This is a genomic window from Brevundimonas poindexterae (assembly GCF_020524625.1).
Taxonomy (GTDB): Bacteria; Pseudomonadota; Alphaproteobacteria; order Caulobacterales; family Caulobacteraceae; genus Brevundimonas; species Brevundimonas poindexterae_A.
Map to the genome: position 1 here is coordinate 386,031 of NZ_JAIVLL010000001.1, position 225,515 is coordinate 611,545.

At 67.4% G+C, this 225,515-nt stretch carries 215 protein-coding genes and 5 tRNA genes (2 of these 220 cut by a window edge); 75 read left to right on the plus strand and 145 right to left on the minus strand.

Features of this window, described 5'->3' with window-relative positions; all coding sequences use genetic code 11:
• From LC068_RS02065 to LC068_RS02075, 3 genes are all read left to right on the plus strand, one after another.
• Positions 1-709, plus strand: the final stretch of a protein-coding gene (locus tag LC068_RS02065) for a DEAD/DEAH box helicase (protein WP_226634121.1). 791 nt of this gene lie to the left of the window's left edge; only the last 709 of its 1,500 coding nucleotides appear in the window; its start codon lies beyond the left edge, outside the window; it ends in the stop codon at positions 707-709.
• Between the two features lie 93 nt (positions 710-802).
• On the plus strand, positions 803-1,855 hold the full coding sequence (locus tag LC068_RS02070) for a GGDEF domain-containing protein (RefSeq protein WP_226634122.1): 1,053 nt from the start codon (positions 803-805) through the stop codon (positions 1,853-1,855).
• Positions 1,839-2,669 carry a lysophospholipid acyltransferase family protein gene (locus LC068_RS02075; RefSeq protein ID WP_226634123.1) on the plus strand — a complete coding sequence of 277 codons (831 nt, stop codon included), beginning with the start codon at positions 1,839-1,841 and terminating at the stop codon, positions 2,667-2,669. Before LC068_RS02070 ends, LC068_RS02075 begins: the two co-directional genes overlap by 17 nt.
• Here LC068_RS02075 and LC068_RS02080 read toward each other — a convergent pair.
• From LC068_RS02080 to LC068_RS02120, 9 genes are all read right to left on the minus strand, one after another.
• A complete protein-coding gene (locus LC068_RS02080; RefSeq protein ID WP_226634124.1) occupies positions 2,657-3,049 on the minus strand; it encodes a HesB/IscA family protein in 393 nt (130 codons plus the stop codon). The two genes, LC068_RS02075 and LC068_RS02080, sit on opposite strands and share 13 nt — an antisense overlap.
• A 3-nt stretch (positions 3,050-3,052) precedes the next feature.
• Positions 3,053-3,439, minus strand: coding sequence for an SUF system Fe-S cluster assembly protein (locus LC068_RS02085; RefSeq protein WP_209117440.1), 387 nt, complete (start codon positions 3,437-3,439; stop codon positions 3,053-3,055).
• 2 nt (positions 3,440-3,441) lie between these two features.
• The gene (locus LC068_RS02090; RefSeq protein WP_404825182.1) at positions 3,442-4,809 is read right to left on the minus strand and encodes an aminotransferase class V-fold PLP-dependent enzyme; all 1,368 of its coding nucleotides are present in this window, start codon (positions 4,807-4,809) and stop codon (positions 3,442-3,444) included.
• Positions 4,788-5,804, minus strand: a complete 1,017-nt coding sequence (sufD, locus tag LC068_RS02095; protein WP_226634125.1) for a Fe-S cluster assembly protein SufD — start codon at positions 5,802-5,804, stop codon at positions 4,788-4,790. The genes LC068_RS02090 and sufD overlap by 22 nt, the downstream gene beginning before the upstream one ends.
• Positions 5,805-5,974: 170 nt before the next feature.
• Positions 5,975-6,724, minus strand: a complete 750-nt coding sequence (gene sufC, locus LC068_RS02100; RefSeq protein WP_226634127.1) for a Fe-S cluster assembly ATPase SufC — start codon at positions 6,722-6,724, stop codon at positions 5,975-5,977.
• A 1-nt stretch (position 6,725) separates the two neighbouring features.
• Positions 6,726-7,211 (minus strand): hypothetical protein, encoded by a 486-nt coding sequence (locus tag LC068_RS02105; RefSeq protein WP_226634129.1) that lies wholly within the window; start codon positions 7,209-7,211, stop codon positions 6,726-6,728.
• The gene (gene sufB, locus LC068_RS02110) at positions 7,208-8,674 is read right to left on the minus strand and encodes a Fe-S cluster assembly protein SufB (protein WP_209117432.1); all 1,467 of its coding nucleotides are present in this window, start codon (positions 8,672-8,674) and stop codon (positions 7,208-7,210) included. Before sufB ends, LC068_RS02105 begins: the two co-directional genes overlap by 4 nt.
• Entirely contained in the window at positions 8,674-9,798 is a 1,125-nt protein-coding gene (locus LC068_RS02115; protein WP_226634131.1) for a cysteine desulfurase family protein, read from the minus strand. Before LC068_RS02115 ends, sufB begins: the two co-directional genes overlap by 1 nt.
• Complete coding sequence (locus tag LC068_RS02120; protein ID WP_209117429.1) at positions 9,795-10,283, minus strand: Rrf2 family transcriptional regulator; 489 nt, start codon at positions 10,281-10,283, stop codon at positions 9,795-9,797. The genes LC068_RS02115 and LC068_RS02120 overlap by 4 nt, the downstream gene beginning before the upstream one ends.
• Positions 10,284-10,467: 184 nt before the next feature.
• Between LC068_RS02120 and LC068_RS02125 the strand changes: the two genes are divergently transcribed.
• Positions 10,468-11,118, plus strand: coding sequence for an alpha/beta hydrolase (locus tag LC068_RS02125; RefSeq protein WP_226634133.1), 651 nt, complete (start codon positions 10,468-10,470; stop codon positions 11,116-11,118).
• On the plus strand, positions 11,115-11,663 hold the full coding sequence (locus tag LC068_RS02130; protein ID WP_226634136.1) for a PH domain-containing protein: 549 nt from the start codon (positions 11,115-11,117) through the stop codon (positions 11,661-11,663). The genes LC068_RS02125 and LC068_RS02130 overlap by 4 nt, the downstream gene beginning before the upstream one ends.
• A gap of 25 nt (positions 11,664-11,688) precedes the next feature.
• Here the strand turns inward: LC068_RS02130 and LC068_RS02135 are convergent, their stop codons facing one another.
• A complete protein-coding gene (locus tag LC068_RS02135) occupies positions 11,689-12,243 on the minus strand; it encodes a DUF2239 family protein (RefSeq protein WP_226634139.1) in 555 nt (184 codons plus the stop codon).
• A 59-nt stretch (positions 12,244-12,302) separates the two neighbouring features.
• Here LC068_RS02135 and LC068_RS02140 point away from each other — a divergent pair, with 59 nt between their 5' ends.
• A complete protein-coding gene (locus LC068_RS02140; RefSeq protein WP_226634141.1) occupies positions 12,303-12,650 on the plus strand; it encodes a GIY-YIG nuclease family protein in 348 nt (115 codons plus the stop codon).
• A gap of 9 nt (positions 12,651-12,659) precedes the next feature.
• Here LC068_RS02140 and LC068_RS02145 read toward each other — a convergent pair whose 3' ends face one another.
• Complete coding sequence (locus tag LC068_RS02145; RefSeq protein ID WP_226634143.1) at positions 12,660-13,082, minus strand: GFA family protein; 423 nt, start codon at positions 13,080-13,082, stop codon at positions 12,660-12,662.
• Between the two features lie 68 nt (positions 13,083-13,150).
• On the opposite strand from LC068_RS02145, the gene LC068_RS02150 reads away from it, so the two are divergent.
• Positions 13,151-13,516, plus strand: a complete 366-nt coding sequence (locus tag LC068_RS02150) for a winged helix-turn-helix transcriptional regulator (protein ID WP_226634145.1) — start codon at positions 13,151-13,153, stop codon at positions 13,514-13,516.
• Here LC068_RS02150 and LC068_RS02155 read toward each other — a convergent pair.
• The gene (locus LC068_RS02155; RefSeq protein ID WP_226634148.1) at positions 13,510-14,712 is read right to left on the minus strand and encodes an exo-beta-N-acetylmuramidase NamZ family protein; all 1,203 of its coding nucleotides are present in this window, start codon (positions 14,710-14,712) and stop codon (positions 13,510-13,512) included. The two genes, LC068_RS02150 and LC068_RS02155, sit on opposite strands and share 7 nt — an antisense overlap.
• Complete coding sequence (locus LC068_RS02160; protein ID WP_226634150.1) at positions 14,709-15,215, minus strand: DOMON-like domain-containing protein; 507 nt, start codon at positions 15,213-15,215, stop codon at positions 14,709-14,711. The genes LC068_RS02155 and LC068_RS02160 overlap by 4 nt, the downstream gene beginning before the upstream one ends.
• Before the next feature lie 75 nt (positions 15,216-15,290).
• On the opposite strand from LC068_RS02160, the gene tyrS reads away from it, so the two are divergent.
• From tyrS to LC068_RS02180, 4 genes are all read left to right on the plus strand, one after another.
• A complete protein-coding gene (tyrS, locus tag LC068_RS02165) occupies positions 15,291-16,544 on the plus strand; it encodes a tyrosine--tRNA ligase (protein ID WP_226634151.1) in 1,254 nt (417 codons plus the stop codon).
• A 10-nt stretch (positions 16,545-16,554) separates the two neighbouring features.
• Positions 16,555-17,019, plus strand: a complete 465-nt coding sequence (locus LC068_RS02170) for a peroxiredoxin (RefSeq protein ID WP_226634153.1) — start codon at positions 16,555-16,557, stop codon at positions 17,017-17,019.
• Positions 17,020-17,231: 212 nt separating this feature from the next.
• Positions 17,232-18,377, plus strand: a complete 1,146-nt coding sequence (locus tag LC068_RS02175; protein WP_226634155.1) for a M23 family metallopeptidase — start codon at positions 17,232-17,234, stop codon at positions 18,375-18,377.
• A complete protein-coding gene (locus LC068_RS02180) occupies positions 18,367-18,939 on the plus strand; it encodes a bactofilin family protein (RefSeq protein WP_226634157.1) in 573 nt (190 codons plus the stop codon). Before LC068_RS02175 ends, LC068_RS02180 begins: the two co-directional genes overlap by 11 nt.
• Positions 18,940-18,993: 54 nt before the next feature.
• Here the strand turns inward: LC068_RS02180 and prfB are convergent.
• The 3 genes from prfB to LC068_RS02195 all read right to left on the minus strand — a co-directional run bounded on the left by prfB (position 18,994) and on the right by LC068_RS02195 (position 23,886).
• Positions 18,994-20,116 (minus strand): peptide chain release factor 2 gene (prfB, locus tag LC068_RS02185; protein ID WP_226634159.1). Its coding sequence is split into 2 segments (ribosomal slippage): positions 18,994-20,046 and positions 20,048-20,116, totalling 1,122 coding nucleotides; the frame shifts between segments, so codons are not numbered across the junction.
• Positions 20,117-20,191: 75 nt separating this feature from the next.
• Positions 20,192-22,576 (minus strand): penicillin-binding protein 1A, encoded by a 2,385-nt coding sequence (locus tag LC068_RS02190; RefSeq protein ID WP_226635436.1) that lies wholly within the window; start codon positions 22,574-22,576, stop codon positions 20,192-20,194.
• A 119-nt stretch (positions 22,577-22,695) separates the two neighbouring features.
• Positions 22,696-23,886 carry an N-acetylmuramoyl-L-alanine amidase gene (locus LC068_RS02195; protein WP_226634162.1) on the minus strand — a complete coding sequence of 397 codons (1,191 nt, stop codon included), beginning with the start codon at positions 23,884-23,886 and terminating at the stop codon, positions 22,696-22,698.
• Between the two features lie 522 nt (positions 23,887-24,408).
• On the opposite strand from LC068_RS02195, the gene LC068_RS02200 reads away from it, so the two are divergent.
• From LC068_RS02200 to LC068_RS02210, 3 genes are all read left to right on the plus strand, one after another.
• Complete coding sequence (locus tag LC068_RS02200; protein ID WP_226634165.1) at positions 24,409-27,021, plus strand: Rne/Rng family ribonuclease; 2,613 nt, start codon at positions 24,409-24,411, stop codon at positions 27,019-27,021.
• A 138-nt stretch (positions 27,022-27,159) separates the two neighbouring features.
• Complete coding sequence (locus LC068_RS02205; protein WP_226634167.1) at positions 27,160-28,575, plus strand: M48 family metalloprotease; 1,416 nt, start codon at positions 27,160-27,162, stop codon at positions 28,573-28,575.
• 7 nt (positions 28,576-28,582) lie between these two features.
• On the plus strand, positions 28,583-29,374 hold the full coding sequence (locus LC068_RS02210) for a DsbA family protein (protein ID WP_226634169.1): 792 nt from the start codon (positions 28,583-28,585) through the stop codon (positions 29,372-29,374).
• A gap of 9 nt (positions 29,375-29,383) precedes the next feature.
• Here the strand turns inward: LC068_RS02210 and LC068_RS02215 are convergent, their stop codons facing one another.
• Complete coding sequence (locus tag LC068_RS02215) at positions 29,384-30,169, minus strand: thiazole synthase (RefSeq protein ID WP_226634171.1); 786 nt, start codon at positions 30,167-30,169, stop codon at positions 29,384-29,386.
• A 50-nt stretch (positions 30,170-30,219) separates the two neighbouring features.
• Entirely contained in the window at positions 30,220-31,647 is a 1,428-nt protein-coding gene (locus tag LC068_RS02220) for a LytR/AlgR family response regulator transcription factor (protein ID WP_226634173.1), read from the minus strand.
• Positions 31,648-31,760: 113 nt separating this feature from the next.
• On the opposite strand from LC068_RS02220, the gene LC068_RS02225 reads away from it, so the two are divergent.
• Positions 31,761-33,206 (plus strand): alpha/beta hydrolase, encoded by a 1,446-nt coding sequence (locus LC068_RS02225; RefSeq protein ID WP_226634176.1) that lies wholly within the window; start codon positions 31,761-31,763, stop codon positions 33,204-33,206.
• On the opposite strand, the gene thiS is transcribed toward LC068_RS02225, so the two are convergent.
• Positions 33,207-33,404: a sulfur carrier protein ThiS gene (thiS, locus tag LC068_RS02230; RefSeq protein WP_226634178.1), complete on the minus strand. Its 198-nt coding sequence runs from the start codon at positions 33,402-33,404 to the stop codon at positions 33,207-33,209.
• An 89-nt stretch (positions 33,405-33,493) separates the two neighbouring features.
• Here thiS and aroQ point away from each other — a divergent pair, with 89 nt between their 5' ends.
• Genes aroQ through aat form a run of 4 tightly spaced genes read left to right on the plus strand, consistent with a single transcriptional unit; the run spans position 33,494 to position 36,536 of the window.
• The gene (gene aroQ / locus LC068_RS02235) at positions 33,494-33,955 is read left to right on the plus strand and encodes a type II 3-dehydroquinate dehydratase (RefSeq protein WP_226634180.1); all 462 of its coding nucleotides are present in this window, start codon (positions 33,494-33,496) and stop codon (positions 33,953-33,955) included.
• Positions 33,956-33,986: 31 nt separating this feature from the next.
• On the plus strand, positions 33,987-34,487 hold the full coding sequence (accB, locus tag LC068_RS02240) for an acetyl-CoA carboxylase biotin carboxyl carrier protein (RefSeq protein ID WP_209117393.1): 501 nt from the start codon (positions 33,987-33,989) through the stop codon (positions 34,485-34,487).
• A gap of 4 nt (positions 34,488-34,491) precedes the next feature.
• Positions 34,492-35,847: an acetyl-CoA carboxylase biotin carboxylase subunit gene (gene accC / locus LC068_RS02245; RefSeq protein WP_226634182.1), complete on the plus strand. Its 1,356-nt coding sequence runs from the start codon at positions 34,492-34,494 to the stop codon at positions 35,845-35,847.
• A gap of 20 nt (positions 35,848-35,867) precedes the next feature.
• Positions 35,868-36,536, plus strand: a complete 669-nt coding sequence (aat, locus tag LC068_RS02250) for a leucyl/phenylalanyl-tRNA--protein transferase (RefSeq protein ID WP_404825193.1) — start codon at positions 35,868-35,870, stop codon at positions 36,534-36,536.
• Here aat and LC068_RS02255 read toward each other — a convergent pair.
• Together LC068_RS02255 and LC068_RS02260 are read right to left on the minus strand one after the other, a co-directional pair.
• A complete protein-coding gene (locus LC068_RS02255) occupies positions 36,503-37,222 on the minus strand; it encodes a DUF2155 domain-containing protein (RefSeq protein WP_226634184.1) in 720 nt (239 codons plus the stop codon). The genes aat and LC068_RS02255 overlap by 34 nt on opposite strands.
• Positions 37,219-37,629, minus strand: a complete 411-nt coding sequence (locus LC068_RS02260; protein ID WP_264182095.1) for an NADH:ubiquinone oxidoreductase subunit NDUFA12 — start codon at positions 37,627-37,629, stop codon at positions 37,219-37,221. Before LC068_RS02260 ends, LC068_RS02255 begins: the two co-directional genes overlap by 4 nt.
• 152 nt (positions 37,630-37,781) lie before the next feature.
• On the opposite strand from LC068_RS02260, the gene LC068_RS02265 reads away from it, so the two are divergent.
• Together LC068_RS02265 and LC068_RS02270 are read left to right on the plus strand one after the other, a co-directional pair.
• A complete protein-coding gene (locus tag LC068_RS02265) occupies positions 37,782-38,294 on the plus strand; it encodes a pentapeptide repeat-containing protein (protein ID WP_226634186.1) in 513 nt (170 codons plus the stop codon).
• 62 nt (positions 38,295-38,356) lie between these two features.
• Positions 38,357-39,331 (plus strand): pentapeptide repeat-containing protein, encoded by a 975-nt coding sequence (locus LC068_RS02270; RefSeq protein ID WP_226634188.1) that lies wholly within the window; start codon positions 38,357-38,359, stop codon positions 39,329-39,331.
• Positions 39,332-39,340: 9 nt separating this feature from the next.
• Here the strand turns inward: LC068_RS02270 and aspS are convergent, their stop codons facing one another.
• Positions 39,341-41,182, minus strand: a complete 1,842-nt coding sequence (gene aspS, locus LC068_RS02275; RefSeq protein WP_226634190.1) for an aspartate--tRNA ligase — start codon at positions 41,180-41,182, stop codon at positions 39,341-39,343.
• A gap of 152 nt (positions 41,183-41,334) precedes the next feature.
• On the opposite strand from aspS, the gene LC068_RS02280 reads away from it, so the two are divergent.
• From LC068_RS02280 to LC068_RS02310, 7 genes are all read left to right on the plus strand, one after another.
• Positions 41,335-41,727 (plus strand): hypothetical protein, encoded by a 393-nt coding sequence (locus tag LC068_RS02280; RefSeq protein WP_226634191.1) that lies wholly within the window; start codon positions 41,335-41,337, stop codon positions 41,725-41,727.
• A 69-nt stretch (positions 41,728-41,796) separates the two neighbouring features.
• Positions 41,797-43,848: a TonB-dependent receptor family protein gene (locus LC068_RS02285; protein ID WP_226634193.1), complete on the plus strand. Its 2,052-nt coding sequence runs from the start codon at positions 41,797-41,799 to the stop codon at positions 43,846-43,848.
• On the plus strand, positions 43,848-45,179 hold the full coding sequence (locus tag LC068_RS02290) for a PepSY-associated TM helix domain-containing protein (protein ID WP_226634195.1): 1,332 nt from the start codon (positions 43,848-43,850) through the stop codon (positions 45,177-45,179). The genes LC068_RS02285 and LC068_RS02290 overlap by 1 nt, the downstream gene beginning before the upstream one ends.
• 93 nt (positions 45,180-45,272) lie before the next feature.
• Positions 45,273-45,953, plus strand: a complete 681-nt coding sequence (locus LC068_RS02295; protein ID WP_226634197.1) for a P-loop NTPase family protein — start codon at positions 45,273-45,275, stop codon at positions 45,951-45,953.
• A gap of 44 nt (positions 45,954-45,997) precedes the next feature.
• Positions 45,998-48,232, plus strand: coding sequence for an RNA degradosome polyphosphate kinase (locus LC068_RS02300; RefSeq protein ID WP_226634198.1), 2,235 nt, complete (start codon positions 45,998-46,000; stop codon positions 48,230-48,232).
• Entirely contained in the window at positions 48,213-49,724 is a 1,512-nt protein-coding gene (locus tag LC068_RS02305) for a Ppx/GppA phosphatase family protein (protein WP_226634200.1), read from the plus strand. Before LC068_RS02300 ends, LC068_RS02305 begins: the two co-directional genes overlap by 20 nt.
• Positions 49,725-49,761: 37 nt before the next feature.
• Positions 49,762-50,121, plus strand: coding sequence for a VOC family protein (locus LC068_RS02310; protein ID WP_226634202.1), 360 nt, complete (start codon positions 49,762-49,764; stop codon positions 50,119-50,121).
• Here LC068_RS02310 and rnd read toward each other — a convergent pair.
• Complete coding sequence (rnd, locus tag LC068_RS02315) at positions 50,118-51,269, minus strand: ribonuclease D (protein WP_226634203.1); 1,152 nt, start codon at positions 51,267-51,269, stop codon at positions 50,118-50,120. The genes LC068_RS02310 and rnd overlap by 4 nt on opposite strands.
• A gap of 80 nt (positions 51,270-51,349) precedes the next feature.
• Here rnd and purM point away from each other — a divergent pair, with 80 nt between their 5' ends.
• Genes purM through purN form a run of 3 tightly spaced genes read left to right on the plus strand, consistent with a single transcriptional unit; the run spans position 51,350 to position 54,406 of the window.
• Positions 51,350-52,390 (plus strand): phosphoribosylformylglycinamidine cyclo-ligase, encoded by a 1,041-nt coding sequence (purM, locus tag LC068_RS02320; RefSeq protein WP_226634204.1) that lies wholly within the window; start codon positions 51,350-51,352, stop codon positions 52,388-52,390.
• Positions 52,391-52,448: 58 nt separating this feature from the next.
• Positions 52,449-53,834, plus strand: coding sequence for a M28 family peptidase (locus LC068_RS02325; protein ID WP_226634205.1), 1,386 nt, complete (start codon positions 52,449-52,451; stop codon positions 53,832-53,834).
• The gene (gene purN / locus LC068_RS02330; RefSeq protein WP_226634206.1) at positions 53,831-54,406 is read left to right on the plus strand and encodes a phosphoribosylglycinamide formyltransferase; all 576 of its coding nucleotides are present in this window, start codon (positions 53,831-53,833) and stop codon (positions 54,404-54,406) included. The genes LC068_RS02325 and purN overlap by 4 nt, the downstream gene beginning before the upstream one ends.
• A gap of 445 nt (positions 54,407-54,851) precedes the next feature.
• Here purN and ndk read toward each other — a convergent pair whose 3' ends face one another.
• A complete protein-coding gene (ndk, locus tag LC068_RS02335; protein ID WP_226634207.1) occupies positions 54,852-55,271 on the minus strand; it encodes a nucleoside-diphosphate kinase in 420 nt (139 codons plus the stop codon).
• A 137-nt stretch (positions 55,272-55,408) separates the two neighbouring features.
• Between ndk and LC068_RS02340 the strand changes: the two genes are divergently transcribed.
• Positions 55,409-57,319, plus strand: a complete 1,911-nt coding sequence (locus tag LC068_RS02340; RefSeq protein ID WP_226634209.1) for an ABC-F family ATP-binding cassette domain-containing protein — start codon at positions 55,409-55,411, stop codon at positions 57,317-57,319.
• A gap of 48 nt (positions 57,320-57,367) precedes the next feature.
• Positions 57,368-57,452, plus strand: a tRNA-Leu gene (locus LC068_RS02345).
• Positions 57,453-57,464: 12 nt separating this feature from the next.
• Here the strand turns inward: LC068_RS02345 and LC068_RS02350 are convergent.
• The 4 genes from LC068_RS02350 to tpiA all read right to left on the minus strand — a co-directional run bounded on the left by LC068_RS02350 (position 57,465) and on the right by tpiA (position 61,694).
• Positions 57,465-58,676: a hypothetical protein gene (locus LC068_RS02350; RefSeq protein WP_226634211.1), complete on the minus strand. Its 1,212-nt coding sequence runs from the start codon at positions 58,674-58,676 to the stop codon at positions 57,465-57,467.
• Positions 58,676-60,328, minus strand: a complete 1,653-nt coding sequence (locus LC068_RS02355) for a CTP synthase (protein WP_226634213.1) — start codon at positions 60,326-60,328, stop codon at positions 58,676-58,678. Before LC068_RS02355 ends, LC068_RS02350 begins: the two co-directional genes overlap by 1 nt.
• 100 nt (positions 60,329-60,428) lie before the next feature.
• Positions 60,429-60,839, minus strand: a complete 411-nt coding sequence (gene secG / locus LC068_RS02360; RefSeq protein WP_226634215.1) for a preprotein translocase subunit SecG — start codon at positions 60,837-60,839, stop codon at positions 60,429-60,431.
• Positions 60,840-60,938: 99 nt separating this feature from the next.
• Positions 60,939-61,694 (minus strand): triose-phosphate isomerase, encoded by a 756-nt coding sequence (tpiA, locus tag LC068_RS02365; protein ID WP_264182168.1) that lies wholly within the window; start codon positions 61,692-61,694, stop codon positions 60,939-60,941.
• A 113-nt stretch (positions 61,695-61,807) separates the two neighbouring features.
• Here tpiA and LC068_RS02370 point away from each other — a divergent pair, with 113 nt between their 5' ends.
• Positions 61,808-63,697, plus strand: coding sequence for a peptidylprolyl isomerase (locus LC068_RS02370; protein ID WP_226634218.1), 1,890 nt, complete (start codon positions 61,808-61,810; stop codon positions 63,695-63,697).
• The gene (trpE, locus tag LC068_RS02375; protein ID WP_226634220.1) at positions 63,694-65,205 is read left to right on the plus strand and encodes an anthranilate synthase component I; all 1,512 of its coding nucleotides are present in this window, start codon (positions 63,694-63,696) and stop codon (positions 65,203-65,205) included. The genes LC068_RS02370 and trpE overlap by 4 nt, the downstream gene beginning before the upstream one ends.
• On the opposite strand, the gene LC068_RS02380 is transcribed toward trpE, so the two are convergent.
• Positions 65,191-65,391 (minus strand): hypothetical protein, encoded by a 201-nt coding sequence (locus LC068_RS02380; protein ID WP_226634222.1) that lies wholly within the window; start codon positions 65,389-65,391, stop codon positions 65,191-65,193. The two genes, trpE and LC068_RS02380, sit on opposite strands and share 15 nt — an antisense overlap.
• 101 nt (positions 65,392-65,492) lie before the next feature.
• Here LC068_RS02380 and LC068_RS02385 point away from each other — a divergent pair, with 101 nt between their 5' ends.
• From LC068_RS02385 to lexA, 4 genes are all read left to right on the plus strand, one after another.
• Positions 65,493-66,083 carry an anthranilate synthase component II gene (locus tag LC068_RS02385; protein WP_226634224.1) on the plus strand — a complete coding sequence of 197 codons (591 nt, stop codon included), beginning with the start codon at positions 65,493-65,495 and terminating at the stop codon, positions 66,081-66,083.
• A 1-nt stretch (position 66,084) separates the two neighbouring features.
• Complete coding sequence (gene trpD, locus LC068_RS02390) at positions 66,085-67,116, plus strand: anthranilate phosphoribosyltransferase (RefSeq protein WP_226634227.1); 1,032 nt, start codon at positions 66,085-66,087, stop codon at positions 67,114-67,116.
• The gene (gene trpC / locus LC068_RS02395) at positions 67,113-67,901 is read left to right on the plus strand and encodes an indole-3-glycerol phosphate synthase TrpC (RefSeq protein WP_226634229.1); all 789 of its coding nucleotides are present in this window, start codon (positions 67,113-67,115) and stop codon (positions 67,899-67,901) included. The genes trpD and trpC overlap by 4 nt, the downstream gene beginning before the upstream one ends.
• 112 nt (positions 67,902-68,013) lie before the next feature.
• Positions 68,014-68,706: a transcriptional repressor LexA gene (lexA, locus tag LC068_RS02400; protein WP_209120582.1), complete on the plus strand. Its 693-nt coding sequence runs from the start codon at positions 68,014-68,016 to the stop codon at positions 68,704-68,706.
• Here lexA and LC068_RS02405 read toward each other — a convergent pair.
• Complete coding sequence (locus LC068_RS02405) at positions 68,697-70,865, minus strand: ComEC/Rec2 family competence protein (RefSeq protein WP_226634231.1); 2,169 nt, start codon at positions 70,863-70,865, stop codon at positions 68,697-68,699. The genes lexA and LC068_RS02405 overlap by 10 nt on opposite strands.
• A gap of 11 nt (positions 70,866-70,876) precedes the next feature.
• Between LC068_RS02405 and gltX (LC068_RS02410) the strand changes: the two genes are divergently transcribed.
• The 3 genes from gltX (LC068_RS02410) to LC068_RS02420 all read left to right on the plus strand — a co-directional run bounded on the left by gltX (LC068_RS02410) (position 70,877) and on the right by LC068_RS02420 (position 76,228).
• Complete coding sequence (gene gltX, locus LC068_RS02410; protein WP_226634233.1) at positions 70,877-72,271, plus strand: glutamate--tRNA ligase; 1,395 nt, start codon at positions 70,877-70,879, stop codon at positions 72,269-72,271.
• Between the two features lie 86 nt (positions 72,272-72,357).
• Complete coding sequence (gene gltA, locus LC068_RS02415) at positions 72,358-73,659, plus strand: citrate synthase (RefSeq protein ID WP_226634235.1); 1,302 nt, start codon at positions 72,358-72,360, stop codon at positions 73,657-73,659.
• Between the two features lie 160 nt (positions 73,660-73,819).
• The gene (locus tag LC068_RS02420; RefSeq protein ID WP_226634237.1) at positions 73,820-76,228 is read left to right on the plus strand and encodes a DUF305 domain-containing protein; all 2,409 of its coding nucleotides are present in this window, start codon (positions 73,820-73,822) and stop codon (positions 76,226-76,228) included.
• Here LC068_RS02420 and LC068_RS02425 read toward each other — a convergent pair.
• A complete protein-coding gene (locus LC068_RS02425; protein WP_209120578.1) occupies positions 76,218-76,496 on the minus strand; it encodes a hypothetical protein in 279 nt (92 codons plus the stop codon). The genes LC068_RS02420 and LC068_RS02425 overlap by 11 nt on opposite strands.
• A 115-nt stretch (positions 76,497-76,611) precedes the next feature.
• Between LC068_RS02425 and LC068_RS02430 the strand changes: the two genes are divergently transcribed.
• Positions 76,612-77,703: a winged helix-turn-helix domain-containing protein gene (locus LC068_RS02430; protein ID WP_226634239.1), complete on the plus strand. Its 1,092-nt coding sequence runs from the start codon at positions 76,612-76,614 to the stop codon at positions 77,701-77,703.
• On the opposite strand, the gene LC068_RS02435 is transcribed toward LC068_RS02430, so the two are convergent.
• From LC068_RS02435 to dnaE, 18 genes are all read right to left on the minus strand, one after another.
• A complete protein-coding gene (locus LC068_RS02435) occupies positions 77,700-78,326 on the minus strand; it encodes a hypothetical protein (protein WP_226634241.1) in 627 nt (208 codons plus the stop codon). The genes LC068_RS02430 and LC068_RS02435 overlap by 4 nt on opposite strands.
• 197 nt (positions 78,327-78,523) lie before the next feature.
• The gene (gene lpxB / locus LC068_RS02440) at positions 78,524-79,690 is read right to left on the minus strand and encodes a lipid-A-disaccharide synthase (RefSeq protein ID WP_226634243.1); all 1,167 of its coding nucleotides are present in this window, start codon (positions 79,688-79,690) and stop codon (positions 78,524-78,526) included.
• Positions 79,687-80,526, minus strand: coding sequence for a UDP-2,3-diacylglucosamine diphosphatase (gene lpxI, locus LC068_RS02445; protein WP_226634245.1), 840 nt, complete (start codon positions 80,524-80,526; stop codon positions 79,687-79,689). Before lpxI ends, lpxB begins: the two co-directional genes overlap by 4 nt.
• Position 80,527: 1 nt before the next feature.
• A complete protein-coding gene (gene lpxA / locus LC068_RS02450; protein ID WP_226634248.1) occupies positions 80,528-81,316 on the minus strand; it encodes an acyl-ACP--UDP-N-acetylglucosamine O-acyltransferase in 789 nt (262 codons plus the stop codon).
• Entirely contained in the window at positions 81,316-81,777 is a 462-nt protein-coding gene (gene fabZ / locus LC068_RS02455) for a 3-hydroxyacyl-ACP dehydratase FabZ (RefSeq protein WP_226634250.1), read from the minus strand. Before fabZ ends, lpxA begins: the two co-directional genes overlap by 1 nt.
• 12 nt (positions 81,778-81,789) lie before the next feature.
• Entirely contained in the window at positions 81,790-82,791 is a 1,002-nt protein-coding gene (gene lpxD, locus LC068_RS02460; protein WP_226634253.1) for a UDP-3-O-(3-hydroxymyristoyl)glucosamine N-acyltransferase, read from the minus strand.
• Between the two features lie 16 nt (positions 82,792-82,807).
• Entirely contained in the window at positions 82,808-83,395 is a 588-nt protein-coding gene (locus tag LC068_RS02465) for an OmpH family outer membrane protein (RefSeq protein WP_226634255.1), read from the minus strand.
• Positions 83,396-83,432: 37 nt separating this feature from the next.
• Complete coding sequence (gene bamA / locus LC068_RS02470) at positions 83,433-85,841, minus strand: outer membrane protein assembly factor BamA (RefSeq protein ID WP_226634257.1); 2,409 nt, start codon at positions 85,839-85,841, stop codon at positions 83,433-83,435.
• Between the two features lie 32 nt (positions 85,842-85,873).
• Positions 85,874-87,088 (minus strand): RIP metalloprotease RseP, encoded by a 1,215-nt coding sequence (gene rseP / locus LC068_RS02475; RefSeq protein WP_226634259.1) that lies wholly within the window; start codon positions 87,086-87,088, stop codon positions 85,874-85,876.
• A 38-nt stretch (positions 87,089-87,126) separates the two neighbouring features.
• Positions 87,127-88,323 (minus strand): 1-deoxy-D-xylulose-5-phosphate reductoisomerase, encoded by a 1,197-nt coding sequence (gene dxr, locus LC068_RS02480; RefSeq protein ID WP_226634261.1) that lies wholly within the window; start codon positions 88,321-88,323, stop codon positions 87,127-87,129.
• Positions 88,320-89,138 (minus strand): phosphatidate cytidylyltransferase, encoded by an 819-nt coding sequence (locus tag LC068_RS02485; RefSeq protein WP_226634263.1) that lies wholly within the window; start codon positions 89,136-89,138, stop codon positions 88,320-88,322. The genes dxr and LC068_RS02485 overlap by 4 nt, the downstream gene beginning before the upstream one ends.
• Entirely contained in the window at positions 89,138-89,833 is a 696-nt protein-coding gene (uppS, locus tag LC068_RS02490) for a polyprenyl diphosphate synthase (RefSeq protein ID WP_404825194.1), read from the minus strand. Before uppS ends, LC068_RS02485 begins: the two co-directional genes overlap by 1 nt.
• Before the next feature lie 83 nt (positions 89,834-89,916).
• Positions 89,917-90,474, minus strand: coding sequence for a ribosome recycling factor (gene frr / locus LC068_RS02495; RefSeq protein WP_209120154.1), 558 nt, complete (start codon positions 90,472-90,474; stop codon positions 89,917-89,919).
• A gap of 26 nt (positions 90,475-90,500) precedes the next feature.
• The gene (pyrH, locus tag LC068_RS02500) at positions 90,501-91,247 is read right to left on the minus strand and encodes a UMP kinase (RefSeq protein WP_226634265.1); all 747 of its coding nucleotides are present in this window, start codon (positions 91,245-91,247) and stop codon (positions 90,501-90,503) included.
• A gap of 132 nt (positions 91,248-91,379) precedes the next feature.
• Positions 91,380-92,318 carry a translation elongation factor Ts gene (gene tsf, locus LC068_RS02505; RefSeq protein WP_226634266.1) on the minus strand — a complete coding sequence of 313 codons (939 nt, stop codon included), beginning with the start codon at positions 92,316-92,318 and terminating at the stop codon, positions 91,380-91,382.
• Between the two features lie 92 nt (positions 92,319-92,410).
• Positions 92,411-93,259, minus strand: coding sequence for a 30S ribosomal protein S2 (rpsB, locus tag LC068_RS02510; RefSeq protein ID WP_226634267.1), 849 nt, complete (start codon positions 93,257-93,259; stop codon positions 92,411-92,413).
• Positions 93,260-93,438: 179 nt separating this feature from the next.
• Complete coding sequence (locus LC068_RS02515; protein ID WP_226634268.1) at positions 93,439-93,801, minus strand: GFA family protein; 363 nt, start codon at positions 93,799-93,801, stop codon at positions 93,439-93,441.
• Positions 93,801-97,262 (minus strand): DNA polymerase III subunit alpha, encoded by a 3,462-nt coding sequence (gene dnaE / locus LC068_RS02520; RefSeq protein WP_226634269.1) that lies wholly within the window; start codon positions 97,260-97,262, stop codon positions 93,801-93,803. Before dnaE ends, LC068_RS02515 begins: the two co-directional genes overlap by 1 nt.
• A 307-nt stretch (positions 97,263-97,569) precedes the next feature.
• On the opposite strand from dnaE, the gene msrA reads away from it, so the two are divergent.
• Positions 97,570-98,178, plus strand: coding sequence for a peptide-methionine (S)-S-oxide reductase MsrA (gene msrA, locus LC068_RS02525; protein ID WP_226634270.1), 609 nt, complete (start codon positions 97,570-97,572; stop codon positions 98,176-98,178).
• A gap of 4 nt (positions 98,179-98,182) precedes the next feature.
• On the opposite strand, the gene LC068_RS02530 is transcribed toward msrA, so the two are convergent.
• Complete coding sequence (locus tag LC068_RS02530) at positions 98,183-99,040, minus strand: SDR family oxidoreductase (protein ID WP_226634272.1); 858 nt, start codon at positions 99,038-99,040, stop codon at positions 98,183-98,185.
• A 73-nt stretch (positions 99,041-99,113) separates the two neighbouring features.
• Here LC068_RS02530 and LC068_RS02535 point away from each other — a divergent pair, with 73 nt between their 5' ends.
• Positions 99,114-99,944 (plus strand): enoyl-CoA hydratase-related protein, encoded by an 831-nt coding sequence (locus LC068_RS02535; RefSeq protein WP_226634274.1) that lies wholly within the window; start codon positions 99,114-99,116, stop codon positions 99,942-99,944.
• Positions 99,945-99,953: 9 nt separating this feature from the next.
• On the opposite strand, the gene LC068_RS02540 is transcribed toward LC068_RS02535, so the two are convergent.
• From LC068_RS02540 to LC068_RS02680, 29 genes are all read right to left on the minus strand, one after another.
• Positions 99,954-100,664 carry an ABC transporter ATP-binding protein gene (locus LC068_RS02540; protein ID WP_209120163.1) on the minus strand — a complete coding sequence of 237 codons (711 nt, stop codon included), beginning with the start codon at positions 100,662-100,664 and terminating at the stop codon, positions 99,954-99,956.
• Positions 100,657-101,955, minus strand: coding sequence for a lipoprotein-releasing ABC transporter permease subunit (locus tag LC068_RS02545; protein WP_226634276.1), 1,299 nt, complete (start codon positions 101,953-101,955; stop codon positions 100,657-100,659). The genes LC068_RS02540 and LC068_RS02545 overlap by 8 nt, the downstream gene beginning before the upstream one ends.
• Complete coding sequence (proS, locus tag LC068_RS02550) at positions 101,952-103,268, minus strand: proline--tRNA ligase (protein ID WP_226634278.1); 1,317 nt, start codon at positions 103,266-103,268, stop codon at positions 101,952-101,954. Before proS ends, LC068_RS02545 begins: the two co-directional genes overlap by 4 nt.
• A gap of 85 nt (positions 103,269-103,353) precedes the next feature.
• Positions 103,354-103,611 (minus strand): DUF1467 family protein, encoded by a 258-nt coding sequence (locus LC068_RS02555; protein ID WP_226634280.1) that lies wholly within the window; start codon positions 103,609-103,611, stop codon positions 103,354-103,356.
• Positions 103,611-104,036, minus strand: coding sequence for a methylmalonyl-CoA epimerase (gene mce / locus LC068_RS02560; protein ID WP_226634282.1), 426 nt, complete (start codon positions 104,034-104,036; stop codon positions 103,611-103,613). The genes LC068_RS02555 and mce overlap by 1 nt, the downstream gene beginning before the upstream one ends.
• Positions 104,036-105,709, minus strand: a complete 1,674-nt coding sequence (locus LC068_RS02565; protein WP_226634284.1) for a ribonuclease J — start codon at positions 105,707-105,709, stop codon at positions 104,036-104,038. Before LC068_RS02565 ends, mce begins: the two co-directional genes overlap by 1 nt.
• Positions 105,706-106,485 (minus strand): type III pantothenate kinase, encoded by a 780-nt coding sequence (locus tag LC068_RS02570; protein WP_226635441.1) that lies wholly within the window; start codon positions 106,483-106,485, stop codon positions 105,706-105,708. Before LC068_RS02570 ends, LC068_RS02565 begins: the two co-directional genes overlap by 4 nt.
• The gene (locus LC068_RS02575) at positions 106,482-107,231 is read right to left on the minus strand and encodes a biotin--[acetyl-CoA-carboxylase] ligase (protein ID WP_226634286.1); all 750 of its coding nucleotides are present in this window, start codon (positions 107,229-107,231) and stop codon (positions 106,482-106,484) included. The genes LC068_RS02570 and LC068_RS02575 overlap by 4 nt, the downstream gene beginning before the upstream one ends.
• Positions 107,232-107,235: 4 nt before the next feature.
• Positions 107,236-108,690: an NADH-quinone oxidoreductase subunit NuoN gene (gene nuoN, locus LC068_RS02580; RefSeq protein ID WP_226634288.1), complete on the minus strand. Its 1,455-nt coding sequence runs from the start codon at positions 108,688-108,690 to the stop codon at positions 107,236-107,238.
• 8 nt (positions 108,691-108,698) lie between these two features.
• Complete coding sequence (locus LC068_RS02585; protein ID WP_226635442.1) at positions 108,699-110,183, minus strand: NADH-quinone oxidoreductase subunit M; 1,485 nt, start codon at positions 110,181-110,183, stop codon at positions 108,699-108,701.
• Positions 110,184-110,199: 16 nt separating this feature from the next.
• Positions 110,200-112,281, minus strand: coding sequence for an NADH-quinone oxidoreductase subunit L (gene nuoL / locus LC068_RS02590; protein ID WP_226634290.1), 2,082 nt, complete (start codon positions 112,279-112,281; stop codon positions 110,200-110,202).
• A 5-nt stretch (positions 112,282-112,286) separates the two neighbouring features.
• On the minus strand, positions 112,287-112,595 hold the full coding sequence (gene nuoK, locus LC068_RS02595; RefSeq protein WP_123286749.1) for an NADH-quinone oxidoreductase subunit NuoK: 309 nt from the start codon (positions 112,593-112,595) through the stop codon (positions 112,287-112,289).
• Positions 112,595-113,221, minus strand: a complete 627-nt coding sequence (locus tag LC068_RS02600; RefSeq protein ID WP_226634293.1) for an NADH-quinone oxidoreductase subunit J — start codon at positions 113,219-113,221, stop codon at positions 112,595-112,597. The genes nuoK and LC068_RS02600 overlap by 1 nt, the downstream gene beginning before the upstream one ends.
• Before the next feature lie 142 nt (positions 113,222-113,363).
• Positions 113,364-113,855 (minus strand): NADH-quinone oxidoreductase subunit NuoI, encoded by a 492-nt coding sequence (gene nuoI, locus LC068_RS02605; RefSeq protein WP_226634294.1) that lies wholly within the window; start codon positions 113,853-113,855, stop codon positions 113,364-113,366.
• A 26-nt stretch (positions 113,856-113,881) separates the two neighbouring features.
• The gene (locus tag LC068_RS02610; RefSeq protein WP_226634295.1) at positions 113,882-114,103 is read right to left on the minus strand and encodes a hypothetical protein; all 222 of its coding nucleotides are present in this window, start codon (positions 114,101-114,103) and stop codon (positions 113,882-113,884) included.
• Positions 114,103-115,179, minus strand: coding sequence for an NADH-quinone oxidoreductase subunit NuoH (nuoH, locus tag LC068_RS02615; RefSeq protein WP_226634296.1), 1,077 nt, complete (start codon positions 115,177-115,179; stop codon positions 114,103-114,105). The genes LC068_RS02610 and nuoH overlap by 1 nt, the downstream gene beginning before the upstream one ends.
• A gap of 3 nt (positions 115,180-115,182) precedes the next feature.
• Positions 115,183-117,228 carry an NADH-quinone oxidoreductase subunit NuoG gene (gene nuoG / locus LC068_RS02620; RefSeq protein ID WP_226634297.1) on the minus strand — a complete coding sequence of 682 codons (2,046 nt, stop codon included), beginning with the start codon at positions 117,226-117,228 and terminating at the stop codon, positions 115,183-115,185.
• Positions 117,228-118,085 (minus strand): hypothetical protein, encoded by an 858-nt coding sequence (locus tag LC068_RS02625; RefSeq protein WP_226634298.1) that lies wholly within the window; start codon positions 118,083-118,085, stop codon positions 117,228-117,230. Before LC068_RS02625 ends, nuoG begins: the two co-directional genes overlap by 1 nt.
• Positions 118,086-118,088: 3 nt before the next feature.
• Positions 118,089-119,402, minus strand: a complete 1,314-nt coding sequence (gene nuoF, locus LC068_RS02630) for an NADH-quinone oxidoreductase subunit NuoF (RefSeq protein WP_226634300.1) — start codon at positions 119,400-119,402, stop codon at positions 118,089-118,091.
• Positions 119,402-119,689 (minus strand): hypothetical protein, encoded by a 288-nt coding sequence (locus LC068_RS02635; RefSeq protein WP_226634302.1) that lies wholly within the window; start codon positions 119,687-119,689, stop codon positions 119,402-119,404. The genes nuoF and LC068_RS02635 overlap by 1 nt, the downstream gene beginning before the upstream one ends.
• Positions 119,686-120,354 carry an NADH-quinone oxidoreductase subunit NuoE gene (gene nuoE, locus LC068_RS02640; protein WP_226634304.1) on the minus strand — a complete coding sequence of 223 codons (669 nt, stop codon included), beginning with the start codon at positions 120,352-120,354 and terminating at the stop codon, positions 119,686-119,688. Before nuoE ends, LC068_RS02635 begins: the two co-directional genes overlap by 4 nt.
• Positions 120,354-120,542, minus strand: coding sequence for a hypothetical protein (locus tag LC068_RS02645; protein WP_209120180.1), 189 nt, complete (start codon positions 120,540-120,542; stop codon positions 120,354-120,356). Before LC068_RS02645 ends, nuoE begins: the two co-directional genes overlap by 1 nt.
• Positions 120,539-120,940 (minus strand): hypothetical protein, encoded by a 402-nt coding sequence (locus LC068_RS02650; RefSeq protein WP_226634306.1) that lies wholly within the window; start codon positions 120,938-120,940, stop codon positions 120,539-120,541. The genes LC068_RS02645 and LC068_RS02650 overlap by 4 nt, the downstream gene beginning before the upstream one ends.
• Positions 120,940-122,160, minus strand: a complete 1,221-nt coding sequence (locus tag LC068_RS02655; protein ID WP_226635443.1) for an NADH-quinone oxidoreductase subunit D — start codon at positions 122,158-122,160, stop codon at positions 120,940-120,942. The genes LC068_RS02650 and LC068_RS02655 overlap by 1 nt, the downstream gene beginning before the upstream one ends.
• 52 nt (positions 122,161-122,212) lie before the next feature.
• Positions 122,213-122,626, minus strand: coding sequence for a hypothetical protein (locus LC068_RS02660; RefSeq protein WP_226634308.1), 414 nt, complete (start codon positions 122,624-122,626; stop codon positions 122,213-122,215).
• Entirely contained in the window at positions 122,623-122,994 is a 372-nt protein-coding gene (locus tag LC068_RS02665; RefSeq protein WP_226634310.1) for a hypothetical protein, read from the minus strand. The genes LC068_RS02660 and LC068_RS02665 overlap by 4 nt, the downstream gene beginning before the upstream one ends.
• Before the next feature lie 3 nt (positions 122,995-122,997).
• Positions 122,998-123,621, minus strand: a complete 624-nt coding sequence (locus tag LC068_RS02670) for an NADH-quinone oxidoreductase subunit C (protein ID WP_226634312.1) — start codon at positions 123,619-123,621, stop codon at positions 122,998-123,000.
• The gene (locus tag LC068_RS02675) at positions 123,618-124,226 is read right to left on the minus strand and encodes a NuoB/complex I 20 kDa subunit family protein (RefSeq protein WP_226634314.1); all 609 of its coding nucleotides are present in this window, start codon (positions 124,224-124,226) and stop codon (positions 123,618-123,620) included. Before LC068_RS02675 ends, LC068_RS02670 begins: the two co-directional genes overlap by 4 nt.
• Positions 124,196-124,573: an NADH-quinone oxidoreductase subunit A gene (locus LC068_RS02680; RefSeq protein ID WP_226634316.1), complete on the minus strand. Its 378-nt coding sequence runs from the start codon at positions 124,571-124,573 to the stop codon at positions 124,196-124,198. Before LC068_RS02680 ends, LC068_RS02675 begins: the two co-directional genes overlap by 31 nt.
• A gap of 255 nt (positions 124,574-124,828) precedes the next feature.
• Between LC068_RS02680 and LC068_RS02685 the strand changes: the two genes are divergently transcribed.
• Positions 124,829-124,905, plus strand: a tRNA-Asp gene (locus LC068_RS02685).
• A 40-nt stretch (positions 124,906-124,945) separates the two neighbouring features.
• Here LC068_RS02685 and LC068_RS02690 read toward each other — a convergent pair.
• The 5 genes from LC068_RS02690 to LC068_RS02710 form a co-directional block, all read right to left on the minus strand.
• Positions 124,946-125,932 carry an SDR family oxidoreductase gene (locus LC068_RS02690; protein ID WP_226634318.1) on the minus strand — a complete coding sequence of 329 codons (987 nt, stop codon included), beginning with the start codon at positions 125,930-125,932 and terminating at the stop codon, positions 124,946-124,948.
• A 67-nt stretch (positions 125,933-125,999) separates the two neighbouring features.
• Positions 126,000-126,521, minus strand: coding sequence for a SixA phosphatase family protein (locus LC068_RS02695; RefSeq protein ID WP_226634320.1), 522 nt, complete (start codon positions 126,519-126,521; stop codon positions 126,000-126,002).
• A complete protein-coding gene (locus tag LC068_RS02700; protein WP_226634322.1) occupies positions 126,518-127,837 on the minus strand; it encodes a glycosyltransferase in 1,320 nt (439 codons plus the stop codon). Before LC068_RS02700 ends, LC068_RS02695 begins: the two co-directional genes overlap by 4 nt.
• 30 nt (positions 127,838-127,867) lie before the next feature.
• Positions 127,868-128,050, minus strand: coding sequence for a hypothetical protein (locus LC068_RS02705; RefSeq protein ID WP_226634324.1), 183 nt, complete (start codon positions 128,048-128,050; stop codon positions 127,868-127,870).
• An 8-nt stretch (positions 128,051-128,058) separates the two neighbouring features.
• Entirely contained in the window at positions 128,059-128,964 is a 906-nt protein-coding gene (locus LC068_RS02710; protein WP_226634325.1) for an SPFH domain-containing protein, read from the minus strand.
• Between the two features lie 200 nt (positions 128,965-129,164).
• Here LC068_RS02710 and LC068_RS02715 point away from each other — a divergent pair, with 200 nt between their 5' ends.
• Entirely contained in the window at positions 129,165-132,341 is a 3,177-nt protein-coding gene (locus tag LC068_RS02715; RefSeq protein WP_226634327.1) for an autotransporter outer membrane beta-barrel domain-containing protein, read from the plus strand.
• 60 nt (positions 132,342-132,401) lie between these two features.
• Here LC068_RS02715 and LC068_RS02720 read toward each other — a convergent pair.
• From LC068_RS02720 to lon, 3 genes are all read right to left on the minus strand, one after another.
• Positions 132,402-132,478, minus strand: a tRNA-Val gene (locus LC068_RS02720).
• A gap of 26 nt (positions 132,479-132,504) precedes the next feature.
• Positions 132,505-132,780, minus strand: coding sequence for an HU family DNA-binding protein (locus LC068_RS02725; RefSeq protein WP_209120191.1), 276 nt, complete (start codon positions 132,778-132,780; stop codon positions 132,505-132,507).
• A gap of 6 nt (positions 132,781-132,786) precedes the next feature.
• Positions 132,787-135,186, minus strand: a complete 2,400-nt coding sequence (gene lon / locus LC068_RS02730) for an endopeptidase La (RefSeq protein WP_226634330.1) — start codon at positions 135,184-135,186, stop codon at positions 132,787-132,789.
• Between the two features lie 314 nt (positions 135,187-135,500).
• On the opposite strand from lon, the gene LC068_RS02735 reads away from it, so the two are divergent.
• A complete protein-coding gene (locus LC068_RS02735; protein WP_226634332.1) occupies positions 135,501-136,802 on the plus strand; it encodes a chloride channel protein in 1,302 nt (433 codons plus the stop codon).
• Here LC068_RS02735 and LC068_RS02740 read toward each other — a convergent pair.
• Entirely contained in the window at positions 136,792-138,327 is a 1,536-nt protein-coding gene (locus LC068_RS02740) for a cryptochrome/photolyase family protein (protein ID WP_226634334.1), read from the minus strand. The two genes, LC068_RS02735 and LC068_RS02740, sit on opposite strands and share 11 nt — an antisense overlap.
• A gap of 7 nt (positions 138,328-138,334) precedes the next feature.
• Complete coding sequence (clpX, locus tag LC068_RS02745) at positions 138,335-139,600, minus strand: ATP-dependent Clp protease ATP-binding subunit ClpX (RefSeq protein WP_226634336.1); 1,266 nt, start codon at positions 139,598-139,600, stop codon at positions 138,335-138,337.
• 238 nt (positions 139,601-139,838) lie between these two features.
• Between clpX and LC068_RS02750 the strand changes: the two genes are divergently transcribed.
• A complete protein-coding gene (locus tag LC068_RS02750) occupies positions 139,839-140,459 on the plus strand; it encodes an HAD-IB family hydrolase (RefSeq protein ID WP_226635444.1) in 621 nt (206 codons plus the stop codon).
• A gap of 3 nt (positions 140,460-140,462) precedes the next feature.
• Here LC068_RS02750 and LC068_RS02755 read toward each other — a convergent pair whose 3' ends face one another.
• From LC068_RS02755 to tig, 5 genes are all read right to left on the minus strand, one after another.
• Positions 140,463-141,404 (minus strand): hypothetical protein, encoded by a 942-nt coding sequence (locus LC068_RS02755; RefSeq protein WP_226634338.1) that lies wholly within the window; start codon positions 141,402-141,404, stop codon positions 140,463-140,465.
• Positions 141,405-141,459: 55 nt separating this feature from the next.
• Complete coding sequence (locus LC068_RS02760) at positions 141,460-142,101, minus strand: ATP-dependent Clp protease proteolytic subunit (protein WP_226634340.1); 642 nt, start codon at positions 142,099-142,101, stop codon at positions 141,460-141,462.
• A 94-nt stretch (positions 142,102-142,195) separates the two neighbouring features.
• Entirely contained in the window at positions 142,196-143,143 is a 948-nt protein-coding gene (locus LC068_RS02765; RefSeq protein ID WP_226634343.1) for a hypothetical protein, read from the minus strand.
• An 887-nt stretch (positions 143,144-144,030) separates the two neighbouring features.
• Positions 144,031-144,987: a hypothetical protein gene (locus tag LC068_RS02770; RefSeq protein WP_226634345.1), complete on the minus strand. Its 957-nt coding sequence runs from the start codon at positions 144,985-144,987 to the stop codon at positions 144,031-144,033.
• Positions 144,988-145,117: 130 nt separating this feature from the next.
• On the minus strand, positions 145,118-146,461 hold the full coding sequence (tig, locus tag LC068_RS02775; protein WP_226634348.1) for a trigger factor: 1,344 nt from the start codon (positions 146,459-146,461) through the stop codon (positions 145,118-145,120).
• A gap of 189 nt (positions 146,462-146,650) precedes the next feature.
• On the opposite strand from tig, the gene LC068_RS02780 reads away from it, so the two are divergent.
• Together LC068_RS02780 and LC068_RS02785 are read left to right on the plus strand one after the other, a co-directional pair.
• Positions 146,651-147,364: an MBL fold metallo-hydrolase gene (locus LC068_RS02780; RefSeq protein ID WP_226634351.1), complete on the plus strand. Its 714-nt coding sequence runs from the start codon at positions 146,651-146,653 to the stop codon at positions 147,362-147,364.
• Between the two features lie 67 nt (positions 147,365-147,431).
• The gene (locus LC068_RS02785; protein WP_226634354.1) at positions 147,432-147,665 is read left to right on the plus strand and encodes a con-10 family general stress protein; all 234 of its coding nucleotides are present in this window, start codon (positions 147,432-147,434) and stop codon (positions 147,663-147,665) included.
• A 15-nt stretch (positions 147,666-147,680) separates the two neighbouring features.
• Here the strand turns inward: LC068_RS02785 and egtB are convergent, their stop codons facing one another.
• The 3 genes from egtB to LC068_RS02800 all read right to left on the minus strand — a co-directional run bounded on the left by egtB (position 147,681) and on the right by LC068_RS02800 (position 151,604).
• Complete coding sequence (egtB, locus tag LC068_RS02790) at positions 147,681-149,843, minus strand: ergothioneine biosynthesis protein EgtB (protein ID WP_226634357.1); 2,163 nt, start codon at positions 149,841-149,843, stop codon at positions 147,681-147,683.
• Between the two features lie 103 nt (positions 149,844-149,946).
• Positions 149,947-151,158: an acyl-CoA dehydrogenase family protein gene (locus LC068_RS02795; RefSeq protein WP_226634359.1), complete on the minus strand. Its 1,212-nt coding sequence runs from the start codon at positions 151,156-151,158 to the stop codon at positions 149,947-149,949.
• A 140-nt stretch (positions 151,159-151,298) separates the two neighbouring features.
• Positions 151,299-151,604, minus strand: a complete 306-nt coding sequence (locus LC068_RS02800) for an SCP2 sterol-binding domain-containing protein (RefSeq protein ID WP_226634361.1) — start codon at positions 151,602-151,604, stop codon at positions 151,299-151,301.
• Between the two features lie 179 nt (positions 151,605-151,783).
• On the opposite strand from LC068_RS02800, the gene LC068_RS02805 reads away from it, so the two are divergent.
• Positions 151,784-153,730, plus strand: a complete 1,947-nt coding sequence (locus tag LC068_RS02805; RefSeq protein WP_226634363.1) for a M61 family metallopeptidase — start codon at positions 151,784-151,786, stop codon at positions 153,728-153,730.
• A 22-nt stretch (positions 153,731-153,752) separates the two neighbouring features.
• Here the strand turns inward: LC068_RS02805 and LC068_RS02810 are convergent, their stop codons facing one another.
• From LC068_RS02810 to LC068_RS02860, 11 genes are all read right to left on the minus strand, one after another.
• Positions 153,753-154,151: a hypothetical protein gene (locus tag LC068_RS02810; protein ID WP_226634365.1), complete on the minus strand. Its 399-nt coding sequence runs from the start codon at positions 154,149-154,151 to the stop codon at positions 153,753-153,755.
• A gap of 146 nt (positions 154,152-154,297) precedes the next feature.
• Complete coding sequence (gene rplL / locus LC068_RS02815) at positions 154,298-154,687, minus strand: 50S ribosomal protein L7/L12 (RefSeq protein WP_209120231.1); 390 nt, start codon at positions 154,685-154,687, stop codon at positions 154,298-154,300.
• 63 nt (positions 154,688-154,750) lie between these two features.
• Positions 154,751-155,266, minus strand: coding sequence for a 50S ribosomal protein L10 (rplJ, locus tag LC068_RS02820; protein WP_209120233.1), 516 nt, complete (start codon positions 155,264-155,266; stop codon positions 154,751-154,753).
• A 312-nt stretch (positions 155,267-155,578) separates the two neighbouring features.
• Positions 155,579-156,076, minus strand: coding sequence for a DUF2059 domain-containing protein (locus LC068_RS02825; RefSeq protein ID WP_226634367.1), 498 nt, complete (start codon positions 156,074-156,076; stop codon positions 155,579-155,581).
• Positions 156,077-156,212: 136 nt separating this feature from the next.
• On the minus strand, positions 156,213-156,902 hold the full coding sequence (gene rplA, locus LC068_RS02830; RefSeq protein ID WP_226634369.1) for a 50S ribosomal protein L1: 690 nt from the start codon (positions 156,900-156,902) through the stop codon (positions 156,213-156,215).
• Between the two features lie 3 nt (positions 156,903-156,905).
• Complete coding sequence (gene rplK / locus LC068_RS02835) at positions 156,906-157,337, minus strand: 50S ribosomal protein L11 (RefSeq protein ID WP_226634371.1); 432 nt, start codon at positions 157,335-157,337, stop codon at positions 156,906-156,908.
• A 231-nt stretch (positions 157,338-157,568) separates the two neighbouring features.
• Positions 157,569-158,147: a transcription termination/antitermination protein NusG gene (gene nusG / locus LC068_RS02840; protein ID WP_209120239.1), complete on the minus strand. Its 579-nt coding sequence runs from the start codon at positions 158,145-158,147 to the stop codon at positions 157,569-157,571.
• A 10-nt stretch (positions 158,148-158,157) separates the two neighbouring features.
• The gene (gene secE, locus LC068_RS02845) at positions 158,158-158,445 is read right to left on the minus strand and encodes a preprotein translocase subunit SecE (protein WP_226634373.1); all 288 of its coding nucleotides are present in this window, start codon (positions 158,443-158,445) and stop codon (positions 158,158-158,160) included.
• A 73-nt stretch (positions 158,446-158,518) separates the two neighbouring features.
• Positions 158,519-158,594 (minus strand) — tRNA-Trp (locus tag LC068_RS02850).
• A gap of 144 nt (positions 158,595-158,738) precedes the next feature.
• Positions 158,739-160,064, minus strand: a complete 1,326-nt coding sequence (locus LC068_RS02855; RefSeq protein WP_226634375.1) for a hemolysin family protein — start codon at positions 160,062-160,064, stop codon at positions 158,739-158,741.
• A gap of 48 nt (positions 160,065-160,112) precedes the next feature.
• Positions 160,113-160,253, minus strand: coding sequence for a hypothetical protein (locus LC068_RS02860; RefSeq protein WP_209120244.1), 141 nt, complete (start codon positions 160,251-160,253; stop codon positions 160,113-160,115).
• 163 nt (positions 160,254-160,416) lie between these two features.
• On the opposite strand from LC068_RS02860, the gene LC068_RS02865 reads away from it, so the two are divergent.
• Entirely contained in the window at positions 160,417-160,953 is a 537-nt protein-coding gene (locus LC068_RS02865) for a YdcF family protein (RefSeq protein ID WP_226634377.1), read from the plus strand.
• 69 nt (positions 160,954-161,022) lie between these two features.
• Here the strand turns inward: LC068_RS02865 and tuf are convergent, their stop codons facing one another.
• The 4 genes from tuf to rpsL form a co-directional block, all read right to left on the minus strand.
• Positions 161,023-162,213: an elongation factor Tu gene (tuf, locus tag LC068_RS02870; RefSeq protein ID WP_226634379.1), complete on the minus strand. Its 1,191-nt coding sequence runs from the start codon at positions 162,211-162,213 to the stop codon at positions 161,023-161,025.
• A gap of 89 nt (positions 162,214-162,302) precedes the next feature.
• Positions 162,303-164,381, minus strand: a complete 2,079-nt coding sequence (gene fusA / locus LC068_RS02875) for an elongation factor G (RefSeq protein WP_226634381.1) — start codon at positions 164,379-164,381, stop codon at positions 162,303-162,305.
• 147 nt (positions 164,382-164,528) lie between these two features.
• Positions 164,529-165,002, minus strand: a complete 474-nt coding sequence (rpsG, locus tag LC068_RS02880) for a 30S ribosomal protein S7 (RefSeq protein WP_123286926.1) — start codon at positions 165,000-165,002, stop codon at positions 164,529-164,531.
• A gap of 66 nt (positions 165,003-165,068) precedes the next feature.
• The gene (gene rpsL, locus LC068_RS02885) at positions 165,069-165,440 is read right to left on the minus strand and encodes a 30S ribosomal protein S12 (RefSeq protein ID WP_209120136.1); all 372 of its coding nucleotides are present in this window, start codon (positions 165,438-165,440) and stop codon (positions 165,069-165,071) included.
• A gap of 364 nt (positions 165,441-165,804) precedes the next feature.
• Here rpsL and LC068_RS02890 point away from each other — a divergent pair, with 364 nt between their 5' ends.
• From LC068_RS02890 to LC068_RS02910, 5 genes are all read left to right on the plus strand, one after another.
• A complete protein-coding gene (locus LC068_RS02890; protein ID WP_226634383.1) occupies positions 165,805-166,101 on the plus strand; it encodes a hypothetical protein in 297 nt (98 codons plus the stop codon).
• A 119-nt stretch (positions 166,102-166,220) separates the two neighbouring features.
• Positions 166,221-167,789 carry an efflux RND transporter periplasmic adaptor subunit gene (locus LC068_RS02895; RefSeq protein WP_226634386.1) on the plus strand — a complete coding sequence of 523 codons (1,569 nt, stop codon included), beginning with the start codon at positions 166,221-166,223 and terminating at the stop codon, positions 167,787-167,789.
• Between the two features lie 4 nt (positions 167,790-167,793).
• Positions 167,794-168,474: an ABC transporter ATP-binding protein gene (locus tag LC068_RS02900; protein WP_226634388.1), complete on the plus strand. Its 681-nt coding sequence runs from the start codon at positions 167,794-167,796 to the stop codon at positions 168,472-168,474.
• Positions 168,464-169,741 (plus strand): ABC transporter permease, encoded by a 1,278-nt coding sequence (locus LC068_RS02905; RefSeq protein ID WP_226634390.1) that lies wholly within the window; start codon positions 168,464-168,466, stop codon positions 169,739-169,741. Before LC068_RS02900 ends, LC068_RS02905 begins: the two co-directional genes overlap by 11 nt.
• Before the next feature lie 69 nt (positions 169,742-169,810).
• The gene (locus LC068_RS02910; RefSeq protein ID WP_226634393.1) at positions 169,811-170,596 is read left to right on the plus strand and encodes a hypothetical protein; all 786 of its coding nucleotides are present in this window, start codon (positions 169,811-169,813) and stop codon (positions 170,594-170,596) included.
• 54 nt (positions 170,597-170,650) lie between these two features.
• Here the strand turns inward: LC068_RS02910 and rpoC are convergent, their stop codons facing one another.
• The 6 genes from rpoC to LC068_RS02940 all read right to left on the minus strand — a co-directional run bounded on the left by rpoC (position 170,651) and on the right by LC068_RS02940 (position 182,006).
• Entirely contained in the window at positions 170,651-174,847 is a 4,197-nt protein-coding gene (gene rpoC, locus LC068_RS02915) for a DNA-directed RNA polymerase subunit beta' (protein ID WP_226634395.1), read from the minus strand.
• Between the two features lie 105 nt (positions 174,848-174,952).
• Entirely contained in the window at positions 174,953-179,068 is a 4,116-nt protein-coding gene (gene rpoB, locus LC068_RS02920) for a DNA-directed RNA polymerase subunit beta (RefSeq protein ID WP_226634398.1), read from the minus strand.
• A gap of 299 nt (positions 179,069-179,367) precedes the next feature.
• Positions 179,368-179,646, minus strand: coding sequence for an I78 family peptidase inhibitor (locus LC068_RS02925; RefSeq protein ID WP_226634401.1), 279 nt, complete (start codon positions 179,644-179,646; stop codon positions 179,368-179,370).
• A gap of 62 nt (positions 179,647-179,708) precedes the next feature.
• Entirely contained in the window at positions 179,709-179,966 is a 258-nt protein-coding gene (locus LC068_RS02930) for a hypothetical protein (RefSeq protein WP_226634404.1), read from the minus strand.
• A gap of 80 nt (positions 179,967-180,046) precedes the next feature.
• Complete coding sequence (locus tag LC068_RS02935; protein ID WP_226634406.1) at positions 180,047-180,508, minus strand: DNA polymerase III subunit chi; 462 nt, start codon at positions 180,506-180,508, stop codon at positions 180,047-180,049.
• A gap of 22 nt (positions 180,509-180,530) precedes the next feature.
• Positions 180,531-182,006, minus strand: a complete 1,476-nt coding sequence (locus tag LC068_RS02940) for a leucyl aminopeptidase (RefSeq protein WP_226634409.1) — start codon at positions 182,004-182,006, stop codon at positions 180,531-180,533.
• 140 nt (positions 182,007-182,146) lie between these two features.
• Between LC068_RS02940 and LC068_RS02945 the strand changes: the two genes are divergently transcribed.
• The 6 genes from LC068_RS02945 to rsmA all read left to right on the plus strand — a co-directional run bounded on the left by LC068_RS02945 (position 182,147) and on the right by rsmA (position 190,168).
• A complete protein-coding gene (locus tag LC068_RS02945; RefSeq protein WP_226634411.1) occupies positions 182,147-183,286 on the plus strand; it encodes an LptF/LptG family permease in 1,140 nt (379 codons plus the stop codon).
• Positions 183,283-184,404, plus strand: coding sequence for an LPS export ABC transporter permease LptG (lptG, locus tag LC068_RS02950; RefSeq protein ID WP_226634413.1), 1,122 nt, complete (start codon positions 183,283-183,285; stop codon positions 184,402-184,404). The genes LC068_RS02945 and lptG overlap by 4 nt, the downstream gene beginning before the upstream one ends.
• Positions 184,405-184,426: 22 nt before the next feature.
• Positions 184,427-186,910, plus strand: a complete 2,484-nt coding sequence (locus LC068_RS02955) for an LPS-assembly protein LptD (protein WP_226634416.1) — start codon at positions 184,427-184,429, stop codon at positions 186,908-186,910.
• Between the two features lie 137 nt (positions 186,911-187,047).
• Complete coding sequence (locus tag LC068_RS02960) at positions 187,048-188,367, plus strand: peptidylprolyl isomerase (protein WP_226634419.1); 1,320 nt, start codon at positions 187,048-187,050, stop codon at positions 188,365-188,367.
• On the plus strand, positions 188,367-189,362 hold the full coding sequence (gene pdxA / locus LC068_RS02965; protein WP_226634422.1) for a 4-hydroxythreonine-4-phosphate dehydrogenase PdxA: 996 nt from the start codon (positions 188,367-188,369) through the stop codon (positions 189,360-189,362). Before LC068_RS02960 ends, pdxA begins: the two co-directional genes overlap by 1 nt.
• Positions 189,359-190,168: a 16S rRNA (adenine(1518)-N(6)/adenine(1519)-N(6))-dimethyltransferase RsmA gene (gene rsmA, locus LC068_RS02970; RefSeq protein WP_226634425.1), complete on the plus strand. Its 810-nt coding sequence runs from the start codon at positions 189,359-189,361 to the stop codon at positions 190,166-190,168. The genes pdxA and rsmA overlap by 4 nt, the downstream gene beginning before the upstream one ends.
• 3 nt (positions 190,169-190,171) lie before the next feature.
• On the opposite strand, the gene LC068_RS02975 is transcribed toward rsmA, so the two are convergent.
• The 12 genes from LC068_RS02975 to folK all read right to left on the minus strand — a co-directional run bounded on the left by LC068_RS02975 (position 190,172) and on the right by folK (position 200,711).
• A complete protein-coding gene (locus LC068_RS02975; RefSeq protein WP_226634427.1) occupies positions 190,172-191,389 on the minus strand; it encodes a serine hydrolase domain-containing protein in 1,218 nt (405 codons plus the stop codon).
• Positions 191,390-191,394: 5 nt separating this feature from the next.
• Entirely contained in the window at positions 191,395-192,363 is a 969-nt protein-coding gene (gene era / locus LC068_RS02980) for a GTPase Era (RefSeq protein WP_226634429.1), read from the minus strand.
• Complete coding sequence (gene rnc / locus LC068_RS02985; protein WP_226634431.1) at positions 192,360-193,076, minus strand: ribonuclease III; 717 nt, start codon at positions 193,074-193,076, stop codon at positions 192,360-192,362. Before rnc ends, era begins: the two co-directional genes overlap by 4 nt.
• 3 nt (positions 193,077-193,079) lie before the next feature.
• A complete protein-coding gene (lepB, locus tag LC068_RS02990) occupies positions 193,080-193,958 on the minus strand; it encodes a signal peptidase I (protein ID WP_226635445.1) in 879 nt (292 codons plus the stop codon).
• 433 nt (positions 193,959-194,391) lie between these two features.
• Complete coding sequence (acpS, locus tag LC068_RS02995; RefSeq protein WP_226634433.1) at positions 194,392-194,793, minus strand: holo-ACP synthase; 402 nt, start codon at positions 194,791-194,793, stop codon at positions 194,392-194,394.
• A complete protein-coding gene (locus LC068_RS03000; protein WP_226634435.1) occupies positions 194,790-195,530 on the minus strand; it encodes a pyridoxine 5'-phosphate synthase in 741 nt (246 codons plus the stop codon). The genes acpS and LC068_RS03000 overlap by 4 nt, the downstream gene beginning before the upstream one ends.
• 3 nt (positions 195,531-195,533) lie before the next feature.
• Positions 195,534-196,121: an orotate phosphoribosyltransferase gene (gene pyrE, locus LC068_RS03005; RefSeq protein ID WP_226634437.1), complete on the minus strand. Its 588-nt coding sequence runs from the start codon at positions 196,119-196,121 to the stop codon at positions 195,534-195,536.
• Positions 196,122-196,172: 51 nt separating this feature from the next.
• Entirely contained in the window at positions 196,173-196,931 is a 759-nt protein-coding gene (locus LC068_RS03010) for an LOG family protein (RefSeq protein WP_226634440.1), read from the minus strand.
• Positions 196,931-199,135: a RelA/SpoT family protein gene (locus LC068_RS03015; protein ID WP_226634442.1), complete on the minus strand. Its 2,205-nt coding sequence runs from the start codon at positions 199,133-199,135 to the stop codon at positions 196,931-196,933. Before LC068_RS03015 ends, LC068_RS03010 begins: the two co-directional genes overlap by 1 nt.
• A gap of 80 nt (positions 199,136-199,215) precedes the next feature.
• Positions 199,216-199,575: a DNA-directed RNA polymerase subunit omega gene (rpoZ, locus tag LC068_RS03020; protein WP_209120111.1), complete on the minus strand. Its 360-nt coding sequence runs from the start codon at positions 199,573-199,575 to the stop codon at positions 199,216-199,218.
• 115 nt (positions 199,576-199,690) lie between these two features.
• Complete coding sequence (locus LC068_RS03025; RefSeq protein WP_226634444.1) at positions 199,691-200,104, minus strand: hypothetical protein; 414 nt, start codon at positions 200,102-200,104, stop codon at positions 199,691-199,693.
• Positions 200,105-200,213: 109 nt separating this feature from the next.
• Positions 200,214-200,711 (minus strand): 2-amino-4-hydroxy-6-hydroxymethyldihydropteridine diphosphokinase, encoded by a 498-nt coding sequence (gene folK, locus LC068_RS03030; RefSeq protein ID WP_226634446.1) that lies wholly within the window; start codon positions 200,709-200,711, stop codon positions 200,214-200,216.
• 51 nt (positions 200,712-200,762) lie between these two features.
• Between folK and LC068_RS03035 the strand changes: the two genes are divergently transcribed.
• The 3 genes from LC068_RS03035 to LC068_RS03045 all read left to right on the plus strand — a co-directional run bounded on the left by LC068_RS03035 (position 200,763) and on the right by LC068_RS03045 (position 202,270).
• The gene (locus tag LC068_RS03035; RefSeq protein ID WP_226634448.1) at positions 200,763-201,311 is read left to right on the plus strand and encodes a LabA-like NYN domain-containing protein; all 549 of its coding nucleotides are present in this window, start codon (positions 200,763-200,765) and stop codon (positions 201,309-201,311) included.
• Positions 201,308-201,958, plus strand: coding sequence for a uracil-DNA glycosylase (locus LC068_RS03040; protein WP_226634450.1), 651 nt, complete (start codon positions 201,308-201,310; stop codon positions 201,956-201,958). The genes LC068_RS03035 and LC068_RS03040 overlap by 4 nt, the downstream gene beginning before the upstream one ends.
• Before the next feature lie 123 nt (positions 201,959-202,081).
• On the plus strand, positions 202,082-202,270 hold the full coding sequence (locus LC068_RS03045) for a hypothetical protein (protein WP_226634452.1): 189 nt from the start codon (positions 202,082-202,084) through the stop codon (positions 202,268-202,270).
• 15 nt (positions 202,271-202,285) lie between these two features.
• Here LC068_RS03045 and smpB read toward each other — a convergent pair whose 3' ends face one another.
• Together smpB and dapA are read right to left on the minus strand one after the other, a co-directional pair.
• A complete protein-coding gene (smpB, locus tag LC068_RS03050; RefSeq protein WP_226634454.1) occupies positions 202,286-202,789 on the minus strand; it encodes an SsrA-binding protein SmpB in 504 nt (167 codons plus the stop codon).
• Positions 202,789-203,673 (minus strand): 4-hydroxy-tetrahydrodipicolinate synthase, encoded by an 885-nt coding sequence (gene dapA, locus LC068_RS03055; RefSeq protein WP_226634456.1) that lies wholly within the window; start codon positions 203,671-203,673, stop codon positions 202,789-202,791. Before dapA ends, smpB begins: the two co-directional genes overlap by 1 nt.
• A 105-nt stretch (positions 203,674-203,778) precedes the next feature.
• Here dapA and LC068_RS03060 point away from each other — a divergent pair, with 105 nt between their 5' ends.
• The gene (locus LC068_RS03060) at positions 203,779-205,854 is read left to right on the plus strand and encodes a lytic transglycosylase domain-containing protein (protein WP_226634458.1); all 2,076 of its coding nucleotides are present in this window, start codon (positions 203,779-203,781) and stop codon (positions 205,852-205,854) included.
• Here LC068_RS03060 and LC068_RS03065 read toward each other — a convergent pair.
• The 4 genes from LC068_RS03065 to LC068_RS03080 are packed head-to-tail and all read right to left on the minus strand — an operon-like array spanning position 205,833 to position 209,045.
• Positions 205,833-206,609 (minus strand): ABC transporter ATP-binding protein, encoded by a 777-nt coding sequence (locus tag LC068_RS03065; protein ID WP_226634460.1) that lies wholly within the window; start codon positions 206,607-206,609, stop codon positions 205,833-205,835. The genes LC068_RS03060 and LC068_RS03065 overlap by 22 nt on opposite strands.
• A gap of 2 nt (positions 206,610-206,611) precedes the next feature.
• A complete protein-coding gene (locus LC068_RS03070) occupies positions 206,612-207,598 on the minus strand; it encodes a FecCD family ABC transporter permease (protein ID WP_226634461.1) in 987 nt (328 codons plus the stop codon).
• A complete protein-coding gene (locus tag LC068_RS03075) occupies positions 207,595-208,419 on the minus strand; it encodes an ABC transporter substrate-binding protein (protein WP_226634463.1) in 825 nt (274 codons plus the stop codon). Before LC068_RS03075 ends, LC068_RS03070 begins: the two co-directional genes overlap by 4 nt.
• Positions 208,416-209,045, minus strand: coding sequence for a TetR/AcrR family transcriptional regulator (locus LC068_RS03080; protein ID WP_226634465.1), 630 nt, complete (start codon positions 209,043-209,045; stop codon positions 208,416-208,418). Before LC068_RS03080 ends, LC068_RS03075 begins: the two co-directional genes overlap by 4 nt.
• A 119-nt stretch (positions 209,046-209,164) precedes the next feature.
• Between LC068_RS03080 and LC068_RS03085 the strand changes: the two genes are divergently transcribed.
• A complete protein-coding gene (locus LC068_RS03085; RefSeq protein ID WP_226634467.1) occupies positions 209,165-210,697 on the plus strand; it encodes a glycosyltransferase family 2 protein in 1,533 nt (510 codons plus the stop codon).
• Here LC068_RS03085 and LC068_RS03090 read toward each other — a convergent pair.
• Entirely contained in the window at positions 210,631-211,095 is a 465-nt protein-coding gene (locus LC068_RS03090) for a GFA family protein (RefSeq protein ID WP_449727687.1), read from the minus strand. The genes LC068_RS03085 and LC068_RS03090 overlap by 67 nt on opposite strands.
• 115 nt (positions 211,096-211,210) lie before the next feature.
• Here LC068_RS03090 and LC068_RS03095 point away from each other — a divergent pair, with 115 nt between their 5' ends.
• Positions 211,211-212,107: a class I SAM-dependent methyltransferase gene (locus tag LC068_RS03095; RefSeq protein ID WP_226634471.1), complete on the plus strand. Its 897-nt coding sequence runs from the start codon at positions 211,211-211,213 to the stop codon at positions 212,105-212,107.
• Positions 212,104-212,901 carry a TrmH family RNA methyltransferase gene (locus LC068_RS03100; RefSeq protein ID WP_226634474.1) on the plus strand — a complete coding sequence of 266 codons (798 nt, stop codon included), beginning with the start codon at positions 212,104-212,106 and terminating at the stop codon, positions 212,899-212,901. Before LC068_RS03095 ends, LC068_RS03100 begins: the two co-directional genes overlap by 4 nt.
• Here the strand turns inward: LC068_RS03100 and hrpB are convergent.
• Together hrpB and LC068_RS03110 are read right to left on the minus strand one after the other, a co-directional pair.
• Positions 212,898-215,354, minus strand: a complete 2,457-nt coding sequence (gene hrpB, locus LC068_RS03105; protein WP_226634475.1) for an ATP-dependent helicase HrpB — start codon at positions 215,352-215,354, stop codon at positions 212,898-212,900. The two genes, LC068_RS03100 and hrpB, sit on opposite strands and share 4 nt — an antisense overlap.
• A gap of 16 nt (positions 215,355-215,370) precedes the next feature.
• Complete coding sequence (locus tag LC068_RS03110) at positions 215,371-216,801, minus strand: sodium-dependent transporter (protein WP_226634476.1); 1,431 nt, start codon at positions 216,799-216,801, stop codon at positions 215,371-215,373.
• 218 nt (positions 216,802-217,019) lie between these two features.
• Between LC068_RS03110 and LC068_RS03115 the strand changes: the two genes are divergently transcribed.
• Entirely contained in the window at positions 217,020-218,681 is a 1,662-nt protein-coding gene (locus tag LC068_RS03115; RefSeq protein ID WP_226634477.1) for an amino acid permease, read from the plus strand.
• Positions 218,682-218,756: 75 nt separating this feature from the next.
• Here LC068_RS03115 and LC068_RS03120 read toward each other — a convergent pair whose 3' ends face one another.
• The 3 genes from LC068_RS03120 to LC068_RS03125 all read right to left on the minus strand — a co-directional run bounded on the left by LC068_RS03120 (position 218,757) and on the right by LC068_RS03125 (position 221,485).
• A complete protein-coding gene (locus tag LC068_RS03120; protein ID WP_226634478.1) occupies positions 218,757-220,391 on the minus strand; it encodes an alpha-D-glucose phosphate-specific phosphoglucomutase in 1,635 nt (544 codons plus the stop codon).
• 77 nt (positions 220,392-220,468) lie between these two features.
• On the minus strand, positions 220,469-220,591 hold the full coding sequence (locus tag LC068_RS13780; RefSeq protein ID WP_264182097.1) for a hypothetical protein: 123 nt from the start codon (positions 220,589-220,591) through the stop codon (positions 220,469-220,471).
• 72 nt (positions 220,592-220,663) lie between these two features.
• Positions 220,664-221,485 (minus strand): TrmH family RNA methyltransferase, encoded by an 822-nt coding sequence (locus LC068_RS03125; protein ID WP_226634479.1) that lies wholly within the window; start codon positions 221,483-221,485, stop codon positions 220,664-220,666.
• Positions 221,486-221,551: 66 nt separating this feature from the next.
• Between LC068_RS03125 and LC068_RS03130 the strand changes: the two genes are divergently transcribed.
• A tRNA-Asn gene (locus LC068_RS03130) sits at positions 221,552-221,626 on the plus strand.
• Between the two features lie 133 nt (positions 221,627-221,759).
• Here LC068_RS03130 and LC068_RS03135 read toward each other — a convergent pair.
• Positions 221,760-222,569, minus strand: coding sequence for a hypothetical protein (locus LC068_RS03135; protein WP_226634481.1), 810 nt, complete (start codon positions 222,567-222,569; stop codon positions 221,760-221,762).
• Positions 222,570-222,648: 79 nt separating this feature from the next.
• Between LC068_RS03135 and LC068_RS03140 the strand changes: the two genes are divergently transcribed.
• Positions 222,649-223,254 (plus strand): LOG family protein, encoded by a 606-nt coding sequence (locus tag LC068_RS03140; protein WP_226634483.1) that lies wholly within the window; start codon positions 222,649-222,651, stop codon positions 223,252-223,254.
• Between the two features lie 115 nt (positions 223,255-223,369).
• Positions 223,370-223,669, plus strand: a complete 300-nt coding sequence (locus tag LC068_RS03145) for a CC_3452 family protein (protein ID WP_226634484.1) — start codon at positions 223,370-223,372, stop codon at positions 223,667-223,669.
• A gap of 24 nt (positions 223,670-223,693) precedes the next feature.
• On the opposite strand, the gene gltX (LC068_RS03150) is transcribed toward LC068_RS03145, so the two are convergent.
• Both gltX (LC068_RS03150) and LC068_RS03155 read right to left on the minus strand, forming a co-directional pair.
• Positions 223,694-225,043, minus strand: a complete 1,350-nt coding sequence (gene gltX / locus LC068_RS03150; RefSeq protein ID WP_226634485.1) for a glutamate--tRNA ligase — start codon at positions 225,041-225,043, stop codon at positions 223,694-223,696.
• A gap of 92 nt (positions 225,044-225,135) precedes the next feature.
• On the minus strand, positions 225,136-225,515 hold the 3' portion of the coding sequence (locus tag LC068_RS03155) for a hypothetical protein (RefSeq protein WP_226634486.1). 64 nt of this gene lie beyond the right edge of the window; the window shows 380 of its 444 coding nt (coding positions 65-444); its start codon lies off the right edge, out of view; the stop codon is at positions 225,136-225,138.

Sequence of the window (225,515 nt, forward strand, 5' to 3'; positions counted from 1 at the left end):
GTCGCTGAAGCGGCACGGCTTTGATGCCGCGCCCATCCATGGTGATCTGGACCAGAGCCTGCGCATGAAGACGCTGGCGGACTTCCGCTCGGGCGATCTGAAGGTGCTGGTGGCGTCGGATGTGGCGGCCCGGGGCCTGGACATTCCCGACGTAAGCCATGTGTTCAACTATGACGTGGCGCATGCCGCCGACGACTATGTGCACCGGATCGGGCGCACCGGCCGGGCCGGCAAGACCGGCCAGACCTTCATGATCGTGACGCCGTCGGACGACAAGGCGCTCGACAAGGTCCTGAAGCTGATCAAGATGACGCCGGAAGAGCTGACCCTCGACCTGTCGGGCGGCGGCAAGCCCGCGCCCGCGAAGGCCGACAAGGCGCCGAAGGCCGAGGCCGCGTCGGATGAGGCTCCGGCCGACAAGCCGCGCCGCTCGCGCTCGCGCCGCAAGCCGGCCGGTGAACCGACGCAGGACACGGCCCCCGAGGCGAAGGCTCCGGCGGCGGAGGTCGCGCCCCCTGCTCCCGCGCCCGAGGCCCCAAAGAAGGACGCCGAACCGCGCACGCGCGGCCGCTCGGGCCGGGGCAAGAAGGCGGACAAGGCCGAGGCGGCACCGAAGGCGGACACGGCCGACAAGGCCCCCGTCAAGGCGGCGGACAGCACGGCCTTTGGCAATGAGGGTGTACCCGCCTTCCTCAGACGTCCGATCTGACGACCGGCCGGCGTTTAACCCGCTGTTACGCTTCACGGCCTAATGTCGGGAAAGCGACCCAGAACGGGGCGCCGGTTTCGGGGGAAATGACGTATGACCAAGGTCGACACCACGGTGCGAGGGCCCGAAGCCTATGGGCTGGCCCGGCGCGTGCTCGACGACATGGAAGCGGCCGGTGTGTGGCCGACCCCCGTCAATTTCGAACTGTGGCTGCACTATCTGGGCGATCCCGAGGGCGCCCTGGGCCGTGAAATCCGGCGCATCCTGGCGGCGCAGGAGCCGTTCTCGGAGTCGACCTCCGAGATGCTGGCCTCTGAATATCTGCCGCGCGGGCGCCTGAACGAGGAAATCCGCGACGCCGGGCGCATGCTGGACAAGGAACTGTCCACCGTCGCGACCACCATCGCCAATGCCCATAAGTCCCAGGTCGAATACGGCGTGACCCTGGCCGATGCCAGTGGGCGCATGGACGGGGTGGAAAGCCCCGAGACGCTCAAGACCCTGATCAGCACCCTGGCCGACGCGACCCACAAGGCCCAGAGCCAGAACAGCGCGCTGGAGCAGCAGCTGGAACACTCGACCCGCGAGGTCGCCAAGCTGCGCGAACACCTGGAACAGGTGCGCCGCGACGCCATGACCGACGCCCTGACCAATCTGGCCAACCGCAAGGCGTTCGACGAACACCTTGAGGGCTCGGTCGACGCGGCCCATGCAACGGGCAAGGCCCTGACGCTCGCCGTCATCGACATCGACCACTTCAAGCGGTTCAACGATACCTGGGGCCACCAGACCGGCGATCAGGTGCTGCGCTATGTGGCCAGTGTGCTGGGCCGCTCGGCCCGCTCGCCCCGCCTCGCAGCCCGCTATGGCGGCGAGGAGTTCGCCATGATCTTCCCCGAGGAAAGCACGGCCGCCGTCGATCAGGCGCTGAAGTCGGTGCTCAAGGAAATAGCCTCGCGCGCGCTGCGTCGCCGGTCGACCAATGACGAGCTGGGCGCCGTCACCATTTCGGCGGGCTATGCCCGACTTCGTCCCGAAGAGACCCCGTCCTCGCTGCTGGAGCGGGCCGATGCCGCGCTCTATGCCTCCAAGCGCGCCGGACGGAACCGGGTGACCGACGCGGACCAGCTTGAACAGGCCGCCTGACACCGTGGACAACGGGCGACTGGCGCCGTTCAGCCGGCCCCGCAGCCTGGCCTTTGCCGCGGCCTACTGGACGCTGTCGGTCCTCTACTGTCTGGCGGCGGTGTTCGCGGCCCTGCTGCCGGGACGCGGCGCGACCGGCTGGATCATCCGCCGCTATGTGCACCGCATGGTGCAGGCCATGCGCCTGCTGGCCGGCATCCGCGTCACCGTGAGGGGGCGCGAGCACCTGCCCGAGGGGGCCTTCATCGTCGCGGCCAAGCACCAGAGCTGGGGCGACGGCTATTCGGTCTACAACCAGTTCCCCGACCTGGCCTTTGTGACGGGCGACCACCTGGAGAAGTTTCCGCTGCTGAGCACGGTGCTGCGCAAGCTGGGCGCCATCGTCGTGAACAACTGCGGGGGACATGAGGCCCGCGCGGCCCTGAAGCGCCGGGCCGAGGACGCCCGCGCCGAGGGGCGCCGCATCCTGATCTATCCCGAGGGCAATCTGGCGAAGGTCGGCGAGAAGTTCCGCTATCGCAGCGGTGTCTGGCACATGTACCGCGACTTCGACATGCCGGTCGTGCCGGTGGCGACCAATCTGGGCCTGTTCTGGCCGCAGGAGCAGTTCCTGAAACGGCCCGGCACGGCGGTGCTGGAGTTCCTGAACCCCCTCCCGATCGGCCTGCCCAAGGACGAGTTCATGGAGCGGCTGGAAGCGGCGGTCGAGGCCCGCACAGCCGAACTGGTGGCCGAGGCAACCGGCCTGCCGGTCACCCCGGCGGTCCAGGTGCCGACGCCGGACGAGGTCCGAAAGGCCGCTCAGTCGGCCTGAGACACCGGCGTCAGGGTCACGCTCTCGCCGCAGCCGCAGGCGTCGGTCTGGTTCGGGTTGTTGAAGACGAATTTCGACGCCAGATCGGTGACCTGGAAGTCGATCTCGCTGCCGATCAGGAACAGGACGGCCTTGGGATCGATCAGGATGCGGGCGCCCTTGTCCTCGACCACCTCGTCCAGCGGTTCGATCCGCTCGGCGTAGTCGACGGTGTATTCCTGTCCCGCGCAGCCGCCGTTCTTGATGCCGACGCGCAGGCCGACGCAGGGGCCGGCGGCGCCTTCGGTCAGGTCGCGGACGCGCGCAGCGGCGGCCTCGGTCAGGCGGACGGCCTGGGGACGGGGACGGCGGGCGGGTCGGGTGGCGGTCAGGTCGGTCATGGATCAGAACATGTTGAGGGCCAGTTTGGCCTCATCGCTCATCTTGGAGGGGTCCCAGGGCGGGTCGAACACCAGATTGGCCTTTGCCGAGCGCACGCCGTCGACGGTCATGACGGCATCCTCGACCCATCCGGGCATTTCGCCGGCGACGGGACAGCCAGGCGCGGTCAGGGTCATTTCGACCAGCACGTCGCGGTCGTCCGAAACGTCGACCTTGTAGATCAGGCCCAGCTCATAGATGTCGACCGGGATTTCGGGGTCGAACACGGTCTTGAGCGCCGCGACCAGATCATCGGTCAGGCGGTCGAGCTCGGCCTGGCCGAGGGCGCTCTTTTGCGGCGCGTCCCAGCTTTCGGCGAAATCCGGACTTTGGGTGATGCGATCGTCCATGCCTAAACGAAGAATTCCCTGGCCTTGATGAGGGCGTCGGCAAAGGCGTCGGCGTCCTCGATCGTATTATATAGGGCGAAACTGGCCCGCGTGCTCGACGTCAGGCCAAAACGGGCGGCCAGCGGCTCGGCGCAGTGCAGGCCGGCGCGCACGGCGACGCCATAGCGGTCCAGCACCTGGGCGATGTCGTGGGCGTGGGCGCCGTCGACGGTGAAGGTGAAGATGGCCCCCTTGCCGGGCGCCGTGCCGATCTCGGTCAGCCAGTTCAGTCCCGAGAGGCGCTCGCGCACGCGCTCGAGAAGCGCGGCCTCGTGAGCCTGAACGGCGGCGGGATCAAAGGTCGAATACCAGTCGAGCGCCGCGCCCAGACCGATGGCCTCGAGGATCGGCGGCGTGCCGGCCTCGAAGCGCTGGGGCGGCTTGGCATAGGTGACGCGGTCCTGGCTGACGGACTCGATCATCTCGCCGCCCCCCTGATAGGGCGGCAGGGACTCCAGCGCTTCAGCCGTGCCGTAGAGGGCGCCGATGCCGGTCGGGCCGAACAGCTTGTGGCCGGTCAGCACGTACCAGTCGCAGCCCAGCGCCTGAACGTCAGGCGAGGCGTGCACCGCGCCCTGGCACCCGTCGATCAGCACGCGGGCGCCCGCCGCGTGGGCCAGGCGGCTGATCTCGGCCACCGGATTGAGGGTGCCCAGCACATTGGACATGTGGGTGACGGCGACGACTTTGGTCTTTGGTCCCAGCAGGTCGGCACAGGCCTGCATGTCGAGGCTGCCGTCGTCCTTGACCGGGATCCACTTCAGCACCGCGCCCCTGCGCTCGCGCAGCATGTGCCAGGGCACGATGTTGGAGTGGTGCTCCATCTGGCTGACGAGGATCTCGTCGCCGGGCTGGATGGATTGGCCGATACCGGCGGCGACCAGATTGATCGCCTCGGTCCCGCCCCGCGTCCAGACGATCTGGTCCGCCGAGGGCGCGTTCAGATAGCGGGCGACGGTCTCGCGTGCGGCCTCGAAGGCCTCGGTCGTTTCATTGGCGAGGGTGTGCAGGCCCCGGTGGACGTTGGCGTAGCTGCCCTCCATCGCCGCCGTCAGGGCGTCGATGACGGCGCGCGGCTTTTGTGCCGAGGCGGCCGAGTCCAGATAGACCAGCGGCTTGCCGTTCACCTGCCGCGACAGGATGGGGAATTGGGCGCGGGCAGCGTCGGCGTCGAAGAACAGTATTCCTCCCCCCCCGGGGGAGGGGGACCGCGAAGCGGTGGTGGGGGCAAAGCCGGAGGATGGTGACTGGGGCAGGCCCCCTCCACCACCCTGCGGGTGGTCCCCCTCCCCCGATGGGGGAGGAGCCATCACGACCTTTCCGTCAGCCATGCGCGGACCTCCTCTCGTGCCCCTTCGTGGTCGATGCGGTCGACGACCTCCATCAGGAAGGCCTCGGTCAGAAGCGCCCTCGCCTCCTCGGCCGAAAGGCCCCGCTGCTGCATGTAGAACAGGGCGGTTTCGTCCAGCGCGCCGACCGTGTTGCCATGGGCGCACTGCACATCGTCGGCGTAGATGATCAGCTCGGGCTTGGCGTCGACCTCGCCGCGGTCCGACAGGATCAGGGCGTGGTGGCCCATGCGGGCATCGGTGCCGTCGGCGCCGCGCTCGACCACGATCCGGCCCTGGAAGACGCCGCGTGCCGTGTCGGTCACGACGCCCTTGGCCAGTTGCGAGGTCAGGCCGTCGGGGCCCGCGTGGGTGACGACGCTGGTCAGGTCCACATGGCGGCTGTCGGTCAGCCGATAGAGGCCGTCGAGGCGCACATCGGCGCCATGACCCGCGTGATGGACTTGGGTTTCCAGCCGCTGGAGCCGGCCGCCGGTCGCGATCAGGGTCTGGTGATAGACGGCCCCCTCGCCCACCGTGACCTCAGCCTGGGTGATCGAAAGGCTGTCGGCCGGTTCGTCGGTCAGGACGATGCGATGGACGGCGGCCCCCGACGGAACGTCGATGCTGAGGCGGTTGTGTGCGGCATAGGCCACGCCGTGCCCCTCATGGCTTTCGAGCAGCAGCAGGGTCGAGCCCGGGCGCGCCGAGATGCGGGCCGTGGCCGTGTGGCCGGTGCGGCTGGCGTCGGACACGAAGCGCAGGCGCAGGGTGTGGTCCCCGAAGGCGACATAGGCGTCGGCGCCCACGGCCCGGCCGTTGACGAACACCAGGCCGTCGCCGCCCAGATCGTAGAAGGGCCCGCCCCCCTCGACCCGGCCCGGCGGAGACGGCGGTGGCGCATCGCGCATATAGCGACGCACGTCGCTGTACTTCCACGCCTCGGTCCGCCGCGAGGGGAAGGTCGCCGGGTCGTTGAGATCAAAGGCGGCGGTCACTGGATCCTCCCCCGTTCACGGGGGTGGAGGCTGGCGCGTGTACGCGCGAACGACGGGAACCTCCGCAGGAGGGTGGAGGGGGCGGAACCGGGCGCGGCGTGTGGGGTCGCCCCCCCCACCACTCCGTGGTCCCCCTCCCCCGCGGCGCTTCGCTTGCTGGGGAGGATCATTCAGGCGGCCTCGCCCACATAGCGGTCATAGCCCTCGGCCTCGAGCTGGTGCGCCAGCTCAGGACCGCCCGAGGCGACGATCTTGCCGGCGGCCAGCACATGGACCTTGTCCGGTTTGATGTAGTCGAGCAGGCGCTGATAGTGGGTGATGACCAGCATGGAGCGCTCGGGGCCGCGCAGGGCGTTCACGCCCTCGGCGACGATACGCAGGGCGTCGATGTCGAGGCCGGAATCCGTCTCGTCGAGGATCAGCAGCGACGGCTCCAGCAGGGCCATCTGCAGGATCTCCATCCGCTTCTTCTCCCCGCCCGAGAAGCCGACGTTGAGCGGCCGCTTCAGCATGTCGAAGTCCATCTTGAGGGCCTTCGACGCCGCCTTGACCGCCTTCAGGAATTCGGGGGCCGAGACTTCTTCCTCGCCGCGGGCGCGCTTCTGGGCATTCAGGGCCGTGCGCACAAAGGTCAGGGCCGGGACGCCGGGGATTTCGATCGGATACTGGAACGACAGGAAGACACCCTTGGCCGCACGCTCGGCCGGGTCGAGGTCCAGCAGGTCCTCGCCGCGCCAGGTCACGGCGCCTTCGGTGCCTTCATATCCGGGACGGCCCGACAGGGCGTAGCCCAGCGTCGACTTGCCCGCGCCGTTCGGCCCCATGATGGCGTGCACCTCGCCCGCCGGGACGTCGAGCGTCAGGCCCTTGAGGATCGGGGTGTCACCGACGGCGACGTGGAGGTTGGAGATGGAGAGCATGTCAGTCAATCGGAAGGAGCGTCGTGTTGATGCGGAACACCGCAGCGCGATTTGAAGGGGTGGTGAAGGTGGCAGTGTGGCGATCTTCGTCGAACTCCAGAACGGCGCCCTCCTGCATCAACGCGATCAGGCGGCGGTAGCGCTCGACGTCCTCGACCAGACAGTCTTGATCGAGACCTGAACCGCGGGGAGAGCTTTCGAGCCCCTTTGAAGGGGTAGACCCACTCCAGAAACGGCCGTCGACAGCATCGAGAAACCCGTGGTCCTCACAGCCTCCGGTCAGGAAATAATGGTTGGGCACCGTCCGATCATCTCCGCCCGCTCTCAGGCTGATGTCGATGTTGGTCGCCTCCACAAGCTGACCATCCAGACTCACGAGATGACCGTCGAAAATCTCGACCAGGTCGGCATCTGCGCTCCCCGAGGACGGGGCACCTGTGCAGCCAGAGACCAGCAATGCCGTCATGAAGATGAAGGTACGGATCACCCCACGCTCCCTTCAAGACTAATCGCGACCAGCTTCTGGGCCTCGACGGCGAATTCCATCGGCAGTTTCTGCATGACGTCGCGGACGAAGCCGTTGACCAGCAGAGCCACGGCCTCTTCCTCGGACAGGCCGCGCTGCTGGGCGTAGAACAGCTGGTCGTCGCTGAGGCGGGTGGTGGTGGCCTCGTGCTCCAGCTGGGCCGAGCCGTTCTTGGCCTCGATGTAGGGGATGGTGTGGCTGCCGCAGTCCTTGCCGATCAGCAGGCTGTCGCACTGGGTGAAGTTGCGCACGCCGGTCGCCTTGGGGTGGACCGAGACCAGACCGCGATAGGTCGAGTCCGATTTACCCGCCGAGACGGCCTTGGCGATGATCCGGCTTTTCGAATTCTTGCCGAGGTGGATCATCTTGGTGCCGGTGTCGGCCTGCTGGTGACCATTGGTGATGGCGATCGAATAGAATTCGCCCGAGCTGTCCTCGCCCTTCAGAATGCAGGAGGGGTATTTCCAGGTGACGGCCGAGCCGGTCTCGACCTGGGTCCAGCTGACCTTGGAGCGGTCACCGCGGCAGTCGGCGCGCTTGGTGACGAAGTTGTAGATGCCGCCCTTGCCCTCGGCGTCGCCGGGGTACCAGTTCTGGACGGTCGAATATTTCACCTCGGCGTCTTCCAGCGCGACGATCTCGACCACGGCGGCGTGCAGCTGGTTCTCGTCGCGCATGGGGGCGGTGCAGCCCTCGAGGTAGCTGACGTAGCTGCCCTTGTCGGCGATGATCAGGGTGCGTTCGAACTGGCCGGTCTGGCTGGCATTGATGCGGAAATAGGTCGACAGTTCCATCGGGCAGCGCACGCCCGGCGGGATGTAGACGAAGCTGCCGTCCGAGAAGACCGCGCTGTTCAGGGCCGCGAAATAGTTGTCCGAGACCGGCACGACCGATCCGAGATACTGGCGCACCAGCTCGGGGTGTTCGCGCAGGGCCTCGGAGATCGGCATGAAGATCACGCCGGCCTTTTCCAGCTCCTTCTTGAAGGTGGTGACCACCGAAACGCTGTCGAACACGGCGTCGACCGCGACCTTGGGCGCGCCCTGGACGCCAGCCAGGACTTCCTGTTCCTTCAGCGGGATGCCCAGCTTTTCGTAGACGGCCAGCAGCTCGGGATCGACCTCGTCGAGGGACTTTGGCCCCTCCTTCTTCTTCGGCGCGGCGTAGTAGTACAGGTCCTGATAGTCGACCGGCTCGTAGCGGACCGAGGCCCAGGTCGGCTCTTCCATCGCCAGCCAGCGCTCATAGGCGGCCAGACGCCATTCCAGCATCCACTCCGGCTCGCCCTTCTTCTCCGAGATGAAGCGGACGATGTCGGCGTTCAGACCCTTGGGGGCGAAGTCCTGCTCGATGTCCGAGGTGAAGCCGTATTTGTAGCGCTCCAGCTCGGCGACGGCGTCGACGGTTTCCTTAACGGCGACCATCAGGCGATCTCCTCGACGGGCTGGCGGGCGCGCACGCGGGCGCGAGCCTCGCACCAGGCGTCGGCAAAGGCCTGCCAGTCGGCCTCGGTCGTGCCCCAGCCCCCCGAGACGCGGATGGCGAAGGTGGCCAGCGGCTCCAGCCCCATGGCGACCATGGTCTTGGATGGTTTGGTCTTGCCCGACGAGCAGGCGCTGCCGGCCGAGACCATCACCCCCTTGAGGTCGAGGCTGATCAACTGTTGCGGGCTGTCCCAGCCCCCGGTGGCGACGAACAGGGTGTTGGGCAGACGCGGCGCGCCCTCGCCCACCACGACCGCGCCCTCGGCCTTGAGGCGTTCGGCGGCGGCGTCGCGCCAGGCCGAATGGTCCTGCGCCAGGTCACGGGCCGCGCATTCGGCGGCGATGCCAAAGGCGGCGATACCGGGCACGTTTTCGGTGCCGGCGCGGAAGCCGCGCTCCTGACCCGCGCCGTGCAGGATACGCACCGCGCTGCGGCCCTCGCCCATCACCAGGGCGCCGACGCCCTGCAGGCCGCCCAGCTTGTGCCCAGACAGGGTCAGGGAGTCCGCGCCCAGTTCGCGCATGTCGACCGCGATCTTGCCGGCCGACTGGATCGCATCGACGTGCAGCCAGCCGCCCGCCCCGGTGACCAGGGCGCGGGCTTCGGCGATCGGCTGGATGACGCCGCTCTCGTTATTGGCATGGTGAATGGCGACCATGGCCCGGCCCGGACGCTTCAGCGCCCCGGCCAGCCAGGCCAGGTCGACCTGACCGTTGGCATCCACCGGCAGGGTCTCGACCGGCACGGATGACATGGCGGCGGCTTCGGCCACGCAGGGGTGTTCGGTGGCCGAAACGATCAGCCGCTCGCAGCCCGCCGCAATGGCGCTGGCCACGGCCTGGGCGTTCGATTCGGTGCCGCCGGAGGAGAAGATGACGGCCGTCGGATCGGCCCCGACCAGATCGGCGACGCGCGTGCGGGCGGTCTCGATGTGGGCGCGGGCGCGGCGGCCCTTTGCGTGCACGGCATTGGGGTTGCCGCCCTCGGCCATGATCTGCGTGACCAGGGCCTGGACTTCCGGACGGATCAGGGCGGAGGCGTTGTAATCGAAATAGACGGTCATGCGGCGGCTCCCACGCTGGCCGGGGCCCCGGCACACGGCGAGCGACGGCGCGCGCCCGTGCGGTTCAGAACGACGTCCTCGAGCGACACGCCGGCCAGATAGGCATGGATCTCGGCGCCCAGATCTTCCCAGAGGTTATGGGTGATGCAGCGTTCGCCCGAGGCCATACAGCCGCGCGGCGAGGCATGGGCGACGCAACGGGTGGCACGGATCGGCTCGTCGACGGCCAGAACGATGTCGGCCACCACGGTCTCGGACGGCGCGCGCGCGAGGCGATAGCCCCCGCCCGGCCCGCGCACGCTTTTCACCAGGCCGCAGCGCCGCAGCCGGGCGAACAATTGCTCGAGGTAGCTGAGCGAAATTTCCTGGCGCTGGGCGATCTCGGACAGGGAGACCGAGCGAGCCGATCCGTCCTGGGCACGGCCGTTCCGCGCCAGATCGGCCATCGCCATCACCGCATAGCGTCCCTTCGTCGACAGTCGCATCCCGCACCTTCCTCATTTGCGCGCACAGACGGGCAATTTTCCCGCGCACAGGCGATCAGGTGTGTTAGAACCCGCGCCTTCGCCGCCGCGCCCTCGGGGTACCGGCACTTAGAAAGTCCTACTACAGCAGTCAAGTATTGCCTGACCCTGCTGTGACCTTTTGAACCGGATGGTTTGAAGACACATGCCTGAAGTGATTTTGCCGGGTGCGTCCGGTCGTCTCGAAGCCCGCTATTCCCCCGGCAAACGCCCCGATGCGCCGATCGCCCTGATCCTGCACCCGCACCCCAAGGCGGCCGGCCATATGAACAATCCGGTCGTGCTGACGCTGTTCCAGCTGTTCCAGCAGCGCGGCTTTGCCACCCTGCGCTACAACAGCCGCGGCGTGGGCAAGTCGCAGGGCGAGTTCGACAGCGGCATCGGCGAGCTGGGCGATGCGGCGACCGCGCTGGACTGGCTGCAGGCCGAGAACCCCGCCGCCACCCAGACCTGGGTCGCGGGCTATCAGTTCGGCGCCTACATCGGCATGCAGCTGCTGATGCGCCGGCCCGAGACCGACGGCTTCATCTCGGTGTCGCCGCCGTCGAACATCTACGACTTCTCCTTCCTCGCCCCCTGCCCGGCCTCGGGCCTGTTCCTGCACGGCACGGCCGACACCATCGTGCCGCCGGTCGAGGTCGAACGCGTGGTCAACAAGCTGCGCACCCAGAAGGGCATCGTCATCGACTATGAGCTGGAGGACGGCGCCAGCCACTTCTGGCAGGACCATATCGATGCCGTCGACCGCCGCGTCGGCGCCTATCTGGACAAGCGCCTGGAAGAAAAGCCGGCGTGAGCCGGGAGGCCGATCAGTTTCGCGCCCATCTGGGGCCCGGAGAATCGATCCTCTGGGCCGGAAAGCCCGCGCAAGGCGTCCTGTTCACCAGCCGGGACTTCCTGCTGATCCCATTCAGCATCTTCTGGCTGGGATTTGTCTGCTTCTGGCTGTTCGGCGTCATATCGGCCGGTGCCCCGCTGGAATTCATGCTGTTCGGCCTGCTTTTTCTGTTCATCGGGCTCGGCTTCATGGTCGGGCGGTTCGCCCTGGATGCGTTCGTCCGGGCCAATACGACCTATGCGGTGACGACCGAGCGGGTGATGATCAATCGCGAGGGGCCTTTCGGGGATTTCACCGCCATAGCCCTGGCCCGCGTGCCGACCGTCAAGCTCAAGCCACGCGGGGGCGGTCGGGGTACGATCGTCCTCGGACAGGCGACCAGCCCCTGGGTTCAAATGTCGATCTGGACGCCATCTCTGGATCCCACGCCCCAGCTCATCGCGATCGCAGACGCCCAGAGGGTCTATGCGCTGATCCAGAAGCAGGGCGCCCGCGTCGAATAGGCCCGGGACCGGCGTCCCGCCGCGTCTAATCCTCCTCCAGCCAGGTCTCGATCTCCCGCACAATGTCCTGCGGCCAGGACGCCGCATGCTGCGCCAGCGCCTTGCGGTCGCCGGCGAACAGGGCGCGTGAGGCTTCCTCGAACCCGGCGCGGTCGCCAGCCATGGCTGACATGAAGCGGTACGCGGCCTCGCGGCCCAGGCGGACCCGCTGCGTCTGGCCGTCCGCCTTGCTGGCGGTCTCGACCATGCGGCGAAGCGCCGCCGACGCCCCGCCCGGCTGGGTCGCCAGCCAGTCCCAGTGCCGGGGGAGAAGGGTCACCTCGCGCGCCACCACCCCCAGCTTCGGGCGGCCCCGGCGTGGCTTTTCCGCGGGCGCGTAGCGCGCGACCACATCGGCAAGGTCCCCGCGCAGGTCCAGATCGACCACCGCCCCCCGGGCGTCGAAGACAAGGATGGTCCGCTCCGCATCCTGTTGCCGGGCATGCCAGACGGCCCCGGCGACCTCGGCCAGGGTGCCCTGGCCGATCCGCTCATCGCCCGCGAAGGCCGTGTAGCGCGATGGCGCATTTTCGTCAGTCATGCCGGTTCCTATATTTACCCGGGTATATTTATGCGTCATATTACCCGGATAATATGGAGATGACCATGGACCCCCACGCCAGAAAAGAGGCCCTCAGCCAGTATCGCGAACGCCCGCCCGCCTGGGGCGTGTTCGCCGTCGTGTGCGAGGCCAGCGGACAGGTGTGGGTCGGCAAGGGCGCCAACGTCGATCGGCAGCAGAACGGCCTGTGGTTCGCGCTCAGAATGGGGTCCAGCCCCTTCCGCTCGCTTCAGGCCGCGTGGCGCGAGCACGGCGAGGCGGCCTTCCGCTATGAGGAACTGGAGCGCCTGCGCCCCGACTATCCCGAGATCGGCATCAAGGATGAGCTGGTGCGCCGCGCCGCCCTGTGGACCGCACGGCTACAGGCCGACGTGCTGAAGGCCTGATCGACAGGGCTAGACCGGCATTTCGGGTGGCATGACGTCGAACCTGGGCACGCTGTCATCGGTTCGATCCCAAAGCGGGGCTCGGCTGGCGTAGACCGTCATTCCGGGCGTCACTGCGTCCGGGTCGTCCAGGGCGCCGGCGCGAATGAACACCATGCCGGGCATACGCTCATTCGTCGAACAGATCGGGGATCCGCAGGTCTCGCAGAAGACGCGGGTGACAATCGCCCCGCTGTCGGCGGGCTTGTCGAAGCGCCGCACCGGGCCGGTCAGCGTAAAGCCGGCCTCGGCCACCACGACGTGGGTGCAGCGACCTGCCCCGCTGGCCTTGCGACAGTCGATACAGTGGCAATGGCCCGCCATCTGTGCGCCGCCGTCGCTCGAGAAGCGCACCTGCCCACAGAGACAGCTGCCCGTCAGCGTAGTCGTCATGCTCCCCCCCTCCGATATGCTCCGGCATGTTAACTTGCATTTTGCAAGTTGCAAGCCATGTGAAGGGCATGGCCTCCTATTCCAAGCGCTCCGGTTGTCCGATTGCCTCCAGCCTCGACCTTGTCGGGGATCGCTGGTCGCTGGTCATCCTGCGCGACCTGCTGAACGGGAAGAGCCGCTATGCCGAGTTCCTTACCTCCCCGGAAGGCATATCGACCAACATCCTCGCGGATCGGCTGGCCGCCATGGAGGCGGACGGACTGGTGACGCGTCAGCCCTATCAGTTGAAGCCGAAGCGGTTTTCCTACCACCTGACACCCAGGGGGGCGGCCTTCCTGCCCGTGCTTCAGGCCCTGTGCGTCTGGGGCAATGCCCACCTGCCCGGAACGTGGACGCCCCCGGCCGCCTTCATGGCCCGGACGGTGGATCAATAAATCAGGAACGGCCTGCGAGTCTCTGCCCAAGCGGCCTCGTCCGGGGTGGCGAGGGCGTCGAGGTCGGCGGGGACCGCGCCCGCCTCGTCGACCCATTCCCGGAGGGACGGCCCGCCGTTGATCACGTCGATGGGCAGTTTGCCGAAGGCGTATTCGTAGGGGAAGTCGCGCCACAGGTCGTAGTCCGGATACAGGGCGCGGACGGCCTTGAAGCCCAGGGCCTGCACCCGCCAGGGGCGGAAGGCGGCGTGGTCATAGTGCGGACCCTCCACGTGAATCTGCACCCCGTGGCACAGCTGGCCGACGTGTTTGTGGAAGGTCGGCTGGAACCACATTTCGCGGAGGGCACACCCCGTCAGCCAGTCGGGCGCCAGACACTGCATTTCGGCGATCACGGCGCGGGCGTCGATGTCGGGCGCACCGAAGAGTTCCAGCGGGCGGGTGGTGCCGCGGCCTTCGGACAGGGTGGCGCCCTCCAGCATGACGGTTCCGGCATAGGCGCGAGCCATGCCGAGCGTCGGGGCATTGGGGCTGGGGTTGATCCAGGCCCGCTCCAACAGCGGCCAGCCATGGCCGGGCGCGGCGTCGATGTCGTAGCCCTGCATCTCGATGACGCGATAGTCGACGTCGAGCCTGAAGTGATCGATGAACCAGCGGCCCAGCTCGCCCATGGTCAGGCCGTGGCGCATGGGCATGGGGCCGGCACCGACGAAGCTCTCCCAGCCCGGCTGCAGCAGGGTGCCCTCGACCGGCCGGCCGGCGGGGTTGGGGCGGTCCAGAACCCAGACCGTCTTGCCGTGCGTCTGTGCGGCCTCCAGCACGTAAAGCAGTGTCGTCACATAGGTGTAGATGCGGCAACCGAGGTCCTGAAGGTCGATCAGGATGACGTCGAAGGTGTCCATCCATTCGTCCTTCGGACGGCGGACCTCGCCATACAGGCTGAAGACGGGAAAGCCGTGGACCGGATCGCGATAGTCCGGGCTCTCCATCATATTGTCCTGGAGGTCGCCCTTCATGCCGTGCTGGGGTCCGAAGGCGGCGGTGATGTCGATGTCCGGGCAGGCGACCAGGGCGTCGATGGCGTGCGTCAGGTCCTCGGTCACCGAGGCCGGATGGGCCAGCAGGGCCACGCGGCGGCCCTTCAGGGGGCTGCGCAGCGCCGGTTCGGACAGCAGGCGGTCGAGACCGGTCTTCATGTGAGCTCCAGCACGAACGAGTCGGGATGATGAAAGTCGGGCTTATCCGACGGATGCGCCAGCGCCCAGTAGCCGAGGCTGCCGTCGGTCGCCTCGATCACGGCGGAGACGGCGATCGGGCCGGTGGCATTTGGGGGCAGGTCGATGACGGCCTCGAGAGCGACATACTCCTTCCCGCCATCCAGACCATGAACGTCAATGACCTGGTCCGCCGGACTCATGCCTTCGCGATAGCCGCTGAAGGCATATGTCGCCCAGGCATCCGAGGGCGACAGATTGTATTCGACGTAGCCATCGCCGGTTCTGACGAAGACCTCGAAACAGGTGTGCTGCCAAAGACCGTCTGTGCGGATCGCCGGAGCTTTGCGCGGCCACTCGACGGCATCCGTGTCGCCCTCAACAATGAAGCGCAGCCAGAGCTGGTCGGCCCGGCGCTCCCGATCAACCGAAACCGTTAGCGTGTCGCGCGGCGACGCGGGGTGAGGCGTCAGGTCGACCTGCATTCGAAATCGGCTCCTTAAGCTGGCGCAAGGTCCGTGCTACACGCCCCTTCCCCTCCCCGCCAAGCCTCAAGACCCATGACCGAGCCAGCCTTCAAGTCCGACTTCCTCAAGACGCTGCGGGATCGCGGCTACATCCACCAGATCACCCATCCGGACGAGCTGGATGCGGCGGCGGCCGGCGGGGTGGTGTCGGGCTATATCGGCTTTGATGCGACGGCCCCCAGCCTGCACGTCGGCAGCCTGATCCAGATCATGATGCTGCGCCGCCTGCAGCAGGCCGGGCACCGGCCCGTGGTGGTCATGGGCGGCGGCACGACCAAGGTCGGCGACCCGACCGGCAAGGATGCCTCGCGCCCGCAACTGACCGACGAGACGATCCAGTCGAACATCGCCTCGATCCGCACGGTGTTCGAGAAATTCCTGGCCTTCGGCGACGGGCCGACCGATGCGGTGATGGTCGACAATGATGAGTGGCTGTCGACCTATGGCTACATCCAGTTCCTGAGGGACTACGGCACCCATTTCACGGTCAACCGGATGCTGGCCTTTGACTCGGTCAAACTGCGGCTGGAGCGCGAGCAGCCGATGACCTTCCTCGAGTTCAACTACATGCTGATGCAGTCGGTGGACTTCCTCGAGCTGAACCGGCGGCTGGGCGTGACCCTGCAGATGGGCGGCTCGGACCAGTGGGGGAACATCACCTCGGGCGTCGATCTGGTGCGGCGCGTGGACCAGAAGTCGGCGTTCGGCCTGACCACGCCGCTGCTCACCACGGCCTCGGGCGGCAAGATGGGCAAGACCGCCCAGGGCGCCGTCTGGCTGAACGCCGAACAGCTGAGCCCGTATGACTACTGGCAGTTCTGGCGGAATGTGGACGATGCCGATGTCGGCAAATTCCTGCGCCTGTTTACCGACCTGTCGCTGGACGAGATCGCCCGGCTGGAAGCGCTGGACGGCGCGGCCATCAATGACGCCAAGAAGGCCCTGGCCGATGCGGCAACCACCATGCTGCACGGCGAAGAGGCGGCCGCGACCGCCCGCCAGGCCGCCGAGAGCGCGTTTGAGAAGGGACAGCTGTCGGCCGACCTGCCGACGGTCGAACTGCCACGCGACGAGGTGATCGGGGCCATGATCGCCGCCGTCGCGACGCGGGCGGGCCTGACCGCCTCGAACGGCGAGGCGCGGCGTCTGGCCCAGGGCGGCGGACTGCGTCTGAACGATGTGGCGGTGAGCGACGGCGCCCAGCTGGTGGCCGACGGGGACGTGACCGATGGCGTCATAAAGCTGGCGGCCGGCAAGAAGAAGATCGTTCTGGTGAAACCCGTCTGAGGAGACCGAGATGTCCGAGCTTGAAGGCAAACCCGTTTTGGCGTTCGACATGCCGACCGCCGACGGCGACCGGGTCAGCGACGGGGCGCTGAAGGGGAGACCCTATGTGCTCTACTTCTATCCCAAGGCGGACACGCCCGGCTGCACGACCGAGGGCAAGGACTTCTCGGCCCTGATGGACGAATTTGCCGCCGCGGGCGCGCGGGTGATCGGGGTGTCGAAGGACACGGTCCGCAAGCTGTCGAACTTCAAGGCCAAACACGATCTGACCGTCACCCTGGCCTCGGACGAGGACGAGAGCGTCTGCGAGGCTTTCGGCACCTGGGTCGAGAAGTCGATGTACGGCCGGACCTATATGGGCATTGAGCGGGCCACCTTCCTTGTGGATGCCGGAGGGGTGATCCGCCGTCACTGGCCCAAGGTGAAGGTCAAGGGGCACGCCGAGGCGGTTCTGGAGGCCGTGCGCGAACTCTAGATTCGTGGACCGTCCGCGCTCCGATCAACTGTACGGCATCTGACACAAGATTTTGTCTGTCCAGATTCGCGGATACCCTTGAGAGGCGAAAACCGGTTTCGGCGACCGTCGTTATTCGCCGAATACGATTCCGAAGAGGGTTAATGCTTCACTAACAGGGTTGAAGCCCCCTGCCCCCTGCCGCATAAAGCGTGCGTTCGGGGGTGTAGAGTATGCACGACGAGGAAGAAACGACCCGGACAGGCTGGCTGCAACGGTGGTTTCCTGTCCGTTACATCTATCTTCGCACCGGCGATGAGGTTCAGGCCTATGCCCTGACCGCCAGACGCCAGATCATGATGGGCGCGCTGGCGCTCGGACTGGTCGGATGGGGTCTGGTCGCCAGTTGCGGCTTTATCATCGACATGATCGGCGTCAGTGGCGCCGAACGCGCCGTGGCCCAGGCCCGCGCGGCCTCCGAGCGGGTCAATGCGGACCTGCAGGCCCGTCTGGACACCGCCGTGGTGCGGATGGAGGCCAGCACCGGCTCGCTGGACGAACTGGCCCAGATGGTCGAGCGGCGCCACGCCGCCCTGACGCAGGTCATGGGCACCTTCCGCGGCGTCGACGGGGCCGAGCTGGCGCTGCAGCCGGTCGTGATGACCGACTCCGACAGCCGCACGCCGATGGAGCGCATGGCCGCCGTGCGCATGGATCAGGAGCGGCTGATCGCCCGCGCCGAGCAATTTGCCGAGACGCGCGCCGAGCGCCTGCGTCTGGCATTCCGTCTGGCCGGCCTGAACCCCGCGGCCTACGTCGGACAGGGCACGTCGCTGGGCGGGCCGCTGATCCAGGCCGATGACCCCAGCGCGCTGGCCGCCATCCTGAATGTGGACGAGCCCTTCGCCACCCGCATCCTCAACGCCTCACGCAATCTGGGGGATATGCGCGGCCTGACGGATGCCGCCGACGGCCTGCCGTTCTCGCGTCCGACCCAGGCGCGCACGACCTCGGGCTTCGGCGTGCGGTTCGATCCCTTCAACGGTCGCCCGGCCCTGCATCAGGGCCAGGACTTTGCCGCCCCGCTCAACACGCCCATCCATGCGACCGCGCCGGGCGTCGTCTCTTTTGTCGGGGTGCGTTCAGGGTATGGCAACACCGTTGAGATAGACCACGGGGGCGGTTTCAAGACGCGCTACGCCCATCTCAACTCGACCTCTGTCCGGGTCGGGCAGCGGGTTGCGTTGGGTCAGAGAATTGGCGCCATGGGTTCGACCGGCCGGTCGACCGGTGTGCACCTCCATTATGAGGTCTGGATGAATGGCCGCGCCCAGAATCCAGCCCGCTTCATGAAAGCCGGAGATTATCTTGTTCAATAAGTCCAAATCGCCCGCCAAGCCCTCGTCGGTGCCGTCGATCCCGCCGCTGCCCGACATGCCGCAGGCCCCGCAGTCGACCCAGTCGGCCCAGCCCCGTCCGGCCGCACCGGCCCCGCAGGCCCAGCCCGCGCGCAATCTGTCGACCCTGTCGGCGGACCTGAAGTTCGACGGCAATGTCTCGGGCTCGGGCGACCTGCAGGTCGACGGCCAGATCAAGGGCGATGTGAAGGTTGGCCGCCTGATCGTCGGTGAGACCGGCGCCATCGAGGGCGGCGTCAGCGCCGACTATGTCGAGGTGCGCGGCCGGATCGTCGGTGCCGTCTCGGGCAAGCAGGTGAAGCTGATCTCGACCGCCTATGTCGATGGCGACATCACCGCCGAACAGCTGTCGATCGACATCGGTGCCTATTTCCAGGGCCGCTGCATCCAGGGCAGCCGTGGCGCCGCTCCGGCTCAGGCCGCCGCGCCGCGCCCCTCGGCCCAGCCCGCCGTCGCGCCCCAGGCGCCGCAGCCGGTCCCGCCGGCCGATGCGCCGCAACGGATCGACATGTCGTCCAACTAGCAGCGACGAATTTGATGGATACCAAAACGGGGCCTCGCGGCCCCGTTTTTCGTATCAGCTGTCGGCGCCCTCGCGGGTCTCGCCGACCCGCGCCGCCAGCGCGGCGCCCATGAAGGCGTCCAGATCGCCGTTCAGGACCCCGTCGGTGTCCGAGGTTTCGACATTGGTCCGCAGGTCCTTGACCATCTGATAGGGCTGCAGAACGTAGGAGCGTATCTGGTGCCCCCAGCCGATGTCGGTCTTGGCGTCGGCCAGGGCCTGGGCCGCAGCCTCGCGCTTCTGCAGCTCCAGCTCGTAGAGCCGCGCGCGCAGCATCTTCCACGCCTGTTCGCGGTTCTGGTGCTGCGACCGACCGGCCTGACAGGCGACGACGGTATTGGTCGGCACGTGGGTCAGACGCACGGCCGAGTCCGTCTTGTTGATGTGCTGACCGCCGGCGCCCGAGGCCCGGTAGGTATCGGTGCGCACATCCGAGGGATTGATGTCGATCTCGATGGTGTCATCGACCACCGGCGACACCCCGATCGAGGCGAAGCTGGTGTGGCGCTTGGCCGCCGCATCATACGGACTGATCCGCACCAGCCGGTGCACGCCGGATTCGGACTTGAGCCAGCCATAGGCATTGGGGCCCGAGATCTGCACGGTCGCCGACTTGATGCCGGCCTGTTCGCCCGAGGTCTCTTCCTGCAGCTCCACCTCATAGCCGTGGGCCTTGGCCCAGCGCGTATACATGCGCAGCAGCATGCCCGCCCAGTCGTTCGACTCGGTGCCGCCGGCGCCGGAGTTCACTTCCAGATAGGCGTCATTGCCGTCGGCCTCGCCGGACAGCAGGGCCTCCAGCTCGGCGCGGGCGGCGCGTTCCTTGATGGCCTTCAGCTGGTCGACAGCCTCCTGCCAGGTGGCCTCGTCGCCTTCCTCGTCGGCCATTTCCGAGAGCATCACGCCCTCTTCCAGGCCCGATTCCATCTCGCGAACCGTGTTGACGCGCGCCTCGAGCTGGGACCGCTCGCGGCTGACGGCCTGGGCCTGATCGGGGTCATCCCAGAGCGTCGGGTCCTCGACCCGGGCGTTCAGCTCATCCAGTTTCCGTAGGGCGACATCCCAGTCAAAGACGCCTCCTGAGCAGAGCCACGCTCTGCTCGATGTCGGCCTTCAAGGCCTCGACATCCGCTCTCATCGCCTACTCCTGCGATCTGATGAAAAGGCGCACCCGACCGGGGCCGGGTGCGCGCCATGGCAGCTACCTAGAGCGTCAGTAGAGTCCGCTCAAGTCCTCGGCCGGCTCCTTGCGGGGTGGCGGCGGGGTGGTCGGGGGGGCGGGCGTCGAGTCCTCACGGGCCTTTTCCTCCTGCTCACGCCGGATGATGTCGTTGTAGTTCTGCGGCCCCGTCGGGGTTTCCGGCTCGCGGGTGGGCTCCTCGCGGCGACGCTCGGTGCCCGGGCGGAAGGCTTCCTCGATGCCGTTCACGGTGCGGAAGACGGCATTCTTCGGCTTCAGGAACGGACGGGCCGGATATTCCTTCAGCGCTGCCTGCATGAAGGCGTTGAACACGGGCACGGCGGTCGCCGCCCCCGCCTCGCCACTGCCTAGCGAACGGTTGTCGTCAAAGCCAATGAAGACGCCGACCACGATGTCGGTGGTGAAGCCCACGAACCAGGCCGAGCGGTATTCATTGGTCGTGCCGGTCTTGCCGCCGACCCAGCGGCCGAGGCCGCGGGCGCTGGCGGCCGTACCGCGCTGGACCACGCCTTCCAGCATGGAGCTGACCTGATAGGCGGTTATGGGGTCGATCACCTGCTCGCCGCGCGGCTCCAGCCGGGGCGACTCCTGACCGCTGAACCCACGGGTGCACTCGCGGCAGGTGCGGTCATCGGCATTGAAGATGGTCTCGCCGTTCCGGTCCTGGATCAGCTCGATCAGATAGGGCTCGACGCGGCGCCCGCCGTTGACGAAGGCGGCGTAGGCGGCGGTCAGGTCATAGGGGGTGGTCTCGCCGGCCCCCAGCGACACCGACAGGTTCGGCTGCAGGTCGTCGGCCACGCCCATGCGCGACGCCAGGTCGATGATCTTCGGCATGCCGACCCGATCAGCCAGACGCACGGTCATGACGTTTCGCGACAGCTCCAGTCCACGACGCAGGGTCTGAGGGCCATAGTACTGCCGGCTGTAGTTTTCGGGGCTCCAGCGGGTGCCGTTCGGGCCGCCCGCGAAGCTGATCGGCGCGTCGTCGATGACCGAGGCCGGGGTGAAGTCACCCTCGAGGGCTGCGGCATAGACGATGGGCTTGAAGGCCGAGCCGGGCTGGCGCCGGGCCTGGGTGGCACGGTTGAAGCTGGACAGGGCGTAGGAATAGCCGCCGACCATGGCCAGCACACGGCCGGTCTGGGGATCCATGGCAACCAGGGCGCCGTTCACCGCGGGGATCTGCTTCAGGGCGTATTGATCGCCGCGAGGCTCGACGAAGATCAGGTCGCCGCGCTGAAGCTGCTTGCGCGCATTGGCCCAGGCCGCATCGCCGGGCACCAGGGTGCCCGCGCTGCCGTCGCCCGCCAGACGCACGCGGACGGTGTTGCCCGAGGCGCTCTCGACGGCGGCCGCCTGCCAGGCGCGACGCTCGGGGGGAGCGGTCTTCTTGAGGGCCTGTTCTTCCCAGCCTTCCGAAAAGTCAGTCGTGCCCCAGGGCCCGCGCCAGCCGTGGCGGCGGTCGTAGGTCTCAAGACCGGTCATAAGCGCGTCGCGCGCGGCGGTCTGAAGCGTCGGGTCCAGCGTGGTCCGCAGATAATAGCCGCCGGCATTGATGGCCTGGGCGCCATACTCGGCGATGGCCTGACGGCGGGCTTCCTCTACGAAATAGTCGGCGTCGCGATACTGGGCCCGGCGCGGGGCATCCTGGGTGACCAGTGGACGGGCGCGGGCGGCGGCCAGTTCCTGGGGTGTCAGGGCGCGGTTGTCGGCCATTTCACCCAGAACCCAGTCCCGGCGGGCCTTGGCGGCCTCGGGATAGCGTTTGGGGTGATAGTTGGTCGGCCCCTTGGGCAGGGCCGCGAGGAAGGCGGCCTCGTCGGCCGTCAGCTGGTCCAGCGACTTGCCGAAATAGTTATAGGCCGCCGAGGCGATGCCGTACGACCGGTAGCCCAGATAGATCTCGTTCAGGTACAGCTCGATGATCTGTTCCTTGCTGAGGGTCGCTTCCAGCCGGCTGGACAGGATGGCTTCCTTCAGCTTGCGGTTCACGCTGGTCTCATTGGTCAGCAGGATGTTCTTGGCGACCTGCTGGGTGATGGTCGATCCGCCCTCAAGGCGCCGTCCCGTCACGACATTGAAGACGTTCTTGAACATGGCCCGGCCGAGGCCGGACACGTCGACACCGCCGTGGGTGAAGAAATTGCGGTCCTCGGCGGCGAGGAAGGCCTCGATGACCACCTGCGGAATCTGCTCGAAGGAGACATAGATCCGGCGTTCCTCGGAGAATTCGCCGATCAGGGTGCCGTCGCCCGCATAGACGCGCGTGGCCGTGGCCGGACGATAGTCGGCCAGCTCGGTCGCATCGGGCAGGTCATGGAACAGCCACGCCGCATAGACGGTGACCACCAGACCAGCCAGGGCGATCGCGCCCAGAAGGCCGATCCCCGCCATCACGAACCAACGTTCGGCTATCTTCACCGCTTACTCCGACAGGACCCGTCCGGAGGGTTTAGCCCGCGTCGCTCCCCGGCGAAAGGTCTTGCGCGCACGGGACGGACCGGGCCGCAGTCTCAGCGATTGCCGCCGGCTTGGGGCGTGCCCGCATACTGGGCCGGCGAGGCCAGGGTGGTGAAATACTGGTCGATGCCCTGCACCACACCGCGCATCAGCTCCCGGCGGCGGCGTTCGTCCATCAGGACGCGCTCATCCTCGGGATTGGTGACAAAGCCCATTTCCAGCAGGACGGCGGGCACATCGGGGGCCAGCAGGACGGCCAGACCGGCATCGCGGTGGCTGCGCCGCAGCAGGGGGTGGCCGGTGCGCTCGATCTCGGACAGCAGGTTGCGGGCGAACTGGGCCGAGCGGTTCTGGGTCGAGCGCTGGGTCATGTCCAGCAGGATGCGGTCGACCGACGGGTCCTGACCCGGCAGGTGCAGCTCGCGGTGCCAGTCGTCGCGGCCGGTAAACTCGCGTACGGCCCGCCCCGCGCCCTGTTCGGACAAGGTGTAGACGCTGGCGCCCCGGGTCGCGGGGTCTCCCCCGGCATCGGCATGCAGCGAGATGAACAGGTCGGCGCCGGCCTGACGGGCGATCTCGACGCGACGCGGCAGGCCCACATAGACGTCGGTCTGGCGGGTCATGATGACGCGATAGCGGCCGGTGCGTTCCAGCTCGGCCTTGAGCGCCAGTCCGGCGGCCAGGGTGATGGCGCTTTCCCGCGACTGGTGCCCGAGGGCGCCGGGGTCGTGGCCGCCATGGCCGGGATCGATGACGATCAGCGGGCGGCGGTCGCCCGAGCGCGAGGGCGGAGGCGGCGTGGCCACCCGGGCGCGGCGCGAGTCGGCCGTGCGGGGTTGCGGTGCGCCGGTGGCCTTCAGGTCGATGACATAGCGATAGTGGTCAACGCCGTCGCCGGGCGACAGCAGGAAGCGGCGCTCGATCTCGACGCCCGAGGCCAGAACCAGCTCGATTCGCGAGCGGCTGCCGCTCTGGGCAACCTGATAGGCGCGGACGAGCCCCGTCCCCTGCCCCGTCTGGCCGCGGCCGGCGCGCACGCCGTCGAGATCCACGACCACACGGCCATCGCCGCCGTCATCGACCACCGTGCCGCGCGTGGAGGCTTCCAGATCCACGACCACGCGGGTGCGCTGGGCATCGCCGCCGAAGCGGACGCGCAGGATCTCGCCGTCCGCGCCGAGGGCAAAGCCCCGCCCGGCCGTCAGGATCAGCATGCAGATCACGACAAAGGCCAGGGCCGTCATGGCCCATTCCCTGGCTCGCCACCCGGCAAGATCGAATTTCAGACGCGCACGCATTCTGTCGTAACCAAAAGCCCGTATTTCCGGTCTTGGTCAGGGATGACACAGGCCTCTGTGGATTCCGTTAAGACCATTCGCCTTTCAATTCCGTCAGAGGCCCCCTATTGTTCAGCTGCTGTGGTCGCGGACCGCCCCGAGCGGGACCTTTGACCGGCAGCCCCGATCCCACCCCTTCTGACGCCCGCACGGCCTGACCGACGGACGACAGGGCGGAACCGGACCGCGGATGGCGGATGCCGACGAATGGCAGACTGACCGACGCGGACCGCGTTCCAGGAACACGCACGACCATGGGCCTTTCGACCCGCTCGAATCCGGAGACCGAACCTGTCCGCTCAGCAGACGGCATGACCGTTTGCGCGAGGTTCCTCCTGGCCCACCCCCCTCATTTCAATCGGCGAGCCGCTCGACCGGTCGGGACACGTCCCGACGGGCGGGGACCGGCGCGCCCAGGAAAGACCCTTCATGTCCAAGACAATGCTTATCGACGCGGCCCATGCCGAGGAGACCCGCGTCGCCATCGTGGAATCTCGCCAGGTTGAGGAATTCGACTTTGAATCCCGGGCGCGGCGCCAGCTTCGCGGCAACATCTATCTGGCCAAGGTCACACGGGTAGAGCCCAGCCTCCAGGCGGCCTTCGTCGAATACGGCGGCAACCGCCACGGCTTCCTGGCCTTCAACGAAATCCACCCCGACTATTACCAGATCCCGGTCGCCGACCGGGAGGCCATCATGGCCGAACTGTCGAACTCCTCGTCCGAGGATGAGGCCGACGACGGCGAACTGCGCGAGGTCGACGAGGAACACGACAGCGACGGCGCCCTCGCAGACGAGGAGCGCCTGAAACGGCGCCTGATGCGGCGCTACAAGATCCAGGACGTCATCCGCCGCCGCCAGATTCTGTTGGTCCAGGTCGTCAAGGACGAGCGCGGGGCCAAGGGTGCGGCCCTGACCACCTGGCTGTCGCTGGCCGGCCGCTACTGCGTGCTGATGCCCAATACCGGCAAGGGTGGCGGCATTTCGCGCAAGATCACCAATGCCGCCGACCGCAAGCGCCTGAAGGCCGCCGCCTCGGCGCTGGACGTGCCGCACGGCATGGGCCTGATCATCCGGACCGCCGGCGCCAAGCGCACCAAGGCCGAGATCAAGCGCGACTACGAATATCTGCTGCGCCTGTGGGAGACGATCCGGGAGACGACCCTCAGCTCGAACGCCCCGTCGCTGATCTATGAGGAAGAGAACCTGGTCCGCCGTGCCGTGCGCGACATGTTCGACAAGGATTTCGACGGCATCCAGGTCGAGGGCTATGAGGGCTGGAAGCAGGCGCGCGACTTCATGCGCGTGCTGATGCCCGCCCAGGCGAAGAAGGTTCACCTGTACCGGGGCTCCAAGCCGCTGTTCGCCGCGAACGGCATTGAGGACCTGCTGACCCAGATCCACCAGCCGGTGGTGCCGCTGAAGTCCGGCGGCTATCTGGTCATCAACCAGACCGAGGCCCTGGTCGCCATCGACGTGAACTCGGGTCGCGCGACCAAGGAACGCAACGTCGAGCAGACCGCCTACAAGACCAATCTGGAGGCCGCGGCCGAGGCCGCCCGCCAGCTGCGCCTGCGCGACCTGGCCGGCCTGATCGTCATCGACTTCATCGACATGGACGAGTCGAAGAACAACCGGTCCGTCGAAAAGGTCATGAAGGACGCGCTGGCCAAGGACCGCGCCCGCATCCAGATGGGCCGGATCTCGGACTTCGGCCTGATGGAAATCAGCCGCCAGCGCCGCCGCCTGGGCGTGATCGAGGGCGCGACCGAGGTCTGTCCGCACTGTCAGGGCGCCGGTCGGGTCCGCTCGCCGGAGTCCGCTGCGCTGATGATGCTGCGCGCCGTCGACATCGAGGCCGGCAAGAATGGCGCCGGCACCGTCGGCCTGAAGGTGCCGCTGGCCGTGGCCCTCTACATCCTGAACCACAAGCGCGACTATCTGGACGCGCTGGCCCGCACGCGCGGCGTGGTGGTCATGGTCTCGGTCGACGAGAGCCTAGCCCAGGGTGATTACAAGGTAGAGCGCCTGACCTCCGATCCGGACTTTGTCGCGCCCGAGGCCGACGCCCTGCCGGTCGACGACGCACAGATGGATGACTTCGCCGACGACGATTTCGACGACGAGGACGAAGACGAGGAGCTCGACGCCACCGAGGCCGGTGACGAGGACGAGAGCGAACACGAGGACGAGGACGGGGACCGCTCGGGCGGCCGTCGCGGCCGTGGCCGGGGCCGTCAGCGCGGACCGGCCGTCGAGGCTGCGACCGAGGACGACAGCGAGGATGGAGGGCGTCGCCGCCGTCGGGGCCGTCGGGGTGGTCGCCGGGTCCGCGAGGACAGCGAGCGCGACGGCTTTGCCTGGGTGCGCGGTCGCACGCCGGACCTGTCCGATCCGTTCGTCTGGTTCGATCCGCTCAACCCGCACGGGGATGGCGACGACAGCGAGCCGAAGGCCGAGCGGACCGAGCGTCCGGCCGTCCAGGCCTCGAACGACGATGCCGAGGGTGAGCGCGAGGGCGGTCGTCGCCGTCGCCGCCGTCGCGGCCGCGGTCGGGACCGGAACGGGTCCGACGGGGCCAGCCCGCGTGCCGAGGCCCGCGCCTCGAACGAGGGCATGATCGACGAGGATCCGGTCGACACTGCGATCGCCGCTCCTTCGGAAGAAGGCGCGCCCTCGGTGCCGGTGACGCCCGACGCCCCCGCCGCCGAGGAAGCCGCGCCCAAGCGTCGCCGCGTGCGCCGCAAGGCCGCGCCGGTCGAGGCCACGGAAACGCCCGACACCGTCGATGCCGAGGTCGACGCGACGACGGAAACGGCTGTCTCGCCCGACATCGCGCCTGAGTCGGTCGAGGCCGGACCGGCCGGGGTCGAGCCGGTCGCCGTGGAGGCTGAGCCCGCACCGCAGACCGCCGAAGACGTCGAGGTCACGCCGGCCGCACCGCCGCGCAAGACGGTCGATGTCGAGGAAATCCTGGCCAATGATCCGAACCAGATCACGTCCCCGCCTCCCAAGCCCAAGCGTGGCTGGTGGCGCCTTTGACCTGACGCGCCTGCGCGGCGATGATCGCGCAACCGGTCCTGTCGGGCGACTTGGTCATTGTTTGGCCTTGTCGCCCGGCGACCAATAGCCATCCGGGAACCAGGCGGTCGCGCGGCCGTCGTCGGACAGGAGCACGTCTTGAGCTGGCTTAAGCGAACCGTTTCCCGCGTCGGCGGCGTGGCCGTCGCGATTGCCGCCCTGCTGGCCCTGCCCGCGCAGGCCGATGCCCAGAGCATCATCCGGGATACGGAGATTGAGGGCATCATCCACGACTGGTCCGCGCCCGTGTTCACGGCCATGGGGCTGAACCCGGACGAGATCACCATCCTGCTGGTCAACGACCCCTCGCTGAACGCCTTTGCGACGCGCGGGCGGATTATGGGGCTGAACACCGGCCTGATCCTCGAGACCGACAATCCCAACCAGTTGCTGGGCGTCATCGCCCACGAGGGCGGCCACATCCGCAACCGCCACACCCTGCGCGACGGCGTGCAGCAGGCGGGCATGCAGCCGTTCCTGATGACCATGGCGCTGGGTGCGCTGGCCGCCGTGGCCGGAGCCCCCGACGCCGCCGCCATGCTGGTCGCGTCCAGCCAGTATTTCGGCACCCTCGGCGCCCTGCGCTATATGCAGAGCCAGGAAGGCGAGGCCGACATCACCGCCGCCCGCGCGCTGGAAGCCGCCGGGATTTCGGGCCGCGGTCTGGTCGAGTTCTTCGAGAACTTCCGCTCGCAGGAAGTCTTCTCCGAGGCCCGGCGCTATCCCTATTTCCGCAGCCACCCCCTGTCGTCGCAGCGCATCGAGAACCTGCGCCGTCCGGTCGAGGCCTCCCCCTATTACGGCGAGGTCGACAGCCCCGAGCGGATGGCCGAGCACGCCCTGGTCATCGCCAAGATCCACGCCTTCATGGATCACCCCAACTATACGTTGCGCGAATATCCCGAGAGCGACACCTCCCTGCCCGCCCGCTATGCCCGCGCCATCGCCTGGTTCCGCGACGGCCAGACGGACCGCGCGCTCAATGCGGTGGACGCCCTGATCGCCGAACAGCCCGAAAACCCCTTCTTCTGGGAGCTGAAGGGCCAGATCTTCTTCGAGGAAGGGCGCCCGGCCGAGGCCGTCGAGGCCCACCAGCGCTCGGTCGATCTGATGCCGGATGCGCCGCTGCTGCGGATCAATCTGGGCCACGCCCTGATCGAGTCGCGCGACGATACCCTGCTGGACCGCGCGGTGGCCGAGCTGAAACAGGCCACGGTGCTGGAGCACGACAACCCCATGGCCTGGCGTCTGCTGGCCCAGGCCTATTCGCAGATGGGCCGCGAGGGTGAGGCCCGGCTGGCCTCGGCAGAGTACTACTATGTTCAGGGCCAGACGGATCAGGCGACCCAGTTCGCCCTGCGCGCCCGCGACATGCTGGAGCCCGGCTCGATGGAATGGCGCCGGGCCATGGACATCATCCTCGCGTCTGGCGCGACCATGGACGACATCCGGGTGCTGGACGAATCGAACGCCAACCGGCCACAGGGGGTGATCCCGCCCTCCGGCCAACCCTAGAGACCGCATGACCGACACGCCCCCCGAGACCGGCTCCGAGACCAACCCGGCACCGCAGGACACTTCCTCGCGCTGGCTCGCCCGCTACGGGACCCCGCTGGCGCTTGGCATCGCCGTGGTCGCGCTGGGCCTGTCGGCCTGGGCCAGTTTCGGCGGCGGGTTTGAAAGCCGGGTGCGGACCTATCTGGTCGCGAACCCGCAGATCCTCGACGAAATGATCCACGCCCGCGACCAGCGTGCAGCGGCCGAGCGGATCGACCGCATCAATGCGGCCGTCGCCTCCATGCCCCAGATGCTGGAGCCCGGCCCCGGCGAGCCGGTGTTCGGGCCGGCCGACGCCGCCGTCACCGTCGTGGAATATTTCGATTACCGCTGCCCCTACTGCAAGGCGGCGGCGCCCGGCTATCTGGAGCTGATGCGCGCCAATCCCGATGTGCGCTTCATCTTCCGCGAATGGCCGATCCTTGATTCGGGCAGCACCACCGTGTCGCAGCACGCGGCGCGCGCGGCCCTGCTGGCCCACAGCCAGGGCAAATATCTGGCGGTGCACCAGGCCCTCATGGCCGAGAGCGCCCTGTCGCATGAGGCGATCGACCGGATCCTGGCCGCGAACGGCGTGGACACCGGCCCGAACGGTCAGGCCCTGATGGCCACCGGCATCAGCCGCACCCTGGCCGATGTGCAGGCGGGCGCGGGCGCCGCCGGCATGGACGGCACGCCGACCTTCTTCATCAATGGCAAGGCCAGCCCCAGCAATGACCCGGCGGCCATCGCCCAGGCTATTGCCGCCGCGCGCTAGATCAGGCCCCTAGATCAGGCCACTGAGCGGCGACGAGGCGCTGGCGTAGCGGCGCTTGGGCATGCGTCCGGCCAGATAGGCCTCGCGTCCGGCGATCACCGCATGCTTCATGGCGCGCGCCATGCGGATCGGGTCCTTCGCCTCGGCAATGGCGGTGTTCATCAGCACGGCGTCGCAGCCCAGTTCCATGGCGATGGTGGCGTCCGAGGCCGTGCCCACACCGGCGTCGACCAGCACCGGCACCCTGGCCTGTTCGACGATCAGCCGGACATTGACCCGGTTCTGGATGCCCAGACCCGAGCCGATCGGGGCGGCCGCCGGCATGATGGCAGCGGCCCCGGCCTCTTCCAGATGGCGGGCCATGACCACGTCGTCGGTGCAATAGACCATGACGTCAAAGCCGTCCTTGACCAGCATCTCCAGCGCCCGGAGCGTCTCGGGCATGTCGGGATAGAGGTGCGGGGTCTCGGACAGAACCTCCAGCTTGACCAGGTTCCAGCCGCCCGCCTCGCGCGCCAGCCTGAGCGTCCGCACCGCATCCTCGCTGGTGAAACAGCCGGCGGTGTTCGGCAGATAGGTGAAGCGGTCGGGTTTGACGTGATCGACCAGCATGGGCTGGCTGGGATCCGACAGATTCACCCGGCGCAAGGCCACAGTGACGATCTCGGCGCCCGCCGCCTCGGCCGCTGCGGCGTTCTGGGCATAGTCGGCATATTTGCCGGTGCCGACGATCAGCCGCGAGGTGAAGGTCCGACCGGCGACGGTCCAAGTGTCATCTGTGTGTGTATCGCTCATGCGCGACACCTAGGGCGCGGCGGGCGCGAGTGAAAGAGCGTCCGGCGATTTCATGCACTCGGGGCTTCAGGGCCACCGTCCAGGGCCGCCCGCACGGTAGCCAGGCGGCCCCGGCTGACCGGAAGCGGATCGCCGTGCGACAGGTGCACACGGTATCGCCCCTCCTCCCGCTCCAGTCGGGTCAGATGGACCAGATTGACCAGGGCCGACCGATGCACGCGCACGAAGGCAGGAGACAGGTCGCGCTCAAGGGCATCCAGTCGGGCCGCATGAAGCAGGGTTTGCCCGTCCACCAGCCGCAGCTCGACATAGTCGTCGGCGCCGAGAATGGCGACGATGTCGGCCAGCGGGACCAGAACGACACCGCGCGATGAGGCCACGGTCAGGCGATCAGGCCGACCGGCCGCCCGCGCAAGCGCCGTCTCCCGGCGCTCCGCCTCCCACCCCAGACGCACCACCTCGACCATCAGCAGGGGAAGGACCAGACAGGCCGCCAGCACGAAATAGGACAGGTTGACGAACACGTCGGGCCAGATCGTCAGCACGCCGAGGATCAGGACCAGCCACGCCAGCATCGCCCGGGCGCCCGGTTGGCGGCGGTACACGCCCCGGGCGGTGATCGCCGCCGCCAGCGCAAGGCCGAGACCAAGGGCGGCGGCCGTCTTGGCGTCAAAGCCCGGCACGACCAGCGACGTCGCTACCAGCAGGGCGGCGCCTGCGGACGTCCTGCGACCGGCCATCGGCCAGAAGCGCGCCGTCACCCACGACACCAGCAGGATGCCGAACAGGGCCGCCAGGCTCCAGATCGCGACAAGCCGCCAGATGTGGAGCGGATAGGGATAGGTGCCGATCAGGTTCACGCTTTCCAGCACCGCATGCAGGCCGGCGGCGCCCGCCATGCCGGCGAGGGCCAGGCTGGACCCTGTGCGCCGGATCGCGTGGATGACGCCGAAGCCGAAAGCCGCTGCCAGCAATGCCCCGGCGGCCAGCAGCATGGCCGGCATCAGCACCCTTGGCATGGCATAGGGATAAGGCGCAACGAGCACCGCCCCCATCGGATAGTCCAGTCGCAGGCCGCCGTGAAAGGACGACAGGTGCACGACCAGCGTGTTCCCCTCCGGCTGCCACAGGCGATCGCTGATGGGAAAGGCGGCCTGATAGGCGCCCGGCTGTTCGGCGGCCCGGGTGGTGCCCGGTCGGCCATTCCGGCCCAGCCGCTGCCCGTTCAACCAGGCCTCTGAGGATGCGACCCCGACCAGATAGAGGGCATGCGGGCCCGGCCCGGTCGGCGTGGCCTGGCGCTTGCGCAGCCACAGCTCCCGCCCCTGAGGATCGACGGGCCCTCGCAACGGCGCGCAGGTCGTCCCGCCGACCCCGGGCGGTCCGTCGCAGACGTCCCAGCCCTCGCTCGCCGCCGCCGTCGCCGTCGTCGCGAACAAGGCCACCAGGACCCCGATGAGAATCAGCCACCGTGCCATGGGCCGATCCTAGCCCACCCTTCACCGGGCGTGCCGGTCATTGACCGAACCACGGGCGCCACTCACCGATCCAGCCACGACGGAGGGCGGTCGGATGGAGGAGACACGACGGCATGAAACCGATCCAGATCAACCGCCGCTCCGTTCTGGCCGCCGCCGGCCTCGCCCTCCCAACCCTGGCCATCGCGCAGGACGCGGCCGGCCCGTTCCGCTTCACCGGCTGGCGCGGGGCCGAGACCGATGCCGAACGCGGTTTCCTTGAAGTTCCGGAGGACCGGAGCGATCCGGCGTCGCGGACGATCCGCCTCGGCTATGTGCGCTTCCCCTCGACGTCGCCGAACCCCGGCAATCCGATCGTCTATCTGTCAGGCGGTCCGGGGGGCACGGGCACCGGCACCGCGACGGGTCCGCGCTTTCCGATCTTCATGGCCTTGCGGGCCGTTGCGGATGTGATCGCCTTCGACCAGCGCGGCACGGGTCTGTCGGCCTCGATCCCGCCGCTCGACCTCGCCCCCCTGCCCGTGCCGCCGCTGACCCGCGCGGGGCTGACCGGGCATGTGCGCGAGGCCTACCGCGCCGCATGGGATGCCTGGACGGCGCGCGGCATCGGCATGCGCGGCTACACGACGGCGGAGAGCGCCGACGATCTGGACGCCCTGCGGGTGCATCTGGGCGCCGAGCGGATCGACCTGTGGGGCATCAGCTACGGCTCGCACCTCGCCCTGTCGGCCCTCAGGCGCCATCCGGACCGGATTGGCCGCGTCGCCCTGGCCAGTCTGGAGGGGCAGGATCAGACCGTGAAGCGGCCCGACCGGCTTGAACTCTATCTGGACCGCGTAGACGCCCTGCTGGACGGCGACGCCTCGCTTCGCGCGGCGGTGCCCAGCCTGCCGGCGCTGATGCGGCGCGTGCATGCGCGGATGGAGGCCGAGCCGCTGGCCCTCGCCTCCACCTACCGGGGCGCCCCGGTCGAGGCGCAGGTCGGCGGCTTTGCCGTTCAGATGCTGGCCGGTGGCCTCATCGCCAATCCGTCCAGCCTGGCCCTGCTGCCGTCGCTGTATCTGGCACTGGAGGCCGGAGAGACTGCCGTCCTCTCGCGCTTCTTCGGCCAGATGGAAGGCCTGCTGGACATCGCCGGAATGCCCGAAACCATGGACCTTGCGTCCGGTATCTCGCCCGCCCGGGCAGCCCTGGTCGCCGAAGTGGCCCCTGCCTCGGTGCTCGGAGACGCCCTCAACTTCCCCATGCCGCACCTGTCGGGGGTCGTGCCCGGTCTGGATCTGGGCGAGACGTTTCGCGCGCCCCTGAGCATCGACACGCCCGCCCTGCTGGTCGCCGGCACCCTCGATGGCCGGACGCCGCTGGAGGAACAGGCCGAGGTGGTCGACCAGTTCCGCAACCGGTCCCGCATCATCGTCGAGAATGCCGGCCACAATGTCTTTGAGGCCCACCCGGAGGTTCAGGACCTGCTGGTCCGCTTCTTCGCCGGAGAGGCCGTCTCCGACACGCACCTCACCCTGCCGCCGCCTGCCTTCCCGCCGGCCCTGGTCCGCGCCTGATCACCCCCCGCCGACGAACTGGACGATCTCGATGCGGTCACCGTCTGTGAGGGCGGTGGTGGGGTGCAGGGATTTGGGCACGATCTCGAGATTGCGCTCGATGGCGACCTTGCGGGGGTCGAGACCCAGTTCCTCGACCAGACCGGTCAGGGTTGTGGCTGTGACCCGACGGGATTCGCCGTTGACCTGAATGTGCATGACGCGGGGTCACCTTCCTTGCCGTCCGGGCTATGACCGGCCGGAATGCTAAGCTAAAACCCGGGCCGGAATCGCGAGCGGCGGAGCCCATGGGCCGTACTGACGTCATCTATGTGCTGAACGGCCCCAACCTCAACCTTCTGGGTGAGCGGGAGCCCGAAATCTATGGCCGGGAGACCCTGGCCGATGTGCAGGCGCTGTGCGAGGCGGCGGCCGGGGATGTCCCCGTCGTATTCCGCCAGTCGAACCACGAGGGCGAACTGGTCGAGTGGATCCACGAGGCCCGGGGCACCGCCCGTGCGCTGGTGATCAACCCTGCGGCCTTTACCCACACCTCGGTTGCCCTGCTGGATGCGCTCAAGACCTTGGACATTCCGGTCGTGGAGTGCCATTTGAGCAATCCGGCGGCGCGGGAGGAGTTCCGGCGCCATTCCTATGTCTCGCTGGTTGCGACCGGCGTCATTTCGGGCTTCGGCCCCCACGGTTACGAGCTGGCGGTCAAGGCCGCCCTGAGGCTGGCGCAGGAACGCGCCGACGCCGCGGCTCGTTGAAAGAACGAAGAAGAACAAGGGTCACCCTCTCATGGCTGTGAAGAAATTGCCGAACGAATCCGAGATCGACACCACCCTGGTCCGCCAGCTGGCCGACATCCTGAAGGAGACCGAGCTCTCGGAGATCGAGGTCGAGCGCGGTGAGCTGAAGATCCGGGTCGCGCGCGAACTGACCGTGGCCGCCGGCCCGGTGACCTATGCGGCGGCGCCGGCTCCGGCTGCTGCCCCCGCCCCGGCCGCTGCGCCTGCGCCCGCGGCCATGCCGAGCGACCCCGCGACCATGGTGGCGCGCGCCGGCGAAGAGGTGAAGTCGCCGATGGTCGGCACCGTCTATCTGCAGCCCTCGCCCGAGGCCCCGACCTTCGTGAAGGTCGGCGACAAGGTGAAGAAGGGCCAGACCCTGCTGATCGTCGAGGCGATGAAGACCATGAACCCGATCCAGTCGCCGCGCGACGGTGTGGTGGCGGACGTGCTGGTCGGCGACGCGCAGCCGGTCGAGTTCGGCGAACCCCTCGTCCTGCTCGAGGCCTGATCCCGTGTTCACCAAGGTCCTGATTGCCAACCGGGGTGAGATCGCCCTGCGCATCCATCGTGCCTGCAAGGAGATGGGCATCTCCACCGTGGCCGTGCACTCGGAAGCCGACCGGGGCGCCATGTGGGTGCGGCTGGCCGACGAGAGCGTCTGCATCGGCCCGGCGCCGGCCGCCAAATCCTATCTGAACATCCCCTCGATCATCGCGGCGGCGGAAATCACCGGGGCCCAGGCCATCCACCCCGGCTATGGCTTCCTGTCCGAAAACGCGCGCTTCGCCGAGATCGTCGAGGCCCACGGCATGAGCTTCATCGGGCCCAAGTCCGAGCACATCCGGATCATGGGCGACAAGATCACCGCAAAGCAGACGGTGAAGGACGCGGGCATTCCCGTGGTTCCGGGCTCTGACGGCGAGGTCGAGACGGTCGAGGCGGCCATTGCGGCCTCGAAGTCGATCGGCTTCCCGCTGATCGTCAAGGCGGCCGCCGGCGGCGGCGGACGCGGCATGAAGGTGGCGCTGACGCCCGACGATCTGGTCGAGGCGGTGCAGACGGCCCAGTCCGAGGCCAAGGCCGCCTTCGGCAATGGCGCGGTCTACATGGAGCGCTATCTCCAGAAGCCGCGGCACATCGAGCTTCAGGTCGTGGCCGACAGCCACGGCAATGTCGTGCACCTGGGTGAGCGCGACTGTTCGCTGCAGCGTCGTCACCAGAAGATCTTGGAAGAAGCCCCCTCGCCCGCCCTGTCGGCGGCCGAACGCGCCAAGATCGGCGAAACGGTCAACAAGGCCATCGCCGCCATCGGCTACCTCGGCGTCGGCACCATCGAATTCCTGTGGGAGGACGGCGAGTTCTTCTTCATCGAGATGAACACCCGCCTGCAGGTCGAACACCCGGTCACCGAAATGATCACCGGCGTCGATCTGGTCCGCGAGCAGATTCGCATCGCCGCGGGCGAGCCGCTGTCGTTCAGCCAAGACGATGTGAAGTTCACCGGCCACGCCATCGAATGCCGGATCAATGCCGAGAATTCGGAGACCTTCACCCCGTCGCCCGGCACCATCACCGACTATCACGCGCCCGGCGGACTGGGCGTGCGGATGGATAGTGCCATCTATGCCGGCTATTCGATCCCGCCCTATTACGACAGCCTGATCGGCAAGCTGATCGTGCACGGGCGTGACCGCGAGGCCTGTCTGGCACGGCTGAAGCGCAGCCTGAACGAGATGGTCGTGGGCGGCATCGACACCACCATCCCGCTGTTCCAGAAGCTGCTCAACGAGCCGGACATCCTGTCGGGGGATTACGACATCCACTGGCTGGAAAACTGGGCCAAACGCCAGAAGGGGCCGGCCAGCTGAGCGAGGCGCTCACAACGCTGATCGACCCCGAGGCCCTGACCGCCGACTATCTGCTGCATGCCTATCGCTATGGGTCCTTTCCCATGGCGGAGGCGCGCGACGACGACACCCTGGTCATGATCCGGCCGAATGTGCGCGGGGTGATCCCGCTGGACCGGTTTCACATTCCGGCGCGTCTGGCCCGCACGGTGCGGAGCAGCGATCTGGAGGTGCGGGTGAACGGGGACTTCCCGCAGGTGATCGCCGGCTGTGCGGCCCTGATCCGCGATCGCTGGGACACCTGGATCAACCGCCGCATCGAGCAGGTCTATACCGAGCTGCACGAACAGGGGCATGCGCACAGCATCGAATGCTGGGCGGGCCACGCCCTGGTCGGGGGCCTGTACGGAGTGCAGATCGGCGGGGCCTTCTTCGGCGAAAGCATGTTCACCTATCAGCGCGATGCCTCAAAGATCGCGCTGGTGCATCTGGTGGCGCGCCTGAACCGCGCGGGCTTCAGCCTGCTGGACGCCCAGTTCGTCAACAATCACCTGAAACAGTTCAACATCGTCGATGCCCCGCACCGGATCTATATGCGCGTGCTGCGTCCGGCGCTGGAGCAGCACCCGGACATGGAGGCGTTCAGGGCAGCAATGACGGGCGAAGAGGCCGTGGCCTATGCCCGGCAGTCGACCAGCCAGGCGTCGTAGACGGGGTGCTCCAGCACGGCCATGCCGGGCGAGGAGGCGAACATCCAGCCGCGGAAAATCTGGCGCGGCTCGGCCCCGGTGACCACGCCCCGGGGCTGCAGGCTGACCTCGACATAGCCGGCGGCTTCCTGATCGCGCTCTTCCTCGGACGACACCTCGCAGGCGCGCACGCGGAAGATCAGCTCGCGCTTGAAGGCCACCGGGCGACCGCCGACCTCGACCTCGAAGCGGATGGATTCGGCCGTCACCTTGTCGATGGCCTGGATCACGGCGACGCGGCGGCGCTGCCGCGGCGGCGGCGGGCCTTCGGGCTCGGTCGGGGCCTCGATCACCTCGACCTCGTCCTCCTCGGCGACCTCGACCTCGTCGGTTTCCTCGGGCGGCGTCTGGATTTCGTTGAGCGGCGCATTCCGGCGCGCCTGATTGAGGGCGGCCGTGGTCTCTTCCGGCGTCAGCGGCACGGGCACCGGTGCGGACGGCGCGGGCTGGGTATTCGGCGCCGTCTCGGTCGGGGTCAGGGTGTTCTGCGCGGGTGCAGGGTCCTGGGCCGGGGCCGGATTGGTCGGCGGGTCCTGGATCGGCCGGGCATCCTGGGGCAGGTCGTTCAGGGCGGCGGTCACGCCGACACCGGCCACCGCCAGGGTGGCCACCGTCACCAGTCCCAGAAGGCGGGCCGGGCGTTTCATTCGGGCGTCCACGCCTCATAGTCGCCGGTGGCGGCCGGGCGCTTGCCGGTCGTCAACAGCGAGCCGGGCGGACGCCAGGCCAGCGGCGTACCGGTCAGGTTGGGCAGGTGGTCCTTTTCCCAGGTCTGGCGCGGCAGGGCCGCCTCGGTCGGCGGCTCGTCGAAGGTGTAGTGCAGCCAGCCGTGCCAGTCAGGCGACACCTTGGTCGCCTCGGCATAGCCGTCATAGATCACCCAGCGGCGGCGACGGCCGTCATAGCTCCGGGTATCGCGCGATTCGTAATAGCGGTTGCCCTGCTCGTCCGTGCCGACCAGCCGGCCACGCTTGGCCACCGTGAACAGGGTGCCGATCGTTGCACCACTCCACCAGGAAAACAGTTTGGCCAGCACGTCAGGAAACCCAGTCATGTCAGTGGGGCGCGAACCGGTGCGCGCCGATGGATCATCATACGAACCGGCACCCGGCACGTCCAGCGGCGGATCGCCGCGAAACAGGGCTGGACGGGCGGCGCGGAACTTGCATGACAGGGGGTGACTGATCCGCAAACGGGACCCCTGCCATGACGCGCCCTGCCCTTGCCGCCGCCTTCGGCCTCGCCACAGCCGTGGTCATGCTGGCCGTCGCCGTTCCCGAGCCGGCCTTTGCCCAGAATGCCAGCCAGATCGCGCGGGTGCGGGCCGGCAACAGCTGCCCGGGCTGCAACCTGTTCCAAGGCGATTTCTCCTATATGGAGGCGCGCGGGCTGAACCTGTCGGGGTCGCGTCTGCGTCAGGCGAATCTCAGCCTGGCCGTGATGAACCGCACCCGCTTCACCAATGCCGACCTGCGCGACGTCGACGCCTATGGCGGGGTGTTCTCCAGTTCACGGTTCGGCGGGGCCAATCTGACCAACGCCAGCTTCGTGGGCGCCTATCTGGAGGGGTCTGACTTTTCCGGCGCCACGCTGGACGGGGCCAATTTCTCCGGCGCCCAGCTGCAGCGCGCGACCGGCCTGACCCAGCGCCAACTGGATCGGGCTTGTGGGGATTCTGAAACACAACTGCCCGGTTCGCTCCGCATTCCGGCCTGCTGAGGGGCCCGATCCTTACGCCGAATTAAGTAGGGATTTGCGGTCAATGACGGCATGGAGACGGTGTGAACATTCTTGTCCTTCCCCTTGCGAAGCCTGAACGCCGCGGCCGTGCCGCCCTGGCCGGTCTGGCGCTGCTGACGGTTTTCGCCGCGACGGGTGCGCAGGCCGGGGTCTGGCGCGGGGACGGCGACCGTCAGGATGTGCGCTCGGTGCAGGTCCAGGTGCCCGCCCTGCAGGATGGCCAGATCTGGGATCAGATGTTCGTCCAGGATCCCGACGTGGCCCGCGTGGTCTCGCTGGGCGGGACCTGCCGCCGGTGCGAACTCTCCGGTCGCGACCTGTCCGGGGCGACGTTCACGGCCGCCACCTTCACCGATGCCACTCTGGTCGATGCCAATCTGCGCGGGTCCGAACTGGTCGGATCGAACTTCTCGGGCGCGGACTTCACACGGGCCGACCTGCGGGGCGCGACCCTTGTCGCCGCCAACTTTACCGGGGCCGACTTCACCAACGCCCGCATGGACGGCATCGAGGGCCTCGGGTCGGTCTTCGTGCGCGCCGACATGTCCTCGGCCAACCTTCAGGGCGCGGCCCTGGGCGGCGCCAATATGAACGGGGCCATTCTGGCACGCGCCGATCTGCAGGGGGCCGAGCTGTTCGGCGTGACCCTGGCCAATGTGAACGCGCGCGGCGCCGATTTCCGTAATGCGGAGATCACGGCCTCGAACCTGTCGAACGGCAATTTTGCCGGCGCCAACTTCCGGGGAGCGGAGCTGGACGGCGCGCGCCTGACCGGAGGCTCCTTCTCGCGCGCAGATTTCACGGGCGCCTCGCTGGACCGCACCGACATCCGCGGTACGGACCTCAGCCTGTCGCGCGGCCTGACCCAGTCGCAGATCGGCGAGGCGTGCGCCGACTCGGCCACCCGCCTGCCCTCGGGCCTGACGGGCCGCAGCTGCCGGAACCTGTCGCGGGTTCAGCCCCCGGCCGCGCCCCGGCCTCCGACCCCTCCCCGCGTCGTGGTCGCGGGCCGCTAGGCCCCAACCTCAAACCTTGATCGGCAGGGCCGTGCGGATGTGCACGTCCTTCAGCTGACGCTCGTCGGCCGCCGTCGGCGCATTCATCAGCAGATCCTCGCCCTGCTGGTTCAGCGGGAAGGCGATGACCTCGCGGATGGCCGTCTGGCCGGCCAGCAGCATGACGATCCGGTCGATCCCGGGCGCGAGGCCCCCGTGCGGCGGGGCGCCATAGCGGAAGGCGTTCAGCATGCCACCGAACTGGTCCTCGACCACCGAGGCGTCATAGCCGGCGATCTCGAAGGCCTTGAGCATGATCTCGGCCTTGTGGTTCCGGATCGCGCCCGAGCACAGCTCATAGCCGTTGCAGACGATGTCGTACTGATAGGCGCGGATGGTCAGCGGATCCTGGGTCTCCAGCGCCCCCAGCCCGCCCTGCGGCATCGAGAAGGGGTTGTGGCTGAAGTCGACCTTCTTCTCTTCCTCGGACCATTCGAACATCGGGAAGTCGACGATCCAGCAGAATTTGAACTGCTCCTCATCGATCAGCTTCAGCTCGGTGCCGACGCGGGTGCGGGCCGATCCGGCGAATTTGGCGAAGGTGGCCGGCAGGCCGGCAGCAAAGAAGGCGGCGTCGCCCTTGCCGAGGCCCAGCGACGTCATCAGGGCCTCGGTCGGCTCCTGGCCCAGGTTCTTGGCGATCGGTCCGCCCCAGGCCTGCTGGTCATCGGACCAGAAGATGTAGCCGAGGCCCGGCTGGCCCTCGCCCTGGGCCCAGCTGTTCATGCGGTCGCAGAAGGCGCGGCTGCCGCCGGTGGGCGCCGGGATGGCCCAGACGGCGTTCTTGGCGTCGGCCGCAAGGATCTTGTTGAACAGGCCAAAGCCGCCGTCGCGGAAATGCTCGGACACATCCTGCATCTTGATGGGGTTGCGCAGGTCGGGCTTGTCGGTGCCGTACCAGGCCATCGACTGGGCGAAGGTCAGACGCTCGAAGCCCTTGTGCTCCAGCGTCTGGCCGAAATCGTTGGTGAAGGTGTGGGGCTGGTCGATCGGCGAGACCGGCTTGCCGTCGGCGAACTCCTCGAACACGCCGTGCATGACGGGCTCAATGGCGGCGAACACGTCTTCCTGGGTGACGAAGCTCATCTCGACGTCGAGCTGATAGAACTCCAGCGACCGGTCGGCGCGCAGGTCCTCGTCGCGGAAACAGGGCGCGATCTGGAAATAGCGGTCGAAGCCCGAGACCATCAGCAGCTGTTTGAACTGCTGCGGCGCCTGGGGCAGCGCATAGAATTTGCCGGGGTGCAGGCGCGACGGCACGAGGAAGTCGCGCGCGCCCTCGGGCGACGAGGCCGTCAGGATCGGCGTCTGGTACTCGAGGAAGCCCTGATCGACCATGCGGCGGCGGATCGAGGAGATCACCTTGGAGCGCAGCACGATGTTCTTGTGCAGGGTCTCGCGGCGCAGATCGAGGTAGCGGTGCTTGAGGCGCAGCTCCTCGGGATATTCCGGCTCGCCAAAGACCGGCAGCGGCAGTTCGGCGGCTTCGGACAGGACCTCGACCGACTCGACCTGAATCTCGATCTGGCCGGTCGGCAGGGTCGCGTTGACGGTCTCGGGCGAGCGGGCGACGACCTCGCCGTCCACGCGGATGACGCTCTCGGCGCGCAGGCGCTCGACGACCTCGAAGCCCGGCGTTTCCGGATGCAGCACCAGCTGGGTCAGGCCGTAGTGGTCGCGCAGGTCGATGAACAGCAGGCCGCCGTGGTCGCGCTTGCGGTGCACCCAGCCCGACAGACGGACCGTCTTGCCGGCATCGTCACCCCGAAGGGCGCCGCAGGTGTGGGTACGATAAAGATGCGTCTCGGCCATGGGTCTGGATCGGTCACGAAAAGGGGAGAATTCGGGAGGCCGGAAGGGCGCATTATCGTCGCTGAAAGTCAAGCATGCGGGTGATCGGGAAAGACACGACCCGCGCGGGAAAGCGCTTTTCACGAACGATACAATATAGCATTAGGCAAGGCGTGACACGCGATCCCGCAGACGAGATCAGCCTGACCCGGGCGCTGGCCATTCTGGCCGCGACCTTTGCCATCGTGTTCGCCAGCCTGCTGCCCTCGGCGGTGGCGGCCTCGGCGGCCGGCGACACGCCGATCCAGCTGTGCTCCGGTCAGGTCATCCGCGTCACGCTCGACGCCGACGGCCACCCCGTCCCGGTCGATCCGGACCAGCAGGCCAGCCTGACCTGCGCCATGGCCCTGCTGTCGGGCCTGCAGGCCGTCGACACCCCGCCGGTCGTGCTGCCGGCTCAGCCAGAGGCCACCGCCGCTCCTGCGTTCGCGCCGGTCTCTGCCAGCGCGCGCCCGACCGCGCTCTATCCGCCAAAGCCCCCCGCCACGGCCCCACCTCACGCCTGAAGACGTCTCTGCCGACCGCGCACGCCCTTGCGGCCGTGCGCCTCCGTGACTCTTTCAGGACATATCCACGTGAAATCCCAACTGTTTGCCGCCACTTCCGTGGTGGCCCTGGCCTTTGCGGCCACCCCTGCCCTCGCCCAGGAGGCGACCGAAGCCACGGTCGACTCGATCATCGTCACCGGTACCCGCAATTCCGACGACCCGCCCGTGGTCGCCGAGGCCCGCACGCGCCTGTCGCGCACGCCCGGCGCCGTGTCGGTCGTGGCCGCAGAGACCTTTGAGGACCGCTTCGCCCAAGGCTTCTATGACACCTTGCGCAACGTCCCCGGCGTGCTGGCGCAAAAGCGCTATGGCGAGGAAGCCCGCCTGTCGATCCGGGGCTCGGGCATTGCCCAGGGCTTCCACCAACGCGGCGTTCTGTTCGCCCAGGACGGCGTGCCGTTTGCCGACGCCGACGGCTTTTCCGACTTTCAGGCCATCGACCCGATGAGCGCCCGCTACATCGAGGTCTACAAGGGCGCCAACACCCTGCGCTTCGGCGGTGCCCAGCTGGGCGGAGCGGTCAATCTGGTCTCGGTCAACGGCCGGACCGCACCCTATGAGACCCTGCTGCGCGTCGAGGGGGGCTCGTTCGACAGCTATCGCGGGCAACTGGCCCTGGCCCGCCAGTGGGGCGACTGGGACCTGTACGCCTCGGTCGCCGGCATGGAATCCGACGGCTATCGCGATCATGCCGACCAGTCGCAGGGGCGTCTGAGCCTGAACCTCGGCCGGTCGTTCGGCGAGGACCGCGAGGTGCGGCTGGTCTTCCAGGCCGCCGACATCAAGCAGGACCTGCCCGGCGCCCTGACCCTGAGCCAGGCGCTGGAGACCCCGGAAATGGCCAGTGCCGGCGCGCTCGCCGGCGATCAGGCCCGTGACCTGACGGTCAAGCGGCTGACCTTGCAAACCCGCTGGCGCCTGAGCGCCTCGACCGTGTTCGAGGGCGCGGTCTGGGGCTGGCAGAAGGATCTGTGGCACCCGATCTTTCAGGTGCTCGACACCGACTCGCAGACGGCGGGCCTGTTCGGGCGATTCGACTGGACCGGTCAGGTCGGCGGCCTGAAGGCCGACCTGTTCTACGGGCTCAGCTATCGCGACGGCGAGGTCGACGGCCAGCGCTACGTCAACACTGCCGGGATGGCCGGGGCCCTGACCGCTGACAATCTGCAAAAGGCCACGGGGCTGGACGTGTTCGCCGAAGGGCGGCTGTTTGTGACCGACCGGCTGGCACTGGTGGCAGGCGGGTCGTATGGCCGGGCGACGCGCGACTATGTCGATCGCCGGAATGCCACCAACAATGACGGCGTCACCTGGGACTGGGTTTCGCCCCGGCTGGGACTGCTGTGGGAGAGCGAGGACGGGGCGCAGGTCTATGCCAACCTGACCCGCTCGGTCGAACCGCCGACCTATGGCGCCCTGGTGCAGGCCCCGCTGACGGGCTTCACCCCGGTCGACATCCAGGACGCCTGGACGGCCGAAGCCGGCACGCGCGGCCGCCGCGGGTCGCTGGCCTGGGACGTCACCCTGTACCGCAGCCGGATCGACGGCGAGATCCTCAACTACATCACCGGACCCGACATTCCGGCCGCCACCTTCAACGGCGATCGGACCATCCATCAGGGTCTCGAGGCCGGGCTGGAGTGGACCCTGCCGGTAACCCCGGCAGACGGCCGATTGGTGCTACGTCAAACCTATAATTACAATGACTTCTATTTCGAACGCGATCTGCTGTGGGAAGGAAACCGGCTGCCGGTCGTGCCCAAGCACCAGTATCGCGCCGAGCTCACCTGGCGGCATCCGTCGGGCCTGTTCGTCACGCCGACGGTCGAGTGGCGGATCGATGACGTCTGGGTCGACTATGCCAATACGCTGAAGGCGCCGGGCTTTACCGTCTGGGGTCTGAACGGCGGCTGGGACCTGGCCAACGGTACCACCCTGTTCGTCGATGCCCGCAACCTGACGGACGAGCGCTACATCAGCGAGATCAGCGCCGTCACCGACGCGCGGACGGCCTCGACCGCCGTCTTCATGCCGGGCGAAGGGCGCTCGGTGTTCGTGGGAGTGAGGTTGAGCCTGTGATGTCGAAGGTCACACAGCCCTGGCAGGACGGCCCTGCCCTGTCCGACAGCTGGCGCCGGGTCTGGCGCTGGCATTTCTTCGCCGGCCTGATCGTCATGCCGGTGCTGATGCTGATGGCCCTGACCGGCGGCCTCTATCTCTACAAGACGGAGATCGAGGGGCTGGCTTGGCGATCGATGGCTGTGGTCGAGGCGCGGGATACCCGCGCCTCGGCTGACCTATGGCAGAAGAATGCCGAACAGGCGGCGGGCGGTACGGCGCTGGCCGTCGTCGTGCCCGACCGCCCCGACCGCGCCGTTCAGGTCCGCGTCCGCACAGATCACGGCGAGCGCACCGTCTTCGTCGATCCCTACGACGGTCAGGTCACCGGCACGGTCGGCGGTCAGGGGATCATGGAACTGGTCAAGAAACTGCACAGCCTCGAACTGCTCGGAAAGCCCTTCAACATCCTGGTCGAGGTGGTGGCCGGCTGGGCCATCATTCTGGTGGCGACCGGCCTGTTCCTGTGGTGGCCGCGCAAGGGTCGGGACGTCGCCGTCGCCCTGCCCCGTCCCGGCAACCCGGCCCGTCGCCCGTTCTGGCGCGACGCCCATGCGGTGACGGGCCTCTATGTCGGCGGGATCATCCTGTTCCTCGCCCTGACCGGCATGCCCTGGTCGGCGGTCTGGGGCGACCGGTTCATGAATGTGATGCGTGAGAGTGGTCTGGGCCGTCCTCCGGCCCCGGCGGCGGCCAGTCCGTGGAGCCACGGCAAGGGCCACAATGCCCCTTCCGGCACCGGCTGGACGATGGAGCACGCCGTGCTGCAGGCCCCGACCGAGGGCCCCGGCATGCTGTCCCGCGTCATCGCCACGGCCGAGGCCGAGGGCATGGGCGCGCCCTACACCGTCTCGATCCCCGCTGATCCGACGCTGGCCTTCACCGTCTCGCGCGTCACCCGCAAGGCCGAGGACGCCCGCAGCCTGTACGTCGACGGCTCGACGGGACGTGTGGTCGCCGACCTGCGCTGGGAGCAGTTCGGCGGCGGCGCCAAGGCCTTCGAATGGGGCATCGCCGTCCATCAGGGCATGCAGTATGGCGAGATCAACCGGTTGATCATGCTGCTGGGCTGCATCGGCATCTGGGTGCTGGGCATCAGCGGTGGAACGATGGTGTGGAAACGGCGTCCGCGCGGGCGTGGCATCACCCCCCCGCCTGCGCCACCGGGCGGTCGGGGCCGAGCCGCCGTGCTGGGCATCGTCCTGCCGCTGGCGGTGATCTTTCCGCTGACGGGCCTGTCGCTGGCAGTCGCCCTTGGCGCAGAGTGGCTGTGGGGGCGAATGCGGCGCTGAGACCCGCCATTCATCCACAGACGCGACAGCTTGTCCCGGATGGTCACAGCCATGCTTAACCGATCGCCGCAGGGTTCTGATATGTCAGGGACCATGACGTCCCCGACGGACAGCACCGGCCAGATGCGACTGCCCCTCAGGCGAGGCCTGAGCGGGCAGGAAGAGGCGTTTGTCGTCTCGGCCAGCAATGCGGCGGCCCATCAGGCGCTTCTGACCTGGCCCACACCGCTGGGCGGGACGGCGGCCCTGTGCGGCCCGGCGGGATCGGGCAAGAGCCATCTGGCCCGGGTCTGGGCGGAACGGGTCGGGGCCCTGCCCTTCGACGGCATGGAGATCGCCCTGGCCGACCCGCTGGAGCTGGAAGGCCGTCCGCTGCTGCTCGATTCGGCGGCAACAGTGGACGACGAGACCCTGTTTCACCTGATGAATCTGGCCCAGGCGCCCGGTGGCGCCCTGCTGCTGGTGTCGCGCGACCTGCCGGGACAATGGCCGGTCGACCTGCCGGATCTGCGGTCCCGCCTGAACGGCCTGCTGGTCCTGACGCTGGAAGCGCCGGATGACGCGGTGCTGGCCGCCATGTTCCGCGCTCGGTTCGCCGAACGCAGCCTGCAGCCCGCCGAGGATGTGATCGCCTATCTGATCCGCCGGGTGGACCGGTCTGCCGACAGCGTCGAGCGCGTGGTGGAACTTCTGGACGGGGCCCACGCTCCGGTCACGCGGGTTCTGGCGCGCCGGGTGCTGGACGAAAGTGGCGACCTGTTCGCCCCGGAGTGAGATCGAAGGTTGCGACTGTCATTGCCCCGGTCCAGAACCGCATCATGACGGATACGCCCTCGCCCGACCTGTCCTCCATCACCGATCAGGCCGTGGGCGAAGGTGTGCCCACCTCGCGCGCGCCACAGCTGAAGCTGTCCGAGACCCTGATCACCTCGCCCACCCGTTTCATCAACCGGGAACTGTCATGGCTGGCCTTCAACGGGCGGGTCATGGAAGAGGCGTCGAATCCCGCCCACCCGCTGCTGGAGCGGCTGCGGTTCCTGTCGATCTCGGCCAACAACCTGGATGAGTTCTTCATGACCCGGGTCGCGGGCCTGAAGGGTCAGGTACGCGAGCGGGTGCGGGTGCTGTCGGCCGACGGCCTGACGCCCAGCGAGGCGCTGGAGCGGATCAATGAGGCCGCCGGCGAGCTGATGGCGCATCAGCAGAAGCGCTGGCGCAAGCTCAAGGTCGAGCTGGCCCATGCGGGCATCGAGGTGATCGACGCCAGCAAGGCGACCAAGACCGAGCGCGAGCGGCTGGAGCCCGAATTCCTCGACCAGCTGTTCGCCATCCTGACGCCGATGGCGATCGACCCGGCGCACCCCTTCCCGTTCCTGCCCAACCTCGGCTTCTCGCTGGCGCTCAAGCTGCGTCGGCGTCGGGACAATCGCATCCTGTACGCCCTGGTGCCCGTGCCGACCCAGGTGAAGCGGTTCTGGCCCCTGCCCACCGACGGCCGGTCGGCCAAGGGGCGCACCCGCTATGTGACGCTGGAAAGCCTGCTGATGCTTTTCATCGACCACCTGTTCCCCGGCTGTGACGTGCTGGAGCGCGGGACCTTCCGCCTGATCCGCGATTCGGACATCGAGATCGAGGAAGAGGCCGAAGACCTGGTCATGGAGTTCGAGGAGGCGCTGAAACAGCGCCGGATGGGCTCGGTCGTGCGCATCAAGATCGAGGCCTCCATGCCCGACGACCTGCGCGACTTCATCACCCGCGAGCTGCACGCCCTGCCACAGGACGTGGTGATGATCGACGGCATGCTGGGTCTGGCCCAGGTGTCGGAGCTGATCGGCGGCGGCCACCCCGACCTGAAATTCCCGGGCTATGAGCCCCGCTATCCGGAGCGGGTCCGAGACCATGGCGGCGATGTCTTTGCCGCCATTCGCGAGAAGGACATGCTGATCCACCACCCGTTCGAGAGCTTCGACGTGGTGGTGCAATTCCTGCGTCAGGCCGCGCGCGACCCCAACGTCATCGCCATCAAACAGACCCTCTATCGCACATCGCGCGACAGTCCGGTGGTCGCCGCCCTGATCGAGGCGGCCGAGAACGGCAAGAACGTCACCGCCGTCGTCGAGATCAAGGCGCGCTTCGACGAGGAAGCCAACCTGCGCTGGGCGCGGGCCATGGAGCGGGCGGGCGTGCACGTCGTCTTCGGCTTCGTCGAGTACAAGACCCACTCCAAGCTGAGCGTGGTCGTGCGGCGCGAGGGCGACGGGCTGCGGTCCTACTGCCATGTCGGCACGGGCAACTACCACCCGGTGACGGCGCGCATCTATACCGACCTGTCGCTGTTCTCATGCCAGCCGACGCTGACGCGCGATGCTAACCGGGTGTTCAACTACATCACCGGCTATGCCCAGCCCGACGATCTGGAACAGATGGTCGTCTCGCCGCTCAATATGAAGTCGACCCTGATCGAGCTGATCGAGAAGGAGATGGCCGCCGCCGCGCGGGGCAAGCCCGCCGCCATCTGGGCCAAGATGAACTCGCTGGTCGATCCCGACATCATCGATGCCCTGTACCGGGCCAGCCAGTCGGGCGTGCGCATCGACCTGGTCATCCGGGGCATCTGCTGCCTGCGCCCGGGGGTGAAGGGCCTGTCCCAGAACATCCGGGTCAAGTCGATCGTCGGCCGCTTCCTGGAGCACAGCCGCATCGTGGCCTTTGCCAACGGGCGGGACCTGCCCAACGACCGGGCGAAGCTGTTCATCTCGTCGGCGGACTGGATGAACCGCAATCTGGAGCGCCGCGTCGAGGTGATGGCGCCGGTCCTGAATGCGACCGTCCACGACCAGGTGCTGGACCAGATCATGGTCGCCAATCTCAAGGACGACGCCCAGAGCTGGGAGCTGGACTCCGAGGGCAACTACCACCGGCTGAAGCCCGCCGATCCCGAACGGCCCTTCTCGGCGCACCGCTATTTCATGACCAATCCCAGCCTGTCCGGACGCGGCAGCAAGGTAAAGACGCTACCGGCCACGCTGCGCTATGACCGCCCTGACGCCTGACCCCCTCCACTCCCGCGCGACGACCTCGGCCGACGCCGCGGTGATCGACATCGGCTCCAACTCGGTGCGCATGGTGCTGTACCGGCTGGAGGGGCGCGCCGTCTGGACGGTGTTCAACGAAAAGGTGCTCGCCGGGCTGGGCCGCGACCTGCCGAATACGGGGCGCCTGTCCGAAGAGGGCGTGCTGATGGCCCTGCCGGCGCTGCGCCGGTTCGCCGCCGTCATCGAGGGGGTGCGCCCCGAGCATGTGTTCGTGGCCGCGACCGCCGCCGTCCGCGACGCCGAGGACGGGCTGGAGTTCTGCGAGCGGGTGGCTGCAGAGACCGGCATGCACATCCGCGTCCTGTCCGGCGAGGAAGAGGCGCGCGAGGCCGCGCGCGGCGTGCTGGCGGGTCACCCGGCCGCCGAGGGCGTGGCCGCCGACATGGGCGGGGCCAGTCTGGAGCTGATCCGCCTCAAGGATGGCGAAGTGGGTCAGGGAATCACCCTGCCGCTGGGCCCCTTCGCCCTGGCCGATGGCGGCGATTTCGACGCCAAGAAACTGCGCACCAAGATCGACAAGCGACTGAAGGGCAAGACGGCGGACTTCAAGGCCCCGATCCTGCACGCCGTCGGCGGGGCCTGGCGCAGCATCGCCCAGCTGCATATGGCGATGTCGGACTACCCGCTGCAGATCGTGCACCAGTACGCCATGACGGCCGACGACGCGCGCGAGGTGGCCCGCTTCGTCTCGCGCCAGTCGCGCGCCTCGCTGGACCGGACGCCGGGTGTGTCGCGCCGACGGGCCGAGACCCTGCCCTATGCCGCCCTGGTGCTGGAGGCCCTGATCGAGCGGCTTGAGCTGAAGAGCGTGGAGTTCTCGGCCTGGGGCCTGCGCGAAGGTTTGTTGCAGGACGCCCTCAGTGACGAGCATCGCGACAGCGACCCGCTGATCGCCGGCTGTGCGGCCTGGGGGGCGCGGCAGGGGATTTCGCCCCTGCTACCCGGCGCCCTTCAGGCTTGGCTGGAGCCCGTCCTGCCCGCCCTGCCGGAGAGTTTCGGCAAGGCGCGGGACCATGCGCTGACCACCGCGGCCTGTCATCTCTGCGATCTCGGGGCACGCCTGCACCCGGACCACCGCGTCGAACTGGTCTTCGACCAGGTGCTGCGCGCGCCGGTTCCCGGACAGACCCATGCGGAGCGCGCCTTCCTCGCCTGCGCGCTGAACGCCCGCTACGGCGGGCCGTCGGCCACACCCCAGCCCGAGGTCATCGACCGCCTGCTGGACGAAGGGGCACGGCGCCATGCCAAGGCGCTCGGTCAGGCGATTCGCCTCGCCTGCGACCTGTCCGGGCGCGCGCCGCAGCTGCTGGCCGGCGCCCGCCTGTCGCTTGAGGACAAGACGCTGATCCTGACGGCGGCGGACGGCTATGCAGACATGCTGCTGGGCGAGCAGACCCGGCGGCGGCTGAAGAACCTGGCCGATACCCTCGATCTTGAGTGCGGCGACTGACCGGCGCAGTCTGTCCCTCACACTTCGGGAGGGTGACATGCCAGTGACGGGAATCGGCGGCTTCTTCTTTCGCTCAAAAGATCCGGACGGTCTGGCCGCCTGGTATCTGAAGCATCTGGGTGTCGGCGCCCCGCCCGGCGCCTTCGTCTGGGATCAGCAGGCGGGCCCGACCGTCTTCGCCCCGTTCAAGGACGACAGCGACTATTTCGCCGCCGACAGGCGCTGGATGCTGAACCTGCGCGTCGAGGGTCTGGACGACCTGCTGGCGTCGCTGGCCGCGGCCGGCATCCCGGTCGAGACTCGCGCCGAATGGGACGCGCCCGAGGTCGGGCGGTTCGCCCGCATCCACGACCCCGAGGGCAATCCGATCGAACTGTGGGAGCCCGCGGGGGCCTAGTCCTCGATCTCGACGACCTCGACGCGCGAGCCGTTCAGGACCAGAGCCAGCTCGCCACGCTTCAGCTTCAGGGCGTCGTCCCCGAACAGGTCCCGCCGCCAGCCGCGCAGGGCGTCGACATCCGCGTCGTCATCCAGCGCGATCTTCTCGAGGTCCGCGACGTTGGCGATCATCTTGGGGGCGACGCCGGCATTGTCGCTCTTGGCCTTCAGCAGCACCTTCAGCAGTTCCACCACCGAGGGGGCCGCCGCCGGACGGTGGCCCGGACGCTCCAGCTTCGGCGCATGGGCCTCGGGGTCGGCCAGCACCCGCCGCAGTTCCTCGATCAGGCTCTCGCCGAGGCGCGAGGCCCCGAATCCCTTGGACACCGAGCGCAGGCGGTTGAAGGCGTCCGGATCGGTCGGCGCCTGGGTGGCGATCTCGTCGATGGCTTCGTCCTTGATGATGCGCCCGCGCGGCTGGTCGCGTTCCTGGGCCGTGCGCTCGCGCCAGACAGCCGTGGCCACGAACGCGGCCAGATATTTGGCCGAATATTTCTTGGGCTTCAGGCGCTTCCAGGCATTTTCGGGTGTGGTGTCGTAAAGCGCCGGGTCGGTCAGACTGCCCATTTCCTCCAGCACCCAGTCCAGCCGTCCGGCCTTCTTCAACTGCTCGCGCAGTTTCGGGTACAGGGCGGCCAGATGGGTCACATCGCCGAGCGCATAGGTCAGCTGGGCGTCCGACAGCGGGCGCCGCGCCCAGTCGGTGAACCGGCTGCCCTTGTCCAGATCGCGCTTCAGCATCTGGCGCACCAGCGCCTCGTACGACACCTGATCGCCGAATCCGGCCGCCATGCCCGCCACCTGGGTGTCGAACATGGGCAGGGGCATGGCCCCCAGCCGCACGAAGATCTCCGTGTCCTGCCGCGCGGCGTGGAACACCTTGATGATGTCCGGATCGCGCAGCAGTTCGAGGAACGGCTCGAGGTCCAGCCCGTCCGCCAGCGGGTCGATGATGCCCGAGACCTCCGACGACGCCGCCTGGATCAGGCACAGCTTGGGCCAATAGGTCGTCTCGCGCATGAATTCCGTGTCCACGGCGATGAACGGCGCGCGGGCCAGTTCGGCACAGAATTCGACAAGGGCTGGATTGGTGGTGATCGGTGTCATTTGGATGCTATAGCCCCCGCGTGCGCCCCCATGGCAAGAGGGACGCCGGATTTCCGTCCACTGATTCAGGTTCGTGTTCGATGAGCGACAGTTCCCCTCCCCCGCCCAACGGCCTGACCTACGCCCAGGCGGGGGTGGATATCGACGCCGGTGAGCGGCTGGTCGATGCGATCAAGCCGCTGGCGAAATCGACCGCGCGCAAGGGGTCCGAGCCGTCGCTGGGCGGATTCGGTGCCCTGTTCGACCTCAAGGCGGCCGGGTTCGAGGACCCGCTGATCGTCGCCACGACCGACGGGGTCGGCACCAAGCTGAAGATCGCCATCGACACCGGCCGCCATGACGGCGTCGGCGTCGATCTGGTGGCCATGTGCGTCAACGACCTGCTGGCCCAGGGCGCCGAGCCCCTGCTGTTCCTCGACTATTACGCTACCGGCAAGCTGGACGTGGAGGCCGCCCGCCGCGTGGTGGCCGGCATCGCCGAGGGCTGCCGCCAGGCCGGCTGTGCCCTCGTGGGCGGCGAGACGGCCGAGATGCCGGGCCTCTATGAAGGCAGCGACTATGATCTGGCGGGCTTTTCGCTGGGCGCGGTCGAGCGCGGCCATACCCTGCCCCGTCACGATCTGCAGAACACCGGCGACGTCATCATCGGCCTGGCCTCCAGCGGCCCGCACTCGAATGGCTATTCCCTGATCCGCAAGGTGATCGAGACGCGCGGCCTGAACTGGGCCGACGACGCCCCCTTCGCCCATGAGCGCACCCTGGCCCAGGCCCTGATGGAGCCGACCCGCATCTATGTGAAATCGGTCCTGCCGCTGATGAAACAGGGCTGGGTCAAGGGCGCCGCCCACATCACCGGTGGCGGCCTGATCGAGAATCCGCCCCGCTGCATCGCCCCCGGCCTCGAGGCGGCGTTCGACTGGCAGGCCTGGCCGCGCCCGGCCGTGTTCGACTGGCTGGCCGAAAACGGCGGCATTTCCGACCACGAGATGCGCCGCACCTTCAACTGTGGCGTGGGCTTCATCCTGATCGTCGGCCCCGAGCACGTCGAGGATGCGCTGGAGGCCCTGCTGGAAGCCGGCGAGACCGCCTTTGTCTGCGGCCAGCTTCAGGCCAGCGCCTGAGCGGTTGACGCCCCGGGCGGCTTGCCCTCACGGTAGCCGCCCTGTTCAGGAGATCGCCATGCGTCTGCTCGCTTCCCTCTGCCTGACGGCAGGTCTCGCCCTTTCGGCGGGACTGGCCACACCGGCCTCCGCCCAGACCCCGGCCGCCGTGGATCATGCCGACCTCAGGGCGCTGGGCCTTCTGGTCCAGCCGGAGCGGATGCGGGCCGACATCCATACCATGGTCGACTTCGGCACCCGCCACACCCTGTCGGAGACCCAGTCCGAGACGCGCGGCATCGGTGCGGCCCGCCGCTGGGCCGAACGCGAGTTCGAGAGCATCAGCCGCGACTGTGGCGGCTGCCTCGAGATCGTCACCCCGTCGGACACAGTCACAGGCCGGCGCGTGCCGACCCCGACCGAGGTCGTCGATGTCGTCGCCATCCAGCGCGGCACCGGCGATCCGAACCGCGTCATCATCATCTCGGGCCACCTCGATTCGCGCGTCAGCGACGTGATGGACTTCACCTCCGACGCGCCCGGCGCCAATGACGATGCCTCGGGCGTAGCCGCCGTGCTGGAGGCCGCCCGCATCCTCTCGGCCTATGAGTTCGACGCCACCCTCGTCTATGCCGTGCTGTCGGGCGAGGAGCAGGGTCTGCTGGGCGGCAAGATCCTGGCCGACTATGCGACCGAGCAGGGCTGGTTCGTTCAGGCCAATCTGAACAACGACATCGTCGGCAATTCCGAGGGCCAGAGCGGCATCGTCGACACCACCCGCGTGCGGGTCTTCTCGGAAGGCACCAAGACGGTCGAGACCGAGGCCCAGGCCAACAACCGTCGCTACAACGGCGGCGAGGTCGATTCCTCCTCGCGCAATCTGGCCCGCTTCATCGACGGCATCGCCGACCGCTATCTGACCAATTTCGACGTCGAGATGATCTATCGCACCGACCGCTTCGGGCGCGGCGGCGACCAGGTCGAGATGCTGCGCGCGGGCTTCCCCGCGGTGCGGATTTCCGAGGGCGCCGAGAATTACGACCGCCAGCATCAGGACCTGCGGGTCGAGGACGGCGTCCACTATGGCGACACCATCGACGGCGTGGACTTCGACTATCTGGCCCAGGTCACCCGCCTGAACGTCATCAGCATGGCGGCGCTGGCCCGTGCCCCCGCACCGCCGACCGGGGTGACCATCGCCGGTGCGGTGCAGCCCGACACCACCCTGACCTGGCAGGCCGTGCCCGGCGCCGCGGGCTACCGCGTCTGGTGGCGGTCCACCACCGCCCCCCAGTGGACGTACAGCCGCTGGATCGCGGGCGGCGACACGACCCGCGTCGTGCTGGAAGGCATCGTCATCGACGACTTCTTCTTTGGCGTCTCGGCGGTCTCGGCCGACGGCTATGAGAGCCCGGTCACCTTCCCCGGCCCGCCCGGCGACTATCGCGTGGCCGCTGCCGAGTGACAAAAGCGCCTGTCCGTGTCGCCGTGCTGATCTCCGGCACGGGCAGCAATATGCGCGCCCTCGTAGAGGGGGCCGGCGACGCCTATGCGGTCGCGCTCGTGCTGTCGAACAAGGCGGAGGCCCCAGGTTTGGCCTGGGCCGCCGAGCGCGGCATCCCGACCATTGCCCTTCCCCACGCCCCCTATGGCAAGGATCGACAGGCGCACGAAGCGGCCATCGATGACGCCCTGCGCAACCACGCCATCCAGGTCGTCGCCCTCGCCGGCTATATGCGCGTCCTGACCCCCTGGCTGGTCGGGCGCTGGTCCGGCCGCATGCTGAACATCCACCCCAGCCTGCTGCCGAAATACCCCGGCCTCGACACCCATCGCCGCGCCATCGAGGCCGGCGACGCCGAGGCCGGCTGCACCGTCCACCTCGTCAGCGAAGGCGTGGACGAAGGGCCCGTGCTGGATCAGGCCCATGTACCGGTCATGGCAGGCGACACGCCGGAGACCCTCGCCGCCCGCGTGCTCGAGGCCGAGCACAGGCTGTATCCGCAGGCACTGGCGGCATTCTGCGCGGGACTGTGAGGGGCGGCGCTAGCGGGTATCCGCGTCCGGCCAACAAATTCGGCACCCGCTCAATGGCTTGACCACGCCGGAAGTCTTTTAGCCCGCCCTGCATCCTCCCGCACCTATGCTGCCCGGCACCAGACCGGCGCGCAGGAGGGATACAGACTATTCAGACGATTCAGACGGTGTTTTTCGTCCCCTCTCCCGTGGGAGAGGGGGTAGGGGGTGAGGGGCTCTCCCTCACCTTCGGCGTGAGCCGTCGCACCGGTCCTGCCACGGCTGTCGCCGAATGAAGACGCCAACCCTCATCCGGAGCTCACGCGCCACCTTCTCCCACCGGGAGAAGGGTCACCCCCTACCGGCGGGTCGCACTCGAGACCATTCAGACCATTCAGACGGTATTTCGCCCACGAAAAAGGCCCCGGCGTTTCCACCGGGGCCTTGTTCATCACGTCACTCAGCCTTAGCCGACGATCTGGTCGTCGGTGAAGAACTGGGCGATTTCGATGCCGGCGTTTTCGATCGAGTCCGAGCCGTGGACCGAGTTTTCACCGATCGACAGGGCGAACTGCTTGCGGATGGTGCCCTCGGCGGCCTGTTCCGGGTTGGTGGCACCCATGACTTCGCGGTAGCGGGCCACGGCGTTCTCGCCTTCCAGCACCTGGACGACGACGGGCTCGGCGGTCATCTGGCCGACCAGCTCACCGTAGAAGGGGCGCTCGGCGTGGACTTCGTAGAATTTCTTCGCTTGCGCTTCGGTCAGCTTCACACGGCGCTGGCCGACGATGCGCAGGCCGGCGCCCTCGATCACGGCGTTGATGGCGCCCGTCAGGTTGCGGCGCGTCGCGTCGGGCTTGATGATCGAGAAGGTGCGTTCGGTCATGGGGTCAGTCTTCGTTTGGGGGTTTCGGGTCGCGGGCTTATAGCGGGGCGCCCGCGCCTTTCCAACCACCCCCGTGATGCCGGTCGCCGTCAGGCGCATCCGGTGCCCGTCTGCCTTTTGCGATATTCCTCCTCCCCATGCTTCAAATCACCAATCTGACCTTCAACGCCTGGGGCCGCCGGTTCCTCGACGACGCCTCCGTCTCCCTGCCGCCCGGGGCCAAGGTCGGCCTCGTGGGCCGGAACGGTATCGGCAAGTCGACCCTGTTCAAGATCATCCTCGGCGAGCTGGCCGGCAACGGTGACGAGGTCTCCCTCCCGAAGACCGCCCGCATCGGCTCGGTCGACCAGGAGCACCCAGCCACACCCGTCAGCGTGTTGGACACCATCCTGGAGGCCGACGAGGAGCGTCACGCCCTGATGACCCGGCTGGAGACGGCCGAGCCCGAGGAGATGGGGGAGATCTGGGCCCGGCTGATCGAGATCGACGCCGACAGCGCCCCGGCGCGCGCCTCGGAAATTCTGGTCGGTCTGGGCTTCAGCCAGGAAGAGCTGCACCGGCCGATGTCGCACTTCTCGGGCGGCTGGCGGATGCGGGTGGCGCTGGCCGCCGCCCTGTTCGCCGAGCCCGACATGCTGCTGCTGGACGAGCCGACCAACTACCTCGACCTTGAAGGCGCGCTGTGGCTGGAAGCCCGGCTGAAGAAGTATCCGGCCACGGCCCTGATCATCAGCCACGACCGCGAGATGCTGAACGCGGTCTGCACCCACATCCTGCACCTGTCGAACCACAAGCTGGACCTCTACACCGGCAACTACGACACCTTCGAAAAGACCCGGTCCGAGAAGCTTCGCCTGATGGCCGCCACCCGGGCCAAACAGGACGCCGAGCGCGCCCACCTGCAGTCCTTCGTCGACCGCTTCAAGGCCAAGGCCTCCAAGGCCGCGCAGGCCCAGTCGCGGGTCAAGAAGCTGGAGAAGATGCAGCGCATCGAACTGCCGCCCGAGGACCGGGTCGCGCCCTTCGTCCTGCCGTCGCCGCCGCGCCCCCTGCCGCCGCCGCTCATCCGTCTGGAAAAGGCCTCGGTCGGCTATGAGCCGGGCAAGCCGATCCTGCGGAACCTCAACCTGCGGATGGACCTGGACGACCGCATCGGCCTGCTGGGCGTCAACGGGGCGGGCAAGTCGACCTTTGCCAAGCTGATCGCCAAGGCCCTGACCATCCAGGCCGGGGAGTTCCACCGCGACGGCAAGATGCGGGTGGGCTGGTTCCACCAGCACCAGATCGAGGCCATGGACCCGACCGACACCCCGCTGGAGATCATCCGCCGGGCCATGCCGGACGCCTCCGAATCCAGCCGCCGCTCGCGTCTGGCCCAGTTCGGCCTGCCGTTCGAGAAGCAGGAGACCCGCGTCGATGCCCTGTCGGGCGGCGAACGCGCACGGCTGCTGCTGAACATGGTGGCCATGGACGCGCCCCACATCCTGATCCTCGACGAGCCGACCAACCACCTCGACATCGACAGCCGGCGGGCCCTGCTGGATGCGCTGAACGAATATACGGGCGCCGTCATCCTGATCACCCACGACCGCTCGCTGATGGAGCTGGTGGCCGACCGGCTGTGGCTGGCCGCCGACGGCACGGTGAAGCCCTTCGAGGGCGACATGGACGCCTATGCCGCCTTCGTGCTGGAGCGGGCGAAGCAGGGGTCCAAGCCTGCCCAGCTCAAGGCCGAGCCGGAACCGGCGCCCGCGGCGACGCCTGCCCTCCAGCCCTCGCCCGCCGCGAGCAAATCGGGCGGGAGCAAGGACAAGACCCCCTCACCCTCGACCCTGCGCCATGCGGCGAAGAAGGCCGAGGCCGAGATGGCGCGCCTGACCGATCAGCTGGCCCGCATCGACGACGACCTGGCCGAGGCCTCGGTCAACGATCCGTCGAAGCTGGAAGGCCTGACTCGCGCCCGGGTCAAGGCCCAGACCGCGCTGGACGAGGCCGAGGCCGCCTGGCTGGCCGCCGAGGAAACCCTGGCCGCCGTCGAGGCCGGCTGACCCCTTCCCTCCCCGCGCCGAAATGGTCTAAGGCCACGCCAGAACCTGGCGGATGTGGCGGAACTGGTAGACGCACTGGATTTAGGTTCCAGCGCCGCGAGGCGTGGAGGTTCGAGTCCTCTCATCCGCACCAGGTCCGGCGGGCTCAGGCTTGGGCCGGGACCGCAAAGACCAGCACGATGACGGCCAGAGCGATGGCGCCCGCATAGAGGGCGGCCCTGCCCCTCTTGCCGAGGCGCCAGGCCGACCAGGCCGCCTGCACCGACTGCAGCGCGTAGTAGAGCACGAAGGCCCGCGAGGCCCAGGTGATGATCTCGTAGATGTCCGAGGTCCAGACGATGGCGATGGCCGCCGCGGCCGTCACCACATTGCCCCAGCGCACCCGCACGCGGTGGCCCGAGACCTCGTGCAGCAGGCCGCCCGCCCCGTTCATGTCGGCGACTGCCGCCGACAGCTGGGACGCCAGCGCCGCCAGGATGATGGCCGGGGCGATGAGCATGCCGACCGGCCGGAGGATGTCGATGATCGCCGTCTCGCCCGCGCCCTGGCTTTCGCTGCCGGTGAAGTGGCTGGTGATCAGCAGGAAGAAGACCAGATAGATGGCCGTGGCGATCCACTGGGCATGGCGCATGGTGCGGATGCGCATGGGGCCATCATAGGCCGCACCGAGGAAGCGCGAGGTCTCAAAGCCCTGCACGAGGATGACCAGCCCCAGCAGGACGCGCAGGTCCTGCAGCCCGGCGTCGGGCACCGGGGCCGACCAGGCGAAGGTGCCGCCCTGGATCGCCAGCCAGGCCGCCACCGCAAGCGCACCGAACAGACCCAGAATGACGGCCAGCTTCAGGGCCACCGCGCTGCTCGCCAGCCGCTCCAGCCCGTTCAGTCCGAACAGGCCGCCGATCAGGCCGACCGAGGCGATCACCACCGTGGCCGCCGCGCGGATCCAGACCGGGTCGGTGACCTCACCCAGCCGCAGGCCAAAGGCGGCGAACAGGTGCAGGTAGTAGGCGACCGAGACGAAGTAGGCGAGCGCCAGCGTCAGCTCTGACGCACGCTCCAGCCCCTTGATGGCCCGCGATCCGGGCTTGTCCAGTTCGGGCTCGACGTGGCCAATGTTGTGCCGGATGGCCGAGCCGAACAGATAGCCGGCCGCGCACAGGGCCAGCATGGCGGCAATGGCCAGATGCCCGGCCAGTGAGGCCAGCACCGGCCCGGCGACCAGAAAGCCCGAGCCGATGATCGAGGCCAGCGGTGTGACCGTCGCGCGCCAGCGACCCGACCTGAGCAGTCTGGGGTGAAACAGGGCCGCCGCAGCGACCAAGCCGACGCCGATCAGGGCATAGTCGGCCGGTCCCATCAGACCAGCCGGCTTTGCACCACCGCAGCCTCAATGAAGCTGGCAAACAGCGGATGCGGCGCGAACGGCCGGCTCTTGAGCTCCGGATGGTACTGCACCCCGATGAACCACGGGTGGTCGGTGCGCTCGACCGTCTCGGGCAGGACACCGTCGGGCGACAGGCCCGAGAAGATCAGCCCCGCCTTGTCCTCGATCGCCTCGCGGTAATTGATGTTGACCTCATAGCGGTGGCGGTGCCGCTCGCTGATGTCGGTCGTGCCGTAGATGTCGGCGATGCGCGAGCCGGCCTTCAGGGTCGAGTCATAGGCCCCCAGCCGCATGGTGCCGCCGAGGTCGCCGTCGGCCTGGCGCAGGACCCGCTGGTTGCCCACGGTCCATTCGGTCATCAGGCCGACCACCGGCTCGTCCGCCGGGCCAAACTCGGTCGAGGAGGCGTCGGGGAAGCCGGCCAGATGCCGCGCGGCCTCGATCACCGCCATCTGCATGCCGAAGCAGATGCCGAAATAGGGAATGTTGCGCTCGCGGGCGAAGCGGGCCGCCTGGATCTTGCCCTCGGCCCCGCGCGCGCCGAAGCCGCCGGGCACCAAGATGGCATGGGCGCCCTGCAGGCGGGCGTCGCAGGCCTCGCGGTCGCCCTCGAAGGTCTCGGCCTCGACCCAGTCGATGTTGACCTTCACGTTGTTGGCCACGCCCCCGTGATGCAGGGCTTCGATCAGCGACTTATAGGCGTCCTTGAGGACGGTATACTTGCCGACCACGGCGACCGTGACCTCGCCATCGGGCTGAAGGCGGCGACGGACGATCTCTTCCCAGCCGGTGAGATCGGGGGCGGGCGCGTCGTCGATCCCGAAGTGGGCCAGAACCTCGGCGTCCAGCCCCTCGCGGTGGTAGTCCAGCGGCACGGCATAGATGTCGGCCGAGTCCATCGCCTGGATGACGCCTGACGGGCGCACATTGCAGAACTGGCCGATCTTGCGCTTCTCGTCGGCCGGGATGGGATATTCGCTGCGGCACAGCAGGATGTCGGGCTGGATGCCGATCGAGCGCAGTTCCTTCACCGAGTGCTGGGTCGGCTTGGTCTTCATCTCGCCGGCAGTCTTGATGAAGGGCAGCAGGGTCAGGTGCACGAAACACGACTGGCCGCGCGGCAGGTCCTGACCCAGCTGGCGGATCGCCTCGAAGAACGGCAGGCCCTCGATGTCGCCGACGGTCCCGCCGATCTCGACGAGCACGAAGTCGACCTCCTTGCCCTCGTCGGTCAGGGCGGGGGTCAGGCAGAACTGCTTGATCTGGTCGGTGACGTGCGGAATGACCTGCACCGTCGCGCCCAGATAATCGCCGCGCCGCTCCTTCTCGAGGATGGTCGAATAGATGCGGCCGGTGGTGATGTTGTCGGACTTGGCCGCCGACACCCCGGTGAAGCGCTCATAGTGGCCGAGGTCGAGGTCGGTCTCGGCGCCGTCATCGGTGACGAACACCTCGCCGTGCTGGTACGGGCTCATCGTGCCCGGGTCGACGTTCAGATAGGGGTCAAGCTTGCGCAGCCGGACGCTGTAGCCACGCGCCTGCAGAAGCGCGCCGAGAGCGGCGGAGGCGAGGCCTTTTCCCAATGAGGAAACCACGCCGCCAGTGATGAACACATAACGGGCCATGGGGGGTCACCTTAGCGTCGATTCGCGGCGCGCACAGGGGCGATCCTCTCGCGAGGACAAACGCCTGTTGAAAGCCGGGGTACAGGTTGGCGGTCAGGCCCTATTGGGCGGCGGGTTCCGAAACGGCTTCGGCGTCGAGATCGTCCAGCGTCGGGGCGGCCGGAGCCTGGCCGGGCACGGCGGTCGGCGGAGCGGCAGGCTGAGCGTCCACACCCTCGGTCTCGGTCGGGGTCGGCTGCACCAGGGCGCCCACGGCATCGGCGTCCACCACCGAACTGGCACCGCGCGAGACGTTGCCCGCCACCGTCAGGCCGACGGCGAGCAGGAAGAACAGGGCAGCCGCGATCCAGGTCGACTTGGTCAGCAGATTGCCCGCGCCGCGCGCCGTCATGAAGCCCGACGGCCCGCCTCCCATTCCGAGCGCACCGCCTTCGGAGCGCTGGAGCAAGACCAGCGCCGTCATGGCGAGCGAGACGATGATGATGGCGACGAGGAGAATTGTCTGGAGCATGGCCGCATCTATGTGTGGCGCGAGGCTGCGCCGATCAAGCGGCGGGCTCTATCATTCTTGTCCGGAGGGCGCAAACCCGATCAGACCGCTCGAAAGCCCTCAGGCCGCCTTGAGAATCCGGATGAAGTCGGCCGCCTTCAGCGAGGCGCCGCCCACCAGACCACCCCCGACGTCGGCTACCGCCAGAATCTCGGCGGCATTGTCCGGCTTCATGGAGCCGCCGTACAGGATCGGGGCCTGACGGCCACCCTCGCCCAGTCGCTCGATCAGGGCCGCGCGAATGGCGGCATGGACCTCGCCGATCTGCTCCAGGGTGGGGGTGAGGCCGGTGCCGATCGCCCAGATGGGCTCGTAGGCCACGGCAAAGGCCTTGTCCTTCAGGCTGTCCGGCAGCGAGGCCCGCACCTGACCGGTGACGAAGGCCACGGCGTCGCCCGCCTCGCGCGTTTCCAGCGACTCACCCACACAGATGATCGGCTCCAGTCCGGCGCGCAGGGCGGCCTCGACCTTGTCGGCCACAACGGCATCCGTTTCGCCAAAGCCCTCGCGCCGTTCCGAATGCCCCAGAATCACCAGCCTTGCCCCGGCATCGGCCAGCATGGGCGCCGAGACGGAGCCCGTGAAGGCGCCGGAGTCCTTGTCGTGGCAGTCCTGTCCGCCCAGTTCGACGGCGCTGCCGCGCATCTTCCATGCCATCGGGGCGATCAGGGTCGCCGGAGGGCAAAGGCCGACACGCGCCTTGACCGGCTCGGCCTCGATCATCTGGGCCAGGGCCTCGGCTTCCTCGAGGGCCGGGGTCAGGCCGTTCATTTTCCAGTTGCCGACGATCAGTTTCACGGGCGTTCCCACGGTCAGTTTTCGATGCAGATGACGGATGCGCCAAGCCAGCGTCTTGCCGCAAGGGGGCTGGTGCCCCTATACGCCGATAAAGCCCGTCGTGGGTACCTGCGCACTGCTCAAGGTTTGTCATGATCAGCCACTTCCGCAATTTCGCCAAGTCGCCGTGGGCCATTGGCCTGGTGGGGCTGATCATCCTCAGCTTCATGGTGCTGGGCGGCAGTCAGGCGGACATCTTCGCCTCGCTCGGGCCGCGCCATGTGGTGAAGGCCGGTGACCGCAGCCTGAGCCAGCAGGAGTTCCGGGTCGACTTCGACAAGATCGCCGAGAACTACCGGGAGCAGACCGGCCAGCCCGTGACGGCCGAGGATCTGGTCAACCAGAACATCCACATCCGCTATCTGGAAGGGAAGGTTCAGGAGCTGTCGTTCCAGAGCTGGGCCCACCGCGTGGGAATCCGCCCGGGCAAGGAACTGATCCTTCAGCAGATCCGTCAGATCCCCGCCTTCTTCAACCAGATCACCGGCCAGTTCGACGAAGAGTCCTACAAGACCGTCCTGCAGGGCGAAGGCCTGACCCCGGCTCAGCTGGAAGGCAATCTGCGCAATGAATATGCCCAGAACCACTTCGGTGCCTCGCTGTATGCCGCCGCCCGCGTGCCGCGCATCTATGGCGCCGTGATTGCCAACGGCGCGCTCGAGCGCCGCGACGGTCGCTGGTTCGCTGTGACCCAGGCCATGGCCGGCAGCGCGCCCGCCCCGACCGACGAACAGCTGAATGCCTTCATGGCCGAGAACGCCGACCAGCTGCGCCGCCCGGAAACGCGCATCGCCTCGATCGTGCTGTTCGACAGCCCTCCGGGACAGGCCCCCGAGATCAGCGAAGAGGCCATCCAGGAGCGGTTCGAATTCCGCAAGGATGCCCTGTCGATCCCCGAGCGTCGCACCTTCTCGGTCTATCCGGCGGCCAATGCCGAAGCGGCCCAGCGTATTTCCGCAGCCCTGAAGGCCGGCGAGAACCCCGGCGTCGAAGCCACCCCCTATTCGGAAACCCCGCGCAGCGCCGTGCCCGATCCGGCCGTGGCCGAGGCGGTGTTCGGCATGTCCCAGCCCGGCGTGTCGGGCCCGGTTCAGGGCCGCGTCGGCTTTGCCGTGGTGCAGGTGACCGGCATCCAGCCGGGCGAAGCCGCCACGCTGGACGGCGTGCGCGAAGCCATCGTGCAGGAGCTTCAGGCCGAGGCCGAAAAGGGCGCCGAATTCGACCGCGTCAGCCGCTATGAAACCGCCCGCAACAGCGGCAAGTCGATGGAAGAGGCCGTCGAGGAAGTCGGCGCCCGCATCCTCACCCTGCCGGCTTTCAACGAGCAGGGCTTCCGCGCCGACGGCAGCCAGATCAATGCCCCGCCGCAGATCTTCGAGACGGCCTGGCGCCTGCCCGAGGGTGGCATCAGCGACGTGATCGATGCCGGTCAGGGCCAGTATTTCGTCCTGCGCGTCGACAAGATCCGTCCCGCCTCCATGCCTGCGCTCGACGAGGTGCGTGACATTCTGGTGCGCGAATGGACGGCCCGCGAGAACAGCCGCCTGCTGAGCGCCAAGGCCGAGGAACTGGCCGCCCGCGTCCGCGCCGGCGAGGATATTGCCGAGGTCGCCCGTTCGGTCGGCGCCACGCTGATGTCGCGCGAGGGCGCCCTGCAGGATCAGGAAACCGTCGAGGCCATCGGCCAGGGCGTCGCCCAGGGTCTGTTCGGTCAGGCCAAGGGCCAGGTGTTCGTCCAGCCGCAAAGCCAGACGGCCTTCGCTGTCGGCGTCGTGGACGACGTTCGTGCCTCGGATCCGGCCATGGTCGCGCCGATCGCCGAAAGGGTTCGTCCGCGGGTCACCCAGGACGTGGTCAGCGGTATGGGCGAAAGCGCCATCGGCTGGACACAGGCCCGCGCCAAGGCCAGCTATGATGTCGGCGCCGCGCGTCAGGCCCTGGGCCTGCCCGAGGAAGCCCCTGCCCCGGCCGGAGCTCAATGATCGACGAACGCGCGCCGGTCGACGCCGACGCATTTGCCCGGGCCTGGAATGCCGGTACGCCCCAGGTCGTCGTCCGTCGCCGGATCGACGACCTGGAGACCCCGGTCTCGGCCTATCTGAAAGTCGGTCAGGGGCGGCCCTACGCCTTCCTGCTCGAGTCGGTCGAAGGCGGGGCGGTCAAGGGTCGCTATTCGATCCTGACGCTCGACCCCGACGTCGTCTGGCGCTGCCGCGACGGACAGGCCGCCCTGTCGCGCGGGTCCGACATCCCCTCGGAGCGGTTCGTGCACGAGCCTGACGGCGCGCTTGTCTCACTGCGACGCCTGATGGCGGCCAGCCGGTTCGACCTGCCTGCCGACTTGCCGCCCATGGCCGCCGGCCTGTTCGGGGCGTTCGGCTATGACATGGTGCGGCTGCTGGAGCCGCTGGGCGAGGCCAATCCCGATCCCCTGGACCTGCCCGACGCCGTGCTGGCCCGGCCCTCGCTGGTCGCCATCTTCGATTCCGTCAGCCACGAGATCGTGCTGGTCGCCGCAGCCTATCCCGACGGGACGACCCCGGCGGATCAGGCCCTGTCGCAGGCCATCGCCCGGCTGGATGACTTTGAGGCGCGCCTCGACCAGGGCCTGCCGCGTCCGCGCGCCGAGCCCCGCCCCGCGCCCGAGTTCCGCACCCGCGTCGACGGCCCGGCCTTTGACGGCATGGTCGACCGGGCCAAACGCTATATCGAGGCGGGGGACATCTTTCAGGTGGTGCTCAGCCACCGGCTGTCCGCCGAATGGACGCGCGATCCGTTCGCCTTCTACCGCTCGCTGCGGCGCCAGAACCCCTCGCCCTATCTGTTCTATCTGAACTTCGGCGGCTTCCAGATGGCAGGCTCCAGCCCCGAGATTCTGGTCCGGCTGAAGGACGGCGGCGTCACCATCCGCCCGCTGGCCGGCACCCGCCCGCGCGGCGCGGACGAGGTCGAGGACAAGCGCCTTGAGGCCGAACTGCTGGCCGACCCGAAGGAGCGGGCCGAGCACCTGATGCTGCTGGATCTGGGCCGCAATGACGTGGGCCGCGTCAGCCGCCCGGGCAGTGTGACCGTGACCGAGAGCTTCGTCGTCGAACGCTACAGCCAGGTCATGCACATCGTCTCGAACGTGACCGGCGCGGCCGATCCGAAGCTGGACGCCGTCGACACCCTGCTGGCTGCCCTGCCCGCCGGCACCCTGTCAGGCGCGCCCAAGGTGCGGGCCATGGAGATCATCGACGAACTCGAGACCGAAAAGCGCGGCATCGGCTATGGCGGCGGCGTCGGCTACATTTCGGCAGACGGCCAGGCCGACATCTGCATCGTGCTGCGCACCGCCCTGTTCACCCCCGGGCAGATCCATGTGCAGGCCGGCGCGGGCGTGGTGGCCGACAGCGATCCGGCCGCCGAATATGCCGAGACCCTGGCCAAGGCGCGCGCGCCCATGCGGGCCGCCGCGGACGCCTGGAGATTCGTGTCAGGAAATGACTGAGGCCGTCGCGGCCGGGTCCTCGACTTGAACGCCCGGGCCCAGCACCACGGCCCCGGCCATCAGGACGGCGGCCGCCGCCAGCAGGGTCATGGCGGCCAACGCGCCGACGGCCTGTTTGCGCGGCGCGGCCGTGCCCTGCCCGTCCAGCAGGCGGCGCGCTTCTGCGAGCTTGGGTGCGATGTCCATGGTCCGGCCTCCCTCAGAGGCCCAGACCAGTCTGATTGGGTTAACGCGGGGTTTACGCTCCACCGCTTGGCGCAGGCGCAACGGCATTCTAGAAGCCGCTCATGATCCTCGTCATCGACAACTACGACAGCTTCACCTGGAACCTCGTCCACTATCTGGCCGAGCTGGGCGTGGAGACGCGCGTGGTGCGCAATGACGAGCTGACCGTCGATCAGGCCCTGTCGGCCGGGGCGGAGGCCGTGCTGCTGTCGCCCGGCCCGTGCTCGCCCAATGAGGCGGGCATCTGTCTGTCGCTGATCGAGCAGGCGCCCGCGACCCTGCCGATCCTCGGCGTCTGTCTGGGCCATCAGGCCATCGGCCAGATCTTCGGCGGCGAGGTCATCCGGGCCAAGGCACTGATGCATGGCAAGACCTCGCCCATCCACCATGAGGGCCAGACCCTGTTTGCCGGCCTGCCGTCACCGTTCACGGCCACGCGCTATCACTCGCTGGCCGTGCGCCGCGAGAGCCTGCCCGATGTGCTGACCGTCACGGCCTGGACCGAGGACGGCGAGATCATGGGTCTGAGCCACGTCAGCCGCCCGATCCACGGCGTGCAATTCCACCCCGAGTCGATCGCCACCGAACACGGCCATGCCATGCTGGCCAACTTCCTCGACCTCGCGGGCGTGCGCCGCAAACAGGCGGCCTGAGATGTCAGACGGGTTCAAGGGGCTGCTGGCCCGGCTGATCGAGGGGCGACCGCTGGCCGGGCCGGACGCCCAGGCCTTCTTCGCCGCCTGCCTTCGGGGCGAGCCGACCCCCGCCCAGGTCGCCGCCGCCGTCACCGCGCTTCGCATGCGCGGCGAGACGGTCGAGGAGATCGCGGCCTTTGCCACCGCCATGCGCGAGGCGGCGACGCCCTTCCCCGTGCCCTATCCGGTGATCGACACCTGTGGTACGGGCGGGGACGGACGCCACACCTGGAATGTCTCGACCGCCGCCGCTCTGGTGCTGGCCGGCGCCGGGCTGAAGGTCGCCAAGCACGGCAACCGGGCGCTGAGTTCAAAGTCCGGCTCGTCCGATGTGCTGGCGGCGCTGGGCGTCGATCTGATGGCGCCGCCCGAGATCCAGCGGCGCGCGCTGGATCAGGCCGGCATCTGCTTCCTGTTCGCGCCCGCGTATCATGGCGCCATGCGCCACGTGGGGCCGATCCGTTCCGAGATCGGCTTCCGGACCGTCTTCAACCTGCTGGGACCGCTGTCAAATCCGGCAGGCGCGAAGCGTCAGGTGATGGGCGTCTATGACCCCGCCCTGCTGGAGCCGCTGGCCGAGGTGCTGGGGCGTCTGGGGGCCGAGCGCGCCTGGACCGTCCACGGCGAGGGGCTGGACGAACTGACAACCACCGGCCCGACCGAGGTGGCGGAATGGCACGAGGGCAAGGTCCGCCGGTTCACCATCACGCCCGAGGACGCCGGCCTGTCCCGCGCCGATCCCGAGGCGCTGGTCGGCGGCGATGCCGAGGCCAATGCCAAGGCCCTGTCCGACCTTCTGGACGGTACGCCGGGGGCCTATCGCGACATTGTGCTGCTGAATGCCGCCGCGGCGCTCGTCGTCGCGGACAGGGCCGGAACCCTGACCGAGGGCGTGGCCCTGGCGGCCCGGGCCATTGACGAGGGCGCAGCCCGGCTGGCCCTGACCCGCCTGTCCGCCATCAGCCACACCCGGCCGGAGCCGGACGCATGAGCGACGTGCTGGACCGGATCGCCGCCTACAAGCGCGAGGACGTCGCCGCGCGAAAGGCCGCCCTGTCGCGGGCCGAGGTCGAGGCACGCGCCGCCGGGGCCCCTGCCCCGCGAGGGTTCAAGGCTGCCCTTCTGGCCCGCCGGGCCACCGGCCGCCCCGGCCTGATCGCCGAGATCAAGAAGGCCAGCCCGTCGAAGGGCCTGATCCGCGAAGACTTCGATCCCCCCGCTCTCGCCCGCGCCTATGAACGCGGCGGGGCGGACTGTCTGTCGGTGCTGACCGACGGGCCCAGCTTTCAGGGCGACGACGCCTATCTGGTGGCCGCCCGGGACGCGGTCCGCCTGCCCTGCCTGCGGAAGGACTTCCTTGTCGACCCCTGGCAGGTGGCCGAGAGCCGGGCCCTGGGCGCCGACTGCATCCTGATCATCATGGACATGGTCGACGACGCCCTCGCCGCGGACCTGCTGGCCGAGGCCCGTCGCTTCGGCATGGACGCCCTGGTCGAGACCCATGACGAGGCCGAAATGGCCCGCGCGGCCCGGCTGGGCGGCGACCTGATCGGGGTGAACAACCGGTCGCTGCGCACCTTCGAGGTCGACATCGCCACCTTCGCCCGGCTGGCGCCCTTGGCCCCTGAAGGGGCTACCCTGGTCGCCGAAAGCGGCCTGTTCACACCCGGGGACGTAGCCACCGTCACCCGCGCCGGCGCCGACGCCCTGCTGGTGGGCGAAAGCCTGATGCGGCAGGCGGATGTCGAGGCGGCGACAAGGGCGTTGATGGGATGAGCCCTCGCCGCTAACCGCTCCTTAACCAGAACACCTCACGAACACAGCATGGACGTTCGCGGTGTGTTCCGCTATTGTCCACAGGCGGAACAGATTCGGGTCAGAGGTCTCCATGCTCACGCGCAAACAGCACGAACTGCTCATGTTCATTCACGAGCGTATCCGCGAGACCGGGGTCTCTCCGTCGTTCGACGAGATGAAGGCGGCGCTGGATCTGGCGTCCAAGTCCGGCATTCACCGGCTGATCACGGCGCTGGAAGAGCGCGGCTTCATCCGCCGTCTGGCGCACCGGGCGCGGGCGCTCGAGGTCGTGAAACTGCCCGATCAGGCGGCCGCCCAGCCGGCCCGGGCGCGCGGACCGTTCGTGCCTGACGTCATCGAGGGTGGCGGGCGTCCTGCGGCCAATGCCAATGAGCCGGGCACGCGCGAACTGCCGCTGCTGGGCAAGATCGCCGCCGGTACGCCGATTGCGGCCATCCAGCACGAGCGCGACCGCATGGCGGTGCCCGAGGCCCTGCTGGGCGCCGGCGAACACTATCTGCTCGAGATCGAAGGCGATTCGATGATCGAGGCGGGCATTCTGAACGGCGACTATGCCATCATCCGCCAGGTCGACAGCGCCAGCAGCGGCGAGATCGTCGTGGCCCTGGTCGAGGACGAGGAAGCCACCCTGAAACGCCTGCGCAAGAAGGGCGCCTCGATTGCACTGGAGCCCGCCAACCGGGCCTATGAGACGCGCATCTTCGGCCCGGACCAGGTCAAGGTGCAGGGCCGTCTGGTGGGGTTGATCCGCCGCTATTCCTGATAATCCGGATCGCCCAGCCGGTTCCATGGGCGGTCGCCCCGCGCGGTCGTTGACCACAGGGCACGCCAGCCTGTCCCGGTGCGCCACAGCTCAACGCTGCCGCCGGTCGCATAGTCACGCCCGTCCAGTACCAGACGCCCGGTGCAGGCGTCCGGCAGGGCGGGCAGCTCAACCCGCACACTGACTACCTCGGCCGAGCGGCACAGGTCGGCCAGCTGCTGGTCGTCCGGCGCGCGCCGACCCCACCACAGGGCCAGCGGTCCCGGTACGTCGGGCCTGCAGTGGGTTCGCCCGCAGGTCCAGCCGTCACTTTCCCGGTCAACCGCCTCCAGCCCGCGCCGCCCCGACCAGACGTCTCGCGAAAAGGTGCCGACACGCCGCATCATCAGGGCCTGATCACCGGTGACGAGGGCAGCATTGCTGCCGGCCTCCGCGATCCACAGGTCGGGCGCGGGCGGACGCGGCCAGAGCATTACCGCCGCAGCCAGTGGCAGACCCAGCCAGCGCAGCCGCCCTCGCCACAGGCAGATGAACAGGAGGCCGACGAAGGCGACCGGAAGCGCGATCACCGGCGCGCTGGCTGTATGGATCACGGCACCGGGCAGGCCGGAAATCCACGAGCCGATGGCCATGATCGCCTCGATCCCCCACCCCGCCACCGTCAGGAACGGCCCGCCTAGGCCGAAGGGCTGCAGCATGACGCCGAGGGCCAGCATGGGCATCATGACGAAGTCGGCGAGCGGCGAGCTGAGCATATTGGCGGGCAGGCCGTAGACCGCCGTCCGGTTGAAATGCTGCATGGCAAAGGGGCTGGTCGCCATCCCGGCAACGAAGCTGGCCAGAATGGCCAGCCCGACCCAGGTGCCGGCGCGCTGGGCGATCAGGATCGGCAGGGGCACCTGGATCTCGCGCGGACGACGCGGCCAGCTTTCGGCCAGGGCGACGAGCGCCGCCGTGGCCGCGAACGACATCTGGAAGCCGGGCGTGACGATCGCCTCGGGCTGAAGCAGCAGGACGGCAAAGGCAGCCACCGCCAGGGCGTTCATGCTGATGGCGGGGCGATCAAGGATGATGGCGAGAAAGGCCACCGAGGCGGTGATGGCCGCACGCTCGGCCGGCGGCGGCGCGCCCGATATGACCAGATAGGCGATCACGGCCGTCCAGCCCGCCCAGGCCGCGACCTTCTTGCCCGGCACGCGCAGCACCAGCCAGGGCATCGCCGCGATGCCGAACCGAACGGCGAAGAAGACAAAGCCTCCGACGATGGCCATGTGCAGGCCCGAGATCGACAGGATGTGGATCAGGCCGGAGTCCCGCATGGTGTCGTAGGTCTCCTGCGCGATCCAGCTCTCGTGGCCGGTGGTCATGGCGGCCGCGACCCCGCCCTCGCGCGGGCCCAGCCGCTCGACCAGCCGCTCGGCCAGCCCGTAGCGGAACTGGTTGACCGCCATCCGCAGGCGGAGTGTCCAGGGCGGCGGCGGAAGGTCGATCCAGCGGGTGTGACCCAGCTCGAAACCGACGCCGCCCATGCTCTGGAACCAGGCCGTGCGACCAAAGTCATAGGCCCCTGGCGCCGCAGGACCGGGTGGCGGGTTGAGGATGGCGAACACGCTGACCGCATCGCCGGGCCGGGGCACCTCGCCTCGCACCGTGACGCGCAGCCGGATCGGTGTCTCTTCCGGCGCCAGCCCCCTCACCCGGACCGGTGCAAGGATGACGCGCGCCCCGCGGGCCCCGGGGCTGTCGACATCCAGAACCCAGCCTTCGACCACGACCGGATCGCCGGTCGCAGGCGCGATGGGTGCGGCGACATTGTCCGACCTCAGCTTCGCCACCGACACCCCGGCCGCAAGGCACGTCAGCAGCATCAGCGGCACGGTCACCGCGCGCCCGACCCCCTGATGGCGAGCGCCCCCCCACAGGCCGGCACTGATCAGAACCGCGAGGACCAGCGGCCAGAGCGGCGGTTCGGTCTTGAGGACGAAATAGAGGCCGCAGCCCCCGCCGAAGGCCACCGGCGCCCACAACCGCCACCGATCTGTCTGGCGATCGACGGCCGTGCGCAGGCCCTGCACAGCCCGCCGGCCAATTCGCCACGGCAGGCTGGGCAGCGGGCCCTCAGGGGGTATAAGGGCGGCCTCTTCCTGAACCTTGGCCAATCCCGTCCCCCTTGACCGATTCCCACGCCCCCACTGACGTCGTCACGCGCTTTGCTCCCTCTCCCACGGGATACCTCCACATTGGGGGTGCAAGAACAGCGCTTTTCAACTGGCTTTTTGCCCGGCACCACGGCGGGCGGTTTCTGATCCGCGTCGAGGACACCGATCGCGAGCGCTCGACCGAGGCGGCGGTGAAGGCGATTTTCGACGGTCTGGACTGGCTGGGACTGAAGAGCGACGCCCCGCCCGTCTTCCAGCACGCTCGCGCCGACCGCCACCGCGAGGTTGTCGAGGCTCTGGTCGAGACCGGCTATGCCTATCGCGACTGGACGTCTACCGAAGAGACCGGCCGGCTGCGCGACGAGGCCAAGGCCGAAAAGCGCGCCTTCGTCTCGCCGTGGCGTGACCGTGACCCGTCCGAGGGCGATCCGAAGCAGCCCCATGTCGTGCGCTTCCGCCGCCCGATGGAGCAGAGCGTCGAGATCGCCGACGCCGTCCAGGGCACGGTTCGCTGGCGCGCCGAGGATCTGGATGACCTGGTGCTGCTGCGCTCGGACGGAAATCCGACATACAATCTGGCGGTTGTGGCCGACGACCACGACATGGGCGTGACCCACGTCATCCGTGGCGACGACCATCTGAACAATGCCGCCCGGCAGGCCCTGATCTATGACGCTCTGGGCTGGACCCGCCCGGTGTTCGCGCACATCCCGCTGATCCACGGCCCGGACGGCGCCAAACTGTCCAAGCGCCACGGCGCCCAGGCCGTCCACGAATATGCCGACATGGGCTTCCTGCCCGAGGCCATGCGCAACTATCTGGCCCGCCTCGGCTGGGCCCATGGCGACGACGAGCTGTTTGACGACGCGCAGGCGATCGCGTGGTTTGGCCTTTCGGGGATCAACAAGGCCCCGGCCCGGCTGGACTTCGCCAAGCTGGCCCATGTGAACGCCCACTGGATCCGTCAGGCGGAGGTGTCGCGGCTGGTCGATCTGGTCGCGCGGGACGAGGCGGAAAAGCCCCGTCTGGCCCGCGCCCTGCCCCACATCCGCGATCGCGCCACGACCCTCATCGAGCTGCGCGACCAGGCGGGCTTTGCCCTGATGGATCGCCCGATCGTGATCTCCGACAAGGCGCGTGGTCAGTTGACCGAGGACGCGATCGCGCGGCTTTCGCGCCTTCGGCCTGTTCTGGCCGATCAGGCCGACTGGTCGGTGGACGCCCTTGATTCCACGCTGAAAACCTTTGCCGAGAGCGAAGGGGTGGGCTTTGGCAAGATCGGTCCGGCCCTGCGCGCGGCCTTGACGGGAGGGGCTGCCTCTCCCGATATCGCACGCACACTGGCCTCAATATCGCGGGAAGACGCCCTCGGTCGCTTGGATGATGCGCTGCAACATACTAAGTGAACGGCCATAACTCATTTGCGGATCGCGACTCCTAAGCGGTTCGCCCCGGTCGGGGGCACCCGGTCGGCATGCACACAGGGACGCAGATGACCAACACCACCTCCCCGACCGGCACCGCCACCCTTACCTATGGCGACAAGAGCGTAGACCTGCCGGTGCTGTCCGGCTCGACCGGCCCGGACGTCATCGACATCCGTAAACTGTACGGTGCCACCGACGCCTTCACCTATGACCCGGGCTTCACCTCGACGGCGGCCTGCGAAAGTGCCCTGACCTTCATCGACGGCGACAAAGGCGTGCTGCTGCACCGCGGCTATCCGATCGATCAGCTGGCCTCCAAGTCGAACTTCGTCGAGGTCTGCCACCTGCTGCTGCGCGGCGAGCTGCCGACGGCCGAGCAATATGCGGCCTTCGAGAACAGCGTGACCATGCACACCATGCTGCACTCGCAGTTCGATCGCTTCTTCGAGGGCTTCCGTCGCGACGCCCACCCCATGGCCATCATGGTCGGCACGGTCGGCGCCCTTTCGGCCTTCTACCACGACAGCCTCGACATCCATGATCCGGTCCAGCGCAACATCTCGGCCATCCGCCTGATCGCCAAGATGCCGACCATCGCGGCCCGCGCGTACAAATACTCGGTCGGCCAGCCGTTCGTCTCGCCGCGCAACGACCTCAGCTATTCGGAGAACTTCCTGCGGATGTGCTTCGCCGTCCCGGCCGAGGACTATGAGGTCAATCCGGTGCTGGCCAAGGCCATGGACCGCATCTTCATCCTGCACGCCGACCACGAGCAGAACGCCTCGACCTCGACGGTCCGTCTGGCCGGCTCGTCGGGCGCCAATCCGTTCGCCTGTATCGCCGCGGGCATCGCCTGCCTGTGGGGCCCGTCGCACGGCGGCGCGAACGAGGAGGCGCTGAACATGCTGAAAGAGATCGGCACCCCGGACAAGATTCCGGAGTTCATCCAGGGCGTGAAGGACAAGAAGTACAAACTGATGGGCTTCGGCCACCGCGTGTACAAGAACTACGATCCGCGCGCGAAGGTCATGCAGGAGAGCGCCCACGAGGTGCTGAAGGCCGTCGGCGACCCCAACGATCCGCTGCTGCAGGTCGCCATGGAGCTGGAGAAGGTCGCGCTGAACGACGAGTATTTCATCGAGCGCAAGCTGTTCCCGAATGTCGACTTCTATTCGGGCATCACCCTGTCGGCCATGGGCTTCCCGACCACCATGTTCACCGTGCTGTTCGCTCTCGCGCGCACCGTGGGCTGGATCGCCCAGTGGCAGGAGATGATGGAGGACCCGTCGCAGAAGATCGGCCGTCCGCGCCAGCTGTATACGGGCCCCACCGCCCGCGACTACACCCCGATCGAACAACGGGGCTGATCCCGAACCGGGCCAGACCCGGACAGATCATGACCTTGAAGGGGCGCGGCGCAGGCTGCGCCCCTTTTCGTTGGCGGACACCCTGACGCAGTTCCGGTGCTTTGGTTGGGGGGCACCCCGTGCTAGCCGTAAGGGATTGTCACATTCCTGGAGGCTTCCCTTGCAGAATTCCGGCTCTTCGATCCGCAAATTCCTGGGGGCATCGGCCGCCATGGGCGTCGTCCTGTTCGCCACCGGCGCCCTTGCCCAGGAAGCGCCGCTGATCCAGCCGGGCGCCCCCGGCGAGGCCAGCCGCGCGCTGGAGGGCCGCGAAGCGGCGCGGATCGCCGACAACCGCTATTCGGCCGACGACGTCGCCTTCATGCAGGGCATGATCGTCCACCACGGACAGGCGGTCGAGATGGCGATGCTGGCGCCCGAGCGGACCAACACCCCGGCCATCCGCGATCTGGCGGCCCGCGTGCTGGCCTCGCAGGAAGACGAGATGGCCTTCATGCGCGGCTGGCTGACCGAACGTGGCGAGACGGCCCCGATGACCGGGGCCATGAACCATTCGGCGCATGGCGGCATGGATCACTCCGCCCACGCCAGTCACGCCGGCATGCCGGGCATGGCCTCGCCCGAGCAGATGGCGCGCCTGGCCGCTGCCACCGGGCCCGAGTTCGACCGCCTGTTCCTTGAGCTGATGATCCCGCACCACGAGGGCGCGCTGACCATGGTGTCGACCCTGCTGTCGCGCCCGGGCTCCGCCTATGACCCGATCCTGTTCCGCTTCATCAATGACCTGACCAATGAGCAACAGGCCGAGATCAACCGGATGACGGGGCTGCTGCGGGCGGCCTCGCCCGACCCGCGGACCAATCTGCGCGCTGGCTTCCGCGACGCCGAACAGGCGGCCAGCAACATGCAGCTGATCGCCAGCCTGCCCAAGCCGACCGGCTTCTTCGACCCCACCAACCCTGCCGGGCTGCCGCCGCAGGTGGGCGATGAGACGGGCCGTCGCTCGCCCTTCCTCAGCTTCTCCAACACCGACATGGCCTTCCAGGGCGACCTGCTGGCGGTCGGCAACTATCACGGCATCAATCTGTATCGCCTGACGGATGCGCCCGAGCCGCAGCTGATCAGCTCGATCGTCTGCCCCGGCGGACAGGGCGATGTGTCGCTCTATGGCAATCTGATGCTGATGTCGGTGGAGTCGACCAACGGCCGCGTCGATTGCGGCCGCGAGGGTGTCGGCCCCGGCGCCAGCCCCGACCGCTTCCGGGGCCTGCGGATTTTCGACATCACCGATCCGCTGCGCCCGATCCAGGTCGGACAGGTCCAGACCTGCCGCGGCTCGCACACCCACACCGTCGTGGCGTCCGACGAGCGGCGGCTGATCGTCTACAATTCGGGCACCGCCAGCGTCCGCGACGAGGCCGAGCTGGCCGGCTGCGTGGTCGGCACGCCGGGCGATGAGCGCACCGCCCTGTTCCGGGTGGACGTGATCGAGATCCCGCTGGCCGATCCGTCGCAGTCGCGCATCATCGACAGCCCCGCCGTCTTTGCGGATGCCGAGACCGGCGAGATCGCCGGCCTGTGGCGCGGGGGCGACCACGGTCCCGGCACCCAGACCACCCGCCAGACCGACCACTGTCACGACATCACCATCTTCCCGACGCGGAGCATTGCCGCGGGCGCCTGCGCCGGTAACGGCGTGCTGTTCGACGTGTCCGATCCGCGCGCGCCGAAGCGTATCGACGCCGTGGTCGACGAGGGCTTCGCCTACTGGCACTCCGCGACCTTCAACAATGACGCGACCAAGGTGCTGTTCACCGATGAATGGGGCGGCGGCGGACGGCCGCGCTGCCGGGTGCAGGACCCCATGACCTGGGGTGCCAACGCCATCTATGACATTGTCGACGGCCAGCTGGAGTTCCGCAGCTACTACAAGCTGCCGGCCGCCCAGACCGAGCTCGAGAACTGCGTCGCCCACAACGGCTCGCTGATCCCGGTGCCGGGACGCGACCTGTTCGTCCAGGCCTGGTACCAGGGCGGGCTTTCGATCAGTGACTTCACCAACTCCTCGGCGCCGTTCGAGATCGCCTATTTCGATCGCGGCCCGGTGAATGCCGAACGCCAGGGTTCGGGCGGCTACTGGTCGGTCTACTGGTACAATGGCCGGGTCTATGGCTCGGAGATCGGGCGTGGCCTCGATGTCTTCACCCTGACGCCCAGCGAGCATCTGACGGCCAATGAGATCGCTGCCGCCGCCCTCGCCGACGAAGGCGGAACGGTCAATCCGCAGCAGCAGTACCCGGTCAGCTGGCCGGCCCACCCCGTCGTCGGTCGCGCCTATCTGGACCAGTTCGCGCGCGATGGCGGACTGGATGTCGGTCTGGCCGCACGGGTGACGGCCGCGCTGGACCGGGCCGAACCGCTGGTGGAGGGCAACCGCAAGGACCCTGCGCTCGCCCGCGACCTGCTGGCGCTGGCCGGTGAGATCGACCCGTCGGGAACCGATCAGGCCGCCAAGCGCCGTGCGGGCCTGCGCGACACCCTGACCGGAATCGCCACCCTCATCCGCTGAGGCGGCGATACAGCAGCGCGCCTGTATCCGGATCCTCGGCCGTGAGCACCTCGGCCGAGGACAGGGCGGCGACGGGCGCCGTCGGCACGCGCGGCGACAGGTTGACCGTCAGATGCTCCCACTCGGCGGAATAGCCCATGCCCCAGGCGCAGTTGTGGGCCACGACCTCGCGCCCGCCGCGCAGCTTCAGCCGGGTCGCCCGGCCCCGACGCTGGCCCAGCAGACGGACGAGGCCGGCCCCCTGCCCCGGCAGGATCAGATCGACCATGATGCCTCCGCTACCCTGTTTTGCTCCATTGCCTTTGCTCCCGCGTTGGTGGACGCTGGCAGGATGAGGCGTCTGCCCCTGAGCGGCATGAGCGACGGCTGAGGGTTTGCTGAAATTGACGACGGACGGCCTTCGCTTCGGTGCCTTTACCCTCGACCCCGTGAATCGTCGGCTGATGCAGGACGGCGCCCCGGTCGAGATCAGCGCCCGTTATCTCGACGCCCTGATCCTGATGGTCGAGCGGCCGGGGCAGCTGGTGACCAAGGACCAGTTTTTCGACCAGGTGTGGCGCGGCATTCCGGTCACCGACGAGGCGCTGACGCAGTGCATCCGCACCTTGAGGAAGCAGCTCGGCGATACGGCCGGGCGGCCGACCTATATCGAGACCGTCCCCAAGCACGGCTATCGATTCATCGTCCCTGTCGCGGCGGCCGAGCCCGCATCGAACGGCCCGCCTGTCGTTCAGGTGGCGCCTGGCCCCGCCGACGATGCCTGGGATGCGAAGCGCACCCTGTTGCTGGGCGGGGCCGGTGTGCTGGGGGGCGGACTGGCGGGGGTGATCGGCGGGCTGATCTATGGCCTGATCGCGGTTGCCCACCCCCTGCAGCCCGGCATGGGATCGGGCTCCATCCTGCTGGTTCTGGTGTGGCTGACCACGATCGTGGCCCTTATGGGCGGGGCGGCAGTGGGCCTCGGCATGGCCGCCACCGGCCTCGGACGGCGTGAGCCCAGCCCCTGGATCATCTTCGGCGGCGCGCTGGGCGGCATGGTGGTGGGCGGAGCGGTCAAGCTGCTGGGCATCGACGCCTTCAACCTGCTGGTAGGGCGCTCACCGGGGGACATCACCGGAGGAATGGAGGGCTTCATCCTGGGCGGCGCCATCGGGCTCGGCCTGTGGCTTGGGGCGCGGGGGCGTCAGCCGGTGCCCCTGCGGCGCTGCATGATCACGGCCGGTGTCACGGCAGCCGTGGCCGGCATGGCCATTCCGCTGTTCGGCGGCCGTTTGATGGGCGGCAGTCTGGACCTGCTGGCGAAGACCTTCCCTGAGTCCCAGCTGCAATTGGGCATGATCGGAAGTTGGTTCGGCGAGGCCGGCTTTGGCCCGATCGCCCAGAGCGTCACCGGCGGCCTCGAGGGCCTGTTGTTCGGCCCCTGCGTCGTCGGCGCCATGATCCTGTCCCGCCGCGCCATGCGGGGCGAGGGTTAGCGGATGTCGAAGTCCCGGCGGATGTTCGCTATCGTTGACGCCGCATGCCGTTCCACAGCGTCTCGAACCTCTTCTGGAGCGTCTCTGCTTGGAGCGGCACATTCGACGACGGTGATAGACTCAATGAACACGGCATCTTCTCGCGCCATATCATAATGAGGCGCGTAGGCCGTGCCCTTCAGGCTCTCCCTGAAGGCCGACACTGCCTGCCATGCTGGCCCCATGATCCAACGATCATCCCGGTACTCCGAGATACGGCACATGACCTCCCCGGTAAGGGGAAGCGCACTGACAGCCTTGCGGAAGGAGGCGCTGATTTCTGGTGGAAGAGGATCGTGGGGCCAGGGTCCCGCAAGTTGCGGCGCCAGCGAGACGAGGCGCCTGTAGGCCCGGCCGAAGTCCTCCCTCGCCATCTCGACATGTCTCTGCGCGAAGCGTGGATCGCTATCCGACCAGCAGCCGGCTCCTGACGCCTCTATGTCCCTTCGCGCAATTTCAAGCTGATATCCTGCGTTTGATTCCTCCAACTCGGCCTCGAGTTGGTCGAGCAGGGCGATCTCAGGAGCGAGAACTCTGGAGCGAGCAAACGCCGGGTTCCGCTGGCACGACTCCATAAGCACCATCTTGTATGCTCGACGAGCGCTGTCACGAAAGTCCGCCTCGACTGACCGTTGATGCCCGACCAACTTCTGAACTGAACCGGCAAGCGGCATGGCGCGGACGAAGCAGGACGTAGAACCCCAAAAACCCAAAGTAGCGAGAGATGCAGCGAGACCCAGCCCGCAGAACAGGCGCCATCGGAATCCGGGCCTTCTATCGGTCATCGCCCTCGCCCCTCAATCACATCCAGCACCGCGTCGGCGGCGATTTCAGACGGGTCACGGCCCTCGCGGCCCATGAGGTCGAGGGCGGCGGTCTGGCGGCGGGCCTGTTCGGCACGGGCCTCGGGGTCCTCCAGCAAACGCTCGACCGCCGCGACCAGCTTGTCGGAGGTGGCGTCGTTCTGGATGTACTCCGGGGCGATTTCCTCGTCGGCGGCGTGGTTGAACAGGGTCGCATACTTGCCGGTGAAGAAGGGCCGCATGATCGCGTAGCTGAGCGGCTGGAAGCGGTAGGCGATGATCATGGGCGCCCCGGCCAGCGCCAGCTCGGTCGAGACGGTGCCGCTGGTCGCCAGCGCGACGCTCGCCGCCTTCATGGCCGCGTATTTGTCGTCTTCCTCGACCAGATGCACCTTGTCGGGCATGGCGTTCAGGCGCTCACGGACGTCGGCGGCCACGGTGCCGGCCACCACGGCGGCGATCTCCAGATCGGGGTGGAGCGCCTTCAGCCGCCCGATGGTCTCGGCATAGACCGGCGTCATCAGGCGGATTTCCGAAGGACGGCTGCCGGGCAGGACCAGCAGCAGGGGCGCGTCGGGCGCAATGCCGCGCGCGGCCCGGAAGGCGGCCGGGTCGGCACCCGACATATCGACGTGCAGGGCCTGTGAGCCGACCACGGTGGTGGGCAGGCCCTCGCGCTCGAACCACGGCGCATCGAAGGCATAGAGCGCCAGCAGGTGGTCGACCGCGGCGGCCAGCGTCTTGGCCCTGCCGGGGCGCGAGGCCCAGACCTGCGGCCCGACATATTTGATCAGGGGCACATCCGGCATCAGCGCGCGCACCGCCTTGGCCACCCGGATGGTGAAGCCCCAGCTGTCGATCAGGATCACGGCGTCAGGCCGCTCGCGGTCCGCCAGCGCCGCCGTATCGGCCACCCGCTGCTTGACCAGCCCGTAGGCCTTGAGGCCCTCAAGCCAGCCGTGGATCGACAGGTCGGCGATGTCGAACGGGCTGACGATGCCCTCGGCCGCCATCCGGGGGCCGCCCACACCGACGAGGGTCAGCTCATTGCCCAGCCGTCGCTTCAGGGCCTTGGCCAGACCCGCCCCCAGCGCATCGCCCGAAGCCTCGGCGGCCACCAGCATGACCTTGAGCGGGCGGTTCACTGCCCTTCCCCCCAGATGAACAGGCCCAGCCGGTCGGCCGTCTCGATCATGGCGGCGCGATCAATCAGGATCAGACGTCCGGCCTGCCCCCCGACCCCGGCCAGCCCCGCCTCGGCCGCGAGTTCGAGGGTGCGGGCGCCCATGACCGGCATGTCGACCCGCAGGTCCTGGATGGGCTTGGGCGCCTTGCCGAGCGCGCCCTTCGGTAGGGACGGATTGCCCCGGAGGTCGGCCGGAAGGCCTGCGACCCGCCGCAGCATGGCGTCGGTGCCCTCCTGGGCCTCCACGGCGAGCACCAGTCCGTCGCAGACGACCGCGCCCTGGCCAATGTCCAGTTCGCCAGATTTTTCCGCCACATGCAAAGCCTTCCTGAGATCGGAAAGCTGGTCGTCGGTCGGCTGGATGCGCCCAAGCGCACCGGCCGTCAGGGTCTCACCGCCCAGAATGTCGTCCGCCCCCTCGACGGCGAATCCCTCGGCCTCAAAGATCGACAGTATCTTGCGCAGCAGGGCGTCGTCGCCCCTGGTGGCCGCCGCAACGATGCCGGGCAGGAGGGTCGCGCCCTTGAAGTCGGGGCGCAGGGTCTTGAAGTCGGGCCGGTTGACCGTGCCGGCCAGACAGACCGCCTGACAGCCGGCACCCTTCATTTCGGACAGGATGCGACCGATCTCGGCCATGCCGGCCTCGATGCCGGGATAGCGGGCCAGATGGGCATCGGCGAAACCGGCCAGGCGGATGACATGCACCGCTCGACCCTCAACCTCGCAGCGCGCCGCGACCGCCAGCGGCAGGGCCCCGCCCCCGGCGATCAGGCCCAGCTTGCCTCGCTGTGCCACCTCAGTCCTCGGGCAGGCAGAGGGGCCGCCGCGTATCGCGCCGGATGAAGGCGATGATCTCGACGATCTCCGGCAGGTCGGCATAGGTCTCTGCGGCCGCGTCGATGCGCTGGGCGAAGGGCTGGTCCTTGCACTCGAACAGGTCGCGATAGGCCGCCAGCAGGCGCCGGACGGCGGCCTTGTCATAACCCTTGCGCTTCAGCCCGATCAGATTGAGGCCACGCAGGCGCGCATGATTGCCCCAAGCCGAGCCATAGGGAATGACATCGCGCGTAACGGCGGCGAGGCCACCGACGATGGCGCCCTGCCCCACCCGGCCGAACTGGTGCACGGCCGACAGACCGCCCAGGAAAACCCGGTCGCCGATCTCGGCGTGGCCGCCGAGGGTGGCATTGTTGGCGAAGGTGATGTTGCTGCCGACGATACAGTCATGGCCGACGTGGGCCCCGGTCATGAACAGATTGTCCGAGCCGATGACCGTTTCGCCGCTGCCCTGGGGCGTGCCGCGGTTGAAAGTGGAATGCTCGCGGATGGTGTTGCGCGCGCCGATTTTCAGGGTAACCCGCTCGCCCTTGTAGCCGTTGTGCTGCGGGTCGCCGCCGATCACGGCGAAGGGGTGGATGACCGTACCGGTTCCGACGGTCGTATCGCGCGGGATCACCACATGGCTGACCAGGCGCACCCCGGCCTCCAGCGTGACGCCGGGACCGACGGTGCACCAGGGGCCGATCTCGACGTCGTCCGCGATCACGGCGTCGGCGTCGACCAAGGCTGTGGCGTGGATGGACATCAGCGGATTGGCTGGTCGACGGTGGAAGCCATGGCGGCAAAGTCGGCCTCGGCCGCCAGCTTGCCGTCGATGAAGGTCTCGCCCCGGAACTTGAAGATGTCGCCCCGCTGTTTGGTGACCACCACCTTCATGTGCAGCTGATCGCCCGGGCGGGCGGGCTTGCGGAAGCGCACGCCGTCGATCGACATGAACAGGATGACCTTGCCCTCGACCGAAACGTCCAGCGACTTGGACATCAGCAGCGCGCCGGTCTGGGCCATGGCCTCGACGATCAGTACGCCCGGCATCACCGGGTCGATGGGGAAGTGCCCGGGGAAGAAGGGCTCGTTGTGGGTGACGTTCTTGATGCCGGTGATGGACGTGCCGGCCACGAAGTCCTCGGCGCGATCGACCAGCAGGAAGGGGTAGCGATGGGGTAGCCGCCGCATCACCTCGGCATAGTCGATCCGGTCCTCGGCCATGGAATCCTCGTATCAGCCCTTGGTCTTGCTGACCTGTTTGGCCAACCAGACGGCTTCACGCAAGGATTGACGCAGGGGTTTGGCGGGATAACCGGACCAGGTCTCGCCCGGCGGGATGTCGGCCAGCACCCCGGCGCCGCCGGCCACCCGGGCCCCCTCCCCGATCGTGATGTGGTCTCCGATCCCCGCTCGCCCGCCGAACATGACGTTGTCGCCGACCTTCACCGAGCCCGATATTCCGGTGTGCGCCGCCAGCAGGCCATTGCGGCCGATGGTGACGTTGTGGGCGATCTGGACCAGATTATCGATCTTGGAATTCTCACCGATCACGGTGTCGTCGAAGGCGCCGCGATCGATGCAGCTGTTGGCGCCGACGGTCACGCCGTCCTGCAGAATGACCCGTCCCAGTTGGGGGATGTCGACCGGGCCAGAGCGTGAGGGGGCGGCCCCGAAACCGGCCTCGCCGATCCGCGCGCCGGCCAGAATGCGCACGCGGTCGCCGATCAGGGCATGGGACAGGCTGACCAGAGGTCCGATCTGGCAGTTGCGGCCGATCTGCACCCCGGCCCCGACCACGGTGTTGGCCCCGATCCGGGTGCCGCGACCGATGCTGACGCCCGGGCCGAGCACGACGCCGGGTTCAATGACGATACTGTCGTCTTCCAGCCAGGCCGGAGGGCCCGCTAGCGGGTCCAGCGCATGGGGCCGGTGCAGCAGGTCCGCTGCCCGGGCCCAGGCCGCCTGGACCTCGGACGAGACGATGACGGCGGCGCCCGGGGGCGCTTCATCCACGAGGGCTTCGGACAGCACAACGGCCCCGGCGCGGGTCTCGGCCAGGGCCGTCTTGTGTCGACGGTCGGACAGGAAGCTCAGCTCGGACGCGCCCGCCCGGTTGAGCGGTGCGACGCCGGCGATACGGACATCGCCGCCCCGCACGACCCGGTCACCGATGGCGGCGGCCAGATCGTCGACCGTCCGCTCCGGGAGGGTCTGAAAGAAGCGGGCGTCCGGCATCCCTGCCCTTCGGCTATTATTGCTGGGGCTGCTGGACCGGCACCGGCATCCGGTTGAAGGACAGCGACGGCAGCTGCGCGTTCAGGCGCTGGATCACCATGTCGGTGATGTCCATCTGCGGATTGGCCTGATAGACGGCCTCGCCGCTCAGCAGGATGCCACAGCCACGCTCCTGGTAGACCGCCACCAGAATGGGGTCGATGGCGCGGGCGATCGCCACGCGTTGCTGCGACAGGGTGTATTCCAGCTCCTGACCGCGGGTCTGTTCCAGTTGCTCGGCCTCGGCCATGCGCTGCTGGACGGCCTGGCTGCGCTGGGCGAACTCTTCCTGCGGAATGGAGCCGCGGCCCTGTTGCAGCGCCTGGATCTCGGTGCTGATAGCCTGACCATAGGGGGCCAGTTCGTTGATGACCTCGTCGGTCAGGCGGCGCATGCCCTGTTGCACCGACTGGCCAACCGTGGACTGGGCCATCAGGCGGGCGTTGTTGTAGACGCACAGGCCGGGGATCACCGGACCGGGGTTCTGCGGGCCAGCGGCCTGGGCCAGAACCGGCGTGGCCGTCAGGGTAGCCAGGGCGACGGCGGCGATTGCGAACAGTTTCATGGTTTTACTCATTCAGCGGCGTCGGAAGTGACGCCTTCTAGAACTGGGTGGAAGTCGAGAAGCGGAAGCTCTCGGTCTTGTCGTAGTCCTCGTGGGCGAAGATCTTGGAGATGTCGAACCGGATCGGCCCCACCGGCGCACGCCAGTGGATGCTGATGCCGGCAGACCCGCGAATGGCCAGATCGTCAACGATGCGGGTATTCCGCAGGCCGGTGACCGGATCGAACAGATAGCGGTCGTCCAGCACGCCAACGGTACCCACATCGGTGAAGACCGAGGTGCGGATGCCGTATTCCTCGGGCAGGCCGTTGGGGACGGTCATCTCCAGCGTGCCGATCACATAGAAATTGCCGCCGAGCGCGTCGGTGGTCAGCGTGTCGCGCGGGCCAAGACCGGCGGTCTCGAAGCCGCGGAAGCTGTTGCCGCCCTTGAAGAAGCGGTCGTTGATCCGGACCGGATCGCCACCCCAACCGGAGACATAGCCGGTCTGGAACTGGGCGGTGACCACCCACTCCGGACGGACGCCCCAATAGGCCGAGGCTTCGGCTTCGGTACGGAGATAGTTCACGTCGCCGCCCAGACCCGCGAGGTCCTGACGCAGTGTGCCGACCCAGCCGCGCGTCGGCCGCACGGGGTCGTTCCGGCGGTCAACCAGGATGGTGTAGCCCGCCGAGGAGTTCACGAAGGAACCGACCTGATCACAGAGGGCGGATGAGCCTTGGCCTGAACCACCACAGAAGCTGTTCGGGACGATCACCTCGTCCGCCTTCAGGAAGTAGCGGGTGCTGAGCAGGGTGTAGCCGTTCAGCGGATAGGACAGGCGCAGGCCCGCGCCGGTCGAGCGATAGTCGTAGGACGAGAACTCGCTCAGGTCATAGCGCGAGTGGAACAGGTCGAAACCGGCGCGCAGGTCGCGGCCCATGAACTTCGGCTCCGTGAAGCGGAAATCCAGGTTCTGGCGCAGCGAACCCCACTCGACGCGGGCGACGACCGACTGGCCGCGGCCGCGGAAGTTGCGCTCCGAAATGCCGAGGTTGACCACGAAGGAGTCGACCGAGCTGAAGCCGGCCCCCACCGACAGCTCACCGGTCGGCTGCTCCTCAACGGTGACGTTGACGATCGAACGGTCCGGCGCCGAACCGCGGACCTCCTCGACGGTCACTTCCTTGAAGAAGCCCAGGCCGCGCAGGTTGTTGCGCGAGCGCTCGACGAGGGTGCGGTTGAAGGCGTCGCCCTCGGTCAGCGCCAGTTCACGGCGGATGACCGGGTCGATGGTGCGGGTGTTGCCGACCACATTGATGCGCTCGACGTAAACGCGCTGGCCCTCGCGGACGTTGAAGGTCACGTCGACCGTGTCGGTCTCGGGATTCGGGCGATAGCTGGGTGTGATCTCGACGAAGGCATAGCCGGCCGAACCGGCGGCATAGGTCAGGGTATCGACCGCCTGCTCGATCTTGGAGCTCTCGTAGAGGTCCCCTTCCTGAATCGGGATGATCAGCTTGAGGAAGTCGGCGTTCAGGCGGTCGTTCTCGGTGACCACCTCGACAGTGCCGAAGTTGTAGCGGTCTCCCTCGTCCACCGTCAGGGTGATCGCGAAGGCGCTGCCGTCCGGCACCAGTTCGGCCACCGCCGAGACGACGCGGAAATCATAGTAGCCGCGGTTGGTATAGAACTCGCGCAGCTGCTCGCGGTCGTAGTCCAGCCGGTTGGGATCGTAGTTGTCGTTGCTGGTGAACAGGCGCCACCAACGCGACTGCTTCGAAACCATGACCTCGCGAAGTTCACCGTCGGAGAAGGCCTGGTTGCCGATAAAGGTGATGGCCTGCAGGCCGGTTTCCGGGCCCTCGTCGATCTCGAAGATGACGTCGACGCGGTTCTGTTCCAGCTGAACAATCTTGGGCGTCACGCTGGCCGAGATGCGGCCGGACAGGCGGTACAGCTCGACGATCTTGCCGACATCTTCCTGGACGCGGGCGCGGGTGTAGATGCCGCGCGGGCGAATGGTGACTTCCTCGCTGAGCTTGTCGTCGCCCAGCGCGCCGTTCCCCTCGAAGATCACCTGGTTGATGATCGGGTTCTCGACGACCTCGACGATCAGCACGCCGTTCTGGACGCCCATCTGCACGTCGGCGAACAGGCCGGTGCGCGACAGGGTCCGCACGGCCACGTCCAGCACGACCGGGTCGACCATGTCGCCGGGACGGATGGGCAGATAGGACAGGACGGTCGCGTCCTCGATCCGCAGATTGCTGCCGCGCACCTCGATTGCGGTCACCATCACCCGGTCGTCGCGCACCGGATCCTGGGCGGTCTGCTGGACGTCCGGGGTCGGCGGCGGCGCTTCCTGGGCCAGGGCCGGCCCGGCCAGACCGGCGGCGAGCACGAGCGCCACGGCGCTTGCACGACCGGCAAAGGCAAAGGAGCGGGAAGAGGAAGTGTGGTGCATCACGGGTCCCATCGGGGGCTGGCGCCGGCTCATCAAGCGAGCCCGCCGAGGAATTTGAACAGATTCAGCTTTTGTAGATCGTTCCAGGTGGCGAACAACATCAAACAGGCCAGCAAAGCAAGACCGACCCTGAATCCGGCCTCCTGATAACGTGCCGCGACAGGCTTCTTGGCAACAGCTTCATAGCCATAAAAAACCAGGTGACCCCCATCCAGGATCGGGATGGGCAACAGGTTTAGAAAGCCAATTCCGATCGAAAGTATGGCAGCAAAGCTGGCCATGGTCAGAACCAGGTTGAAAACGGTGGCGCCGGGGTCCGGATTGGCCTCGACCGCCGCAGAAGTCAGGGCCCCCGATGCCTTGGCGATGCCGATCGGCCCGCTCAGCTGGTCACCGCTCTCGCGACCGGTGAAGATTCGGCCGATGTAGCGCAGGCTGGTGCCCAAGACGTCCGCCGTCTGGGAGACCCCCTCGCCCACCGCTGCCAGCGGGCCATAACGCACGTGCCGCACTTCATCCACGGCGGGCAACAGGCCAAGGCCAATGCGTCCGACCGAGATGCGGCCCCCGACAGGGTCGACCACGACCTCGCGCTCCGGCGTGGCCGTCAGCGTCACTTCGGCCCCGTCGCGCTCGACGAGAAAGCGCAGCTGGTCGCCGCTACTCAGCGACACGATCCGGGTCACATCGCGCGAGTCATCCACGCGACGCCCGTTGATGCCGGTGATCAGGTCCCCTTCGCGGAAGCCGGCCGCCGCCGCGGGGCTGCCCTCACTGACCTGGGCCACCCGCGCGGGCAGGATCTGCACGCCGATCAGCGAGAACAGCAGGGTGAAGATGAAGATGGCCAGCACGAAATTGGCCAGCGGCCCGGCGGCCACGACAAGGGCGCGCTGCCACACGGGTTTGAAATGATAGTAGTCGCGGAGCGCGGCCGGACCCTGCTCGGCGACGATGCGGCCCTTAAGTTCGGCCAGACCGGCCTCGTCCGGAACGCTGGAGGGGTCGAGATCACCCGAGAATTTGACGTAGCCCCCCGCCGGGATCCAGCCGAGGCGCCATTCGGTACCGTGTTTGTCGGTACGGCTGAGAAGCGCGCGACCAAAGCCGATGGCAAACCGGTCGATCTTGACGCCAAAGGCCCGCGCAACAAGGAAATGGCCCAGTTCGTGGATCGTGACCACAACGGTCAGGACCAGCAGAAACGGCAGGACATAGAGCGGCACCTGCGCCAGAAACTCCAACATTCGGTCGCCCTACTCCCCCTGGTCGATCCGGAATCGGATCACGCCGCCTGTCCTCGTCGGTCCAGACAGGTCCGGGCCAGACGCCGGGCCTGTTGGTCCACAGCCAGGGCCACCTCGCAGGCATCCCCGGTCGCGTCGGCAAGGCCAGAGGCCGACGCCGCTTCAAGCGTGTCGGCTATGACTGCGGCAATATTGAGAAAGGCCAGACGGCGGTCAAGGAAGGCCAGGGCCGCGACCTCATTGGCGGCATTGAAGACCGCCGGGGCATTGCCGCCGGCTTTCAGAGCCTGCCGGGCCAGGTCCAGAGCGGGGAAACGCTGGGTGTCCGGGGCCTCGAAGGTCAGGCTGCCCAGCGCGACCAGATCCAGGGGCGGCGCTTGCCACGCCATGCGCCGGGGCCAGGCCAGGGCATAGGCGATCGGTGTGCGCATGTCGGGCGGGCCCATCTGGGCAAGCGTGGACCCATCCACACATTCCACAAGGCTGTGGATGATCGACTCCGGGTGAACCACCACGTCGATTTTCGCCTCGGGCATGGCAAACAAATAGGCGGCCTCGATCATCTCGAGCCCCTTGTTGGCCAAGGTGGCGCTGTCGACGGAAATCTTGGCGCCCATGCTCCAGTTGGGGTGGGCCACGGCGCGCTCGGGCGTGACCTGGGCCAGCTGGCTACGCGGCGTTTGGCGGAAGGGCCCCCCCGAGGCAGTCAGGACCAGGCGTTGGACATCCTGCGGCCGGTCGTGGGGGAACACCTGATAGATGGCCGAGTGCTCGGAATCGACCGGCAACACCCGCCCTCCGGCCGCCAGCGCCCGGGCCATGAGGGCCGGACCGCAGCACACCAGACTTTCCTTGTTGGCCAGGCCGAGCACCGCCCCGGTCCCTGCCGCCGCCCAGGCCGAGCGAAGGCCGGCCGCGCCGACGATGGCCGCCATGATCCAGTCGGCCGGGCGCAAAGCAGCCTCGACCAGGGCGTCGGCCCCGGCGCTGACCCCGATCCCGGTCCCGGCAAGCGCCTGCTCAAGCTGCGGACGCAGGTCCTCGTGGGCGGTGACGACGATCTCGGGCCGCCAGCGGCGCGCTGCCTCGGCCAGCCGGGCAATGTTGCGCCCGCCCGTCAGGGCCACGACATGGAAGCGCTCGGTGCCCGCGCGCTCGGCCTCGTCCATCAGGGCGAGCGTGGAACTGCCGACCGAGCCGGTCGCGCCCAGAACCGTGATGCGGCGGGGGCTCACGCCGTGGCGTCCATCAGGATGAAAATCAGGCGGCCGGCCGCCATGACCACGGCGGCGAACATAAGGCCGTCGACGCGATCCAGCAGACCCCCGTGCCCCGGAATCAGGCCCCCGGCGTCCTTGACGCCGAACCGGCGCTTGATGGCCGATTCCCAGAGGTCTCCGGCCATGGTCGCAAGGGCAGCGGCGAGGCCCAAAACCAGACCCCAGAAGGGGTGCGGCACATCCAGCGGCAGGACCCAGGCGATCAGCCCCCCGGCCGCGGCGCCGGCGACAAGGCCGCCCACGAAGCCGGACCAGGTCTTGTTCGGGGAATATCGGGGCCACAGCTTGGGCCCCTTCAGCAGGCTGCCGACCATGAAGGCCGCCACGTCCGATGACCAGGCGACCACGAAGACCAGAATGGTCCAGCTAAGCCCCACCATCGACTGGCCGTCGCGCAGCCAGATTAGCAAGATCGCGGGCCAGCCGAGGTAGAGGACGCCATAGGCCGCATCCAGACCCTCCTGCCCGATCCGTCTGGCAAACAGGCCGGCGGCAGCGGCGGCCAGCACCAGGGTGACCAGGGCGGGCGACATGGCCCCCGTGTCGGCAATGGCGGTGACAGCGACCAGCGACAGGGCCACCGCCCAGAAGATTGGCGTGGGGCGCCCGGGGACGCTCATCTCGGCCCACTCGCGGGCCAGCAACACACAGGCCGCCAGCATGATGGCGAGGAACCACAGATTGCCGGCCCAGATCGCCAGCACGGCCAGAGGCGCCAGCACCAGCGCCGACACCACCCGCATGCCCAGATTGCCGAACGGAATGGCCATCAGGACGCCACCGCCGAGGGCTCGGGCGCGCGTCCACCGAAGCGTCGGTCCCGACGATGATATTCGCCGACCGCCGCGTTCAGGGCTTCGGGGCCATAGTCCGGCCAGAGGATGTCCTGGAACACCATCTCGGCATAGGCGGCTTCCCAAAGCAGGAAGTTGGACAGCCGCTGCTCGCCCGAGGTGCGGATGATCAGGTCGACCGGCGGGCCCCTATGGGTCGACAGGGCCCCGTCGATGTCAGCCTCGGTGAAGGCGGGGTTCGCCTCTCCACTTTCCGCCGCGCGGCGCGCAAGGCGGTTCATGGCGTCCACGATGTCGGCGCGGCCGCCATAGTTGAACGCCACCTGCAGCAGGAAGCGGTCGTTATGCGCGGTCTCACGCTCGGCACGATCGACAATGGCGGCGATATCGTCGGGCAAACCCTCACGGCGGCCGAGGATATGGATGCGCACCCCTTCCCGCTTCAGCCGGTCGAGATCGCTGCCGACATAGGCGCGCACCAGCCCCATCAGGTCGGAGACCTCCTCGGCCGAGCGCTTCCAGTTCTCGGTCGAAAAGCCGAACACCGTCAGGCACTGGATGCCGAGGTCGGCCGCCGCCCGCACGGTGCGTTTGAGGGCCTGCACACCCTCGCGGTGGCCCATCGCCCGGGGCAGACCCCGCGCCGCCGCCCAGCGTCCGTTGCCGTCCATGATCAGGGCGACGTGGTCCGGTCCCGTGACCGTGTCGGCCCGGGCGGAGGAGGACTCTGACGCGTGAGGGGGCCCCGAGGTCGTCACACCTGCATGATCTCGGCTTCCTTGACCTTCATCATCTCGTCGATGCGCTTGATGGCCGCGTCGGTGTCCTTCTGGACCTCGGCCTCCATCTTCTTCTGCTCATCCTGACTGATGTCGCTGGCCTTCTCCGCCTTCTTGAGGTCGTCGTTGGCGTCGCGGCGCACGTTGCGCACAGCGATCTTCTGCTGCTCGGCGTATTTGCCGGCCAGCTTGACCAGGTCGCGACGGCGCTCCTCGGTAAGCGGCGGGATCGGGATGCGCAGGGTCTGGCCATCGACGACGGGGTTGAGGCCGAGCCCGGCCGAGCGAATCGCCTTCTCGACCGACACCACCATGCCCTTGTCCCAGACACTGACGGTGATCATCCGCGGCTCGGGTACGCTGATGGCCGCGACGGCATTCAGGGGCGAAGTCGAGCCATAGGCTTCGACCTGAACCGGATCGAGCAGGCCCGCGTTGGCCCGGCCGGTGCGCAGACCGGCGAACTCGTCCTTCAGCGCGGCCACAGCCTTGTCCATGCGATCGCGGTAGGATTTCAGATCGGGTTTGGCCATTTTGTCCTCGTTGCAGGTCTGTTCGTTCAGCGGTCGCTTCTAGCGCCCGACTGGATGACGGTGAAGGCACCCTCGCCGCGAAGCACCTTGTCGAGCGAATCGTCCTCGCGGATCGAGAAGACGACGATGGGGATGCCGCTGTCGCGCATCAGCGCCACAGCCGAGGCGTCCATGACCCGCAGGTCGCGCGCCAGCACGTCGTGATAGGTCAGGGTGTCATAGCGGGTGGCCGAGGCGTCCTTCTTGGGATCGGCGCTGTAGACGCCGTCCACACTGGTACCCTTCAGAAGGGCATCGCAACCCATTTCGGCCGCGCGCAGCGCCGCCCCCGAATCGGTGGTGAAGAAGGGCGCGCCCACGCCGGCGGCAAAGATCACCACCCGGCCCTTTTCGAGGTGACGCAGGGCGCGGCGGCGGATGTAGGGCTCGGCCACGGCATTCATGGTCAGGGCGCTTTGCACCCGGGTCTGGACGCCGATCTTCTCAAGCGCCCCCTGCATGGCCAGGGCATTCATGACGGTCGCCAGCATGCCCATATAGTCGGCTGTGGCGCGCTCCATGCCGGCCGCCGCCTTGGACACGCCGCGGAAGATGTTGCCGCCGCCGATCACCAGACAGATTTCGACGCCCTGCCGCGCGACTCGGGCAACGGCCTCGGCCACCGAATCAACCGTGCCGATATCGATGCCGAATCCCTGGTCCCCCATCAGGACCTCGCCCGACACCTTCAGCAGGACGCGCTTGTATCGATATCCGGACGAGGGTGAGGGCATGATCTATCCGTCAACAGGAAGCCGCGCGAACCGGCGGCCATAAACAAGGGGCGCGTGGGCCTTCAAAGCCCAACGCGCCCCCGTATGCAACGCTCCGATCACAGATCGGAACGGTATTCGACCAATCGGGCCTTAGCCGGCGGTCATCGACGCCACTTCGGCGGCGAAGTCCGGGCCTTCGACCTTTTCGACGCCCTCACCCAGCGCCAGACGGACAAAGCCGGCCAGCTTCAGGTTCGACGAGCCGAGTTCCTTGGCCATGTCGGCGACCAGTTGCTCGACAGTGACGTCGGGGTTCATGACGAACGGCTGCTTGGACAGCACCACGTCCTTCTGGAACTTGGCGATCTGGCCCGAGACGATCTTGTCGATCATGTTCTCGGGGCGACCTTCTTCCTTCGCCTTCTCGGTCAGGACAGCGCGTTCCTTCTCGATGGCGGCGGGGTCCAGATCGTCGGTGTTGAGCGACAGCGGCGCCGTGGCGGCGACGTGCATGGCGATCTTGCGGCCCAGCTCTCGCAGGGCAGCCTTGTCACCCGCGCCTTCCAGCGCGACCAGCACACCGATGCGGCCGACGCCCGGCGACACGGCGTTGTGGACGTAGGAGGCGACGACGCCTTCCTCGACCGACAGGCGCGCGGCGCGACGCAGCTGCATGTTCTCGCCGATGGTGGCGATCAGGCGGGTCACCTCGTCCTGGACGGTGGTGCCGTTCTCGAGCTGGGCGCCGTGGATGGCCTCGACGCTGTGGTGCTCCAGACCCAGCTGGGCGAACGACTTGGCTGCTTCCTGGAACAGGTCGTTGCGCGCCACGAAGTCGGTTTCGGCGTTGAATTCGATGGCAGCACCGATTTCGCCCTTACCGTCTTCACGGGTGGCGACGGCAACCAGACCTTCGGCGGCGACGCGGTCAGCCTTCTTGGCGGCCTTGGACAGGCCCTTGGCGCGCAGCCAGTCGATGGCGGCGGTGATGTCGCCGTTGGTTTCCTGCAGGGCCTTCTTGCAGTCCATCATGCCCACGCCCGAACGCTCGCGCAGTTCCTTGACGAGGGCGGCGGTGATCTCGGCCATGTTCAGTCTCCTGATATTCTGAATGCGGGAACGGCCGGGCTGGTTTAGCCCGGCCGCGTAACAGTTTGGCGGTCGCGGAGAACCGCCTGGCGTCAGGCCTCGGCCTTGTCCGTCTCGGCAGCTTCCGGAGCCGCTTCCTCGGCGGCCGGAGCGGCGGCTTCGGGCTCGGCTTCAGCCGGAGCGGCCTTGGTGCTCAGGGCCGGCTCGGCCGGAGGGGCTTCCGAGGCGCCGATGTCGACGCCCGAGGCCGACTGGCCGGCGGCCAGACCGTCCAGAACCGCGTCGGCGATCAGATCGCAGTAGGTCTGGATGGCGCGCGCGGCGTCATCGTTGCCCGGGATCGGATAGGTGATGCCGTCCGGATCGCAATTGGTGTCGAGGATGGCGATCACCGGAATGTTCAGCTTGCGCGCTTCCAGGATGGCGATCGACTCCTTGTTGGTGTCGATCACGAACATGATGTCCGGCAGGCCGCCCATGTCCTTGATGCCGCCCAGCGACAGCTCCAGCTTGTCGCGCTCGCGGGTCAGGGTCAGCAGTTCCTTCTTCTGGCGGCCTTCGCCACCGGTTTCCAGAAGGGCGTCCAGTTCACGCAAGCGCTGGATCGAGCCCGAGACCGTCTTCCAGTTGGTCAGGGTGCCGCCGAGCCAGCGGTTGTTCATGTAATATTGGGCGCAGCGCTTGGCGGCTTCGGCCACCGGATCCGACGCCTGACGCTTGGTGCCGACGAACAGCACGCGGCCGCCCTTGGCCGCCACGTCGCGCACGGCGACCAGCGCCTGGTGCAGCAGCGGGATCGACTGCGACAGGTCGATGATGTGAATGTTGGAGCGCGAGCCGAAGATGTAGCGCTCCATCTTCGGGTTCCAGCGGTGGGTCTGGTGGCCGAAGTGGGCGCCCGCTTCCAGCAGGGTGCGCATCGAGAATTCAGGCAGAGCCATGATCGTAAAGTCCTTTTTCCGATTCAATCCGCCGCAGACGGTGAAAAGGACCAAATGGCCCCTCGGAACGGCCCGGCCGGGATGTCTCCCCGGACGCGCCACGCCTGCGTGTGAAGTGCGCGGGCATCTAGGCGACATCGACGGAAAAGGCAAGGCCTGCGTCGCAGGTCCCCGGCCGGTCAGAGCTTGTGCAGGCCGTCGAAGCGCGTCGTCTCGACCGTCCAGGGCTCGACGTCATCGAGCGTCCGGACATTGACCGCGATCATGTCGCGCCCGTCCGGAGACTTGCCGGCGCCAAAAGGCTCAACGCCACACACGCGGCAAAAGCGGTGGCTGATGACATGGCGATTGAACAGATATTCGCTCAGCCGGTCCTCGCCCCGGATCAGGCGGAAGGCTTCGGGCGATACAAAGCCCAGCATCAGCCCCTTGCGGTAGCAGTGGGTGCAGTTGCACTCGATCACCCCGGACAGGTCCAGGTCGGCCTCGAAGGCCACGGCCCCGCAGTGACAGGACCCCTTGTGCGTCGCCGTCTCGCCCATCACGCCTCCTCCAGCAGAACCACGCCCGGCACGGTCTTGAGCGCACCCCGCAGGGCCGCATCCAGCCGGTATCGCCCGGGCAATTTCACCTCGACCTCACGCCGGCCCTCCAGGGTGGCGATCAGGCTGACCTCCCCACCCCGGCCCGGACCCTGGGCCCGCGACCGGTCCAGCCGCGCCTTCAGCGCCGCCGGGTCCGCCGCGCGACCGGACACATGGACCCTCAGGTTGACATCGGACTGTTCGATGGCCGCATCCATGCGGCTGGCCTCGTCGCCGAAGAAGCGCACCTCGCCGTCGCTGGCCTTCGCCCGCACCTTGACCATCAGGGCGGCGCCGACTTCCAGCACGTCGCGATAACGCCGCAGGGCCTCGGGCGTGAACAGGCATTCGAACTCGCCCGTCGGGTCCGAGAAGTTGACGAAGGCGAACTTCTCGCCGCTGCGGGCGCTGGTGCGCTCCTGCCGGCGACGCACGACCCCGGCCATCAGGAAGGCCTCGTGCCCCCCCTCGGCCAGCGACAGGGCCTCGGCTGCAAAGGTCACCCGTTTGCGGCGCAGGGCGGCTTCCATGTCCTCCAGCGGGTGGCCCGACAGATAGAAGCCGACCGCAGACAATTCCTGGTCCAGCCGCTCGGGCCCGACCCAGGGCTCGACCGACTTGAGGCGCGGCCGCGCGGCATGGGCCTGATCGGCCCCGAACAGGCTGACCTGTGACGAGGCCCGCTCGGCGGCCACGCTCTGGCAATAGGCCATCAGGGTGTCGGCCTGGTCGAGGATCTGGTGCCGGTTGGGGTGCAGGCTGTCCAGCGCCCCGGCCTTGGCCAGCCCTTCCAGCGCGCGCTTGTTCACCGCCCGCGGGTCGATCCGCTCGAGGAAGTCGAACAGGTCGGCAAAACGACCGCCGGTCTCGCGCACCTCGACCACATGGCGCATGGCCTCCAGCCCGACGTTGCGGATGGCGCCGAGGGCATACAGGACCGCGCCCTTGCCCGCGTCATCGTATGCCACGTCAAAGTCGGCGGCCGAGCGGTTGATGTCGGGCGCCAGCACCGTCACCCCGGCCTTGCGCGCGTCCTGATAGAAGATCGCCAGCTTGTCGGTGTTGGAGATATCCAGCGACATGGAGGCGGCGAAGAACTCGACCGGGTGGTTCGCCTTCAGCCAGCCCGTCTGATAGCTGATCATCGCATAGGCGGCGGCGTGCGACTTGTTGAAGCCGTAGCCCGCGAACTTGGCCACCAGATCGAAGATGCCGCCCGACTGGGCTTCCGGCACGCCGCGTTCCGAGGCGCCCGCAATGAATCGCGCCCGCTGGAAGTCCATCTCCTCCTTTTTCTTCTTGCCCATGGCGCGGCGCAGGAGGTCGGCTTCGCCCAGGCTGTATCCGGCCAGGATCTGGGCGATCTGCATCACCTGCTCCTGGTAGATGATGACGCCGTAGGTCTCCTTCAGCACATCGGCCAGCGAGGGATGGAGCGTATCGACCTCGGCCCGCCCGAACTTGCGGTCGATATAGACGTCGATGTTCTCCATCGGGCCGGGCCGGTAGAGCGAGATCAGGGCGGTGATCTCCTCGATCGACTCGCAGCGCATCTTGCGCAGGGTGTCGCGCATGCCCTGCGATTCCAGCTGGAACACGCCGACCGTCTGGCCCGAGGCCATCAGCTCATAGGTGGCCTTGTCGTCGAGCGGCAGGAGCGAGAAATCGACCGCCGCGCCGCGCCGGGCCAGATAGCCGTGCGCGCGGTCCAGCACCGTCAGGGTCTTGAGGCCAAGGAAGTCGAACTTCACCAGACCGGCCGGCTCGACCCACTTCATGTTGAATTGGGTGGCCGGGATGTCCGAGCGCGGATCCTTGTAGAGCGGGGTCAGTTCGACCAGCGGCCGGTCGCCGATGACGATGCCGGCGGCGTGGGTCGAGGCGTTGCGGTACAGGCCCTCCAGCTCCAAGGCCGTGGCCAGCAGGGTCGCGACCGCGGGCTCGGCGTCGCGGGCCTCCTTCAGGCGCGGCTCAAGCTCGATGGCCTGGGCCAGGGTGACCGGATTGGCGGGGTTGGCGGGCACCATCTTGGCCAGCCGGTCGACCTGGCCGAGCGGCATCTGCAGCACCCGGCCCACGTCGCGCAGCACGGCCCGTGCCTGCAGGGTGCCGAAGGTGATGATCTGCGCGACGCGGTCCTCGCCATAGTGCTTTTGCACATAGGCGATCACCTCTTCGCGGCGCTCCTGACAGAAGTCGATATCGAAGTCGGGCATGGACACCCGCTCCGGATTCAGGAAGCGCTCGAACAGCAGGCCGAACCGCAGCGGATCGAGGTCGGTAATGGTCAGCGCCCAGGCGACCAGCGAACCGGCACCGGAGCCCCGGCCCGGCCCCACCGGAATGCCGTGCAGCTTGGCCCATTTGATGAAGTCCGACACGATCAGGAAGTAGCCGGGGAAGCCCATCTGCTGGATGATGCCGACCTCGAACTCCAGCCGGTCCCAATAGGCCTGCTCCGGCGCGGCCGCCTCGACCGAGGCCAGCCGGGCCTTGAGCCCTTCGCGCGCCTGAAACGCCAGTTCGTCGGCCTCGTCCCGGCCCTCGCCCGTATCGAACCTGGGCAGGATGGGCGCGCGGGTGGGCACGAGGAAGGCGCACCGCCGTGCGATCTCCAGCGTATTGTCACAGGCCTCCGGCAGATCGGCGAACAGGGTCCGCATGTCCGCTGCCGACTTGAACCAGTGGTGGGACGTGACGCGTCGGCGGTCGTCCTGACCGGTGAAGGCCCCATCGGCGATGCAGAGAAGGGCATCGTGCGACCGGGACCGGTCCGCCCGGGCGAAATAGACGTCGTTGGTGGCGACCAGCGGAACGTCCGTCTCATAGGCCCAGGCCACCAGCCCGGCCTCGGCCTGCCGCTCCTCGGGCAGGTTATGGCGCTGAAGCTCGACATAGAAGCGGTCGCCGAACACCCGCGCCATTTCGGCCAGGGCCTCTCGCGCCTCGCCGTCCCGGTTCTGCACGAACAGGGGATCGACCGGACCATCGGGTCCACCCGACAGAAGGATCAGCCCCTCGGCATGCTCACGAACCCGGCTCCAGGCCACGCCCGGCTCGGCCAGATCGCCGGCTTCCAGATAGGCCAGCGACGACAGGGCCGACAGATTTCTCCAGCCCAGCTCGTTCTGGACCAGCAGCACCACCGTCGGCAGGCGCGCCCAGCGCTCGGACTTTTGCCCCCCGAGCCCGGTGACCGGCAGGGCGCAGCCTACGACCGGCTGCACACCCGCCCCCTTGGTCGATTGGCTGAATTCGAGGGCCCCGAACAGATTGGTGCGGTCGGCGATGGCCACCGCCGGCATGCCCGCGTCCGCCGCCATCTTGCCCAGCGCCGAGGCCTTGATGGCTCCTTCAAGCAGGGAATAGGCCGATCGGGCCCGCAGGTGGACAAAGCCGTTTTCGAAGGCCTCCGTCACCGACTGTCTCCCCTGCCCCGCAGATCACACATGCCCCTGACTATGGAAGGATTCTGCCGGCGGGCACCCCGGCAGTTCCAATCCATCCCCAGCCGCGCAATGCCGCCGGTGGATCAATAGGCCAGCAGGGCCGCCTGCCAGGCCATCCAGACGAAGCCGCCGCACGACGCCAGCGACAGCATTTCCCGAACCCAACGTGCCATGACGGCCCTCCGCGTGATGTTCCTGTCTTGTTCTATGTTCCATGTATGTTCCGCGTCAAGAGGCGGATTGAAACCGGGCGACCGTTGATCTCGTATGTGAGGTCATGACCCGTCTGATCATTGCCGTCCTCGCCCTGATCGCTGCCTGCAGCCCGGCACCCCCTGCCCCCGCAGAGCCGCCGCCGCCCGGCAGCCAGACCGCGATCTTCGCCGGGGGGTGCTTCTGGTCCTCGGAGAAGGCGTTCGAGCACGTCCGCGGCGTATCGTCGGTCGTGTCGGGATTTGCCGGGGGCCATGTGGCGAACCCGACCTATGCCCAGGTCGTGCGGGGCGGCACCGGTCACCGCGAGGCGATCCAGGTCACCTTTGACCCCCGGGTCGTCAGCTACCGCGCACTGGTCGACCGGTTCTGGCGCACGATCGATCCGACGGATCCGGGCGGCGTGTTCTGCGACCAGGGGCCCAGCTATCGCACGGCCGTCTTTGCAACGGCGGAACAGCGCCCGATCGCCGAAGCGTCGCGCACCGCTGCCCAGAGGGCTCTGGGCCGGGAGTTCGTCACGCCCGTGCTGGCTTCTGCCCGCTTCTGGCCGGCGGGTCCGGAGCATCAGGACTATGCCGAGCGCAACCCGGCCCGCTACGAGGCCTATCGCATCGGCTGTCGTCGTACCCCGGCCCTTCAGCGCGTCTGGGGCGACGCCGCGGTCAACTAGGACCTCAGCCGATCTTCACGCCGGGCGGCGGAACGCTGTCGGCCGGGACGAAGAAGTCCGGCATCAAGGGCTTTGTCGGATCGACCCGGTAGACGTCGAAGTCCCGTACCCCCTGCTCGTACAGGAAGCTGTCGTCGATCAGGAACCGGCCCGTATTCTCGTGCGCGGGCAGGCAGAACAGGGCGTGGGCCGCATCGGCCAGAATGTCGGGCGTGCGACAGTGGGCCAGCCCCTCCTTGCCTGTCAGGGCAAATTCGATGGCGGCCGTCGCCACTCCGGTCCGCGGCCACAGGGCGTTGAAGGCAATGCCGTCGGACTTGAACTCCTCGGCCATGCCCAGCATGGCGAGGCTCATATTGTACTTGGCCATCGAATAGGCGACGTGCGGCCCGAACCAGTGCGGCGCCAGATCCAGCGGCGGCGAGAGCGCCAGCACATGCGGGTTGGCCGCTTTCTTCAGATGCGGAATGCAGGCCTTGGACACCAGGAAGGTGCCCCGCCCGTTCACCTGATGCATCAGATCATAGCGCTTCATGTCGGTGGCCAGCGTCCCGGTCAGCTGGATGGCCGAGGCATTGTTCACGCAGATATCGATACCGCCGAACCGCTCGACCGTCGCCTCGACCGCCGCCATGACCGACTCTTCGCTGCGGACGTCGACAACCAGCGGCAGCGCCTTGCCGCCGGCCGCCTCAATCTCTTCGGCGGCGGAATAGATGGTGCCCGGCAGGTGCTTGTGCGGCTCGGCCGTCTTGGCCGCGATCACCACATTGGCACCGTCGCGGGCCGCGCGCAGGCCGATGGCCAGCCCAATCCCCCGGCTGGCACCCGTGATGAAGAGGGTTTTTCCGTTCAGCGACATCGGCAGGGTCCTCCAGTGCATTTCGATGGAAAACCGATAGCATGGGTTGACCCGCAATCACGATGGCCCGGACATGACTGACACCCTTCCCTTCCAGATCACCCGAGAGGGCGCCGTCGCCCGCCTGACCCTGTCGCGCCCGGAAGCCTCCAATGCGCTCGATATGCGTTTCTGGAGGGGTCTCGGTCCGGTGCTGAAGGAGCTGGATGCCGGTGGCGATGTGCGGGCGCTGGTCCTGTCGGGCGAGGGCCGGAATTTCTGCGCCGGCATGGACATCTCGGTTTTTTCGGGCGGCGCCATCCTCGGCACCGATACTGCCGCCGAGCGGCAGGCCTTTCATCAGGCCGCCCGCGACCTTCAGGACGCCCTGTCGATGCTGGAGCGGGTGCGCTTTCCGGTGATTGCCGCGGTTCAGGGGGCCTGCGTCGGCGCGGGGCTGGACATGATTGCCGCCTGCGACCTGCGGCTGGCCACCGAGAGCGCCTATTTCCGCATCGAGGAGATCAACATCGGCATGATGGCCGACGTCGGCAGCCTGCAACGCCTGCCCCGCCTGCTGCCCGAGGGCGTGGTCCGCGAACTGGCCTATCTGGGCACCAGTCTGACGGCCGACCGCGCCGAGCGGCTGGGCTTCGTCAATGCCGTCCTGCCCGATGCCGAGGCCCTGCAGGCGGCCGCCATGGAAATGGCACAGGCCATTGCCGCCAAGGCCCCGCTGGCCATTTCGGGCTCGAAGGCCGCCCTCTCCTATGCCCGCGACCACACCGTGGCCGACGGCCTGGAATGGGCCGCAGTCATGCAGGGGTCGATCTGGAACACCGCCGACATTCTGGGCGCCATTCAAGCCCGGGCCACCAAGGCCACGCCGGAGTTTGCAGACCTGCACCCCCTGCCAAAGCCCTGAGGCGTCCGCTCAGTAGGCCTGGCTTTCGGCCGGGCGTTCCTCGAGGTGGCCGTCCTTGAGGGCGAAGACGCGGTCCATATGGCCGGCCAGTTCCATGTTGTGCGTGGCGATCAGGGCGGCCACGCCGGACTTCTTGGCCAGATCGTGCAGGGCCTCGAACACCGTCTGGCTGGTCGCCGGGTCCAGGTTGCCCGTCGGCTCGTCGGCCAGCAACAGCCGCGGCCGGTTGGCCAGCGCCCGGGCCACGGCCACACGCTGACGCTCGCCCCCCGACATCTGTGACGGCTGGTGGGTCAGGCGATCCGCCAGACCCAGGGCGACCAGCAGCTCCTCGGCCCGCTCGCGCGCCGCCGACAGGCCATGCCCCGCGATGCGAAGCGGCAGGGCAACATTGTCCCGCGCATCAAATTCCGGGAGCAGGTGGTGGAATTGATAGACGAAACCGATCCGGGCCAGGCGGATATGGGTGCGTGCTCGCTCGGGCAGGCCCCCGACAGCCTCGCCGTCAATCTTCACCTCGCCCGAGGTCGGATGCTCCAGCAACCCCGCCGCATGCAGCAGGCTGGACTTGCCCGAGCCGGAGGGCCCGATGAGGCCCACGATCTCTCCGGGGCGGACATCGAGGTTCACGCCCCTGAGGACGGTCAGGTCGCCGGCGGCGGTGTCATAGGTGCGGGTCAGGTCGTGGACCGACAAGACGGGCGGGGCGAGGCTATTCATAACGGAGGGCCTCCACCGGATCGAGGCGAGCAGCCTGCCACGACGGGATCAGGCCGGCCACGCAGCTCATGAAGAACGACCACATGGCCACCCAGAAGACATCGGCCGGATCCACCAACGCCGGGACCGCGTCCAGCATGTAGACGTCGGCATTGAATAGCTCGACCTGGAAGACCCACTCCAGGAAGTGCTGGATGGCGCCGATGTTCAGGCAGAACAGCAGCCCCAGCACCAGACCGGTGATCGTGCCGGCGATGCCGATGGCGGCACCCGACATGAAGAATACCCGCAGCATGGACGACTGGCTGGCACCGACTGTCCGCAGGATGGCGATGTCCCGCGTCTTGTTCTTCACCAGCATGACGATGCCCGAGATGATGTTGAGCGCGGCGATCGCCACGACGAGGCCCAGGATGATACTCATTGCCACCCGCTCGACCTTGAGGGCGCCCCAGAAGGCCGCCAGCCGGTCGCGCCAGTCGCTGACCAGATTGCCGTCACCCACCGCTTCTCGCACCGGACCACGCAGCGCCTCCACCCGGTCGGGTTCGGCCGTCTTCATCTCAATGATGTCCCACAACCCCTCCTTGCCGAAGAACAGCTGGGCCTGCTCCAGCGGCATGAAGATGAAGGCGCGGTCGTAGTCAGCCGTACCGGAGCTGAAGACGCCGCCGACCACATAGGTCTTGGACAGACCGCCCAGATTGCCGAACGCGCTGTCGGCACCGGTCGGCGAATAGAGGGTGATGGGCGAGCCGACGCCGATGCCCAGCTGCTCGGCCAGCGACTTGCCGATCAGCACATAGTCGCCGCCGTAGTCGCCCTTGCCGAACATGTCGCGCGCGGTCTGGGACAGGCTTTCATAGACGTAGGACATGGAGGTCAGGTCCTCGGGGCGAATACCCCGCACCAGACCCCCGGTCGCCTGCCCTGCCGCCTGGAACATAGCCGGAGACTCGATCAGGGGGGTGACGCTGACGATACCGGGGACCTCGCGCAGCCGCTCCAGCGCAGCTTCGCGCTCGGGGTCGACCAGCACCTGGCCCTGCACATACATGTGCCCGTTGAACGACAGCATGCGGCTGAGCAGTTCGGCGCGGAAGCCGGCCATGATGCTCATCACCACGATCAGCGCCATGACGGCCAGCGCCACGGCGACGTAGGAGATGATGGCGATCAGGGCGATGCCGCCCTCTTTCCGCTTGGCGCGGAGATAGCGCAGGGCCAGACCGACCTCCCACAGGGAGAACGGACCGGCGGGCTTCGGCGTCTTGCCCACGGTGTCGGTCATGCGGTCAGCCGGGTCAGGGCGTCGTCGAGCGACAAGGTCAGTTTCTCGCCCGTCGCCCGGCGCTTCAGCTCGACCACGCCGTCGGCCAGCCCCTTGGGCCCGATCGTCAGCTGCCAGGGAATACCGATCAGGTCGGCCGTCGCGAACTTGCCGCCCGGACGCTCGTCGGTGTCGTCGTAGAGCACCTCCTTGCCCAGCGCTTCCAGCCGCGAGACGGCCTCGTCGCAGGCGGCGCAGACCGCCTCGTCATTGGCCCTGAGGTTGATCACGGCCACGTCGAAGGGCGCCACGGCGTCCGGCCAGATGATGCCGGCGCTGTCATGACTGGCCTCGATGATGGCGCCCAGCAGGCGCGAGACCCCCACGCCATAGCTGCCCATGTGGACGTCGGCGTCGCGACCATCCGGGCCCTGGACCCGGGCCTTCATCGGCGTCGAATATTTGGTCCCGAAATAGAAGATGTGCCCCACCTCGATGCCGCGGGCGGTCAGGCGGTCGCTCTCGGCGGTCTCGGCCTCGAAGCGGTCCGCCTCGTGCATTTCCTCGGTCGCGGCGTAAAGGGCGGTCCGCGCATCGACGATGGCCTGCAGGTCGTCCCAGTCGACATCGCCGCCCGGCGCCGGCATCTCGACCAGCTTGCGGTCGCAGAACACCTGGCTTTCGCCCGTGTCGGCCAGCACGATGAATTCGTGGCTCAGGTCGCCACCGATCGGGCCGGTGTCGGCGCGCATCGGCACCGCCTTCAGGCCCATACGGGCAAAGGTGTTCAGATAGGCCACGAACATGCGGTTGTAGGCCTTGCGCGCCGAGGCCTCGTCCAGATCGAAGGAATAGGCGTCCTTCATCAGGAACTCGCGGCCGCGCATCACGCCGAAGCGCGGGCGACGCTCGTCACGGAACTTCCACTGGATGTGAAACAGGTTCAGCGGCAGAGATTTGTAGCTCTTCACATAGGCCCGGAAGATGTCGGTGATCATCTCCTCATTGGTGGGGCCGTACAGCAGCTCGCGCTCATGCCGGTCCTTGATGCGGAGCATTTCGGGGCCATAGGCGTCATAGCGGCCCGACTCGCGCCACAGATCGGCCAGCTGCAGGGTCGGCATCAGCAGCTCGACGGCGCCCGCGCGGACCTGCTCTTCACGCACGATCTGCTCGATCCGCCGCAGGACGCGCAGGCCCAGCGGCAGCCAGGCATAGATGCCGGCGGCTTCCTGACGGATCAGGCCCGCCCGCAGCATCAGCTGATGCGAGACGATCTGGGCGTCGGCGGGCGCCTCTTTCAGCGTGGGCAGGAAATAGCGCGACAGGCGCATGGGCACATCCGGATCAAGCAGCAGGGTCTGGCTGTGCTTTAGCCGGGACGTTGGCCCAAAAGCTAGACCAGTCTGTGGCCAAGCTTTATCCGGCGCCGATTTCCGGCATGGGCACCAGGCCGGTGAAGATCGCCCCGACGATCAGAAGCCAGAGGACGGCCCCCACCCAGGTGGTGGTGACGAACTTCTTCTTCAGATTGGGCGTATCGGGCGCCCCCCACTGCGACCCGTCGGTCGGCGGCGGCTGATCCTGGCGGTTCGTGCCGATCGGCAGGACCATGAACAGCGCCACCCACCAGCAGATGATGTAGATGGCGAACATCGTGAGCGGGCCGATCGGCATCAGTGAGCTCCTTCCTTCGGGGTTTCCATCAGCTCGACCAGCACACCGCCCATGTCCTTCGGGTGCACGAACAGGATCGGCGTCCCATGGGCCCCGATGCGCGGCTCGCCGGTGCCAAGAATCGTCGCCCCCCTGGCCCGCAGCACATCCCGCGCGGCCAGAATGTCCTCGACCTCGAAACAGACATGGTGCTGGCCGCCCTTGGGGTTCTTGGCCAGAAATCCATGGATGGGACTGTCGTCCCCCAGCGGCTCGATCAGCTCGATCTGGCTGTTGGGCAGGTCGACGAAGCACACCCGCACGCCCTGCGCCGGCAGGTCGAACGGCGCCTGCGCCTGCGTCGCGCCCAGCAGGTCCCGATACAGGGCGACGCTGGCTTCGATGGAGGGGGTGGCGACCCCGACGTGGTTCAGGCGACCGATCATCAGACCCTCAGCACAATGGTTTCAACGATGGGGCGGCGGTCCCAGATGCCCTGGCTGGCCTTCTTCAGGGTGCGGGCCACGGCCTGTTCGATGACCATTTCGTCCTCCAGCGCCTCGCCCTTCAGCTTGCGGACGGCATCCTCGGCCCGCTCGGCCAGCTCGTCCAGAAGGTCGCCCAGCGGCTGGTCCTCGTCGCCCGGCAGGCCGATGCCCCGCACATCGATGCTGGAGGCCAGCTTGCCGCGCCGGTCCAGCGCAAAGCTGACCAGAATCAGGCCATTCGACGCCGCGTGGCGCCGCTCGCGCAGGGCCTCGCCCATTTCCTCGACCAGCATGCCCCCGTCGACGAACAGGCGGCCCGAGGGGACCTCGTCGATGATCGCCGCAGGCCCGGGCGCCAGACGCACCATGTCACCGTTCCGGGGCGTGACCGTTTCCGGCACCTGCATTTCCTTGGCCAGCATCGCGTGCTCGGCGATGTGGCGGCGCATGCCGTGCGTGGGGATGGCGATATGGGGCCGCGCCCACTGGTACATCTGGCGCAGTTCGTCGCGGCACGGGTGGCCCGAGACGTGGATGCCCGGATGGTCCCGGTCGGTGTAGATGCGCACCCCCCGCTCCGACAGGGCGTCCTGCAGGCGGCCGATGGCCAGCTCATTGCCGGGGATCATGCGCGACGAGAAGATGCAGTGGTCGCCCTTGCCCAGCTTGATGAAGGGGTGATTGCCCTCGGCCACGCGCGACAGGGCGGCACGTGCCTCACCCTGACTGCCGGTGCACAGGTACAGCAGCTCGTCCGCGGGCCAGCGGCGGGCGTCTTCCTCGCTCAGGAAGGGTTTGGCGTCGGTCAGCAGGCCGACGGACCTGGCCGCCGCCGTGATCCGGTGCATCGACCGCCCGGCCAGCGCAACCCGGCGCCCGGCCTGCTCCGCCGCATGGATGACGCTGTCCAGCCGCGCCACGTTTGACGCAAAACAGCCGACCGCCACCCTGCCCTTCAGGCCGCCGATCAGTTCGGTCAGGGCCTCCCGCACCTCGCCTTCCGAACCGGCGGTGCCCTCGACGAAGACATTGGTGGAATCGCACACCATGGCCAGCACCCCCTCGTCTCCGAGGCGGCGGATGGTCTCGACATCGGTGCGCTCGCCGACGACCGGATCGTTGTCGATCTTCCAGTCACCGGTATGCAGGACCAGCCCCAGCGGCGTGGTGATGGCCAGACCGTTCGGCTCGGCCGTCGAATGGGTGATGGTCACCATCTCGATGTGGAAGGGGTCGAGGTCGATGGTGCCACCCAGCGGCACCTCGTGCAGCTTCACCCGGTCGCCGAGGCCGGCGTCGCGCAGCTTCTCGCGGATCAGATAGGCGGTGAACGGTGTGGCATAGAGCGGGGCCTTCAAGCGCGGCCACAGCCAGCCCAGCGCCCCGATGTGGTCCTCGTGGGCGTGGGTCAGCACGATCCCGAGGATATTCTCCCCCTCAAGGAAGGTCGGGTCGGGCACGATCACATCGACGCCCGGTGTGGTGTGATCGCCGAATGTCACCCCGACATCGACCAGGATCCACTTGCGATCATTGGCCGGGCCAAAGCCATAGGCATTCAGGTTCATGCCGATCTCGTTCGACCCGCCCAGCGGCAGGAAGACCAGTTCGTCGGATTTGGATTTGGTCATGGCGTCTTTCCGGAGTTGCGACGCCAGACGTCCAGCAGGCCGCGAAGGGTCAGGTCGGGGTCGAAATGGTCGATGCTGTCGGTCGCACCTTCGAACAGGCTGGCGACACCGCCGGTGCCGATGACCGTCATCGGACGGCCCCACTCGGTCTTGATGCGTGCAACCAGTCCCTCGATCAGGGCAATATAGCCCCAGAACACGCCCGATTGCATGTTCGACACCGTATCCTTGCCGATCACGCGGTCCGGCTTCTGGATGGCGATGCGCGGCAGCATGGCGGCGGCCTCGTGCAGGGCCTGCAGCGACAGATTGATCCCGGGCGCGATCACCCCGCCCTCGAAGGCTCCGTCGGCGGCGATCACGTCGAAGGTGGTGGCTGTGCCCGAGTCGATGACGATCAGGTCGCCGGGGTATTTCAGGTGGGCGCCGATGGCGTTGACGAGGCGGTCCGCGCCCGCCTCGGACGGCTTCTCGATGCGGGCTTCCATCCCCAGATCGACATTCTGGCCGACCACCAGCGGCTCTACCCCCAGATAGCGCCGGGCGAGGTTCCGGAGATTGAAGATCGACTGGGGCACCACGCTGGAAATGATGCAGCCCTTCAGCGTGCCGAGGTCGAGCCCGCGCATGGTCAGCAGTTGGGTCAGCCAGACCGCATATTCGTCCGCCGTGCGATTGGCGGCCGTGGCCGTGCGCCACTGCACGATCCAGTCCTCGCCGTCGTGCACGGCGAACAGCGTATTGGTGTTGCCCTGTTCAATCGCCAGAAGCATCAGGCCCGCTCTCCGAAAAAGACATCCCCTGCCGATATAAGCCGAAGGGTGCCGTCGGCCAGCCTGAGACGCAGCGCCCCGTCGTCGGCGAGACCTTCGGCCACACCCTCAACCGTCTCGTGACCCAGTCGGGCGACGGCCGGGGCGTTGAGTCCATGGGCCCGCCGGGTCCAGGCATCGCGGATGACGTCAAAGCCCAGCGCCTCGCGCCGCTTGGTCCAGGCGGCAAAGGCCTCGGCCAGAGGGGGCAAGGCTTCCTCCAGCGTCGGGGCCCGCGCCACGCCTCCGGCCAGATGGGCCGCGGCGGCGGTTGCCGGCCGCTCCACATCCTGCGGGGCACTGGCCAGATTGACGCCGATGCCGACCGCCAGCCACAGCCCGCCGGCGGGCGCGGGGCCCGACTCGACCAGAATGCCTGAGGCCTTCATGCCCTCGATCATCACATCGTTCGGCCATTTGATCGTCACACACGCCGGCGGGACGTAGTGGTCCAGAAGATCCGCGACCGCGAGCGCGGCGATAAAGCTGGTCTGGGCGGCCTCGGCCGGCGGCGCGTGCGTCACGCACAGATATGTGGCGGCCAGATTGCCCTGATGGTCCGACCAGGCCCGCCCGCGTCGGCCACGTCCGGCATTCTGGCGCCGGGCGGCGATCCAGATCGGCCCGGTGTGCCCGGCCTCGGCCAGTCGCCGGGCCTCGGCGTTGGTGGAGTCGATCTCGTCGAGAATCAGCAGCTCGGCGGGCGACACCGCCCTACCCGGCTCCGAAACCGGACGCGGCGATGGCCGTCAGCGGCTCCAGCCAGGTCAGACCGATGATCACAACCGGGAAGGCGAACGCTGCAGCGGCCAGGGCCAGGGTGCGCGCCTCGATCGGCTGGGGATCGGTCACGGCCTCCTCGTCGAGCGGCGGATCGAACCACATCAGCTTGATGATGCGCAGATAGTAGAAGGCTGCCACGACCGAGGCCACCAGACCCGCCGCCGCCACCATCCAGTAGCCGGCATCGGCGGCAGCCCCGAACACATAGTATTTGCCCCAGAAGCCCGAGAACGGCGGCATGCCCAGCACCGACAGCGAGAGCACGGTCAGGACCACGGTCGTCAGCGGACGCGTCTTCTTCAGCCCGGCCAGGTCGGCGATCCGGCGGATCGGCTTGCCTCCGCGCGACAGCGACAGCAGGACGGCGAAGAAGCCGATCTGGTCGATCACATACAGGGTCATGAACATCAGCATGGCCTGAAGGCCCGCCTCGGTGCCCGCGACAATGCCCAGCAGGGCGTAGCCGATGTTGGCGATCGAGGAATAGGCCAGCAGCCGCTGCAGATCACGCTGCGCCAGACCGCCGATGGCACCGACGACGAACGAGGCCAGACAGATCAGCACCAGCACCTGGGCCCACTGGTCGTGGATGGCGCCGAACCCGTTGCTCAGAACGCGGGCGACCAGCACCATGGCCGCCATTTTGGGCGCCGTGGCGAACAGGGCGACGACCGGCGTGGGCGCGCCCTCATAGACGTCGGGCGTCCACATGTGGAACGGCGCCGCCGAAACCTTGAAGGCCAGACCGCACAGCAGGAACACCAGACCGAAGATCAGGCCCGCGGCGCCGCCATCGGCCACCGAACGCGCCGACAGGGCGATGTCCTCGAACCGCATCGAGCCCGAGAAGCCGTAGATCAGGCTGGCACCATACAGCAGCAGACCCGACGACAGGGCGCCCAGCACGAAATACTTCAGACCAGCCTCGGAGGCCTTGAGGTCGTCGCGGTGGAAGGCGGCCAGCACATAGAGCGCCAGCGAGTGGAGCTCGATGCCGACATAGAGCGAGATCAGATCCCCCGACGACACCATCATGGCCATGCCGACCGAGGCCAGCACGATCAGCACCGGATATTCGAAGCGGGCGATGCGGGTGCGGGCCATCCAGCCGTCGCCCATGACCACGGCCACGGCGCTCAGCAGATAGATGGCGACCTTGCCATAGGCCGCCAGCGGATCGGCGACGAAGGCCCCGTTGAAGGCCTGGCCCAGCGGGGCATTGATGGCGAGGGCCGCGGCGGCCACCAGCAGGGCGACCGACAGGATCGAGATCAGACGGGTCGACTTCTCGCCGATGAAGGCGCCCAGCATCAGCAGCACCATGGCCCCGATGGCCAGGGTCACTTCGGAAGCGGCGAGTTGAAGGGCGGAGGACAGGTCAGGCATTTCGGATCTCATCCACCGATCGCGGCACGGAAGCCGGCAGTCAGGGCCTCGACGGAGGTCGAGGTCAGGTCAAGCACAGCCGCCGGATAGACGCCCAGCCACAGGGTCCCCACGATCAGGGGCACGAAGACGATCAGCTCGCGCCGGTCGATATCGGTGATGGTCTTGAGCGCGGGGTTGGTGATCTCGCCGAACATGACGTTGCGGTACAGCGTCAGCGCATAGACGGCCGAGAAGATCACCCCCGAGGCGGCGAACAGGGCGGTCCAGGTCGAGACCTCATAGACGGCGGTCAGCGACAGGATTTCGCCGATGAAGCCCGAGGTGCCCGGCAGGCCGACGTTGGCCATGGTGAACATCAGGAAGATGGCGGCGAACCACGGCATCTTCGACGTCAGACCGCCGTAGAAGGCGATCTCACGGGTGTGCATCCGGTCATAGACCACGCCCACGCAGAGGAAGAGCGCGCCCGAGATCAGGCCGTGGCTCAGCATCTGGAAGACCGCGCCCTGCACGCCCTGGTCGTTGCCGGCGAAGATGCCCATGGTCACGAAGCCCATGTGGGCGACCGACGAATAGGCGATCAGCTTCTTGATGTCGGTCTGACGGAAGGCGACCAGCGAGGTGTAGACGATGGCGATAGCCGACAGGGCGAACACCAGCGGGCGGAACATTTCCGAGGCCTGCGGGAACATCGGCAGGTTGAACAGCAGGAAGCCGTAGCCGCCCAGCTTCAGCAGGATGCCCGCCAGGATAACCGAACCGGCCGTCGGCGCCTGCACGTGGGCGTCGGGCAGCCAGGTGTGGACCGGCCACATCGGCATCTTGACCGCGAAAGAGGCGAAGAAGGCCAGCCACAGCAGCGGCTGCACCGCCGGGCTGAAGGCATATTCCTTGAGCAGCGGGATCGAGGTGGTGCCCGCCTCCGCCGCCATCCACAGCATGGCCAGCAGCATCAGCACCGACCCCAGCAGGGTGTAGAGGAAGAATTTGTAGGCCGCGTAGATGCGGTTCTGTCCGCCCCAGATGCCGATGATCAGGAACATCGGGACCAGGGTGCCCTCGAAGAAGATGTAGAACAGGAACAGGTCCAGCGAGGTGAAGACGCCGATCACCAGCGTCTCGAGCACCAGGAAGGCGATCATATAGTCGGCCACCCGGTCCTTGATCGTCGTCCAGCTGGCCAGGATGCACAGCGGCAGCAGGAAGGCCGTCAGCAGCACGAACAGGATCGAGATCCCGTCGACACCCATGTGATAGGCGGCGCCCGCAAACCACTGATAGTGCTCGACGAACTGATAGGCGGCATTCGAGGCGTCAAACCTGGCCACCAGCAGGATCGACACCGCCAGGGTGATCAGGGTGGTGACGAAGGCGATGCGCCGCGCGGCCGGCGCGACAGACGCGTCCGACTTGCCCGCCATGCGGACGGCCAGCAGCACCGCTGCCCCCACGAGCGGCAGGAAGGTGACGAGGCTCAGGATGTGAGACATCAACAGGGACACGCGATCAGCCCCCCCAGGTGGCGATGGCGAAGGCGAGCAGACCGGCCACGCCCAGCAGCATCACGAACGCATAGTGATAGACGTAGCCCGACTGGATTTTCGACAGTCGCGCCGCGGATTTCAGCGAGGCCCAGGCGGCCCCGTTCGGGCCCAGCCCGTCGATGATCTTCACGTCGCCGATCTTCCAGAACAGATCGCCGACCGCCTTTGCCCCCTTCACGAAAACAAAGTCGTACAGCTCGTCGAAGAACCACTTGTTGTAGAAGAAGGTGTGAAGCGGTCCGCCGCGCTCGGCCATACGCCGGCCCAGGCCTTCCTTGAGCACATAGACATAGACGGCGATCAGCGTGCCGAGGCCCGAGACGACCAGCGGTGCCCACAGCACCCAGGTGGGCACCGAATGGCTGTCGTGGATCACGTGATTGGTCGGGCCGCTGAAGATGGCCCCGCGCCAGAACTCGTGCTCGTGATGGCCGACGAACTGGTCGTAGAAGGTAAAGCCCGCGGCCACGGCGCCCACCGACAGCACCAGCAGCGGCACGATCATGACCCAGGGGCTCTCGTGCGGCTTCAGCGGGCCGTGATGATGGTGGTCGTCATGCGCATGATCGGCATGGTCGTCGGCGATCGGCTCGGAATGGGTTTCCAGCTGGGCGTCGGTCGCGTGATCGTCCGCATGATGGGCGTCCTCTTCCTTCCACGCCGGCTTGTTGTGGAAGGTCATGAACACCAGACGCCACGAATAATAGGCCGTCAGACCGGCAGCGAACAGGCCGATGAAGAAGACGAACATGCCCACCGGATTGTCGGCGCCGGCGGCAAAGGCGCTCTCGAGGATCGAGTCCTTGGAATAGAAGCCGGCAAAGCCCCACTTCAGGCCGGGGATGCCGAGGCCGGTGATGGCAATCGTGCCGATCATCATCACGCCATAGGTGATGGGCAGCAGACGGCCGAGACCGCCCATCTTCCGCATGTCCTGCTCGTGATGCATGCCGTGGATCACCGAGCCGGCCCCGAGGAACAGCAGGGCCTTGAAGAAGGCGTGGGTGAACAGGTGGAACATGGCCGCCTGATAGGCGCCGATGCCGGCCGCGAAGAACATGTAGCCCAGCTGCGAACAGGTCGAATAGGCGATGACCCGCTTGATGTCGTTCTGGGCCAGACCGACGGTGGCGGCGAACAGGGCCGTGACGGCACCGACGATGGCGATGATCTGGGCCGCGACCGGCGCATATTCGTAAATCGGGCTGAGCAGGCAGACCATATAGACGCCGGCGGTCACCATGGTGGCCGCGTGGATCAGCGCCGAAACCGGGGTCGGGCCCTCCATGGCGTCCGGCAGCCAGGTGTGCAGGAAGAACTGGGCCGACTTGCCCATGGCGCCGATGAACAGCAGCAGGCCGGCCAGATCCAGCGCGGACCAGGTGTGACCCAGGAACTCCCAGCCCGTTCCGGCCTTCGACGCGATCATCGGGAACAGTTCGGCGAACTGGATCGTGCCGAACATCCAGAAGACGGTAATGATGCCCAGCGCAAAGCCGAAGTCGCCGACGCGGTTGACCACGAAGGCCTTGATGGCGGCGGCGCTGGCCGTGGGCTTCTTGTACCAGAATCCGATCAGCAGATAGGACGCCAGACCCACCCCTTCCCAGCCGAAGAACAGCTGCATGAAGTCGGCGGCGGTCACCAGCGCCAGCATGGCGAAGGTGAACAGCGACAGATAGGCGAAGAACCGCGGCCGGTCGGGATCCTCGGACATATAGCCCCAGGAATAGAGGTGAACGAGCGACGACACCGTCGTCACCACGATCAGCATGACGGCCGACAGGGCATCGATGCGGATCGACCAGGCCGACTGGAAGTCGCCGACGTTGATGAACGGCATGAGCTGGAGCGTGAAGGCTTCCATCCCGCCCCAGGTGTGACGGGCGAACACCGTCCAGGCCACGGCGCAGGAGAAGAACAGCAGGCCGGTCGTCACCGCCTGGGAGGCGATGTTGCCGATCCGCCGTCCGGTCAGACCGGCGATGGCCGCGCCCAGCAGCGGCGCAAAGATGCCCAGAATGATCAGGGTTTCGAAGCTCACGTCGATCAGCCCTTCATCACGGACGCATCGTCCACGGCGATGTCGCCGCGGTTACGGAAGAAGGTCACCAGAATGGCCAGCCCGACGGCCGCCTCGGCCGCCGCCACGGTCAGCACGAACATGGCCATGATCTGCCCGGCCACATCGTTCAGGTGGGTCGAGAAGGCGACGAAGTTGATGTTCACCGCCAGCAGGATCAGCTCGATCGACATCAGGATGATGATGACATTCTTGCGGTTCACGAAGATGCCGAACACACCGATGGTGAACAGCATGGCCCCCACGGCCAGATAGTGGGACAGGGTGATGTCCATCAGGAAAGCTCCTCGGAGGAAACGCCCTGGCCGGTCGGGATCGACTTGATCTCCATGGCCTTGCCCGCCTCACGGCCGACCTGTTTGTCGACCTTCTGGCGCTTGATGCCCGGCTTGTGTCGGAGCGTCAGGGTGATGGCCCCGATCATGGCGACCAGCAGCACGATGCCCGCCGCCTGGAAGAAGTAGACATAGTCGGTGTAGAGCACCCGGCCGATGGCCTCGATATTGGTCTGGTCAGCCGTCGCGACCGCCGGGCCGGCGGCATCGGCGGCCACGCCGCCCTGCACCACCGCCAGGGTGATCATGATCATTTCCGCCAGCAGAACCCCGGCCACGATAGCGGCCAGCGGCAGGTAGCGCGCATAGCCCTCGCGCAGACGCACGAAGTCCACGTCCAGCATCATGACCACGAACAGGAACAGCACCGCAACGGCGCCGACGTAGACGACGACCAGCAGCATGGCGAGGAATTCGGCGCCCATCAGCACGAACAGGCCGGCCGCCGAGAAGAAAGCCAGGATCAACCACAGCACCGAGTGCACGGGGTTGCGGGCCGTGACGACCAGCAGGGCCGCGACGACAGTGACGGTGGCCATCAGGTAGAAGGCGATCGATGCAATCACTCGACGGCTCCGGCTGAAACAAAAGCGGTATGGGGGACCGAGTCGCCCCCCTCGAACGCGCGGCGCCCTTCTAGACCTGTGCGTCCGGCCTTGCCAAGGCCGCAGGCCGGTCGGATCGCGCTATGGCGGGACAGGGCGGTCATCAGCGGTACGGCGCGTCCATCTCGAGGTTGCGGGCGATCTGGCGCTCCCAGCGGTCGCCGTTGTCCAGCAGGCGCGCCTTGTCGAAATACAGCTCCTCGCGGGTCTCGGTGGCGAACTCGCTGTTCGGGCCCTCGACGATGGCGTCCACGGGGCAGGCTTCCTGGCACAGGCCGCAGTAGATGCACTTGACCATGTCGATGTCGTAGCGGGTCGTCCGGCGGCTGCCGTCGGCGCGCGGCTCGGACTCGATGGTGATGGCCTGGGCCGGGCAGATGGCTTCGCACAGCTTGCACGCGATGCAACGTTCCTCGCCATTCGGATAGCGCCGCAGGGCGTGCTCACCCCGGAAGCGCGGCGACTGCGGGTTCCGCTCGAACGGATAGTTCACCGTCATCTTGGGCTTCAGCAGATAGCCGAAGGTCAGGAAGAAGGCGCCCACGGCGTCAACCAGCAGGGCCCCCTTCACGGTCTGTTTGATACGGGAAATCATGTCTTGATGATCGTCCTTGACGGGGGTCAGCGGCGGTTCTTGCAGTCACGGTCCCAGCGCGGATCATCCCGATCCAGCGACTGGCACCGCACGATACGGTCGGTCTCGGCGCGGTCCTGACGCTCGCGGCGCTCCAGCCGCTCGGCGGTGGAGCCGGGCGCCGGCACCTCGTCCAGCGGCCGCGTGAAGCTGCAGCCGGCGAGGCCGGTCGCGAGCAGCATCGCGGCGATCAGGGGAGCAGCGCGCATTACGCCCCCACCACGAAGACGCGCCAGGCCGATACAGCCACCACCGCCACCAGCGAGGTCGGCAGGAAGATCTTCCAGCCCAGCCGCATCAGCTGGTCATAGCGATAGCGGGGCACGAACGCCTTCACCATGGCGAACATGAAGAACCAGAAGACGATCTTCACGCTGATCACCAGCAGGTAGAACAGGTTCGCCGCCCAGACCGGCCAGTCCGGCAGGCCGATAAGAGAGACGTCGAAACCGGGGTTCCAGCCGCCGAAGAACAGGATGCTGATCATGGCGCACATGAAGACGATGTTCACATACTCGCCCATCATGAACAGCAGATACGGGGTCGAGCTGTATTCCACCTGATAGCCGGCCACGAGCTCGGACTCGGCCTCGGGCAGGTCGAACGGCGGTCGGTTGGTCTCGGCCAGGGCCGAGATGAAGAAGACCATGGCCATGGGGAACATGATCAGCACCAGCGGCCAGGTGTCAGCCCCGCCGCCGAAGGCGAACCAGTTCCAGATCCAGCCGTCCTGCTGGGTCACGATCGACGTCAGGTTCATCGTCCCGGCCAGCAGGATCACATTGATGATCACCAGACCGATGGAGACCTCATAGGACACCATCTGCGCCGCCGAGCGCAGCGCGCCGAGGAACGGGTATTTCGAGTTGGAGGCCCAGCCTCCCATGATGATGCCGTACACGCCCAGCGACGACACCGCGAAGATGTAGAGGATGCCGACGTTCAGGTCCGACATCACCCAGCCGGGCGCAAACGGAATGACGGCCCAAGCCATGAAGGCCAGGATCACGGTGATGATCGGCGCCAGCAGGAAGACCGTCTTGTCGGCGCCCGCGGGCACGACGATTTCCTTCAGCACGAATTTCAGCATGTCGGCGAACGACTGCAGCAGGCCGAACGGACCGACGACGTTCGGGCCCTTGCGCATCTGCACGCCCGCCCAGATCTTGCGATCCGCCAGTAGCAGGAAGGCGACGGCGATCAGCACGCAGACGCTGATCAGCAGCGCGGCGCCGGTCGAGGCCAGCGTCCAGCCGAGAGGGGAATTCCAGAAACCGGTGTCCATGGCTTACTCCGCCGCCATCGCGACCGGAGCAATCCGCTGGGCGGACAGCTCGGCCATGGTCGCGCTGGCCCGCGCGATCGGGTTGGAAAGATACGGGTCACGCACCGGGCTGGCGAAGGCGACATCGCCCAGATCGCCCTTGGTGCCCAGCTTCGACGGATCGAAGGCCGCCGCCGGTGCCAGATAGTCGATCCGTCCGAAGGTGACGTGATCGGTCATCAGCCGCAGACGCAGCTGGTCCAGCGTGTCGTACGGCAGGGTCTGGCCGACGCGCTCCGACAGGGCGCGCAGGATGGCCCAGTCTTCCTTGGCCTGTCCCTTGGGGAAGACGACCCGCTCGGCCATCTGCACCCGGCCCTCGGTGTTCACATACAGGCCTGACTTCTCGGTATAGGCCGCCCCCGGCAGGATCACATCGGCGCCGTGTGCGCCCCGGTCCCCGTGGCTGCCCACATAGACGGTGAAGGCGCCCGAGGCCGAGGCGTCGATTTCGTCCGCCCCCAGCAGGACCAGCACGTCCAGCTTGCCCTTCTTGACCATGTCGATGGCCGACAGGCCGCCCTCGCCCGGGACAAAGCCCATGTCCAGACCGGCGACCCGGCTGGCCGCCGTGTGCAGGACGTTGAAGCCGTTCCAGCCGTCGCTGACCACGCCATGCTTCTTCGCCAGCGCGCCCAGCGCATTCAGCACCGCCGGTCCGTTTTCACCCGCCAGGGCGCCCGCACCGACGATGATGGCCGGGCGTTCGGCGTTCGACAGCATGTCGGCGGCGGCCTTCGGCAGCTTCGACAGGATCTTCGATCCTGCGCCCAACCAGTTGTAATCGTAGCTGAGATCGACCTGCTCGCCGATCAGGGCGATCTGGGTCTTGCCGGCCAGCCAGCTCTTGCGCAGGCGGGTGTTCAGCAGCGGCGCCTCGACGCGCGGGTCGGCGCCCACGATCAGCACGGCGTCCGCCGCCTCGATCCCGGCGAGGCCCGAGTTGAACAGCCAGCCCTCGCGGGCGTCGCCGCCCAGGGCCACGCCGTCCTGACGGCAGTCGGTGTGGGGCGAGCCTAGCGCGCGGAACAGGTCCAGCGCCGCCTTCATCGACTCGGCGTCCTGCAGGTCACCGGCGACCACGCCAATCCGGTCGGCTGCAGCCGCCTTCAGCTTGTCAGCAACCACGCCCAGGGCCTCGTCCCAGGTCGCGGCGCGGAGCTTGCCATTCTCGCGCACGAAGGGGCGGTCCAGACGCCGGGTGGTCAGGCCGTCAACGACATAACGGCTCTTGTCCGACAGCCATTCCTCATTGATGCCCTCGTGGACGCGCGGAAGAATGCGCATCACCTCGGACCCGCGATAGTCGGCGCGAATGTTCGAGCCCAGCGCGTCCATGACGTCGATGGTCTCGGTCTTTTTCAGTTCCCACGGGCGATAGTGATAGGCCCAGGGACGGTGCGTCAGGGCGCCGACCGGGCACAGATCATTGACGTTGCCCGAAAGCTCCGAGTTCACCGAGCTTTCCAGATAGGTGGTGATCTCGGCGCTCTCGCCGCGCGAGATCATGCCTATGTCCGGCACGCCCGCCACTTCGGTGATGAAGCGCACACAGCGCGTGCACTGGATGCAGCGCGTCATATAGGTCTTGATGGTCGGACCCATGTGCTTTTCTTCGACCGCGCGCTTGTTCTCGGCATAGCGAGAGCCATCGCGGCCATAGCCCATGGCCTGGTCCTGCAGGTCGCACTCGCCGCCCTGGTCACAGATCGGGCAGTCCAGCGGGTGGTTGATGAGCAGGAACTCCATCACCCCTTCGCGGGCCTTCTTCACCATCGGCGTGTCGGTGAAGATTTCCTGGCCGTCAGCGGCCGGCAGGGCGCAAGACGCCTGCGGCTTGGGCGGTCCGGGCTTCACCTCGACCAGGCACATGCGACAGTTGCCGGCGATCGACAGCCGCTCGTGATAGCAGAAGCGCGGAATCTCTTCCCCGGCGCGCTCCGCCACCTGCAGCACGGTCATGCCGGGCTCGAATTCGACGTCTACGCCGTTGACCTTGGCGACGGGCATCAGCGGGCCTCTTCTTCACTCGTGACGGCCTGAACGGTCGTCGTGGTCGTTCCATCAGGCATTCTCTGGCTGACCGTCAGGGTCGAGCCGTCGAGCGCATAGGTGACGACGGGGTCTTCCGGCTGGTCCATCCAGCGATTCTCCCCGGCCACCGGGCGATCCAGCGGGCGCCACAGCACCCGGTCACCCTCAATCCGGCATTCCGCCGTCAGCTGGCCGCCGTCGACCGGCGCGCGCCAGCCCACGGTGACGATGTTTCCGGCCCGGTCCAGCACCATGACATCGGCGCCCGACTGGCCGTAGACGGCACCAACACCGGCCTGACACACGGTCGCGCGCGCGGCCTCGCCCAGCGCAGCCGGCTCGGCAGCAGCCGTCGGCTGTGCGTCCGACGTGGCCGGCGCCTCTGCAGGCTCACGCGCCGGCTCACCGCAGGCGCTCAGAACCAGGCAGGCACCGATAATAAACGGGACAGAGTGAAGGACCCCGGGGCCTTCACGCTTCGATGTCCGGCCCAGGACGCCCGCCAGCATTCCCACCGCCAGCCTCACAACGAGCAGCACGGACAGGAGCGGTCCCACGCCCATGGCAATCACGCTGACCCAGGTCACGATGGTGTTGGGAAGCGCACGATTAACGGCAACTTCAATTAAACCGATGGGAAAGACGAGCACGAACAGGACAACCGGGGCGAACTGCGCGGCAAGGCTCGCCACAGCCCACCGCTTCAGGCGTCGGTTCCTGGCGATGAAAAACACCGCCACCGCCATCGCGATACCCAGTGCATATACCCACCAAAGCACTGCTGCGACGATGAGCAACTGGATTGCGAGGGTAATGCCCGACCACGCGTTCATCCCCTACTCCGCCGCGATCGCATGGCCGGCGAAGTTCGCGCGGCGGCTGCGGTATTGCGAGATGCGGTCCTCGATCTCGTGACGGAAATGGCGGATCAGGCCCTGTACCGGCCAGGCGGCGGCATCGCCGAGCGCACAGATGGTGTGGCCCTCGACCTGTTTGCTGACGTCGAGCAGCAGGTCGATCTCGGTCGGGTCGGCCTCACCGACGGCCATCCGCTCCAGCACGCGCCACATCCAGCCCGTGCCCTCGCGGCACGGCGTGCACTGGCCGCAGCTCTCGTGCTTGTAGAAATAGCTGATGCGGGCGATGGCCTTCACCAGATCGGTCGACTGGTCCATGACGATCACGGCCGCGGTGCCAAGGCCCGACTGCATCTCACGCAGGCTGTCGAAATCCATCAGGGCCGTCTCGGCCATGTCGCGCGTGATCAGCGGCACCGACGATCCACCCGGGATCACTGCCTTGAGATTGTCCCAGCCGCCGCGCACGCCGCCGCAGTGCTCTTCCAGCAGCTGCTTCAGCGGGATCGACATCGCCTCTTCGACATTGCACGGGCGGTTCACATGGCCCGAGATCGACATCACCTTGGTGCCGGTGTTGTTCGGGCGACCAAAGCCCGCGAACCAGTCGGCGCCACGCCGCAGGATGGTGCCCACCACCGCGATCGACTCGACATTGTTCACCGTGGTCGGACAGCCATACAGGCCGGCACCCGCCGGGAACGGCGGCTTGAGGCGCGGCTGGCCCTTCTTGCCCTCCAGGCTCTCCAGCAGGGCCGTCTCCTCGCCACAGATATAGGCGCCGGCGCCGTGGTGGACGTAGACGTCGAAGTCCCAGCCGTGGACGTTGTTCTTGCCGATCAGCTTCGCGTCATAGGCCTGCTTGACCGCAGCCTCCATGCGCTCGCGCTCGAGCACATATTCGCCGCGCAGATAGATGTAGCAGGCGTGCGCCTGCATGGCGAAGCTGGCGATCAGGCAGCCCTCGATCAGCAGGTGCGGATCATGGCGCATGATCTCGCGGTCCTTGCAGGTGCCGGGCTCTGACTCATCGGCGTTGACCACCAGATAGTGCGGGCGGTCCTTCACCTCCTTGGGCATGAAGGACCACTTCAGACCGGTCGGAAAGCCCGCGCCGCCGCGGCCGCGCAGGCCCGAGTTCTTGACGTTGGTGATGACCCAGTCTCGCCCGAGGTCGAGCATGTCCTTCGTGGCGTTCCACGCGCCGCGCTTCTTCGCCCCGTCCAGCGTCCAGTCCTGGAGGCCGTACAGGTTGGTGAAGATGCGATCCTTGTCTTGAAGAATACCGACCATCAGAGAGACGTCTCACGGTTCAGGGTCTGCATGCGCTGCCGGTGGTGCCGGGTGCGGATGAAGACAGCGGTGATCACAAGCGCCCAGCCGAACGCCAGCATGCCATAGCCGATGACGACCGCGTCCTCGCTCAGGCCCAGCATGCCGCGCGAGGCCAGGACCACGAAGACGGCCGCCAGAAGGATCAGGACGAGGCCCGCGGCACGCACGGGCAGTCCGACGCCCCGCAATTCCTTGCGGTAGGCGGCCCGGCCTTCTTCGGTTTCCAGATCGGGCGCGTCGATCATGCCGGCGCCTTCTCGGGTTCGGAGTTGGGCAGCTTCTTGATCGGCTTGGCGGCCGAGCCGTCATACAGCTTGGGATCGGTCAGGGTCAGTGCCCCGCCCTCGGGCTCGGAGCTGGCGCGCCCCACACGGCTGCCGGGCTTCGGTGCCTTGCCGGCGGCGAAGTCGTCGATGATCTGCGCCATGTCGTCGGCGGACAGGTCCTCGAAATAATAGTCGTTGATCTGGGCCATCGGCGCATTGGCGCAGGCGCCGAGGCACTCGACCTCCTGCCAGGTGAACCGGCCGTCGGCCGACAGGCGGTCCTTGGGACCGATCTTCTTCTTGCAGACGTCCATCAGGTCGCCGGCGCCGCGCAGCATGCACGGCGTCGTGCCGCAGACCTGGATCAGGGCGCTGGTGCCGACCGGCTCCAGCATGAACATGGTGTAGAAGGTCGCGACCTCCAAGACCCGGATGGTCGGCATGTCGAGCAGTTCGGCAATGGCGCGGATGGCGGGCTCGGACACCCAGCCCTCCTGCTTCTGGACCAGCCACAGGATCGGAATCACGGCCGACTGCTTGCGGTCGGCCGGATATTTCTGGATCCACCAGTCGCACTTGGCCTTGGTCGCCTTCGAGAAGGCGAACGAGGCGGGCTGTTCCTTGGCGAGACGACGAACGCTCATCAGACTTCCATTTCCGAGGCGACCAAGCCGTCGCCCAGCATTTTCTTGCGCACAGTCAGAACCTTGTGCTGGCTGTTGCGGGCCAGCAGGAAATTGTGGTGCCAGGTTTCGCCGCTGGAATCCGTCACCGAATAGCTGACCACCTGCCAGCCCTGACGCACCAGATCGCTCAGGGGGGTGTCGCTCATCGCGCCCCTCCCATCCAGCGGCCCAGACGCGCGCGCCAGACGTCGCGGCCTGCATCGCGCAGCGCACCCGTCAGCAGCGAGAACGGCGGCAGGAAGCGCATGGCCAGCTGGCCGGCCATGATGGCGCCGCTCATCCAGACCAGCGAGCGCAGGTTCGCCTCGATGAAGCCCCGACCCTCTTCCAGATAGCCAAGCCGGTAGGCGCCGCGCACCAGCGTCACCCCGGCCGCGCCGGGCATGGCCACCAGCGCCGAGGCCGTGGCAAAGGACAGGCCGCCCATGATCGCACGCCGACGCGGGGAAAAGGCCAGCTGCACCACGACGCCCAGCGTCAGCAGCGCCGCGAACCAGATCGCCTGCGTCGTCGTGAAAACCGGCTGGACGGCAAAGCCCTGCATCAGCGATCCACCTCGCCGAACACGATGTCGAGCGAACCGAGGATGGCCGAGACGTCCGCCAGCATGTGGCCGCGATTCATCCAGTCCATGGCCTGCAGGTGGCGGAAGCCCGGCGCCGAGATCTTCACGCGATACGGCTTGTTGGTGCCGTCGGACACCAGATAGATGCCGAACTCGCCCTTGGGCGCCTCGACGGCGGCATAGACCTCACCCTCGGGGGTGTGGAAGCCCTCGGTGTAGAGTTTGAAGTGGTGGATCAGCGCTTCCATCGAGCGCTTCATCTCGGCACGGCGCGGCGGGACGATCTTGTTGTCCTCGACCATGACCGGCTCGCCGGGGCAGTTGCGCAGCCGGTGGATGCACTGCTCCATGATGCGGACCGACTGGCGCATCTCTTCCATGCGGCACAGGTAGCGATCCCAGCAGTCACCGTTCTTGCCGACCGGCACGTCGAACTCCAGCTCGGCATAGCACTCATAGGGCTGCGACTTGCGCAGGTCCCAGGCGATGTCCGAACCGCGGATCATCACGCCGGTGAAGCCCCAGGCCAGCGCCTGTTCCTTCGACACCACGCCGATGTCGACGTTGCGCTGCTTGAAGATGCGGTTCTCGGTGACGAGCGAGTCGATGTCCTTGAGCGCCCTGGGGAACTCCTTGCACCAGCGGTCGATGTCGTCGATCAGCTGGGGCGTGATGTCCTGGTGGACGCCGCCCGGCCGGAAATAGTTGGCGTGCATGCGCGCGCCGCAGGCCCGCTCATAGAACACCATAAGCTTCTCGCGCTCCTCGAAGCCCCACAGCGGCGGGGTCAGGGCACCGACGTCCATGGCCTGGGTCGTCACGTTCAGCAGGTGCGAGAGAATCCGGCCGATTTCCGAGAACAGCACGCGGATCAGCTGGGCGCGGTACGGCACGTCCAGCATCAGCAGCTTTTCGATCGCCAGGCAGAAGGCGTGCTCCTGGTTCATCGGCGCGACGTAGTCCAGCCGGTCCAGATAGGGCACGTTCTGGAGGTAGGTGCGCGCTTCCATCAGCTTTTCGGTGCCGCGGTGCAGCAGGCCGATGTGCGGATCGACCCGCGTCACCAGCTCGCCGTCCAGCTCCAGCACCAGACGCAGCACGCCGTGCGCGGCGGGGTGCTGGGGCCCGAAGTTGATGGTGAATTTGCGCTCGTCCATCTCGCGCGCGTGCGCGGTCCGGCCGTCATGCTCCAGCGGCATGTCGTCGAAGACGGTCGTTCCGACCGTAGCGGGCGCCGTGGTTTTCAGGTCGTCAGCCATCCGACATATCCTCGTCGCGGGTCACGGTCTTGCGGGTCAAGGCCACCAGCCAGCCGAGCGCCAGGGTCAGCACCCCCATGCCCGACACGGCCGCCGTCGAAATCTCCCAGTCGCCGGTCAGCACGGCGATCGCCAGCGGCGTCGACAGCAGCACCGCCGAAGCGCCCAGCAGAGCGCTCTGCAACTCGCCCGCTGACAGCCGCCGGATGCCCGCACCGACCGCCAGGCACACCACCGCGATCATGATCGACACGCCCAGCGCCTGCAGCTGGCCCTGCGGAATCTCCGGCGCGCGCGTGAACCAGCCGGTCAGCCGAGCGCCCAGCGTGAACAGGAAGGCGGTCGAGAACGTCACCAGAAAAAAGGAGGAGGCTGACCGAATGGCGGTGCGGGTCATGAGGGTCATGCCCCTACCGTCATATTGCCGAGAGTCTCGCTGGGCTGCGACGATTCTCTCTCGACCGACAGACAGCGGTGTTCTTCGACGTCGCGTTGCGCGCGCTGGATCGACAGCCGGCGGTCAACGGAACCCACGAAATCCAGCCCCTCCCGATAGTAGGCGACCATTCGCGCTTGGCGAGTGGCGTCGGGCTCACTCATCGCGAGTATGCCGCGCCACGCCTTCGCCGCCTCGGTCACACCGGGCTCACCGTCCACGAAAGCGCCCGGATATTCGAGCGCAGCGATGCAGGTCAGCGCTGTGCGCTGCGAATCTTGCGGCGACTGCACTGCGGCGGTCGACAACAGGCCGGTCAGGAGAATAGCTGTGACCATCCCCTACGCTCCGGCCTTCTCGTCGCCCGGCAGGACCGGCGCCGGATAGTCGGCCCCTTCCCACGGGGACAGGAAGTCGAAATTGCGGAACTCCTGGTTCAGCTTGACCGGCTCATAGACGACCCGCCTCTCGGCCTCGTCGTAGCGAACTTCGACATAGCCGGTCATCGGGAAGTCCTTGCGCAGCGGATGCCCCTGGAAGCCATAGTCGGTCAGGATGCGACGCAGGTCCGGGTGGTCCGAAAACAGGATGCCGTACATGTCGAACGCCTCGCGCTCGAACCAGTCGGCCGCCGGATAGACCGCCGTCACACTGGGCACCGGCGTCGTCTCGTCGGTCGAGACCTTGACGCGCAGCCGTGCGTTCCGGGTCAGTGACAGCAGGTGATAGACCACCTCGAACCGCGCCTCACGGTCCGGATAGTCGACCCCGCACACATCGATCAGCTGCTGGAAGCCGAAGCGGTCGCGCAGGGTCGTCAGAACCGTGACGATCGCCTCGCGATCGGCAACCAGGTTCAGCTCGCCATGGGCCACATAGGCCTCGACGCCCAGCTCGGCGACCATCTCGGTGCCCAGGGGCGTCAGCGCCGTCTCGAGGGCGGTCAGGGCTTCCAGCGCGTTCATCGGTCGATCGTCCCCGTGCGACGGATCTTCTTCTGCAGCTGCAGCAGGCCGTACAGCAGGGCCTCGGCCGTCGGCGGGCACCCGGGCACGTACACGTCCACCGGTACGATCCGGTCGCAGCCCCGTACAACGCTGTAACTGTAGTGATAATACCCGCCGCCGTTGGCGCAGCTGCCCATCGACAGGACATAGCGCGGATCGGGCATCTGGTCGTAGACCTTGCGCAGGGCCGGAGCCATCTTGTTGGTCAGGGTGCCGGCCACGATCATCAGGTCCGACTGGCGCGGACTGGCGCGCGGGGCCATGCCGAAGCGCTCCATGTCGAAGCGCGGCATCGAGGCCTGCATCATCTCGACGGCGCAGCACGCCAGACCAAAGGTCATCCACATCAGCGAGCCGGTGCGCGCCCAGGTGATGACGTCGTCCAGCGAAGCCGTCAGGAAGCCTTCCTTGCCGACCTCGGTGTTGACCGCCTCGAAGAATTTGTCGTGGATCTTCGGGTCATAGCCCTGAACCGTGGCGCGGGCGCCCTGACCGAAGGCCGGGCTGGCCGGGCGGCCGTCCGGGGTGACGATCACTCCCATTCCAGGGCTCCTCGTTTCCACTCGTAGATAAAGCCGACGGTCAGCACGCCGAGGAAGACCATCATCGACCAGAAGGCGAACACCATGCCGCCCGTCGACAGATCGAACATCGACACCGCCCACGGAAACAGGAAGGCGACCTCGAGGTCGAAGATGATGAACAGGATCGACACCAGATAGAATCGCACGTCGAACTTCATGCGCGCGTCGTCAAAGGCGTTGAACCCGCACTCATAGGCCGAGAGCTTTTCGCTGTCGGGATTGGTCGGCGCCATCGCCCAGGCCGCAACCATGAACAGGGTGCCGATCACCGCTCCGATCGCGAGGAAAATCACGACCGGCAGATATTCAAGCAGAAACGCATTCATAAGAGGGGGCCTCGCGCACCGGGGAGACGGCGGAATCGGCGCTTTCTAGACCTAAGCCGCGCGCGGTTCAAACCCATGCGGCAAAAGGTTTTTCTTGAGAATTGTTCGCAAATGCCTGCTTTGGGCCGGGTCGATCCGGCCCCGGAAGCGCCTCGGGGCCGGATTGTGAAAATTGCAGCATTGACCCGCTTGACGTCTGCCGAGGCCCCGCCTAAACGACGCCCTCCTTCGGGCGGCAACGCCTGAACGGGAAACGCGGGTGTAGCTCAGTTGGTTAGAGTGCCGGCCTGTCACGCCGGAGGTCGCGGGTTCGAGCCCCGTCACTCGCGCCATTCCTGACCTGGTTCGGAATGGCGCCGCGTTCCCTCTCCCCTACCCCCCGCTGTAGCCCCCGATAATCGGCAGCACCTCGCCGGTGATGTAGCTCGAGCACTGGGGTGAGGCGAGGAAGACATAGGCCGGAGCGATCTCTTCCGGCTGGGCGGGGCGCTTCATCACCGTCCCCGATCCGAATTTCGCCGTTCCCTCTGCATCGCGGTCCGCCGGATTGAGCGGGGTCCAGACCGGGCCCGGGGCCACCACATTCACCCGGATGCCGCGCGGCGCCAGATGGGTGCCCAGCGAGCGCGCGAAGGCGTGGATGCCCCCCTTGGTCATCGAATAGTCGAGCAGCTGGTCGTTGCCCATGATGCCGGTCACCGAACCGGTCATCACGATCGCGCCGCCGGTCTTCAGATGCGGGACCGCCGCCTGGCAGATGTTGAAATAGCCATAGAGGTTGGTTTTCAGCGTGCGGTCGAAATGTTCGAAGGTCAGGTCCTCGAACGCCGGCACATGCTCCTGGAACGCGGCATTCGGCACCACCACGTCCAGTCGGCCAAAGGCGTCGAGCGTCGCCTGCACGGCCGCCTTGGCGAAGGCCGGGTCCGAGACGTCGCCCTTCAGCACAATCGCCTTGCGGCCTTCCTTCTCGACGGCCTTGCGGGTGTCCTCGGCGTCGCCTTCCTCATCGAGGTGGCAGATGGCGATGTCGCAGCCCTCGCGCGCGAACAGAACGGCGACGGCCCGGCCGATTCCCGAATCGCTGCCGGTGATCAGGGCCGCGAATCCCTCAAGCTTGCCCGAGCCTTTCCAGAACGGCGCATCGTACATCGGCTGGGGGTCCAGGGCGGCCTCGTCGCCCGGCTTGGTCTGGTGCTGCTTCGGGAATGGCGGTTCGGGATAGCGCCGGGCACCGGCCTGCACCGCCCCCTGCTCTTCCGAATCGCCCGAGCGGGCATCCCTTGCGTCGATCCGTTCCTGGATCTCGCGTTCCTGATCGGCAATTTTCTCGGCGCGCGCGTCGAAGCGGTCGTCCATGGTTGGCCTCCTGTGAGTTCAGAAGGGCAATGCGCCATGCAGGCGGCCTGTTCCGAACGGTCAGGCTTCAGCAGGTGGACGGCGCGCCGTACCTCAGGGTCTCGCCCGAAACCTCGCCATTGCGAAGCTCGATCCGGATCAGCCGGTCATATTCGCACTCGGGCATGTCCGGCGTCTCATAGCCCAGCGCCCGCGCAATCAGGGGGACGGTATTGCTGTGTCCCGAGATCAGGACCACGGCATCTTCCGGCAGGGCCATCACACCCCGGCGAATGGTCTCGACATGGGTCTCGACGCCGGCATCGAGCGGACTGGTGGCGATAAAGGCGCCGGAAATCTCGGCCGTCGCCCCCGCCGTCAGCCGCGTGCGCTGAAACGGGCTGACGACGATCAGGTCCGGCTGACCTTCGGCAAACAGGCCGGAGAGCGCGATAGCCCGGGTGACACCGGCATCCGAAAGGCCCGGGTCGCGCTCGGTGTCGCTGGCCTTTTCCGCGTGGCGAACGATGTAGACGGTCTGGGCCGAGGCCGCGCCCGCCGCGAGGCTCAGGCCGCAGGCGGCGGCGATCCCGATGATCAGGCTTCTCATGTTTTGTCCCCTCCCCGCATGAAGGCATTTTGCCCGCTGGCCTCGCCATAGACGCGGCACAGGTCCTCGAACACCCGGTTCCAGGCAAAGCGGGTCTCGGCCTTGGTGCGGGCCGCCCGGCCAATGGCCTCGATATCGCGCTCGAACAGGGCGGAGACCGCCTCGGCATAGGCGCGCGGCTCGGCGCGATCCGCCAGTTGACCCACCTCGGTGTCGACCGTCTCGGCCACGCCGCCGGCGTTGACGCCCACCACAGGGCGGCCACAGGCCATGGCCTCCAGCACGATCAGGCCGAAAGGCTCCTTGTCATTGGCGTGCACGAAGGCGTCGCAGCTGGCGATGATCTTCGCCACGGCCTTGGGATCGGTCTCGTATGGCATGGCGATCACCCGGTCCTCGGGCGGCATGCCCGTGCCCGCGCCGACAAGCACCAGATGATAGGGATCACCCAGCAGCTGGACCGCCTCGATCAACACATCGATGTTCTTTTCTTTGGCCGGTCGCCCCGCGAAGCACAGCAGGCGCGCACTGTCGGGCAGGCCCAGCTGGTCCAGCAGCCACTGACGGTCGCGTCGGTCCGGGCGGAAGGTGTCGATCTCCACCCCCAGCGGGCGGATGACGATATTCTGGATACCAGCTTCCTCGAGGCGCCGCGCAATGAAGCGGCTGGGCGAGACCACGGCGTCGAACTGCGAGAACAGGCGGGCCCAGCGCTTCTCGACCGGTTTCTTGGCCCATTCGCCGAAGTGCAGGGCCGCGAGCCCCGCCGGATCCGAATGGCAGAAGCCGATCACCGGACAGCCGACCCGCTGGCCGGCCTCAAGCGCCCCCTGCCCGGGCGTATAGGGATCGCCCGCCTCGATCACCGAGGGCTTGAGCGCCGACACCCAGGCGCCCCAGCGACGCACGGACGACGGCCAACGATAGCCGTCACCGAACGGCAGCTTGGCGGCATGCAGGCGGACGATGTCGTCGGCCCCCACGCGGTGCTTCGCGCCCGGGACGACCAGACTGTGGGCGACGTCCGGGCGGTTCTCGGCAAGCCAGGCCTTCTTGGAAAGGAGGTACCGCTTCACCCCACCGGACCGCGGGGCATACAGCATGGTGGTGTCGACCAGCCGGGGGCGCGGATCGGTCGCCACGCGGCGCACGCCCTCAAAGGCCTCGGAGACCTCTTCGTCGAGCCCGGGAATCAGCCGGAGCTCGGTCTCCTGGACATCCTGGCCCCGGAGGCTGCGGGCCAGTTTGAGGCCACCTTCACGGCCGTGACCGTCGGTGCGGGATTTCCGCTTCGCGGAAGACTTGGACTTGACCATAAGCGCCCGTAACCCCGACGGGGGTCAATCTCAAGCCTCGTCCGTGTCCGGTGCATCGTCCTCGACCCGCCGGCCGCGACGGGCCAAGGCTTCGCGCAACAGGATTTCCACCTGGGCATTGACCGAGCGCAGGTCAGCGGCGGCCAGTCTTTCGACGGCCGCCATGACCTGGGGCGAACCTCTGAACAGAAACGCTTTGCGGTCCTTCGCCATCCGCTCCCTTACCCGTACAGGGTCCCCGTATTGACCACGGGCTGGGCTTCACGATCCGCACAGAGCACGACCAGCAGGTTCGACACCATGGCCGCCTTGCGATCCTCGTCCAGATCGACGACCCCGCGATCGTTCAGGTCTTCCAGCGCATTCTCCACCATCTCGACCGCGCCGCGCACGATCAGGCGACGGGCGCCCAGCACGGCCTCGGCCTGCTGACGCTTGAGCATGGCACCGGCGATCTCGGGCGCATAGGCCAGGTGGGCGATACGGGCTTCATCCACCGCCACACCCGCGACCGCGATGCGGCCGACCAGTTCCTCGCGCAGCCGGGTCGCCACCTCCTCGGCGTCGGAGCGCAGGGTCAGTTCATGATCCTCGCCATGGTCGTAGGCATAGTGGGCCGCCATGTCGCGCAGGGCCGTGTCGACCTGGATGTTCACGAAGGCCCGGAAGTCGTCGACGTCGAACAGGGCCTGGGCAGAATCCTCGACCCGCCAGACCACGTTGGCCGCGATCTCGATCGGATTGCCGCGCTTGTCGTTCACCTTCAGCTTGTCGCTGGTCAGGTTGCGGACCCGCAGGCTGATCTTCTTGCGCGAGTACCAGGGCAGGACCCAGCGCAGGCCCGTCTTGCGATCCGTGCCGCGATAGTCCCCGAACAGCAGGATGGCCATCGCCTCGTTGGGCTGAAGCGCATAGAGGCCGCACATCAGGATGAAGCCGACTACGACCAGCAGAATCCCGCCGATCACATTGAGCGCCGCATCGGGATTGATCAGCACGGCGGCACCGCCCGCCACCATCATGCCCAGCGAGACCAGCAGCATCAGAATGCCATTACCCGTGCGGGCCAGATATTCCTTCGACAGGGCATGCGAGCCACTGCGGGATTGAGTTTGAGCGTCAGTCATTTGCACCCTCCAGATATATCGAAATGATATCACTGCGATATTGATTTGCGCAAGCCACATCCGGCGGCTGAGGGGGTCAAAAAGGGCCAACGGCCTTGCATTCGCCTCAAATTCGAGAAACTTGGGGCGCAACGGGTTTGCTCCTGCTAGAGGGGGCACACCTGAAAGCTCGCGCGTTTTCCACGAGGGGTTTGTTCCGAATGCGTTATCTCTATGCGACCGCAGCGGCTGTCGCCCCTCTTCTCCTTGCCAGCGTGGCCAATGCCCAGGTCGCGATTGATACGTCGCGCTCGACCCCCATCACGACTGCGAATCCAGCGGGCAACGGTCCTGACGACATCATCATTACCTCTGGCGGGACGCTGGCCGTGCAGTCCGGTGCCGCGGTCACTGTAAATTCCGACAATGATTTCTCGATCAACGCCAATGGCAATATCACCATGGATAACGCCGCCGATGGCGCGACGGCGGTCCTGATCGAAGGCGGTTTTGCCACAAACATCACTATCGCCGGCTCCATCACTGTCCTGGATTCGCTGACCGAGACCACAGACACGGACGGCGACGGGGACAACGACGGGCCGTTCGCCGCAGGTTCGGGCCGCTACGGCATCCGGCTGAGAGGCCCCGGCGACATGACCGGCAATCTCATCATGCAGAACGGCTCGACCATTCTGGTTGAGGGGAACGACTCGTTTGGCATATCGCTTGAGAGCAACCTGATCGGAAACCTGACCAGCTACGGCACCATTCGCGTGGTTGGTAACAACGGCATGGCTGTGCGTGCGCTCGGCGATATCGACGGCACTGTATATTTGGGCGGCAACATCAGCACCGTCGGCCAGGGGGCAACCGCCGTAGGAATGTTCGGCGACATAAGCGGCGGTCTGAACATCCAGGGCGCCGTGACGTCCACCGGATATCGATATACGAGCCGCCCTTCGGACGAGATCATCGCCAATCTCGACGCCGACGACCTGCTGCAGGGGGGACCGGCTGTCATTATCGGGGGCAATGTCGCTGGCGGTGTCACCTTTGGTCGTCCGCCCGCAGACGACGATGAGGACGAAACCGATGAGGACGGTGATGGCATTGCCGACGCCGACGAAGGCACGGCCCAGATCAACGTCTTTGGCGAGGCCCCGGCCATCCAGGTCGGCTCGGCGACGCAGGACATCACGCTTGGCGTGGCCGGAACAGGCGACCTGGCTTACGGCTTCATCAACCAGGGCCAGGTGACGGCCCAGGGCGTCTATGATGGCATCACCGCAAATGCGATCCGCTTCGGCGTCGCCGGTGGCCAGTCGGTGACGATCGACGGCGGTATCCTCAACAGCGGCACCGTGGCCGCGCTGGCCTATGACGCCGACGCGGTCGGCATCCGGCTCGCCGACGGTGTGACGACCCCGCAGTTGATCAATGACGGCGCAATAACAGCTGCATCGTCCTCCAGCGAGGGCGGCAACGTCACAACGGTGCTGATCGAGGCAGGAGCGAACCTTCCGAGCTTCACCAACAATGGCCAATTCCTGGCCTCGTCCGCTGGGGGCACGGCCAATCTGACTGGCCTTCTTGATCTCAGTGGGACCCTGACTGCGATCACCAATACGGGAACGATGCAGGCCAACCTGTCGCCCAACCAGGACGGCGATCCGCTGACGGGCAGCGCGACGGTCATCAACGTGCAGGCCAACACGACCGGCGTCACCCTGATCCAGGACGGCGTGGCCGGGACGGTCACTTCGGACAACCCCGACACGGACGGCGACGGTGTGCCCGACGCCGATGAGCCATCCATGGTTGGAGCGATCCTGCTGGGATCTGGCGCGGATACGGTCGACATCCGCAACGGCGTCGTACTCAGCGACATCTCTTTCGGCGACGGCCTCGACACGCTTAGCATCAGCGGGGGCGCCAACGTCATCGGCACGCTGAGCGACAGTGACGCCCTGCTGGACATCAGTGTTTCGGACGGCATTCTGGACAACCGGGGCGCGTCTGCGGTCGACATCTCCAATCTCGACGTCGGCGCCGACGGTCGCCTTGTGTTCACGATCGACGGCGACGCCGGCACCAACTCGGGCTTTAATGTCTCGGGGACGGCGGATATCGCGGACGGCGCCGAGCTTGGCGTACGCTTCACCTCCCTGATCGACGGTCCCAGCCGCTTCACCGTGATCGATGCAGGCACCCTGGACTTCGGCACCCTCGACCTCGAGGGTATGGCCGAGAACTCGCCTTACCTCTTCATCGTGGATGCGGGGGCCGACCTGCCCAATAATCAGGTCTATGTGGACGTCCGTCGTCGTACTGCCGAGGAAGCCGGGCTGATCTCCGTCGAGGCCTCCGCCTATGACGCCATCTATGACGCCCTCGACCGCGACTCGGGCATCCTGACCGCCTTCATCAACCAGACGGACCGCGACGGCTTCATCGATCTGTACGAGCAGATGCTGCCGGATCACTCGGGCGGTCCCCTGCTGTCCTTGGCCAGCGGCGTCGATGCGGTGACGCGCGCCCTTGTGGGTCGTAACGCCTCGGCCGCACCCGGCGAGACCAGCGCCTGGGTGCAGGAAATCACCTTCTACGCCGACAAGGACAAGACCGACAGCTACGGCTTCCGTTCGGAAGGCTTCGGCGTCGCGGGCGGCGTGGAGTACGGCACCGGCAACGGCGCCCTGGGCGTCAGCATCGCCTTCACCTCGTCCGACCTCGAGGATCCCGAGGCCGAGGCGCAGGAGAACCTGACCGCCAACCTCGTCGAGCTCGGCCTCTACTGGCGCGCCCAGGGCCAATACTGGACCACCTGGGCCCGCGCGGCGGCGGGCTATGCGTCGTTCGACGCGGACCGCCAGTTCGTGGGCGGCGGGCTGAACCTGAACAACACCTCGAGCTGGAACGGCTTCACCCTGGCCGCCGCCGGGGGTGCGTCCTACGAGCGCGACTACGGTCGCTTCACCATTCGCCCCGAGGTCTATGCCGAATACTTCTCGCTGAGCGAAGATGCCCGTGAAGAGGTGGGAGGCGGGGACTCGTTCGACCTGATCATCGACGAGCGCGACGGTCACATGTTCTCGGCGGTGGCCGCCATGAACATCGCCTACAGCCTCGGCGAGAATAGCTGGCTCAAGCCGGAATTCCGGATCGGGTGGCGCCAGAACATCTCGGTCGACCCGGGTGCGACCATCGCCCGCTTCGCCAGCGGTGGCCCGTCCTTCACGCTCGACCCCGATTCCATCGAGGGCGGCGGTCCGATCGTCGGCTTCCGCCTGAATGTGGGCAACGAACTGGGCATGCTGAGCGTCAGCGCCGACGCCGAAATTATCGGCGACTACATGCGCTACATGTTGCTGCTGCGGGCCAGCTTCCGCTTCTAGGCGGCAGCCACGGACCACGAAAAAGGGCCGTCGGAGCAATCCGGCGGCCCTTGTCGTATCTGGTGGGCGGCGAGGGGTTCGAACCCCCGACCCCCTCGGTGTAAACGAGGTGCTCTGACCAGCTGAGCTAGCCGCCCGTTCCTGTGCCTATGCCTGCGCGGCCTCAGCCGTTCAAGGCGCTTTTCAGCCCCTCACCCGGGCGAAAGCGCACGGTCCGCGTGGCGGGCTGCAAAAGCGGCTCGCCCGTCGCCGGGTGGCGCCCTGCCCGCTCGGCCCGGTCCACGGGCACAAAGGCGCCGAAGCCCGTGAGACGAACCGTCCGGCCCGCGGCCAAACCCTCGGAAATCCCCTCCAGTGTCGCTTCCAGAGCGAGGCGAGCCTGATCGGGGGTGAGACCGGCCGCACGCGCGATGCGGCCGATCAGTTCAGGTCTGGACATGAGGCTCTAGTGGCTGATCACGGCGTCGGAACCCGGGTCCTTGCCGGGCATGGCCGACGGCAGCGGTTCAGCCACCTCGTCCCACTCGACCGGCGTCAGCGTGCCGACAAGGGCCCATTTCAGGGCCTCGTCCGCCGTGGACACCGGCACGATCTCCAGCGCCTGCTTGACCGTGTCCGGCACGTCGGCGAGGTCCTTCTCATTCTCCTGCGGGATCAGCACAGTCTTCACGCCTGATCGGAGCGCGGCGAGCAGCTTCTCCTTGAGGCCGCCGATCGCCGTGACGCGACCGCGCAGGGTGATCTCGCCGGTCATGGCGATATCCTTGCGCACCGGGATACCGGTCAGCACCGAGACCATGGCCACCGTCATCGCCACGCCGGCCGAAGGACCGTCCTTGGGCGTCGCGCCATCTGGCACGTGCACGTGGATGTCGGTCTTCTCGAACACCGGCGGCTTGACCCCGAACGTCAGGGCCCGGGCCCGCACATAGCTGGCGGCCGCCGAGATCGACTCCTTCATCACATCCTTCAGGTTGCCGGTCACGGTCATACGCCCGCGACCCGGCATCTTGATCGCCTCGATGGTCAGGATGTCTCCGCCGAACTCGGTCCAGGCCAGACCGGTGACGATGCCGACCTGGTCCTCGGTGTCCGTCTCGCCATGGCGGAATTTCCGCACGCCGGCATAGTCGGGCAGCTTGTCCGTATCGACCGTGATGGACAGGGCCTTGGTGCGGGCCATTTCCCGGACCGCCTTGCGGGCCAGTCCGCCCAGTGCGCGCTCCAGCGAACGCACACCAGCTTCCCGCGTGTAATAGCGGATCAGGTCGCGGATCGTGTCGTCCGGCACGATCCATTCGCCGTCCTTCAGGCCATGGTCCTTGGCCAGCTTGGGCAGCAGGTGGCGCTTGGCGATCTCGACCTTTTCATCCTCGGTGTAGCCCGAGACCCGGATGATCTCCATGCGATCCAGCAGCGGCTGGGGCATGTTCAGGCTGTTGGCCGTGGTGACGAACATTACGTTCGACAGGTCGTAGTCGACCTCCAGATAGTGGTCGCCGAAGGTCGAGTTCTGGGCCGGATCCAGCACCTCGAGCAGGGCCGATGAGGGGTCACCGCGCCAGTCGGCACCCAGCTTGTCGATCTCGTCCAGCAGGATGAAGGCGTTGGTCGTCTTGGCCTTCTTCATCGACTGGATGATCTTGCCGGGCATGGAGCCGATGTAGGTCCGGCGGTGACCGCGGATCTCGGCCTCATCGCGCACCCCGCCCAGCGACATGCGCACATACTCGCGGCCCGTCGCCTTGGCGATCGACTTGGCCAGAGAGGTCTTGCCGACGCCCGGAGGGCCGACCAGGCACAGAATCGGGCCCTTCAGGCTGCCCGTGCGGGCCTGTACGGCCAGATACTCAATGATGCGTTCCTTGACCTTCTCGAGGCCATAGTGGTCCTCCTCGAGAATGGACTCGGCCTTGTCGAGATTAATCGGCCTGGTCCGCGCCTTGCCCCAGGGGATACCCAGCAGCCAGTCGAGGTAGTTCCGCACCACGGTCGACTCCGCCGACATGGGGCTCATGTTGCGCAGCTTCTTGACCTCGGCGTCCGCCTTTGCGCGCGCTTCCTTGGACAGGCGCGTCTTGCGGATGCGCTTCTCCAGCTCCATGACCTCGTCACGGGCGTCGTCGGTCTCACCCAGCTCTCGCTGGATCGCCTTCATCTGCTCGTTCAGATAATACTCGCGCTGGGTCTTCTCCATCTGCCGCTTCACACGGCTGCGGATTTTCTTCTCGACCTGCAGGACGCTGATCTCGCCCTCCATCAGGGCATAGACCCCCTCCAGGCGCGCGGCGACGTCGACGGTCTCCAGCAGGGCCTGTTTGTCGGCGATCTTCACCGACAGATGGGCAGCGACCGAGTCGGCCAGCTTGGACGCATCCGTGATCTGGGGGATGGAGGTCAGGGCCTCGGGCGGCACCTTCTTGTTGAGCTTCACATAGCTTTCGAACTGCTCGACCACGGCGCGCGACAGGGCCTCGGCGCGCGAGGCGTCGGTCGACTCATCTGCGATGTCCTCGGCCTCGGCCTCGAAATATTCGGTCTGGTCGGTAAAGCGTGTCAGGCGTGCGCGGCTTTTGCCCTCGACCAGCACCTTTACGGTGCCATCGGGCAGTTTGAGCAGTTGCAGCACATTGGCGATCACGCCGATCGGATAGATGGCGTCAGGCCCCGGATCGTCATCGACGGAGTTCTTCTGGGTTGCCAGCAGGATCTGCTTCTCGCCCTTCATGATCTCGTCCAGTGCGCGGACGGATTTCTCGCGCCCCACGAACAGCGGCACGACCATGTGCGGGAAGACGACAATGTCCCGCAGCGGCAGGACGGGAAGGGTTCTGGTCTCGGACATGATACTTACTTTCCCGGGCCTTTGCTTATCTCCGGCCCGCCACCCGTAGGTGCCCGACGCTATGCCGGACCCCGTCGGGGTGACCCGTCGATTCCGACGGCGTTCATGTGAGTATGTGGGTCGCGGTGCCCCCGGTTCAAGCGTAACGGCAAATTGCCCCCATCGTAGCTGTTGACGGGGCTTTCGGCGGGTCCGGCGCTACTCCGTCACCGGTCGGGTTCCGGCCGACAGGTTGCATCGTCGCCGCGCACGATTTGCGTCGCCTGACAGCGGGAGCTAGACCAGCCCCGAACTCTGTCATGGAAGGTCTGCGGATGGCGGTTTCCCGCCGCGAAACGCTTCACGCCGCCTGGCGGGAGCGGATTGGCCCGGTGTGGAAGAGCCGCCTGGCGTCGGGCGGCGGCGCTGTGCTGGTCGGTTTGTTCGCCTTCTGCTTTGCCTGGTCCGCCGACCATGCCCAGGCCCTGTTCGGACGGGTGTCCAGCAGTTGGCCCTACGCCCCGCTGATCGTCACTCCCCTCGGCTTCTTGCTGCTGGCATGGCTGACCCGGCGTTTCGCGCCCCTGGCCAGGGGCTCAGGGATCCCGCAGGTGATCGCCGCGGCCCGGCAACCGGCCAGCTCACGGCCTCTGGTGTCGCTGCGTACCGCCCTGTTCAAGCTGGTCGCAACCCTGCTCGCCATGGGAGTCGGGGGATCGGTCGGACGTGAGGGCCCGACGGTCCAGGTGGGCGCCGCCATCATGGCCGCCTCGCACCGCCTGCTGCGGGTTCCGGTCAATGCGGCCGTGATCATTGCCGGGGGCGCGGCCGGGGTCGCTGCGGCTTTTAACACCCCGATCGCCGGGGTCGCCTTCGCCCTTGAGGAGCTGGCCGCCGCCTATGAGCAGCGGCTGACCCTGCTGGTCATGGCCGCCGTGGTGATCGCCGGCCTGATCCCGCTCAGCCTGTCGGGGGACTACGTCTATTTCGGCGTCGTGTCCGAGACCATGTCGGCCCTCAAGGCTTTGCCCATTGCCCTTCTGGTCGGGCTGGTCGGCGGGGCGGCAGGCGGGCTGTTCTCGCGAGTGTCCCTGCGGTTACTCGCCAGGGGCTCGATTCTGGGGCGTCGCCCGCTGATGACGGCGCTGGTCTGCGGCATCATCGTGGCCGTGATCGGCGTTGCGGCCCAGGGCCTGACCTGGGGCACCGGCTATGACGCGGCCCGGACCCTGGTCGAGGGCGGTCGTCAGCCCATCTGGTTCGCCCCGGCCAAGTTCATCGCCACCCTCGCCTCAAGCCTGTCCGGGGCGCCGGGCGGGGTGTTTGCGCCCTCGCTGTCGGTGGGCGCGGGCCTTGGCGGCCTGCTGGCCAATGTCTTCCCGGAGGAAAGCCGCAGCGCCATCGTCCTGATCGGCATGATCGCCTATTTCGTGGGCGTGGTGCGGGCGCCGCTGACGGCGGTCGTCATCATCTCCGAGATGACCGCCAACCGGGGCATGATCCTGCCCCTGTTCACCGCCGCCGTTGTCGCTGACTTTGCCGCCAAGGCCGTCAGCGGGCGTCGCCTGTATCACGGACTGGCCGACAATCTGACGCCGGAGCCGGAAGACCCGTCCCCGGACCGGGTCAAGCCCTGACGGTGGCGCCGAGGGACTTGCGACAGGCGTCAGCCTCCTCGACCAGGGCCGCCCGGCGCTCCTCCGGCCATTTGTCCAGCGTGCGATAGGGCATGGCGAGCCGCGGGTTGTCGCGCAGGACCTTGCGATTCCGCTCCAGAAAGCCCCAGTAGAGGCGATTGAAGGGACAGGCCTTGTCCCCCGTCTTTTCCTTCACGTCATACGCGCAGCCGGCGCAGTAGTCGCTCATCCGGTCGATGTAGGCCCCGGACGCGGCATAGGGCTTGGACCCCACGATCCCGCCGTCCGCATAGGTCGCCATGCCGCGTGTGTTCGGCATCTCGACCCATTCATAGGCATCGGCGAACACCACCATGTACCAGTCGTCCACCTCGTCCGGGTGCACGCCCAGCAGCATGGCCAGATTGCCGGTGACCATCAGCCGCTGGATATGGTGGGCATAGGCATGCGTCCGGGCCTGTGCGACGACATCGGCCACACAGGCCATGTCGGTCTCGCCGGACCAGTAGAACCATGGCAGGCTGCGGTCGGCGTCCAGGGCGTTCCGCTTGCGATATTCGGGGACCTTGAGCCAGTAGACGCCGCGCACGAACTCGCGCCAGCCCAAGATCTGGCGGATGAAGCCCTCCACCGCGTTCAGCGGCGCGGATCCGTTGCGAAAGGCCTGCTCGGCCCTCTGACAGATGTCCAGCGGGCCCAGCAGGCCCAGGTTCAGCGAGGTCGAGACCAGGCTGTGCCAGAGGAAGGCTTCACCGTTGGCCATGGCGTCCTGCCAATCGCCGAAGCCGGGCAGGATGTCGTCGATGAAATGGTCCAGGGCAGCCCCGGCCTGCTCCCGGGTGACCGGCCAGTCGAAGCCGTCCAGATCGCCGAAGTGGTCGGCAAACCGGTCGCCCACCAGAGCCATCACCTCCTTGGTCGAGGCGTCGGGCGGGAAGCGCTTCCGCCGTGGGAGGGTCTGATCGGCGGGTAGCTTCTTGCGGTTCTCGGCGTCATAGTTCCACTCACCGCCCTCGGGCTGGTCACCGTCCATGAGCAGACCGGTTTCGCGGCGCATCTCGCGGTAGAAATACTCCATGCGCAGCTGGCGGCGGTCGCTGGCCCAGGCGCGGAAACGGTCGGCTGAACAGATGAAGCGGTCGTCCTCCCGGGCCTCGACGGGAACGTCGAGGGTGTCCGCCAAGGCATTGAGCGATTCCTCGAGGCGCCACTCGCCGCAGCGGGTGCGGATCAGGCGGTCGGCCCGCAGATCCTTGACGGCCCGGCGGACCTCGCCGGCGATTGAGCCGCTGTTGTCCGCATCATCCAGCGCGACGTAGCGCACCGTGTGGCCGGATGTCCGCAGCCGTTCGGCAAAGGCGCGCATGGCGGCCAGCACCAGCACGATCTTCTGCTTGTGATGCCGCACATAGGTCGCCTCTTCGGCAACCTCGGCCATCAGGATGACGTCACCCTCGCGGATGTCCGACAGGGCGCTCAGGCCGTCGCTGAGCTGGTCGCCCAGAACAAGACGGAGCGCCCCCATGCCGGCGTCAGGCGGCGCCGTCGGCCTTTTTCTTCTTGTCGGCGTAGATCAGGAGGGGCTGGGCCTTGCCCTCGATGACCTCGGCGTTAACGACCACTTCCTCGACGCCCTCGAAGGTGGGCAGTTCGAACATGGTCTCCAGCAGGATGCCTTCGAGGATGGAGCGCAGGCCCCGGGCACCGGTCTTGCGCTTGATGGCCTTGCCGGCGACGGCGGTGAGCGCGTCATCGGTGAAGGTCAGTTCGACATTTTCCATCTCGAACAGGCGCTTGTACTGCTTGACCAGGGCGTTCTTGGGCTGGGTCAGGATGGTGACCAGAGCGGTCTCGTCCAGATCCTCCAGGGTCGCCAGAACCGGCAGACGGCCGATGAACTCGGGGATCAGGCCAAAGCGCATCAGATCGTCGGGCTCGACCCCCTTGAGGATGTCGCCGGTGCGGCGCTCGTCGATTTCCTTGACCTTGGCGCCGAAGCCGATCGAGGCCCCCTCGCCGCGCGCCGAGATGACCTTTTCCAGGCCAGCGAAGGCGCCGCCGACGATGAACAGGATGTTGGCGGTGTCGACCTGCAGGAACTCCTGCTGCGGGTGCTTGCGACCCCCCTGCGGCGGCACGGAGGCGACCGTGCCTTCCATGATCTTCAGCAGGGCCTGCTGGACGCCCTCACCCGACACGTCGCGGGTGATCGAGGGGTTGTCCGACTTGCGCGAAATCTTGTCGATCTCGTCGATGTAGACGATGCCGCGCTGGGCCCGCTCGACGTTGTAGTCCGAGGCCTGCAGCAGCTTGAGGATGATGTTCTCGACGTCCTCGCCCACATAGCCGGCTTCGGTCAGGGTCGTGGCATCCGCCATGGTGAAGGGCACGTCGATGATGCGCGCCAGCGTCTGGGCCAGCAGCGTCTTGCCCGAGCCGGTCGGCCCGATCAGCATGATGTTGGACTTGGCCAGTTCGACGTCGTTGTTCTTCGTCGCGTGGTTCAGGCGCTTGTAGTGGTTGTGCACCGCGACCGAGAGCACCTTCTTGGCGTGCGACTGACCGATGACGTAGTCGTCCAGGACCTCGCGGATCTCGCGAGGCGTGGGCACGCCGTCCTTGGCCTTCACGAAGCCGATCTTGTGCTCTTCGCGGATGATATCCATGCACAGTTCGACGCATTCATCGCAGATGAACACGGTCGGCCCGGCAATCAGCTTGCGGACCTCGTGCTGGCTCTTGCCGCAAAACGAGCAATAGAGCGTGCTTTTAGCGTCTGTACCGGCGGCTTTGGTCATCGACCCTTCTCACTCCCACGAACCCGAAATCCGGAGTCCGCGCTTCCTGCGAACCTGATTCCGAAAGCCTAGGTCCGAAGGTCTTCAAAAATTGACAATCCCCCATCCGGGGCGAGGCGACAACCCCATCCGATCAGACAGATTGGGGACGATCACGGAATTGAGCCTGATCCTTTATCAAGGCGAAGTTCTGACATAGGCATCGGCTGCCCCCATCGCCAGCCCCCGGACCAGACCCCTGCCCCCAGCCCGCACTCCCACCGGACCGCTCGTTGCCTTCGACTTTGACGGCACCCTGACCGTGGCCGACAGCTTCACGGCCTTCCTGCGCTGGCGGGAGGGAGCGGTTGGCTGGTGGACCGGACTGGCCAGCCTTGCCCCCGCCACGGCGCGCTACCTGGTCGACCGGGACCGGGGGCGGATCAAGGCAGCGGCCGTCGAACGGTTCCTGAAGGGGGTTCCGACCGATCAGCTGTCCGCCGAGGCCGAGCGGTTTGCGGACGCGGTCTGGGACCGCTTCATGCGACCCGATGCCCTGGCCTGCTGGGAGGACTGGGGCCGCAAGGGGGCGCACCGGGTGATCGTGACGGCATCGCCCGCCCTGACGGTCGCGCCCTTTGCCCGGCGGCTGGGCGCCGAAGCCCTGATCGGGACCGAACTGGAGTTCGATGCGGAGGGCCGGGTCACCGGCGCCTTCGTCGGCGAGAATTGCCGCGGGCAGGAGAAGGTCGAGCGCCTGATCCGTGCCTATGGGCCCGAAGCCGAGCTGGAAGCGGCCTATGGCGACACCTCGGGCGATGCCGAGATGCTGGCGCGCGCCGCCCATCCGGGCTTTCGCCGGTTCCGGCAGAAGCCCTGAGGCCTACTCCTCATCCTGCTCGCGATAGGCGGCGACGATGGCCTGGGTGATGGTCTGGACCTGCACCATGGTGCTGATCCGGCCGGGACGCACCGCGTACATGCCGTCCATATAGGCGCGGTCCCAGCCGGACAGGCCGGCAATGCTGTCCGGGGTCTCGAACAGATTGAGGATTGTCTCATAGCGGCTGGTGTCGGCGTCGGGATTGACCTGGACCAGGGCGACCATGGCCACGTAGTCGCCCAGCTGTTCCAGCGAGACACCGCCCAGCTTGTCGACGTCGATGATGACGAAGGACCGCTTCATCGTGTCCTCGATTGAGGACTGGATACGCGAGGCGACGGTCACGCTGACCTGGGGTGCATAGCCCAGCACGTCATATTGAGGATCATAGCCAGGGACGTAGTCGCCGGGCAGGCGGGCTGCCCGGGTTCCAGTCTCGGAGTCGGTCGGCATGCTGACGTGCCACCAGCGGACGGGGCGATCTGACGACATGAATTCCTCGAGCGCATTGCGGCCCCGGTCCATGCCCCCGCCGCCGACGACGAACAGGCGCGGACGCATCTCGACGAAGTCGCGGGTGAAGCTGGCGCCGTCGGTCGTGCCGATGATGAGGATGCTGGGCTGGCAGCCCGGCTGGCCGGCGCTCAGGCCCAGGTCGCGCGCGACGTCGGAGACCCGGTCGACCAGATATTGCGCAAGCTCGGGGTCAAAATTGGCCGCCCCGACGCAGACGCCCTGACGCCAGCGGGCGGGCCCTCGGCCGCGGGCCGGGGCGGCGACCTCGCGGACGTATTCCGCCGTGCGCTCCTCGAGCCGGGTTCCCTCGACCACGATCTCTTCGAGCCGGTAGACGGTCGGGTCCTGGGCCGCAGACGGGGGCGGCGTCACGGGATCCTGGAGGGCGGTCAGCGCCAGACTTGCCGCAAACAGGGAACCGATCATGCCGCCCTCCATGCCGGTGGTCCCCTACGGGCCCCGGCGGTTGTGATGCTCAACCCTAGACGGTCTTGATCCCGTCGTCATCAGCCTGCTGGCGCCGGTCGTAGACGTGATCGACGATACCCCAGGACTTGGCCTCGTCCGCGCTCATGAAGTGGTCGCGGTCGAGGGTCTTGTCGACTTCCTCATAGGTGCGGCCGGTGTGGTGGACGTAGATTTCGTTCAGGCGGCGCTTGGTCTTGATGATGTCCTCGGCGTGGCGTTCGATATCCGAGGCGGTGCCGCGGAAGCCGCCCGAGGGCTGGTGCACCATGATGCGGGCGTTCGGCAGGGCGATGCGGTGTCCCGCCTCACCGGCCGTCAGGATCAGCGATCCGGCCGAGGCGGCCATGCCCATGACCACGGTCGAGACCGGCGACTTGATGTATTGCATGGTGTCGTAGATCGCGAGCGCCGAGGTCACCTGACCGCCGGGGCTGTTGATGTACATGCTGATTTCCTTCTTCGGGTTTTCCGATTCCAGATAGAGCAGCTGGGCGCAGATCAGGCTGGCCATGCCGTCCTCGAAGGGGCCGGTCAGGAAGATGATGCGCTCGCGCAGCAGGCGCGAGAAGATGTCGAACGCGCGCTCACCCCGGCTGGACTGCTCGACCACCATGGGGACGAGGTTGCTTTGGATGTAATCGATGGGATCGCGCATGAAGGCCTTCTTGGGTGCAAGGGGGCCCGACTCGGCGGTCCAGCCCGTTTGAGACCCGGAATATCGCGACCCGAACGGCCCGGCGCAAGGCGCGTCAATCGCTGGCTGGTTCCGCATCGTCGTTAACAGGCTCGGCCTTAAGCGTCCGCGCCAGATCCGAAGCGATGCCCGAGGCCAGAACCGCCGGATTGCGGCGCAGGGCGCGGTCGTCCCGGTACAGCCCCCTGAGGAAGGCCAGATCCCAGTCCGTCATCCCGTTGACCGAGGCCGGATCGTCGATAACGTTGAGCACCGTCGGAAACCCCGAGGTGTCGCCACGGGGGTCGATCTGGGCCAGTGCCACCATCGCCAGATAGTCGGCCAGCTGGGGACCCGTCAGGTGGGAGACGCCGTCCACATCGACCACCACGATCACCTTGTTCAGGTCGTCCCGGACAATGGTTGTCAGCAAGGAGCCGAAGGTGCTGAGCGTGGGTGCGGAGGGATTGCCCTCGTTATCCGTCTCGCCCGGAATGCGCACCGCAATACGACCTGTCTCGGAGTTGATCGGCAGGGCCATGTGCCACCAGCGTACCGGCGCATCCCCTTCCTGAAACCGCTGAAGGGCTGCGCGGCCAAGGTCCATGCCGCTGCCGCCGACGCGGAAAGCGGCGGGCTCGGCCTCGACCATGGCGCGGGCCATCCCGGCGCCGTCGTCGGCAAAGGTGATGATGACATTGGGCGAGCAGCCGGGCGCGCCGATCTCCAGCCCCAGATCCTCGGCCCGGGTCGAAATCACGTCGACCAGATACTGGGCCGCTTCGCCGCGCAAATTGACCACGCCGACACAGACGGTGTCGCGCCAGCGGGCGAGGCCCCGGCCCCGCGCCGGCACGGTCAGGCTGTAAACAAAGTCGCGCGCCGCCTCGTCCAGCGGACGTCCCAGGACGACGATGTCCTCGACGCGCGTTTCCGTCGGGTCCTGTGCGGCGGGGTCCTGAACCGGCGGATCCTGGGGCATGGCCGTGGCCAGCAGGGCAGCAAGGGCGGTGGCGGCCAGCATGGGAAACTCCGTACGGATTCAGGCCTCGCTGGCCCGACATTCAAACGCGCCCCGCCCATAATGCCGTCGCGACCGGAACGTGCATTACAACGCCGTAATGTCGCCGATCCGTAGCAAGGCAGCCGAAAGCGCCTCTCGCCGCGCGCGGCAGAGGGTTGGAGGGCAGGCGGAGCGCCGGGCCTTCGCCCGGAGAAGATGTGTTTTACCGTTTCGACGAAGGCTGACGCTCCGCGCGGTGGTTTTCCGGAAGCTTGCGTCGGGTGGCCGTGTTCGGGCCTTACCGCAGCGCCTCCGACGGGCGGGGGTGTCCTGCGACACCTCCCGGAACGGCCAAGTATCCCCCTCGACCCTTGCCTCGATCACGCACCCGGAGGCGGAGATCGAGGGTGTTTGAAGGTGGGCCTAACGCTCGCGGCGCGGTCGCTCGCTGCTTGAGGCCCCTCCAACCCCGCTCCATCGCTCCCGCCGCTCACAAGGTCGCAGGCCTTACGAGCCCTCCGCGCGACAGGACGGGTAGAGGTTTGCACGCGGCTGGACCAAGGCGGGGAAGTCGCGGCGGGACAAGGCGGGGGTGTTGAAAGGACGGGGGAATTGGGGCGCGGTCATGATGGCCGAGGCGTTTGACCCAGCGGTCCTTCTCCCCTTGCGGGAGAAGGTGGGCCGCGAAAGCGGCTCGGATGAGGGGTGGCGCCGCCCGTAAAGACACGCCCCCACATTCAGCCGCAGCAAGACCCCTCATCCGCCCCCTTCTCAGGGGGCACCTTCTCCCACAGGGGGAGAAGGATCACGATACGGCCTGCCCGAACGGTCCTCGGGTCGAGCCCGAGGATGACGGACTTTCTGTCCCCCTCCCCATGAGGGATGGGGAGGAGACGGGTCGTTGCGTGTCACTCCGGTTCGGACGGCGCAGTGGGGGTCACGATCTCGCGGGCCATGCCGTCAGCGATGGTGCCGACCCCACGGGTGCTGATCACCTCGTCGGTATAGAGGCCGGTGAGGAAGGCCCAGTCCCAGTCCGTCATATAGGGCGGGTGGACCGCCCCATCGGTGAACAGGTTGAGGATGGTGTCATAGCCACCGACCTCAGCGTCAGGATCGATCTGGGCCAGCGCCACCATGGCCACGTAGTCGGTCAGTTCGATCAGGCCCGTGCCCTCGGCCCGCGCCACATCCACGATGATGATGACCTGCTGGAGATCGTTGCGGCTGTGGTTCAGCAGGCGCGACCCCATGACGATCTGGCCAAAGTTGCCAAGGTCCGATGGCTGGGTGATCTTCCCGGTCCGGGTGGCGAAGGGCCGTTCTCCGGGGAGACGTACCGACGGCTGGCCCGTATAGATGTCGACCGGCAGGCTGACGTGCCACCAGCGCACGGGCGCGTCAGAGGCCTGGAAGGCCGCGAGGGCCTCGCGCCCCCGGTCCGTGCCGGCCGAGCCCAGAACGAATTGTCGGCGGCGGGCATCGACAAGGTCTTGCGCCATCCGGTCGCTGTCGTCGGTGAGCGCGATCAGGATGTTGGGCTCGCAGCCCGCCTCCTCGACCCGCAGTCCGACGTCGGAAGCCACGGTTGCGACCCGGTCCGCCATATAGCGGGCCGCCTCGCCCTGCATGTTCAGGACCTGCACACAGACATGATCGGCCCACCGGGCCGGTTCGCTGCGGCGGGCCGGGGCAATGATCTCGCGCGCAAAGGGAATGGCGCGCTCGCGGGCGCTCTGCTGCCGGCCCTCGACGGTGACTCCTTCGACGGTGACGGGACGTTCAGGGTCCTGTCCTGGCGGGTCCTGGGGTACAGGATCCTGAGCCAGCAGGGCGACGCTCAGCGCAAGCACGATGGCAGACATGGACAGCCCCTCCCGTATGTCGGGATGACTGTAGCCGAAACCCGGATAACGGCAATCCCGGGGACCGGACAGCAAAACGCCCGGCGCAGGAGCTGCGGCCGGGCGTTGAGGGTCAGTCGGGAAGAAGCGATCAGGCCTCTTCGTCTTCCTTCATCAGCTCGTCCTTGCTGATGGCCTTGTCGGTCATTTCCGCCTGGTTGAAGATCAGTTCGCAGACCTTCTCTTCGTAGATGGGGGCGCGCATCTGGGCGGCGGCCTCGGGGTTCTGGCGGTAGAAGTCCAGCACCTGACGCTCCTGACCCGGATAGTTGCGGGCCTCGGCCATCAGAGCGTTGTTCAGCTCCTGATCGGTGACGCCGACATTGTTGGCGCGGCCGATCTCGGCGAGCACCAGACCCAGGCGCACGCGGCGCTCGGCGATCTTGCGGTACTCTTCCTTGAGGGCCTTGTCGGACTTCTTGGCGTCCTCTTCCGGCAGGCGGCCGGCTTCCTTGTCGGCCTCGACCTGACGCCAGATGCCGTCGAACTCGGCCTCGACCATCTTGGGCGGCAGGTCGAAGCTGTGGCCGGCGTCCAGCTGGTCCAGCAGGGCGCGCTTCAGCTTGAAGCGGGCGGCGTTGGTGTACTGCTGGTTCAGGTTGTCCTTGAGGATGCTCTTCAGCTTCTCGAGGTCTTCCAGACCCAGACGCTTGGCGAAGTCGTCGTCGATCTTGGTTTCGGCCTCGGCCTTGATGGCCTTGACGGTCACGTCGAAGGTCGCGGCCTTACCGGCCAGATGAGCGGCCTGATAGTCCTCGGGGAAGGTGACCTCGACGACCTTTTCGTCGCCGACCTTGGCGCCCTTCAGCTGCTCTTCAAAGCCGGGGATGAAGCGGCCCGAACCGATCACCAGGTCGGCGTCGGTGGCCGAGCCGCCCTCGAAGGCCTCGCCGTCGATCTTGCCGACGAAGTCGATGGTCAGCTGGTCGCCGTCGGCGGCCTTGACCGTCTTGCCGGTCTTGTCCTCGTAGGACTTGGACTGCGAGGCCAGTTCCTTGAGGGTTTCGTCGATGTCGGCGTCGGTCGCCTCATAGACCGGGCGCTCCAGCTTGAGCGTCTTGGGGTCGACGGGGGTGAACTCGGGCATCACCTCGAGCGACATTTCGTAGGCGAGGTCGGCTTCACCGGCGACGACCTTGTCCATGTCGCTGGTCAGCTTCATCTCGGCCGGGGCGGCGGGACGGACCTTGGCCTCTTCCAGCGCCTTCTGGCTCGATTCATTGAGGGTGGTGTTGACGATCTCGCCCATCAGGTCGCGGCCATAGGCCTTTCGCACGTGGGAGGCGGGCACCTTGCCGGGGCGGAAGCCCTTGAGCTTCATCTGGGGCGCCACTTCCTTGATACGCGCGTCCAGCTTTTCGTTCAGCTCGGCGGCGGGAACGGTGACCTCGATCACGCGGCTGAGGCCGGCGGCGGACTTTTCAACGACTTGCATGGACGATCTGACGTTCTGGGGGCGCGACCGTCAGGAGATCGCGCGCATGGTGGGACAAGCAAATAGGGCCGCCCTTTGTGGAGCGGCACCTCGAAGCCCGCCCTTATGTCGAGAACGCCGCCAAAGGTCAACGCGCGCTGCGATCCGGCGACGGTTCACAGGCGGCAGACGGCAGCCTATGTCAGAGCGATGAGCACCCCCTCCTCCCCCCTCGGCCTGTTCATCTGTCCGGTCACGCCCCTGCAGCAGAACTGCACCGTCGTCTGGTGTACGGCGACGAAGATCGCGGCGGTGATCGATCCGGGCGCCTCCGGGCCGATCATCCTGGACGAAATCCGGCGGCGCGGCCTGACGCTGGAGCAGATCTGGATCACCCACGGCCATCTGGACCATGCGGGCGGGGCGGCCGAACTGCACGAGCTGTCCGGGGCGCCCATCATCGGCCCGCACCCGGACGACCAGTTCTGGATCGACGGCATTCCGCAGCAGGGACAGATGTACGGCCTGCCCGAAGCGCGGAGCTTCACGCCCGACCGCTGGCTGGACGAGGGCGACGAACTGACGCTGGGCGAGACCCGCTGGGTAGTGTTCCGGACACCGGGCCATACGCCGGGCCATGTCATCTTCTACTGCGAGCAGGCGCGCTTCGCCCAGGTCGGCGATGTTCTGTTCCAGGGCTCGGTGGGGCGCACCGACTTTCCGAGGAGCGACCCGCAGGCCCTGATCGACAGCATCGTCACCAAGCTGTGGCCGCTGGGGGATGACGTGACCTTTGTGCCCGGGCACGGGCCGCATTCGACCTTCGGCGCCGAGCGGCGCAGCAACCCGTTTGTGTCCGACCGGGCGCTCGCCGGACAGGGGTTCGCGCGGCCCGCTGAGTCGGATCGTCGCACGCCACCTTAGGGGGAACCGGACGGGGGCCACGGGGTTCTTTCTGCACAGTTTTCGATTTGTCAGAAAGGTCAACATCATGGCCGAGGCCAAGCCCCCAGCTCGCGCGTCCGGAGTGTCCAAGCGCGGCTTTGCGTCGATGGACCCGGAACGCCAGCGCGCCATCGCCCGCAAGGGTGGCGCCAGCGTGCCGAGCGAAAAACGCAGCTTCTCGCAGGACCGGGCGCTGGCCGCCCAGGCCGGCCGCAAGGGCGGTGAAGCCTCTCACGGCAGCCGCCGCACTGAAGAAACCGCGACCGCCACGCCCAAATAGGCGCGGCCCGTGCCCTCAGCCCTGCAACAGGGCGAGGGCCACCGCGGGGTCGTCCGACTGACGCCAGTCGACCAGTTTCCACCCCGCCTGCTCGACCAGCTCGACCACCGCCTCGCGCGTGAATTTCCGCGAGCTTTCGGTGTGAAGGGTCTCTCCCTCCAGAAAGCGATGACGCGTCCCGTCGATGGTGACCGTCTGATCCGCCAGCGACACCAGATGCATCTCCATCCGTGAGCGGTCGGCGTTCCACACCGCCCGATGCGCGAAGGCGTCGAGGTCGAAGTCCGCGCCCAGATCGCGGTTGGCGCGCTCCAGCAGATTGAGATTGAAGGCGGCCGTCACCCCCTCGGCATCGTCATAGGCCGCGACCAGAACCTCGGGGGACTTGACCAGATCCACACCCAGAATGAAGCGCGAGCCGGGCGCCAGACGCTCGTGCGCCGAGGTCAGGAAATGAACCGCCTGATCCTGCGTCAGATTGCCGATGGTGGAGCCGGGGAAGAAGCCGGTGCGCGGGCCGCGTCCCAGCTCCGGCAGGGGCGGCAGATCGAGGAAGTCGCCGGCGACGGGGCTGACCTCAAGATCGGGATAGGCCTCGCGGATGCGGTCGGTGGCGGCATCCAGCGCATCGGTGCTGATGTCGATGGGCATATAGGTGGCCACGCCCGGGGCCTGGTCCAGCACGATGCGGGTCTTCTCGCTGGCGCCCGAGCCGAATTCGACCAGCACGGCATTGTCGCCCATGAAGCGGGCGATGTCCGGCGCCATGGCACGCAGCAAGGCCGTCTCCTGACGGGTCGGATAGTATTCGGTGACGCGGGTGATGTCCTCGAACAGGTCCGAGCCGGCGGCGTCGTACAGCCATTTCGGCGAGAGCGACTTCTGTGGCTTCGAGAGACCCTCGATCAGATCAGCCCTGAATTGTGCGGTCTCTTCGGTCAGGGGCATCCGGGCTCCGGTCTGGGGGTCAGGGTCGCGCGCCAGCCTGAGGCCCGAAAAGGCCCAGCGCTGATGCGGATAGTAGAAGTTGCGATAGGTCAGGCGGCGATGATCGGGCGGGGTGGCGAAGCACGAGCCGCGCAGCACGCCCTGATTGGCCATGAACTTGCCGTTGTACTCGCCCGCGGTGCCGGGCGTGGCGCGAAAACCCGGATAGGGCGCATAGGCGCTGGCGGTGTGCTGCCAGACCTGCCCGTCGAGGCCTGAGAAGGCGTCGGGGCGCGTGCGGGCGGCGTGCTCCCATTCCGCCTCGGTCGGCAGGCGGGCGCCGGCCCAGCGGGCAAAGGCGTCGGCCTCATACTGGCTGATGTGACAGACCGGGGCCTCGGGATCGACCGGGCGGCGGCCGGTCAGGCTCATGACCGACCAGCGACCGTCGCCCTCCTCGCGCCAGTAGAGGGGCGCCTGCCAGTTCTCTTCCCCGACCGTGGCCCAGCCGTCCGACAGCCACAGTTCGGAGCGGCGATAGCCGCCGTCGGCCATGAATTCGAGCCACTGGCCATTGGTGACCAGATCGCGGGCGAGCTCATAAGGCTGTAGGTTCACTTCGTGCGTCGGGCCCTCGTTGTCGAAGGCGAAACCGGCGGAGCCGTGGCCAAGGGTGACAAGGCCGCCGTCGAACGCTTCCCATCCGCCACGCGCGGCCGCAAGCGTGCGCCAGCCGGGCTCGGCCTCATAGGCCGCCGGGTCGATCGGCGAGCAGGCCATCAGGTTCAGGATGTCCATCAGGAACAGCTCCTGATGCTGCTGCTCGTGATGGCGGCCCAGCACGAGCAGGTAGCGCCCCTCCCCGTCCGTCAGCCCGGCGCGCAGGCGATCAACCATGCGCCGGTCGATCTCACGCCGGTAGTCCATGACGTCGTCAAGGGACGGGCGGGTCATGCGGCTGCGGGCGTCGCGGGTGATCCGCTCCCCCACGCCGTCATAGTAGGAGTTGAACAGGGTGAACCAGACCGGGTCGTAAGGCCGGTAGTCCGGGTCGCGGCCGAGGATCATGGCCTCGTAGAACCAGGTCGTGTGCGCCAGATGCCATTTGCCCGGGCTGCAGTCCGGCATGGACTGGGCCTGGAGGTCCTCGGCCGACAACCCCCTGGCCAGCTCGGGCATGACGCGGCGCGAGGCCAGATAGGCCGCGACGTCGCGGGCGCTCTGGTCCTGAACGGGGGCGGGCGCGTTCATGGGCATCTCCGGGTCCGGGCGGGCGGGATCGAGCCCCACCAGCCCGACACGAGTCGGCCTAACGTATCAGCCCCGCAGACGTTGCCGCAAAAACGCCGTGTTCTCAGCGAACCGGGCGACCGCCGTGCTTGGCATATTCCAGACGGGCGATGGTGCGGTTGTGGACCTCGTCCGGGCCGTCCGCGATCCGCAGCGTGCGCACCATGGCGTACATCTCGGCCAGCGGCGTGTCGGACGAGACGCCCGCGCCGCCAAAGGCCTGGATGGCGTCGTCGATGACCTTGAGCGCCATGCGCGGCGCGGCGACCTTGATCTGGGCGATCTCGGAGCGCGCGGCCTTGTTGCCCGCATTGTCCATCATCCAGGCGGCCTTCAGCACCAGCAGGCGGCACATCTCGATATTGGTCCGCGCCTCGGCGACGCGCTGTTCCCAGACCGAGTGTTCGCCGATGGCCTTTCGGAAGGCCGTCCGCGTCAGCAGCCGCTCGCACATCAGCTCCAGCGCCCGCTCGGCCATGCCGATGACACGCATGCAGTGGTGGATACGGCCCGGCCCCAGACGGCCCTGGGCGATCTCGAAGCCGCGCCCCTCGCCCGCGATCAGGTTCTCGACCGGAACGCGCACGTTCTCGAGCACCACCTCGGCGTGGCCGATCGGCTTTTCGTCATAGCCGAACACCGACAGCATCCGCTCGACGCGGAAACCGGGCGTGTCGACGGGCACGATGATCTGCGATTGCTGGGCGTGGATGGCGGCATCGGGGTCGGTCTTGCCCATGACGATGGTCACGGCGACGTTCGGATGGCCCATGTTGGTCGACCACCATTTGCGGCCGTTGATCACATAATGGTCGCCGTCGCGCTCGATGCGGGTCTCGATATTGGTGGCGTCGGACGAGGCCACCGCCGGCTCGGTCATCAGGAAGGCCGAGCGGATCTCCCCGGCCATCAGGGGCTTGAGCCAGCGCTCCTGCTGCGCCGCATCGCCGTACATATGGAGTACTTCCATATTGCCGGTGTCCGGGGCGTTGCAGTTGAACACCTCGGCCGTCCACAGGTGGCGGCCCATCATCTCGGCCAGCGGGGCGTATTCCAGATTGGTCAGGCCCGAGCCGTGCTCGCCGGGCAGGAACATGTTCCAGAGGCCGGCCTCGCGGGCGGCGGCCTTCAGTTCATCCATGACCGGGGGCTGGCGGTTCGAATCCTCGTGCACCTGGGCCCAGTATTCCGCCTCGCGCGGCAGGACCTTGTCATCGAGAAAACGGCGGACGCGCTCCTGCCAGTGAAGGGCCTTTTCGCTGTGCTGGAATTCCATACGTCAGTTCCTCCCCCATCGGGGGAGGGGGACCGCGAAGCGGTGGTGGGGGCAAACCCCGGACACCGGCATGGGCGGAAGCCCCCTCCACCATCCTACGGATGGTTCCCCTCCCCCGATGGGGGAGGAGTTTAAAACAATCAGCGCTTCAGCAGCGGAGCCAGCTTCTGGGCGATCATCATGTCGCCGGTGATCTTCAGCTTGCCCTGCATGAAGGCCATCATCGGGTCGAGCTTGCCTTCCGAGAGGGCCATGAAGTCGTCCCACGCCATGGTGACGGTGGCGTCGGCGGGCTTGTCCTCATTGGTCACGGTGTTCGGCACCGAGGCGCCGTCGATGAAGATCACGCCCTTGTCGCCGAGGTCCAGCTTGACGGTCTTGCCCAGGCCGGAGTTCTCGCCGACGGCGGCGCGGATGTGTTCGGTGACGGAAGCCAGATCAGCCATGTCGTTTTCTCCCTGAGAGGTGTTGGCTGATGGCCTAGCCCGCCTGTCCGGCCCTGCCAAGATCACCCTGGGTAAAGATGATGCGAGGCGAATGCCCGCACCTTGACGTTGACGGGGTTGACCCGGCGCGCGCGGTGGTCCGAACTGCACCCGACCCTTTCCTGATCTGCGAGTGACCCATGCGCCTTCGTCTGACCGCCTCCGCCCTGGCCCTTGCCCTCAGCCTGGGTCTGGCGGCCCCGGCCCTCGCCCAGGTGGGCACCCCCGCCCTGCCCCGCGTCCTGCCGGAAATCCCGGCCCCGGTCGATCAGGCCTATCCGGGGGTGATCCGCTACGAGGTCGACGCCACCGACATCGACCGCAAGATCGTCAGCGTGCGCCAGACGATCCCCGTCAGCGCCGGGCCGATGACGCTGCTGTATCCGAAATTCCTGCCGGGCAATCACGCCCCGACCGGCCCGATCCAGCTGATTGCCGGGGTGACGATCCACGGCAACGGCCAGCGCATCGAATGGCTGCGCGACACCATCGACCCCTATGCCTTCCACATCGAGGTGCCGGCGGGCGTTGACGAGATCGTGGTCGAGTTCCAGTGGCTGACCCAGCCGGACAGCAGCAACTGGCGCGTGGTGATGGCGTCGTCCATGCTGAACCTGCAGTGGGAGAAGGCCCTCATGTATCCGGCGGGTTATCGCCACAGCCGCATCACCTTTGCGCCGTCGATCCGCCTGCCGGAGGGCTGGCAGTATGGCGTGGCCATGGACACGGTGTCGTTCGAGGACGGGGTGGCGACCTTTGCCCCCGTTAGCCTGGAAACCTTGGCCGACAGTCCGATGTTCGCCGGCGCCAACTACAAGTCCTATGACCTGGATCCGGGCGGTCGCTCGCCGGTCACCCTGCACATCGTGGCCGACCGGCCCGAGAACATCGCCCCCACGCCCGAGCATCTGGCGGCCTATGAGGCGCTGGTCGACGAGGCGGAACTGCTGTTCGGCTCGCGCCACTTCGACCGCTATGAGTTCCTGCTGGGCATGACGCGCGAGATGGGCGGCATCGGTCTGGAGCATCACCGGTCCAGCGAGAACACCGCCCCGACCAACTTCTTCACCGGCGGATGGGACGACAACTACGGCACCCGCGCCCTGCTGCCGCATGAGTTCGTCCATTCCTGGAACGGCAAGTTCCGCCGTCCCAGCGACCAGCTGACGCCCAACTTCAATGTACCGGTGCAGAACACCCTGCTGTGGGTCTATGAGGGCCAGACGGAATACTGGGGCGACGTGCTGACCGCCCGGTCGGGCCTGGGCACCAAGGAGGAGGTGCTGGCCTCGTTCGCCGGTATCGCGGCCTTCTATGAGAACCAGGCCGGGCGCGAGTGGCGCGCATTGCAGGACACGACCAACAACAACCTGCTGGGCTATCGCGCGTCCAGCCCCTGGCCGTCGTGGATGCGCGGCACGGGCGACTACTATCGGGAATCAGCGCTGATCTGGCTGGATGTCGATACCCTGATCCGCGAGATGACCGGCGAGCAGAAGTCGCTGAACGACTTCGCCGCCCTGTTCTTCGGGATCGACGACGGGTCGTGGACGGCGACGCCCTACACCTTCGACGACATTGTGACCGCCCTGAACACCGTGGCGCCCTATGACTGGGCGACCTTCCTGCGCACCCGTCTGGACGCCGTGGGGCCGGACGCCCGGGCGCCGCTGGACGGCATCGAGCGCAGCGGATACCGCCTCGTCTACACCGACAGCCCGACCGAGGTCGAAACCCGCATCAACGGCAGCGGGCCGGGCGACTACCTCTATTCGCTGGGCTTCTATCTGGCGGGCGGCAACCGGATCGTCGGCGTGCAATGGGGCAGCCCGATCTTCGAGGCCGGGATCGGCGCGGGCTGGACCCTGGTGTCAGTCAATGGCGAACGCGCCAGTGCCCAGGTGCTGTCCGATGCGATCACGGCGGCCAAGTCATCGCGCAACCCCCTCGTGCTGGAGGTCCGCAACGCCCAAGGCAGCCGCACCCTCGAGATCGATTACCACGGCGGGCTGCGCTATCCGCGGCTGGAGCGGGTGCCCGGCACGCGCGACCGGCTGGGCGACATCCTGACGCCGCTGCGCGACTGAGGCGGGCCGGAGCCCGGGCCTGCTACCAGCAAGCCCGGGGCTTGGGTGTCGCCTGCAACTCGGCATAGAGGACCCCGCAACGGGCCTGGGCATCCGCCGGGGACAGGGCGGCCAGTTCCGCATGCATGCTGCGCAGGGACTCGACCAGCGGGGCATCGCCCTCGGCCACGCCGCGCTTCACGTCGCACTGGTGCATTTCATACTTGAGCGAGGCGATCGGCTTGCAGTCCATCGGCAGGCCGTCGAACAGACCCACGGCCGCGTCCTGGGTCAGCGGCCCTTCGGGCAGGACGGGCGCTTCGACCGCGGGGGCGGGTTCAGGCGCCGGCGTCGCCGACCTGGTGGCGTCCTCCTGCCCGGAACAGCTCGCCAGCAGCAGTGAGGCGAGGACGGTGGCCTGCGCCATGGAGCGGATCGACATGATGGATTCCCCCTGTTTGTCAGAGGGGGATTTGGCGGGCCCGCGCCGGGATTGTCCAGACCATCCCTGAGGGGGCGCCGAAAAAGGAAACGGCCCCGGCGGATATCCACCGGGGCCGTTCGAGAAGAGGTCGCTGACGCGCCAGATTACTTGATCTGGACCTTGGCGCCGGCTTCTTCCAGCTTCTTCTTGATCTCTTCGGCTTGTTGCTTCGAGACGTTTTCGACGACGTTCTGCGGAGCGCCTTCGACCAGGTCCTTGGCTTCCTTCAGACCCAGGTCCGAACGCACGCCACGGACTTCCTTGATGACGTTGATCTTCTTGTCGCCGCCGTCGGTCAGGACGACAGTGAACTCGGTTTGCTCTTCGCCGGCCGGAGCGGCGTCACCACCGGCACCACCGCCGGCGGGCATGGCCATGGCGACCGGAGCGGCAGCCGAGACGCCCCACTTCTCTTCGAGCATCTTGGACAGCTCGGCGGCTTCCAGGACGGTCAGGGCGGACAGGTCTTCAACGATTTTGGCGAGATCGGCCATTTGGATTTTCCTTCGGAGGATAGGGGTTCAGTAGAGAGGTTGCAGAGATGAAAGAGCAGGCGCTCAGGCGGCGTCCTTGGTCGCGTAGGCGTTGAACACGCGAGCCAGCTGGCCGGCCGGGGCCTGGACGACACCGGCGATCTTGGTCGCGGGCGCGTTGAGCAGTCCCAGCAGCGAGCCACGGATCTGATCCAGCGACGGCAGCTTGGAGAGAGTCTCCACGCCCTTCGCGTCCAGAACCTTGTCGCCCATGAAGCCGCCCAGAACGACGAACTTGTCGTTGCCCTTGGCGAATTCAGCGGTGACCTTGGCCGCCGTGACGGCGTCGTCGGCATAGGCAATGCCCACCGGACCCTTGAACAGGCCGTGGTAGTCGCTGCCTTCCTCGGCCTCGAGGGCCTTGAGCGCCAGACGGTTCTTGATCACCTTGAACGCGCCGCCTTCCTTGCGGAGGCGGCCACGCAGGTCTTCCATGTCCGCAACGGTCAGACCCAGGTTGTGGGTCACGACCACGGCGCCGGCGTCGGCGAACACGCCCTTCAGCGTCTCGATCGACTCGGCCTTTTGTGCGCGGTCCATTGCGGTCTCCAGTCAGTCGTTCGCCGCCGGGCTTATTCCCGACGACGGATGGCCCATACGATCGCGTCGCCGCGAGACGTGGGGGCCGGTCGTATTGTCCGAAGGAAGTTCCGAGGCCATGCCAGCCGCGCGAGCGCAGGCCGGAAGGCGACGTCTGCATCCCCATCTCCCCACGGTGCCAGAGGGCTCTCTGACGTTTATGGCGAAGGTGACCCCCTCGCCCCGAAGTTCTCGGACAGGCAGATCAGACCCGAAGGCCCGATCAAGGCGGGCTACATACACAGACCGGGGGGTGAACTCAAGCGCGGAGCGCTACTTGGCCGACGGAAGGACCAGGGCGGGGCCGTCGCAGTCGAACTCCGCGCAGTATTTCGTGGCAAAGGTCTCAGCGAAGCCGAGCAGGGCGCGGCCCAGCAACTCCTCGGTCCGGGTGCCCAGCTCGAACTCCTTCACCGCGACGGACTGGCCAATGGGGGTGCTGTAGAAGGCGACCATGGCCTCCAACTCCTCAATGGAAAAGGTCTCGGCATAGATGGGCGCCAGTTCCGCAGCCATCTCGTCGATGAGGTCGAGGATCATCGGCGGCAGGTTGGCCCTCATCCAGGCCCGCTCACGCTCCGGCATATTGGGCGTGGCTGCCAGCTCTTCCTCAATGAATCCGGCGACCAGACTGGAGACGCTATCGCCGAGCGACAGCTCGATGTACTGCTCGGCCAGCTCCAGACGCCGTGCGGACCCGGCGTCCTGCGCCATAGCGGGCGCGGCAGCCAGCAGACCCAGACACACAGCCAGTACCGACAGAATACGCATGAGATCCTCCCTGATCACCGGACAGGGTTTCGATCTTCATCGTGACCGGCAAGTGCGCGCGGGACACGGCCCACAAAAAAGCGGCGGCCTCCGCCTGGAAGCCGCCGCCTGATTTACGCTTTGCGATCCGTGAGGATCAGGCGCCCAGCGAGGCCGGGTCCACCTTGACGCCCGGTCCCATGGTCGAGGACAGGCTGATCTGCTTGACGTAGGTGCCCTTGGCGCCCGACGGCTTTGCGCGGACGAGCGCGTCGACCATCGCCTTGACGTTGGCTTCCAGGGCGTCCTGGGCGAACGAGGCCTTGCCGATGCCGGCGTGGACGATGCCCGCCTTCTCGACGCGGAACTCGACCGCACCGCCCTTGGCGTCCTTGACGGCCTGGGCGACGTTCGGGGTCACGGTGCCGACCTTGGGGTTCGGCATCAGGCCGCGCGGGCCCAGCACCTTACCCAGACGGCCGACCAGGGCCATCATGTCCGGCGAGGCGATCACGCGGTCAAAGTCCATGAATCCGCCGTTGATCTTCTCGTACAGGTCCTCGGCACCGACGTGCTCGGCACCGGCGGCCTTGGCTTCCTCGGCCTTGGCGTCCTTGGCGAAGACGGCGACGCGAACGTCACGGCCCGTGCCCGACGGCAGGTTGACCACGCCGCGGACCTGCTGGTCAGCGTGACGCGGGTCGACGCCCAGGTTGACGGCGATCTCGATCGACTCGTCGAACTTGGCCTTGGCGTTGTCCTTGACCATCTTGATGGCTTCGTCGAACGGCAGGGCGTTCGTGCGGTCGCCGGTCCAGGCCTTGATGCGCTTGGTTTGCTTGGTCATGGCTTAGGCCTCCACCACGTTGAGGCCCATGGCGCGGGCAGAACCTTCGATGATCTTGGCCGCGGCCTCGATGTCGTTGGCGTTCAGATCCTTCATCTTCTTTTCGGCGATCTCGCGCAGCTGGGTGCGGGTGATCTTGCCGACGGTCTCGCGGCCGGTCGCCTTGGCGCCCGACTTCAGCTTGGCCGCTTCCTTCAGATACCAGGTCGCCGGCGGCGTCTTGGTGATGAAGGTGAAGCTCTTGTCCTGATAGACGGTGATGACGGTCGGAAGCGGGGTGCCCTTGGCTTCCTTCTCGGTGCGCGCGTTGAACTCCTTGCAGAAGCCCATGATGTTCACGCCGCGCTGACCGAGCGCCGGCCCGATCGGGGGCGAAGGCGTGGCGGAGCCCGCGGGCACCTGCAGCTTGATATAGCCGAGAATCTTCTTGGCCATTGGTCTCTCCTATGAAGCGGGGAAATCAATCCCGGCGGATGAGCCGTGGTGCGGTATGGCAACCTCCCACGGATTTGTGCGAGCAAGCCCGCACCGCCCTGATCAGAGCGAGGCGCGCGTATAGCGGACGGCGCCCCGATTGGCAAATGGGGTGTCGGGCGTCCCCTCCGTCACGACGCTTGTGGGCCGTGCCACCTCCCCGCAAGCGGGGAGGAGATGGCTGGATAACGTCTAGCCCGCGACCTTTTCCACCTGGTTGTATTCCAGGTCGACCGGGGTCGGGCGGCCGAAGATGGACACGGCGACGCGCAGGCGGGCGTTGTCCTCGTCGATGCTCTCGACCTGGCCGTCGAAGCTGGCGAACGGGCCGTCGACGACCTTGACGGTCTCGCCGATGTCGAAATGGATCTTGGGCTTGGGCCGCTCGACGCCTTCTTCCGAGGTGCCGATGATGTTCTGGATCTCGCGCTCCGAGACCGGCAGCGGCTTGGTGCCGCCCTGGGCCCCGAGGAAGCCGGTGACCTTGGGCGTGTTCTTGACCAGGTGATAGGCCTCGTCGGTCAGCTCCATCTTCACCAGCACATAGCCGGGCATGAATTTGCGTTCCGAATTGACCTTGCGGCCGCGACGGACCTCGACGACCTCTTCGGCCGGCACGAGGATTTCCGAGAAATAGTCGCTCAGTCCCTGCTGGCGCGCCTGGTCTTCCAGGTGCTGGGCCACCTTCTTTTCGAAGTTCGAATAGGCATGGACGATGTACCACTTGTGGCGGGGATTGGCGGGCGCGGCGGCCGGAGCGGCGTCGGTCATATCGATATCCTCAGGAGCCGATGGCGAGAATGCGCTGGGAGATCGCGCTCAGGCCGAAATCGACCACGAAGAAGAAGGCAGACGCCAGCAGGACCATGATGAACACCATCACCGAGGTGATCCAGGTTTCCTTGCGGCTGGGCCACACGATCTTGCGACCCTCGGCCTGCACCTGGGAGAAGAACTGGACCGGCGAGGTCCGCTTCTTCGGCGCCGGAGTGTCGACCGACACGGTCTGCGCACCGGCCGGGGTTGCCCCCGCCGTGCGGCGTCCACCCGGTGTTTTCGCCTTGGCCATCTGCTGTCTCTTCAAAGCTCTTTGACTGTCACCCCCACATGGGCATTGCCAGGCGGCGGTAACAGGGGGGAAGTGGCAGGAGTGGAGGGACTCGAACCCCCGGCCCTCGGTTTTGGAGACCGATGCTCTACCAGCTGAGCTACACTCCTGTGGCCCGGACAATGAACAACGCGCCGTGGGCGGACCCATCGGCGCGCGGTCTTGACCAGAAGGGGCGTATGCCCCAGCGCGCCATGCATTTCAAGCGGGCATTCGCCGTGCCGGGCGGCAAGGCCCCTGCCCGTCCCGCGGCCCTAGTCGGTATCCGAGTCGTCGACGGCCTGTTCGGCAGCGATCACGGCCCGGAATATGAGCTTGTCGATACGGCGGTCGTCCATGTCGACGATCTCGACCTCGAAGCGGCCCAGCTGCAGCACCTCGCCCTCGGAGGGCACGCGCGACAGCTCGTGCAGCACCAGACCGGCGACGGTGTGGAAGCTCTCGTTCTCGCCGAACATCTCGCCCAGATGGTCCGACAGCTCGTCCAGATCGGTGCGACCGTCGACCAGCCAGCTGCCGTCAGCGCGCTGGGTCACATAGGCATTGGGTTCGTCGTGGCTTTCGTTGAAGTCGCCCGCGATCATCTCCAGCAGATCGGTGGCCGTGACCACGCCTTCGAAGGCGCCGTACTCATCGACGATGAAGGCCATGTGGACGCGCGAGCCCTTCATGATCTCCAGCGCCTTCAGCACCGAGGTCGACTGGGGGATGAAGGCCGGCACCTGGACCAGCTTCTCGACATTGAACTCGCCATTGTCGAGCAGGCTGTCCAGCAGGTCCTTCTTGTGGACCACTCCCAGCGGATTATCGACGTCGCTGTCACGCGCCACCACGATCCGGGAATAGGGACAGGTGCGGACCTCTTCGCGCAGGGCCCCCTCCTCCTCGTCCAGCGCGATCCAGAAGACCTCGTGGCGGGCCGTCATGGCCACGCGGATGGGACGGTCGCCGAGGCGCAGGATCTCCTCGATCATCACCTGTTCCTCAGGCTCGATCAGGCCGGCCGAGGTGCCCTCGGCCAGGATGGTCTCGACCTCTTCCTGGGTGACGTCGGTGCCGTCGCGGTCCTTGACCCCGATCAGCTTGAGAATGCCCGAGGTCGAGGCCGTCAGCACGACGACGAAGGGCTTGAGCACAATGGCCAGCGACGAAATCGGGCCAGCGGTCAGGGCAGCGATCGATTCGGGGAAGATCAGCGCCAGCCGCTTGGGCACCAGTTCGCCGACGATCACGGAGATATAGGTGATGAAGATGACGACGAGGGCCGTCGAGAAGACCTCGGAATAGGCCGCCAGCGACGGGATCGAGGCTTCGAGCAGGTGGTTCAGCTCGCCCGCAATGGCCGCCTGACCATAGGCACCCGCCAGAATGCCGATCAGGGTGATGCCGACCTGGACGGCCGACAGGAAGTGGGTCGGATCCTCGGCCAGTTTCAGGGCCGCCTTGGCACCGCGATCCCCCCGCTCTGCCCGGCTCTGGAGCTTCGCCTTCCGCGAGGAGACGACCGCGAGCTCGGTCATGGCGAACAGGCCGTTGAGCACCACGAGGAGCAGAACGACGACGATAGAGAGGGCTAACATTCAGGGGAGACAGTGCGTCGCGGCGCGACAAGGGGCATCCGCATTTCCCTAATACGGTGCTTTGACCATTCCCGCCATGGGGTTGTTGGCCACCGCCGCCGATTGGGGCGCGTCCGCCGGAATCACGGCACAGGCCGCCGCCCCCAGAAGGGTGCCGATGAAGATCCCGATGTGAAGCGAGCGGCGCATAGGGTTATCAAATCCTTAATGACCCCCAGCTAACCTCCTGACTTCTCGCCGCGCAAGCGTGCACCCCGGAGAGTTGCGGGTTAACCCTACCCTGCCCTCCGGCAGACGAAGGTTGGTTGCCATGGCCCCTCCCCTGCCACGACGGCTCGCGCTCATTGGTGCGATGATTGCAGCTGTCCCGCTGGTGGGCGCTGGCGCCATAGTGATCGACGGTCTGACCGACACCGTCGCCCCGAGCGATGTGGCCGTCGTCCTCGGCAATACGGTTCAGCCGGACGGGACTCCGTCGAAGCGGCTCGCCGCCAGACTCAACCGGGCGCTGGATCTCTGGGAGAAGCGCACGATCGAAGCCATCATCGTCAGCGGGGCGACCGGCAAGGAGGGCGTTCCGGAGGGCGATGCCATGTATCGCTATCTGGTTCAGCAAGGCGTGCCGGGTGACCGGATCATTGTCGACAATGCCGGCGTCGATACCTCGGCCACGGCGCACAATGCCGCCGGCATCATGGCAGCCCGGGGCTATGACAGCGCCATCGTCGTGGCCCAGTACTTCCATATCCCGCGGGCGAGATTGGCCATGCAGCGGGAAGGGATCGAGACCCGGACCGCCCATGCCAGCTTCTTCGAGGCGCGGGACATCTATTCCACCGCGCGGGAGCTGGTGGCCTATCCGGTGTATTTCCTGGGCCTTCGCGACTGATCCAGCCCCAACGAAAACGGCCCCCGGATTGCTCCGGGGGCCATTCTGTCTTTCAGCCTTGGAGGCTGATTACTCGGTGATCTTGGAGACCACGCCGGCGCCGACGGTGCGGCCGCCTTCGCGGATGGCGAAGCGGAGCTTCTCTTCCATGGCGATCGGGGTGATCAGCTCGACGTTCAGCTCGGCGTTGTCGCCGGGCATGATCATCTCGACACCTTCCTTCAGGTGCACGATGCCGGTCACGTCCGTCGTCCGGAAGTAGAACTGCGGGCGGTAGTTGGTGAAGAACGGCGTGTGACGGCCACCCTCTTCCTTGGTCAGGATGTAGGCCTCGGCCAGGAACTTGGTGTGCGGGGTGATGGAGCCCGGCTTGCACAGCACCTGGCCGCGCTCGACGTCTTCACGCTTGGTGCCGCGCAGGAGCACGCCGACGTTGTCGCCCGCCTGGCCCTGGTCCAGCAGCTTGCGGAACATTTCCACGCCCGTGCAGGTCGTCTTCTGGACCGGACGGATGCCGACGATCTCGACTTCCTCACCGACCTTGACGATGCCGCGCTCGACGCGACCGGTCACCACGGTGCCGCGGCCCGAGATCGAGAACACGTCTTCCACCGGCATCAGGAACGGCAGGTCAACCGGACGCTCCGGCTGCGGGATGTAGTCGTCGACCGTCTGCATCAGCGCCAGGATGGCTTCCTCGCCGATCTTGGCGTCGCGGCCTTCGACCGCCGCCAGGGCCGAGCCCTTGGTGATCGGAATGTCGTCGCCCGGGAACTGGTACGAGCTCAGCAGCTCGCGCACTTCCATCTCGACCAGCTCCAGCAGTTCCTCGTCGTCGACCATGTCGACCTTGTTCAGGAACACCACCAGCGCCGGCACGCCGACCTGACGCGACAGCAGGATGTGCTCGCGGGTCTGCGGCATCGGGCCGTCCGCGGCCGACACCACCAGGATCGCGCCGTCCATCTGCGCGGCGCCCGTGATCATGTTCTTCACATAGTCCGCGTGGCCCGGGCAGTCGACGTGGGCGTAGTGACGGTTGGCCGTCTCATATTCCACGTGCGCCGTGTTGATCGTGATGCCGCGCGCCTTCTCTTCCGGCGCCGCGTCGATGTCGGCGTAGTTCATCGCCTTCGCACCACCGGCCTTCGCCAGCGTCATCGTGATCGCCGCCGTCAGCGTCGTCTTGCCGTGGTCAACGTGACCAATCGTGCCGATGTTGCAGTGCGGCTTGGTGCGTTCAAACTTTTCCTTGGCCATTCTTTTCTCTCCGTCCCCTGAACAGGGGCTAGTCCTTGGGTTTCAGGGCCCCCGGCGGACCGAAGTCCGCCGAAAGCAGGGGGTTTGGGTTAGGCGTACTTCTTGATCACTTCGTCGGCGACGTGTTGCGGCACCGGCTCGTAGTGGTCGTACTGCATCGTGAACTGGGCGCGGCCCTGCGACATGCCCCGCAGGGTGTTCACATAGCCGAACATGTTGGCCAGCGGCACGAAGGCGTTCACCACCGTGGCGTTGCCGCGCATGTCCTGCCCCTGGATCATGCCCCGACGACCATTCAGATCGCCGATGACCGAACCCAGGTATTCCTCGGGCGTCACCACCTCGACGGCCATGATCGGCTCGAGCAGCTTGGGTCCGCCCTTCTCACGCAGTTCCTTGAAGGCCGCGCGCGAGGCGATTTCGAACGCCAGCACCGAGGAGTCGACGTCGTGGAAGGCGCCGTCGACCAGGGTCGCCTTGACGTCGATGACCGGGAAGCCGGCCAGCAGGCCGTTTTCCTTGGCCGACTTCAGGCCCTTTTCCACGCCCGGGATGTATTCCTTGGGCACGGCACCGCCGACGATGGCGGATTCGAAGACGAAGTCCGTACCCGGCTCGCCCGGCTCGAACACCAGCTTGACGCGGGCGAACTGGCCCGTACCGCCGGTCTGCTTCTTGTGGGTGTAGTCGATCTCGGCCTTGCGGCTGATGGATTCACGGTAGGCCACCTGCGGCGCGCCGATGTTGGCCTCGACCTTGTAGGTGCGCTTCAGGATGTCGATCTTGATGTCCAGGTGCAGCTCGCCCATGCCCTTCAGGATCGTCTGGCCCGACTCGTGGTCGGTCGAGACGGTGAAGGACGGATCTTCCGACGCCAGCTTGGCCAGGGCGACGCCCAGCTTCTCCTGGTCGGCCTTGGACTTGGGCTCGACGGCGATCTCGATCACCGGCGCCGGGAATTCCATCTTCTCGAGGATGACGGGCGACTTGATCGGGTCGCACAGGGTGTCACCGGTGCGGGTTTCCTTCAGGCCGGCCAGGGCGACGATGTCGCCGGCGTAGGCTTCCTTGATGTCTTCCCGGTTGTTCGAGTGCATCAGCAGCATACGGCCGACGCGCTCCTTCTTGTCGCGGCTGGAGTTCAGCAGCGACTGGCCGGTTTCCATCTTGCCCGAATAGATGCGGCAGAAGGTCAGCGACCCGACGAAGGGGTCGTCCATGATCTTGAACGCCAGAACCGACAGGGGCTCGTCGTCCGACGCCTTGCGGGTGATCGGCTCTTCGGTCTTGAAGTCGATGCCCGGGGTCGGGGGGATGTCAACCGGCGACGGCAGGTAGTCGACGACAGCGTCCAGCAGCGTCTGCACGCCCTTGTTCTTGAAGGCCGAGCCGCACAGGATCGGATAGAAGGCGCCGGTCAGCACGGCTTTCCGGATGCACTTCTTGATGGTCTCTTCCGAGGGCTCCTGGCCTTCCAGGTAGGCTTCCATCGCCTCGTCATCCAGCTCGACGGCGTTGTCGATCAGGTACTGGCGGGCCTCATTGGCCTTGTCGACCAGATCGGCGGGGATGTCCTCGTCGTGGAAGCTGGCGCCCAGGTTGTCGTTGTCCCAGACAACCGCCTTCATGCGGACCAGGTCGACCAGGCCGCTCAGGTTCGATTCGGCGCCGATCGGGAACTGGATCGGCACGGCCTTGGCGCCCAGGCGGTCGCGGATCGACTCGACCGACTTGTCGAAGTCGGCGCCGATCTTGTCCATCTTGTTGACGAAGACAATGCGGGGCACGCGGTACTTGTCGGCCTGGCGCCAGACGGTTTCGGTCTGCGGCTCGACGCCGGCGTTGCCATCCAGCACGGTCACGGCGCCGTCCAGCACGCGCAGCGAGCGCTCGACCTCGATGGTGAAGTCCACGTGGCCGGGGGTGTCGATGATGTTCAGGCGCTTTTCACGCCAGAAGGCGGTCGTGGCGGCCGAGGTGATGGTGATGCCGCGCTCCATCTCCTGGTCCATCCAGTCCATGGTGGCCGCGCCGTCGTGCACTTCGCCGATCTTGTGGTTCTTGCCGGTGTAGAACAGGATCCGCTCGGTCGTCGTCGTCTTGCCCGCGTCGATGTGGGCCATGATGCCGAAGTTGCGGTAGTCCTCGATCTTGTTGATGCGGGCCATGGGAAACGTGCCTTGAAGTGAGATCAGGGCGCGGGGGGCGCCCTCGGGAAAGTCGGTCTGTGCGGATGTGCGGCGCGGGCGATTTAGCTGAAACCGCCCGCGCCGTGAACCCTCAGATAGTCAGTGCAGGTGACGCTTTGAAGGCGCCTACCAGCGATAGTGGCTGAAGGCGCGGTTGGCTTCGGCCATCTTGTGCGTGTCTTCGCGCTTCTTGACGGCGGTGCCGCGGTTGTTGGCGGCGTCCAGCAGCTCGGCGGCCAGCTTTTCCGTCATGGTGTTCTCGCCGCGCTTGCGGGCAGCGTTGACCAGCCAGCGGATGGCCAGGGCACGACGGCGCTCGGGGCGAACCTCGACCGGCACCTGATAGGTGGCACCGCCGACGCGACGCGAGCGGACTTCGACGGCCGGGGCCACGTTGTCCAGCGCGGAATGGAAGGTCGCGACCGGCTCCATGTCCTTCTTCTTGTCAGCCAGGATGTCGAAGGCGCCATAGACGATGTTCTCGGCGACGGCCTTCTTGCCCTCGTACATGACGTAATTCATGAACTTGGTGACGATCAGATCCCCGAACTTGGGATCCGGCAGAACTTCACGCTTCTGGGCGCGGTGACGACGGGACATGGGCTTGCTCTTCTTGGTTGTCTGGGGTCCGGCCCGGGCCGGGAATTAAATCGTGAGGCGCGAGGCTTACTTCGGACGCTTGGCGCCGTAGTGCGAACGACGCTGCTTGCGGTCCTTGACGCCCTGGGTGTCGAGCACGCCGCGCAGGATGTGGTAGCGCACGCCCGGAAGGTCCTTCACGCGGCCGCCGCGGATCAGCACCACCGAGTGCTCCTGCAGGTTGTGGCCTTCGCCCGGGATGTAGCACACCGCCTCGATGCCCGAGGTCAGGCGCACCTTGGCGACCTTACGCAGAGCCGAGTTCGGCTTCTTCGGGGTGGTGGTGTAGACGCGGGTGCAGACGCCGCGGCGTTGGGGGCAACCCTTCAGGGCCGGAACCTTGTTCCGGGCGACCTTGGGCTGGCGGGGCTTGCGGATCAGCTGGTTGATCGTAGGCATTCGAACCGTTTTCTCTTCATGTCAGGAGACGTGTGCCTGTCGGCCGGGGCGTCTCGGAGCCTTCTTTTGGACCCGGCCGGATGGCCGTGGCCCGGGTGGATTGTTCTCAAACGCAAAAGCCGGAATGCGCGCTTTGGGCATTCCGGCGGGACACAGCCCGTCGCATTCGATTGTCACGATCTCCGGAGCCGACGAATCCGCCCCGTCAAAAGTGCGCGGGTTCTACGCGCGGAAGGCCCACGGGTCAAGGGCGTGTGACAGCCCCTGCCGTCAGCTTCCATAAGGCAGCGTCAGGGACGGTCAGCCCCCTGCCCTGGCCCCGGCGATACACTGCGCCCCGGATCGTCACAGCAAGGAGTTCGCCATGTCCCGCCTGCGCTTCCCCCTTCCCGGCCTGATCGCCGTTGTCGGCCTGATGGTGGCCGGACCGGCCATGGCCGAGGTGCTGTCGGCCTGGGGTACGGGTCACACCCGGGCCGCCGCCTGTCAGGATGCTAAACGTGCCGGTGAGCGGCAGGTGCGAAACCTGTCCTATGCCTCGGTGCGGGGCAGCCGGGATGCCTCGCGCACCCTGTCGGTAACCCACATCGGCTATTGCGAATGCTCGCGCGACGGCGATGACTGGGAATGCACGGTCGACGTCTACTACGAGCGCGACTGACCCCGCCTTCATCGGTGGTTCAGCGGGTTTCGTGTTGAGCTTGCGACGGAAACGCCGGTTGCCGGCGTTAAGCCTTCACGCCCAAGGGCAATCCTTCCTTTCGCCGAGACCCGATCCGCATGACCTCGACCCTTTCGACCGGCCCGTCCTCGCCCAAACCCCGTCCGCGCCGCCGGAACCGTCGCACCTGGATCATGGCCGGCGCCGGCGTGCTGATCGCGGCGCTTGCGGTCTGGTTCTTCTTCCTGCGCGGCGGCAGCGATGCCGACCCATACCGGACGGAGGAAGTACGCACCGGCGATCTGGTCCGCAGTGTCTCGGCCTCGGGCACGCTCGAAGCCCTGGTCACCGTCGAGGTCGGCTCCCAGATCTCGGGACAGGTCACCGATGTGCTGGTCGACTACAATGATCGGGTGCAGCGCGGTCAGGTGCTGGCCCGTCTGGACCCTCAAAACCAGGCCTCGTCTGTCGAACAGTCGCAGGCGGCCATCGCCTCGGCCCAGGCCGGCATCGCCCAGGCCCAGGCCCAGGTCGCCCTGGCCCAGGCCGAGTATGACCGACAGAAATTCCTGTTCGACCGCCAGATCATCGCCCAGGCCGCGCTGGATACAGCCGAGGCCTCGCTGCGCACGGCGCGCGCCAATGAGCAGAGCGCCCGCGCCCAGGTGCGCCAGCAACAGGCCCAGTTGCGCGCCAATCAGGCGACCCTGGGCCGAACCACCATCACCGCCCCCATCAGCGGCATCGTCATCGACCGCCAGATCGAGCCGGGCCAGACGGTGGCCTCGGGCCTGAACGTCGCGGTGCTGTTCACCCTGGCCCAGGACCTGTCCCGCGTGCAGGCGCTGGTGACGGTGGACGAGGCCGACATCGGCTCGGTCCGCGTCGGCCAGCCGGTGCGCTTTACCGTCGATGCCTTTGCCGACGACAATTTCACCGGCGAGGTCACCCAGATCCGGGTGCTGCCCACCACCGAGCAGAGCGTGGTCGCCTATACGGTCGTGGTCGAGGCGGACAATCCGGGCGAGAAGCTGTTGCCCGGCATGACGGCCAATGCCGACATCATTCTGGAAGAGAAGCGCAATGTGCTGCGCGTGCCCAACGCCGCCCTGCGCTTCACCCCGGGCGATGTGCTGGCCGAACAGCAGGCCGCCCAGGCGGACCGTCAGGGCGGTGGATCGCCGTTTGGTCCGCCCGCCGGCGGCAACCGCGCGCGCGGCGCCGGTCGCGGCAATCTGGTCGCCACCCTGGTCGAGGAGTTGAAGCTGGACAGCGACCAGCAGGCCAGGGTCACGCCGATCCTCGAAAAGGCCCAGCAGGACATGCGCGCCCAGCGCGGCGCCGGCGGCGGCCAGCGGCGGCGCGGCATGAACCCGGCCTCGGCGGCGATCCTGAATGCCGCCCTCGACGAGATCAAACCCATGCTCCGCCCCGACCAGCAGGCCATTCTGGAAACCCAGCGCCTGCGTTTTGCCGGCGGCGGCAACCGCGGCGTGGTCTGGGTGCTGCGGGACGGCAAGCCTGTGCGCGTGCCGGTGCGGACCGGGGCCACCGACGGCTCCTATACCGAAATCCTGGGCGGCGAGCTGAAAGCCGGCGATCAGGTCATCACCGGTGGCGGTCCGCGCGCGCCCGATCTGGAAGCCCAGCGTCGCGGCGCCCGCATGGGCGGCGGCGGCCGGTTCTAGAGCGATGATCCGTATCGATAATCTGACCAAGACCTATGTCATGGGCGACAATGTCATCCACGCCCTGGGCGGGGTGTCGCTGGGCATCGACCGGGGCGAGCATGTGGCCATCATCGGGCCGTCCGGCTCGGGCAAGTCGACGCTGATGAATGTGCTGGGTGGGCTCGACCGGCCGACGGGCGGCGACTATCGCTTCGAGGACGATCCGGTCGCCGACTATGACGACGATGAACTGGCCAGCTTCCGCAACCGGCGGATCGGCTTTGTCTTCCAGTCCTTCCAGCTGCTGCCCCGGCTGACAGCGGTGCAGAACGTCGAACTGCCGATGATCTATGCCGGGATCGCGCCCGCCGAGCGGCGGGACCGGGCCGTGGCCCTGCTGGAGCGCGTGGGTCTGGGATCGCGACTGGAGAACAGGCCGACGCAGATGTCGGGTGGACAGCAGCAGCGCGTGGCCATCGCCCGGGCGCTGGCCAATGCGCCGGACCTGCTGCTGGCCGATGAGCCGACCGGCGCGCTCGACACCGCCACCGGCCAGGAGGTGCTGGCCCTGTTCGACGAGCTGAACAGCCAGGGTCTGACCCTGTGCATCGTCACCCACGACACCGAGGTCGCCGCGCGCGCCCGGCGCCGGGTCGCGTTTCGCGACGGGCTGATCGTATCGGATGACCGCAATGCCGCATGATCCTCGTCCCCTGACCAGCAGCGCCATGAGCCCGCTCGAGCTGGTGCGCTTCGCCGTGGGGGCCATAGCCGCCCACCCCATGCGCTCGGCCCTGACGTCGCTGGGCGTGGTGATCGGGGTGGCGGCCGTCATCATGATGACCTCCATCGGTCTGGGCGCCCAGCAGAGGGTCGAACAGGCCCTGTCCAGCCTCGGCACCAATATGCTGGTGGTGCGGCCCGGGGCCCCGCGGGGCGCAGGCGGCGGCTTTGTGCGCGGCGGCGGGGGCTCGGGCGCCAGCCTGACCGTCGACGACGCCGAGGCCATGCGGACCCTGGACGGGGTCAAGGCCATCTCTCCGGCCGTCAACGGCGGGGCGCAGCTGGTCTATGACGGTGCCAACTGGGCCAGCCGCATCGAGGGGGTGACCCCCGAGTATCTGGTGGCGCGCGACCTCGAGATCGTCTCCGGGCAGATGTTCGATCAGGCCGCCGCCGACAGCGGTCGCAAGGTCGCCGTTCTGGGCCAGACCGTGGTGCGCGAACTGTTCGGCGAGGGCGTCGACCCTGTCGGCCAGCGCATGCGCATCGGCCCCATTCCCTTCACCGTCGTCGGCGTGCTGGGCGAGAAGGGCCAGTCGGGCTTTCAGGACCAGGACGACATCGTGGTCATCCCGCTAGACGCCGCGCGCAGCCGCGTCATCGGGCGGGGCTCGGGCTCTCGCGGGAACAGCGTCAACCAGATCTATGTCAAGGCGGTCGACGAGGACTCCCTCTACCGGCTGGAACAGGATGTGGCCGAACTGCTGCGTCAGCGGCACCGCATCCGCCCGGGACAGGAGGACGACTTCAACGTTCAGAACCTGACCTCCATCCAGGAGGCGGCGCAGTCCTCGACGGCCACCTTCACCATCCTGCTGGCCGCGGTCGCCGGAGTGTCGCTGGTGGTTGGAGGGGTCGGCATCATGAACATCATGCTGGTGTCGGTGACCGAGCGGACGCGCGAGATCGGCCTGCGCATGGCGATCGGGGCGCGGCGCAGCGACGTGCTGACCCAGTTCGCGCTCGAGTCCGTGGCCCTGTCGCTGCTGGGCGGTCTGATCGGCCTGCTCCTCGGGGTCGGCGGCGCGCTGCTGATGTCGAAGTTCGGGGACTGGCCCGCGGCCATCCCGGCCTGGGCCGCGCCGCTGGCTATCGGGTTCTCGACCTTCGTCGGCGTGGTGTTCGGGGCCTATCCGGCGTGGCGGGCGGCGCAGCTGGACCCGATTGAGGCACTGCGCCGCGAATAGGCCCGCAATTCAGCCCTGACTTGGCCATGGTTGGCCGGTTGTCTGCCCCTCAGAGGGGAGGCCGCCACCGTGATCCGCAGGGACCGTCTGGACGCCATCATGACCAGGGTGGGCAAGGCGCGCTGGCGCCTGCCGGTCGTCGTGGCCCTGTCGCTCATGGCGCACCTGCTGGTGCTGGGATTGCTGGCCTTCGGCGCCTTTGGTCCCGTCATGGATACGACCCGGCCCCTGCCGCCGCTCTATGTCGATATCCAACCCCGCCCGCTGCTGGAGGGCGAGCGCCCGAGGCCGCCGCGGACGCCGCCGCCGACCAGCACCGCCCCCCTGCCCGCTACTGCTGACCGCTCGATGCGCGTGACCGATCCCCTCGCCCGCCCCGAGGATGACGACGAGGAGGCCCCGGTCACCCGGCCCGCGACACCGGGCCTGCCCGGGCGCCCGTCATCGGAATGGGCCGTGCGGCCCGAAACCGAGGGTGGTCGCGTAGCACGCAGCCTGCGCACCAGCACCCTGGGCTGCAACGCCCGGAACGGTCGCATGTCGGCCGCCGAGCAGGCCGTGTGCGACGAGGCCTTCAATGAGGCTGCGGCGCAGGCGACCCCGATCCGGGGGACCGACAATCCCGCCCGCGACGCGCGCTTCGCCGCCGAGGGCCGACGCGAGATCGAGCGCTATGAGGCCCGGCGCCGTCCGCTGGCGGGGGGCACGGGGGTGACCGGTGTCGGCGACTGCCCCGGATCCAATTTCGGCATGGGGTGTCCCGGCGCGCACCTGGACCCCGGCTTCCGTCAGGACACCAACGACCAGCTCGACCAGGGCCTGAGCGACCGGGATCGGAGAGACGCCGACGAATAGAAAAAGGGCGGTGCCTTTCGACACCGCCCCGTTTCGTTCAGCCGGTGAGGCCGATCAGCCTTCGGTCTCTTCCAGTTCGGCCGCCAGATCGGCGGGCAGAGCCTCGACCGCCGCCTCGCGGGCGTCGGTGAGCTCGGCATCGCGCTGGTTGGCGACCTTCTGCAGCGACCGCAGATAGGCACCGGTGCCCGCCGGGATGAGGCGGCCCACGATGACGTTCTCCTTGAGGCCTTCCAGATTGTCGACCTTGCCGTTGACCGAGGCGTCGGTGAGGACGCGGGTGGTCTCCTGGAAGGACGCCGCCGAGATGAAGCTGCGGGTCTGCAGCGAGGCCTTGGTGATACCCAGCAGAACCGGCTGGGTGGTCGCCGGGCGGCCCTTGCGCTTGATGACCTTGGCGTTCTCGGCCTCGACCTCGGGGATGTCGACGTGGTCGCCCTTGATCAGGGTGGTTTCACCCGAATCCAGGATTTCGACCTTCTGCAGCATCTGGCGAACGATCACCTCGATGTGCTTGTCGTTGATCGGCACGCCCTGCAGTCGATAGACCTCCTGCACCTCGTTGACGAGGTACTCGGCCAGCGCCTCGACGCCCTGGATGCGCAGCAGATCGTGCGGATCCGGGTTGCCGTCGATGATGTAGTCGCCCTTCTGGATCAGATCGCCGTCGTGGACGGAGATGTGCTTGCCCTTCGGGATGAGGAATTCGACCGCCTCGGCCTGGTTGCCATCGGCATCCACTTCCGGGGTGATCTTGATGCGGCGCTTGTTCTTGTAGTCGCGCCCGAATTCCACACGACCGTCCATTTCGGCGATGACCGCGCAGTCCTTGGGACGACGGGCCTCGAACAGCTCGGCCACCCGCGGCAGACCGCCGGTGATGTCGCGCGTCTTGGCACCCTCGGTCGGGACACGGGCGATGATCTCGCCCGGCTTGACCACGTCGCCGTTGGCCACGGACAGAACCGCGCCGACCGGCAGCAGGTAGCGGGCGTCGGAGCCCGAGGCCAGCTTGGCATAGGCGTCACCGTTGGTGACACCCATGGCCGGACGCAGGTCCGAACCACGCGGATTGGCCCGCCAGTCGGTGACCACGCGCTGGGCGATACCGGTGGCCTCGTCGGTTTCCTCGCGGAACGACAGGGATTCCACCAGGTCCTCGAAGCGGATGGTGCCGCCGACTTCGGTCAGGATCGGCGTGGTGTAGGGGTCCCACTCGGCCAGACGCTGGCCGCGAGCGACCTCCTCGCCTTCCTTCACGCGCAGACGGGCGCCGTACGGAGCCTTGTGGGTCTCGCGATCCTTGCCGTCCACGACCACGGTCACGATGACGTTGCGGCTCATGGCCATCAGGTCGCCGTGCGCCGCCTTGACGGTCGGGCCGGTGATCTTGATCGAGCCGGCGTTGGTCGCCTCCATGAAGGAGGTCTCGGCCACCTGGGCGGTACCGCCGATGTGGAAGGTCCGCATCGTCAGCTGGGTGCCCGGCTCACCGATCGACTGGGCCGCGATAACACCGACGGCCTCGCCGATGTTGACGTTGGTTCCGCGCGCCAGGTCACGCCCGTAGCAGTGGGCGCAGATGCCGGCCTCGGCCTCACAGGTGAGGGCCGAACGGACCTTGACGGCCTGGACGCCGGCGTCCTCGAGGGCCTCGATCTCCTCTTCCTGGAGATAGGTGTCGGCGGGGAACAGGACGGTATCGGTGCCCGGCTCCTTGATGTCTTCGGCGGCGTAGCGGCCGAGAACGCGCTGACCCAGCGAGACCAGCACATCACCGCCCTCGACCACCGCGCGCAGGGTAATGCCCCGCGTCGAGCCACAGTCTTCCTCGGTGACGATCGAGTCCTGCGCCACGTCCACCAGACGACGGGTCAGGTAACCCGAGTTGGCGGTCTTCAGCGCGGTGTCGGCCAGACCCTTACGGGCGCCGTGGGTCGAGTTGAAGTATTCAAGGACGGTCAGGCCTTCCTTGAAGTTCGACACGATCGGCGTCTCGATGATCTCGCCCGACGGCTTGGCCATCAGGCCCCGCATGCCGCCCAGCTGCTTCATCTGGGCCTGCGAACCCCGGGCGCCGGAGTTGGCCATCATGTACACCGAGTTGATGTCGGGGCGTTCGCCCTCGGCCAGCACGCGCGGCTGGGCGATCTCGGCCATCATGGCGTCGGCGATCCGGTCCGTGGCCTTGGCCCAGGCGTCAACGACCTTGTTGTACTTCTCGCCCTTGGTGATCAGGCCGTCGGCGTACTGCTGTTCGTACTCCTCGACCTGCGACTGGGTTTCCTCGACGAAGCCAACCTTCTTCTGCGGGATGACGATGTCGTCCTTGCCGAAGGAGATGCCCGCCTTGGCCGCCTCGCGGAAGCCCAGGCCCATCATCTGGTCGGCGAAGATCACCGTCGCCTTCTGGCCGCAGTGGCGATAGACCACGTCGATCAGATTGCCGATTTCCTTCTTGGTCAGGTTCTTCTCGAGCAGCCGGTAACCGACGTTCGGGTTCTTGGGCAGGATCGCGCCCAGCTTCATCCGGCCCGGGGTGGAGTCGATCACCTTGGTGACCAGCTCGCCCTCGGCGTTCATCTCGGTCCAGCGGGCCTTGATGCGGGTGTGCAGGCTGACGACACCGGCGTCGAGCGCGGCATCGATCTCGCCGATGTTGGCGAACAGCTTGCCTTCGCCCGGCTCACCGTCCTTGACCAGCGACAGGTAGTAGAGACCCAGCACGATATCCTGCGACGGCACGATGATCGGCTTGCCGTTGGCCGGCGACAGGATGTTGTTGGTCGACATCATCAGGACGCGCGCTTCCAGCTGGGCCTCAAGGCTCAGCGGGACGTGCACGGCCATCTGGTCGCCATCGAAGTCGGCGTTGAAGGCGGCGCAGACCAGCGGGTGCAGCTGGATGGCCTTGCCCTCGATCAGCTTGGGCTCGAAGGCCTGGATGCCCAGACGGTGGAGCGTCGGCGCGCGGTTCAGCAGGACCGGGTGCTCGCGGATGACCTCCTCGAGGATGTCCCAGACCTGGGGCTGTTCGCGCTCGACCATGCGCTTGGACTGCTTGACGGTGCCCGACAGGCCCTTGGCGTCCAGACGCGCGTAGATGAACGGCTTGAACAGCTCGAGCGCCATCTTCTTGGGCAGGCCGCACTCGTGCAGCTTGAGGTCCGGACCCACGACGATGACCGAACGGCCCGAATAGTCGACGCGCTTGCCGAGCAGGTTCTGGCGGAAGCGGCCCTGCTTGCCCTTCAGCATGTCGGCCAGCGACTTCAGCGGACGCTTGTTGGCACCGGTGATGACCCGGCCGCGACGGCCGTTGTCGAACAGGGCGTCGACCGATTCCTGCAGCATCCGCTTTTCGTTGCGGATGATGATGTCCGGCGCCCGCAGCTCCATGAGGCGCTTCAGACGGTTGTTCCGGTTGATCACCCGGCGGTACAGGTCGTTCAGGTCCGAGGTGGCGAAACGGCCACCGTCCAGCGGCACCAGCGGGCGCAGTTCCGGCGGGATGACCGGCACGATGGTCAGCACCATCCACTCGGGCTTGTTGCCGCTTTCGAGGAAGGCCTCGATCAGCTTGAGGCGCTTGGAGGCCTTCTTGGCCTTCATTTCCGAGGGGCTGTCGGCCAGTTCGGCGCGGTGCTTCTCGGCCTCGGCGTGCAGGTCGATGCCCATCAGCAGGTTGCGGACGGCCTCGGCGCCGATCTCGGCGGTGAAGCCGTCATCGCCGAACTCTTCCTGGTAGCGGTAGTACTCGTCCTCGGTCAGCAGCTGGTTCTGCTTCAGCGGGGTCAGGCCCGGCTCGGTGACGATGTAGTTCTCGAAATACAGGACGCGCTCGACGTCCTTCAGCGCCATGTCGAGCATCAGCGAGATACGCGACGGCAGCGACTTCAGGAACCAGATGTGGGCGACCGGAGCGGCCAGGTCGATGTGGCCCATGCGCTCGCGACGGACGCGGGCCAGGGTGACCTCAACGCCGCACTTCTCGCAAATAATACCCTTGTACTTCATGCGCTTGTACTTGCCGCACAGGCATTCGTAGTCCTTGGTCGGGCCAAAGATACGGGCGCAGAACAGACCGTCACGCTCGGGCTTGAACGTACGGTAGTTGATGGTTTCCGGCTTCTTGATCTCGCCGAACGACCACGACCGGATCTTCTCAGGCGAGGCCAGGGCGATCTTGATCTGGTCAAAGGTCGGGGTGACCGGGACCGGGTTGAAGATGTTCAGGACGTCCTGGTTCATCTCAGTTCCTTAGCTGCGGCGACTGCCGCGAAAATCAATGAGGAGAGGGCTTCGGGAGGCGGACTGCCCTCCCCCGCCGCGCGGGAGAGGGCCTTGATGTCCGGATCAGCCGTTCTCCAGCTCCACGTTCAGACCCAGCGAGCGCATTTCCTTGATGAGCACGTTGAAACTCTCGGGAATGCCGGCCTCGAAGCTGTCGTCGCCGCGGACGATGGCCTCGTAGACCTTGGTGCGGCCGGCCACGTCGTCGGACTTGACCGTCAGCATCTCCTGCAGGGTGTAGGCCGCGCCGTACGCTTCCAGCGCCCAGACCTCCATCTCGCCGAAGCGCTGTCCGCCGAACTGCGCCTTGCCGCCCAGCGGCTGCTGGGTGACCAGCGAGTACGGGCCGATCGAGCGGGCGTGGATCTTGTCGTCCACCAGGTGGTGCAGCTTCAGCATGTAGATGTAGCCGACCGTGACCGGACGCTTGAAGCGATCGCCCGTCTGGCCGTCGTACAGGATCGACTGTCCCGACTTCTCCAGACCGGCCTCGACCAGCAGGCGCTCGATGTCGCCGATGTTGGCACCATCGAAGACCGGCGTGGCGAAGGGCACGCCCTTCGACAGATTGCGGGCCAGTTCGATCAGGTCCTCTTCATCGTCAGGCAGCGGGGTGTCCTTGCCGTAGATGTCGGTCAGACGTTCGATCAGGGCCTTCTTCTGGCCGCCGTGCTGCCAGTCATCCAGCAGGCCGGCGATCTGCTTGCCGAGGCCCGCAGCCGCCCACCCGAGGTGGGTTTCGAAGATCTGGCCGATGTTCATGCGCGAGGGCACGCCCAGCGGGTTCAGCACGATGTCGACCGACGTACCGTCTTCCAGGTACGGCATGTCCTCGATCGGCAGGATCTTGGAGATGACGCCCTTGTTGCCGTGACGGCCGGCCATCTTGTCGCCGGGCTGCAGCTTGCGCTTCACGGCCACGAAGACCTTGACCATCTTCATGACGCCCGGGGGCAGTTCGTCGCCGCGTTGCAGCTTCTCGACCTTGTCCTCGAAGCGGCGGTCGAGCGCCTTGCGGGCGTCCTCGAACTGCTTCTTCATGGCCTCAAGCTCGCCCATCGCCTTTTCGTCGTCGAGGGCGATCTGCCACCACAGGCCGCGCGACAGGCCGCCCAGCTTCTCTTCGGTGACTTCGCCGCGGCCCAGGCCCTTCGGACCCGAGGTGGCGTTCTTGCCCAGCAGCAGCGGCTTCAGACGGCCGTAGACGTTGCGCTCCAGGATGGCGAGCTCGTCGTCCCGGTCCTTGCCCAGACGCTCGATCTCGGCGCGCTCGATGGCCACCGCACGTTCGTCCTTGTCGACGCCGTGACGGTTGAAGACGCGTACGTCGACCACGGTCCCGGCGACCCCCGGCGGCAGACGCAGCGAGGTGTCGCGCACGTCTGAAGCCTTCTCGCCGAAGATCGCGCGCAGCAGCTTCTCTTCCGGGGTCATCGGGCTCTCGCCCTTGGGCGTGACCTTGCCGCACAGGATGTCACCCGGCTGGACCTCGGCGCCGATGGCGACGATGCCGGCCTCGTCGAGGTTGCGCAGGGCTTCCTCGCCGACGTTCGGGATATCGCGGGTGATTTCTTCCGGCCCCAGCTTGGTATCGCGGGCCATCACCTCGAACTCCTCGAGGTGGATCGAGGTGAAGACGTCGTCGCGCACGATGCGCTCCGAGATCAGGATCGAGTCCTCGAAGTTGTAGCCGTTCCACGGCATGAAGGCGACGAGGGCGTTGCGGCCCAGCGCCAGTTCACCCAGGTCCGTCGACGGGCCGTCGGCGATCACGTCGCCGGCCTTGACCGTATCGCCCACGCGCACAATCGGGCGCTGGTTGATGCAGGTCGACTGGTTCGAACGCTGGAACTTGGACAGGCGATAGATGTCGACGCCCGAACGACCGGCGTCGGCCTCGTTGGTGGCGCGCACCACGATCCGGGTCCCGTCGATCTGCTCGACGATACCGTCACGCTTGGCGACCACGACCGCGCCGGAGTCCACGGCCACGACCGCTTCCATGCCGGTGCCGACCAGCGGGGCGTCGGCCTGGACCAGCGGCACGGCCTGACGCTGCATGTTGGCGCCCATCAGCGCGCGGTTGGCGTCGTCGTTTTCCAGGAAGGGGATCAGGGCCGCAGCGACCGAGACCACCTGCTTGGGCGACACGTCCATCATGTCGACGTCGGCCTTGGCCAGCAGTTGCGATTCCCCGTTGACCCGGCCCGGGACCAGGTCCTCGACGATCTCGCCGGCCTTCAGCTCGATGTTGGCCTGGGCGATGACGTGCTTCGCCTCTTCCATGGCCGAGATGTAGACGACGTCGTCAGTGGCCTTGCCGTCCTTGATGCGACGGTAGGGGCTTTCGATGAAGCCGTACTTGTTCACCCGGGCGTGGGTGGCCAGCGAGTTGATCAGGCCGATGTTCGGGCCTTCCGGCGTTTCGATCGGGCAAATCCGGCCATAGTGGGTCGGGTGCACGTCGCGGACCTCGAAGCCCGCGCGTTCGCGCGTCAGACCGCCCGGCCCAAGCGCCGACAGGCGGCGCTTGTGGGTGATTTCCGAAAGCGGATTGGTCTGGTCCATGAACTGCGACAGCTGCGAGCTGCCGAAGAACTCACGGACGGCCGCGGCCGCCGGCTTGGCGTTGATCAGGTCGTGCGGCATGACCGTGTCGATATCGACCGAGCTCATGCGCTCCTTGATGGCGCGCTCCATGCGCAGCAGACCGACGCGGTACTGGTTTTCCAACAGCTCGCCAACCGAACGCACCCGGCGGTTGCCCAGGTTGTCGATGTCGTCGATCTCGCCCTGGCCGTCCTTCAGGCCCACCAGGATCTGCAGGACCTTGAGCACGTCTTCCTTGCGCAGCACGCGGACGTCGTCGCCGACTTCCGGGCTTTCCAGGCGCATGTTCATCTTCACGCGGCCGACCGAGGACAGGTCGTAGCGCTCCGAGTCGAAGAACAGCGAGTTGAACATCGCCTCGGCCGCTTCCGGGGTCGGGGGCTCGCCCGGACGCATGACGCGGTAGATGTCGAACAGCGCTTCCTCGCGGCTCGAATTCTTGTCCACGCGCAGGGTGTTGCGCATGTAGGCGCCGACCGTGACGTGGTCGATGTCCAGAATGTCGAGGGTGGTGAAGCCGTTCTCGACCAGCAGGTCGATGGTGGCGGCGTCCAGCTCGTCACCGGCCTCGGCGAAGATCTCGCCGTTTTCCATATTGACCGCGTCGGCGGCCAGATACTTGGTCACCAGGGCGTCGGACGCCAGCGAAAGCGACTTGACCGTTTCGCCCAGCTTCTTGGCGGCGCGGGCGCTGATCTTTGTACCGGCCGGAGCGACGACCTCGCCGGTGTCGGCGTCGACCAGGTCGAACTCGGGCTTCACGCCGCGCCAGCGCTCGGGCTTGTAGGGCGTGACCCAGGTGTCACCGCGCTTCTCGTAGGGCACGGTGTCGTAGAAGGTCTTGAGGATTTCCTCGCCGTCCATGCCCAGCGCCATCAGGAAGGTCGAGGCGGGCAGTTTGCGGCGACGGTCGATACGGACGTAGACGATGTCCTTGGCGTCGAACTCGAAGTCCAGCCACGAGCCGCGGTACGGGATGACGCGGGCGGCGAACAGCAGCTTGCCCGACGAGTGGGTCTTGCCCTTGTCGTGGTCGAAGAAGACGCCCGGCGAGCGGTGCATCTGCGAGACGATCACGCGCTCGGTGCCGTTGACGGTGAAGGTGCCCTTGTCCGTCATGAGCGGGATGTCGCCCATGTAGACGTCCTGCTCCTTGATGTCCTTGACCGAGCGGGCGCCGGTTTCCTCGTCCGTCTCGAAGACGATCAGGCGCAGCTTGACCTTGAGCGGCGCGGCATAGGTCATGTCGCGCTGGATGCACTCCTCGACGTCGTACTTCGGCGGCTCGAACTCATACGAGACGTATTCGAGCACGGCGCGCTCGTTGAAGTCCTTGATCGGGAAGACGGACTTGAAGACCGCCTCGATGCCCTGGTCGATGCGCTCGCCGGGGCGCACTTCGCGCTGCAGGAACTGTTCGTACGAGGCGCGCTGCACCTCGATCAGGTTCGGCATCTGCACCGCTTCCGGGATGCGACCGAAGGATTTGCGAATGCGCTTCTTGCCGGTGAACGACGTGGCGGAGGCGATCTGAGCCGCGTGGGCGAGACCGTCGATGGACTTGGCCATTCCTGTTTCCCAATCGGCGGGCCGGACGGCCCGCAGTCAAAGCAATGACCCGTGGCCGCCGACGGCGGTCCCGGGCCTTACGGATGTCGGTGTCCACCCTCGATCGCGGGCCGCGGGCCTCTGCGATCAGGACACCAGTCATGTCGGCTCCCTTGGGGAGGAGCGCGCCTTCGCACCGGTCGGAGGGCAACGGACCGGGCCTCGGCGCTGTCGCGCGGACTCGTTACAGAGTTGTGCGGAACGCGGTGATATACTCGCTTTTCCGACGAAATAAAGGCCCCCGGTGAATTTCCTGCGGACTAGCCGCAGGTCACCCGCTCGATGATGCCGGTCTCCTGGTCGAAGAAGACGTTCATCCGGTCCGCCTGATAGTCCATGGTCACGGCACAGGTGGTGCAGGCCGTGCGGACATTGGCATCGGCAGCAAAGCTGACGGCGGCGATGTTGCGCCCGATCAGGCTCTGGTTCTGCGCGGCCCCGCAGGTGTCGGTCGCGCCACCGGGCATGGCGGTGTCCGGCGTCGGGGCGCAGGCGGCCAGAACGGCCAGGCTACCGGTCAGAAGGGCGGTACGCATCATGATCGTGGGTCTCCATGCTTTGACTGTCGAAGGGCTAAGGCGCGCCGGACCAGCCGGTTCCCTCAGCCGCAGCTGACCTGGGTCACCCGGTTGGTTTCGGCGTCGTAGAGAATGTTCAGCAGATACGGGGAATGGGCCTCGGTCCGCGGGCAGGTGGTGCAGGCCACCCGCCGGTTGGTCAGGTCGACCGGCACCGGGATCTCGCTGCGGTCCTTGCCGACCAGCCACTGGAGGGAGGATGCGCGGCACAGGTCATTGGGGTCCTGAACCTCGACCGCCGCCTCGGCATAGGGCGTCCGGCCGGCAGGCGCGTCGGGCACGACCACCACGCCGACCGGGCGGGTGGGCAGGGGCTCGGGCGGGGCACAGGCGCTGAGGCCGAGGGCCAGCGCCGCCAGGATCAGCCCGCCTTTTCCCAGCGTCCCTCCAGCGTCTGCCGCCAGTAGCTGATGTCCGCGCCCGCGGCCTTGAGCGCCTTCCAGCGTTCTCGCGCCTGCATCAGCGCCGCCTCGTCCTGACCGTCGAATAGGATGAAACACCGTTGGAAATCCTCCGTCGGCCCAAAGTCTGATCCGTCGACAATGAACAGGGCCTGAGCCTGGTTCACATTGTCGGTTCCTGATGTGAACAGGATCGGTTGTCGCCCGGGATGAGGGTCGGAACTGTGGCCATGCGCGAGAAAACTGTCGTCCCGCCAGGTCCACAGCGCCTCGCCCAGGTGCCGGGCGAGGTCTGTGTCGGCGACCCGGACCTGGGCCCGCAGGCCAGCCTGCATCACCTTGTCCAGCAAGGTCGGCAGCACCTGCTCCAGACCCGACCGTTCGAGGTGGTAGAACCAGATTTGCGGGCCCTGACCGGCCATGGCTTCCGGCCCCTCGCCTGCCCTAGCCCTCGTAGGTGTCGGCGATCATCCGGTCGAGCGTGCGCACGCCGAAGCCGACGCCGCCGTCCGGCACGGTCGACCGCTGGCTCTTGCTGACCCAGGCGGTCGGCGCGATGTCGATGTGCGCCCAGGGGGTGTCGTTGATGAAGCGTTTCAGGAACAGGGCGGCGGTGATCGAGCCACCGGCGCGGCCGTTGCCCATGTTCTTCACGTCCGCGGCGGGCGAGTCGATGTGACGGTCGTATTGATCCGGGATCGGCATGCGCCAGAAATTCTCGTCGACCTTGGCGCCGGCGTCGAGGATCGGCTGGGCCACCGAGTCGTCGTTCGAGAACACCCCGGCGTAGTCCATGCCCAGCGCGACGATCATGGCGCCCGTCAGGGTGGCCAGATCGATCATGAATTTCGGCTTGAAGCGGTCCTGGGTGTACCAGAGGCAGTCCGCCAGAACGAGGCGCCCCTCAGCATCGGTGTTCAGCACCTCGACCGTCTGGCCCGACAGGGATTTGACGATATCACCGGGGCGCTGGGCATTGCCGTCGGGCATGTTCTCGACAAGGCCGATGACACCCACCGCATTGACCTTCGCCTTGCGGCCCGCCAGCGCGTGCATGAGGCCGGACACGGCGGCCGCGCCGCCCATATCCCACTTCATGTCTTCCATGCCCTCGGGCTGTTTCAGCGAAATGCCGCCCGTGTCGAAGCAGACGCCCTTGCCGACGAAGGCCAACGGCGCATCGCCCGACTTGCCGCCGTTCCACTTCATGATGGCGACGTGGCTGTCGCGGCGGCTGCCCATGCCTACCGCGAGCAGGGTCCGGAAGCCCAGCTTCTCGAGCTCCTTCTCGCCCAGAATCTCGACTTCGAGGCCCAGCGATTCGAGCGCCTTGCAACGGCTGGCGAATTCTTCGGGGTAGAGGACGTTGGCGGGCTCCGAGACCAGGTCGCGGGCAAAGATCACGCCGTCGGCCACGGCCGACAGGGGCTGGAACGCCGCCTCGGCGGCCTTCACATCGGCGCAGACCACGGTCAGGCTCGTCACCGACGGGATTTTCTCGGGCTTCTGGCGGGTCAGATATTTGTCGAAGCGATAGGCAGCCAGCTTGATGGCGAAGGCCACGCGGGCGGCCTGTTCGGCGCTGAACGAGCGGGCATCGACGGTCAGGGTTTCAGCCCCGCTCATCTTGACCGCGTGGAAGGCCGCTCCCGCCGCTTCCTCGATCGCCAGATCCGTCAGCTCGTCGCGCTTGCCCACGCCGGCCAGCACGACCACCGACGCGTCCAGCCCATGCGGAGCCGACACGACGAGCGTCTTGCCCTTGCCGCCGGTGAAGCGGCCGGACTGCATGGCGCGCTCGAAGGTGCCGCCGGACTGGCCGTCCAGGGCCTTGCCGCCGTCGCACAGCTTGCGGCCCTCCCCGACAAGCAGGGCCAGAGCCTGCGGTTGTCCCAGATCGGCAGCAAAGGCGATGTTCATGAAGCACTCCCACGCGGGCGAACGGCCCGGTTCCCGGTTACACAATACAAAAAGAGGCGTTCCGTTTCTTCCGACCGCCTCGATGTGTATTAGATGCGCGTTATCGACACGGCCCGCAACCGGGCGAAATTTTCCCACCGATGACGCTGATTCAAGGCTACCTTTTTCGCCAGTTGCTGCTGCCGGTCGCCGGGGCGTGTGCCGCGCTGGTGGGAATCGGTGTGCTGAGCCAGAGCCTGGAGCAGCTGGAATTCGTGGTCGAGCGCGGCCAGAGCCTGTGGCTGATGCTGAAGTTGACGCTGCTGGCCGTGCCCCAGCTGCTGGGCGTCATCCTGCCGATCGGCCTGTTCGTCGGGGCCCTGGTGGCCCTGACCCGGCTGCAGCGGGAGCAGGAACTGACCGCCGCTCAGGCCGCAGGCATCACCCGGGTGGCTCTGATCCGGCCGGCCGCCAAGCTGGCGGTGATCGTCATGGCGCTGGGCCTGCTCATCAATCTGGTCATCCAGCCCTGGTCCCAGACCACCGCGCGGACCGAGGCCTTTGCCGTGCGGTCCGATCTGGCCGCGCTGCTGGTGCGCGAGGGCGAGTTTGTACAGAGCGGCGACGGCCTGACGGTCTATGTGCAGGAGATCGAGCAGAACGGCCTGCTAAAAAACCTCTTCATCTACATCCGGGACGGCGAGACGACCCAGACCTGGAGCGCCGCCGAGGCCCGCTTTGGCCGCGTGGACGGTGAGCCCGTGCTGACCCTGATCGGGGGGTCGAGCCAGCAGTTCTCCTCGGCCGGAGTGCTGAACCTGCTGTCGTTCGACACCTATGTCTTCCCCTTGGGCGGCTATGCGGAGGGGGCCGAGCAGCCCCGCTTCAAGCCTTCCGATCTGGGGCTCAGTGACCTCTTCATGCCGCGGCCGGAGATGATCCCCTCGGTCGGCACCCGCAATGAGCTGCTGGCGGAGGGGCATTCGCGGCTGGCGTCGCCGCTCTATGCCCTGACCGCCATGGCGCTGGCGCTGGCGGCGATCCTGGCGGGGTCGTTCAGCCGCACCGGCTATGGCATCCGCGTGGCCAAGGCGGCGGCCGTATTCCTGCTGGTGCGGATCCTGGGCTACGGCGTGGTGGCCGCCGCCGCGTGGACGCCCTGGCTGAACCTGTTGCAGTACGCCTTTCCCCTCGTGGTCACGGCCCTGGCGGTCGCCATGCTGTTCCGGGCCCCGAGGCGCGGACGCAGGCTGGACCTGTTCGACTGGCGCGCCCTGATGCCGGGGAGCGCCCGGGCATGAGCTTTCGTCCTCCCCGCCTGTTCAGCCTCGGCCGGATCGAACGCTATGTGCTGATCCAGCAGGCCCGGTCGCTGACCGTCGCCCTGGCCATCATCGCCAGCCTGATCATGCTGATCGACTTCGTGGAGATTTCGCGGGGCGTCGGCTCGGACGTCGATCTGTCGGCGCTGCGCATCCTCGGCCTGATGGCGATGAAGTCGCCGGCCGTGATTCTGCAGCTGATGCCGTTCGTCTTCCTGTTCGGGACGCTGGCCGCCTATGTGGGCCTGAACCGGCGCAGCGAGCTGATCGCCATGCGGGCGGCTGGACTGTCGGCCTGGCGGTTCGTGCTTCCGGCTGCCGGAACCGCCCTGATCTTCGGCATCCTGACCATCACCGTGCTGGGTCCGGTGGCGGCCTGGGGCGACGGGGTCTTCCAACGCGAGCGCACCCGTCTGTCAGCCGCCCCCGTGGAAAGCGACCGTCCCGAAGCCGTCTGGATCCGCGAAGGCAACAGCCAGCGCCAGATGATCATTCGCGCCGAACAGCAGGACCGGGCCCGGGCGCGCCTGACCGGCGTGACCTTCTTCATCTATACGGTTGGCGAAAACGGCGCTCTCAGCTTCGTCGAACGGCTGGACGCCGCCTCGGCCTCGCTGACCGCCGGCAGCTGGCGGCTGGTAGACGCCGTAGGGGCGCAGACAGGCCAGCGGGCCGTGTCCTATGCGCGGCTGGACCTGCCCTCGAGTCTGGCGACAAATGAAGCCTTCGCCCGCTTCGCCCGACCGCAGTCGACCTCATTGTGGGCCCTGCCGACCCAGATCCAGCGGGTCGAACAGGCCGGCTTTTCCTCGACCGCCTATCGCCTCCGGCTGCACCAGCTGCTGGCCACGCCCCTGATGTTTGCGGCCATGTCGATTCTGGCGGCGGCCTTTTCGCTCCGCCTGATGCGGCTGGGGGATCTGGCGCGCATGTCGATTGCGGCCGTCATCCTCGGTTTCGCCTTCTTCTTCGTGAACCAGACGTTCGCGGCCTTCGGCACGGCGGAAGTGATTCCGCCCTTTCTGGCCGCCTGGCTGCCTCCGGTTCTGACCGGGCTCGCAGCCTTCACCCTGCTGTTCTATACGGAGGACGGCTGAGCCGCCCCCGTTCGAGGTTGATGTGAAGCAAGACAGGATTTCGTCCGGCCCAGCGGCCGCCCGGCCCGGCCGCCAGAAGCGCGGCGCCCTGCGCGGGCGCCTGCTGGCCGGTGCGGCAAGCCTGGCCTGCGCGCCCCTGTTTCTGGCCGGCCAGGCCCTGGCCCAGGACGCCACGCCCCCCGCGCCCGCCGACGGTCTGGCGCCCGAGGCGGTCTACATGGACGCGGGCAGCGTCTCGCGCGACGGCGATGTCCTGACGGCCGAGGGCACGGTGGACGGCGAGCGCGTCTTTGCCCGTTTCCGGAACCACACCCTGCAGGCGCGCCGCGTGGCCTATGACCTGGCGAACCAGACGGCCACGGCCGAGGGCCAGGTCGAGCTTGTCGCTCCGGACGGGACGGTCGTCTATGCCTCGCTGCTAGAGCTGGAAGACGATCTGCAGACCGGCGTCGCCGTCGACTTTGCCACCCGGCTCGAGAACGGCGCCAGCCTGATGGCGGCCACGGCGGTCCGGCGCTCGGAAACGCTCAACGAGCTGAACTACGCGCTGTTCACCCCCTGCCCCATCTGTGACGAGGAAGGGCGGCCCAAGACACCCAGCATCTCGATCCAGGCCGAGCGGGTCGTCCAGGACGAGGCCCTGCGCGCCATCCTGTACCGGAACGCGGTCTTCAAGATCGGCGGAGTGCCGGTTCTGTATCTGCCCTACTTTGGCCACCCCGATCCGACCGTCGAGCGGGCCAGCGGCCTGCTGGTGCCGATCATCGAGTTCGATCAGGAACGCGGCCTGTCGTATGAGCAGCCCTATCTGATCGTGGTGTCGCCGTCCGAGGACTGGCTGATCAGTCCCCAGCTGAACACCGAGGTCCTGCCGCTGCTGAACCTGCAATGGCGGCGCCGGTTCGCCGACGGCACGATCGTGGCACGCGGGGGCTATACCTATGAGCGGACGTTCGGCGATTTCGACATCGACGACGATGGCATCGACGATGTGCCGACCCCGCTGGACCGCGAGCACCGCAGCTATCTGCTGGCCCACGGCCGGTTCGACCCGGACGGGCCGTGGCGCTGGGGCTTCACGGTCGAGCGCACCTCGGACAAGACGCTGTTCGACCGCTATGACATCCGAAATCCCTATCAGGACAACGGCCTCTACTATGGGGATGAGCGACGCCTGATCAGCCAGATCTACGCCGAGCGCCAGACGCGGCGCAGCTATGTTTCGGCCGCGGCCTTCGACATCCAGAGCCTGCGGATCGCCGTGGCCAATGAGGCGGCGCCTGGACTGAACGTGTTCGAGGCCGACAGCAGCCTGCCCTTCGTCGCCCCCCTGATCACCGCGCGGTGGGAGCCGGAAAGCCCCGTGCTGGGCGGTCGGCTGAGGCTGAGCGGCTCCTCGGTCGCCCTGTTCCGTGACGACTATGTCGGCTCGCCGATCCTGCGGCCTGAAGTGGTACCCGATCCCGTGCCAGCAGGCCTGTCAGGCGTGGACAGCCGTCGCGTCACCGGCCGGTTCGACTGGCGCCGGGCGATGGTCAGCCGCGCCGGGGTCATCTGGGAGCCGTTCGTGGACGGCCGGGTCGATCTGTATTCTCTCGACGACCTGCCGCCGCCGTTCGACAGCGGGTCCGAGACCCTCAGCCGCGGCCGCCTGAGCGCCGGTCTGGATATCCGCTACCCGCTGGTGAAACCGCTGGCCGGCGGCGGAGACCTGATCGTCGAGCCGCATGCCCAGCTGTCGATCTCGACCGCCAGCGACCTCGATCCGCGCATCCCCAACGAGGACAGCCAGACGCTGGAGCTGGACGCCGGCTCCCTGTTCCGCATGGACCGCTTCCCCGGGTTCGACCTGTATGAGGGGGGTGCGCGCCTGACGCTGGGCGCGCGCACGACCTATCACTGGGGGCCGGCACGCGAGGCCTCGATCTTCATCGGCAAGAGCTGGCGTGATGATGACGAGCCGGGCCTGCTGGCGGTTCTGCCCGATCCGACGCTTCCGGCCGTGCCCGCTCTCTACGACCCGACAGGGCTGGCCTCGTCGTCCTCGGACTGGGTGGTGCAGGGCAGCTTCACGGCTACTGACGGCATCCGTGGCTGGGGCCATGCGACCTTTGACGACTCGGGCGATGTGCGCCGCGCCGAGGCCTCCGTGGATGCCACCTGGCGGCGCCGCGACCGCGCGACCGTGACCTATATCGTCGACCGGTCGAACCCGCTCGGCGGCCCGCTGAACCGGAACTATGAGTTCGTGGAACTTCAGGCCCAGCAGTTCATCTGGGGCAATTGGGGCATCGCCGGCACGGGGGTGATGGATCTGGAGCGGGACCTGATCACCCGATCCGAGGTCGGCCTGCTGTTCGACGACGACTGTTTCCGGTTCGAACTGGGGTATCGGCGCGACAACACGCGGGTTCGCCCCAGCGGCCCGTCCGAGGGCGTCTACATCCGCCTAAACCTCGCCACTTTTGGAGGGTCAGGCTATGACCGGAATGACAGGCGCTGGTAGGCAGGGTTCCGGACGCGCGCTCGCGGGTTTGACCTGACGCCGAACTACGTTGATACGGGGCTGAGTTGATGCGGGGCGAGTTGCCGACGGCGCCTGCACCGAACCGGTATGAGGAATCAGAACGAACCATGCGTTTCATGCGTACAGTGATCGCGGCAGCGGCACTCCTGGCCGTGGCCGGACCGGCCCTTGCCCAGACCCAGCCGCCTGTTTCCGCCGGTACCCTGAACCCCGCGGCCGACCGCCCGGCCCAGCCGCGCGCGCAGGAGCCCCAGTTCCAGATCGCCGACGGCATCGTCGCCACGGTCAATGACCGGGTGATCACGGGCTATGACCTGCGCCAGCGCATGCTGCTGCTCATCGTGATGAGCGAGGTCCAGCCGACCGCCGAGAACGTCGCCCAGATCCAGAGCGAAGCCCTCGACATGCTGATCGAGGAGCATCTCCAGGCCCAGGAGATCGCCAAATACCCGACCCTGATCATCACCGATGAAGAGGTCGATGCCGAGATCGCGGCCATGGCCCAGCAGGCCAATCTGACGCCCGAGCAGTACATGCAGGCGCTGGCCCAGGCGGGCATTCACCCCAGCACGATCCGCGAGCAGATCCGCACGGCCATCGGCTGGCGGGAGCTGGTCGGCGGGCGCTTCGCCAGCCGGGCCCGCGTCAGCCGCAACCAGGTCGAGCAGACCCTGCGCCAGTACGAGGAAGCCGCCACCAAGAAGCAGTACCTGATCGGCGAGATCTACATCGAAGGCGCGCGGGTCGGCGGTATGCAGCAGGCCATCACCGGTGCCCAGCAGCTGATCCAGCAGATGATCCAGGGCGCGCCCTTCCAGGCCGTAGCCCAGCAGTTCTCGGCCGCGCCGTCGGCCGTGCGCGGCGGTGACGCCGGCTGGGTGGTCGAGGGCTCAGTGCCTCCGCCCGTGCAGCAGGCCATGGACAATCTCGATGTCGGCCAGCTGTCGAACCCCATCGTCGTCGATGGCGGCGTCTACATCATCTACATGCGCGACAAGCGGGACGGCGCGGCCTCCAGCCTCGTCAGCCTCAATCAGGTGATGGTCGAGCTGTCGCCGGATGCGACGGACGCGCAGGTCGAGGCTGCGGCCCAGCGCCTGATGTCGATCCGCCCCTCGCTGACCTGCGAGACCATGGTGGCGCGTGCCACCTCGGAAACCGGCCTGCTAGGCTCGGACCTTGGCGAGACCGAGGTGCTGAGCCTTGCGCCTCAGTTCCAGCCCTTCGCCCGCGAGGCGCAGGTGGGACAGATCAGCGAGCCGATCCGCACGCCCCTGGGCCTGCATCTGGTCGGGGTCTGCGGACGTCGCCTCGGCACGGCTGAAATGCCCAGCTACCGCGAGGTCGAATCCCGTCTGCAGCGGTCGAACCTGTCCATGCTGGGCCGCCGCTACATGCGTGACCTGCGCGCCGACGCCCTGATCGAGATGAAGTGATGGCCGGGCGCGTGCCGCCGCTCGCCCTGACCATGGGCGAACCGGCCGGTGTGGGCCCCGAGATCATCGCCGCGTGCTGGCGCGCCGCCCCGGCCCCCTTTGTGGTCGTCGGCGATACGGCCTCGATGGCCGAGCACGCTCCGGTCACGGCGGTTGCCACGCCCGATGAGGCGGAGGCCGTGTTCGGTGAAGCCATCCCGGTTCTGGACCACCCCCTGCCCTCGCCCGCCACGCCGGGTCATGCCCGCCCGGAGCATGCCGCCTCGGTCACCGGCTGGATCGAGACCGCCGTGCGGATGGCCGTTGACGGACAGGTCGCGGGCGTCGTCACCGCCCCGATCGCCAAGGCCCCCCTGTACAAGGCCGGGTTCCGCTTTCCGGGCCACACCGAGTTCATCGCCGATCTGACGGCGGACGTGCCCTGGCCGGGGACGCGCGGCCCGGTGATGATGCTGACGGCGCGGGACCTGCGCGCCTGTCTGGTCACCATCCATACGCCGCTGGCCCAGGTGCCCGAGCTGGTGACGGCCGAGCGCGTCAGCCGTGTGGCGCGCGTGGTGCATGAGGCGATGATCCGGGACTTTGGCATCGCCCGGCCCCGTCTGACGCTGGCGGGCCTGAACCCGCACTCCGGCGAAGGCGGCTCCATCGGGCTTGAGGAACAGCAGGTTCTGATCCCCGTGGCCCGCGCCTTGCGGGACGAGGGCATCGACGTCAGCGACCCGAGGCCGGCCGATACCCTGTTCCACGACGAGGCCCGGCAGACCTATGACGCCGTGCTGTGCCTCTATCACGACCAGGCGCTCATCCCGGTGAAGACGCTCGACTTCTGGGGCGGGGTGAATGTCAGCCTGGGCCTGCCCATCGTGCGTACCTCGCCCGACCACGGAACCGGCTTTGACATTGCCGGGCGCGGCGTGGCCCGCCCCGACAGCCTGATCGCCGCCGTAAAGCTGGCGCGTGCCATGGCCGACCGCCGGGCCGCAGCGGCATGAGCGACCTGCCCTCCCTCCGCGAGACGCTGGACGCCCATGGGCTGATGGCGAAGAAGAGCTTCGGCCAGCATTTCCTGCTGGACCTCAATGTCACGCGCAAGATCGTCCGGCTGGCCGGTCCGTTCGCGGGCGACACGGTGATCGAGGTCGGCCCCGGTCCCGGCGGCCTGACCCGCGCCCTGTTCGAGAGCGACGCCGGGCGGGTCATCGCGGTGGAGAAGGACGCCCGATTCCTGCCCCTGCTCGCCGAGCTGGACGATGGCTCCGGGCGGCTGACGCTGGTCGAGGCGGATGCCCTGAAGGTCGACGAGGCCATAATCGCCGGGGGCCCGGCGCATCTGGTGTCCAACCTGCCCTACAATGTCGGCACGGCCCTGCTGATCAAATGGCTGACCGGGCCGTGGACACCCGCATCGATGACCCTGATGTTCCAGAAGGAGGTCGCCCAGCGCGTGGTGGCCCAGCCGGGCGACGCCGCCTATGGCCGACTGGCGGTCATCAGCCAGGCCCTGTGCGAGGCGCGCATGGTGATGACCCTGCCGGCCGCCGCCTTTACCCCGCCGCCCAAGGTCTCCTCGGCCGTGGTGCACCTGAGGCCGCTGGCGGAGCGCCTGTCCGATGCGCGCATCCGCAAGCTGGAAAAGGTCACCGGTGCGGCCTTTGGCCAGCGTCGCAAGATGCTGCGCTCCAGCCTCAAGCCGCTGGGGGGCGCGACCCTGTGCGAGGCGGCCGGCATCGAGCCCGATGCCCGGGCCGAGACCATTGATGTGGCAGGCTTCCTGCGCCTCGCCGACGCGCTCGCCTGAGGTTCAATCGCGCGGGGCCATCCGCTCCGGATACGGCCGGCCCAGCGCCTCGGCCATGGCCTGCTGGCTGATCAGGAACACCTCTTCGCGGCGGTGATAGTTGTTCGACAGGACGATCACCACGATCTCGGCGTCGGGCTGCCAGAGCACCATGTTGCGGAACCCCGACCAGCTGCCCGTGTGATAGATCTGGCGGTCCTCGAAGGCCGGCTCGACCTGATGCCCCAGTGAGCGGCTGAACAGGCCATAGCCCCACAGCCGACGCGGCCCGCCCCGTCGTTCGTCGGGCGTATCGAGCGGGGCATGGTCGGCGATCATGGCCGCATAGGACCGGTCACTCAGCAGGCCGCCGCGGTGCAGCGCCCATTCCCAGGCCAGCAGGTCGTCCAGCGTGGAGGACAGGGCCCCGGCACCCGGGATGATGCTGACATTGGCCTCGGGCTGGGGGGTGATGCCGGCGGGGAAGTCCGCATAGCCCATGGCCAGACCCGGCACGACGTCGTAGCCGGTCCGGGTCATGCCAAGAGGCTGGAAGAAGGTCTGGCTCAGCCAGCTGTGAAAATCCTGCCCCGTCGCCGACTCGACCACCGCTGCCGCCAGATTGAAGCCGGCATTGTTGTAGCGCAGGTCGGTGCCCGGCTCGAACTCCAGCCGGTACTGGCTGCTGTCGAAGGTCAGCTCATCCAGCGTGGCAGGGGTGGTGCGGCGGATTCCCCAGCCGGGCCGCTGCATCAGGTCGGGGATGCCGGACTGATGCGAGATCAAATGGCCCACGCGGATGTCGGCCCAGGCCTCGGGACACGGCTTGATCCATTGGCAGACCGGATCGTCGACGCTCAGCACGCCCTCGTCCTGCAGGCGCAGGAGGGCGGCGGCGGTGAACATCTTGCTGACCGAGGCCAGCCGGAACGGGGTCTCGAGCGTGAAGGGGCGTCCCGCCTCGCGGTCGGCCATGCCGTAGACCTGTCGGAAAAGGACCTCGTCGCCACGCGCGACCAGAACGCCGCCGGTGAAACGGCCCCGCTCGGCCATGTCCTCCAGCGTCGCCTGCAGCCGGGGCAGCGATTGGACCACCGTCACCGGCGGCCGCGGCGGGAGTGTGGGGCCCTGCTCGACCTCGGGTGCGGCGGCGCCTGCGCCAAAGCCGGACAGGCCGGCCCACAGGCCGCCTCCGAGTAGGACGAGAACAGCGAGACCGGCGAGAATCGGGGTGGGCTTCATCCGCCCTAGATATCGAATGTGAGGCCGAACTGCGCATAAAGAGCCCGTGAGTCCTGCCATTTCGGGTCGACCTTGACCGTCAGGAACAGGTGGACCGGCCGGTCCATCAGCAGGGTCAGTTCCTCGCGGGCCTTCTGGCCGATCCATTTCAGCGTCTGGCCCTGGCGGCCCAGCACGATCGGGCGCTGGCTCTCGCGCTCGACATAGATGGTCTGTTCGATCCGGACCGAGCCGTCCTGACGCTCCTCGAACGAGGTGGTCTCGACCGCCGCCGAATAAGGCAGTTCCTCGTGGACGCGCAGGAAGACCTTCTCGCGGGTGATCTCGGCCGCCAGTACGCGCAGCGGCAGGTCGGCGCTCTGGTCCTCGGGATACAGCCACGGTCCTTCGGGCATCAGGCCGGCCAGATGCGCCTTGAGGTCCAGCACCCCGTCGCCGGTCACTGCCGAGATCAGGAAGACGTCGCTGTAGACCCCGGTGTTGAACAGCTCGGTCATGACGGCCAGCATCGACTCGCGTTTCAGGCCGTCGATCTTGTTGAGCGCCAGGATCGCCTTGCGCTCGCGCCCCTTCAGCGCCTCGATGATCGTCTCCACGTCCTCGACCGAGCGGCGGTCGGCGGCCGAGCCCTTGCCCTCACCGATCGCCATCTGGGCCGAGGTGTCGACCAGATGCACCACGGCATCAGCTTCCTCGGCGCCTTCCCAGGCCGAGGCGACCATGGCGCGGTCCAGCCGGCGGCGCGGATTGAAGATGCCGGGCGTGTCGACCAGCACCATCTGGGTCTGATCATCCATGACGATGCCCCGCACGGGGAAGCGCGTCGTCTGGACCTTTTGCGTGACGATCGAGACCTTGGAGCCCGTCAGCCGGTTGACCAGGGTGGACTTGCCGGCGTTGGGCGCGCCGATCACGGCGACGAATCCGGCTCGCGTTCCGGTCTGGGGGGAGTCCGTTTGGGTATCGGGGGTCAAATCACGCCTTCACGCTGCATAAGGGCCAGGGCGGCCGCTTTCTCCGCCTCCTGACGCGATCGGCCCTCTGCGGTCAAGCCATCGGTGCCCGAGATCGTCACCTCGACCCGAAAGGTCGGGGCGTGATCGCTGCCGGTCCGGTCCACGACCCGATAGGCCGGAAGCCCGCGACCGACCTTCAGCGACCACTCCTGAAGGGCCGATTTCGGATTGCTGTGGCTGCGCGAGGACGGGTTGGCCAGCTCGGCCTTCCACAGGCGCTCGAACACGGCGCGGGCCGCGTCGATCCCCCCATCGAAATAGACCGCCGCCAGGATGGCCTCGACCGCATCGGCGAGGATGCCGTCACGGCGGCGCCCGCCCTGTTTGCTCTCGCCCGCCGACATGCGCAGGGCCGGTCCGACGCCTGCAGCCTCGCCCACGCGGGCACAGGCCGACCGGTCGACCAGTCCGTGCAGGCGCGAGGACATCTCGCCCTCGTTTGCCTGGGGGAAGTCGCGCATCAGCCGCTCGGCCACCAGCAGGCCCAGCACCCGGTCGCCGAAGAACTCAAGCCTCTGGTTGTCCAGAATGGGCCGGCCGACGGCATCGTGGGCCGCGCCCTCGCCCACGCTGGGGTGGGTCAGGGCGCGCTCCAGCAGCGAGGGATCACGAAACGCGTGACCCAGGGTCCGGGTCAGCGCCTGGACAGCTTCACTGCGGCGATCCGTCATTCCCTACTTCAGGACGGTGAAAAAGCGGTCCAGGCGAACCTTGCTGAACCAGCTGACCGGATTCCAAAGCGAGGCGCCTTCGTGCCACGAGAAGAGGATCATCTCGGCCTTGCCGATCAGGTTCTCCTCGGGGACCAGGCCGACGCCCATGGCCGACTGCTCGCGGCTGTCGATCGAGTTGTCGCGGTTGTCACCCATCATGAAGTAATAGCCCTCGGGCACCTCGAACACCGGCGTGTTGTCGAGGCTGTAGTTCGGGCCAAAGTCCTGGATGGTGAAGGTGCGGCCGCCCGGCAGGGTCTCGCGCAGCTGGGTCGCGGTCTGGCCGTCGAACATCTCGGACACTTCCGCAGAGCTGATGACGACGTCCTCGACGGCCGTGCCGTTGATGTGCAGCACATTGTTGATCATCTGCACCCGGTCGCCCGGCACACCGATCACCCGCTTGATGTAGTCGGTCTTGTTGTCGCGCGGCAGCTTGAAGACGACGATGTCCCCGCGCTCGGGCGCATTGTTCATGATGCGGCCCTCGAACAGCGGCGGGCTGTAGGGGATGGCGTGCTTCGAATAGCCGTAGGTCCACTTGGACACGACGATGTAGTCGCCCTCGTACAGGTTCGGCTCCATCGAGGCCGACGGGATGGTGAAGGGCTGGAACAGGAAGATCCGCAGCAGGACGGCGATGACCAGGGCGATGACCACCGTCTTCAGGATCTCGAGACCCTCGTTCTTGGTCTTGCCGCCGTCGGAGTTGTCGCCGCCATCATCGTCGTCATCGCCGCTGTGATCCGGAGCGTCGCCTTCGTCGCTCCAGACCGGGCGGCGCGACGAGGTGGCCTCGGCCCCGGACGAGGCAGCAGCCAGGGCCGCAGCGGCCGCGATCGGCTCGGCAGGGACAGGGGCCGGTTCCGGCGTGTGCTCGGGCTCCGGCGTGTGTTCCGGCTCGGCCGCATGTTCGGGCTCAGGCTCAGGGTCGTGCGCGGCGACCGGCTCGGCGGCCTCCGCCGGCACGACGACGGGCTCGACCTCGTGTTCCACTTCCGGCGCGGGCTCGGCCGCCGCCTCGGGCTCGACAACAGGCTCTCCGTGGGGCTCTTCGTGTGCCACGTCGTGCGACGGCACTTCGTGCGCCTCTTCGGCGGCGTCGGTGTGCACCGGATCGGCGTGCGCGCCGGTCTCCGGCGTGTCGGTTTCGACCGGGGCGGGCGGCGCCTCGTGCGAGGCGTGATCGTCCGTTTCGGTCTTCTTGTGTTCTTCAGTCATGGCAGAAACCCCCGGTGTGCGCGCGCACAGGCGTGCAAGGCCTATAGCCTGATTATGTGACGGGCAAGACTTCGATCACCACGAAGGCGAGTGCGTAGGGATGCTCGTCGCTGAGCGTCAAATGGATATTCGGAGTGTGGCCGGACGGTGTCAGTCGGGCCAGATGCTCGGCCGCGTGGCCGGTCAATTTCAGGGTCGGTCGCCCGCTGGGCAGGTTCACCACCCCCATGTCGCGCCAGTAGACATCCGCCCGCATGCCCGTGCCCAGCGCCTTGGCACAGGCCTCCTTGGCCGCGAAGCGCTTGGCATAGCTCCAGGCGGGGTCGGGCTTGCGGTCCGAACGGGTGCGTTCCAGCTCGGTGAAGCAGCGATTCTTGAAGCGCTCCCCGAACCGGTCCAGCGAGGTCTGGATCCGGCGGATGTCGCACAGATCGGCACCCACGCCGACGATCAACGGGCCGCTCCGTCAATGGCCTCACGCATGCGCGCAATAGCGGCATCCAGGCCGATGAAGATGGCCTCGCCGATCAGGAAATGGCCGATGTTCAGCTCTCGCACCTGCGGCAGGCTCGCCACCTCGGCGGCGGTCTCATAGTCCAGCCCGTGACCCGCGTGGACCTCAAGGCCCACGGCCTCCGCCATCTCCACCGCAGCGGTGAGCTCGTCAAAGGCCGCGCGACGGGCGTCCCCTTCCGCATGGCAGTACCGGCCGGTGTGGAACTCGACCACCTGGGCGCCGACGCCGGTGGCCGCCATGACCTGTTCCTTCGACGGATCGATGAACAGGGAGACGCGGATGCCCGCCTCCTTCAGCTGCTGCACCGGAAAGAACAGCTGGCTGAGGTTGGCGCGGACGTTCAGCCCGCCCTCGGTGGTCACCTCCTCGCGGCGCTCGGGCACGATGCAGACGGCGTGCGGGCGATGGCGCATCGCGATCTCGAACATTTCCTGCGTGAGGGCCATCTCGAGGTTCAGCGGGCGACCTGCGGTGGCGCAGAGCGCGCTCAGCGCCTCGATGTCGGCGTCGGTGATGTGGCGGCGGTCCTCGCGCAGGTGGGCGGTGATGCCGTCAGCCCCGGCCGCAAGCGCCTGTTCGGCCGCCCGCACCGGGTCGGGATGCTGGCCGCCGCGCGCGTTCCGCACCGTGGCCACATGGTCGATATTGACGCCCAGACGCATGCGCTCGGCCATGGTCTACCCTTTCGCCAGTCTGCGGCTGCCCGGATCCTCGACCGGCAGGGCCGCCAGTTCCGGCGGCAGGGCGTCGGCGGGGTAGGCCGGCACATCCAGGGTGGCCAGGGCGATCAGGGGCACCCCCACATCGGCCTTGCCCCCCGACCGGTCGACGATACAGGCCGCAGCCACGACCTCGCCGCCCGCCTTCTGAATCGCGGCGATACATTCGCGCGAGGACAGGCCGGTGGTCACGATATCCTCGACCATGACGACGCGCTCGCCCGGCTCGACGGAAAAGCCGCGACGCAGTTTGAACTCGCCGCCTTCGCGCTCGACATAGAGCGACCGGACCTTCAGGTGACGGGCCGTCTCATAGCCGGGAATGATGCCGCCCACGGCCGGCGAGATGGCCACATCGACCGGCCCGACCGTCGCCGTGATCTTGTCGGCCAGCGCCTTGCACAGGCGTTCGCAGCGGTCCCCGTCCATGAAGACCAGGTTCTTCTGCAGGAAGACCGGGCTGTGCAGGCCCGAGGACAGCACGAAATGCCCCTCGCGCAGGGCCCCGGCAGCGCGAAATTCGGAGAGGACGTCTTCAGTGTTCATGGGCTGTTTCTAGCCCCCACCGACGGGCCGAGGAAAGGGCGAAGCTGAGCCCTATTCGAGGTTCTCGTGCGGTTTCAGCCCCCGGACCAGCAGCTCGCGCCAGATTCCCTCGGCATCATCGGCAAACCCCATCAGGTCCAGATCCTTGCGGGCGATCATGCCGTGCTCGGCCAGGGCCTCGAAATTGATCACCGTGGTCCAGTAGTCGCGATCGACCAGCACGATCGGAATGGGGGGCGCCTTGTCGGTCTGGCGCAGGGTCAGGAGCTCGAACAGCTCGTCGAAGGTGCCGAAGCCGCCCGGGAAGACCACCAGCGCATTGGCCCGCATCGCCAGGTGCATCTTGCGCATCGCGAAATAGTGGAAGCGGAAGGTCAGCTCCGGCGTCGACCAGGCGTTCGGCTCCTGCTCATGCGGCAGGGTGATGTTGAAGCCGACCGAGGGCGCACCGACGTCCATGGCGCCGCGGTTGGCCGCCTCCATGATGCCCGGGCCGCCGCCGGTGGCGATGACATTGTTGCGCAGATCGCCGACCTCGCCGTCCAGCGCCCCGCCCCGTTCCGACGCCAGTTTCCCGAACGCCCGGGCGGTCTCGTACCAAGGCTGGCCCGGCTTCACCCGCGCGCTGCCGAACACCACGATGGTGGACCGCACGCCCCATGCCCGGAGCGCCTCCTCGGCCTTGGCGTATTCCAGCAGGAACCGCACCCCGCGCATGGAGTCGCCCAGTAGGAAGTCCTGATCCAGAGCGGGCAGCCGGTAGGACGGCGAGGCCATCTGGGCCGTATTGTCAGGCGTTTCGTCTGTCATCAGCCGCGAACGCGCTCGACCGAATCGACGAAGGCATTGGCGCGCAGCGCCGCCATCAGGGTGGTGGCATGGCGGGCGTCGCGCACCTCGACATCGATCTCGACGTCAAAGAAGTCCTGCTGGCGGTGGGTCATGACCAGATTGAGGATGTTGCCGCCCGCCTCGCCGATCTGGGTCGCGACCTGCCCCAGCACGCCCGGCGCATTGCGGATGGTCGCCTTCAGCCGTGAGGCCGCCGTGGCGTTCATCTCGGCGCGCGGCGTCCACTGCAGGTCCTGCCACAGGCTGTCGTCGTCGCTGAACTCTACCAGCCGGCCGCAGTCGATGGTGTGGACGGTCAGGCCCTTTTCCGGCTCGAGGATGCCGACGATGCGATCCCCGGGCAGGGGCGAACAGCAGTGGCCGAAATGGATACTGATGCCCGGGGTCAGGCCGCTGCCGCGCACATAGAGAGAGGCCTCGCTCTCCTCGATCCGGCGACGGTCATGGGCGGGCTTCACCTGACCCTTCAGCGCCGGGAACAGGATTTCGACCACGCGCGTCGCCTGGACCTGGCCGCGCCCGATCGCCTCGAACAGGGCCTCTTCCGTCTCGATCGACAGGGTTTCCAGCACAGGCTTCAGCGCCAGATCGGCCAGCTTCTTGCCGGCGCGGGACAGGGTCTGTTCCAGCGTCGTCTTGCCCAGCTTCTGGAACTCGTCGCGCTCGGAACTGCGGATGGTGCGCCGGATCGACGACCGTGCGCGGCCCGTGACCGTCAGCGAGCGCCAGTCGACCGGCACTTCCGGCTTGGTGCCCCGGATGATCTCGACCACATCGCCGTTGATAAGCTGGGTGCGCATCGGCTTCAGCTCGCCGTTGATCTTCACCCCGACGGCCGTCTCGCCGACCTCGGTGTGCACGGCATAGGCAAAGTCCAGCGGCATGGCGCCGCGCGGCAGAGTGATCAGCTGACCCTTCGGGGTGAAGACAAACACCTGGTCGAGGAACATCTCCAGCTTGGCATGCTCGACCCAGTCGTCACCGCCCTCCCCGGTCTCGATCACCTGCACCAGCCGGCGGAGGTTATCCAGCGGGTCACGGCCACCCGACCGTTCCATCGCCTCGCGGTCAAAGCCGTAGGACTTGTTCTTGTAGCGCCAGTGCGCCGCCACGCCGTCCTCGGCGATGCGGTCCATCTCCTGTGTCCGGATCTGGATCTCGATCCGCACCCCGCCCTTGCCGATCAGGGTGGTGTGCAGAGAGCGATAGTTGTTCGACTTGGGTGTCGAGATGAAATCCTTGAACCGGTCCGGCACCATCCGCCACGCCCGGTGGATCACGCCCAGCGCGCGGTAACAGTCGTCCTCGTTCTCGACGAGCACGCGGAAGGCGTAGATATCCGACAGGGTCGAAAAGCCCACCGACTTGCGCTGCAGCTTGCGCCAGATCGAATAGGGCGTCTTCTGGCGGCCGATGACCTCGGCTTGGACGCCCTTGTCGGCCAGCACATCCTGGACCTCCTGCGCCACATCCTCCAGCGCACTGCCCTGTTCCTGCTTCAGGGCGTCCAGTCGCCGCTTGATGGCGTTGTGGGCGATGGGGTTCAGATGCTCGAACGCCAGTTCTTCCAGCTCAAGCGCGATGGAGTGGATGCCGATCGAGCGGCCCAGCGGCGCATAGACCTCCAGGGTCTCGCGGCTGATGCGTTCGCGCTTTTCGGGTTTGACGTATTGCAGCGTCCGCATGTTGTGCAGGCGGTCCGCCAGCTTGACCAGCAGCACCCGTACGTCGCGGCTGATGGCCAGGATGAATTTCCGCAGGTTCTCGGCCTGGCGGGTGTGCTCGGCCTGCAGCTCGAGGCGACTCAGCTTGGTCACGCCCTCGACCAGACCGGCGACCTCCTCGCCGAACAGGCTGGCGATGTCGTCGCGGGTGGCCGAGGTGTCCTCGACCACATCGTGCAGCAGGGCGGTGACGATGGTGGCGGTGTCCAGCCGGTAGTCGGTCAGGATGCCGGCCACCTGGATGGGGTGGGCGAAATAGGGATCGCCCGAGGCCCGCAACTGCGAGCCGTGCATCTTCATCGCATAGACATAGGCCTTGTTGATCAGGGCCTCGTCGGCGGAAGGGTCATAGGCCTTGACCATCTCCACCAGTTCGAACTGGCGAAGCACCCGCATGCGCTCGCCCTGCGGCCTCTCGGGGGCCGCAGTGGCGGGCATTTCAGTTTCGGCGAGTTTTGCTACCGGTGCGGTACGGGACCGCTTCGGGCGGAGAGGAACAACTGTGTTCGGTTCCGCTGTCAGTAGCGCTCCTCCTGGCCACCGTCGCGGTCGCTTTGCAGCGCGCGGATCAGTTCGGCCTCGGCCATGTTCATGTGCTGAGGCTCGGCCAGCAGGGCGCGGGTCTCGGCCTCATCCTCAGCCTCGGTGCGCTCGTCGACCCGTTGCAGGGTGGTGATCAGGTGCTCCGACAGCTCGTCCGGCGACACGGTGTCATCGGCCAGTTCGCGCAGGGCGACGACCGGGTTCTTGTCGTTGTCGCGATCGATGGTCAGCGCCTCGCCCTTGGCGATGTTGCGGGCCCGGTGACCGGCCAGCAGGACCAGGCCGAACCGGTTCGGCACCTTCTCGATGCAGTCTTCGACAGTGACGCGCGCCATGAATTTCCTCGAACTCTGGGAGAACCTGACAAAATATAGGGTTCAGGCCGATTGTGCAACGCCACATCGGCAGGAATGAGGCATGGCGGCTCCCCGGCGGGAGCCCTGCGGAGGCTCAGGCGGCCGACGAATCTGCCGGCGCCATGTCGACCGGCGCGGGGGCGACGGCGGCCGGGGCCGCATCGCTGGCCGCCGGGTTCATCATCAGGAGGGCCGCGAACACAATGGCCAGCACCGGCCCCGCATAGGCCCAGTAGCGCACCGGCACAAAGAACAGCGACCCGGCGCTGCGGCCCACGACCACGCGCTGGCCCGTCTGTTCGTCGATGAAGACCCGACCGGTGCCCTTTTCCATCTGGCGCGCGAACAGGAAGGAGCCCAGCCCCATCGTCAGTCCGGCGCAGATGATCGAGATGGCGGTCGCCATATCGGGATCCGACGTGACCGCCGCCCCGACAGGCAGGCCAATAACAAGCCCCACAGCGGCAAAGACGAGCACCAGAATGCCCCAGCCCGACCAGATAATCATGATGTCCCCCTCACGGCCCATAACCGTGTCCCTCGGACGGAGATTAGCTTCACCTTCAGCGGCGGCAATCGAAAACGCCTGACGGGAGCTGACAGGCGAAACGTCGACCTCAGGGCGTGGCAGTGGCGTCACGGCCGACGTTGGCCGAGGCGGCCAGATCCAGTGCCGAGCGGCCAAGGACGGGATGGCGCCAGTCCGGGGCGATCTCGGCCAGCGGCCCCATGACGAACAGCCGCTCGGCCGCTCGGGGATGGGGCAGGATCAGGTCGGTCCCTTCGGCCACCTGCCGGCCAAAGTCGATCAGGTCCAGGTCGAGGGTGCGCGGGGCGTTGCGTACCGATCGTTGCCGACCGAACCGGTCCTCGATGTCGGCAAGCGCGGCCATCAGCGCTTCGGCCGTGCCCGCCCATTCGCCCTGGACCACACCGTTCAGAAAGGCCGGATCGGCGGGGTCGGGCCAGGCGGCCGACCGCCACCAGCGCGAGCGGGCCCGCACGACCAGTCCTGCGCCCGCCAATTCGGCCACGGCGGCCTCAAGCAGGGCCGGAATATCCGCCCATGGCCCCTTGTCATTGCTGCCGAGTGCGACGATGACAGGGGTATTCATATTGTCTCCCGGGTGCCTCGCGCGCCCGCACATTTTTTAAAGGGCATTGTCATGCACCTGTACCCCGACGAGCGGCTGGCGCTGTTCATTGACGGATCGAACCTGCACGCGGCCGTGCGCTCGCTGAATTTCGATCTCGACTTCAAGGCCATGCTGGATGATGTGCGTGAGCGCTCGCGCTTCGTCCGGGCCTACTACTACACTGCCGTGGTCGAGGGCGAGGAGTTCTCGCCCGTGCGGCCACTGGTCGACTGGCTGGGCTACAACGGCTTTTCGACCGTGACCAAGCCGGTCCGCCGCTTCACGGATGCCTCGGGCCACAGCCGCATGAAGGGCAATATGGACGTCGAGATCGCCGTCGACATGATGCAGCTGGCGCCCCGGCTGGATCACGCCGTGTTGTTCTCGGGCGACGGCGACTTCCGCCGGCTGGTCCAGGCCGTGCAGAGCGAAGGGTGCCGGGTGTCGGTGGTCTCGACCATGAAGACCCAGCCCCCGCACATCGCCGACGAACTGCGCCGTCAGGCCGACGACTTCGTTGAACTGGCCGACCTCAAGACCCTGTACGGTCGCCCGCGGGCGACGCGCGAAGACGCATGACGAGGGTCGCCGCTCCGGTCGCGGATCCGCCCGCCGACTGCCCGCTCTGTCCGCGTCTGGTGGCCTACCGCGCCGAGAATGCCCGGCGCGAACCCGACTGGTTCAACGGCGCGGCACCGTCCTTTGGCGATCCCGAAGCGCGCCTGCTGGTGGCGGGGCTGGCCCCGGGCCGGACCGGGGCCAACCGCACGGGCCGTCCCTTCACCGGCGATCATGCCGGCTGGCTGCTGTATCAGACACTGATCGACACCGGCTTTGCCACCGGCACCTATGACGCGCGGCCCGACGACGGCCTGACCCTGGTCGACTGCATGATCACCAATGCCGTGCGCTGCGCCCCGCCCGGCAACAAGCCACTGCCGGTCGAGGAGGCCACCTGCCGCCCCTTCCTGACCGCGCGGCTGGACGCCCTGCCCCGGCTGAAGGTGATCGTGACCCTGGGCGACGTCTCGCGCCGGAACATTCTGAAGGCGCTGGGCAAGCCCGCCTCGGCCATGCCGCCGGGTCACGGGTCCGAGGCGCGGATCGGCAACTACTGGCTGCTGAACAGCTATCACTGCTCAAGGCTCAACACGAACACCGGCCGCCTGACGCCGGCCATGTTCCGCGACATCTTCGAGCGCGCCCGCGCCTTGATGGACACCTGAGGGGCCCGGGCTCCGGGCTTACCGCGTGGCTTCCCGGACACAGGTTTTCGCCTGTGACGTGCACGGGAAATTTGCCGGGAACATCTGAAGAGCAGCCCGCGTTTCGGACCGCAGGAGGCTGTTATGCGGACCAATACTCACTTCTTCTCTCGCGCCGAACGCAAGATCGCCCTGTGGGCCATGGTGGCGGCCGTCGTGCTGACCGGCGGCGGCATGGCGCTGGATCACGCCATGGGCCCGTCGCTCGGCGCCTATGACCACATGGGCTCGACCCAGCTGGTGGGCGTGCTCGAGGCCCAGCCGATCGGCTGACGACCGACGGGGCGCTCAGCCCCGGTCGCGCAGCAGCCGGGCCTTGTCCCGCGCCCAGTCGCGTTTGGCCGCCGTCTCGCGCTTGTCGTGCAGCTTCTTGCCCTTGGCCAGAGCCAGCTCGACCTTCGCCATCCCCGATTCATTGAGATACAGCTTGAGCGGAATGAGGGTCTGCCCCTCCTTCTGCACGGCGCCGATCATGCGGTCGATCTGACGGCGGTGTAGCAGCAGTTTGCGCGGCCGGCGCGGCTCGTGGTTGAACCGGTTGGCCTGGGCGTAGGGCGGGATGTCGGCATTGACCAGAACGATCTCGCGCCCCTCGATCGCGGCATAGCTCTCGGCGATGTTGGCCCGGCCCGCGCGCAGCGCCTTGATCTCGGTGCCGACGAGGGCAATCCCCGCCTCGACCGGCGCATCCAGAAAATAGTCGAAGCGCGCCCGCCGGTTTTCGGCGATCACCTTAGGCGCATACTTCTTCTTGTCCGACTGCGGACGCCTTTGGGCCGGTGCCTGCGCCATTACTGAACGCCCGCGGCCTTCATGGCCCGGTCAATGGCGGGCTTTACCGCATCCGCGGTCGGGGCCAGCGGCAGGCGGATTTCATCCGAGCACAGGCCCAGCGACGCCAGGGCGTATTTGGCCGGCGCCGGCGAGTTGTCGAGGAACAGGGCCTTGTGGAGATCGATCAGGCGGTCCTGCCACAGGCGGGCGCTTTCCAGATCCCCGGCCTGCACCGCATCATGCAGGGCGACCATGGCCTCGGGGGCCACGTTCGACGTCACCGAGATCACGCCGTGCCCGCCGTGCGCCAGATAGCCCAGATAGCTGGGATCATCGCCCGAGATCAGGTCGAATCGCCCCTCCACATGGGTGCGCATCCAGCTGACCCGGGTCATGTCGCCGGTCGCGTCCTTGATGCCGACGATATTCGGGTGCTTCGCCACGCGCGCGATCGTCTCATTCGCCAGATCGACCCCGGTGCGGCCGGGCACATTGTACAGCAGCACGGGCAGCTGCACGGCCTCGGCGATGGCCTCGAAGTGACGGGCCATGCCCTCCTGCGACGGGCGGTTGTAATAGGGGGTCACGACCAGGGCACCGTCGGCGCCCACGGTCTTGGCGTGGCGGACCATGTCGATGGCCTTGGCGGTCGACGACGAACCCGCGCCGGCGATCACCCGGATACGCCCTGCGACCGTCGAAACCACGGATTCGACCACATGCTCATGCTCTTCGGCGGTCAGGGTCGCACTCTCGCCCGTGGTGCCCATGGCGACCAGGCCGTGCACGCCGGCGGCGATCTGGCGCTCGACCAGGGCGGTGAGCGCGGCGTCGTCCACCTTTCCGTCACGAAGAGGTGTGATCAAGGCGGTGATCACGCCCTTGAAAGTCGGGCCAGTCATGGGAACGATGGTCCTTCGCGGAGGCTTTAGGGTGTCTGCGGAAGGTTCCGAACGTAAGGGGCGCCAACGGCCGCCGCAACCGAGATGATGGGGATAGGACAAATCATGCTGACGTCGATACTGGGCACGATCCTTGCCCTGAGCGCCCCTGCGCCCGAGGTCCTGGTGTCCAACCTCGCATCGACCGGCCTGTTCCCCGCCCGCGGCGCCGCATCGTCCGATCAGGCCGTCCCCTATGGCGCCACTGTCCGCCTGCTGAACGAGGCCGAGGCCCGCTTGCTGAATCAGGCGCTGGACGCCGCCCGTGCGCGCGACATCGCGGGCGCCCGTTCCATCGCGGCCGGCATCGCCCACCCGGTGGCGCGCAAGCTGGTCGACTGGGCCCTCGTCGACACCTCGGCCGATCTGATGAGCTTCGAGGAGCTGGCCCGGGCCCGCGTGACCTATGCCGACTGGCCGCGTGCCGAAAGCCGGATCATGGCGGGCGAACGCGCCATCTCGCGCAGCTCGGCCAGTCCGGAGGCCGTGATTGCCTTCTTCGACGGCCATCCGCCCCTGACGGTCGAGGGGGCGATCGGCCTGGCGCTGGCGCTGGAAGCCACCGGCCGCGCGGACGAAGCCCGTCCGATCATCCGCGACTGGTGGCGGAACCAGTCTTTCGACTTCGACAACCAGAGCCGGATCCTGTCGATCTGGCCGAACTGGATTGCCCCCGCGGACGACGAGGCACGGCTGAACATGTTGCTGCTGGGCCCGCACGGTCCGGCCACGCGCGCCATGATCGACCGTGTCCGCCCCGAACAGCGCGCCATCGCCCAGGCCGTGCTGGCGCTGCGCACCGCCTATTCGCCCGACACCATCGTCGCCGGGCTGACCCCGGCCCAGGCGGGCCACCCCGCGGTGGTGTTCGAGCGCGTCCGCATCCTCCGCTCGCAGGGTCGCGAACAGGAGGGCTTTGCCCTGCTGGCGGGCCTGCCTGCCGCCCCCACCCATTCGGACGGTCAGAGCGGTTTGTGGAGCGAACGCCGCAACTATTTCCTCGACGCGCTGGAGGTCGGCAACTGGCAGGCCGCCTATGACTCCATGGCCGGGCACGGCTTCCCGGGCGGCGAGCGCATGGTCGATGCCGAGTTCTTTGCCGGATGGGTCGCGCTGGTGAAGCTGAACGACCCCGCCCGTGCCGCGCGCCACTTCGAGGCGCTGCGGCAGATGTCGGAGACCCCCATCACCCAGGGCCGGGCGCTGTACTGGCTGGGCCGCGCGTACGAGGCCATGGGCGATACGGCCACGGCGCAAAGCCACTATGCCGCCGGGGCCGTGCACATCCAGTCCTTCTACGGCCAGCTGGCTGCAGAGAAGGCGGGCGTGACACAGATCACCCTGCCCGCCGATCCCGAGATCACACCGGACGCCCGCGCCGCCTATGAGGCCAATGAGGTGGTGCAGGCGACCCGCATGGTCGGCGAGGCCGGCGAAGCGGGCCTGCTGCGCGCCTTCGCCTATCACCTCGACGACACCCTGCCGGCGGCGGTCGACGTGGCACAGCTGATGGACATGGTGCTCGGCTATGGCGACCGGTTCGGTTCGATGATGGTCGGGCGCGCGGCCAGCCAGCGCGGCTGGCTGATGCCGAACCGCCAGTATCCGATCCGCATCCCGCCCGAGGTGGAGGGCGCCGCCCCCCTGCCCTTCACCCTGGCCATCACCCGGCAGGAGTCGAGCTACGATCCGCTCGTCGTCTCCAGCGCGGGGGCGCGCGGCATGATGCAGTTCCTGCCGTCGACCGCCTCGGGCGTCGCCCGGCGGCTGGGCATGCCCTATTCGGCCGACCGCCTGTGGGACCCCGACTACAATATGACGCTGGGCAGCTATCACCTCGGCGAGCTGATGCAGGCGAACGGCGGATCGATGATCCTGGCGGCCGTCGGCTACAACGCCGGGCCGGCCCGTCCGGCCCAGTGGATCGCCCGTTGCGGCGACCCGCGCGGGGCCACCGTCGATCCGATCGACTTCATCGAGTGCACGCCCTTCACCGAGACGCGCAACTATATGATGCGGGTCATGGAGAATATGCAGATCTACAAGGCGCGACTGGGCAACGGCACCGGGGACCTGACCCTGTCGTCCGATCTGGCCCGGGGCAGCTACGGGCCCCAGCCCTATCTGTCGCTGGTCGACTGACGACGGCTGAGGGCCAGCACAGGCTCGCTCTCCTCCTCCAGCCAGCGTCCGGTTACACCGAACACCTCGTGCAGAATGCCTACCGTCAACGCCTTCCGGGGTGGTCCGTCGGCCACGACGCGGCCCTGGTGCATGACGATCACCCGGTCCGCGAAACGCGCGGCCAGCGACAGGTCGTGCAGGCTGGCGATGACCGACTGACCGGCGGTGGCCCGCGCGCCCAGCCGCTCCAGCGCCAGCAACTGACCGTCCGGATCCAGCCCTGCGACCGGCTCGTCCGCCAGAAGGATCTGCGCGCCGGAGGCCAGCACCCGCGCCAGCAGCACGCGGGCCCGCTCCCCCCCTGACAGTTCCGCGACCCCCCGGTGAGCCAGCGCAGCGGCCTCGACCTCGTCGAGCGCCGCCTTGGCCCGCGCCTCGACCTCGTCGGCATTCAGGAACGGCTGGCCCAGAGCCACCACCTCGATCGCAGGCATGTTCCAGGCGACCGTCCCGTCCTGCGGCAGATAGGCCATGGCCGCAGCCCGGGCCCGGGGCTTGAGCGTCGACACGTCCGCCCGTTCGATGCGGATGCGCCCGGCGGAGGGCTTCAGCAGGCCACAGATCGCCTGGATCACGCTGCTCTTGCCCGCGCCGTTCGGCCCGACCAGGGCGATGCGCTCGCCTTGGCCCACCGTCAGGCTGACATCGTGCACTACGGTCCGCTTGCCCCGGGCAAGGGACAGGCCGTCGATCTGCAGCAGGGGCCGCTCCATCCTCAGACCCTCCAGGCGCGGGCGGCACGCCAGGCGATCAGGGCGAACAGCGGGGCACCGACCAGCGCCGTGAATACGCCCAGCTTCAGCTCCTGATCCGTCGGGGTGACCCGGGTCAGCAGGTCCGCCACCGCGAGGATCAATCCGCCCGCCAGCGCCGAGGGCATCAGCACCCGCCCCGGATCAGCCCGCACTGCGGCCCGCACGAGGTGCGGCGCCACCAGACCGACAAAGCCGATGACACCGGCAGCCGCTACGGCCGCGCCGGCCGCCACACTGGCCGCGATCAGGGCAAGCAGCCGAAGCCGGTCCAGCGGCAGGCCCAGGGTACGGGCGGTCTCGTCGCCCAGCGACAGGGCCTTCAGCCCCGGGGCGCTCCACACCGCCAGAAGACTGGCCGGGGCCAGCGCCAGCGCCACCCACAGCACATCGCCCCAGCCCCGGTTCTGCACCGATCCCAGCAGCCAGCCCATGACCTCGGCGGTCGCGATCGGCGACGGCGACAGGTTGAAGATCAGGGCGGTGGCCGCGCCCGCGAAACTCGACAGGGCCACGCCGAACAGGATCAGGGCCTCTGGCGCCCGGATGCGCGCCGCGAAGGCGACAAGCGCCGCAGCGCCTAAACCGGCGCCCGCCATGGCCGCCAGTTCAACCGCGCCCGGCACCAGCCCGGCCCCGGCGACCAGCACCAGCGCCCCGCCCAGACTGGCGGTGGCGGAAACCCCCAGCACCCCCGGCTCGGCCAGCGGATTGCGCAGCAGCCCCTGCATCAATGCCCCGGACAGGCCGAGGGCCGCCCCGACCACCAGCGCGCACAGCGACCGGGGCGCCCGCACCTGCCACAGGATCTGGCCCGGGCCCGAGGCCGGGTCGCGCAGGGCTTCGGCATATTGCGCACCCGACAACAGAACCTCGCCGCCCAGCAGGCCCGCGATGAGGGCGATGACGAGCGCACCGCCGAGCAGGAGACTGATGCGGGCGGGGGTCATGATGCCTCCCGCAGGGCCGCCAGCGCGGGCACGGCATCGGCCATGAACCATGCCGGGCAGGTCAGGACGGCAGCGGGCAGGCGGGTATGGGGCCGGGCCTCGACCAGCCCCTGCACCAGCGGATGCCGCCCGGCCCCCCGCCGGTCCGCGCGCACCTGATCGTAAAAGCCCAGTACAAACCGCTCGGGCGGGTTCATCGCGAGACGCTCGACCCGGACCGGGCCATAGCCGGCATGATCAGCGGCGTTCTCGAGACCCGCCGCCTTCAGCGTGGCGTCCACCAGCGTTCCACCGCCGGTCGTGAAGCCGCCACTGGTGAGATACAGGGCAGACACAGGGGCATGCCCGGCCCCGGGCGCGCCACGGGCCAATGTGCCTCGCATGTCCGAGATCAGGGCCTCGCCCTCCGCCTCGCGGTTGAGGGCCTCGGCCACACGGGCAATGTTGTCCTCGACCGTCGCATAGTCGGGCGCATCGGCAATCGTCACCACGGTGATGCCCCGCTTCTCTAGCGCGGCCAGCAGATGCGCATCCCCGCCCCAGTAGCGAACCACGACATCCGGGGCCCGGGCCACCACGGCCTCCAGCGTCGGGCGGACCTTCCGGTGGCCGGCTGCCTCGGCGCGCAGATACGAGTCCGGATCGTCGGCGCGCGGCGAGAGCGACAGGTCATGCCCTTCACCCAAGGCCAGCACATACTGGTCGGCGCACTGGTCCAGCGCCATGACGCGCAGGGCGCCGTCTGCCCGCCCGGTCGGCGCAGCACTGCACCCGGCCAGCAGCAGGAGGCAGACAGTCAGCCCGGCAGCAGGCGTTCTCACGCGCGGATCAGGCCGCCGAACACGGTATCGAGCATGGTCCCGACCAGACGATCGCGCTCGACCCAGCCGAAATAGGGCTTGGTGATCATCAGCGAGACCACGCCGTGCCCTCCGGCCCAGATCACCTGGGCCGCCGTGCGGGCATCGGTGGTCAGGCGACCGGCGGCCTCGACCTCGCGCACCACGGTTTCAAACGCGTCGAACAGGGCGCTGCCGACTTCCTGCGCCGCCGTCTGGGCACCCGCGTCAGCTTCCTGCGGGCGGGTCAGATAGATCAGGCGATAGGCATTCGGGTTTTCGAATCCGAACTCGACATAGGCCTCGATCAGGGCCCGCAGCCGGACCTCGGGCGCCGCCTTCAGATTGGCGATGTGTCCCATCGACCGGTCCAGCGACTGGAAGGCCTCCTTGCAGATTTCCAGCAGGATCGCCGCCTTGTCCGGAAAGTGCATATAGAGGGCCGTGGACGACAGGCCGACCTCGTCCGCGATCTTGCGGATGGTCGCCCCGTCATAGCCGCGCTCGACGAAGATCCGCTCGGCCGCCGCCAGGATTTCCGCCCGCCGCACATGACCCTCGCCCTTGGGCTTGCGCGTGGACTTCGGTCGGGTGGCGGGGGTGGGCAAGCCGGGGCTCTCCGTGGCGTCGAGGTCCTGCCTTACCCCGTCTTCCTTCCCCTTGCCAGTTTGACGGCATGGCTTGCCCGCGCCGCATACCGTCGTTAACCGAAAGGACGGGAGGGGGCATGGACGCATTGGCCAACACTGCGCGGCTGGACCGTGCTGCGGCGCCGTATGGGCCACCACGGCACCTGAGCGCTGCCGAGCGTTGGCTGACGCCGGGCCAGGGAGTGTTTGTCGGGCTGCTGCTCATGGGGATCGTCGTCTGGCTGTCGCGCGACGCCGGCGGCGCCTGGCACACGGCCTCCATCGTGGTGCCGGGGACCTTTCTCGTCGCCGCCCTGTGGCGCCTGTTGCTGATCGGGGTGTCGCTACGCCCTGCGGCCCCGATCCAGCCGGTCGCCGACCTGCCCCGCTACACTGTGGTGGCCGCCCTGCACGACGAGGCCGAGGTCCTGCCCCAGTTGGTCGCCCATCTGGCGGCCCTCGACTATCCCGCCGACCGGCTGCAGGGCTTCCTGGCCCTCGAGGCCCACGATCACGACACCATCGAGGCCGCCTGGGCGGCGGACCGGCCAGACTGGCTATCGATCCTGATTGTCCCCCCCGGAAAGCCCCAGACCAAGCCGCGCGCCCTCAATCACGCCCTCGCCCGCGCCACGGGGGACCTGATCACTGTCTATGACGCCGAGGACGAGCCGGACCCCCTTCAACTGCGTGAGGCGGCGGGCCGGTTTGCCAGCGATCCGGAGGGCACCCTCGCCTGTTTGCAGGCGCCCCTGCGCATCCGCCGCCGCAGCGCCAGCCCGGACGCCTCACCCTTCCTCGATCGCCAGTTCGCCGTCGAATATGCCGCCCTGTTCGAGGTGGCCCTGCCGGGCATGACGCGTCTCGGCCTGCCCTTCCCGCTGGGCGGCACCAGCAACCACTTCCGCGTCGACATCCTGCGTCAGGTGGGCGGCTGGGACCCGTGGAATGTGACCGAGGATGCCGATCTCGGCTTTCGCCTGTGGCGGCATGGCTATCGTCTCGGGGTGCTGGGCCGTCCGACGTGGGAGACCCCGCCCGGCGACCTGCGCGCCTGGCTGCCCCAGCGGAACCGCTGGATGAAGGGCTATATGCAGACCTTCGGCGTGCATACGCGGCGACCGCTCGGTCTGCGCCTGCGAGGACTGGTCGCCCTGGTCATGACGCTGGGTGTGTCGCTGGCCTCGGCCGCCGTTCATGCGCCCTCGGTCGCCTGGGTCATGGCGGCGGTCATGGTGGCCTTCGACGCCGGTCTCACGCCGGCCACGCCGGTGCCGGCGCTCAGCGTGCTGCTGCTGGGTGCGTCCGTGGCCTGGGTCTCGGCCCTGATCGGCGCCCGGCGGGCCGGGGTGCCCTATGGCCTCTTCGACATGCTTCAGGCCCCGGCCTACTGGTCGCTACTCAGCCTGGCCCTCGTCCACGCAGCCTTCCGGCTCGTCACCCAGCCCTTCGCCTGGGACAAGACGCACCATAGCCCCGATCCGGTCGACCGCCCGAGTGCCGACGACGAGTCCGATCGGCAGGCCGACCCAGGACCGTTTGCGGGCGCGAATGATGACCTGCGTCAGAAGCCGAGGGCACGCCGTCTGGCCAGCGCGTCGGCAGGCCAGAACTCTTCGATGCCCGGATAGAAGACGTCAAATGAAGGTGTATCCGCGGGCAGACCCACCCACGGCAGTTTCGAGCGGGTGAAGATGTGAACATCGGGCGGCAACCGGGCCGGCTCATCCAGCGTGCCGACCCGCAGGAACACCATCGTGCGCCGGCGACCGTAGTCCGACCACACCGTGGTTTCGCAAGCGTCGCACCGGTACAGATCGTGGGGTCGTCCGCTGTCGGTCGGCAGGGTGGTCACGGCGGTCGCCCCCTGCTCGATCTCGATGTTGTCGCGCTCGATGATGGCGTTGATGACAAAGCCACTGCCAGTCTGCCGCTGGCAATCCTTGCAGTGGCAACAGTGCACGATCATCGGCTCGGCCTTGAGGCGATAGCGCAACGCCCCGCACCCACATCCCCCCGTCAGCTTCAATGCCGTCTCGTCCCTCCCAGAGGCCTTGAGGAATTCGGCGCCGCTACGACCGGAAGTCAACGGGGTCGTGTACCCTCTCTGGACGCGGCCCCGCCGCTGCGCTTAAGCAGCCCCCATGGCCACACGACTGTCCGCACATCCTGATGTCCTGATGACCCGCGCCTGGGGCGACTATGCCCTGGTCGACTCTGGTCAGGGGCGGAAGCTGGAACGCTATGGGCGCCACACCGTGGTCCGGCCCGAGCCCCAGTGCGTGTGGGAGCCGCGCAACGCGGATGCCTTGGACCGCGCCGATGCCCTGTTCGATCCCCAAGGCGAGGACGACGACGGCCGCTGGCGCTTTGGCGGAAAGCCGATCGAGGCCTTTCCTTTGTCCTGGGGCGATGTGCGCTTCACCGCGCGGTTCACGCCGTTTCGCCATCTGGCCTTCTTCCCGGAGCAGGCGGCCAACTGGGCCTGGCTGGACCAGCGCATCAGGGCCCGCAAGCGCCCGACGCGCATCCTGAACCTGTTCGGCTATACGGGCGTCGCCTCGCTGGTCTGTTCGGCCGCCGGCGCCGAGGTCACCCACGTCGATGCCTCGAAGAAGTCGGTTGCCTGGGCGCGCGAGAATGCCGAACTGTCAGGTCTCGCCGACCGACCGATCCGCTGGATCGTCGAGGACGCCCGCCGCTATGCCGCCCGCGAGCGCAAGCGTGGCTCGCTCTATGACGGCATCATCCTCGATCCGCCGAAATACGGGCGCGGCCCGACGGGCGAGGTCTGGCGTCTGTTCGAGGACCTGCCGGGCCTGCTGGCGGACTGCGCCGCCATTCTGGAGCCCGACGCAGACTTCCTGCTGCTCAACGCCTATGCGGCGCGCATCTCAGGCCTGTCGCTGGCCCATCTGATGGATCAGGCCACCGCCGGGCGTGCGGGCCGGATCGACTGGGGCGAGCTGGCCCTGGCCGAAGAGGGCGACGATGCCCGCGCCATCGGCCTCAGCTTCTTTGCCCGCTGGTCCGCCACATGAGCGGCCGTCTGATCACCTCCCTGACCAATGACACCGTCAAGTCGGTGCGCGCCCTGCACATGCGCAAGGAGCGCGAGGCCACGGGCCGCTTCCTGTCAGAAGGCCTGAAATTTATCGGCGAAGCCCTTGATATGGGTCATACTCCCAAACTCCTGCTGGTCGGGATGGAGGCGCGCCCGCATGCCCTGTTGGACCGCGCCCGCGCTGCCACCGAGGCGGCCGGAGGCGAGGTGGTCACCGTCACCCACCCCATCCTCGAAAAGATCAGCCGGCGCGAGAATCCGCAGACGGTGCTGGCCGTCTTCGATCAGGTCTACACCCCGCTGGACGCCCTCGACCCCGCCAGCGCGCCCGCCTGGATCGCCCTCGAGCAGGTGCGCGATCCCGGCAACCTCGGCACCATCATCCGCACCGCCGACGCGGCGGGCTGTGGCGGTGTCATCCTGATCGGCGACTGCGTGGATCCCTTCTCGGTCGAGGCCGTGCGCGCCACCATGGGCTCGGTGTTCGCGGTCACGATCACGCGCACGACGCCCGAGGCCTTCCTCGACTGGCGCAAGTCTTGGCCCGGCAGTGTGATCGGCACCCGGCTGGACGCGACCGTCACCCCCTCCTCCGCCCATTTCGTCCGACCCAGCCTTATTCTGATGGGCAATGAACAGGCTGGCCTGACCGACGCCCTCGCCGCCGCCTGCGACGTCAATGTCAAAATCCCCATGCGCGGCCGCGCCGACAGCCTGAACCTCGCCATCGCGACGGGCATCATGGCCTATGCCGCGACGGAGGAGCGCTAGGTCCCTCTTGGCTTGGCGCGGCTCGTGGGCGCGGCATTGGCCGGGTCCTCCGGCCAGGGGTGCCTCGGATAACGTCCGCGCATCTCGGCCCGCACGGCGGCCCATGAGCCCTTCCAGAATCCCGGCAGGTCCTTCGTCACCTGAACGGGACGGCGCGCGGGCGACAGCAGGGCGAGAGTCAGCGGCACGCGGCCGTCGCCGACCGCCGGATGGCTCTTCACCCCGAACAATTCCTGCACCCGGATATCGACGCGCGGCCCGCCCTCAGCGGCATAGTCGATGGCGGCCGAGCCCAGCGGCGTCTCCAGCCGCGCGGGCGCCAGCCGGTCCAGATCGCGCACCCGGTCCCACGGAATGAGCGCCCGCAGCCCCTGCTCCACGGCGCCGTCCGCAATGCCGTCCAGGCCATGGACACCGTCCAGAAGCGGCCAGAGCCAGACCTCGCGCGCCTCCATCAGCCCCGCTTCCGACACATCCGGCCAGCCGTCGTCCAGTGCGCGCAGAAAGGCCAACCGCGCCCGCAAAGCAGAGGCCCGCTCGCCCCAGCGCAGACCCTTCAATCCCTCGCGATCAACTGTTGATCTCAGCAAGGCACCGATCTGGTCGCGGTCCGGCGCGCCCAAGGCGACCTCCTCGACCACCAGCTCCCCGATGCGCTTCAGGCGGCGCACCTCCATCCGGCCGGAAGGCGTGCGCACGAGACGCTCCTCCTCGACCATCCGGTGGCCGAGGGCCTCGATATCGACCGGACAGGCCAGCCGGATCCGGTCCCCGCTGACCCCGCCGCTCAGCTCTGCGACCGCCAGCCATGGCTCCGACGCCAGGGCATCGGTCGGGTCCAGCGAGGCGCCCCGGCCGGAGGCCAGCCGAACCTCGCCCGGCTTGCCGCGCGCCCGGGCCACCCGCTCGGGAAAGGCCTCGACGACGAGCAAACCGGGATCCACGTCCTGACCCTTGCCTCCCCCCGCCAGACGCGCCCAGCGGTCGGCCAGTTTCAGCGCATCGCGGGCCCGGGGGGAGCGATCCCGCTCCAGCGCCTCCAGCCGGTCGCGCAGATCGGTCGAGGTGCCGCCCAGCCCCGGCTCTCCCAGAATGGCGGCGATGCGGGCTCCCGTCAGGGCATCGCCCCGGTCCGAGGCCACTGCCACCATATGCGCCAGCCGCGGGCTCATCGGCAGCTCGGCCATCCGCTGGCCGTGCGGCGTCAGATCGCCCCTGTCGTACAGCGCCCCCAGCCGGGTCAGGACCGCCCGCGCTTCGGCAAAGGCCCCCGCTGGCGGCGGATCGATCAGGGCCAGCCCCTCGGACGACCGCGCCCCCCACCGCGCCAGATCCAGCGCCAGCCCGGTCAGGTCAGCCTCAAGGATTTCTGCGGGCTGCTCGGGGATCAGGCCCCGGCTCTGTTCTTCGTCCCACAGGCGATAGCAGGTGCCCGGCCCGACGCGCCCGGCCCGGCCCCGCCGCTGATCGGCTGAGGCGCGACTGACGCGCACGGTCGCCAGTCGGGTCAGGCCGCTGGCTGGATCAAAGCGCGGCACCCGCGACAGGCCGCTGTCGACCACCGCCGTGACCCCCGGCAAGGTCAGGCTGGTCTCGGCCACCGCCGAGGCCAGGATCACACGCCGCTGACCGGGTGGCGGCGCGGACAGGGCGCGATCCTGCACGGCACGGTCCAGCCCGCCGTAGAGGGACACCACCTCAACATCTGACGAAAGCCGGGCCTCGGACAAGGCGCGCGCCGCGCGGTGGATCTCCGACTGGCCGGGCAGGAATACGAGCACCGATCCCGGGGTCTCGCCCAGCGCCCGACGCACGGCGCGGGTGACGCTCGCCTCAAGCCGCTCGGCGGGGTTACTGCCCAGATGAATCGTCTCGACCGGAAAGGCGCGACCCTCGGCCTCGATCACCGGCGGGCCGTCCAGCACCCGCACAATGGACGCCACATTCAGGGTGGCGGACATGACCACCAGCTTCAGGTCGGGGCGCAGCAGCTCCTGCGTCTGGCGGGCCAGGGCCAGCCCCAGATCGGCGTCCAGACTTCGCTCGTGGAATTCGTCGAACAGGACGGCGGCCACCCCTTCGAGCCCCGGATCGGCGATGATCCTGCGGGTGAAGATGCCCTCAGTGATCACCTCGATACGGGTCTTCGGACCGACGCGGCTTTGCAACCGGGTGCGATAGCCAACGGTCTCGCCCACCGGCTCGCCGCGCAGATCCGCCATTCGTTCGGCGGCGGCCCGGGCGGCCAGCCTGCGGGGCTCGAGCACAAGGATGGTGCCGGCGCGACCGATCTCGCTGTCCAGCAGGACCAAGGGAACGCCGGTGGTCTTGCCCGCACCCGGCGGGGCGCCCAGCACGACGGCCGGGTGGTCCCGGACCGCCGCGATCAGGCGGTCCAGAACCTCATGGATAGGCAGGTCGGACGCCGCATTGCGGCCAGGCGTGGTCGTCACGGCGTCCGGCTCAGGGTCAGCCCAGCAGTTGCGGGAACATGCCGATCACCAGGATGGCCGTCACCGCCAGCGGGCACAGCCAGGCGATCAGGAAGCGCCACATCGACAGGGCACCGCCGGTCAGGCCGGTCTCGGCATTGACGATCTTCTTGTCGGCCACCCAGCCCACGAACACGGCCGTGATCAGACCCGACAGCGGCAGGAACAGCTTGGACGTAATGCCGTCAAAGGCATCGAACCAGCCGGCATTCTCGAAGCCCGGGATGAACGGGATCGGGCGCTGGTCCGCCAGCAGATTGAACGACAGGGCCGACAGCACACCCAGCACGAAGATCAGCACACCCATGCCCCACGAGGCCGCACTACGCGAGACACCGAAGCGCTCGGTGATCCAGCCCACCGAGATTTCCAGCAGCGACACCGACGAGGTCAGGGCCGCGAAGAAGGCCAGCAGGAAGAAGGCAAAGGCCACGATGGCCCCGGCCGGCATCAGGTGGAAGGCCGTCGGCAGGGTCTGGAACATCAGGGTCGGACCGGCATCCGGCTGCAGGCCCACGCTGAACACGATCGGGAAGATGGCCAGACCGGCGATGATGGCGACCGCCGTATCGGCAAAGGCGATGGTGCCCGAGGTCGACCCCAGATTGGTGTCCTTCGACGCATAGGCGCCGTAGGCAATCATGGCGCCGCCGCCGAGGCTCAGCGAGAAGAACGCCTGCCCCAGCGCCGAGCTCAGCACGCCCGGTTCGGTGATGCGGCTGAAGTCCGGCGTGAAGAGGAAGTTGATCGCGCGGGCGAAGTCACCCGTCACGGCGGCATAGATGGTGATGCCGATCAAAAGGAAGAAGAAGGCGGGCATCAGCCACACGGCCGCCGCCTCAATGCCGCCCTTCACCCCTCGTGCCACGATCAGCACGGTGAGGATGACGAAGATCGACTGCATGCCGATCAGCAGGCCCGGATTGGCGAACAGGGTCGGCATCATGTCCCGGATCGAATCGGGCGACTGCTCGGGATAGGCCCCGGCCAGCGCCTGGCCGCCAGAGATCGCCTCGATCAGGCCCATGCCGCTGGTGCCGATGAAGTAGACCACCCAGCCGGCGACCACGCAGTAGAAGGACAGGATCAGGGTGTTGGCGATCAGGCCGATCACCGCCAGCGCGCTCCACGCGGGGCTGGCCCCGGACTGGCGCGCCAGCGCCACGGCACTGCCGATGGTCGAACGCTGGCCGTGACGGCCGATCAGGGTTTCCGACAGCAGCAGCGGCGCGGCGATCAGCACCACGCACAGCACATACAGCAGCACAAAGGCGCCCCCGCCATTGGTGCCGGCCTCCGTCGGGAAGCGCCACAGATTGCCCAGCCCGACGGCCGAGCCGGTCGCTGCCAGAACGAAGGCCGTCTTGGACGACCAGTGAGCCTGCCCCGAAGGTGCTGCTCCTGCCATATCTACTCCCCCGCGCCGGTGACCGTGGCCCCGGCGTCATCTGTTTACTGTGGCGGCGACCTTGGCGGGGGCTACCGGGTGAATCAACCCTTAATGCCCGGAATCCCGGCCCTCGCCCCCTGCAATATGACGATTGCGCGAAAGCCGGGGCCGATCTAGCTTCCGCCTCGGAGCGGTGGTGGCCCCTTCGGACCGCCCGCTGGAGGCAATATCCGAATATGAGTACACAGCCCGTTTCAGGAGGCGGCAACCGCCTGTTCCTGAAGAAATCCATTGCCCAGATTCAGAAGGAGGCCGCCAAGAGCGAGCTGAAACGAACCCTGGGTCCCATCAACCTGATGAGCCTCGGGATCGGCGCCATCATCGGCGCGGGCATCTTCGTGCTGACCGGTCAGGTGGCCTCGGCCAACGCCGGCCCGGCCATCATGCTGTCCTTCGTCATCGCGGGCTTTGCCTGCGCCCTTGCCGGCCTCTGCTATGCCGAGCTGGCCTCGACCATGCCGGTCTCCGGCTCGGCCTATACCTATGCCTATGGCACCCTCGGCGAAGTCTTCGCCTGGATCATGGGCTGGCTGCTGGTGCTGGAATACGGCGTCGCCGCCTCGACCGTCGCGGTCGGCTGGTCCGGCTATGTCGTATCGATCCTGTCTGACTTCGGGATCAGTCAGAACATCTTTCCCATGATCCAGTACGCCGGGGGCGAGGGGCCACAATGGGCCACGCCGCTGGTGCAGCTGGTCCAGGATGGGGCGGCGACGACCTTCCCCCTGACCGGCACCTTCAATCTGGTCGCGGCCATCGGCATTGCCGCCGTCTGCAGCCTGCTGGTGCTGGGCGTGTCGGAATCGGCCAACGTCAACAACATCATCGTGGTCATCAAGATCCTGGTGCTGCTGACCTTCATCGCGGTCGGCGTCGCCTATGTGGACCCGAACAACTGGGTGCCCTTCATCCCCGAGCCGACCGGTCAGGCCGGCCAGTTCGGTGTGGGCGGGATCTTCCGCGGCGCGGCCATCATCTTCTTCGCCTATGTGGGCTTCGAGGCTGTCTCAACCGCGGCGGCCGAGGCGCGCAACCCGTCCAAGGACGTGCCCGTCGGCATCCTGGGCGCCCTGGTCGTCTGTACCGTCATCTATATGGCGGTGGCCGCCGTCATGACCGGCGTGGTCCCCTATCTGGAGCTGGCCTCGCCCGCCCCGATCGCGGTCGCCATCGACCGGATGGGCCTGCACTGGGCCGATGTTCCGCTGGCCGTCGCGCCCGGCGGTCAGCTGAACCTGATCAGCTTCCTGATCAAGATCGGCGCGATCACCGGCCTGTCGTCCGTCATGCTGGTGCTCTGCTACGGCCAGACGCGGATCTTCTACACCATGGCGCGTGACGGCCTGCTGCCGCGCGCCTTTGCCGTGATCCACCCCAGGTTCCGCACTCCCTGGATCGGCACCATTGTGCTGGGCATCCTCATCTCGATCGCGGCGGCCTTCCTGCCGATCTCGATCCTCGGCGATCTGGTGTCGCTGGGCACGGCCACGGCCTTCTCGATCGTGTGTCTGAGCGTGATCTATCTGCGCATCAAACACCCCGAGATGGAGCGTCCGTTCCGGGTGCCGGGCGGCGTCTATACGGCCTTCGCCGGCATCTGCGCCTGTTTGTTCCTGGCCTACAACAACCTGTCGCCCATGATTCAGCACGCCATGAACGACAACCCGCTGCCGCTGATCCTGCTGGCCAGCTATGCGGCGGTCGGCGCGGTCATCTACATCGCCTTCGGCTTCTGGCACTCCAAGCTGGCCAAGGGCATCGACATCACCGAGGAGACCACCATTTCCTCGCCCGCCGCCGCCTTCGGCGAAGGGGTCGACAACATCAAGGAAGACTGACGGCATCACCCCTCAGACGCGGCAAGGCCCGGAGGTCACCCTCCGGGCCTTTTCGTTTGCGCCACCCGGATGGGATCAGGTGATGACCGAGGGCGCCGTACGGCCCAGCCGGGCCTCGATATCCGACAGGACGCGGGCCACCTCGGCCACGGCCTCCAGTGCCTCGACCGGGGTCTGGTGCAGGTCGCCGGCCGGGTCCTCGAACCGTTCCAGATAGACCCTGAGCGTCGCCCCGGACGAGCCCGTGCCCGACAGCCGCCAGGTGATCCGCGCATCGGGGCTCAGATGCACGGTCACGCCCTGCTTCGTGACGGTCGTGCCGTCGACCGGATCGGTATAGGCAAAGTCCTCGGCCGACTGGATGGCATAGCCCGAGACGGTGCGCCCGGCGGCCCCGGCCGCCATCTCGCGCAGGCCCTGGATGAAGGCCTGGGCCGGTTCGACCTCCAGCCCCTCATAGTCATGCCGCTGATAATAGTCCCGGCCGAACCGGGACCAGTGGCCGGCCACGACCTCGCCCACGCCCTTGCCGGTCGCCGCCAGCACATTCAGCCAGAACAGTACGGCCCACAGGCCGTCCTTCTCCCGCACATGGTCCGAGCCGGTGCCGAAGCTCTCTTCCCCGCACAGGGTGATGCGGCCGGCATCCAGCAGGTTGGTGAAGAATTTCCAGCCGGTCGGCGTCTGGTGCATCTCGATGCCCAGCGCCTCGGCCACCCGGTCGGCTGCGCGGCTGGTCGGCAGCGAGCGCGCCAGCCCCTTCAGCCCGTCGCGATAACGCGGCACCACATCGGCATGGGCCGCCAGGATGGCCAGACTGTCGCCGGGAGAGACGATGGTGGCGGGCCCCAGGATCATGTTCCGGTCGCCGTCCCCGTCCGAGGCTGCGGCGAAGTCCAGCGGGTCCGCACCGAACATGCGCGCCGTCAGCTCGGGCGTATGGTCCGGGTGCGGATCAGGGTGGCCTCCCCCAAAATCGGGCAGAGGCCGGCCGCGCATGACCGTCCCCGCAGGCGCGCCCAGCCGCCGCTCCAGAATCTCGGTGGCATAGGGACCGGTGACCGCATTCATGGCGTCGAAGGCCATGCGGAAGCCGGACTGCGAAATCAGGCCGCGAATGGCGTCGAAATCGAACACCGTCTCCATCAGATCGGCATAGTCCGCGATCGGATCGACCACCTCGACGATGCCATCGCCCAGCCGGGTCTCGCCGATCACCGACAGGTCGGGGGCGGCGGCCTCAAGGATGCGATAGCCCTCCAGCGCCTTGCTGCGCGCGAACACACCGGCGGTGAAGGTGGTGGGCGCAGGCCCGCCGGTTTCCGTGTTGTATTTGACACCAAAGTCGCCGTCCGGGCCGCCGGGATTGTGGCTGGCCGACAGGATCACCCCGCCCTTGGCCCCCCGCTTGCGGATCAGGGCCGAGGCCGCGGGCGTCGACATCAGGGCATTTTGCCCCACGATCACGCGGGAAAATCCGTTGGCCAGCGCCATCCGAACGACCGTTTCGGCCGCCTCGCGGCAGAAGAAACGGCCATCGCCCCCGACCACCAGGGCATCGCCCTTTGCGGGAGCGGCCTCATCGAACACGGCCTGCAGGAAGGCTTCCAGATAGCCGGGTCGCATGAAGTCGCGCGTCGACTTCCTCAGGCCCGAGGTGCCGGGCTCCTGATCCTGCCACGGATCGATGCGGATGGTCTGGACGGACACGAACTACCCTCGGCCTGCGGCGGCGCGATGCCACCCGTAGGGGTCGTGTCTAAAACGTTTTGCCTGTCAGGCGAAGGTCAGGCGATCGGCGCCGTGAACCATCCCAGCAGGGTGGCCGCGCTGACGGCCCCCGTCACCACACCGACAGTCACGGCCAGACGGGCATTACGAACGACGAAACCAAAGACTTCACTGAACATGGCACTCTCCCCGGACGCCCCATTCACGCCACATTCCGCCCCGGCCATCAAGGTGTACAAAGGGTTAACGCCCTAACAAGTCCGTGATTCGCCTCCTGAGCGAGTGAGGTGGTGCAGCACAATCGCTGAGGTCGCGGCCACGTTCAGCGAATCGAATCCGGAGGCCATCGGAATGCGCACCGGCTGCGCCCGGGCCAGCACTTGGGCCGGCAGGCCCGGCCCTTCGGAACCCAGCAGCACCAGCGCCCGGTCCGGCACCTTCAGCGCCGCAAGCTCGGGCCCGTCGCCCGGAGTGAGCGCCAGCGGCACATAGCCGTGCGCCTCGGCCTGCTCGACCATCGCCTGTACCGTCAGGTCGGCCATCAGGGGCGTACGCAGCACCGCCCCCACCGACACGCGGATGGCCTTGCGATAGAAGGGATCGCAACAGCCGGGGTCGACCATCACCCCGCACGCCCCAAGCGCCGCCGCATTGCGGAAGATGCCGCCCATATTGTCCGCATTGCCGATGCCCACTGCGCCGACCAGCACAGAGCGCGCCGGCCGCGCGGCCAGAAAGGCGTCCGGGTCCAAGGGATCCGGTTTCTCCCCAAGAGCCAGTATGCCCCGGTGCAGATGAAAGCCCGCAATACCGTCCAGCACGTCCTGCGGCGCGGCATAGACCGGCACCTCCGGATCCAGCCGCGCCAGCACGGGGGCCAGCTTCTCCAGCCGCTTTTCGGCCAGCAGCACCGCCCGTGTCCGGCAGCGCGACCAGGGCGAGGTCAGCACGTTCAGCACCACCTCCCCCTCGGCGATGAACAGGCCGTCGCGGCCCGTCAGGTCGCGCTCGCGCACATCGCGAAAGGCGGCGATGCGGGGATCGTCGGAAGAGGTCAGGAATATCGGTGTCATGGTGTCGATTTATCGTTGCACAGTCCGGCGGGCCGCTGCTATAGCGCCCCCCTCTTGAGTTCCTGTTCCGCGGTAGCTCAGTGGTAGAGCAGCCGACTGTTAATCGGCTGGTCGTAGGTTCGAATCCTACCCGCGGAGCCACTCCCCTTCCCCAGACATCGGCACAAAAAAGAGCCCGACGCAGCGCGCCGGGCTTTGAAAAGGCTTGGTGATGGTGGGTGCCTCGCTAAAGGAATCCCGAAACCCGTGGTCGGCCGATTGGCTTAAGAAGTCGTTAACGGCGCGGCAGCCAGGTCGTCTGGGGCGCGCCGTCCGGCGCCTGCCATTGCAGCAGATAGCCGTCCTCCCGGGTCAGCACCGCCACCGCCGAATTGGCCTCGCTCTGCCCGGCCGTCGCCAGACCCGGCAAGGCGAAGGCCTGACCGTTCACCTGCACCTCTGACGGCACGCCCCCGTCCAGCGTCACGCGCCAGGTGCCCGAGGATTCTGCGCGGACCTGAAGCGGTCCCCGACCCGGCATGTCGATACGGATCGTCGAATCGGGATCGGACCGACCTGACAGGATCACAGCCCGACCGTCATGATCGACCGCGGCCAGCGCCGGCGCCGGACCCAGGCGCCGGCTGGCTTCGCCGGGCGACAGGATGGCCGCCGTCCCGACCTGCGAATCGAGGATCACCATCCGGCCGGCTGCGGGCACGGTATCCTGACCCAGTTGGGCCTCGGGCGTCAGCACCAGACCGTCGGCCGCGGTCAGCCGGACGGCGAACACGCCCCGGGCGTCAGCCACGGCCGCATAGGCGCGGCCGACCGGCGTCCTCAGCACGACGCGGCCCCCCGGATCGCCCAAGCCTGAAATGACGAGATCGGCGCCGTCCCGCTCCACGGTCTTGACCGAAGGGGGTGTCATCCAGGGCGAGGCCCCGTCTACCTCGGCCTTGGTGACCGGCGCGGCCGGGGGCCCGGCGGCGCTGTCGTCCCCGCCACACGCGCCCAGCCCCAGCATCAGGCCAAGGCCCAGCAGGCCCCCGATGCGGGAGCTCAGGAGTGAGTGGGTGTCGATTGCGCGTTTCGCCGGGGCCATAGGCCCTGTATGGCAAAAACAACCGGTGACCGACAGTCGCCGCGACCCTTCATTCCTACGTTCGCTTGCCCGAGGTTTCATGTCCGCCCCTTCCGTCGAGATCCAGCCCTTCTCCGGCCGTTCCGTCTGCCTGTTCTGCGGCTCGTCCGAGACGGCGGACCCGAAATACACCGAGGCCGCCCGGGCGTTCGGCGAAGGCGTCGCCGGGCGCGGCTGGCGTCTGGTCTATGGCGGCGGGGGCGTCGGCCTGATGGGCGCCTCGGCGCGCGGGGCCCATGCGGCCGGCGGTCGGGTGCTGGGCGTCATGCCCGAATTCCTGCGCAGCCGCGAACGCCTGTTCGATGACGTCGAGACCTTGGTGGTCGGCTCGATGCACGAGCGCAAGCAGATCATGTACGACGAATCCGACGCCTTCGTCGTGGCGCCCGGCGGCATCGGCACCCTTGAGGAGGTGATCGAGCTGCTGTCGTGGAAACGGCTGGACCTGCACGGCAAGCCGGTCATCTTCCTCGACATCGACGGCTTCTGGCAGACCCTGTTCCGCCTGATGGAGCACACGGTCGAGGCAGGCATGACCCCGCCTTCCTTCCTTCAGGCATGGACAGTATGCCGCACGGTCGACGAGGCCCTGGACGCTCTGGGGGGCATGGACAATGTGCCGGACATGAAACATGATCATCGATAAGTGATCGACGGTCATATTTCGCAAATCCGCGATCACCAGCCTTGACAGTTTTCAAAAAAGACGGACATTGCGCCGTCACGGGCTGACCTGCCCGTTCCAAGCTGGAGCACTCCCCATGCGCACTCTTCTGATCGCGGCCCTCCTGGCCGTCGCCACCCCCACCCTGGCCACCCCGGCCACCGTCGCCGACACCTCGGCCACCCTGGCAGACGCCGCCTCGGCCCCGTCGGGCCGCGTGATCATCGACGGCGCCACCTGGCGTTGCGAGGGTGACAGCTGCACGGCCACCGGCGGCTCGAACCAGCCGGCCACGCGCGCGTGCCGCCGCGTCGTCGCCCGCCTGGGCGAAGTCACCGCCTTTACCTGGAAGGGCACCGCCCTGTCGGCCGAAGAACTGGCCGCCTGCAACGCCTGACGATCCTGACCTCCGGCGGGACGGTCAGGCCGTCTCGCCGGAGAGTCGCTTCAGAACCCGGTCGCGCCCGATCAGCGGGATCAAGGCGGCCATGTCGGGACCATGGTCCTGACCCGTCAACGCCTGACGCAGCGGCATGAACAGGGCCTTGCCCTTCGCCCCCGTCCGGGCCTTGATCTCTCCGGTCCACACCGACCAGCTTCCGCCATCGATGGTCTCCGGCAGGGTCTCCGCCGCCGCCCTGGCGAACTCCGCATCGGCAATCACCGGCGTCACCGGACCGTTGACGATCCGCGCCAGCCCCTCGACGTCGCTGAAGCGCTCCAGATTGGGCCGCACCGCGGTCCAGAACTCCTCGCCCAGATCACAGCCGGCCGCCGACAGGCGCTCGTGCGCGCTGTCATAGTCCATGGCGTGCAACGCCTGCGCATTCAGCCGGTCCAGATCCGCCGTGTCATAGCGGGCGGGTGAACGGCCCATCTTGTCGAAGCTGAAGCCTGCGCCCAGCGCGGCCATCGACGGCGCGATCTCCAGCGCGTCGGACGTGCCGATCTTGCCGAGGTGGCTGGTGATGGCGATCGGCTCATAGCCCTGCTCGCGCATGTCCGAGATCGACAGCGAGCCGAGACGCTTGGACAGGGCCTGACCGTCCGCCCCGACCAGCAGCGGCATGTGGGCAAAGCCCGGCAGGGCGCCGGTCCAGCCCAGGGCGATCAGCGCCTCGAAGATCTCGATCTGCGCGCCCGTATTGGTCACATGGTCCTCGCCCCGGATCACATGGGTGATGCCCATGTCCAGATCGTCGACCACCGACGGCAGGGTATAGAGAAACAGGCCGTCCTCACGGATCAGCACCGGATCGGACATCGAGGCCGTATCGACCTCGGCCGAACCGCGCGCCAGATCGACCCAGTGCACCCGGCGTCCGTCCAGCTTGAAGCGCCAGTGCGGGCGGCGACCCTCGGCCTCATAGGCGTCGCGCTGGACCTGCGTCAGTTGCAGTGCGGCCCGGTCATAGATGGGCGGCTGGCCGCGCGACAGCTGCACCTTGCGGCGCCGGTCCAGTTCCTCGGCCGTTTCGTAGCAGGGGTACAGCCGCCCGGCCGCCTTCAGCCGCTCGGCGGCCTCGCGGTAGCGGTCAAACCGCTGCGACTGATTGTGCCGCTCGTCCCAGACCAGACCCAGCCAGGTCAGGTCTTCCTCGATGCCGTGCTCATACTCGGCGGTCGAGCGCGCCAGATCGGTGTCGTCGATGCGCAGCACGAACTGCCCGCCCTGCCCTTTGGCAAACAGCCAGTTGACCAGGGCCGTGCGGACATTGCCGACGTGCAGCTTACCCGTCGGCGACGGGGCGAAACGGACTTTGACAGTCATGGAGCGACAAACCTTGAACGTGAGGCGCGTAGGTCGCGCCCCGCCCGGTCGAAGTCAAGGCAGGGAAGCGTCAGGCGCGGCAATCAAGCCCGTCAGTCCGATGAGGTTTCGGCGTCTCCGGCCTCCATTTCGGCCACTGCACACTCCACGCTGATCACTGTCGCGACCGCTTCCAGACTTGCGATACGGTCTGCGGACTTGATGGGCACCTCATGCCGGCTGATGCGCTCAGGTGTGTCGTCGAGCGCGCCCTGCTGGATGCAGGCCGTGCCGTCGAGACAGGAAAAGGTCAGGACCAGTTCACCATCCGGCCCCGGCTCCGAGCGCACCCAGTCGACCTGTTCGAACGGCATCCGCCACAGGCCCCAAGCAGCGTTGCGACCAAAGCTGTGCGTGATGAAATCGCAGTCGATCGCAAGATGGTGATAGTCGTTGACCCACTCGGCATATTTGGGCTCGGGATCGTCGGCGA

Coding starts and splice junctions, on each gene's coding strand:
- LC068_RS02145 (WP_226634143.1), bottom strand. CDS start 13,082: ATGACGACTACGCTGACGGGCAGCTGTCTCTGTGGGCAGGTGCGCTTC.
- rpsL (WP_209120136.1), bottom strand. CDS start 165,440: ATGCCTACGATCAACCAGCTGATCCGCAAGCCCCGCCAGCCCAAGGTC.
- LC068_RS02540 (WP_209120163.1), bottom strand. CDS start 100,664: ATGAATAGCCTCGCCCCGCCCGTCTTGTCGGTCCACGACCTGACCCGC.
- LC068_RS02825 (WP_226634367.1), bottom strand. CDS start 156,076: ATGCGTATTCTGTCGGTACTGGCTGTGTGTCTGGGTCTGCTGGCTGCC.
- gltA (WP_226634235.1), top strand. CDS start 72,358: ATGACCAACACCACCTCCCCGACCGGCACCGCCACCCTTACCTATGGC.
- LC068_RS02310 (WP_226634202.1), top strand. CDS start 49,762: ATGCCAGTGACGGGAATCGGCGGCTTCTTCTTTCGCTCAAAAGATCCG.
- LC068_RS02085 (WP_209117440.1), bottom strand. CDS start 3,439: ATGGACGATCGCATCACCCAAAGTCCGGATTTCGCCGAAAGCTGGGAC.
- dapA (WP_226634456.1), bottom strand. CDS start 203,673: ATGACTGGCCCGACTTTCAAGGGCGTGATCACCGCCTTGATCACACCT.
- LC068_RS03100 (WP_226634474.1), top strand. CDS start 212,104: ATGAGCGGCCGTCTGATCACCTCCCTGACCAATGACACCGTCAAGTCG.
- LC068_RS02090 (WP_404825182.1), bottom strand. CDS start 4,809: ATGGCTGACGGAAAGGTCGTGATGGCTCCTCCCCCATCGGGGGAGGGG.
- LC068_RS02515 (WP_226634268.1), bottom strand. CDS start 93,801: ATGGGCGAGACGGCGACGCACAAGGGGTCCTGTCACTGCGGGGCCGTG.
- LC068_RS03040 (WP_226634450.1), top strand. CDS start 201,308: ATGACGAGGGTCGCCGCTCCGGTCGCGGATCCGCCCGCCGACTGCCCG.
- LC068_RS02545 (WP_226634276.1), bottom strand. CDS start 101,955: ATGACCGACACCGTGGGCAAGACGCCGAAGCCCGCCGGTCCGTTCTCC.
- LC068_RS02150 (WP_226634145.1), top strand. CDS start 13,151: ATGGCCTCCTATTCCAAGCGCTCCGGTTGTCCGATTGCCTCCAGCCTC.
- rpoB (WP_226634398.1), bottom strand. CDS start 179,068: ATGGCCAAGTCCATCGACGGTCTCGCCCACGCGGCTCAGATCGCCTCC.
- LC068_RS02740 (WP_226634334.1), bottom strand. CDS start 138,327: ATGGGGGCGCTCCGTCTTGTTCTGGGCGACCAGCTCAGCGACGGCCTG.
- rplL (WP_209120231.1), bottom strand. CDS start 154,687: ATGGCCGATCTCGCCAAAATCGTTGAAGACCTGTCCGCCCTGACCGTC.
- thiS (WP_226634178.1), bottom strand. CDS start 33,404: ATGCACATTCAGGTCAACGGCGAATCCCGTCGGGTCACAGCCACAACC.
- LC068_RS02710 (WP_226634325.1), bottom strand. CDS start 128,964: ATGACTGACGCTCAAACTCAATCCCGCAGTGGCTCGCATGCCCTGTCG.
- LC068_RS02120 (WP_209117429.1), bottom strand. CDS start 10,283: ATGCGACTGTCGACGAAGGGACGCTATGCGGTGATGGCGATGGCCGAT.
- LC068_RS02220 (WP_226634173.1), bottom strand. CDS start 31,647: ATGGCACGGTGGCTGATTCTCATCGGGGTCCTGGTGGCCTTGTTCGCG.
- LC068_RS03110 (WP_226634476.1), bottom strand. CDS start 216,801: ATGGCAGGAGCAGCACCTTCGGGGCAGGCTCACTGGTCGTCCAAGACG.
- LC068_RS02070 (WP_226634122.1), top strand. CDS start 803: ATGACCAAGGTCGACACCACGGTGCGAGGGCCCGAAGCCTATGGGCTG.
- LC068_RS02705 (WP_226634324.1), bottom strand. CDS start 128,050: ATGGCGAAGGACCGCAAAGCGTTTCTGTTCAGAGGTTCGCCCCAGGTC.
- pdxA (WP_226634422.1), top strand. CDS start 188,367: ATGGCCGGGCGCGTGCCGCCGCTCGCCCTGACCATGGGCGAACCGGCC.
- clpX (WP_226634336.1), bottom strand. CDS start 139,600: ATGACCAAAGCCGCCGGTACAGACGCTAAAAGCACGCTCTATTGCTCG.
- fusA (WP_226634381.1), bottom strand. CDS start 164,381: ATGGCCCGCATCAACAAGATCGAGGACTACCGCAACTTCGGCATCATG.
- rplA (WP_226634369.1), bottom strand. CDS start 156,902: ATGACCAAGCAAACCAAGCGCATCAAGGCCTGGACCGGCGACCGCACG.
- LC068_RS02225 (WP_226634176.1), top strand. CDS start 31,761: ATGAAACCGATCCAGATCAACCGCCGCTCCGTTCTGGCCGCCGCCGGC.
- rpsB (WP_226634267.1), bottom strand. CDS start 93,259: ATGGCTCTGCCTGAATTCTCGATGCGCACCCTGCTGGAAGCGGGCGCC.
- LC068_RS02610 (WP_226634295.1), bottom strand. CDS start 114,103: ATGCGCGCTGCTCCCCTGATCGCCGCGATGCTGCTCGCGACCGGCCTC.
- bamA (WP_226634257.1), bottom strand. CDS start 85,841: ATGCACCACACTTCCTCTTCCCGCTCCTTTGCCTTTGCCGGTCGTGCA.
- LC068_RS02700 (WP_226634322.1), bottom strand. CDS start 127,837: ATGGTCAAGTCCAAGTCTTCCGCGAAGCGGAAATCCCGCACCGACGGT.
- LC068_RS02670 (WP_226634312.1), bottom strand. CDS start 123,621: ATGAACGCGCTGGAAGCCCTGACCGCCCTCGAGACGGCGCTGACGCCC.
- LC068_RS02155 (WP_226634148.1), bottom strand. CDS start 14,712: ATGAAGACCGGTCTCGACCGCCTGCTGTCCGAACCGGCGCTGCGCAGC.
- LC068_RS02195 (WP_226634162.1), bottom strand. CDS start 23,886: ATGACGGCCCTGGCCTTTGTCGTGATCTGCATGCTGATCCTGACGGCC.
- LC068_RS03135 (WP_226634481.1), bottom strand. CDS start 222,569: ATGGCCCCGGCGAAACGCGCAATCGACACCCACTCACTCCTGAGCTCC.
- LC068_RS02975 (WP_226634427.1), bottom strand. CDS start 191,389: ATGAAGCCCACCCCGATTCTCGCCGGTCTCGCTGTTCTCGTCCTACTC.
- LC068_RS02860 (WP_209120244.1), bottom strand. CDS start 160,253: ATGCGCCGCTCGCTTCACATCGGGATCTTCATCGGCACCCTTCTGGGG.
- tig (WP_226634348.1), bottom strand. CDS start 146,461: ATGCAAGTCGTTGAAAAGTCCGCCGCCGGCCTCAGCCGCGTGATCGAG.
- LC068_RS03095 (WP_226634471.1), top strand. CDS start 211,211: ATGGCCACACGACTGTCCGCACATCCTGATGTCCTGATGACCCGCGCC.
- LC068_RS02940 (WP_226634409.1), bottom strand. CDS start 182,006: ATGAACATCGCCTTTGCTGCCGATCTGGGACAACCGCAGGCTCTGGCC.
- lon (WP_226634330.1), bottom strand. CDS start 135,186: ATGTCCGAGACCAGAACCCTTCCCGTCCTGCCGCTGCGGGACATTGTC.
- LC068_RS02635 (WP_226634302.1), bottom strand. CDS start 119,689: ATGATCGACGCGCCCGATCTGGAAACCGAAGAAGGCCGGGCCGCCTAC.
- LC068_RS02295 (WP_226634197.1), top strand. CDS start 45,273: ATGACGTCCCCGACGGACAGCACCGGCCAGATGCGACTGCCCCTCAGG.
- msrA (WP_226634270.1), top strand. CDS start 97,570: ATGACCCGTCTGATCATTGCCGTCCTCGCCCTGATCGCTGCCTGCAGC.
- ndk (WP_226634207.1), bottom strand. CDS start 55,271: ATGACCGAACGCACCTTCTCGATCATCAAGCCCGACGCGACGCGCCGC.
- nuoF (WP_226634300.1), bottom strand. CDS start 119,402: ATGGTCGGTATTCTTCAAGACAAGGATCGCATCTTCACCAACCTGTAC.
- accB (WP_209117393.1), top strand. CDS start 33,987: ATGGCTGTGAAGAAATTGCCGAACGAATCCGAGATCGACACCACCCTG.
- tuf (WP_226634379.1), bottom strand. CDS start 162,213: ATGGCCAAGGAAAAGTTTGAACGCACCAAGCCGCACTGCAACATCGGC.
- LC068_RS02265 (WP_226634186.1), top strand. CDS start 37,782: ATGACGCGCCCTGCCCTTGCCGCCGCCTTCGGCCTCGCCACAGCCGTG.
- LC068_RS02260 (WP_264182095.1), bottom strand. CDS start 37,629: ATGACTGGGTTTCCTGACGTGCTGGCCAAACTGTTTTCCTGGTGGAGT.
- LC068_RS02855 (WP_226634375.1), bottom strand. CDS start 160,064: ATGTTAGCCCTCTCTATCGTCGTCGTTCTGCTCCTCGTGGTGCTCAAC.
- LC068_RS02585 (WP_226635442.1), bottom strand. CDS start 110,183: ATGTCTCACATCCTGAGCCTCGTCACCTTCCTGCCGCTCGTGGGGGCA.
- LC068_RS03145 (WP_226634484.1), top strand. CDS start 223,370: ATGCGCACTCTTCTGATCGCGGCCCTCCTGGCCGTCGCCACCCCCACC.
- LC068_RS02125 (WP_226634133.1), top strand. CDS start 10,468: ATGCCTGAAGTGATTTTGCCGGGTGCGTCCGGTCGTCTCGAAGCCCGC.
- egtB (WP_226634357.1), bottom strand. CDS start 149,843: ATGAACGCGCCCGCCCCCGTTCAGGACCAGAGCGCCCGCGACGTCGCG.
- rseP (WP_226634259.1), bottom strand. CDS start 87,088: ATGTTGGAGTTTCTGGCGCAGGTGCCGCTCTATGTCCTGCCGTTTCTG.
- LC068_RS03085 (WP_226634467.1), top strand. CDS start 209,165: ATGGACGCATTGGCCAACACTGCGCGGCTGGACCGTGCTGCGGCGCCG.
- LC068_RS02805 (WP_226634363.1), top strand. CDS start 151,784: ATGCGCCTTCGTCTGACCGCCTCCGCCCTGGCCCTTGCCCTCAGCCTG.
- rnd (WP_226634203.1), bottom strand. CDS start 51,269: ATGACACCGATCACCACCAATCCAGCCCTTGTCGAATTCTGTGCCGAA.
- LC068_RS02255 (WP_226634184.1), bottom strand. CDS start 37,222: ATGAAACGCCCGGCCCGCCTTCTGGGACTGGTGACGGTGGCCACCCTG.
- LC068_RS02890 (WP_226634383.1), top strand. CDS start 165,805: ATGTCCCGCCTGCGCTTCCCCCTTCCCGGCCTGATCGCCGTTGTCGGC.
- LC068_RS02645 (WP_209120180.1), bottom strand. CDS start 120,542: ATGAGCGACACCCCCCTGAGCGATCTGGTGCGTCAGGGCTGGCAGGTG.
- tsf (WP_226634266.1), bottom strand. CDS start 92,318: ATGGCCGAGATCACCGCCGCCCTCGTCAAGGAACTGCGCGAGCGTTCG.
- nuoE (WP_226634304.1), bottom strand. CDS start 120,354: ATGAGCGTTCGTCGTCTCGCCAAGGAACAGCCCGCCTCGTTCGCCTTC.
- nuoG (WP_226634297.1), bottom strand. CDS start 117,228: ATGCCCGTCGCCAAGGTCAACGGCGTAGACGTCGAATTCGAGCCCGGC.
- LC068_RS02655 (WP_226635443.1), bottom strand. CDS start 122,160: ATGCCGCTGGAGCATGACGGCCGGACCGCGCACGCGCGCGAGATGGAC.
- LC068_RS02080 (WP_226634124.1), bottom strand. CDS start 3,049: ATGACCGACCTGACCGCCACCCGACCCGCCCGCCGTCCCCGTCCCCAG.
- LC068_RS02425 (WP_209120578.1), bottom strand. CDS start 76,496: ATGGTCGATCTGATCCTGCCGGGGCAGGGGGCCGGCCTCGTCCGTCTG.
- LC068_RS02170 (WP_226634153.1), top strand. CDS start 16,555: ATGTCCGAGCTTGAAGGCAAACCCGTTTTGGCGTTCGACATGCCGACC.
- smpB (WP_226634454.1), bottom strand. CDS start 202,789: ATGGCGCAGGCACCGGCCCAAAGGCGTCCGCAGTCGGACAAGAAGAAG.
- LC068_RS02190 (WP_226635436.1), bottom strand. CDS start 22,576: ATGGCGGGGATCGGCCTTCTGGGCGCGATCGCCCTGGCTGGTCTGGTG.
- LC068_RS03115 (WP_226634477.1), top strand. CDS start 217,020: ATGAGTACACAGCCCGTTTCAGGAGGCGGCAACCGCCTGTTCCTGAAG.
- LC068_RS03140 (WP_226634483.1), top strand. CDS start 222,649: ATGTCCGCCCCTTCCGTCGAGATCCAGCCCTTCTCCGGCCGTTCCGTC.
- LC068_RS02435 (WP_226634241.1), bottom strand. CDS start 78,326: ATGGTGCTTATGGAGTCGTGCCAGCGGAACCCGGCGTTTGCTCGCTCC.
- LC068_RS02905 (WP_226634390.1), top strand. CDS start 168,464: ATGCCGCATGATCCTCGTCCCCTGACCAGCAGCGCCATGAGCCCGCTC.
- sufB (WP_209117432.1), bottom strand. CDS start 8,674: ATGGTCGCCGTTAAGGAAACCGTCGACGCCGTCGCCGAGCTGGAGCGC.
- LC068_RS02305 (WP_226634200.1), top strand. CDS start 48,213: ATGACCGCCCTGACGCCTGACCCCCTCCACTCCCGCGCGACGACCTCG.
- LC068_RS02810 (WP_226634365.1), bottom strand. CDS start 154,151: ATGTCGATCCGCTCCATGGCGCAGGCCACCGTCCTCGCCTCACTGCTG.
- lexA (WP_209120582.1), top strand. CDS start 68,014: ATGCTCACGCGCAAACAGCACGAACTGCTCATGTTCATTCACGAGCGT.
- LC068_RS03035 (WP_226634448.1), top strand. CDS start 200,763: ATGCACCTGTACCCCGACGAGCGGCTGGCGCTGTTCATTGACGGATCG.
- LC068_RS02865 (WP_226634377.1), top strand. CDS start 160,417: ATGATTGCAGCTGTCCCGCTGGTGGGCGCTGGCGCCATAGTGATCGAC.
- rplJ (WP_209120233.1), bottom strand. CDS start 155,266: ATGGACCGCGCACAAAAGGCCGAGTCGATCGAGACGCTGAAGGGCGTG.
- LC068_RS03015 (WP_226634442.1), bottom strand. CDS start 199,135: ATGCCCGCCACTGCGGCCCCCGAGAGGCCGCAGGGCGAGCGCATGCGG.
- LC068_RS02925 (WP_226634401.1), bottom strand. CDS start 179,646: ATGATGCGTACCGCCCTTCTGACCGGTAGCCTGGCCGTTCTGGCCGCC.
- LC068_RS02725 (WP_209120191.1), bottom strand. CDS start 132,780: ATGTCCAGACCTGAACTGATCGGCCGCATCGCGCGTGCGGCCGGTCTC.
- nuoH (WP_226634296.1), bottom strand. CDS start 115,179: ATGGACACCGGTTTCTGGAATTCCCCTCTCGGCTGGACGCTGGCCTCG.
- lpxA (WP_226634248.1), bottom strand. CDS start 81,316: ATGTCCATCCACGCCACAGCCTTGGTCGACGCCGACGCCGTGATCGCG.
- nuoK (WP_123286749.1), bottom strand. CDS start 112,595: ATGGACATCACCCTGTCCCACTATCTGGCCGTGGGGGCCATGCTGTTC.
- LC068_RS02115 (WP_226634131.1), bottom strand. CDS start 9,798: ATGACCGTCTATTTCGATTACAACGCCTCCGCCCTGATCCGTCCGGAA.
- LC068_RS02780 (WP_226634351.1), top strand. CDS start 146,651: ATGAGCACCCCCTCCTCCCCCCTCGGCCTGTTCATCTGTCCGGTCACG.
- LC068_RS02300 (WP_226634198.1), top strand. CDS start 45,998: ATGACGGATACGCCCTCGCCCGACCTGTCCTCCATCACCGATCAGGCC.
- rpoC (WP_226634395.1), bottom strand. CDS start 174,847: ATGAACCAGGACGTCCTGAACATCTTCAACCCGGTCCCGGTCACCCCG.
- LC068_RS03070 (WP_226634461.1), bottom strand. CDS start 207,598: ATGACCCCCGCCCGCATCAGTCTCCTGCTCGGCGGTGCGCTCGTCATC.
- LC068_RS02485 (WP_226634263.1), bottom strand. CDS start 89,138: ATGGCCATTCCGTTCGGCAATCTGGGCATGCGGGTGGTGTCGGCGCTG.
- secG (WP_226634215.1), bottom strand. CDS start 60,839: ATGCTCCAGACAATTCTCCTCGTCGCCATCATCATCGTCTCGCTCGCC.
- LC068_RS03060 (WP_226634458.1), top strand. CDS start 203,779: ATGCTGACGTCGATACTGGGCACGATCCTTGCCCTGAGCGCCCCTGCG.
- lptG (WP_226634413.1), top strand. CDS start 183,283: ATGAGCTTTCGTCCTCCCCGCCTGTTCAGCCTCGGCCGGATCGAACGC.
- LC068_RS02755 (WP_226634338.1), bottom strand. CDS start 141,404: ATGATCGGTTCCCTGTTTGCGGCAAGTCTGGCGCTGACCGCCCTCCAG.
- sufC (WP_226634127.1), bottom strand. CDS start 6,724: ATGCTCTCCATCTCCAACCTCCACGTCGCCGTCGGTGACACCCCGATC.
- LC068_RS03065 (WP_226634460.1), bottom strand. CDS start 206,609: ATGGAGCGGCCCCTGCTGCAGATCGACGGCCTGTCCCTTGCCCGGGGC.
- LC068_RS02760 (WP_226634340.1), bottom strand. CDS start 142,101: ATGCGCGATCCCATCGATTACATCCAAAGCAACCTCGTCCCCATGGTG.
- proS (WP_226634278.1), bottom strand. CDS start 103,268: ATGCGCCTGTCGCGCTATTTCCTGCCCACGCTGAAAGAGGCGCCCGCC.
- rnc (WP_226634431.1), bottom strand. CDS start 193,076: ATGACGGATCGCCGCAGTGAAGCTGTCCAGGCGCTGACCCGGACCCTG.
- LC068_RS02160 (WP_226634150.1), bottom strand. CDS start 15,215: ATGCAGGTCGACCTGACGCCTCACCCCGCGTCGCCGCGCGACACGCTA.
- LC068_RS02380 (WP_226634222.1), bottom strand. CDS start 65,391: ATGGACATCGCACCCAAGCTCGCAGAAGCGCGCCGCCTGCTGGACGGG.
- LC068_RS02680 (WP_226634316.1), bottom strand. CDS start 124,573: ATGAATGCGTTTCTGCTTGAATATCTGCCGGTCGTGATTTTCCTCGCG.
- LC068_RS02215 (WP_226634171.1), bottom strand. CDS start 30,169: ATGAGCGATACACACACAGATGACACTTGGACCGTCGCCGGTCGGACC.
- LC068_RS02690 (WP_226634318.1), bottom strand. CDS start 125,932: ATGGACGACCGCTTCGACGCGCGCGCCGAGAAAATTGCCGATCAGGAA.
- LC068_RS02465 (WP_226634255.1), bottom strand. CDS start 83,395: ATGAAACTGTTCGCAATCGCCGCCGTCGCCCTGGCTACCCTGACGGCC.
- LC068_RS02765 (WP_226634343.1), bottom strand. CDS start 143,143: ATGCTGGCCGCCACCGCCCTTGCTGCCCTGCTGGCCACGGCCATGCCC.
- fabZ (WP_226634250.1), bottom strand. CDS start 81,777: ATGGCCGAGGACCGGATCGACTATGCCGAGGTGATGCGGCGGCTACCC.
- LC068_RS03010 (WP_226634440.1), bottom strand. CDS start 196,931: ATGACAGACGAAACGCCTGACAATACGGCCCAGATGGCCTCGCCGTCC.
- LC068_RS02895 (WP_226634386.1), top strand. CDS start 166,221: ATGACCTCGACCCTTTCGACCGGCCCGTCCTCGCCCAAACCCCGTCCG.
- LC068_RS02695 (WP_226634320.1), bottom strand. CDS start 126,521: ATGAGAAGCCTGATCATCGGGATCGCCGCCGCCTGCGGCCTGAGCCTC.
- uppS (WP_404825194.1), bottom strand. CDS start 89,833: ATGGACGGCAACGGACGCTGGGCGGCGGCGCGGGGTCTGCCCCGGGCG.
- LC068_RS02960 (WP_226634419.1), top strand. CDS start 187,048: ATGCGTACAGTGATCGCGGCAGCGGCACTCCTGGCCGTGGCCGGACCG.
- LC068_RS02175 (WP_226634155.1), top strand. CDS start 17,232: ATGCACGACGAGGAAGAAACGACCCGGACAGGCTGGCTGCAACGGTGG.
- gltX (WP_226634485.1), bottom strand. CDS start 225,043: ATGACTGTCAAAGTCCGTTTCGCCCCGTCGCCGACGGGTAAGCTGCAC.
- pyrE (WP_226634437.1), bottom strand. CDS start 196,121: ATGAACACTGAAGACGTCCTCTCCGAATTTCGCGCTGCCGGGGCCCTG.
- LC068_RS02795 (WP_226634359.1), bottom strand. CDS start 151,158: ATGGAATTCCAGCACAGCGAAAAGGCCCTTCACTGGCAGGAGCGCGTC.
- mce (WP_226634282.1), bottom strand. CDS start 104,036: ATGATCGGTCGCCTGAACCACGTCGGGGTCGCCACCCCCTCCATCGAA.
- LC068_RS02935 (WP_226634406.1), bottom strand. CDS start 180,508: ATGGCCGGTCAGGGCCCGCAAATCTGGTTCTACCACCTCGAACGGTCG.
- LC068_RS03000 (WP_226634435.1), bottom strand. CDS start 195,530: ATGGCCGAGCGCATGCGTCTGGGCGTCAATATCGACCATGTGGCCACG.
- trpC (WP_226634229.1), top strand. CDS start 67,113: ATGAGCGACGTGCTGGACCGGATCGCCGCCTACAAGCGCGAGGACGTC.
- tyrS (WP_226634151.1), top strand. CDS start 15,291: ATGACCGAGCCAGCCTTCAAGTCCGACTTCCTCAAGACGCTGCGGGAT.
- LC068_RS02340 (WP_226634209.1), top strand. CDS start 55,409: ATGCTTCAAATCACCAATCTGACCTTCAACGCCTGGGGCCGCCGGTTC.
- LC068_RS02665 (WP_226634310.1), bottom strand. CDS start 122,994: ATGGTCACAGCTATTCTCCTGACCGGCCTGTTGTCGACCGCCGCAGTG.
- LC068_RS02535 (WP_226634274.1), top strand. CDS start 99,114: ATGACTGACACCCTTCCCTTCCAGATCACCCGAGAGGGCGCCGTCGCC.
- LC068_RS02370 (WP_226634218.1), top strand. CDS start 61,808: ATGATCAGCCACTTCCGCAATTTCGCCAAGTCGCCGTGGGCCATTGGC.
- LC068_RS02290 (WP_226634195.1), top strand. CDS start 43,848: ATGTCGAAGGTCACACAGCCCTGGCAGGACGGCCCTGCCCTGTCCGAC.
- LC068_RS02800 (WP_226634361.1), bottom strand. CDS start 151,604: ATGGCTGATCTGGCTTCCGTCACCGAACACATCCGCGCCGCCGTCGGC.
- nuoN (WP_226634288.1), bottom strand. CDS start 108,690: ATGCCTGACCTGTCCTCCGCCCTTCAACTCGCCGCTTCCGAAGTGACC.
- LC068_RS02135 (WP_226634139.1), bottom strand. CDS start 12,243: ATGACTGACGAAAATGCGCCATCGCGCTACACGGCCTTCGCGGGCGAT.
- LC068_RS02350 (WP_226634211.1), bottom strand. CDS start 58,676: ATGGGACCGGCCGACTATGCCCTGATCGGCGTCGGCTTGGTCGCTGCG.
- aspS (WP_226634190.1), bottom strand. CDS start 41,182: ATGGCCGAGACGCATCTTTATCGTACCCACACCTGCGGCGCCCTTCGG.
- LC068_RS02530 (WP_226634272.1), bottom strand. CDS start 99,040: ATGTCGCTGAACGGAAAAACCCTCTTCATCACGGGTGCCAGCCGGGGG.
- LC068_RS02210 (WP_226634169.1), top strand. CDS start 28,583: ATGACCGACACGCCCCCCGAGACCGGCTCCGAGACCAACCCGGCACCG.
- lpxD (WP_226634253.1), bottom strand. CDS start 82,791: ATGCCGGACGCCCGCTTCTTTCAGACCCTCCCGGAGCGGACGGTCGAC.
- LC068_RS02555 (WP_226634280.1), bottom strand. CDS start 103,611: ATGCCGATCGGCCCGCTCACGATGTTCGCCATCTACATCATCTGCTGG.
- LC068_RS02735 (WP_226634332.1), top strand. CDS start 135,501: ATGGCGGTTTCCCGCCGCGAAACGCTTCACGCCGCCTGGCGGGAGCGG.
- LC068_RS02325 (WP_226634205.1), top strand. CDS start 52,449: ATGCGTCTGCTCGCTTCCCTCTGCCTGACGGCAGGTCTCGCCCTTTCG.
- aroQ (WP_226634180.1), top strand. CDS start 33,494: ATGGGCCGTACTGACGTCATCTATGTGCTGAACGGCCCCAACCTCAAC.
- rpoZ (WP_209120111.1), bottom strand. CDS start 199,575: ATGGCGCGCGTCACTGTCGAAGACTGCATCGAGAAGGTGCCGAACCGG.
- LC068_RS02200 (WP_226634165.1), top strand. CDS start 24,409: ATGTCCAAGACAATGCTTATCGACGCGGCCCATGCCGAGGAGACCCGC.
- nusG (WP_209120239.1), bottom strand. CDS start 158,147: ATGACCGACGCCGCTCCGGCCGCCGCGCCCGCCAATCCCCGCCACAAG.
- trpE (WP_226634220.1), top strand. CDS start 63,694: ATGATCGACGAACGCGCGCCGGTCGACGCCGACGCATTTGCCCGGGCC.
- LC068_RS02715 (WP_226634327.1), top strand. CDS start 129,165: ATGCGTTATCTCTATGCGACCGCAGCGGCTGTCGCCCCTCTTCTCCTT.
- rsmA (WP_226634425.1), top strand. CDS start 189,359: ATGAGCGACCTGCCCTCCCTCCGCGAGACGCTGGACGCCCATGGGCTG.
- secE (WP_226634373.1), bottom strand. CDS start 158,445: ATGGCCAAGGCGAAAACACCGGGTGGACGCCGCACGGCGGGGGCAACC.
- LC068_RS02650 (WP_226634306.1), bottom strand. CDS start 120,940: ATGCAGGGCTTTGCCGTCCAGCCGGTTTTCACGACGACGCAGGCGATC.
- LC068_RS03045 (WP_226634452.1), top strand. CDS start 202,082: ATGCGGACCAATACTCACTTCTTCTCTCGCGCCGAACGCAAGATCGCC.
- LC068_RS02625 (WP_226634298.1), bottom strand. CDS start 118,085: ATGAACGCGTGGTCGGGCATTACCCTCGCAATCCAGTTGCTCATCGTC.
- LC068_RS02770 (WP_226634345.1), bottom strand. CDS start 144,987: ATGTCTGCCATCGTGCTTGCGCTGAGCGTCGCCCTGCTGGCTCAGGAT.
- LC068_RS02900 (WP_226634388.1), top strand. CDS start 167,794: ATGATCCGTATCGATAATCTGACCAAGACCTATGTCATGGGCGACAAT.
- nuoI (WP_226634294.1), bottom strand. CDS start 113,855: ATGATTTCCCGTATCAAACAGACCGTGAAGGGGGCCCTGCTGGTTGAC.
- rplK (WP_226634371.1), bottom strand. CDS start 157,337: ATGGCCAAGAAGATTCTCGGCTATATCAAGCTGCAGGTGCCCGCGGGC.
- frr (WP_209120154.1), bottom strand. CDS start 90,474: ATGGCCAAACCCGATCTGAAATCCTACCGCGATCGCATGGACAAGGCT.
- LC068_RS02785 (WP_226634354.1), top strand. CDS start 147,432: ATGGCCGAGGCCAAGCCCCCAGCTCGCGCGTCCGGAGTGTCCAAGCGC.
- folK (WP_226634446.1), bottom strand. CDS start 200,711: ATGAATACCCCTGTCATCGTCGCACTCGGCAGCAATGACAAGGGGCCA.
- purM (WP_226634204.1), top strand. CDS start 51,350: ATGAGCGACAGTTCCCCTCCCCCGCCCAACGGCCTGACCTACGCCCAG.
- LC068_RS02660 (WP_226634308.1), bottom strand. CDS start 122,626: ATGACCCTCATGACCCGCACCGCCATTCGGTCAGCCTCCTCCTTTTTT.
- LC068_RS03125 (WP_226634479.1), bottom strand. CDS start 221,485: ATGACACCGATATTCCTGACCTCTTCCGACGATCCCCGCATCGCCGCC.
- pyrH (WP_226634265.1), bottom strand. CDS start 91,247: ATGCCCTCACCCTCGTCCGGATATCGATACAAGCGCGTCCTGCTGAAG.
- LC068_RS02945 (WP_226634411.1), top strand. CDS start 182,147: ATGACGCTGATTCAAGGCTACCTTTTTCGCCAGTTGCTGCTGCCGGTC.
- LC068_RS13780 (WP_264182097.1), bottom strand. CDS start 220,591: ATGTTCAGTGAAGTCTTTGGTTTCGTCGTTCGTAATGCCCGTCTGGCC.
- trpD (WP_226634227.1), top strand. CDS start 66,085: ATGTCAGACGGGTTCAAGGGGCTGCTGGCCCGGCTGATCGAGGGGCGA.
- LC068_RS02355 (WP_226634213.1), bottom strand. CDS start 60,328: ATGGCCCGTTATGTGTTCATCACTGGCGGCGTGGTTTCCTCATTGGGA.
- LC068_RS02385 (WP_226634224.1), top strand. CDS start 65,493: ATGATCCTCGTCATCGACAACTACGACAGCTTCACCTGGAACCTCGTC.
- LC068_RS03025 (WP_226634444.1), bottom strand. CDS start 200,104: ATGATTATCTGGTCGGGCTGGGGCATTCTGGTGCTCGTCTTTGCCGCT.
- rpsG (WP_123286926.1), bottom strand. CDS start 165,002: ATGTCCCGTCGTCACCGCGCCCAGAAGCGTGAAGTTCTGCCGGATCCC.
- LC068_RS02565 (WP_226634284.1), bottom strand. CDS start 105,709: ATGACCAAATCCAAATCCGACGAACTGGTCTTCCTGCCGCTGGGCGGG.
- LC068_RS02140 (WP_226634141.1), top strand. CDS start 12,303: ATGACCATGGACCCCCACGCCAGAAAAGAGGCCCTCAGCCAGTATCGC.